The 224,039-nt window shown below is 71.7% G+C and carries 225 protein-coding genes, 4 tRNA genes and 1 pseudogene (2 of these 230 only partly in view); 129 read left to right on the forward strand and 101 right to left on the reverse strand.

Translation table 11 applies throughout. The annotated features are described in order from the left end of the window. The 3 genes from QUG98_RS05830 to QUG98_RS05840 form a co-directional block, all read left to right on the forward strand. On the forward strand, positions 1–48 hold the final stretch of the coding sequence (locus QUG98_RS05830; protein ID WP_289469671.1) for a hypothetical protein. The gene continues 318 nt to the left of window position 1, outside the view; only the last 48 of its 366 coding nucleotides appear in the window; its start codon lies beyond the left edge, outside the window; the stop codon is at positions 46–48. Between the two features lie 61 nt (positions 49–109). Beyond that, positions 110–769, forward strand: a complete 660-nt coding sequence (locus QUG98_RS05835) for a nucleoside/nucleotide kinase family protein (RefSeq protein ID WP_289469672.1) — start codon at positions 110–112, stop codon at positions 767–769. 52 nt (positions 770–821) lie between these two features. Then, positions 822–1,655 (forward strand): NmrA family NAD(P)-binding protein, encoded by an 834-nt coding sequence (locus tag QUG98_RS05840; RefSeq protein WP_289469674.1) that lies wholly within the window; start codon positions 822–824, stop codon positions 1,653–1,655. Between the two features lie 258 nt (positions 1,656–1,913). Here the strand turns inward: QUG98_RS05840 and QUG98_RS05845 are convergent, their stop codons facing one another. Both QUG98_RS05845 and QUG98_RS05850 read right to left on the reverse strand, forming a co-directional pair. Then, positions 1,914–2,879, reverse strand: a complete 966-nt coding sequence (locus QUG98_RS05845) for a helix-turn-helix transcriptional regulator (RefSeq protein ID WP_289469675.1) — start codon at positions 2,877–2,879, stop codon at positions 1,914–1,916. A gap of 14 nt (positions 2,880–2,893) precedes the next feature. Next, positions 2,894–3,847 (reverse strand): AraC family transcriptional regulator, encoded by a 954-nt coding sequence (locus QUG98_RS05850; RefSeq protein WP_289469676.1) that lies wholly within the window; start codon positions 3,845–3,847, stop codon positions 2,894–2,896. Positions 3,848–4,125: 278 nt separating this feature from the next. On the opposite strand from QUG98_RS05850, the gene QUG98_RS05855 reads away from it, so the two are divergent. The 3 genes from QUG98_RS05855 (at position 4,126) to QUG98_RS05865 (ending at position 5,172) form a co-directional block, all read left to right on the forward strand. After that, positions 4,126–4,341: a hypothetical protein gene (locus QUG98_RS05855; RefSeq protein WP_289469677.1), complete on the forward strand. Its 216-nt coding sequence runs from the start codon at positions 4,126–4,128 to the stop codon at positions 4,339–4,341. Further along, a complete protein-coding gene (locus tag QUG98_RS05860) occupies positions 4,338–4,511 on the forward strand; it encodes a hypothetical protein (protein ID WP_289469678.1) in 174 nt (57 codons plus the stop codon). Before QUG98_RS05855 ends, QUG98_RS05860 begins: the two co-directional genes overlap by 4 nt. A 64-nt stretch (positions 4,512–4,575) precedes the next feature. Further along, positions 4,576–5,172, forward strand: coding sequence for a TetR/AcrR family transcriptional regulator (locus QUG98_RS05865; RefSeq protein ID WP_289469679.1), 597 nt, complete (start codon positions 4,576–4,578; stop codon positions 5,170–5,172). Positions 5,173–5,247: 75 nt separating this feature from the next. On the opposite strand, the gene QUG98_RS05870 is transcribed toward QUG98_RS05865, so the two are convergent. The 4 genes from QUG98_RS05870 to QUG98_RS05885 all read right to left on the reverse strand — a co-directional run bounded on the left by QUG98_RS05870 (position 5,248) and on the right by QUG98_RS05885 (position 9,485). Continuing rightward, on the reverse strand, positions 5,248–6,495 hold the full coding sequence (locus tag QUG98_RS05870) for an MFS transporter (protein ID WP_289469681.1): 1,248 nt from the start codon (positions 6,493–6,495) through the stop codon (positions 5,248–5,250). A 10-nt stretch (positions 6,496–6,505) separates the two neighbouring features. Then, complete coding sequence (locus QUG98_RS05875; RefSeq protein ID WP_289469682.1) at positions 6,506–7,171, reverse strand: HAD hydrolase-like protein; 666 nt, start codon at positions 7,169–7,171, stop codon at positions 6,506–6,508. A 250-nt stretch (positions 7,172–7,421) separates the two neighbouring features. Next, complete coding sequence (gene nucS, locus QUG98_RS05880) at positions 7,422–8,117, reverse strand: endonuclease NucS (RefSeq protein ID WP_289469683.1); 696 nt, start codon at positions 8,115–8,117, stop codon at positions 7,422–7,424. A 9-nt stretch (positions 8,118–8,126) separates the two neighbouring features. Next, positions 8,127–9,485 carry an MFS transporter gene (locus QUG98_RS05885; protein ID WP_289469684.1) on the reverse strand — a complete coding sequence of 453 codons (1,359 nt, stop codon included), beginning with the start codon at positions 9,483–9,485 and terminating at the stop codon, positions 8,127–8,129. A 111-nt stretch (positions 9,486–9,596) separates the two neighbouring features. Between QUG98_RS05885 and QUG98_RS05890 the strand changes: the two genes are divergently transcribed. Both QUG98_RS05890 and QUG98_RS05895 read left to right on the forward strand, forming a co-directional pair. After that, complete coding sequence (locus tag QUG98_RS05890) at positions 9,597–10,751, forward strand: LacI family DNA-binding transcriptional regulator (protein ID WP_289469685.1); 1,155 nt, start codon at positions 9,597–9,599, stop codon at positions 10,749–10,751. A gap of 95 nt (positions 10,752–10,846) precedes the next feature. Continuing rightward, entirely contained in the window at positions 10,847–11,953 is a 1,107-nt protein-coding gene (locus tag QUG98_RS05895) for an alpha/beta hydrolase (RefSeq protein WP_289469686.1), read from the forward strand. Positions 11,954–12,006: 53 nt separating this feature from the next. Here QUG98_RS05895 and QUG98_RS05900 read toward each other — a convergent pair whose 3' ends face one another. From QUG98_RS05900 to QUG98_RS05910, 3 genes are read right to left on the reverse strand one after another with little or no spacing between them, the layout of a single operon-like run. Next, entirely contained in the window at positions 12,007–13,143 is a 1,137-nt protein-coding gene (locus QUG98_RS05900; RefSeq protein WP_289469687.1) for an ATP-binding protein, read from the reverse strand. Positions 13,144–13,186: 43 nt separating this feature from the next. Continuing rightward, a complete protein-coding gene (locus QUG98_RS05905; RefSeq protein ID WP_289469688.1) occupies positions 13,187–14,419 on the reverse strand; it encodes a lipopolysaccharide biosynthesis protein in 1,233 nt (410 codons plus the stop codon). Then, entirely contained in the window at positions 14,416–15,723 is a 1,308-nt protein-coding gene (locus tag QUG98_RS05910) for an MATE family efflux transporter (RefSeq protein ID WP_289469950.1), read from the reverse strand. Before QUG98_RS05910 ends, QUG98_RS05905 begins: the two co-directional genes overlap by 4 nt. Before the next feature lie 88 nt (positions 15,724–15,811). Between QUG98_RS05910 and QUG98_RS05915 the strand changes: the two genes are divergently transcribed. Beyond that, positions 15,812–16,474: a GAP family protein gene (locus QUG98_RS05915; protein WP_289469689.1), complete on the forward strand. Its 663-nt coding sequence runs from the start codon at positions 15,812–15,814 to the stop codon at positions 16,472–16,474. Positions 16,475–16,633: 159 nt separating this feature from the next. On the opposite strand, the gene QUG98_RS05920 is transcribed toward QUG98_RS05915, so the two are convergent. Continuing rightward, entirely contained in the window at positions 16,634–17,971 is a 1,338-nt protein-coding gene (locus QUG98_RS05920; RefSeq protein ID WP_289469691.1) for a uracil-xanthine permease family protein, read from the reverse strand. Positions 17,972–18,134: 163 nt separating this feature from the next. On the opposite strand from QUG98_RS05920, the gene QUG98_RS05925 reads away from it, so the two are divergent. Then, positions 18,135–19,529, forward strand: coding sequence for a glycosyltransferase family protein (locus QUG98_RS05925; protein ID WP_289469692.1), 1,395 nt, complete (start codon positions 18,135–18,137; stop codon positions 19,527–19,529). 58 nt (positions 19,530–19,587) lie between these two features. On the opposite strand, the gene QUG98_RS05930 is transcribed toward QUG98_RS05925, so the two are convergent. Genes QUG98_RS05930 through QUG98_RS05940 form a run of 3 tightly spaced genes read right to left on the reverse strand, consistent with a single transcriptional unit; the run spans position 19,588 to position 22,875 of the window. Further along, the gene (locus QUG98_RS05930) at positions 19,588–20,895 is read right to left on the reverse strand and encodes a glutathionylspermidine synthase family protein (RefSeq protein ID WP_289469693.1); all 1,308 of its coding nucleotides are present in this window, start codon (positions 20,893–20,895) and stop codon (positions 19,588–19,590) included. Further along, positions 20,895–21,266: a tRNA-dihydrouridine synthase gene (locus tag QUG98_RS05935; protein ID WP_289469694.1), complete on the reverse strand. Its 372-nt coding sequence runs from the start codon at positions 21,264–21,266 to the stop codon at positions 20,895–20,897. The genes QUG98_RS05930 and QUG98_RS05935 overlap by 1 nt, the downstream gene beginning before the upstream one ends. A gap of 16 nt (positions 21,267–21,282) precedes the next feature. Then, the gene (locus tag QUG98_RS05940; protein WP_289469695.1) at positions 21,283–22,875 is read right to left on the reverse strand and encodes an APC family permease; all 1,593 of its coding nucleotides are present in this window, start codon (positions 22,873–22,875) and stop codon (positions 21,283–21,285) included. Positions 22,876–22,979: 104 nt separating this feature from the next. Here QUG98_RS05940 and QUG98_RS05945 point away from each other — a divergent pair, with 104 nt between their 5' ends. After that, a complete protein-coding gene (locus tag QUG98_RS05945) occupies positions 22,980–24,944 on the forward strand; it encodes a M13 family metallopeptidase (RefSeq protein ID WP_289469696.1) in 1,965 nt (654 codons plus the stop codon). Then, positions 24,944–25,927, forward strand: a complete 984-nt coding sequence (locus tag QUG98_RS05950; protein WP_289469697.1) for a serine hydrolase — start codon at positions 24,944–24,946, stop codon at positions 25,925–25,927. Before QUG98_RS05945 ends, QUG98_RS05950 begins: the two co-directional genes overlap by 1 nt. Position 25,928: 1 nt before the next feature. Here the strand turns inward: QUG98_RS05950 and QUG98_RS05955 are convergent, their stop codons facing one another. Further along, the gene (locus tag QUG98_RS05955; RefSeq protein WP_289469698.1) at positions 25,929–26,618 is read right to left on the reverse strand and encodes a DUF4232 domain-containing protein; all 690 of its coding nucleotides are present in this window, start codon (positions 26,616–26,618) and stop codon (positions 25,929–25,931) included. 104 nt (positions 26,619–26,722) lie between these two features. Here QUG98_RS05955 and QUG98_RS05960 point away from each other — a divergent pair, with 104 nt between their 5' ends. The 5 genes from QUG98_RS05960 (at position 26,723) to QUG98_RS05980 (ending at position 34,630) form a co-directional block, all read left to right on the forward strand. After that, positions 26,723–27,001: a hypothetical protein gene (locus QUG98_RS05960; protein ID WP_289469699.1), complete on the forward strand. Its 279-nt coding sequence runs from the start codon at positions 26,723–26,725 to the stop codon at positions 26,999–27,001. A gap of 326 nt (positions 27,002–27,327) precedes the next feature. After that, the gene (locus QUG98_RS05965) at positions 27,328–30,807 is read left to right on the forward strand and encodes a PA14 domain-containing protein (protein WP_289469700.1); all 3,480 of its coding nucleotides are present in this window, start codon (positions 27,328–27,330) and stop codon (positions 30,805–30,807) included. Between the two features lie 868 nt (positions 30,808–31,675). After that, positions 31,676–32,581 carry an RHS repeat-associated core domain-containing protein gene (locus QUG98_RS05970; RefSeq protein ID WP_289469701.1) on the forward strand — a complete coding sequence of 302 codons (906 nt, stop codon included), beginning with the start codon at positions 31,676–31,678 and terminating at the stop codon, positions 32,579–32,581. Continuing rightward, positions 32,578–33,354, forward strand: coding sequence for a tetratricopeptide repeat protein (locus QUG98_RS05975; protein WP_289469702.1), 777 nt, complete (start codon positions 32,578–32,580; stop codon positions 33,352–33,354). The genes QUG98_RS05970 and QUG98_RS05975 overlap by 4 nt, the downstream gene beginning before the upstream one ends. 697 nt (positions 33,355–34,051) lie before the next feature. After that, positions 34,052–34,630 carry a hypothetical protein gene (locus QUG98_RS05980; protein ID WP_289469703.1) on the forward strand — a complete coding sequence of 193 codons (579 nt, stop codon included), beginning with the start codon at positions 34,052–34,054 and terminating at the stop codon, positions 34,628–34,630. A 296-nt stretch (positions 34,631–34,926) separates the two neighbouring features. Here the strand turns inward: QUG98_RS05980 and QUG98_RS05985 are convergent, their stop codons facing one another. Both QUG98_RS05985 and QUG98_RS05990 read right to left on the reverse strand, forming a co-directional pair. Continuing rightward, positions 34,927–35,400, reverse strand: coding sequence for an NUDIX hydrolase (locus QUG98_RS05985; RefSeq protein ID WP_289469704.1), 474 nt, complete (start codon positions 35,398–35,400; stop codon positions 34,927–34,929). Continuing rightward, complete coding sequence (locus QUG98_RS05990) at positions 35,355–36,677, reverse strand: glutamyl-tRNA reductase (protein ID WP_289469705.1); 1,323 nt, start codon at positions 36,675–36,677, stop codon at positions 35,355–35,357. The genes QUG98_RS05985 and QUG98_RS05990 overlap by 46 nt, the downstream gene beginning before the upstream one ends. A gap of 123 nt (positions 36,678–36,800) precedes the next feature. On the opposite strand from QUG98_RS05990, the gene hemE reads away from it, so the two are divergent. The 11 genes from hemE to hemL all read left to right on the forward strand — a co-directional run bounded on the left by hemE (position 36,801) and on the right by hemL (position 46,859). Further along, on the forward strand, positions 36,801–37,919 hold the full coding sequence (gene hemE, locus QUG98_RS05995; protein WP_289469706.1) for a uroporphyrinogen decarboxylase: 1,119 nt from the start codon (positions 36,801–36,803) through the stop codon (positions 37,917–37,919). Next, a complete protein-coding gene (locus QUG98_RS06000) occupies positions 37,916–39,280 on the forward strand; it encodes a protoporphyrinogen/coproporphyrinogen oxidase (protein WP_289469707.1) in 1,365 nt (454 codons plus the stop codon). Before hemE ends, QUG98_RS06000 begins: the two co-directional genes overlap by 4 nt. A 98-nt stretch (positions 39,281–39,378) precedes the next feature. Further along, positions 39,379–39,633 carry a hypothetical protein gene (locus QUG98_RS06005; protein ID WP_058729364.1) on the forward strand — a complete coding sequence of 85 codons (255 nt, stop codon included), beginning with the start codon at positions 39,379–39,381 and terminating at the stop codon, positions 39,631–39,633. Continuing rightward, positions 39,630–40,064 (forward strand): phage holin family protein, encoded by a 435-nt coding sequence (locus QUG98_RS06010; RefSeq protein ID WP_289469708.1) that lies wholly within the window; start codon positions 39,630–39,632, stop codon positions 40,062–40,064. Before QUG98_RS06005 ends, QUG98_RS06010 begins: the two co-directional genes overlap by 4 nt. 34 nt (positions 40,065–40,098) lie before the next feature. Continuing rightward, positions 40,099–40,329, forward strand: coding sequence for a DUF3618 domain-containing protein (locus QUG98_RS06015; RefSeq protein ID WP_058729362.1), 231 nt, complete (start codon positions 40,099–40,101; stop codon positions 40,327–40,329). Between the two features lie 72 nt (positions 40,330–40,401). Further along, complete coding sequence (hemQ, locus tag QUG98_RS06020; protein WP_289469709.1) at positions 40,402–41,184, forward strand: hydrogen peroxide-dependent heme synthase; 783 nt, start codon at positions 40,402–40,404, stop codon at positions 41,182–41,184. After that, the gene (locus QUG98_RS06025) at positions 41,181–42,413 is read left to right on the forward strand and encodes a ferrochelatase (RefSeq protein ID WP_289469710.1); all 1,233 of its coding nucleotides are present in this window, start codon (positions 41,181–41,183) and stop codon (positions 42,411–42,413) included. The genes hemQ and QUG98_RS06025 overlap by 4 nt, the downstream gene beginning before the upstream one ends. Continuing rightward, a complete protein-coding gene (gene hemC / locus QUG98_RS06030) occupies positions 42,410–43,489 on the forward strand; it encodes a hydroxymethylbilane synthase (RefSeq protein WP_137766129.1) in 1,080 nt (359 codons plus the stop codon). The genes QUG98_RS06025 and hemC overlap by 4 nt, the downstream gene beginning before the upstream one ends. Positions 43,490–43,630: 141 nt before the next feature. After that, on the forward strand, positions 43,631–44,449 hold the full coding sequence (locus tag QUG98_RS06040; protein WP_353067832.1) for a uroporphyrinogen-III synthase: 819 nt from the start codon (positions 43,631–43,633) through the stop codon (positions 44,447–44,449). Next, positions 44,446–45,501 (forward strand): porphobilinogen synthase, encoded by a 1,056-nt coding sequence (hemB, locus tag QUG98_RS06045; protein ID WP_224442104.1) that lies wholly within the window; start codon positions 44,446–44,448, stop codon positions 45,499–45,501. Before QUG98_RS06040 ends, hemB begins: the two co-directional genes overlap by 4 nt. Next, a complete protein-coding gene (gene hemL / locus QUG98_RS06050; RefSeq protein ID WP_289469712.1) occupies positions 45,498–46,859 on the forward strand; it encodes a glutamate-1-semialdehyde 2,1-aminomutase in 1,362 nt (453 codons plus the stop codon). Before hemB ends, hemL begins: the two co-directional genes overlap by 4 nt. Before the next feature lie 132 nt (positions 46,860–46,991). On the opposite strand, the gene QUG98_RS06055 is transcribed toward hemL, so the two are convergent. The 4 genes from QUG98_RS06055 to QUG98_RS06070 form a co-directional block, all read right to left on the reverse strand. Beyond that, entirely contained in the window at positions 46,992–47,777 is a 786-nt protein-coding gene (locus QUG98_RS06055; protein WP_289469713.1) for an ABC transporter ATP-binding protein, read from the reverse strand. Positions 47,778–47,817: 40 nt separating this feature from the next. Continuing rightward, positions 47,818–48,510 carry a GntR family transcriptional regulator gene (locus tag QUG98_RS06060; RefSeq protein WP_289469714.1) on the reverse strand — a complete coding sequence of 231 codons (693 nt, stop codon included), beginning with the start codon at positions 48,508–48,510 and terminating at the stop codon, positions 47,818–47,820. 90 nt (positions 48,511–48,600) lie between these two features. Further along, positions 48,601–49,578 (reverse strand): MDR family oxidoreductase, encoded by a 978-nt coding sequence (locus QUG98_RS06065; RefSeq protein ID WP_289469715.1) that lies wholly within the window; start codon positions 49,576–49,578, stop codon positions 48,601–48,603. A gap of 181 nt (positions 49,579–49,759) precedes the next feature. Beyond that, positions 49,760–50,788 (reverse strand): 6-phosphofructokinase, encoded by a 1,029-nt coding sequence (locus QUG98_RS06070; protein ID WP_289469717.1) that lies wholly within the window; start codon positions 50,786–50,788, stop codon positions 49,760–49,762. A gap of 164 nt (positions 50,789–50,952) precedes the next feature. Between QUG98_RS06070 and QUG98_RS06075 the strand changes: the two genes are divergently transcribed. The 5 genes from QUG98_RS06075 (at position 50,953) to QUG98_RS06095 (ending at position 54,007) form a co-directional block, all read left to right on the forward strand. After that, complete coding sequence (locus QUG98_RS06075; RefSeq protein ID WP_289469718.1) at positions 50,953–51,861, forward strand: DNA-3-methyladenine glycosylase family protein; 909 nt, start codon at positions 50,953–50,955, stop codon at positions 51,859–51,861. Positions 51,862–51,922: 61 nt separating this feature from the next. After that, on the forward strand, positions 51,923–52,537 hold the full coding sequence (locus tag QUG98_RS06080; protein WP_289469719.1) for a GNAT family N-acetyltransferase: 615 nt from the start codon (positions 51,923–51,925) through the stop codon (positions 52,535–52,537). Between the two features lie 208 nt (positions 52,538–52,745). Next, on the forward strand, positions 52,746–53,087 hold the full coding sequence (locus QUG98_RS06085) for an ASCH domain-containing protein (RefSeq protein WP_289469720.1): 342 nt from the start codon (positions 52,746–52,748) through the stop codon (positions 53,085–53,087). Positions 53,088–53,138: 51 nt separating this feature from the next. Further along, the gene (locus QUG98_RS06090; RefSeq protein WP_289469721.1) at positions 53,139–53,495 is read left to right on the forward strand and encodes an Imm8 family immunity protein; all 357 of its coding nucleotides are present in this window, start codon (positions 53,139–53,141) and stop codon (positions 53,493–53,495) included. Between the two features lie 125 nt (positions 53,496–53,620). Beyond that, positions 53,621–54,007 carry an immunity protein CdiI family protein gene (locus QUG98_RS06095; RefSeq protein ID WP_289469722.1) on the forward strand — a complete coding sequence of 129 codons (387 nt, stop codon included), beginning with the start codon at positions 53,621–53,623 and terminating at the stop codon, positions 54,005–54,007. Between the two features lie 316 nt (positions 54,008–54,323). Here the strand turns inward: QUG98_RS06095 and QUG98_RS06100 are convergent, their stop codons facing one another. Next, a complete protein-coding gene (locus QUG98_RS06100; protein WP_289469723.1) occupies positions 54,324–55,274 on the reverse strand; it encodes a quinone oxidoreductase family protein in 951 nt (316 codons plus the stop codon). A 71-nt stretch (positions 55,275–55,345) separates the two neighbouring features. On the opposite strand from QUG98_RS06100, the gene QUG98_RS06105 reads away from it, so the two are divergent. The 4 genes from QUG98_RS06105 (at position 55,346) to QUG98_RS06120 (ending at position 57,240) form a co-directional block, all read left to right on the forward strand. After that, entirely contained in the window at positions 55,346–55,762 is a 417-nt protein-coding gene (locus QUG98_RS06105; RefSeq protein WP_289469724.1) for a MarR family winged helix-turn-helix transcriptional regulator, read from the forward strand. A gap of 232 nt (positions 55,763–55,994) precedes the next feature. Continuing rightward, positions 55,995–56,507: a GNAT family N-acetyltransferase gene (locus tag QUG98_RS06110; protein ID WP_289469725.1), complete on the forward strand. Its 513-nt coding sequence runs from the start codon at positions 55,995–55,997 to the stop codon at positions 56,505–56,507. Then, positions 56,437–56,625, forward strand: a complete 189-nt coding sequence (locus tag QUG98_RS06115) for a hypothetical protein (RefSeq protein WP_058750533.1) — start codon at positions 56,437–56,439, stop codon at positions 56,623–56,625. The genes QUG98_RS06110 and QUG98_RS06115 overlap by 71 nt, the downstream gene beginning before the upstream one ends. A 102-nt stretch (positions 56,626–56,727) precedes the next feature. Next, the gene (locus QUG98_RS06120) at positions 56,728–57,240 is read left to right on the forward strand and encodes a GNAT family N-acetyltransferase (protein ID WP_289469726.1); all 513 of its coding nucleotides are present in this window, start codon (positions 56,728–56,730) and stop codon (positions 57,238–57,240) included. Positions 57,241–57,264: 24 nt separating this feature from the next. On the opposite strand, the gene QUG98_RS06125 is transcribed toward QUG98_RS06120, so the two are convergent. The 3 genes from QUG98_RS06125 to QUG98_RS06135 form a co-directional block, all read right to left on the reverse strand. Beyond that, positions 57,265–58,122 carry an NAD-dependent epimerase/dehydratase family protein gene (locus QUG98_RS06125; protein ID WP_289469727.1) on the reverse strand — a complete coding sequence of 286 codons (858 nt, stop codon included), beginning with the start codon at positions 58,120–58,122 and terminating at the stop codon, positions 57,265–57,267. Between the two features lie 61 nt (positions 58,123–58,183). Then, positions 58,184–58,369, reverse strand: coding sequence for a hypothetical protein (locus tag QUG98_RS06130; protein ID WP_289469728.1), 186 nt, complete (start codon positions 58,367–58,369; stop codon positions 58,184–58,186). 80 nt (positions 58,370–58,449) lie between these two features. Then, positions 58,450–58,779, reverse strand: coding sequence for a hypothetical protein (locus QUG98_RS06135; RefSeq protein ID WP_289469729.1), 330 nt, complete (start codon positions 58,777–58,779; stop codon positions 58,450–58,452). A gap of 237 nt (positions 58,780–59,016) precedes the next feature. On the opposite strand from QUG98_RS06135, the gene QUG98_RS06140 reads away from it, so the two are divergent. From QUG98_RS06140 to QUG98_RS06160, 5 genes are all read left to right on the forward strand, one after another. Next, positions 59,017–59,700 carry an ABC transporter substrate-binding protein gene (locus QUG98_RS06140; protein WP_289469730.1) on the forward strand — a complete coding sequence of 228 codons (684 nt, stop codon included), beginning with the start codon at positions 59,017–59,019 and terminating at the stop codon, positions 59,698–59,700. A 150-nt stretch (positions 59,701–59,850) separates the two neighbouring features. After that, positions 59,851–60,549: a YceI family protein gene (locus tag QUG98_RS06145; protein WP_289469731.1), complete on the forward strand. Its 699-nt coding sequence runs from the start codon at positions 59,851–59,853 to the stop codon at positions 60,547–60,549. Further along, positions 60,546–61,061 carry a sigma-70 family RNA polymerase sigma factor gene (locus QUG98_RS06150; protein ID WP_289469732.1) on the forward strand — a complete coding sequence of 172 codons (516 nt, stop codon included), beginning with the start codon at positions 60,546–60,548 and terminating at the stop codon, positions 61,059–61,061. Before QUG98_RS06145 ends, QUG98_RS06150 begins: the two co-directional genes overlap by 4 nt. Beyond that, entirely contained in the window at positions 61,058–61,813 is a 756-nt protein-coding gene (locus QUG98_RS06155; RefSeq protein ID WP_289469733.1) for an anti-sigma factor family protein, read from the forward strand. Before QUG98_RS06150 ends, QUG98_RS06155 begins: the two co-directional genes overlap by 4 nt. 7 nt (positions 61,814–61,820) lie before the next feature. Then, entirely contained in the window at positions 61,821–62,696 is an 876-nt protein-coding gene (locus QUG98_RS06160; RefSeq protein ID WP_289469734.1) for a serine hydrolase domain-containing protein, read from the forward strand. 11 nt (positions 62,697–62,707) lie between these two features. On the opposite strand, the gene QUG98_RS06165 is transcribed toward QUG98_RS06160, so the two are convergent. Then, positions 62,708–63,172 carry a MarR family winged helix-turn-helix transcriptional regulator gene (locus QUG98_RS06165; protein WP_289469735.1) on the reverse strand — a complete coding sequence of 155 codons (465 nt, stop codon included), beginning with the start codon at positions 63,170–63,172 and terminating at the stop codon, positions 62,708–62,710. Between the two features lie 118 nt (positions 63,173–63,290). Between QUG98_RS06165 and QUG98_RS06170 the strand changes: the two genes are divergently transcribed. Both QUG98_RS06170 and QUG98_RS06175 read left to right on the forward strand, forming a co-directional pair. After that, positions 63,291–66,857 carry a proline dehydrogenase family protein gene (locus tag QUG98_RS06170; protein WP_289469736.1) on the forward strand — a complete coding sequence of 1,189 codons (3,567 nt, stop codon included), beginning with the start codon at positions 63,291–63,293 and terminating at the stop codon, positions 66,855–66,857. Positions 66,858–66,949: 92 nt separating this feature from the next. Beyond that, complete coding sequence (locus QUG98_RS06175; protein WP_289469737.1) at positions 66,950–67,162, forward strand: hypothetical protein; 213 nt, start codon at positions 66,950–66,952, stop codon at positions 67,160–67,162. A gap of 15 nt (positions 67,163–67,177) precedes the next feature. Here the strand turns inward: QUG98_RS06175 and QUG98_RS06180 are convergent, their stop codons facing one another. The 7 genes from QUG98_RS06180 to QUG98_RS06210 all read right to left on the reverse strand — a co-directional run bounded on the left by QUG98_RS06180 (position 67,178) and on the right by QUG98_RS06210 (position 72,502). Further along, entirely contained in the window at positions 67,178–67,537 is a 360-nt protein-coding gene (locus QUG98_RS06180) for a hypothetical protein (protein WP_289469738.1), read from the reverse strand. Next, positions 67,534–68,529, reverse strand: a complete 996-nt coding sequence (locus tag QUG98_RS06185; RefSeq protein WP_209684630.1) for an SDR family oxidoreductase — start codon at positions 68,527–68,529, stop codon at positions 67,534–67,536. The genes QUG98_RS06180 and QUG98_RS06185 overlap by 4 nt, the downstream gene beginning before the upstream one ends. A gap of 71 nt (positions 68,530–68,600) precedes the next feature. Then, positions 68,601–69,872: a phosphatidylserine decarboxylase family protein gene (locus QUG98_RS06190; protein WP_289469739.1), complete on the reverse strand. Its 1,272-nt coding sequence runs from the start codon at positions 69,870–69,872 to the stop codon at positions 68,601–68,603. A gap of 159 nt (positions 69,873–70,031) precedes the next feature. After that, on the reverse strand, positions 70,032–70,814 hold the full coding sequence (locus tag QUG98_RS06195) for a YqjF family protein (RefSeq protein ID WP_289469740.1): 783 nt from the start codon (positions 70,812–70,814) through the stop codon (positions 70,032–70,034). Then, positions 70,811–71,641 carry a nitroreductase family protein gene (locus QUG98_RS06200; protein WP_289469741.1) on the reverse strand — a complete coding sequence of 277 codons (831 nt, stop codon included), beginning with the start codon at positions 71,639–71,641 and terminating at the stop codon, positions 70,811–70,813. The genes QUG98_RS06195 and QUG98_RS06200 overlap by 4 nt, the downstream gene beginning before the upstream one ends. 28 nt (positions 71,642–71,669) lie before the next feature. Next, positions 71,670–72,041, reverse strand: coding sequence for a hypothetical protein (locus tag QUG98_RS06205; protein ID WP_289469742.1), 372 nt, complete (start codon positions 72,039–72,041; stop codon positions 71,670–71,672). A 23-nt stretch (positions 72,042–72,064) separates the two neighbouring features. After that, complete coding sequence (locus QUG98_RS06210; protein WP_058729711.1) at positions 72,065–72,502, reverse strand: Lrp/AsnC family transcriptional regulator; 438 nt, start codon at positions 72,500–72,502, stop codon at positions 72,065–72,067. Positions 72,503–72,738: 236 nt separating this feature from the next. Here QUG98_RS06210 and ddaH point away from each other — a divergent pair, with 236 nt between their 5' ends. Beyond that, a complete protein-coding gene (ddaH, locus tag QUG98_RS06215) occupies positions 72,739–73,626 on the forward strand; it encodes a dimethylargininase (protein ID WP_289469743.1) in 888 nt (295 codons plus the stop codon). Between the two features lie 95 nt (positions 73,627–73,721). Beyond that, positions 73,722–74,906 carry an ornithine--oxo-acid transaminase gene (gene rocD, locus QUG98_RS06220; protein WP_289469951.1) on the forward strand — a complete coding sequence of 395 codons (1,185 nt, stop codon included), beginning with the start codon at positions 73,722–73,724 and terminating at the stop codon, positions 74,904–74,906. Positions 74,907–75,057: 151 nt separating this feature from the next. Here rocD and QUG98_RS06225 read toward each other — a convergent pair whose 3' ends face one another. The 3 genes from QUG98_RS06225 to QUG98_RS06235 all read right to left on the reverse strand — a co-directional run bounded on the left by QUG98_RS06225 (position 75,058) and on the right by QUG98_RS06235 (position 77,555). After that, positions 75,058–76,053, reverse strand: a complete 996-nt coding sequence (locus QUG98_RS06225) for an SDR family oxidoreductase (protein ID WP_289469744.1) — start codon at positions 76,051–76,053, stop codon at positions 75,058–75,060. A 91-nt stretch (positions 76,054–76,144) separates the two neighbouring features. After that, positions 76,145–76,819, reverse strand: a complete 675-nt coding sequence (gene aroQ, locus QUG98_RS06230; RefSeq protein WP_289469745.1) for a gamma subclass chorismate mutase AroQ — start codon at positions 76,817–76,819, stop codon at positions 76,145–76,147. 58 nt (positions 76,820–76,877) lie between these two features. Beyond that, complete coding sequence (locus tag QUG98_RS06235) at positions 76,878–77,555, reverse strand: hypothetical protein (protein WP_289469746.1); 678 nt, start codon at positions 77,553–77,555, stop codon at positions 76,878–76,880. A 196-nt stretch (positions 77,556–77,751) separates the two neighbouring features. On the opposite strand from QUG98_RS06235, the gene QUG98_RS06240 reads away from it, so the two are divergent. Further along, the gene (locus tag QUG98_RS06240) at positions 77,752–78,762 is read left to right on the forward strand and encodes an aldo/keto reductase family protein (protein ID WP_289469747.1); all 1,011 of its coding nucleotides are present in this window, start codon (positions 77,752–77,754) and stop codon (positions 78,760–78,762) included. 152 nt (positions 78,763–78,914) lie between these two features. On the opposite strand, the gene QUG98_RS06245 is transcribed toward QUG98_RS06240, so the two are convergent. The 3 genes from QUG98_RS06245 to QUG98_RS06255 form a co-directional block, all read right to left on the reverse strand. Continuing rightward, positions 78,915–78,987: transfer RNA gene (locus tag QUG98_RS06245), tRNA-Phe, on the reverse strand. A 1-nt stretch (position 78,988) separates the two neighbouring features. Continuing rightward, positions 78,989–79,065: transfer RNA gene (locus QUG98_RS06250), tRNA-Asp, on the reverse strand. A 50-nt stretch (positions 79,066–79,115) separates the two neighbouring features. Further along, positions 79,116–79,188: transfer RNA gene (locus tag QUG98_RS06255), tRNA-Glu, on the reverse strand. Positions 79,189–79,443: 255 nt separating this feature from the next. Between QUG98_RS06255 and QUG98_RS06260 the strand changes: the two genes are divergently transcribed. Continuing rightward, positions 79,444–80,721: a M23 family metallopeptidase gene (locus tag QUG98_RS06260; RefSeq protein WP_289469748.1), complete on the forward strand. Its 1,278-nt coding sequence runs from the start codon at positions 79,444–79,446 to the stop codon at positions 80,719–80,721. A 924-nt stretch (positions 80,722–81,645) separates the two neighbouring features. On the opposite strand, the pseudogene QUG98_RS16580 reads toward QUG98_RS06260, so the two are convergent. Beyond that, positions 81,646–81,963 (reverse strand): annotated as a pseudogene (locus QUG98_RS16580) (hypothetical protein); the annotation flags it as partial. Between QUG98_RS16580 and QUG98_RS16585 the strand changes: the two are divergent. Then, complete coding sequence (locus tag QUG98_RS16585) at positions 81,859–82,233, forward strand: C40 family peptidase (protein ID WP_353067833.1); 375 nt, start codon at positions 81,859–81,861, stop codon at positions 82,231–82,233. The pseudogene QUG98_RS16580 and the gene QUG98_RS16585 sit on opposite strands and share 105 nt — an antisense overlap. 74 nt (positions 82,234–82,307) lie before the next feature. Here QUG98_RS16585 and QUG98_RS06270 read toward each other — a convergent pair whose 3' ends face one another. Further along, positions 82,308–82,799 (reverse strand): inorganic diphosphatase, encoded by a 492-nt coding sequence (locus QUG98_RS06270; RefSeq protein WP_058730187.1) that lies wholly within the window; start codon positions 82,797–82,799, stop codon positions 82,308–82,310. A 51-nt stretch (positions 82,800–82,850) separates the two neighbouring features. On the opposite strand from QUG98_RS06270, the gene tilS reads away from it, so the two are divergent. From tilS to QUG98_RS06345, 15 genes are all read left to right on the forward strand, one after another. Further along, positions 82,851–83,873: a tRNA lysidine(34) synthetase TilS gene (gene tilS, locus QUG98_RS06275; protein ID WP_289469750.1), complete on the forward strand. Its 1,023-nt coding sequence runs from the start codon at positions 82,851–82,853 to the stop codon at positions 83,871–83,873. A 16-nt stretch (positions 83,874–83,889) separates the two neighbouring features. Then, positions 83,890–84,441 carry a hypoxanthine phosphoribosyltransferase gene (gene hpt, locus QUG98_RS06280; RefSeq protein ID WP_031272831.1) on the forward strand — a complete coding sequence of 184 codons (552 nt, stop codon included), beginning with the start codon at positions 83,890–83,892 and terminating at the stop codon, positions 84,439–84,441. Between the two features lie 165 nt (positions 84,442–84,606). Then, the gene (ftsH, locus tag QUG98_RS06285) at positions 84,607–86,595 is read left to right on the forward strand and encodes an ATP-dependent zinc metalloprotease FtsH (protein ID WP_289469751.1); all 1,989 of its coding nucleotides are present in this window, start codon (positions 84,607–84,609) and stop codon (positions 86,593–86,595) included. A gap of 6 nt (positions 86,596–86,601) precedes the next feature. Further along, positions 86,602–87,606: a dihydropteroate synthase gene (gene folP, locus QUG98_RS06290; protein ID WP_289469752.1), complete on the forward strand. Its 1,005-nt coding sequence runs from the start codon at positions 86,602–86,604 to the stop codon at positions 87,604–87,606. Beyond that, entirely contained in the window at positions 87,603–87,992 is a 390-nt protein-coding gene (folB, locus tag QUG98_RS06295; RefSeq protein WP_289469753.1) for a dihydroneopterin aldolase, read from the forward strand. The genes folP and folB overlap by 4 nt, the downstream gene beginning before the upstream one ends. Continuing rightward, entirely contained in the window at positions 87,989–88,618 is a 630-nt protein-coding gene (gene folK, locus QUG98_RS06300) for a 2-amino-4-hydroxy-6-hydroxymethyldihydropteridine diphosphokinase (RefSeq protein ID WP_289469754.1), read from the forward strand. Before folB ends, folK begins: the two co-directional genes overlap by 4 nt. Continuing rightward, positions 88,615–89,103, forward strand: coding sequence for a DUF3180 domain-containing protein (locus tag QUG98_RS06305; protein ID WP_137766172.1), 489 nt, complete (start codon positions 88,615–88,617; stop codon positions 89,101–89,103). The genes folK and QUG98_RS06305 overlap by 4 nt, the downstream gene beginning before the upstream one ends. 22 nt (positions 89,104–89,125) lie before the next feature. Beyond that, positions 89,126–89,647, forward strand: a complete 522-nt coding sequence (locus tag QUG98_RS06310; protein WP_289469755.1) for a PH domain-containing protein — start codon at positions 89,126–89,128, stop codon at positions 89,645–89,647. An 8-nt stretch (positions 89,648–89,655) separates the two neighbouring features. Next, the gene (locus tag QUG98_RS06315; RefSeq protein WP_289469756.1) at positions 89,656–91,419 is read left to right on the forward strand and encodes a PH domain-containing protein; all 1,764 of its coding nucleotides are present in this window, start codon (positions 89,656–89,658) and stop codon (positions 91,417–91,419) included. After that, positions 91,383–92,108 carry a Rossmann-like and DUF2520 domain-containing protein gene (locus QUG98_RS06320; RefSeq protein WP_434533421.1) on the forward strand — a complete coding sequence of 242 codons (726 nt, stop codon included), beginning with the start codon at positions 91,383–91,385 and terminating at the stop codon, positions 92,106–92,108. The genes QUG98_RS06315 and QUG98_RS06320 overlap by 37 nt, the downstream gene beginning before the upstream one ends. 82 nt (positions 92,109–92,190) lie before the next feature. Further along, complete coding sequence (gene lysS, locus QUG98_RS06325; RefSeq protein WP_289469758.1) at positions 92,191–93,696, forward strand: lysine--tRNA ligase; 1,506 nt, start codon at positions 92,191–92,193, stop codon at positions 93,694–93,696. A 116-nt stretch (positions 93,697–93,812) separates the two neighbouring features. After that, positions 93,813–94,016, forward strand: coding sequence for a hypothetical protein (locus tag QUG98_RS06330; protein ID WP_289469759.1), 204 nt, complete (start codon positions 93,813–93,815; stop codon positions 94,014–94,016). A gap of 67 nt (positions 94,017–94,083) precedes the next feature. Further along, positions 94,084–94,245, forward strand: a complete 162-nt coding sequence (locus tag QUG98_RS06335; RefSeq protein WP_289469760.1) for a hypothetical protein — start codon at positions 94,084–94,086, stop codon at positions 94,243–94,245. 63 nt (positions 94,246–94,308) lie between these two features. After that, on the forward strand, positions 94,309–94,440 hold the full coding sequence (locus tag QUG98_RS06340) for a hypothetical protein (RefSeq protein WP_269084448.1): 132 nt from the start codon (positions 94,309–94,311) through the stop codon (positions 94,438–94,440). Positions 94,441–94,811: 371 nt separating this feature from the next. Further along, on the forward strand, positions 94,812–95,882 hold the full coding sequence (locus QUG98_RS06345; protein WP_289469761.1) for a sigma-70 family RNA polymerase sigma factor: 1,071 nt from the start codon (positions 94,812–94,814) through the stop codon (positions 95,880–95,882). A 134-nt stretch (positions 95,883–96,016) separates the two neighbouring features. Here the strand turns inward: QUG98_RS06345 and QUG98_RS06350 are convergent, their stop codons facing one another. Continuing rightward, on the reverse strand, positions 96,017–96,949 hold the full coding sequence (locus QUG98_RS06350; RefSeq protein ID WP_224442145.1) for an NAD(+)/NADH kinase: 933 nt from the start codon (positions 96,947–96,949) through the stop codon (positions 96,017–96,019). A gap of 202 nt (positions 96,950–97,151) precedes the next feature. Here QUG98_RS06350 and QUG98_RS06355 point away from each other — a divergent pair, with 202 nt between their 5' ends. Beyond that, on the forward strand, positions 97,152–99,668 hold the full coding sequence (locus tag QUG98_RS06355; protein WP_058749393.1) for an ATP-dependent Clp protease ATP-binding subunit: 2,517 nt from the start codon (positions 97,152–97,154) through the stop codon (positions 99,666–99,668). 87 nt (positions 99,669–99,755) lie between these two features. Here QUG98_RS06355 and QUG98_RS06360 read toward each other — a convergent pair whose 3' ends face one another. Next, entirely contained in the window at positions 99,756–101,834 is a 2,079-nt protein-coding gene (locus tag QUG98_RS06360) for an ATP-binding protein (protein ID WP_289469762.1), read from the reverse strand. 121 nt (positions 101,835–101,955) lie between these two features. Here QUG98_RS06360 and QUG98_RS06365 point away from each other — a divergent pair, with 121 nt between their 5' ends. Continuing rightward, the gene (locus tag QUG98_RS06365) at positions 101,956–103,104 is read left to right on the forward strand and encodes a DNA cytosine methyltransferase (RefSeq protein WP_289469763.1); all 1,149 of its coding nucleotides are present in this window, start codon (positions 101,956–101,958) and stop codon (positions 103,102–103,104) included. Positions 103,105–103,432: 328 nt separating this feature from the next. On the opposite strand, the gene QUG98_RS06370 is transcribed toward QUG98_RS06365, so the two are convergent. Beyond that, the gene (locus QUG98_RS06370; RefSeq protein WP_289469764.1) at positions 103,433–104,242 is read right to left on the reverse strand and encodes a hypothetical protein; all 810 of its coding nucleotides are present in this window, start codon (positions 104,240–104,242) and stop codon (positions 103,433–103,435) included. Positions 104,243–104,407: 165 nt separating this feature from the next. After that, positions 104,408–104,860: an SRPBCC family protein gene (locus tag QUG98_RS06375; protein WP_289469765.1), complete on the reverse strand. Its 453-nt coding sequence runs from the start codon at positions 104,858–104,860 to the stop codon at positions 104,408–104,410. Positions 104,861–105,040: 180 nt separating this feature from the next. Between QUG98_RS06375 and QUG98_RS06380 the strand changes: the two genes are divergently transcribed. From QUG98_RS06380 to QUG98_RS06390, 3 genes are all read left to right on the forward strand, one after another. After that, positions 105,041–105,583: an amino-acid N-acetyltransferase gene (locus tag QUG98_RS06380; RefSeq protein WP_111240573.1), complete on the forward strand. Its 543-nt coding sequence runs from the start codon at positions 105,041–105,043 to the stop codon at positions 105,581–105,583. Positions 105,584–105,673: 90 nt separating this feature from the next. Continuing rightward, positions 105,674–106,369: a hypothetical protein gene (locus tag QUG98_RS06385; RefSeq protein ID WP_289469767.1), complete on the forward strand. Its 696-nt coding sequence runs from the start codon at positions 105,674–105,676 to the stop codon at positions 106,367–106,369. A gap of 86 nt (positions 106,370–106,455) precedes the next feature. After that, complete coding sequence (locus QUG98_RS06390; RefSeq protein WP_224442163.1) at positions 106,456–106,617, forward strand: hypothetical protein; 162 nt, start codon at positions 106,456–106,458, stop codon at positions 106,615–106,617. Positions 106,618–106,925: 308 nt separating this feature from the next. Here the strand turns inward: QUG98_RS06390 and cspE are convergent, their stop codons facing one another. After that, positions 106,926–107,132, reverse strand: a complete 207-nt coding sequence (cspE, locus tag QUG98_RS06395; protein WP_022904520.1) for a transcription antiterminator/RNA stability regulator CspE — start codon at positions 107,130–107,132, stop codon at positions 106,926–106,928. 343 nt (positions 107,133–107,475) lie between these two features. Between cspE and QUG98_RS06400 the strand changes: the two genes are divergently transcribed. Further along, positions 107,476–107,859 (forward strand): SseB family protein, encoded by a 384-nt coding sequence (locus QUG98_RS06400; RefSeq protein ID WP_058729307.1) that lies wholly within the window; start codon positions 107,476–107,478, stop codon positions 107,857–107,859. Between the two features lie 131 nt (positions 107,860–107,990). Here the strand turns inward: QUG98_RS06400 and radA are convergent, their stop codons facing one another. Beyond that, entirely contained in the window at positions 107,991–109,352 is a 1,362-nt protein-coding gene (radA, locus tag QUG98_RS06405) for a DNA repair protein RadA (RefSeq protein WP_289469768.1), read from the reverse strand. A gap of 9 nt (positions 109,353–109,361) precedes the next feature. Next, entirely contained in the window at positions 109,362–110,381 is a 1,020-nt protein-coding gene (locus tag QUG98_RS06410; RefSeq protein WP_289469769.1) for an SGNH/GDSL hydrolase family protein, read from the reverse strand. A 143-nt stretch (positions 110,382–110,524) separates the two neighbouring features. Here QUG98_RS06410 and QUG98_RS06415 point away from each other — a divergent pair. Together QUG98_RS06415 and QUG98_RS06420 are read left to right on the forward strand one after the other, a co-directional pair. Then, a tRNA-Ser gene (locus QUG98_RS06415) sits at positions 110,525–110,614 on the forward strand. A gap of 419 nt (positions 110,615–111,033) precedes the next feature. Then, positions 111,034–111,438, forward strand: a complete 405-nt coding sequence (locus QUG98_RS06420; protein WP_289469770.1) for a hypothetical protein — start codon at positions 111,034–111,036, stop codon at positions 111,436–111,438. Here the strand turns inward: QUG98_RS06420 and QUG98_RS06425 are convergent. Next, positions 111,362–111,874, reverse strand: a complete 513-nt coding sequence (locus QUG98_RS06425; protein WP_289469771.1) for a MarR family winged helix-turn-helix transcriptional regulator — start codon at positions 111,872–111,874, stop codon at positions 111,362–111,364. The genes QUG98_RS06420 and QUG98_RS06425 overlap by 77 nt on opposite strands. A gap of 105 nt (positions 111,875–111,979) precedes the next feature. On the opposite strand from QUG98_RS06425, the gene QUG98_RS06430 reads away from it, so the two are divergent. Then, positions 111,980–112,909, forward strand: a complete 930-nt coding sequence (locus tag QUG98_RS06430; RefSeq protein ID WP_289469952.1) for an NADP-dependent oxidoreductase — start codon at positions 111,980–111,982, stop codon at positions 112,907–112,909. Between the two features lie 42 nt (positions 112,910–112,951). On the opposite strand, the gene QUG98_RS06435 is transcribed toward QUG98_RS06430, so the two are convergent. From QUG98_RS06435 to QUG98_RS06450, 4 genes are read right to left on the reverse strand one after another with little or no spacing between them, the layout of a single operon-like run. Continuing rightward, on the reverse strand, positions 112,952–114,457 hold the full coding sequence (locus QUG98_RS06435; RefSeq protein WP_289469772.1) for a glycoside hydrolase family 36 protein: 1,506 nt from the start codon (positions 114,455–114,457) through the stop codon (positions 112,952–112,954). A gap of 59 nt (positions 114,458–114,516) precedes the next feature. Then, positions 114,517–115,506, reverse strand: a complete 990-nt coding sequence (locus QUG98_RS06440) for an N-acetylglucosamine kinase (RefSeq protein WP_289469773.1) — start codon at positions 115,504–115,506, stop codon at positions 114,517–114,519. After that, on the reverse strand, positions 115,503–116,636 hold the full coding sequence (locus tag QUG98_RS06445; RefSeq protein ID WP_289469774.1) for an SIS domain-containing protein: 1,134 nt from the start codon (positions 116,634–116,636) through the stop codon (positions 115,503–115,505). Before QUG98_RS06445 ends, QUG98_RS06440 begins: the two co-directional genes overlap by 4 nt. Next, the gene (locus QUG98_RS06450) at positions 116,633–117,964 is read right to left on the reverse strand and encodes a D-tagatose-bisphosphate aldolase, class II, non-catalytic subunit (protein ID WP_289469776.1); all 1,332 of its coding nucleotides are present in this window, start codon (positions 117,962–117,964) and stop codon (positions 116,633–116,635) included. The genes QUG98_RS06445 and QUG98_RS06450 overlap by 4 nt, the downstream gene beginning before the upstream one ends. A gap of 158 nt (positions 117,965–118,122) precedes the next feature. Between QUG98_RS06450 and QUG98_RS06455 the strand changes: the two genes are divergently transcribed. The 5 genes from QUG98_RS06455 (at position 118,123) to QUG98_RS06475 (ending at position 123,716) form a co-directional block, all read left to right on the forward strand. Continuing rightward, positions 118,123–118,911: a DeoR/GlpR family DNA-binding transcription regulator gene (locus QUG98_RS06455; protein ID WP_289469777.1), complete on the forward strand. Its 789-nt coding sequence runs from the start codon at positions 118,123–118,125 to the stop codon at positions 118,909–118,911. Between the two features lie 224 nt (positions 118,912–119,135). Then, positions 119,136–120,452, forward strand: coding sequence for an alpha-galactosidase (gene melA, locus QUG98_RS06460; protein ID WP_289469778.1), 1,317 nt, complete (start codon positions 119,136–119,138; stop codon positions 120,450–120,452). Between the two features lie 47 nt (positions 120,453–120,499). Further along, a complete protein-coding gene (locus QUG98_RS06465; RefSeq protein ID WP_289469779.1) occupies positions 120,500–121,858 on the forward strand; it encodes an ABC transporter substrate-binding protein in 1,359 nt (452 codons plus the stop codon). Positions 121,859–121,866: 8 nt separating this feature from the next. After that, entirely contained in the window at positions 121,867–122,817 is a 951-nt protein-coding gene (locus QUG98_RS06470; RefSeq protein WP_289469780.1) for a carbohydrate ABC transporter permease, read from the forward strand. Beyond that, positions 122,814–123,716, forward strand: a complete 903-nt coding sequence (locus QUG98_RS06475) for a carbohydrate ABC transporter permease (RefSeq protein ID WP_289469781.1) — start codon at positions 122,814–122,816, stop codon at positions 123,714–123,716. Before QUG98_RS06470 ends, QUG98_RS06475 begins: the two co-directional genes overlap by 4 nt. Positions 123,717–124,005: 289 nt before the next feature. Here QUG98_RS06475 and QUG98_RS06480 read toward each other — a convergent pair whose 3' ends face one another. The 5 genes from QUG98_RS06480 to QUG98_RS06500 all read right to left on the reverse strand — a co-directional run bounded on the left by QUG98_RS06480 (position 124,006) and on the right by QUG98_RS06500 (position 129,506). Then, on the reverse strand, positions 124,006–124,914 hold the full coding sequence (locus tag QUG98_RS06480; RefSeq protein WP_289469782.1) for a carbohydrate ABC transporter permease: 909 nt from the start codon (positions 124,912–124,914) through the stop codon (positions 124,006–124,008). After that, positions 124,911–125,864 carry a carbohydrate ABC transporter permease gene (locus QUG98_RS06485; protein ID WP_289469783.1) on the reverse strand — a complete coding sequence of 318 codons (954 nt, stop codon included), beginning with the start codon at positions 125,862–125,864 and terminating at the stop codon, positions 124,911–124,913. Before QUG98_RS06485 ends, QUG98_RS06480 begins: the two co-directional genes overlap by 4 nt. Before the next feature lie 107 nt (positions 125,865–125,971). Continuing rightward, positions 125,972–127,285 (reverse strand): ABC transporter substrate-binding protein, encoded by a 1,314-nt coding sequence (locus QUG98_RS06490; protein WP_289469784.1) that lies wholly within the window; start codon positions 127,283–127,285, stop codon positions 125,972–125,974. Then, positions 127,282–128,523 carry a Gfo/Idh/MocA family protein gene (locus QUG98_RS06495; protein ID WP_289469785.1) on the reverse strand — a complete coding sequence of 414 codons (1,242 nt, stop codon included), beginning with the start codon at positions 128,521–128,523 and terminating at the stop codon, positions 127,282–127,284. The genes QUG98_RS06490 and QUG98_RS06495 overlap by 4 nt, the downstream gene beginning before the upstream one ends. Positions 128,524–128,717: 194 nt before the next feature. Further along, positions 128,718–129,506, reverse strand: a complete 789-nt coding sequence (locus tag QUG98_RS06500) for a DeoR/GlpR family DNA-binding transcription regulator (RefSeq protein WP_289469786.1) — start codon at positions 129,504–129,506, stop codon at positions 128,718–128,720. Positions 129,507–129,637: 131 nt separating this feature from the next. Here QUG98_RS06500 and QUG98_RS06505 point away from each other — a divergent pair, with 131 nt between their 5' ends. Both QUG98_RS06505 and QUG98_RS06510 read left to right on the forward strand, forming a co-directional pair. Further along, complete coding sequence (locus QUG98_RS06505) at positions 129,638–130,624, forward strand: ROK family protein (RefSeq protein WP_289469787.1); 987 nt, start codon at positions 129,638–129,640, stop codon at positions 130,622–130,624. Beyond that, positions 130,621–131,736 carry an N-acetylglucosamine-6-phosphate deacetylase gene (locus QUG98_RS06510; protein ID WP_289469788.1) on the forward strand — a complete coding sequence of 372 codons (1,116 nt, stop codon included), beginning with the start codon at positions 130,621–130,623 and terminating at the stop codon, positions 131,734–131,736. The genes QUG98_RS06505 and QUG98_RS06510 overlap by 4 nt, the downstream gene beginning before the upstream one ends. A 119-nt stretch (positions 131,737–131,855) precedes the next feature. On the opposite strand, the gene QUG98_RS06515 is transcribed toward QUG98_RS06510, so the two are convergent. After that, positions 131,856–132,899 carry a hypothetical protein gene (locus QUG98_RS06515; RefSeq protein ID WP_289469789.1) on the reverse strand — a complete coding sequence of 348 codons (1,044 nt, stop codon included), beginning with the start codon at positions 132,897–132,899 and terminating at the stop codon, positions 131,856–131,858. 91 nt (positions 132,900–132,990) lie between these two features. Further along, entirely contained in the window at positions 132,991–134,040 is a 1,050-nt protein-coding gene (locus QUG98_RS06520) for a LacI family DNA-binding transcriptional regulator (protein ID WP_289469790.1), read from the reverse strand. Positions 134,041–134,222: 182 nt separating this feature from the next. Here QUG98_RS06520 and QUG98_RS06525 point away from each other — a divergent pair, with 182 nt between their 5' ends. From QUG98_RS06525 to QUG98_RS06555, 7 genes are all read left to right on the forward strand, one after another. Then, entirely contained in the window at positions 134,223–135,473 is a 1,251-nt protein-coding gene (locus QUG98_RS06525) for a sugar ABC transporter substrate-binding protein (RefSeq protein ID WP_289469791.1), read from the forward strand. A 62-nt stretch (positions 135,474–135,535) separates the two neighbouring features. Beyond that, entirely contained in the window at positions 135,536–136,507 is a 972-nt protein-coding gene (locus tag QUG98_RS06530; RefSeq protein WP_289469792.1) for a carbohydrate ABC transporter permease, read from the forward strand. A gap of 1 nt (position 136,508) precedes the next feature. Next, a complete protein-coding gene (locus tag QUG98_RS06535) occupies positions 136,509–137,402 on the forward strand; it encodes a carbohydrate ABC transporter permease (RefSeq protein WP_434533417.1) in 894 nt (297 codons plus the stop codon). A 31-nt stretch (positions 137,403–137,433) separates the two neighbouring features. Beyond that, positions 137,434–139,338, forward strand: coding sequence for a glycoside hydrolase family 127 protein (locus tag QUG98_RS06540; RefSeq protein ID WP_289469793.1), 1,905 nt, complete (start codon positions 137,434–137,436; stop codon positions 139,336–139,338). A 99-nt stretch (positions 139,339–139,437) separates the two neighbouring features. Next, positions 139,438–139,659: a LacI family DNA-binding transcriptional regulator gene (locus tag QUG98_RS06545; RefSeq protein ID WP_353067829.1), complete on the forward strand. Its 222-nt coding sequence runs from the start codon at positions 139,438–139,440 to the stop codon at positions 139,657–139,659. A gap of 47 nt (positions 139,660–139,706) precedes the next feature. Beyond that, a complete protein-coding gene (locus QUG98_RS06550; protein ID WP_289469794.1) occupies positions 139,707–141,470 on the forward strand; it encodes a carbohydrate-binding protein in 1,764 nt (587 codons plus the stop codon). A gap of 149 nt (positions 141,471–141,619) precedes the next feature. Beyond that, positions 141,620–142,003 (forward strand): peptidase inhibitor family I36 protein, encoded by a 384-nt coding sequence (locus QUG98_RS06555; protein ID WP_289469795.1) that lies wholly within the window; start codon positions 141,620–141,622, stop codon positions 142,001–142,003. A gap of 61 nt (positions 142,004–142,064) precedes the next feature. Here QUG98_RS06555 and QUG98_RS06560 read toward each other — a convergent pair whose 3' ends face one another. Both QUG98_RS06560 and QUG98_RS06565 read right to left on the reverse strand, forming a co-directional pair. Continuing rightward, positions 142,065–142,733: a response regulator gene (locus tag QUG98_RS06560; protein WP_289469796.1), complete on the reverse strand. Its 669-nt coding sequence runs from the start codon at positions 142,731–142,733 to the stop codon at positions 142,065–142,067. Beyond that, complete coding sequence (locus tag QUG98_RS06565; protein WP_289469797.1) at positions 142,730–143,995, reverse strand: sensor histidine kinase; 1,266 nt, start codon at positions 143,993–143,995, stop codon at positions 142,730–142,732. Before QUG98_RS06565 ends, QUG98_RS06560 begins: the two co-directional genes overlap by 4 nt. 120 nt (positions 143,996–144,115) lie before the next feature. Here QUG98_RS06565 and QUG98_RS06570 point away from each other — a divergent pair, with 120 nt between their 5' ends. The 6 genes from QUG98_RS06570 to QUG98_RS06595 are packed head-to-tail and all read left to right on the forward strand — an operon-like array spanning position 144,116 to position 151,124. Continuing rightward, positions 144,116–145,057: a hypothetical protein gene (locus tag QUG98_RS06570; RefSeq protein WP_289469798.1), complete on the forward strand. Its 942-nt coding sequence runs from the start codon at positions 144,116–144,118 to the stop codon at positions 145,055–145,057. Continuing rightward, complete coding sequence (locus QUG98_RS06575) at positions 145,041–146,609, forward strand: peptidoglycan-binding domain-containing protein (RefSeq protein WP_289469800.1); 1,569 nt, start codon at positions 145,041–145,043, stop codon at positions 146,607–146,609. The genes QUG98_RS06570 and QUG98_RS06575 overlap by 17 nt, the downstream gene beginning before the upstream one ends. 2 nt (positions 146,610–146,611) lie before the next feature. Continuing rightward, a complete protein-coding gene (locus QUG98_RS06580) occupies positions 146,612–148,513 on the forward strand; it encodes an ABC transporter ATP-binding protein/permease (protein ID WP_289469801.1) in 1,902 nt (633 codons plus the stop codon). A 47-nt stretch (positions 148,514–148,560) separates the two neighbouring features. Then, entirely contained in the window at positions 148,561–149,388 is an 828-nt protein-coding gene (locus QUG98_RS06585; protein WP_289469802.1) for a UbiA family prenyltransferase, read from the forward strand. Positions 149,389–149,442: 54 nt separating this feature from the next. After that, entirely contained in the window at positions 149,443–150,507 is a 1,065-nt protein-coding gene (locus QUG98_RS06590; RefSeq protein WP_289469803.1) for a sensor histidine kinase, read from the forward strand. Then, positions 150,504–151,124: a response regulator gene (locus tag QUG98_RS06595; RefSeq protein WP_289469804.1), complete on the forward strand. Its 621-nt coding sequence runs from the start codon at positions 150,504–150,506 to the stop codon at positions 151,122–151,124. Before QUG98_RS06590 ends, QUG98_RS06595 begins: the two co-directional genes overlap by 4 nt. Before the next feature lie 20 nt (positions 151,125–151,144). On the opposite strand, the gene QUG98_RS06600 is transcribed toward QUG98_RS06595, so the two are convergent. Further along, positions 151,145–151,564: a BLUF domain-containing protein gene (locus tag QUG98_RS06600; protein ID WP_289469805.1), complete on the reverse strand. Its 420-nt coding sequence runs from the start codon at positions 151,562–151,564 to the stop codon at positions 151,145–151,147. A gap of 129 nt (positions 151,565–151,693) precedes the next feature. Between QUG98_RS06600 and QUG98_RS06605 the strand changes: the two genes are divergently transcribed. Beyond that, positions 151,694–152,599 (forward strand): carbohydrate kinase family protein, encoded by a 906-nt coding sequence (locus QUG98_RS06605; RefSeq protein WP_289469806.1) that lies wholly within the window; start codon positions 151,694–151,696, stop codon positions 152,597–152,599. 89 nt (positions 152,600–152,688) lie between these two features. On the opposite strand, the gene QUG98_RS06610 is transcribed toward QUG98_RS06605, so the two are convergent. The 6 genes from QUG98_RS06610 to msrA form a co-directional block, all read right to left on the reverse strand. Continuing rightward, a complete protein-coding gene (locus QUG98_RS06610) occupies positions 152,689–153,612 on the reverse strand; it encodes a PfkB family carbohydrate kinase (protein ID WP_289469807.1) in 924 nt (307 codons plus the stop codon). After that, positions 153,609–155,093: a purine-cytosine permease family protein gene (locus QUG98_RS06615; RefSeq protein WP_289469808.1), complete on the reverse strand. Its 1,485-nt coding sequence runs from the start codon at positions 155,091–155,093 to the stop codon at positions 153,609–153,611. The genes QUG98_RS06610 and QUG98_RS06615 overlap by 4 nt, the downstream gene beginning before the upstream one ends. Before the next feature lie 88 nt (positions 155,094–155,181). Next, complete coding sequence (locus QUG98_RS06620) at positions 155,182–156,198, reverse strand: ADP-ribosylglycohydrolase family protein (protein ID WP_289469809.1); 1,017 nt, start codon at positions 156,196–156,198, stop codon at positions 155,182–155,184. After that, on the reverse strand, positions 156,195–156,905 hold the full coding sequence (locus QUG98_RS06625; protein WP_289469810.1) for a GntR family transcriptional regulator: 711 nt from the start codon (positions 156,903–156,905) through the stop codon (positions 156,195–156,197). The genes QUG98_RS06620 and QUG98_RS06625 overlap by 4 nt, the downstream gene beginning before the upstream one ends. A gap of 111 nt (positions 156,906–157,016) precedes the next feature. After that, positions 157,017–159,035 (reverse strand): glycogen debranching protein GlgX, encoded by a 2,019-nt coding sequence (gene glgX, locus QUG98_RS06630; RefSeq protein ID WP_289469811.1) that lies wholly within the window; start codon positions 159,033–159,035, stop codon positions 157,017–157,019. Between the two features lie 156 nt (positions 159,036–159,191). Continuing rightward, positions 159,192–159,713, reverse strand: a complete 522-nt coding sequence (gene msrA, locus QUG98_RS06635) for a peptide-methionine (S)-S-oxide reductase MsrA (protein ID WP_289469812.1) — start codon at positions 159,711–159,713, stop codon at positions 159,192–159,194. A gap of 231 nt (positions 159,714–159,944) precedes the next feature. On the opposite strand from msrA, the gene QUG98_RS06640 reads away from it, so the two are divergent. Next, the gene (locus tag QUG98_RS06640) at positions 159,945–160,205 is read left to right on the forward strand and encodes a hypothetical protein (protein ID WP_058727471.1); all 261 of its coding nucleotides are present in this window, start codon (positions 159,945–159,947) and stop codon (positions 160,203–160,205) included. 34 nt (positions 160,206–160,239) lie between these two features. Here the strand turns inward: QUG98_RS06640 and QUG98_RS06645 are convergent, their stop codons facing one another. Further along, positions 160,240–160,863 carry a TetR/AcrR family transcriptional regulator gene (locus QUG98_RS06645; RefSeq protein ID WP_289469813.1) on the reverse strand — a complete coding sequence of 208 codons (624 nt, stop codon included), beginning with the start codon at positions 160,861–160,863 and terminating at the stop codon, positions 160,240–160,242. A 90-nt stretch (positions 160,864–160,953) separates the two neighbouring features. On the opposite strand from QUG98_RS06645, the gene QUG98_RS06650 reads away from it, so the two are divergent. Further along, entirely contained in the window at positions 160,954–161,568 is a 615-nt protein-coding gene (locus tag QUG98_RS06650; protein WP_289469814.1) for a GNAT family N-acetyltransferase, read from the forward strand. Between the two features lie 76 nt (positions 161,569–161,644). Here the strand turns inward: QUG98_RS06650 and QUG98_RS06655 are convergent, their stop codons facing one another. Genes QUG98_RS06655 through aztB form a run of 4 tightly spaced genes read right to left on the reverse strand, consistent with a single transcriptional unit; the run spans position 161,645 to position 165,880 of the window. Continuing rightward, on the reverse strand, positions 161,645–162,829 hold the full coding sequence (locus tag QUG98_RS06655; RefSeq protein ID WP_289469815.1) for a hypothetical protein: 1,185 nt from the start codon (positions 162,827–162,829) through the stop codon (positions 161,645–161,647). A gap of 26 nt (positions 162,830–162,855) precedes the next feature. Further along, on the reverse strand, positions 162,856–163,761 hold the full coding sequence (locus QUG98_RS06660; protein WP_289469816.1) for a metal ABC transporter substrate-binding protein: 906 nt from the start codon (positions 163,759–163,761) through the stop codon (positions 162,856–162,858). Beyond that, positions 163,758–164,948, reverse strand: a complete 1,191-nt coding sequence (locus tag QUG98_RS06665; RefSeq protein WP_289469817.1) for an ABC transporter — start codon at positions 164,946–164,948, stop codon at positions 163,758–163,760. The genes QUG98_RS06660 and QUG98_RS06665 overlap by 4 nt, the downstream gene beginning before the upstream one ends. After that, the gene (gene aztB, locus QUG98_RS06670) at positions 164,945–165,880 is read right to left on the reverse strand and encodes a zinc ABC transporter permease AztB (RefSeq protein WP_289469818.1); all 936 of its coding nucleotides are present in this window, start codon (positions 165,878–165,880) and stop codon (positions 164,945–164,947) included. The genes QUG98_RS06665 and aztB overlap by 4 nt, the downstream gene beginning before the upstream one ends. A gap of 50 nt (positions 165,881–165,930) precedes the next feature. On the opposite strand from aztB, the gene QUG98_RS06675 reads away from it, so the two are divergent. Further along, a complete protein-coding gene (locus QUG98_RS06675; RefSeq protein WP_289469819.1) occupies positions 165,931–166,557 on the forward strand; it encodes a metal ABC transporter ATP-binding protein in 627 nt (208 codons plus the stop codon). A 48-nt stretch (positions 166,558–166,605) separates the two neighbouring features. On the opposite strand, the gene QUG98_RS06680 is transcribed toward QUG98_RS06675, so the two are convergent. Both QUG98_RS06680 and QUG98_RS06685 read right to left on the reverse strand, forming a co-directional pair. Next, positions 166,606–167,361 (reverse strand): copper homeostasis protein CutC, encoded by a 756-nt coding sequence (locus QUG98_RS06680; RefSeq protein ID WP_353067830.1) that lies wholly within the window; start codon positions 167,359–167,361, stop codon positions 166,606–166,608. After that, positions 167,358–168,887 carry a M81 family metallopeptidase gene (locus QUG98_RS06685; RefSeq protein ID WP_289469820.1) on the reverse strand — a complete coding sequence of 510 codons (1,530 nt, stop codon included), beginning with the start codon at positions 168,885–168,887 and terminating at the stop codon, positions 167,358–167,360. The genes QUG98_RS06680 and QUG98_RS06685 overlap by 4 nt, the downstream gene beginning before the upstream one ends. A 134-nt stretch (positions 168,888–169,021) precedes the next feature. Here QUG98_RS06685 and QUG98_RS06690 point away from each other — a divergent pair, with 134 nt between their 5' ends. Next, on the forward strand, positions 169,022–169,753 hold the full coding sequence (locus QUG98_RS06690) for a S1 family peptidase (RefSeq protein ID WP_289469821.1): 732 nt from the start codon (positions 169,022–169,024) through the stop codon (positions 169,751–169,753). A 74-nt stretch (positions 169,754–169,827) separates the two neighbouring features. On the opposite strand, the gene QUG98_RS06695 is transcribed toward QUG98_RS06690, so the two are convergent. Beyond that, positions 169,828–170,646: an SDR family oxidoreductase gene (locus tag QUG98_RS06695; RefSeq protein WP_289469822.1), complete on the reverse strand. Its 819-nt coding sequence runs from the start codon at positions 170,644–170,646 to the stop codon at positions 169,828–169,830. Between the two features lie 127 nt (positions 170,647–170,773). Between QUG98_RS06695 and QUG98_RS06700 the strand changes: the two genes are divergently transcribed. Then, entirely contained in the window at positions 170,774–171,661 is an 888-nt protein-coding gene (locus tag QUG98_RS06700; protein ID WP_058727481.1) for an SDR family oxidoreductase, read from the forward strand. Positions 171,662–171,867: 206 nt separating this feature from the next. Here the strand turns inward: QUG98_RS06700 and QUG98_RS06705 are convergent, their stop codons facing one another. Next, positions 171,868–172,224: a VOC family protein gene (locus tag QUG98_RS06705; protein WP_058749105.1), complete on the reverse strand. Its 357-nt coding sequence runs from the start codon at positions 172,222–172,224 to the stop codon at positions 171,868–171,870. A 127-nt stretch (positions 172,225–172,351) separates the two neighbouring features. On the opposite strand from QUG98_RS06705, the gene QUG98_RS06710 reads away from it, so the two are divergent. Both QUG98_RS06710 and QUG98_RS06715 read left to right on the forward strand, forming a co-directional pair. Continuing rightward, complete coding sequence (locus QUG98_RS06710) at positions 172,352–172,660, forward strand: Dabb family protein (protein ID WP_289469823.1); 309 nt, start codon at positions 172,352–172,354, stop codon at positions 172,658–172,660. A 105-nt stretch (positions 172,661–172,765) separates the two neighbouring features. Next, the gene (locus QUG98_RS06715; RefSeq protein WP_289469824.1) at positions 172,766–173,491 is read left to right on the forward strand and encodes a phosphatase PAP2 family protein; all 726 of its coding nucleotides are present in this window, start codon (positions 172,766–172,768) and stop codon (positions 173,489–173,491) included. 26 nt (positions 173,492–173,517) lie between these two features. On the opposite strand, the gene QUG98_RS06720 is transcribed toward QUG98_RS06715, so the two are convergent. After that, entirely contained in the window at positions 173,518–174,753 is a 1,236-nt protein-coding gene (locus tag QUG98_RS06720) for a multidrug effflux MFS transporter (protein ID WP_289469825.1), read from the reverse strand. Between the two features lie 46 nt (positions 174,754–174,799). On the opposite strand from QUG98_RS06720, the gene QUG98_RS06725 reads away from it, so the two are divergent. From QUG98_RS06725 to QUG98_RS06735, 3 genes are all read left to right on the forward strand, one after another. Beyond that, complete coding sequence (locus QUG98_RS06725) at positions 174,800–175,240, forward strand: MarR family winged helix-turn-helix transcriptional regulator (protein ID WP_289469826.1); 441 nt, start codon at positions 174,800–174,802, stop codon at positions 175,238–175,240. 221 nt (positions 175,241–175,461) lie between these two features. Then, positions 175,462–176,700 carry an MFS transporter gene (locus QUG98_RS06730; RefSeq protein ID WP_289469827.1) on the forward strand — a complete coding sequence of 413 codons (1,239 nt, stop codon included), beginning with the start codon at positions 175,462–175,464 and terminating at the stop codon, positions 176,698–176,700. A 50-nt stretch (positions 176,701–176,750) separates the two neighbouring features. Further along, on the forward strand, positions 176,751–177,722 hold the full coding sequence (locus QUG98_RS06735; RefSeq protein ID WP_289469828.1) for an NAD-dependent epimerase/dehydratase family protein: 972 nt from the start codon (positions 176,751–176,753) through the stop codon (positions 177,720–177,722). A gap of 1 nt (position 177,723) precedes the next feature. Here the strand turns inward: QUG98_RS06735 and QUG98_RS06740 are convergent, their stop codons facing one another. The 7 genes from QUG98_RS06740 to QUG98_RS06770 all read right to left on the reverse strand — a co-directional run bounded on the left by QUG98_RS06740 (position 177,724) and on the right by QUG98_RS06770 (position 184,960). Beyond that, entirely contained in the window at positions 177,724–178,080 is a 357-nt protein-coding gene (locus QUG98_RS06740; protein WP_137766228.1) for a cation:proton antiporter, read from the reverse strand. Then, entirely contained in the window at positions 178,077–178,418 is a 342-nt protein-coding gene (locus QUG98_RS06745; protein ID WP_289469829.1) for an MrpF/PhaF family protein, read from the reverse strand. Before QUG98_RS06745 ends, QUG98_RS06740 begins: the two co-directional genes overlap by 4 nt. Further along, positions 178,415–178,996, reverse strand: a complete 582-nt coding sequence (locus QUG98_RS06750) for a Na+/H+ antiporter subunit E (RefSeq protein ID WP_289469830.1) — start codon at positions 178,994–178,996, stop codon at positions 178,415–178,417. The genes QUG98_RS06745 and QUG98_RS06750 overlap by 4 nt, the downstream gene beginning before the upstream one ends. Continuing rightward, a complete protein-coding gene (locus QUG98_RS06755; protein ID WP_289469831.1) occupies positions 178,989–180,692 on the reverse strand; it encodes a Na+/H+ antiporter subunit D in 1,704 nt (567 codons plus the stop codon). The genes QUG98_RS06750 and QUG98_RS06755 overlap by 8 nt, the downstream gene beginning before the upstream one ends. Next, positions 180,689–181,114: a Na(+)/H(+) antiporter subunit C gene (locus tag QUG98_RS06760; protein WP_137766231.1), complete on the reverse strand. Its 426-nt coding sequence runs from the start codon at positions 181,112–181,114 to the stop codon at positions 180,689–180,691. Before QUG98_RS06760 ends, QUG98_RS06755 begins: the two co-directional genes overlap by 4 nt. Then, positions 181,111–184,038 (reverse strand): Na+/H+ antiporter subunit A, encoded by a 2,928-nt coding sequence (locus QUG98_RS06765; protein WP_289469832.1) that lies wholly within the window; start codon positions 184,036–184,038, stop codon positions 181,111–181,113. The genes QUG98_RS06760 and QUG98_RS06765 overlap by 4 nt, the downstream gene beginning before the upstream one ends. A 139-nt stretch (positions 184,039–184,177) precedes the next feature. Continuing rightward, positions 184,178–184,960, reverse strand: coding sequence for an SDR family NAD(P)-dependent oxidoreductase (locus QUG98_RS06770; RefSeq protein WP_289469833.1), 783 nt, complete (start codon positions 184,958–184,960; stop codon positions 184,178–184,180). Positions 184,961–185,032: 72 nt separating this feature from the next. Between QUG98_RS06770 and QUG98_RS06775 the strand changes: the two genes are divergently transcribed. The 5 genes from QUG98_RS06775 (at position 185,033) to QUG98_RS06795 (ending at position 189,582) form a co-directional block, all read left to right on the forward strand. Next, positions 185,033–185,752: an SDR family oxidoreductase gene (locus QUG98_RS06775; protein WP_289469834.1), complete on the forward strand. Its 720-nt coding sequence runs from the start codon at positions 185,033–185,035 to the stop codon at positions 185,750–185,752. Between the two features lie 98 nt (positions 185,753–185,850). Beyond that, a complete protein-coding gene (locus QUG98_RS06780) occupies positions 185,851–186,471 on the forward strand; it encodes a DedA family protein (protein ID WP_289469836.1) in 621 nt (206 codons plus the stop codon). Positions 186,472–186,511: 40 nt separating this feature from the next. After that, on the forward strand, positions 186,512–187,387 hold the full coding sequence (locus tag QUG98_RS06785; protein ID WP_289469837.1) for an SMP-30/gluconolactonase/LRE family protein: 876 nt from the start codon (positions 186,512–186,514) through the stop codon (positions 187,385–187,387). A gap of 7 nt (positions 187,388–187,394) precedes the next feature. After that, complete coding sequence (gene rlmC, locus QUG98_RS06790; protein WP_289469838.1) at positions 187,395–188,546, forward strand: 23S rRNA (uracil(747)-C(5))-methyltransferase RlmC; 1,152 nt, start codon at positions 187,395–187,397, stop codon at positions 188,544–188,546. A gap of 361 nt (positions 188,547–188,907) precedes the next feature. After that, positions 188,908–189,582, forward strand: a complete 675-nt coding sequence (locus QUG98_RS06795; protein ID WP_289469839.1) for a LysM peptidoglycan-binding domain-containing protein — start codon at positions 188,908–188,910, stop codon at positions 189,580–189,582. Positions 189,583–189,657: 75 nt separating this feature from the next. Here QUG98_RS06795 and QUG98_RS06800 read toward each other — a convergent pair whose 3' ends face one another. Next, positions 189,658–190,755: an LCP family protein gene (locus QUG98_RS06800; RefSeq protein ID WP_289469840.1), complete on the reverse strand. Its 1,098-nt coding sequence runs from the start codon at positions 190,753–190,755 to the stop codon at positions 189,658–189,660. A 68-nt stretch (positions 190,756–190,823) separates the two neighbouring features. After that, entirely contained in the window at positions 190,824–191,222 is a 399-nt protein-coding gene (locus tag QUG98_RS06805) for a MarR family winged helix-turn-helix transcriptional regulator (protein WP_289469841.1), read from the reverse strand. Positions 191,223–191,307: 85 nt separating this feature from the next. Here QUG98_RS06805 and QUG98_RS06810 point away from each other — a divergent pair, with 85 nt between their 5' ends. The 5 genes from QUG98_RS06810 to QUG98_RS06830 all read left to right on the forward strand — a co-directional run bounded on the left by QUG98_RS06810 (position 191,308) and on the right by QUG98_RS06830 (position 197,176). Continuing rightward, complete coding sequence (locus QUG98_RS06810) at positions 191,308–193,452, forward strand: MMPL family transporter (protein ID WP_289469842.1); 2,145 nt, start codon at positions 191,308–191,310, stop codon at positions 193,450–193,452. A 12-nt stretch (positions 193,453–193,464) separates the two neighbouring features. Continuing rightward, on the forward strand, positions 193,465–194,115 hold the full coding sequence (locus QUG98_RS06815; protein WP_289469843.1) for a GntR family transcriptional regulator: 651 nt from the start codon (positions 193,465–193,467) through the stop codon (positions 194,113–194,115). A gap of 105 nt (positions 194,116–194,220) precedes the next feature. After that, positions 194,221–195,717 carry an LCP family protein gene (locus QUG98_RS06820; protein WP_289469844.1) on the forward strand — a complete coding sequence of 499 codons (1,497 nt, stop codon included), beginning with the start codon at positions 194,221–194,223 and terminating at the stop codon, positions 195,715–195,717. Positions 195,718–195,787: 70 nt separating this feature from the next. Then, entirely contained in the window at positions 195,788–196,381 is a 594-nt protein-coding gene (locus QUG98_RS06825; RefSeq protein ID WP_289469845.1) for a sigma-70 family RNA polymerase sigma factor, read from the forward strand. 9 nt (positions 196,382–196,390) lie between these two features. Beyond that, entirely contained in the window at positions 196,391–197,176 is a 786-nt protein-coding gene (locus tag QUG98_RS06830) for an endonuclease/exonuclease/phosphatase family protein (protein ID WP_289469846.1), read from the forward strand. 43 nt (positions 197,177–197,219) lie between these two features. Here QUG98_RS06830 and QUG98_RS06835 read toward each other — a convergent pair whose 3' ends face one another. After that, a complete protein-coding gene (locus QUG98_RS06835; protein ID WP_289469847.1) occupies positions 197,220–198,050 on the reverse strand; it encodes a hypothetical protein in 831 nt (276 codons plus the stop codon). Positions 198,051–198,209: 159 nt separating this feature from the next. Here QUG98_RS06835 and QUG98_RS06840 point away from each other — a divergent pair, with 159 nt between their 5' ends. Further along, a complete protein-coding gene (locus tag QUG98_RS06840; protein ID WP_224442237.1) occupies positions 198,210–199,151 on the forward strand; it encodes an SDR family oxidoreductase in 942 nt (313 codons plus the stop codon). Positions 199,152–199,289: 138 nt separating this feature from the next. Here QUG98_RS06840 and QUG98_RS06845 read toward each other — a convergent pair whose 3' ends face one another. Then, positions 199,290–199,607 (reverse strand): hypothetical protein, encoded by a 318-nt coding sequence (locus QUG98_RS06845; RefSeq protein WP_289469848.1) that lies wholly within the window; start codon positions 199,605–199,607, stop codon positions 199,290–199,292. Positions 199,608–199,758: 151 nt separating this feature from the next. On the opposite strand from QUG98_RS06845, the gene QUG98_RS06850 reads away from it, so the two are divergent. Next, positions 199,759–200,436 carry a TetR/AcrR family transcriptional regulator gene (locus QUG98_RS06850; RefSeq protein ID WP_058727510.1) on the forward strand — a complete coding sequence of 226 codons (678 nt, stop codon included), beginning with the start codon at positions 199,759–199,761 and terminating at the stop codon, positions 200,434–200,436. Positions 200,437–200,518: 82 nt separating this feature from the next. Beyond that, complete coding sequence (locus QUG98_RS06855) at positions 200,519–200,713, forward strand: DUF2795 domain-containing protein (protein WP_058727511.1); 195 nt, start codon at positions 200,519–200,521, stop codon at positions 200,711–200,713. A gap of 95 nt (positions 200,714–200,808) precedes the next feature. Here QUG98_RS06855 and QUG98_RS06860 read toward each other — a convergent pair whose 3' ends face one another. Both QUG98_RS06860 and QUG98_RS06865 read right to left on the reverse strand, forming a co-directional pair. Further along, entirely contained in the window at positions 200,809–202,317 is a 1,509-nt protein-coding gene (locus QUG98_RS06860; protein WP_289469850.1) for a threonine/serine exporter family protein, read from the reverse strand. Between the two features lie 136 nt (positions 202,318–202,453). Next, entirely contained in the window at positions 202,454–202,894 is a 441-nt protein-coding gene (locus QUG98_RS06865) for an OsmC family peroxiredoxin (protein WP_058727514.1), read from the reverse strand. A gap of 196 nt (positions 202,895–203,090) precedes the next feature. On the opposite strand from QUG98_RS06865, the gene QUG98_RS06870 reads away from it, so the two are divergent. Beyond that, on the forward strand, positions 203,091–204,134 hold the full coding sequence (locus QUG98_RS06870; RefSeq protein ID WP_289469851.1) for an NAD(P)-dependent alcohol dehydrogenase: 1,044 nt from the start codon (positions 203,091–203,093) through the stop codon (positions 204,132–204,134). Positions 204,135–204,211: 77 nt separating this feature from the next. On the opposite strand, the gene QUG98_RS06875 is transcribed toward QUG98_RS06870, so the two are convergent. Genes QUG98_RS06875 through QUG98_RS06900 form a run of 6 tightly spaced genes read right to left on the reverse strand, consistent with a single transcriptional unit; the run spans position 204,212 to position 212,025 of the window. Beyond that, entirely contained in the window at positions 204,212–204,913 is a 702-nt protein-coding gene (locus tag QUG98_RS06875; RefSeq protein ID WP_289469852.1) for a GntR family transcriptional regulator, read from the reverse strand. A gap of 46 nt (positions 204,914–204,959) precedes the next feature. Beyond that, positions 204,960–206,624 carry a dipeptide ABC transporter ATP-binding protein gene (locus tag QUG98_RS06880; protein ID WP_434533418.1) on the reverse strand — a complete coding sequence of 555 codons (1,665 nt, stop codon included), beginning with the start codon at positions 206,622–206,624 and terminating at the stop codon, positions 204,960–204,962. Then, positions 206,608–208,542, reverse strand: a complete 1,935-nt coding sequence (locus QUG98_RS06885) for a gamma-glutamyltransferase family protein (RefSeq protein WP_289469854.1) — start codon at positions 208,540–208,542, stop codon at positions 206,608–206,610. The genes QUG98_RS06880 and QUG98_RS06885 overlap by 17 nt, the downstream gene beginning before the upstream one ends. Before the next feature lie 2 nt (positions 208,543–208,544). Further along, positions 208,545–209,420 (reverse strand): ABC transporter permease, encoded by an 876-nt coding sequence (locus QUG98_RS06890; protein WP_058727517.1) that lies wholly within the window; start codon positions 209,418–209,420, stop codon positions 208,545–208,547. Beyond that, entirely contained in the window at positions 209,417–210,370 is a 954-nt protein-coding gene (locus QUG98_RS06895) for an ABC transporter permease (protein WP_289469855.1), read from the reverse strand. The genes QUG98_RS06890 and QUG98_RS06895 overlap by 4 nt, the downstream gene beginning before the upstream one ends. Further along, a complete protein-coding gene (locus QUG98_RS06900; protein ID WP_289469856.1) occupies positions 210,367–212,025 on the reverse strand; it encodes an ABC transporter substrate-binding protein in 1,659 nt (552 codons plus the stop codon). Before QUG98_RS06900 ends, QUG98_RS06895 begins: the two co-directional genes overlap by 4 nt. A gap of 157 nt (positions 212,026–212,182) precedes the next feature. Between QUG98_RS06900 and QUG98_RS06905 the strand changes: the two genes are divergently transcribed. Continuing rightward, positions 212,183–212,806 carry a DNA alkylation repair protein gene (locus tag QUG98_RS06905; RefSeq protein ID WP_289469857.1) on the forward strand — a complete coding sequence of 208 codons (624 nt, stop codon included), beginning with the start codon at positions 212,183–212,185 and terminating at the stop codon, positions 212,804–212,806. Positions 212,807–212,911: 105 nt separating this feature from the next. Here the strand turns inward: QUG98_RS06905 and QUG98_RS06910 are convergent, their stop codons facing one another. Further along, positions 212,912–213,511, reverse strand: a complete 600-nt coding sequence (locus QUG98_RS06910) for a polysaccharide deacetylase family protein (protein ID WP_289469858.1) — start codon at positions 213,509–213,511, stop codon at positions 212,912–212,914. Positions 213,512–214,148: 637 nt separating this feature from the next. On the opposite strand from QUG98_RS06910, the gene QUG98_RS06915 reads away from it, so the two are divergent. Genes QUG98_RS06915 through QUG98_RS06930 form a run of 4 tightly spaced genes read left to right on the forward strand, consistent with a single transcriptional unit; the run spans position 214,149 to position 217,576 of the window. Next, positions 214,149–215,339, forward strand: coding sequence for a zinc-dependent alcohol dehydrogenase (locus tag QUG98_RS06915; protein WP_289469859.1), 1,191 nt, complete (start codon positions 214,149–214,151; stop codon positions 215,337–215,339). A gap of 49 nt (positions 215,340–215,388) precedes the next feature. Then, positions 215,389–216,447 carry an NAD-dependent epimerase/dehydratase family protein gene (locus tag QUG98_RS06920; RefSeq protein WP_289469860.1) on the forward strand — a complete coding sequence of 353 codons (1,059 nt, stop codon included), beginning with the start codon at positions 215,389–215,391 and terminating at the stop codon, positions 216,445–216,447. A 42-nt stretch (positions 216,448–216,489) separates the two neighbouring features. Beyond that, entirely contained in the window at positions 216,490–216,903 is a 414-nt protein-coding gene (locus QUG98_RS06925) for a DUF6314 family protein (RefSeq protein ID WP_289469861.1), read from the forward strand. A gap of 4 nt (positions 216,904–216,907) precedes the next feature. Continuing rightward, on the forward strand, positions 216,908–217,576 hold the full coding sequence (locus QUG98_RS06930; protein WP_289469862.1) for a pentapeptide repeat-containing protein: 669 nt from the start codon (positions 216,908–216,910) through the stop codon (positions 217,574–217,576). Here the strand turns inward: QUG98_RS06930 and QUG98_RS06935 are convergent. Next, positions 217,561–218,550, reverse strand: a complete 990-nt coding sequence (locus QUG98_RS06935; RefSeq protein WP_289469863.1) for an NAD(P)/FAD-dependent oxidoreductase — start codon at positions 218,548–218,550, stop codon at positions 217,561–217,563. The genes QUG98_RS06930 and QUG98_RS06935 overlap by 16 nt on opposite strands. A 66-nt stretch (positions 218,551–218,616) precedes the next feature. Between QUG98_RS06935 and QUG98_RS06940 the strand changes: the two genes are divergently transcribed. Next, positions 218,617–219,234: a helix-turn-helix domain-containing protein gene (locus QUG98_RS06940; RefSeq protein WP_289469864.1), complete on the forward strand. Its 618-nt coding sequence runs from the start codon at positions 218,617–218,619 to the stop codon at positions 219,232–219,234. 10 nt (positions 219,235–219,244) lie between these two features. Here the strand turns inward: QUG98_RS06940 and QUG98_RS06945 are convergent, their stop codons facing one another. Together QUG98_RS06945 and QUG98_RS06950 are read right to left on the reverse strand one after the other, a co-directional pair. Continuing rightward, positions 219,245–219,910, reverse strand: coding sequence for a hypothetical protein (locus QUG98_RS06945; RefSeq protein WP_289469865.1), 666 nt, complete (start codon positions 219,908–219,910; stop codon positions 219,245–219,247). A gap of 145 nt (positions 219,911–220,055) precedes the next feature. Next, positions 220,056–220,805: a glycosyltransferase family 2 protein gene (locus QUG98_RS06950; RefSeq protein WP_289469866.1), complete on the reverse strand. Its 750-nt coding sequence runs from the start codon at positions 220,803–220,805 to the stop codon at positions 220,056–220,058. Positions 220,806–221,073: 268 nt separating this feature from the next. Between QUG98_RS06950 and QUG98_RS06955 the strand changes: the two genes are divergently transcribed. The 5 genes from QUG98_RS06955 to QUG98_RS06975 all read left to right on the forward strand — a co-directional run. Next, complete coding sequence (locus tag QUG98_RS06955; RefSeq protein ID WP_289469867.1) at positions 221,074–221,241, forward strand: hypothetical protein; 168 nt, start codon at positions 221,074–221,076, stop codon at positions 221,239–221,241. A gap of 136 nt (positions 221,242–221,377) precedes the next feature. After that, a complete protein-coding gene (locus QUG98_RS06960; RefSeq protein WP_289469868.1) occupies positions 221,378–222,019 on the forward strand; it encodes an MBL fold metallo-hydrolase in 642 nt (213 codons plus the stop codon). A gap of 66 nt (positions 222,020–222,085) precedes the next feature. Next, on the forward strand, positions 222,086–222,766 hold the full coding sequence (locus tag QUG98_RS06965) for an HAD family hydrolase (protein ID WP_289469869.1): 681 nt from the start codon (positions 222,086–222,088) through the stop codon (positions 222,764–222,766). Positions 222,767–222,905: 139 nt separating this feature from the next. Beyond that, on the forward strand, positions 222,906–223,388 hold the full coding sequence (locus tag QUG98_RS06970; RefSeq protein WP_289469870.1) for a GNAT family N-acetyltransferase: 483 nt from the start codon (positions 222,906–222,908) through the stop codon (positions 223,386–223,388). A 47-nt stretch (positions 223,389–223,435) separates the two neighbouring features. Next, a protein-coding gene (locus QUG98_RS06975) for a TetR/AcrR family transcriptional regulator (RefSeq protein ID WP_289469871.1) crosses the window boundary here: on the forward strand, positions 223,436–224,039 show its 5' portion. Its footprint extends 20 nt past the window's final position; 604 of the gene's 624 nt are visible here — the first part of the coding sequence; its start codon is at positions 223,436–223,438; its stop codon lies off the right edge, out of view.

Here is a 224,039-nt window from a genome sequence, read left to right on the forward strand (position 1 = left end):
GGGCCGCTGCGCGACGCGTGGGACCGGATCAGTCCTCGAGCACGCTGAGCACGCCGTCGTCGCATCGACCATGCGGCCAGCGGACCACCGCTCCTGTCAGGATGGGACCGTGACCACGACCGAGCTGTCCGTCGACGACGCCGTCGAGCGGGCCGTGGCGCTCGCCGCCCGTCCCGGTCGCACGGTGCTGGGCATCGCGGGTGCGCCCGGAGCGGGCAAGTCGACGCTGGCCCGACGCATCGTCGCAGCGGTCGACGCGGCGCACGGGGTCGGCACCGCGGTGCAGGTCCCGATGGACGGCTTCCACCTGGCGAACGCCGCGCTCGACGCCCTCGGCCGGCACGACCGCAAGGGTGCGATCGACACCTTCGACGCAGCCGGCTACGTCGCCCTGGTCCGTCGTCTGGCCGCAGCTGACGACGAGGCCGTCGGGGACGACGACATGGTGTGGGCGCCGGACTTCGACCGCCGTGTCGACGAACCGATCGCGGGCAGCATCGCCGTCCCCAGGAGCACCCGGCTCGTCGTCTCCGAGGGCAACTACCTGCTCGACACCGACGCGCCCTGGTCCGCCCTGGTCGACCTGTTCACCGAGACCTGGGCGTGCGTCGTGGACGACCGGGTCCGCGTCGATCGTCTGGTGGGCCGGCACATGCGGCACGGACGCGACCACGAGGCGGCCCGCACCTGGGCGCTGGAGGTCGACGGCGTGAACGCGGCGAGGGTCGCTGCCACGGTGGGGCGGGCCTCCAGGACGATCCGGACCTGACCAGCCCACGCCCGAGCGACCAGCCCAGCAGCACCGACCGACAGGAGCGACCATGACCATCGCCATCACCGGAGCCACCGGCAACATCGGCGGAGCTGTGTCCCGCGCGCTCGCCGCGGCAGGCACGCCGTTCCGCATGGTCGTGCGCGACGCAGCGCGCGCCCCCGAGCTGCCCGGGACGGACGTGGCGGTCGCCACGTACGCCGACCCGGATGCGTCCCGCGCCGCGCTCGAGGGCGTGGACCTGCTGCTCATGGTGTCCGGCGCCGAGGCGCAGGACCGCCTCGACCAGCACCGCGCGTTCGTGGCCGCGGCAGCGGAGGCGGGCGTCGGCCACGTCGTCTACACGTCGTTCGTGGGGGCCGCACCGGACGCGACCTTCACGCTCGGCCGCGACCACTGGGCGACCGAGCGCGCGATCCAGGACACCCCGATGGCGCACACGTTCCTCCGGGACTCGTTCTACCTGGACTTCGTCGAGGACCTGGTGGGCGAGGACGGCGTGATCCGCGGACCGGCGGGCGTCGGGGCGATGGCCGCGGTGGCGCGGGCGGACGTCGCACGGGTCGCGACCGAGGTGCTGCTGCACCCGTCGGACCACGTCGACCGGACGTACGAGCTGACCGGGCCGGAGGCGATCACCCTGGCCCAGGCGGCCGCGACCGTCTCGGAGGTGCACGGCCGCGCGGTCACCTACCAGCCGGAGACGGTGGCGGAGGCGTACGCGTCACGGGCGCGGTGGAACCCGGAGCCGTGGCAGGCGGACGCGTGGGTGAGCACCTACACAGCGATCGCCGAGGGTGCGCTGGCGCACGTCTCGACGGACGTCGAGCGGGTGACCGGCCGTCGTCCGCTGTCGCTGCGCGAGGTGCTGCAGGCGGGCTGACCGGCCGGGAGGCGCGCCCCGCGTCCGTCACGCCCGTCCGGATCGCGCTCCTCCTGTGAGCACCGCGGCGGACCCGCGTACGGTCGGTCGGGCCACCCCGCGGGACCCTGACCGCGGGAGCCCGGATCCCTGTTCCCGGGCTGGTCTCGTCTGACCCAGCGTCGACCCGACGGCGCCGTGGCGCGGGGGCGGCCGTCCCGGACCCGAACCGACGGCGGACGCCCTCGCATCCCCGGGCGTGATCCCGGCCGGTTCCCGCTAGCGGCGGGCCGCGCGCAGTGTCTCGGCGGGCAGCTCGCCGAACTCCTCCCGGTACGCCCCGGAGAACCGGCCCATGTGGGTGATGCCCACCGACCGCGCGACGTCGGCCACGGACCTCGGCTCGCCGGTCTCGAGCTGCTGACGCGCCATCAGGAGCCGGACGTTCCGCAGGTAGCTCATCGGGGTGGTGCCGTGGATCCGCTGGAACGCGCTCTGCAGTCCCCTGGTGCTCATCCGGGCGGCCGCCGCGACGTCGTCGACCGTGACGTGCTCGGCGACGTGCTCCAGCAGGTAGGTCTCGGCGTCGGCGAGCCCGGCGTGCGCGGTCCGCTCCGCGGGCTGCTCGACGGGCCAGTGCGGGATCGCGGTGAGCAGGCCCGCGGCGGCCATCCCGGCGAGCTCCTGCTCGCGGTCGAGGGAGACCTCCCCCGTGGCACCGAGGATCTCGGCGGCCACGGCGCGGACCATCAGCCACCACGCGGCCAGCGGCGCGCCCTCCGGCACGTGGTTCGGCTGGAACTCGAGCGGGCCGGGCTCCCACCCGCCGCGGGCAGCCGCCACCTGCTCGACGATCTCGCGGTCGATCCGCATGACGTCCTTCTGGAACCGGTCCCACTGCACATGTTGGCGACCGGGCGTGTAGAGGACCGGCCGGCCGATCGGGAGCTGCTGGCCGCCGACGACCGCGGTGCCGGACTTCAGCCACGTGACGACGATCGCGGACGACGCGTCCACCTCGCCCGGGACGGTGCCGGTGCAGCTGGTCGACTCGAGCGTGAGCAGCGAAGTGCCGGTCAGGGTCTCCTCGAACAGGAAGTCGCTGCTGCCCGTGACCTCGAGTCCTCGGACCGTGGAGGTGTGCTGGATCGCACTCCTCGCGGTCGCGGGTTCGCGGGTCCTCGTCACGAGGCGGGTCCGGGTGAGCGTCGCGGAGAGGGCCGTGGCGGTGTCGTTCTCGATCATGCGTGGTCGTTCGTTCAGTGGCGGCGGAGGGTCTCGCGGGGGTACTCCCCGTGCTGTTCGGCGTAGGCGGCGGCGAAGCGTCCGGCGTGGGCGAAGCCCCAGTGTCGGGCGACCTCGGCGATGTTCGTCGTCGCCGGGTCGCCCTGCAACAGGGCGTCACGGACCCGGTCCAGGCGGACGCGGCGGAGGTAGGCGTTCGGGCTCGTCCCGAGGATGCGCTGGAACGCGTGCTGCAGCGCCCGCAGGCTGAGGTTCGCCACCTGGGCCAGGTCGCTCGTCGTGATCGGCAGGTGCGCGTGCTCGTGCACGTACTCGACGGCCAGGCGCACGTGCCCGTTCTTCGGCAGCAGCAGCTCGGGCGCCAGGGACGCGGACACCACCGGGTAGAGCTCGAGCAGTGCGAGCGCCCCGAGCCGCCCCATCTCGGCCTGGAGCAGCGGCGAGGCGTGACCGTCCATGACGGTGTGCGAGATGAGCTGCACGCTGCTCCGCCACACCTGCAGCGCACGGTCGTCCGGTCGGACGGTGTGGTCGAGCCGCAGGCTCCCCGGCGCGATCCCGCGCTCCCCGGCGACGGTCTCCAGGGCGCTCCGGTTGACCTGCACGATCCGCTGGTCGTAGTCGTCGTACGAGAAGGCGGCGCCCTGCTGCGGCCAGAGCTGCGGTCGGCCCGTCTCCATGACGATCCGGTCCTCCCCGGAGCCGATCGTGGCCGTCCCCCGGTTGGTCCACTGCACGACGAAGTCCTCCGACGGCGTCATCACGCCCTCGAGGTGCCCGTCGAACCGGATCGTCCTGAGGGTCATCGCCTGGTCACCGACCGCCGTGTAGCGGAACGAGAAGGGCTGCCGGGTCTGGTCGGCAGTCCACTGCTGTCCCGCGTACGCCGAGGCCAGGAAGTCGCGAGCCTCGTCGAGGTCGGTGCTCTGCGTCGCTTCCTGGATGCGGGACGGTTGCTGGTCGCTCATGTGATCGACAGCAGTGTGCAGGAGGAGTTGCACGTGGACCAGCGATGTCCAGAACACGTCAGGACCTGACCGAGTTCGCGCATCCCGTGCGGCCCGTGCCGACCCGCGACGGGGGCAACCGGTGCCGGTCCGACGGTCGTCCAGCGACAGGTCGCGGCCCCGGACGTCCGGTAATCGACGGAGGTGCGGCGACCGCTGGCGGCACCGACCGGCCTGCTCGTACCGTCGGACCACCGCCCGGTACCACCGATCGGTACCGAGCAGACGAGGACGACATCATGACCACCATCACCGCCGGCGACCTCAGCGTCGCCCCGAGCACCGCCCACGACGTCGTGGCGCTCCGTCGTCGCCGTCCCTCCCAGCGCAGCCCCTTCAGCGAGGTCGTCGAGGCCCGACGGCAGCACACGCTGCAGGTCGCCGCCGTCAGCACGGGCATACTGTCGGTCACCGTCGCCGCCTCCGCCGCGGTCGTCCTGTCGCTCTCGGCATGAGCGCTGCACTCCTCGACCAGCTCCGCGGCGACCCGACCGAGTGGCACCGCCGTGGCATGAGCGCCCCCACGGACATCGACCGGATCGTGGCCGACCGACTCGGTGCCCGGTACACGACCACCGCCAGGGCGACCGAACCCTCGTACGCCGACTTCTTCGTCGCTGCCTGACCCGCGCAGCGACACTGCAGAGCCGGTCACGACCCCGACCGGTGGCCCCGACACCGGAACCGGAATGACGATCCTCACCCTCACCCCCAGCACCCGCGAGACCACGACGCAGCGCGCTGCGACCGGCGCTGCCGACGCGCTCTTCACCGAGCACGGCGTCATCCCGGTCACCCTGCAGCAGGTCGCGGACCGTGCGGACCTGCGCCTCGAGGAGCTGACGGCGGCGTACCCGACCAAGCACGCACTGGTCGTCGCGGTGTTGCAGCGGTGGCACGGTTCCTGGCGTCGTGCACTGGACCGGATCAGCGCAGCCTCCGACGACCCCCGTGACGAGGTGCTCGGCGTCTTCGGGTACCTCGAGGAGTGCTTCGAGGACGAGGGCTGGCGCGGCTGCGCGTTCATCAACGGGCACGCTGAGCTCGGGCGACAGGACCCCGACGTCGCGGCCCTCGCGCGCGAGCACTTCCAGGACGTCGAGCGGCACCTCACGCTCGTCTGCGAACGCGGTGGGATGCCCGCGCACGTCGCACAGGGACTCGCCCTGCTGGTCGAGGGGGCACGCGTCGAGTCGGCCGTCCAGCGGTCGTCGCAGCCGGCTCGCGCCGCCCGCCTGACGGCGGCGATGCTCATGTCCGTCTACGAGGCGCGTCCGGCGTTCTGACCGACGGTGACGCGGCCGGGAGGCACGGCTCGTCCCCGCCCCGCCGGTCCGCCCGGCGTCGGGTGCTGCGCTGCGTCAGCCCACGCGGCGCGCCGCGAGCGTCCCCGCCACACCGAGCGTGAGCACCGCGACGAGCACGACGAGGAGCGGTGCCGTCCAGTCACCCGTCGCGCCGTGCAGGGACCCGGCGACGAGGGGCCCGGCGGAGCCGATCAGGTACCCGCCGCCCTGCACGAACGCGGACATCCGGCGGGCGTCGTCGTCGCTCGTGACGATCCGCACGACGATGATGAAGATCACCGTGATGCCGCCGCCCTGTGCCGCCCCGCCGAGCACCGACCAGAGCAGCCAGAGCTGCGGCGCGAACAGCAGCCCGAGCGGCATCGCGAGCCAGAGGAACGCGACCAGGGCGATGATCGCGCGTGGTCGCCAGCGGGTCGCGAGCGCCGGGACACCGAGCGCACCGACGACCGCCAGGATCTGGAACACCGACGAGCTCGCACCCGACGACTCCGCCGAGAAGCCGATCTCGTCGTGCAGCAGCGTCGGGATCCAGGCGGTCAGGGCGTAGTACGAGAACGCCTGGCCACCGAACGCCAGCATGAGCCCCCAGGTGATGAGCCGACGCGCGGGTCGGACGGGCTCCGCCGTCGCCGGGACCGTTCGGAGCGACCCGGTCTCGGTGAGGAGCTCGACCGGCCCGGTCGCCACCACGGGCTCGGACCGCACCGGCCGGAGCCACGCTGCCCGGGCCCCGACGGCGTACGTCCAGGCGAGTCCGGCGACGACCGCGAACACCGCCCACACGGCGATCGCGACGGGCCACCCCCACACGGCGGCGATCGGCGCGGTGCCGAGCGAGGTGATCATCGACCCGACGTTGAGCGCCGACGTGTAGACGCCGGTCACCAGGCCGACGCGCTCGGGCGAGGTGTCCCGCCGGATGACCACCGGGATCACCACGTTGCCGATCGTGATGCCGATGCCGATCACCGCGGTGCCGACGAGCAGCCCCGCGGTCGAGGGGATCGAGCGGACGACGGTGCCCGCGAGCACGATCACGAGCGCCAGGGACACCGCACGCTCCGGGTCGGCCTTCGCGATCACCCAGCTCGCGAACGGCGTCGCGAGCGAGAAGCAGAGCACCGGGATCGTCGTCAGGAGCCCGGCGATCGTCGCGGTCAGCCCGAGGTCGACGCGCAGGTCACCGATCACCGGCGCGGGTGCCACGATCGGCCCGCGCAGGTTGAGCGCGATGAGGACGATCGCCGCCGGCAGCAGCCAGACCGCCCGGCGGAGCCCGCGTCGGGCGACGGCGGTCACCGCTCCTCGCTCACGCGGCGTCCGGCAGCAGGATCGGCAGCAGGTCGAGCGGGGTGGCGGCGCTGGCGACGGTGCTCTCGGCCTCGGCGGGGGAGCCGTAGCCCCACTCGGCGAAGACGACCGGCACGCCGTGGACGTGGGCGCCCTCGACGTCGTGCAGCCGGTCGCCGACGAGCACCGGGCGGCTCACGTCGTGGCCGGCGGCCCCGAGGCGGCGCAGGGCCTCGGCGACGACGTCGGCCTTGGCGCTGCGGACCTCGTCGTCGCTCGCGCCGGTGACGAAGTCGAAGTACCCGGTCAGGCCGTAGTAGTCGAGGATCACCGTGGCCGGGGTCTCGGGCTTGCTCGTCGCGGTGGACATCGGCATTCCGGCCTCGTGCAGGGTGCGCAGCACGACGTCGATGCCGGGGAACATCGCCGAGTCGAGGGCCCCGTGCGACAGGTAGTGCTCGCGGTAGACGGCGAGGGTGCGCTCGGCGCCGGCGTCGTCCATCCCCATGGCGGTCTTGAACGTGTCCATGATCGGCGGGCCGACGAACGACATCAGCGTTGCGTGGTCCGGCACGGGCACGCCGACCGTGCGGAAGGTGTGCGTCATGCTCTCGAGGATCCCCGGAGCGGAGTCGCTGATGGTCCCGTCGAGGTCGAACAGGATGGCGGTGTAGGGGCGCGTCATGTCCTGATCAGCCTAGTCGGGGCGGTGGGACCGGCCACGGGGCGGGCCGGAGGGCGCACGGCGGGGGCGGGCGAGCCTCCAGGCCGGTCGGCGTCGCGACGCCGGGAACCTGGTTCCGGACACAGCACCGCGTCGTTGCCCGGTGTAGTGTCCGGAACCTGGTGCCGAGCCGCCGAGCCGCCGAGCCGCCGAGCCGCCGAGCCGCCGAGCCGCCGAGCCGCCGAGCCGCCGAGCCGCGCGCCGCGACCGCTCAGAACAGGCGGGTGTGCCCGCCCTCGATGCCGCGCATCGCGTCGTAGTCGAGCACGAGGACACGGATGCCGCGGTCCTCTGCCAGCGTCCGGGCCTGCGGAGCGACCGTCTGTGCGGCGAGCACGCCCTGCACCGGCCGCAGGTGCGGGTCGCGGTTCATCAGTTCGAGGTACCGGGTGAGCTGCTCGACCGCGTCGATGTTCGCGTTGCGCTTCATCTCGACGGCGACGCTGGCGCCGGCGTCGTCCCGCGCCAGGATGTCCACCGGACCGATCGCCGTCATGTACTCGCGGCGGACGAGGGTGTGCCCGTCGCCCAGGAGCTCGATCTGCTCGGCCAGGAGCTGCTGCAGGTGCGCCTCGACGCCGTCCTTCACCAGGCCCGGGTCGACGCCGAGGTCGTGGACCTCGTCCGCGATCACCTCGTACAGGCTGACGATGAGCTTGTCCTGCGTCTTCTTCTGCGTCACCGTCCACACCTGGGTGATGCCGGCGCTCGCCTGTTCCTCGTCGGGCTCGGTCATCTCGATCGAGCACGGCGGGCTCATCCAGTTCAGCGGCTTGTAGGAGCCGCCGTCCGAGTGGACGAGCAACGAGCCGTCCGCCTTGAGCATGAGCAGGCGGGTCGCGAGCGGCAGGTGGGCCGACAGGCGTCCGGCGTAGTCGACGGAGCAGCGGGCGATGACGAGACGCACCCGGCGATCCTAACGGTCGGTGCGCGTCCCACCGGACGCGGCCGGGTCCGCCATCGTGTCGTCCGTCGGCTCGGCCGGGAGGCGCGGCTCGCCCCCGTCGGCTGCGTCGCGTCCCGGAGCGTGGCCGGTCCTCTCCGCGCGCCGCCTCCGCAGCGTCTCCGCGGCTGCGCCGGTCTCCCGCGCTGCGCCCGACGCCAGGCCCGCGGCGATGATGAACACGAACACCACGAGCAGGGCACCGAGCAGGCCGATGTGCTCACCGAGGAACCCGATCAGCGGCGGGCCGGCGAGGAACGCCACGTAGCCGATCGTCGCCACTGCGCTGACCTTGAGCGCTGCCGAGCGGGGGTCGTCGGCTGCGGCGGACATGCCCATCGGGAAGCCGAGGCTCGCGCCGAGCCCCCAGAGCACCACGCCGACGATCGCGATCGGGATCACGTCCACGAAGATGAGCAGCCCGAGGCCGACCACGGCGACCGCGGCGCTCACACGGAGCACGGGCACGCGGCCGAACCGGTCGATGAGCGGGCTGCCGGCGATCCGACCGGCGGTCATCGCGGCGAGGAACACCGTGAGCACGGCGGAGCCGGCGGCGTTGTCGAGCCCGTGACCGTCGATCATCGCGAGGGGCAGCCAGTCGTTCGCCGAGCCCTCGGCCAGCGCCATGCCGAGCACGATCACGCCGATGAGGAGTGTCGACGGCTGCGCCCACACCTGCCAGCGCGTGAGCCGCACCGGCGTCGGGCTGGTCGCGGTGGACTCGTGCTCCTCGTACCGGTGCTCGTCACCGAAGCGCGATGCCGCGGCGAGCATGACGAGGCACACGACGACGCCGAGCACCGCGAAGTGCAGGACGACCGGGACCTCGAGCGCCTCGGTCAGGGCACCGAGACCCGCGCCGGCGAGCGTCCCCACGCTGAACGCGGCGTGGAACAGGGGCATGATCGTGCGGCCGCCGGCCTTCTCGGCGGCGGCGCCGGAGACGTTCATCGACACGTCGACCAGGCCGTTGCCGAACCCGAACGCGATGAGACCGACCCAGATCGCCGCGAAGCCCCAGCCGTAGGTGACGGCGAACCCGGCGAAGACGAGACCGACCGCCAGGCAGACCGAGGCCACCTGGACACCACGCCGTGCACCGACCTTCGCGACGATGTGTCCGGCGAAGGTCAGGCCGCCGATCGAGCCGACGGCCATGCCGAGCACGAGCAGGCCCATCTCGAACGTGGTGGCGCCGAGGGAGTCACGCACGCTCGGGATGCGTCCGAGCCAGGTGGCGATGGCGAGGCCGGACAGCGTGAAGGCCACGAAGACCGCGGTGATCCAGGCGCGGGTCGTCGGGGCGGATCGGGTGGACGTCGTCGTCATGCGGAGCTTTCCGGTCTCGTGCTGGTCGTGGCGGTCGCCGGTCGGGCGTCCCTGCTTCGGGCTGTCCGGTCGAATCGATTCGACCGGATCGTGTGACTACGCTAACGGGCGATGGACCACCCGGCAACAGCACCCGGCGCGTCCGGGGCGACGAACCCCCGCGACCACGCCGACGGTCCGGCGCGCCGTGGGCCGAGGCCGAACCTCGCAGCGGTCGCACGGGCGGCGGGCGTCGCGCCCTCCACGGCATCCCTCGCCTTCAGCGGTGCCGGCCCGGTGTCCGACGACGCGAAGGCCCGCGTGCTGGCCGCCGCCGCCGAGCTCGGCTACGGGGGTCCGGACCCGCGGGCGCGTTCGCTCCGCCGCGGCCGCTCCGGGGTCATCGGCGTGGTGATGGACGAGCGCCTGAGCGACGCCTTCCGCGACCCGGTGAACGTCCTGACGCTCGACGGCATCGCCGAGGTCGCCGGCGAGGCGGGTGCCTCCCTGCTCCTCGTGCGCAGCCCCCTCGACGACGAGCACGGTGCCGGACCGATCGTCGACGCCCCGATGGACGCCGTGGTCCTGGTCGGGTGCAACGTCCGGATCGACCCCGCGGTCGCCGTGCTCCGTCGTCGGCAGATCCCCGTCGTGGCCATCGAGGCGGACGACATCGAGGGTGCGGTCCCCGTGCAGCTCGACAACCGCGAGGCCTCGCACCGGGCTGCGTCGTACCTCGCCGACCTCGGCCACACCGCCGTGACGATCGTGACCCTGCCGCTCGACGCCGAGCGGCGCTGCGGTCCGGTCGACGCTGACCGCGAGGCGTCGGGCGTCGCCCACACGACGCTCGAGCGGCTCCGCGGTGTCCGTGAGGTCTACCCGGACGCGCCCGCGATCGAGGCCGCGGGGAGTTCGGTCGAGGACGGCCGGGTCGCCGGGCGGACGCTGTTCGCCGAGGGGGCGCCCACGCCCACAGCGGTCGTGGCGCAGAGCGACCTGCTCGCCGTCGGGGTCGTCTCGGCAGCGCTCGACGCCGGACTCCGGGTGCCCGAGGACGTCAGCGTCATCGGGTTCGACGGCATCACGGTCGACGACAGCCTGCTCCACCGGTCGCCGATCCGCCAGCTCACGACCCTGGTGCAGCCCTTCGAGCAGAAGGGCCGGGCCGCCGCACGTGCCGCGCTCGCGATGCTCGAGGGGGCCGAGCCGCAGCCGGCGGCCTTCCGGTCGGAGCTGCGGATCGGCGACACCACGGGCCCGGTGCGTCGGGCGCTCGGCGGTTGACCGCGACGCCCGGCTGAGGACGGGCTGGTGGTTCCCTCAGTGCCGAGGGCCCGCACCACCGTCTGCTCCCGGAGACGCTCCCTACGCTCCGACACGTGCAGCAGGTCCGTCGTTCCGGTGTCGTGACGTGGGTCGTCGTCGTCCTGGTGGTCGCGGCCGTCTCGGTGGCGCTCACCCTGGTCGCCGTGCGGTCGTCGCGACCGGACGGGTCCGCCGTGGCTGCTCCGGCGCCGAGCGCGTCCCGGACCGCCCCGCGGAGCACGCCGACCGCCTCGCGGAGCACCCCGACCGCGGGGACCAGCCCGCTCGGCATCCCCGCGGCGGAGCGACCCGAAGCGGACGAGCCGTCGAGCGTCGACCTCGCGACGACCTGGGAGCCACCCGCTGACCTGCCGCAGCAGGGGCGCCTGCTCCGCGTCGCCGTCCCCGGCACCACCTCGCACTTCGTCGCGCGGGACGCACTCCTCTGGCTCCCGCCGGCGGCACTGGTCGCCGACCCGCCACCGCTGCCCGTGGCGGTGCTGATGGCGGGCCAGTCCCGAGGGGCAGGGCCGGACGACCTCGAGACCGCCGGGCACATCGCGCAGACGATGGACGCGATCGCATCTCTGAACCGCGGACTCGCACCGATCGTCGTCGTCCCGGACCAGCTCGGGCCGCAGTCCGGCAACCCGATGTGCATCGACGGTCCGCTCGGCAACAGCAGCACGTACCTCGAGCACGACGTCCCCGCCTGGATCACGAGCCACCTGCGCGTGCAGACGGGAGCCGCTGCGTGGACGATCGGCGGGTTCTCGCAGGGCGGCACCTGCGCGATCCAGCTCGGCGCCGGCGACCCCGCGCGATACGGCAACATCGTCGACGTATCGGGCGAACTCGGTCCCACCCTCGGGAACGCGGCGCGGACGATCGCCCTCGGGTTCTCGGGGGACGCGGCGGCGTACCGGGCGGCCCAACCGCTGGCGATGATGGCGCGCCACGGGCGCTACCCCTCGACGTGGGCGTTCTTCACCGCGGCGGCGCTCGACCACAAGTACGGTCCGGCGATGCCCGTCGTGGCCGCGCGGGCGGCTGCGGTCGGGATGCACGTCACGACGTGGGTGCTGCCGGGGGCGCGGCACGACTGGGCCATGGCGAGCGCCGCGCTCGCCGCGGGCATGGCGTGGCTGGAGCCGCACGTGGGACTCGCGGCATCCGGCTGACGAGCCCCGCGCCGATGATCAGCGCCGCTCGGGGAGTCCCTGCCGTGAAGTGGTCAGGACTGCTCTGCCCGGATGAAGGCAGCGAACCCAGGGATGGTGAACTCGAGCATCCCCCGGTCGGCGGGTTGGACCAGGCCCTTGTCGATGAGCCTCGCCCGCGGTGTCGAGAGCTGGTTCGTCCCGGTCTCCAGTGCAGCCGCGATCGACGATCGGGACTGCGGACCGTCGCCGAGCTCCGCCATGGCGGTCAGCATGCGTCGTTCCGAGTTCGAGCAGGCGGACCACCGGGCGCGGAAGAGAGCATCGAGGTCCGCCTGCATCGAGTGCTGGCCCAGTTCCACGGACCGGACGTCAATGATCGTTCCCGGGTCCGGTCGTCCGGCAGCCGTCCACGTCGCGTCGGCGATCAGCTGCACGGAGTACGGGTAGCCCTGCGCGATCGTCAAGGCTCGATCGACGGCTTCCGGACTCCACTGCACGCCGAGGAGACGAGCTGGTCCGACCAGGGCGATCTCTTCCGCGTCGCGATGCAGAGGACCGAGCGGCCGGTAGGCGAGGCGCTCGCTGAAGGTGACGACCTCTGCGATGGTCTCCGGTGCGTTGAGGAGTCCGGCTGCGAACACGGCGGCCGGGACGTCCGCGCCTTCGGCTTGGAGATGTTGCCAGGCGTACACCAAGGTGCGAAGGCCGGCTGCGTCAGCCGACTGGATCTCGTCGACGAGGATCACGAGCGGACGCTCGGCGGTGGCAGCGCGGATGACGTCCTCGAACGCGCGGGCGCCCGTGACGGCGCTCTCGTCGTCCTGAGCAGCAGCTCGGAAGGTCCCCGTCGCGGTCGCGATCCCCGGGACTCCCAAGGAGAGTCGGACCGAGTCGACCCTGTCGCGCAGCGCCGTACCAGCGGTGTCATCGTTCCGCTGCAACTCATCGACGATCTGACGGATGAGCCCCGGGGTCTCACCTGCGGTCACCCACACGGTGTTCGCTCCCCGGAGGACGGCACGGCGTTGGTACTCGCGGAGCAAGGAGGTCTTGCCGAAGCCACGGGCGGCATGATCGACCCTGATCCGACCCACCAGGCGGCGGAGGTCGACCAGGACGGACAGGCGCTCGTCCAACTCCGCGAGTTGGTGCGCGCGACCAGGAACAGCGCGGGCGATCTCACCCGGCGTGTAGGGGCTCGGCTGCACGATCCTCCGATGATCTGTTATGAAAGAAGTGTTTCATAACAAACTATCGCGCCCGACGCAGCCCCAGCACCACCACCGTGACGAGGTTCACCGCACTCCCCACCAGGAACCCCGTGCTGCCCCCGGCCACTCCCCACGTCGGCGCGAGCACCGCCATGAGCACGACCCCGACGACGAACCCCGCGACCGACGCCAGTGCCACCTGTCGTGACCGCCCCGACGCGAGCAGCAGTGCCGCGGGGACGAGCCCGACCGTGAACACCCACACGCCGACCATCAGGTACCGCAGGTCTGCGACGGCCTCGGCACCCTCTGCCGGGTAGACGAGCGGCAGGAACCACCCGGCGAGCCACGCCACGAGCCCGAACACCACGGCCGTCGCCGCGGTGAAGCCCCCGACGAGCACGAGCACCCCGCGCGAGCGCAGCGACCCGCCGTCCGACCGGTGCGCGAACGCCGGCACGAGCACCTGACCCAGTGCCTGCCCCACCATCGAGGCCGGTGTCGCGAGGGTGAACGCGGCCGCGTAGACCCCGGCCTCGTGAGCGGACACGGAGACCTGTGCCGCGATCATCGTGAGCTGCAGCAGCCCGTTCGACGTCGTGACGGCCAGGACGTTCCACGCCGCGAACGCGAGCAGTCCGGCGGTCGGCTCGGCGGGCGTCCCGGGTTCGTCGATCCGGTTCCCCCGCGGCCAGCAGGCGATCGCGAACACGGTGTACCCGATCGCCAGCGGCAGCAGCACGAGCGGCTCGAGCCGTGCGACGCACGCCGCGACGAGCAACCCGAGGGCGAGCAGGCTCGTGACCGTGTCCCAGAGTGCGACGCGGGGAGCCCGGTCGTACCCGAGCTGGGCGCCGCGGGCGTAGCAGTACAGGCCGTACCCGACGACGACCCCGACGCCGCCGACGACCATCCCCGGGCTGGCACCCCAGGCCAGGGCGACGGGTACGGTCACGGCGGCGAGCACGACGCTCGACACCGCCATCGAGGCCCCGAGCAGCCGGTTGACCGCCGTGTCCGACCGACGGCCGCGCAGCGCGATCGCGAGCACGCGCGACGCGGTGTTGCCCGCCGCGTTCGGCCAGAGCAGCGCGGTGAAGACCGACAGCGACAGCAGCGCGGTGGTCTGCCCGAGGGTCTCGGTGCCGAACACCCGTCCGACGACGACGGTGACGAGCAGCTTCGCGAGTCCCTGCACCCCGATGCCGACGGTGGCGAGCAGGGCCGACGACGCGACGCGCCCGTGCCCGTGCCCGCGCGTGCGCCCGCTCACCGCGCCAGCGCCTGTTCGACCCAGCCCCGCCGGTGCGCCCGCACCCCGAGGGTCACCGCCCGGACTCCGATGTAGCCGAGGGCGAAGGCAGCCCAGAGCCCCGCGAGCGTCCCGCCGACCCAGAGCAGCAGCGGCAGGTAGACGACCAGGTTCACGAGCCCCGCCAGGGCCAGGTACCGCGCGTCCCCGGCGCCGATGAGCACGCCGTCGAGCACGAAGACGTACCCGGCGACCGGCATCCCGACGGCGATGAGCACGAGCACGAGCGGCAGGGCCGAGCGCACCGCGGCCGAGTCGGAGAAGACCGGACCGAGCACCCCGCTGACGAGCACCACGAGCACGCCGAGGACCACACCGCCGCCGATGCCGAGCACCACGAGCCGCCGGGTCACCAGCCGTACCCGGTCGGGATCGCGCGCGCCGAGGCCGTGGCCGACCAGCGCCTGGCCCGCGATCGCCAGGGCGTCGAGGGCGAAGGCCAACGTCGAGAACACCGTGAGGCCGACCTGCGTCGTCGCCAGGCCGGTCGTGCCGAGCCCCGAGGCGGCCGCGACGGTCGCGAGCATCGCCACGCGCAACGACGCCGTGCGGAGGAAGAGCCAGGCGCCGGACCGGAGCGCCCGGACCACGCCCGACGCCCCGGGCCGCAGCGGTGCACCCGACGCCCGGGCGGCCCGGACGGCGATGACGACGTACACGACGGCCATCGCCCACTGCACGATCACGGTGCCGGCCGCAGACCCCTCGACGCCCCAGCCCGCGCCGTAGATCAGCGCGGCGTTGAGCAGCCCGTTCGCCACGAAGCCGATCGTCGCGACGACCAGCGGCGTCCTGGTGTCCTGCAGCCCGCGCAGCAGCCCGGTCGAGGCGGTCACGACGAGGATCCCGGGGAGTCCGACCAACGACACGGTCAGGTACGCGGTCGCGGCGGCCGAGACCTCCGCCGAGGCGCCGAACAGGTCGACGAGCGGTCCGGCGAGCGGCCATCCGACCAGCGCGAGCACCACTCCGAGCCCGAGCGCGAGCCACATCCCGTCGATGCCGGCGTGCACCGCACCACGACGGTCTCCACCGCCGAGGGCGCGCGCCACCGCGGGCGTCGTCGAGTAGGCCAGGAACACGAGCAGGCCCGTGACCGTCTGCAGCACGACGCTCGCCAGGCCCACGGCTGCCAGCGCCGTCGCGCCGAGGTGCCCGACGAGCGCGGTGTCGGTGAGCAGGAACAGCGGCTCGACGACGAGCGCGCCGAGGGCCGGCAGCGCCAGCCGGACGATGTCCCGGTCGACCGATCGACGCTCGGTCATCGCTGCGGGCGAGGTCGGTCGGGGCACCGGACCATCCTGCCGGAGTCCGAGCAGCACCGGCTCGTCCCGCCGTCGGTACGCTGCGGCCGTGGACCTCCTCGCCCTCGCGCCCGGCGCCGTCGGGATCGCGCTGAGTCCGCTCCCGGTCGCGTCCGTGGTCTTCCTGCTCGGGCACCGCCGTGGGTTCGCGCCGGCGATCGCCTGCACCGCGGGGTGGGTCGTCGCCGTCGCCGCGGCCCTCGTCCTGGCGGTCGTGGTGGGGGAGCGGCTCCCCGTGCAGACGGCTGGCGGTTCGTCGGTCCAGGCGATCGTCGCCCTGGTCGCCGGCGTGGTGCTCGCCGCGCTCGCGGTCTGGCAGTGGCGGACCCGCCGCCTGCCGGACGGCTCCCCGTCGAGCACCCGCTGGGCGGACGCGGTCGAGCGGGTCGGTCCGGTGCACGGCTTCGGGCTCGGGGTGCTGCTGTTCTGCAACCCGAAGGCTCTCGTCCTCGCCCTGACCGCGGGGCTCGCGTTCGGTGACGCCGAACCGGGCCCCGGCGAGGCACTGGCGGCCGGTGCGGCCTTCGTCGTGGTCGCCGCATCGACGACGGTGCTGCCCGTGGTCCTGGTGCTCGCTGCCGGTCCACGAGCCCACCGGCCCCTCGCCGCGATGCGTGCGGGGATCGCCCGGTGGGGCTCCGTCGGTCTGGTCGCGGTGCTCGCCGTCCTGGCGGTGGTCCAGCTCACGGTGGGCCTCGTCGGCCTCCGCTGACGCTTGCCGGCAGGCCGGGGTGGGCCAGCGGAGCGACCGGGACGCGACGGCCCGTGGCGGGTTCGCAGGCCGGGGCGGGCCAGCGTGGCGACCGGGACGCCACGGACGGGAGGCCCGTGGCGATGTCGCCACGAGCCTCCCGTCCGGTGGTCCCGCGTCTCAGTCCGCGCGCGGCTCTGCCGGGATCGCCCCGGTGGCAGCGCGTGCCTCGTCCGACGCCGGCGGTGTCGCCGGATCGGTCCCGCGCGCCCGACCGACCAGATCCATCAGGTGGTACACGACGATCGCGGCGACCGTCCCCACGATGATCCCGCCGAAGGTCGCGCCCCCGAACGAGAACGTGAAGTCGGCGATGCCCATGATGAGCGCGATGCCGGCGGTCAGCTGGTTCTTCGGCTTGGCGAAGTCGACGCGGTTCTCGACCCAGATGCGGATGCCGATGACACCGATCAGGCCGTAGAGCGCGGTGGTCGCACCGCCGAGCACTCCGGCCGGCACCGAGGAGATGACCATCCCGACCTTCGGCGACAGGCCCAGCAGGATCGCGACGATCGCGGCGACCCAGTACGCGGCCGTCGAGAACACGCGGGTGGCGGCCATCACGCCGATGTTCTCGCCGTAGGTGGTCGTCGCGGAGCCACCGCCGGCGCCGGCGAGCACGGTCGAGACGCCGTCGGCGAAGAGCGCGCGACCCGTGAGCGGCGTGAGGTCGCGGCCGGTGAGCTGCCCGACGCCCTTGACGTGTCCGACGTTCTCGGCGACCAGGGCGAGCACGACCGGCACGAAGCCGAGGTAGATCGCGAGCTGGCCCGGGTCGAACGCCGGGGCGGTGAACGTCGGCAGCCCGATCCACGGGGCGGACGCGACCTTCGTCAGGTCGACCTGACCCGCGATCAGCGCGGCGAGGTAGCCGACGAGCACGCCGATGACGATGGACAGGCGACCGAGCAGCCCCTTGAACAGGACGGTGACCAGGATGATCGCGGCCAGCGTGATCAGCGCGACGACCGGGGCCTTCGTGAAGTTGTCCCGCGCGGCCGGCGCCAGGTTGAAGCCGATCAGGGCGACGATCGCTCCCGACACCACCGGGGGCATCAGGCGGTCGATCCACCCGGCGCCCGCCAGGTGCACGATCGCACCGACCAGGGCCAGCAGGAAGCCGACCACGATGATCCCGGACAGCGCGAGCGGGATCCCGCCGATCTTCGTCGCGGCGCCGATCGGGGCGAGGAACGCGAACGACGAGCCGAGGTAGCTCGGCAGGCGGTTGCCGGTGATCAGCAGGAAGAGGATCGTGCCGATGCCGCTGAACAACAGGGTGGTCGACGGCGGGAACCCCGTGATGAGCGGAACGAGGAAGGTGGCGCCGAACATCGCCACGACGTGCTGGACGCCGAGCCCGATGGTGCGACCCCAGGAGAGGCGCTCGTCCGGCGCCACGATCGTCGAGGAGGAGACGGTCGCGCCGTCACCGTGCAGCTTCCAGCCGAGTCCCATGGCAGCACCGTAGCGGCTGCCGTCCGGTCCAGCCGTCCGTGGGACGCTGGCTGTGGGGAACACGCCACCTCCGGAGAGGAACGCACCACTGCACACGACACGCTCCCGACGCGCCAGCACACGGCTCGCGGCCCGGTCGGCGACGCGACCCTGGATCGACCTGGTGGTCGTCGCCGCCGTCGTCTTCGTGGTGGCCGCGTCCGTCGCACGGGCCTTCACCTACCCGCCGTTGGACGGCGGCGACGAGCCCGCACACCTCGACTACGTCCTGTCGGTGTGGCACGCGCACCTGCCGGTCTTCGAGGAGGGCATCACGTACCACGCCCCGTTCGGCGGCACGACACCGGTGCAGTGGGTGGCGCAGCACCCGCCGCTGTACTACCTCGTCCTGGCCCCGGTCGTGGGGCCCCTGTTCGACAGCGGGGACGCGCTGGCCGCTGTGCTGGCCGGACGGATGATGAGCGCTGCGATAGCCGGCGGTGTGGTCCTCGCGTCGGCGTGGGCCGCCTGGCGGTGCTTCCCCACCGCCCGCCTGCTGCCGGGCGCGGTCGCCGTCGTCACGGCCTTCGCCGGCATGCTCGTCCAACAGGGTGGGTCGATCTACAACGACGTCCTCTTCGTACTGTTCTCGGTGCTCGCCTGCGGGATCGCCGGCGCGGCGCTGCGGACCGGTGTGACGACCAGGCTCCTGGTCGGCGCCGCGATCGTCGGCGCCGGGGGCATGACCACCCGCCTGTCCTTCGCACTCTGGCTCGTCGCCCTGGTCGTTGCGCTGGCGGTCGCCCGCACGGTGCGGATCGGCAGGCTCACCGGTGTGCCGGCACGGCTGCTCGCAGCCGCCACCCCCGTCGTCACCGCCGCGCTCGCGTCGGGGTGGTTCTGGGTCCGCAACCAGCAGCTGACCGGGTCGTTCAGCGGCCGGCAGGCGGACTGGGGGATCGAGAACATGGGGCGCGTCGTGCGCCCCAGGGCGGAGGTCGCGACGGACCCGGACTTCTGGACCGGACTGTTCGGGATCTACCGGGGCGTCCTGGACCCGGCCGAGCCGGTCCAGCTCGTGCAGTGGGTGCTCATGGTCCTCCCGATGGCCCTGGCGGGTGTCGTCGGGACCTGTGCGGTCGGACGTCGGGCCGTCGGACGGTCCCGCACCGTGCCAGCGACCGCCGGACGGCGACGTGACCGGACGTCGACGACGCTGATCGTGCTGATGTTCCTCGCGGTCGCAGCGATCCTGACCGTCGTCGAGATCGACTACGTCCACGGCGGTGGTGCACCCAACACCCGCTACTCGCTGACCATCCTGCCGATCATCACCATCGTGATGGGCGCCGGACTCACCGCCCTGCCACGACTGTTCCCGGTGCTGCTCACCGCGTGGGTCCTGCTGGCCTGGGTGCCCTACCTGTCCCTCGTCGACCTGCAGGTGTCGACGATCGTGCCGGACGCGGCAGGGGTCGTCCAGGTGTCCGTCGGAGCGTCGGCGGTCGCCGCCGCGGCGATCGTCGTCAGCGCCTGCACGACCTCTCGGCGCACGGGGATGCGGGTCTCCGGACCGTGATGCCGGCGGAATCGGTCCGACGCCGAGCGTTCCGTCACCGGGCAGGTGGACGGGCTGGTCAGCTCTGCCTGATGAGGTTCGGGGCGAAGCGGCACCAGTAGTCGGTGATCGGGCCGTCCGACTCGCGGATCCCGACGCCGAACGACTCGCCGTCCACCACCCACGACCCGAGCACCGGGTGGTTGTGCCCGTTCGACCCGGGGAAGTCCGGCAGCTCGTGGTACTGCTGCCAGACCCGCTCACCCGACGTGCCGGCGCGACGGTACTCGGAGCCGTTCGACGTCGCCGACCCGTCCGCTCGGTGGACCGTGATGCCGTCACCCTCGCGCCCGAACACCGGCTTCACCACGAAGTCCGTCATGCCGTTCGGGCCGTCGGCGTACGACGGCAGCAGGTTCTCGTGCCCGGGGAACAGCCGCCAGAGCGCCACGAGCAGGAGCTTGTTCGACAGGAACATCTTCCAGGCCGGTTCGTACCAGTGCCCGAGCCGGCCCCGGTCACTGACGAGGAACGCGCCGAACTCCTGGTCACCGGTCGCCCGGTCGTCCCCGGAGACGAGGTCCTCCCACGGGTAGAGCTTGAAGAGGTTCCGGATCACCGGCCACTGGGTCCCCGGCTCGTCGCCGGGCAGCGTGAAGACGCTGCGCGCCGAGCCCGCGGGCTCCTGGTTCCCGACGAACTGTCGCGCGATGCCGTGCCAGCCGATGTCCTTCATCTCGATGCCGGTGTGCTCCCACCCGGCCTCCGCCGCCAGGTCGCGCATGTAGGCCACGGTGTCCCAGTCCTCCCCGGCGGTGTCGAGGTCGGAGTGCGCGACGAACAGCCGACCGCCGTCCTCGGACCGCAGCGACTCGTGCAGCAGCGTGCGCCAGCGGGCGACGAGCGCCTCGTGGATACCGTTCCACTGGTCGGTGTCGGCGGGCAGCTCGCCGGACTCGACGCGCTCGCGCATCCAGTGCCACTGCGTCACCGACGCCTCGATCAGGCCGGTCGGGGTGTCGCCGTTGTACTCGAGGAGCTTCGCCGGCGAGCCGTCCCCGGCGTACGCCAGGTCGAAGCGGGCGTAGACGTCGGGCTCCGCCTGCTCGAGCGACCACGCGGCGAGCTCGAAGCCGTCGCGTGTGAGTCCGAGGGTTCCGAGCTCGCCCGACGCCATGTAGCGCGCAGCTTCGAGGCACATGCCGTGCAGCTCCTCGGTCTGCCGCTCGAGCGCCTCGACCTCGGGGAGCGTGAAGACGTACGCGGCGCCCTCGTTCCAGTACTCGACATCGGTGCCGTCCTCGCGCACCGAGTGCGAGTAGACGAGTCCGGTCTGCTGGATCCTCCGGCGCCAGTCGGCCCGCGGGGTGAACTCGACCCGCTCCATCAGCCGCCGAACCCGCCGTGCTCGCCCGAGCCGCCGAACCCGCCCTTCGACACCGAGCTGCCGCGCGACGAGATCCCGGACTCCGCGGTCTTGCCCGACGGCAGCGAGCTCGTGCCGCCCGAGACCTTGTCGCCCACTGCCGGGACCGTCGTGCTGCGGTTGCTGCTCACGGGCAGGTAGTACCAGCCGGCGGTGCCGCCGTGGTTGTTGCAGTCGTCGTCCGGCAGACGCTTCTGCGTCGCGTTGTCGCGGCAGATCTTCGCGTAGTCGGCGTCGACACCGGACCCCTCACCACACCCGGTCAACGATGCGGCCAGGGCCGCGACCACCCCGATGGACACCACGCGCGATGCGCGACGACGAACACTCACGAGACGACTGTAGCCATCAGCGTGCTCCGTGCTCGGCTGCGTCGTCGAGACCGACGGCAGCGTCGTGCGACGCCGGTCCGTCCTGCGCCGTCCGTCCGGCGAAGAAGGACGGGGACCGGACGCGCCAGAGCACCATCAGGACGATGCCCACGGCGAGGGAACCCACACCCACCACGGCGACCGCGCCGATCCCGAACACGGTGACGTCGTGGCCGCTGTCGTCCTGCAGCCAGTCGGGGCGGGCGAACTGCGCGAGCCCGTAGGCGAACGTCAGGGCAAGCGATGCTCCGCCGACGAACGGGAGGACCCCGCGCACGACCAGGTCGTGCGCACTGTCGAGCAGGGTCCTCCGGAAGACCCAGACGCACGCGAACCCGGTGAGCGCGTAGTAGAAGGCGATCAGGAGCCCGACCGAGCCGATGAGCGCCGTGAGCAGGTCGCCGGACACGATCGTGCAGAGCACGTAGCAGCCGGCCGAGGCGATCCCCATCCCCCACGTGGACCAGGTCGGGGTGCGGAACCGCTCGTGCACTCGGGCGAAGCGCGAGGGGAGCGCCCCGTGCGAGGCCATCGAGAGCGCCGTCCGGGCGGTCGGCAGGATCGTCGTCTGCGTGCACGCCGCTGCCGACGTGAGGATCGCGAAGGCGAGCAGCGCCGTGGCCGCGTGCCCGAGGACCGACGAGCCGAACAGCGTGGGGGCGATCGCCGCGAAGACGTCGTCGGCGTTGCCCGGTGCCCCGAGCCCGATGCCGTCCGTCCCCACCCCGGCGAAGGCGATCGTGGCGGTCGCGACGAGGACGTAGCCGACCAGCAGGAGGACGGTGCTCGTGACCGCTGCCCGGCCCGGTGTCCGGCGCGGATCGGTCGTCTCCTCGTTGAGCGAGAGCGCAGTGTCCCAACCCCAGTAGATGAACAGTGCGGTGAGCATCGCCGGGGCCACGACCGACCCGAGGTCCATGCCGCTCGGCCAGAGCCAGGCGAGCGAGGGGGTGGTCGACGTCGGCGTCCCGGTGCCCGTGAGCACCCGCGTCGCAGCGACGCCGGTGAGGACGAGCAGCGCCAGGACCTCGACGGCGAGGAGCGCGACCTGCAGCCGGGTCGAGACCTCGACGCCGAGGTGGCACACGACGGTCATGACCGCGATCCACGCAACGCCGGCGACGGTGGACCAGAGCACGTCGTCACCGAGTGCTGCGATCGCTGGGTCGTCGATGACCGCCCCGACGAACGTGTACCCGTACGAACCGGCGACCTGCGCCAGGTTCGCCATGACGATGACGTCCGCGGCGATGATGCCCCAACCGCCCATCCACCCGGCGACCGGCCCGAACGCTCGGGTCACCCACGTGAAGGTGGTCCCGCAGTCCGGGTCGAGACGGTTCAGCTCCCTGCAGGCGACCGCGATCATCCACATCGGGACGAACGCGAGCAGCAGGACGGCCGGCGCCTTGACCCCGGCCAGCAGCACGCCCCCGCTCGCCACGACCAGGCCGAGGCTCGCGGCCAGGCTGTACGCCGGCGCGGTCGACGACAGCCCGACGACGATGCTGCCGACCAGGCCGACGGCGCCCGGCCGCAGCCCCTTCGCCGTCGCGGTGCGGTCACTCATGCCTGCACTCTGCACGATCTCGGCGCGGGTCACGAACCCCGGTGCCGCAGCCAGGGTGTCCCGGCCTCCGCGCCGGCCGGGCACCGGTGGCTATCGTGGAGCGCATGACCGACGTCGCACGCACCTCAGGGATCCACACCGACGAGCTCGACCCGGACGTCCGCCCGCAGGACGACCTCTACCGGCACGTCAACGGGACGTGGATCGCCGAGACGCCGATCCCCGACGACAAGGCCCGGTACGGCTCGTTCACGGTGCTCGCCGAGGACGCCGAGGTCGCCGTGCGCGAGATCGTCGAGCGCTCGCAGCAGGCCGAGCCCGGCACCGAGGAGCGCAAGGTCGGCGACCTCTACACGTCCTTCACCGACGAGGAACGGCTCGAGTCCCTCGGCACCGGTCCGATCGACCCGCTGCTCGGTGAGATCGACGCCGTCGAGACGACCGACGACGTCATCGCGATGGTCGGGCGCTTCGAGCGCCTGGGCCTGCCCGGGTTCATCCAGCTCTTCGTCGACAACGACCCGGGTGACCCGGAGTCGTACGTCGTGTTCCTCGAGCAGTCCGGCCTGGGCCTGCCCGACGAGTCGTACTACCGCGAGGAGCGCTTCGCCGACATCCGCGCGAAGTACCGCGAGTTCGTCGCGTCGATGTTCCCGCTGGCGGGCTTCGCCGACGCGGGGCAGAGCACCGAGGCCGTCATCGCGCTGGAGACGGCGCTCGCCGCGGTGCACTGGGACAACGTCACCACCCGCGACAGCCAGAAGACCTACAACAAGATGACCTGGGACGAGGTGACGGCGCTGGCGAACGGCGCCGACCTGCACCTGTGGTGGCAGGCGATCGGTGCGCCGGCCGGCGCGTTCGAGACCGTCGTCGTGCGCGAGCCGTCGTTCATCACCGGGCTCGCGGAGCTCCTCCGCTCGCAGCCGCTCGACGCGTGGAAGGACTGGCTGCGCTGGCAGGTCATCCGCGGTTCGGCGGCGTACCTGACGAGCGCGATGTCCGCGACGAACTTCTCGTTCTACGGCACGGCGCTCACCGGCGCCCCGAAGCAGCGCGAGCGCTGGAAGCGCGGCGTCTCGCTGGTCGAGGGCGCGATGGGCGAGGCCGTCGGCCGCATCTACGTGCAGGAGCACTTCGACGAGACGTCGAAGGCCGAGATGGACGACCTCGTCGCCAACCTGGTCGAGGCGTACCGGCAGAGCATCACCGGCCTCGACTGGATGACCGACGAGACCCGCGCCCGGGCCCTCGACAAGCTCGACAAGTTCACGCCGAAGATCGGTTACCCGGTGAAGTGGCGCGACTACTCGGCCCTGTCGGTCAGCCCTGACGACCTGGTCGGCAACGTCCGAGCCGTCGCGAGCTTCCAGGTCGACCGGGAGCTCGGCAAGATCGGCAAGCCGATCGACCGCGACGAGTGGTTCATGACCCCGCAGACGATCAACGCGTACTACAACCCTGGTTTCAACGAGATCGTGTTCCCCGCGGCGATCCTGCAGTTCCCGTTCTTCGAGGCCTCGCGTGACGCGGCCGCGAACTACGGTGCGATCGGCGCGGTCATCGGGCACGAGATCGGCCACGGCTTCGACGACCAGGGGTCGCAGTACGACGGCGACGGCCGCCTGCAGAACTGGTGGACCGAGGCCGACCGTCAGGCGTTCGAGGAGCGCACGAAGGCCCTCATCGCCCAGTACGACGCGCTCGTGCCGACGGAGGTGCCGGACGGACACGTCAACGGCGCGCTGACCATCGGCGAGAACATCGGTGACCTCGGCGGTCTGTCGATCGCGTGGAAGGCGTACCTGCTGTCGCTCGACGGCCAGGAGCCGCCGGTCGTCGACGGCCTGTCCGGTGCCGAGCGCTTCTTCCTCAGCTGGGCGCAGGCCTGGCGGATGGCGATCCGCCCAGAGGAGGCAGCGCGTCTGCTGAGCATCGACCCACACTCGCCGAACGAGTTCCGCTGCAACCAGATCGTGCGGAACATCGACGGCTACTACGAGGCCTTCGGCGTCACCGAGTCGGACGCGATGTACCTCGACCCGGCCGAGCGCGTCGCGATCTGGTGATGACCGAGCCGGACGCGGCTCCGTCGTCCGAGCCGAGCGCGGAGCAGGGGGCCGACACCGGCCCGTCCCGCCGTCCGCGGCGCCGACACCATGTCGACGCCGCGGACGGCGCCCGCGTGCGTGGCCGCCACCGCGGGGGTGCGGACGAGCGGTTCAGTGCCGGCCTGGAGGCACTGGGTGCGCTGGCTCGGGACGGCGCGTCCGTCAGTGCCTCGGTCATCGACACCTCGACCGGCAAGGCCCTGCTCGCCGTGGACGACACGCTCGTGCAGCCGGTGGCGAGCCTCGGCCGGGTGCTGCTCCTGATCGAGACGGCCGCCCAGCTGGAGGACGGCCGCCTGCACGGCGACCGGCTGCAGCGGATGGCCCGGGACACCGCCACCGGTGCCGGCCTGTGGCAGTTCCTGCAGGAGTCGACCATGCAGGTCCCGGACCTCGCGACGCTCGTCGGGGCCTCGGCGGACGCCTGGGCCACGAACGCGCTGCTCTCCGCCGTCGGCATCGACGCCGTGCGCGAGCGTGCCGAGGCGCTCGGCATCGAGCGGACCGCGCTGATCGACCGGGTCCGGGACCGCCGGGGCCCCGACGACGCTCCCGATGCCTCGGTCGCGCCGGCGGGAGAGCTCGCGTGGCTCATGCGCGGTCTCGCGCTCGGCGAGGTCGTCGACGAACCGGTGTCGAATCGGGTGCTCGGGTGGCTCTCGCTGGCGAGCGACCTCAGCCTGGTCGCCGGCGCCTTCGGCCTGGACCCGCTCGCGCACCGGGCGCTCGACCACGGCCTGCAGGCGGTCGTCGTCACGGGGTCGTCGACGGGGGTGCGGGCCGAGGCGGGCATCCTGCGCGGACCGGGCTCGTCGGTGAGCTACGCGGTGACGGTGACGTTCGACGACGCGACGCTGCAGCGGCGACTCGCGGTGGTCGAGGCCCTGCGGACCCTGGGCACCGAGGTGCTCGAGGTCGTGCACGCCCCCTCGTACCGCTGACTCAGTCCGCGGCCTGGCCCTCGGGCACGAGCCCCTGCACGTTCAGCAGACCCGCATCGGTCGACCGGCACGCGGTGACCCCGGAGTCCCGCACGAACAGCGATTCGGTCGACCCGGGCGGGTACACGCGGAAGCCGTCGGCGGCCACCGGGTCGCACTTCGCTGTCGGGTAGTTCTCCGCCTGGGTGATCTTCAGCGGCGCGACGGCGACTGCGCCGGGTGCGAGCGTCACGGTCGGGTGCGCCGATGCCTCGTCGCGGGTGGCCGCCGCCCCGATCTGCTCACCCGAGCCGCCGCCGACGAACGAGACCCCGGGCCACCCCTGCAGCGTGCAGGTCGTGGAGCCGGTGTTGCGGAGCGCGAGGTGAACGTACGTGCTGCCGGCAGCGCCACCGCTGCCGGACTCGATGCTGCCCGTGAGCGACCCGGTGGCACACCGACCGCCGTCGCTGCCGGTCCCGCCGCCCGCAGATCCGCCGCTCGCCGAGCCACCGGTCCCGGAGGCTGCGGTCGAGGAGGACGGCGTCGAGGACGCGATGGACGAGGGCGACCCAGCAGACGGGGTCGCCGTCACAGTCTCGGTGGCGGTCGGCGCCGTGTCCGAGCCGCTCGACGAACAGCCGGTGAGCGCGAGGGCGAGCACGACCCCGGTGCTCGCGAGGACGATGGGTGTGCGGGTGCTGCGGTGCATGCCTCGACGCAACACCCGGCCCCACTCTCTGGACTCGGGCGGCGTCCAGTCGTCACGGGCACACTCGCGTCACAGCCAGGAACACGAGCGACGGAGGTCGGAACATGGCAGGCAAGCACGAGCAGGCTCGCGGCGACGAGGGACGAGCGGACGGCGTCGACACCCGCGCCGGAGCCTTCACGGACAGCGAGATCCCCGGCGAGCACCGAGTCGAGTCGCACGAGCCCGCCGGTGAGTTCGTCTCCAGCGACATCCCCGGTGAGGCGCGGCCCCAGGGTGCTGGCGGCGCGGACGAGGGCGAGTACGTCGAGTCAGACATCCCCGGCGAGGCCGAGCCGACCCCGACCGGCGAGACCGGCCACTACGTCGACAAGGACGAGTGAGGCACGGGGTGACTCCGGTTCGAACTGACCGGCGTCGCCCACTCCCCACTGAGGGGCGGCTTCCTGTGTGAAGCCTCACCTGTACGCCGTACCCCGGAAGCGGTTCCACGCCGGAAGTGGTTCTCGCTCGTCGGCGTGTCCACGCAGCGCGGCCGATCGTGCCCGTACCCCGGTCGTCTCATCGTCCCCGAACGGGGGGCAGAACCGATGGTCCGGCTGGGTGTCGCTGTTCCTACGCTCAGTCTTCGTGCTCCCAGGGGAGCGGAGCAGGGCCGGTGTCGAACCGGTCGGAGCAGTAGGGGAGTCCCATGCGGAGGCGGGGACCGGTGACGACCGACATCCGCTACGACGGAACGGACCGAGCCGTCTCGGTCACGCTCCCCGCCCCCGACGGGGTGAGCAGTGCCTCCCGTCCGCAGAAGACGTACGGCTACGGCGCCGCGGATGCGAGCGGGAACCGCACCAGCTCGGTCGACGTCGCGGGGATCACGGTGCCCAACGGGCACGCGTCGACGGTGACGACGGATGCGGCGCTGCGGCAGACGTCGGCGACGTCCGCGTCGGGACTGACGAGCACCACGGTGTGGAACAGCCGCGACAACCAGCTCGCGTCGATCGACCCGCAGGGTCGTGAGTCGAGCACGGTGTACGACCAGCAGGACCGCGCAGTGGCCTCCTACGGGCCCGCACCGACGTCCTGCTTCGGACCGGTGCAGCCCGCGACCGCGATCCAGAACACCAACGGGCCGCTGCCCACGGGTGGCGTCTGCGCCGGGACCGGCACCCCGGTGGCGCAGACCACGACGACCATCGACGGCAACCTCCGTGGGCTCGCCGCGTCCTGGTACAACAACCAGACGCTCTCCGGTGCTCCGGCGGCGATGACGCTCGGGATCCCGGCGGCACCCGGCGGGACCGGTGGACAGACCGACGGCGCCGTCAACTACGACTGGTCGACGGGGAGCAACGCGGTCAGCCCGCTGACGTCACCCACCGGCACTGTCGTCGGCGGGTCGAGCGGTGCGAAGTGGACGGCGTCCTTCACGGGCCTGATCACCTTCCCGACCGCCGGCACGTACCGCTTCTACACGTGGGCCGACGACGGCACGAAACTGTGGGTCAACGACCAGCTCGTCATCAACGACTGGAACGGCGGCGCCCCGCACATCGCTGCCGCGACGAAGCCGTTCACGGTCGTCGCGGGGCAGAGCCTGCGGATCAGGCTCAACTACCTGCAGCAGGTCGGCACCGCCCGGCTCGCGTCGGCGATGACGACCGGTGCCGTCCCGGCCGGGTACACGGCCGCCGACGTGGTGCCCGCGTCGATGCTGTCGCCGGCGTACAACCTCGGCACGTCGTCGACGACGGCGGACTCGGTGCCCTCGGGGGCGCAGGCGAACCAGATCAGCCCGATCACCACGGCCACGACGTACTCACGGCCCTGGTACGGCACGGTCGACGGCACCACCGTCGACCCGGCCGGGCTGGCCCTGAAGACCTCGACCACCACCGAGGCTCCCGGCGCCGGCTACCTCCGCTCCCTGACCCGCACCCTGCCCGCGCAGGCGGCGGCCGCGTCGACGAACGCGTACTTCGGTGCGTCGCAGACGATCAAGGACGCCTACGGCACCACCGACGGGCAGATCTGCGGCGTGGACGTGTCCACCCCGCAGAACGGGATGCTCAAGTCGACCACCGGACCCACGCCCGCGACGGGCAGCGCCGTCGTGACGTCGTACCTGTACGACGTGTGGGGTCGCACCGCCGGGACCAAGACCTCCGGCGACGCGGACTGGTCGTGCGTGACCTTCGACACCCGCGGCCGCGCGGTGAAGACGGTCACGGCGGCGTTCAACGGGCAGCCCAGCAGCACCGCGACGACCGCGTACTCCGCGGACGGGCTCACCACCGCGGTGGCTGACGGTGCGGTGCCGGGGTCCCCGAACGGATCGACGACGACCACCACGACCGACCTGCTCGGCCGGACCGTCAAGTACGTCGACGTGTGGGGCACCACGACCACCACGTCCTACGACCAGGCGGGCCGGGTCACCTCGTCGCTGGCGGTGACCGCGGACGGTGTGCAGCACACGACGGGTCAGTCGTACGACGTGGACTCGAAGGTGACGCAGTTCACCGTCGACGGCAAGGTCGTCGCGGTCCCGACGTACCAGCAGGGTGAGGTCACGTCGGTGGCGTACCCGGCAGGTGCCGGGAACGCTGGCAACGGCACCTCGGTGGCGGTGACGAAGGACGGTGCTGGTGCGCTGACGGGGTTGGCGTGGTCGTTCCCGAACGGGCAGCCGCAGGTCACCGACCAGGTGGTCCGGTCGCAGTCCGGTGACGTCCTGCAGGACACCACCGCGCTCGGGGCGACGTCGAACGTGTCGTCGTACTCCTACGACACGGCCGGGAGGCTCGTGGCTGCGTCGATCCCGCGGCACCGGTTGACGTACGGGTTCGGCACCGCAAGCTGTGCACAGTCGGGTGCGATTGCTGCGGCCGGGCGGAACGGGAACCGGACGTCCTCGTCGGACCAGCTCCTGGACGCTGCCGGGAACGCGCTCGGGTCGGCGACGCAGGTCGCGTCCTGCTTCGACGCTGCGGACCGGCTGATCGGCACCACGGTGACGAACCCAGTTGCCGGCGCAACGCCGGTGAACCAGTCCCTGATCGGGTCGCAGCTGGTGTACGACGCGCACGGGAACACGACCACCCTCGCGGACGAGAGCCTCGTGTACGACGGGCAGGACCGGCACGTGCAGACGGCCCTGGCGGACGGGTCGACGGTGTCGTACGTGCGGGACGCGTCGAACCGGATCGTGCAACGCACCGAGCAGACCCCGGACGGGTCGAAGACGGTGACCCGGTACGGGTTCACCGGTGACGGGGACACCCCGGACTTCGTCTACGACGGGGCCAGCAAGCTCACCGAGTGGGACCTGCCGCTGCCGGGCGGGGTGACGGCGGAGCTGCGTGGCTCGAGCGCGGTGTGGTCGTACCCGAACATCCACGGCGACATCATCGCCACCGCCGATGCCACGGGACAGCTCGCGTCCCAGGTGTTGCCGGTGTACGACCCGTTCGGTCAGGTCATGGACCAGACCACGGGCCTGTTCGGCACGGCAGCGGCGAACCAGGCCGGGCCGGACACGCAGCAGGGCAACGCGGACTACGGGTGGCTCGGGCAGCACCAGAAGCTCAGCGAGCACCTCGGCTCGATCGCCACGATCGAGATGGGCGCCCGCCAGTACGTCGCAGCCCTCGGACGGTTCCTGCAAGTCGACCCCGTCGAAGGTGGCACCGACAACGCGTACGCCTACGTCAACGACCCGGTCAACGCGTTTGATCTCACGGGCACTCGATGCATCTCGAAGCAGTGCGGATCGAAGCATCGGGTAGCGTCGAAGCGGGCGCGCCCAGCACCGATCTCCGCGAAGACGAAGCGGACTTTAACTCTGCTGTCCAATATTGCGAATACCCTTTCAGCTGTGATTGGTTTCGCGTCCTTCTTCTTCCCTGGACCGCTTGGCGCGGTTCTCACTGCAGGATCCTTCATAACTGGAGTCGCGGGGACGCTGCTAGGATGCATTATCACTGGAGTGAATGCCAGTTGTGTCGCGTCAGCCATCATGACCGGAGTCAGCGCCGCTGGCCCGATCGGAAAAGGTCTTTCCAGGCTCCAAATAGTGAAAGAATCAGCGGCGGTTCTGGCGGACAGAATCATCAGTATCGGAGTTTTCCACTACGGTGCGGTCGGTAGCATCACGTCTTGGGGTGGTTATGCGCGAGCTAGAAGGCGGTAGTGCTTGGCGGACCGGCCGACGAGTCCTCTGGAGCCTTGGGTTGCTACTGGTCTCGACAGGTTTGTTCGCGTTGGTTGGTACGTGGTCGTATCGACTGCCGGACGCATCGGCTTGGAAAGCGACAGCCGAAGCAGTCGCCTGGATATCGTTGACGCTAGAGGTGGTCACGGGTCTGGTGACTTGCTACCTGTATTGGCGACTGCACGTCCTCGTGCGGCGCGAACACCAGGCCGGATACACAACCGTCCTGTGGTCAACCGACCCCGTCGAGGTCATCGACCCGAGGACTGGGATGACTCTCCGTAGGGCGGGAGACCCCCCGTTGGAAACATCCGCGGATCTGAAGCGCGCGCGGACGGCCGCCGAGCGACGATGCAAGAACGGACAATGAACGCCCAACCGCAGCTTTTTCTCTTTCCTGGCGTGGTCAGTGGGAACGGCGGTCGGTGGTTTCGCACTACTTGCGAGCGCCCTCGCTGGATCATCGACCGACCCAGGGGCTCACGTGATTCGCTCACATTGCTGCCCGCAGCTCCTACATGCCTCGCACTATTCGGCTACCTGAGCGCCGAACCGCGCAGGCGTTCAACGGGCAGCCCAGCAGCACCGCGATGATGGCGTACTCCGCGGACGGGCTCACCACCGCGGTGTCCGAGAGCAGTGTGGCAGGCTCCCCGAACGGGCCGACGATCACCACCACAACCGACCTGCTCGGGCGGTAGTTGAAGAATTGTGGTGCGAAGCCTGAGGTCGTTGTCGACACAGAGCGCTCCCGCGCTGATACAGCGCCCGCAGTTGCAACTATCGCGCTGGAGGTGTTCGGTGAATCGTACAGCGCACCGAGCAGACCCCGGACGGGTCCAAGACGGTGACCCGTTACAGGTTCACCGGTGATGGGGACTCTCCGGTCTTCGTCTACGACGGCGCGAGCAAGCTCACCGAGTGGGACCTGCCGCTGCCGGGCGGTGTGACGGCGGAACTCCGAGGTTCGTCGGCGCTGTGGTCGTACCCGAACATCCACGGCGACATCGTCGCCACGGCTGACGCCACGGGGCAGCTCGCGTCCCAAGTGTTGCCGGTGTACGACCCGTTCGGTCAGGTCATGGACCAGGCCACCGGCCTGTTCGGCACGGCGACGGCGAACCAGTCCGGCCCCGAAACGCAGCAAGGGAACGCGGACTACGGATGGCTCGGGCAGCACCAGAAGCTCAGCGAACACCTCGGCACGATCGCCACGATCGAGATGGGTGCCCGACAGTACGTCGCAGCCCTCGGACGGTTCCTGCAGGTCGACCCCGTCGAAGGCGGCACCGACAACGCGTATGCCTACGTCAACGACCCCGTCAACGCATATGATCTATCAGGTGAATTTGCTGTGGCGCTGCTTGGTCTCGCAGCATTCGCAGGAGCAGACTTCTGGAACCCTTTCGGATGGATCGCTGCGGCCCTTCTTGTTGGCATTCTGGTTGGCATGGCGGCTGGGTACGCCTACAAGATGTATAACAAGGCGAAGAAGCGTAACGACGACGCTGATGCGGCGCCAAAGGTCAGACCAACGCGAAAAGAGAAAAAAGGCGACACTTCGCAGTTGAATCAGAAGAATCGGAAGGGTCACCGTGGCGGCAATGACAGTCAAACGCACGACCATGGTAATCACGGCGGCGTTCGGAAAGTTCCCGACAATCCGAACACGAAGAATCCCCGTCAGAAACGGCAGCAGCAGTTAGAGCAGGAACAGGCTAGAAGCAAGAGAGGCCGGGGAGGCGCTCGATGAGAACAAATAAGCTATTCAACCTGGGGAACGCCCTCTTCGATTCCGGGAACGTTGCGGATGCAGAAACAGTATTTCGCGCGGCCGCGGAGTTGAGAGACTCCGATGCGGCATTCAATCTGGGAAACCTGTTCAAAGTCTCTGGCAAAACGAAGAAGGCTCTTATCTGGTGGGCGCGTGCCGGCAAGGCTGGTGTGACCGAGGCCTTCTACAACTTAGGGTCGGCACTGGAGGATCGTGGTGATCTTGTTGCTGCCAAAGATGCATACACGGAGGGAATTGCAGGCGGCGATCCGAAGTGCGCTTATGCTTTGGCTTGGATGGAGAAACTAGACAAGAATGACGATGAGGCGATGCGTTTGATGAATATCGTCGTCGATTCGGACGACCCCACCATGCAGGTGGAGGCGGCCGGAGTTATCGGGGTCTGGAGATTCGACCAGGGTTACCGCGACGAGTTTACGGAGAGCTTGCTGGTGCGCGGATTTGCTCTCTACCCAAGCGCTGCCCCTACGCTTTGCAGGCTTTGGGCTGATCAAGGCCGATTCCTGCTCGCTCGATTGACACTTGAAAGCCTGCTGGACACCAATGTCGAGGCGGCCGTCCCTCTCGGCAATCTGCTACTCAAGCAGTTCGATGATATTGAGGGTGCTCGCGCGGCGTTCAAGAGTGGGCAGGCAAGGGGGGACACCTACGCTGCCGAGAATCTGGAGCATCTTGAACTAGGTCGCAGCATTGCGCACAACGGGCCGACGGGGTTCTTAGAACGCGAGTAGGAATGACGCAGAGTTTCGATGAGCGACTGTCGACACGGCGCCAATGCCGGCTGTATGACAAGTGCCGTAGGTTTAGCTTTCGGTGGGATCGGCAAAGTTGCAAGAGGAATGATTCGGGTGGGAAAGATGTCCCTGCGAACGGTTCACAACATAGATACGGTTTCGAACATCGCCGCATCTCATTACGGAGCGGTGAAGAACGTCCGCGGACGAGGGAGCTATGCGAGACGCCGTTAGGCCATCTGCGGTTCGGGCATCAGAATGCCTTGCCATAGCCGGAGGGGCAATGCTGTTCTTCGCTCTGCTGGCTGCATTGCTTTGGCAGTTCTCTCGAAATGAAGACCTGTCGACAGAAGTTCGGGATTCGCTCTGGAATGCCGCAACTATAAGTGTCTATGTAAGCATCATACCTTGCGGCTTGGCTACGACTTGGTTCTACTTGCGCTGCTTCAGCCTAGCGAAACGCGAAGAGGCAAATGGATATGCCACGGGATTATACAATCCGCGTAAGGTCCGAATAGTTGATGTCAAAACCGGATTGACTCTTCGTGAGGCTGATGATCCTCCATTCGAGAATCGCGTCGAGATTGCCGCTGCCCGACAACGGGCGATTGTTCGGGCGGCGTCGTCGACGCGCGGGCCGGGCTGATCCTTCAGCGAAATCTGCTGCTCCCGGAGGCGAAGGGAAAGAAGAGACATGGGTGACGATAACGAGCGACCCGGTAATCTAGCACCATACGGGGCAGGGCTTATTGCTTTGCCATTCGGGTACGCAATACTGATCTTGAGCTCGCTCCCGAATGCCGCTTTGGGACAGGGTGATACTACTACCAATATCGCAACCGCTGTCGGGGGCCCGCTTGCGCTAATAGTCTTCGGTCTTCTGTCTGCTATTCCTCGCCGTCAGCGCGACGCCCGGCTGCGAGCCTCTCATCCCCGCGCCACTGTGCTCAATGTCATCATCACGCCAGCAGTAAAGCGGGAACTGGGGCTCGAAGAACCGTTGAAGCGTTCCTACACTGCGACGTTCCTCTTCGAGTCAGGCGCGGTCACACTCTGGAAAGGGGGAGTGAGGCCTAAAGCCGTGGCTACCTTCGATGGAAGAACGCTGAAGACGCGCACCACTTCCATGCGTCATGCTGGTAATCGTGTTGCAGCGATTGCGCTCTCATTCGCGAGCTTGCATGTTGTCCTGCCGGTCGTGAAGAGCGGTGGGGTCTTCAATATGGCGACGGGTTACGACAATGTTGAAAACATTCGGCAATCGATCGAGTAGGGCCAAGCCAGTCCGGTGACGTCCTGCAGGACACCACCGCGCTCGGGATGACGTCGAACGTGTCGTCGTACTCGTACGACACGGCCGGGAGGCTCGTGGCTGCGTCGATCCCGCGGCACCGGCTGACGTACGGCTTCGGGACCAGCTCCTGCACCCAGTCGGGTTCATGCGTCCTCATGTCGAGGGTCGCAGTGACTGGTCATCGCCGAGGCCACCGCGCGCGTGATCTGGGACCGCGCGTGCCGACGGGGCACGGTTCGGATTGTCGACGGTGGGACGGGGCACGCTGACGCCCGTCAGTCGACGAGGCCTGCGGCGACCAGCCGCCGCAACGTCTCGACGCCCGCCGGCGGGCACCGGCCCGCGTCCGCGGAGGTGACCCACTCCACCTCGTCCACCTCTGCGGAGGCGACCGGCGAGGCGGCGTCCGCCGTGCCTCCCGGCCGGACCAGGAACAGCGCCATCGAGACCATCGTCCCCGGCGCCTGCCCGTGCGCCGGCTCCGTGACGGTCCCGAAGAAGTCGACGTCGGCAGCGGTGAGCCGCACCGCGATCTCCTCGTCGGCCTCACGCAGCGACGCCTGCACGTCGCTCTCGTGCGGCTCCGCCTTCCCGCCGGGCAGGTAGAGCACGTCGCGCCCGCGGGCGCGCACCATCAGGACCCGCCGGTCGCGCACCAGCAGCAGCGCGCTGACACGCAGGGTCGGGGCGTCGGCCTGGAGGCTCAGCTCGCGTCCGCCTCGCCGGTGCGGTCCGACGACACGGGGCACTCGGGCGCGGTGCGCTCCGCGAGCGGCACGACCGGCGACGGCAGCTCCGCCTCGGGCTCCGGGTGCACGCCGAACAGGGCGTCGAGGGCGCCGACGAACTCCTCGCCGCGGCCCGCGCGACCGAGCTCACGCGCGCGCACCGAGGGGCGGTGCAGCAGGACGCCGACCAGGTGCCGGAGCGCCCGCTCGGTCTGCTCGACGGACTCGGGGTCCGCGTCGCGACGCTTCGCCCGGTCGATCTCGTCGTCGAGGATGTCGAAGACGTGCTTGCGGAAGGCGACGAGTGCCGGCGTGGTCGACTGCTCGAGCGCCTGCGCACGGAAGCGGGACACCGCGTCGTCGACCATCTGCCGGGCCTCGGACTCGGCGTTCAGCTCGGCGATCGGCGCATGGATGCTGATCGTCTCGAGGTCGAGGAGCTCGACACCGTCGACGTCGGCCGCGTCCGGGTCCACGTTGCGGGGGAGTCCGAGGTCGATGACGATGCGGCGCTGGCCGTCGTCGAGGTCGGCCGGTTCGACGACCGGGACCTCGCTCGAGGTGCAGGTGATGACGACGTCGCTCGCGCCGATGGCCTGGCGCAGGTCGGTCGCGGCGACCAGGTCGTGCTTCGCGGCGAACCACGGTGCGCGACCGGAGGGCGAGAAGACCTGGATGGTCGTGGCACCGCGGTCACGCAGGGCGGCGATGGTCGTGGCGGCGTAGCTGCCGGTGCCGACGAGCAGCACGCGGGTCCGTGCCCAGTCGGTGATGCGCGACGAGGCGAGCTCGAGGCCGAGTCGGACGAGCGACCGACCGGCTGCGCCGATGCGGGTGCGGGTCTTGACGCCGCGGGAGGTGTGCGCGGCCTCCTGGAAGAGCCGCTCGAGGTCCGAGGTGGTCGTCCCGTTGGCGCGGGCGTCCTCGAGCGCACGGCGGACCTGGCCGGAGATCTCGGTCTCGCCGACGACCACGGACTCGAGGCCGCTCGACACGGCGAACAGGTGCTGCACGACGTCCCCGCCGCCGAGCACGCTGACGGAGTCGAGGACCTCGGACGGCACGAGGTCGCTGGCGGTGGCGACGGCGTCGACGGTGGCCGACACGGCGGAGTCGCGGTCGTCGCCCGCGATGTCGAGGTAGGCCTCGAAGCGGTTGCAGGTGGCGAGGACGACGGCTCCGTCGAGCACGTCGGAGTCCGTCACCAGACGGCTCGCGGCGGTCGGTGCGCCGATGCTCAGTCGCTCCAGGAGGTCGAAGCTGGCGTTGCGGTGCGACGCCGTGAGACAGATGAGCACGTCTTCCATCGTAACTCGCGCTCGGAGCGACGGCTGTTCGCCCTCCGCGTGCACAGCAGACTGTGGGGTGGGGACCGGGCCCGGGGGCGGTCGGTGCCCGGCGGCGGATGGGAGAATCGGCGGGTGACCTCCGCCGTGCCCTCCGCCCTGCCCGACAGCCACCCGCTCGTGACCGGCAGGACGTCGGGGTCGCCGCTCGTCCGGGCGCTCCGCGGTGACCGGCCGGAGACGCTGCCGGTGTGGTTCATGCGCCAGGCCGGTCGGTCGCTGCCGGAGTACCGGGAGCTGCGGGTCGGCACCGCGATGCTCGACGCGTGCCTCGACCCGGCGATGGCGTCGGAGATCACCCTGCAGCCGGTCCGCCGTCACGGGGTCGACGCGGGCATCTTCTTCAGCGACATCGTCGTGCCGATCAAGCTCGCGGGCGTGGACGTCGAGATCGTCCCCGGTCGCGGCCCGGTGCTCGGCTCCCCGATCCGCACCGCGGCGGACGTGGACGCGCTCGCTCCGCTCGACCCGGACGCCCTGGCGCCGATCACCGAAGCCGTGCACCGCACCGTCGCGGAGCTCGGCGACACCCCGCTCATCGGGTTCGCCGGAGCGCCGTTCACCCTCGCCGCGTACCTGGTCGAGGGTGGTCCGTCCAAGGACCACATCCGCGCCCGCACCCTCATGCACAGCGACCCGGAGACCTGGGCGCGCCTGCTCGACTGGGCCGCCGGCGTCTCGGGGGCGTTCCTCCGGGCGCAGGTGACCGCCGGCGCCTCGGCCGCACAGCTCTTCGACTCGTGGGTCGGCTCGCTGTCCCGCACGGACTACGTGGCCTCGGTCGCGCCGCACTCCGCGACGGCGCTGTCGCACGTGGCCGACCTCGGCGTCCCGCGCATCCACTTCGGTGTCGGCAGCGGCGAGGTCCTGCACGAGATGACGACGCTGGGCGACCCGGCCGACACGATCGCCGTCGACGCGGTCGGGGTCGACTGGCGCGTCCCCCTCGACGATGCCGTCCGCCGCGTCGGCACCGGGGTCACCGTGCAGGGCAACATCGACCCCGCGATGCTCGCCGCCCCGTGGCAGGTCCTCGAGGACCACGTGCGCGACGTCGTCCGTCGCGGTGGCGCGGCCCGGGCGCACGTCGTCAACCTCGGGCACGGTGTCCCGCCGGAGACCGACCCGACCGTGCTCACCCGCGTGGTCGAGCTGATCCACGGGCTGGGCGACGGGACGGGAGCCGCAGCGTGACCGACGTCGTCGTGGTCGGGGGTGGCGTCGCCGGCCTGGTCGCCGCCCGTGACCTGGCGAAGGGCGGCGCGCACGTCGTGCTCGTCGAGGCAGGGGACCGCCTGGGCGGCATGATCCGCCGGCACACCGTCGCCGGGCTCGACCTCGACCTGGGAGCGGAGTCCTTCGCGACCCGGACCGACGCCGTCGAGCGGCTCGCGATCGAGCTCGGCCTGGGGAACGACATCGTGTCGCCGGACCCGCGCGGTGCGTGGCTGATGACCCGCGACGGCCGGACCGCCCCGATCCCGCAGACCGGGTTCCTCGGCATCCCGGGCAGCCCGATGGCCGCCGACGTCCTCGCGGTGATCGGCCAGGGCGGTGGGCTCCGCGCGCAGATGGACTCGCTGCTGCCCTCGCCCGTCGGTGCCCGGGCGCAGTCGCTCGGCGCGCTCGTGCGGAAGCGCATGGGCGAGCGCGTGCTCGACGACCTGGTCGTCCCGGTCGCCGGCGGCGTGTACTCGACGCACCCCGACCAGCTCGACCCCGACCGCGTGGCCCCCGGCCTCCGCGCGGCCCTGCAGCGTGAGGGGTCGCTCGCCCGCGCCGTGCTCGCGCTGCGCTCCCGAGCCACCGCGGGGTCGGCAGTGCAGGGCATCCGCGGCGGCATCGCCCGACTCGTCGACGAGCTCGTCGCGGACATGACGACCTACGGGGTCGACGTCCGGCTCCGCACCAGGGCGACCGCCGTCGAGCGCTTCGCCGTCGAGACCGCCGCTGCTGACGGCACCCGGGAGCGACTGCCGGCCCAGCACGTCCTCGCCTCGACCGCCGACCCGGCCCGCACCGCAGCGCCGGACCGCACGGGCATCGAGCTCGTGACGCTCGTGGTCGACCAGCCGGAGCTCGACGCCGGCCCCCGCGGTACCGGGATGCTCGTGCACCCCGACGCCGAGGGGGTCCGGGCGAAGGCGCTCACGCACGCAACCGTGAAGTGGCCGTGGCTCGCCGAGGCCGCACAAGGTCGGCACGTGCTGCGGCTGAGCTACGCGACGCGACCTGACGGCGACGACGCGAGCCGAGGCGCGACGCGACCGGACGGCGACGGGACGGAACCGACGGAGACGGGGACGAGCCTCCCGGTCGACCCGGACGACGCTGTCGGGACCCGCGCCATCCGCGACGCCACCGCGCTGCTCGGCGTCCCGGTGACCGCCGACCGCGTCCTGGGCGCCGCCCGGGTGCGCTGGTACGGGCCCGACCTGACCGCTGCGGGCCTGGCCGAGGGTGTCGTCGGGATCGGGGAGACGTCGTCCGGCCGTGGCCTGGCCGGCATCGTCGCCGCTGCCCGGACGTCCGCTGCACGCATCCTGGGATCCTGAGCGGACCGGGGAGCACCCGAGGGCTACTGTGGACGAACGCCGGACGTATTCCGTTCGGCGCATGACCACCGCACACCCTCAACAACGGAGGATCGCACATGCGAGGCAAGCTCCTGTTCGTCGCCGGCGCCGCACTCGGGTACGTCCTGGGATCGCGAGCCGGACGGGCGCGGTACGAGCAGATCAAGACCGTCAGCGGCAAGATCTGGAACAACGGCAACGTCCAGAAGGGCGTGCACCAGGCCGAGGAGTTCATCCAGGACAAGGGCCCGGACGTGGCCGAGTTCGTCGGTGAGCAGACCAAGAAGGTCGTCCGCAAGGTCAGCCAGAAGAAGGACGCCGCCTCCTCATGACCGACACCCGCGACCGCAAGTCGCGATCGTTGTTCGGTCTGGTCGGGGACATCCCGAAGCTGGTCAAGAACCTCGTCAAGGGCGAGATCGACCTGCTGAAGGCCGAGATGATCGCCAAGGCGAAAATCTTCGGACTCGCCGCCGGGCTCCTCATCGGCGCGCTCGTCATCGTGCTCTACGCGATCGGCGTGCTGCTGACCGCCGCCGTGATGGGCCTCGCGACCGTGATGCCGGCGTGGCTCGCCGCGCTGCTGCTCGCCGTCGTCATGCTGATCGTCGCCGGCATCCTCGGGTTCGTCGGCTGGAAGCGCTTCAAGAAGGGCCTGCCCCTCACGCCGAAGCGCACGATCGACAGCGTCAAGGACGACATCAACGCCGTGAAGGGCCTGGGCAACAAGCCCGGCCAGCACGACCGGATCACCCGCTCCTGAGCGGGACGACCGACACCCCCACCGGAGGACCCCTGTGACCGATCAGCACGACGACCTGGCGAACCGCGTCGCGGCGACCCGCACGCAGCTGTTCGAGACGCTCGACGCCATCGAGGACAAGCTCAACGTGCCGAAGCAGCTCGGCATCGCGGCGTCGAAGGTCAAGCAGGGGATCGACGAGAAGCCGGTGCCTTACCTGGCCGGCCTCGCAGCCGGTGTGGCGGTGGTCGGGAGTATCGTCGTAGCGGTGCTCCGACGGCGGTAGACCGCCTCTGATCGGTGGTCCTCCGGGCGCGGCGCGCAGCCACGACCCAGGCAACCGACAAGACGAGGAACCATGAGCTCCGACGTGCACGCAGCCCCGCACGAGAACGTCCCCGACCACGCCGTCGGCGCCCCCGCGCACGGCGGCAGCCCGGCGCACGAGACCGACCCGGCGAGCGGGATCGACCCGAACCTCCTCACCGCGTACGCGCTGTGGGCCGTGTTCCGGCGTCCGCTCGGACCGATCCACCGCGTCGGTGACGACGCCGTCGCCGAGCTCGACGCCGCCGTCGCCCGCGCGGCCGACGCCGGTGTCACGATCCGCGGCTTCTACGACGTCTCCGGCTTCCGCGCCGACGCCGACGTCATGATCTGGCTGCACGGCGACGACGCACAGGCGATCCAGGCCGCGCTGCGCGACCTCCGTCGCACCGCGCTGTTCCAGGACGCCGAACCGGTGTGGCACGCGATGGCGATGCACCGCGAGGCCGAGTTCAACAAGCGCCACACGCCGGCGTTCCTGCGCGGCAAGGACCCCGAGGCCTGGATCACGGTGTACCCGTTCGTCCGGTCGTTCGAGTGGTACCTCCTGCCGGAGGAGGAGCGCTCGAAGATGCTCCGCGACCACGGCATCGCCGGCGCGAAGTACCGCCGCGTGCTGACGAACACCATCGCGACCTTCGCCCTGAGCGACTACGAGTGGATCCTGCCCCTCGAGAGCCCCGAGCTCGTCGACCTCGTCGACCTCATGCGCGACCTGCGCTACACCGAGGCGCGCCTGCACGTGCGCGAGGAGGTCCCCTTCTTCACCGGTCGTCGGGTGACGACCGCCGAACTGCCGGAGGTGCTGTCGTGACCGACACCAGCCAGATCACCAACGGGAAGGTCCTCGCCGCGACGCCCGCGGCCGTCGACGGCCCCGAGCACGTCGAGGTCCCGACCGCGTACGACGCGATCCTGCTCGCCGGCTTCGGCGGTCCCGAGGGCCAGGACGACGTCATCCCCTTCCTCCGCAACGTCACCCGCGGCCGCGGCATCCCGGACGAGCGCCTGGAAGAGGTGGCGCACCACTACCGCCACTTCGGCGGCGTGAGCCCGATCAACGCCCAGAACCGCGCGCTCAAGGCGGCGCTCGAGGGCGAACTCGCGAAGCGCGGCATCGACATGCCGGTGCTCTGGGGCAACCGGAACTGGGCGCCCTACCTCGAAGAGGCCTTCACCGAGGCCGCCGACAAGGGCTACACCAAGCTCATCGCCATCGCGACGAGCGCCTACTCGTCGTTCTCGAGCTGCCGGCAGTACCGCGAGGACTACGCCCGCGTGCTCACTGAGACCGGCCTGATCGACACGATCCAGGTCGACAAGGTCCGCCAGTTCTTCGACCACCCGGGCTTCGTGCGCCCGTTCGTCGACGGTGTCCGTGACGGCATGGCCCGCGCGATCCGCGAGAACGAGGGCCTCGACGTCGCGACCGAGCTCCACATCCTGTTCTCGACGCACTCGATCCCGTCCACCGACGCGGCGAAGTCGGGCCCGGACTACCGCGGCTTCGACGAGCACGGCGCGTACGAGGCCCAGCACCTGGCCGTCGGCGAGGTCGTCCTCGAGCAGGCGTGGACCGAGCTGCTCGAGCAGCCGGAGTTCGCGCACCTGCAGGGCACGTCGAAGCCCGCGTGGAAGCTCGTCTACCAGTCGCGCTCGGGCCCCCCGACGCAGCCGTGGCTCGAGCCGGACATCAACGACTACATGAACGAGGAGCTGAAGGGCGGCCCGACCCGCGCGGTGCTCATCGTGCCGCTCGGCTTCGTGAGCGACCACATGGAGGTCATGTGGGACCTCGACGAAGAGGCCACCGAGACCGCGGGTGAGCTCGGCTTCTGGTCGCTCCGCACGCAGACCCCCGGCGTCGACCCGGCGTACGTCGCAGGGCTCGTCGACCTGGTGCTCGAGCGCGTCAACGGCCTGTCGAAGAGCGAGCGTCCGCACCTGACCGACATCGGTCCCTGGTACGACGTGTGCCGACCGGGCTGCTGCGAGAACGTGCGTGCCGGGTTCAAGCCGGCCGCGGCCGGGGTCGCTCCGTGACGGACGGCCACAGCGCGACGGCCTCCGACGGTCGGGCCCCGATCCGGCTCGGCACCCGTGCCAGCCGGCTCGCGGTCGCGCAGTCGCAGGACGTCGCCGACCGCCTGGCGAAGGCCGCGGGTCGCCCCGTCGAGCTCGTCACCGTGACGAGCGAGGGTGACACGAACCGTGCGTCGCTCGCGAGCCTCGGTGGAACGGGTGTCTTCGCCAGTGCCCTGCGCGAGGCCCTGGTCGCGGGTGAGGTCGACGTGCTCGTGCACTCGCTGAAGGACCTGCCGACCGCTCCGTACGAGGGACTCACGATCGCGTCGGTGCCGAAGCGTGCCGACGCCCGTGACGTCCTCGTCGCGCGGAACGGCGCGACGGTGGACACCCTGCCCGAGGGCGCGAAGGTCGGCACGGGCTCGCCCCGCCGGGTCGCGCAGCTCAAGGCGAAGCGTCCCGACCTCGACGTGATCGACATCCGCGGCAACATCGACACCCGCCTCGGGCGCGTGGACGACGACCTCGATGCGGTGGTGCTGGCCGCCGCCGGCCTCGGTCGCATCGACCGGCTGAACGCGGCGACCGAGCTCCTCGACCTCGGTTTCTGGCCGAGTGCTCCCGGCCAGGGCGCGCTCGCGGTCGAGATCCGAGCGGACGAGACGGACCGGAACCTGCTCGCCGCGCTCCGCAAGCTCGACCACGCGCCGACGCGCCTGACGGTGACCGCCGAGCGCGAGGTCCTCGCGAAGCTCGAGGCGGGTTGCTCCGCACCGATCGGTGCCACCGCGGTCGTCGACGCCGAGCTCCTGCTCGTGTCCGCGACGGTCTACCGCCCGGACGGCTCCGAGTACCGCACGGCGTCGCACGCGGCGCACCTCGACGGCTCCGCACAGGACCGGCTCGACGAGGCACTCGAGGTCGCCGGTCGCGTCGCCGCCGAGCTCCTCGAGAACGGTGCCGCCGAGCTGGCGGACCTGGCCTCGTCGGTGTCCGCGGCCCCGGCCGAGGGCGACCACTCCGCCGGACCCGGTCTCGCCACCCCCGCGGCCGAGCAGCCGGCGGACGACGGCTCCACGACCACCACGGCGTAGGCGGTCACCACGGACGACACCGCTCGCGTCGCGGACGAGGCACGGCCCCCGGTCGTCCTCGTCCCGCGCGGCGGTGCGTGGGGCGATGCCGTCGCCGCGGCGGCCCGGGAGCGCGGGCTCGAGCCCGTCGTCGTCCCGCTCATCACGGACGCCCCACCCGCCGACCCGGCGGCGCTCGACGCGGCACTCGCGCGGTTCGCCGACGCGGCGGGCTCGTCCGCCGACGGCGTAGCAAGCCCGTCCGCCGACGGCGCAGCAGGCTCGTCCGCCGACGGCGCAGCAGGCTCGTCCGCCGACGACGCGACGGGCCCGTCCGTCGACGACGCACCGGTCGGGAGGCGCGACGCGACCCCCGAGGACGGCGCGCGTCCCGACGGGGCCGGCTCCGGAGCCCCCTGGCTCGTGGTGACCAGTGCGACGGCCGTGCGCGTGGTCGCCGGACGCGTTCCGCGCCTCCCGGCCGGGGTCCGTGTCGCCTGCGTCGGCGACGCGACCGCCCGTGCCGCGCGCGAGGCGGGCTGGCCCGTCGACCTCGTGCCCGACGACCAGTCCGCAGCCGGACTGGCCGACGCCCTGCCGTCGGAGGTGGGGACCGTCCTGTTCCCACGCTCCGAGATCGCCGCGACCACCCTCGTCGACCGGTTGCGCGCCCGCGGCATCGCCGTGTCGGAGGTCGTGGCGTACCGTACCGTGGGGACGGGTGACGACCCGATCGTCCTCGACCCCCCTCCGGACGCCGTGCTCGTGACGAGCGGGAGCGTCGCCCGACAGGTCGCAGCGCGGATGGCCCCGCTCGACCCGCGCACGCACGTCGCGTGCATCGGACCGTCCACCGCTGACGCCGCCCGTGCCGCGGGACTCCCCGTGCACGTCGTGGCCGCCGGCCGGTCCGCCGAAGCCCTGCTCGACGCCGTCGTCGAGACCCTCCACCCGAACCCCAGAACAGGAAGGTCATCGTGACCGGACGCTTCCCCCAGGTCCGCCCCCGTCGGCTGCGCGCCACCCCGGCGATGCGACGCCTCGTCGCCGAGACGCGGATCCACCCCGCCGAGCTCGTGCTGCCGATGTTCATCCGCGAGGGCGCCACCGACGCGATCGACATCTCGAGCATGCCGGGCGTGCAGCAGCACTCGCTCGACTCGTTCCGCCGCGCCCTGAACGAGGCGGCGGAGCAGGGCGTCGGCGGTGTGAACCTGTTCGGCGTCCCGACGTCGAAGGACGCCGAGGGGTCCGGCGCGACCGACCCGGACGGCATCCTCAACGTCGCGATCCGCGTGGCGAAGGAAGAGGTCGGCGACGCGCTCGTCGTGCAGTCCGACCTGTGCCTCGACGAGTTCACCGACCACGGCCACTGCGGCGTGCTCGCTGCCGACGGCTCGGTGGACAACGACGCCACGCTCCTGCGCTACCGCGACATGGCGGTCGCCCAGGCCGAGGCCGGCGCAGAGCTGGTCTGCATGAGCGGCATGATGGACGGCCAGATCGCCGCCGCCCGCGACGCCCTCGACACCGCCGGACACAGCGGTACCGCACTGCTGGCGTACTCGGCGAAGTACGCGTCGGCGTTCTACGGCCCCTTCCGCGAGGCCGTCGCCTCGACGCTCCAGGGTGACCGTCGGACGTACCAGATCGACGCCGCGGACGGCCGTCAGGGGCTGCGCGAGGTGCTGCTGGACATCGAGGAGGGCGCCGACATCGTCATGGTGAAGCCGGCGATGAGCTACCTCGACGTGCTCGCCCGTACCGCCGACGTCTCCGAGGTCCCCGTCTGGGCGTACCAGATCTCCGGGGAGTACGCGATGATCACGGCCGCCGCCCAGAACGGCTGGATCGACCGTGACGCCGCCGCGATGGAGGCCCTGGTCGGCATCAAGCGTGCCGGTGCGGACGCGATCCTGACCTACTTCGCGGTCGACATCGCGAGGAAGCTCAACCAGGAGGCCGGCCTGCGCACGTCCGGCAGCACCGCGGCGGTGTCCGGCGTCGCCACGACCGGGAAGGCCCCCGAATGACCACGACCGCCCCCACCGGCACCGCTCCGTTGTCGAACGACGAGCTGTTCGGCCGAGCGAAGGACAGCATCCCCGGCGGCGTGAACTCGCCCGTCCGCGCGTACGGCTCCGTCGGCGGCACCCCGCGCTTCCTGACGTCCGCCTCCGGGCCGTACGTGACCGACGCCGAGGGCCGGCAGTACGTCGACCTCGTCGCGTCGTGGGGTCCCGCGATCCTCGGGCACGCACATCCGGGCACCGTCGAGGCCGTGCAGCAGGCGGCGTCGCGCGGCCTCTCGTTCGGGGCGTCCACCCCGGGCGAAACGGAGCTCGCCGAGCTCGTGAAGGAGCGCGTGCAGGTCGACGGCGACGGGCCGATCGAGAAGCTCCGCATGGTGTCCACCGGCACCGAGGCCACGATGACCGCCATCCGCCTGGCCCGCGGGTACACCGGTCGCGACCTCCTCGTGAAGTTCGCCGGGCACTACCACGGTCACTCCGACTCGCTGCTCGCCGAGGCCGGCTCGGGCGTCGCGACGCTCGCGCTGCCGGGCAGCGCGGGCATCACCGCCGAGACCGCCGCGCAGACCCTGGTGCTGCCGTACAACGACCTCGACGCCGTCCGCGCCGCGTTCGACGAGCACTCCGAGCGCATCGCCGCCGTGATCGTCGAGTCCGCCGCGGCGAACATGGGGGTGCTCGCTCCGGAGCCCGGGTTCAACCGTGCGCTCGCCGAGATCACCCGGGCGCAGGGCGCGCTGCTCATCGTCGACGAGGTCCTTACCGGCTTCCGCGTCGGCCCGGCCGGGTGGTGGGGCCTCGAAGCAGCCGGAACCGTCCCCGAGGGCACCGGCTGGAAGCCCGACCTCGTCACGTTCGGCAAGGTCATCGGCGGCGGCATGCCCCTCGCCGCGCTCGGCGGTCGGCGCGAGGTCATGGACTTCCTCGCCCCGCTCGGGCCGGTCTACCAGGCGGGCACGCTGTCCGGGAACCCGCTCGCGGTCGCCGCCGGCACCGCGACGCTCCGTGCGGCGACACCGGACGTGTACGCGCACCTGGACCGCACGGCGGCGACGATCGCGGACGCCACGAGCGCCGCGCTGTCGGCCGAGGGCGTGGCGCACACCGTGCAGCACGCCGGGAACCTGTTCTCGTTCGCGTTCGTGGAGCAGGCACCGCGGAACTACGACGACGTCCGCGCGCAGGAGGCCTTCCGCTACGCGCCGTTCTTCCACAGCATGCTCGACCAGGGCGTGACCCTGCCGCCGAGCGTGTTCGAGGCGTGGTTCGTCACGGCGGCGCACGACGACGAGGCCGTCGGACGCGTGCTCGACGCGCTGCCCGCGGCAGCGCGGGCGGCGGCGGCCGCCACGGCGTAGCGCGCCGGCTCCCTCCCGTTCCGCAAGACGCAACGTCGGCGGTTCCTCGCAGCGGTACAGCGCTGCGCGGGGCCGCCGACGTTGCGTTCTGCGAATGGGTCGGGGACCGGTCGGCCGGGAGGCTCGTGGCGGCTACCGCGCTCGGCGTGCGTGCCAGCGGCCCCCGGTCCGCTCGATCGCCAGCGGGAACGCGAAGGCGTGCGACACCGCCTCGGACATGACGACCTGGTCGGCCGGGCCCTGAGCGACCACGGCGCCGTCGCGCAGCAGCATCGCGTGCGACGTCGACGCCGGCAGGTCCTCGAGGTGGTGCGTCACCATCACGCTGCCGAGGTCCGGGTGGCGCTGCCGCAGGGCGTCGACGGTCTCGAGCAGGTGCTCGCGTGCGGCGACGTCGAGGCCGGTCGCCGGCTCGTCGAGGAGCAGCAGGCGCGGCTCGCTCATGAGCGCGCGGGCGATGAGGGCCCGTCCCCGCTCTCCCTGGGACAGCACCGGCCAGCGGGAGTCGACCCGCGCCTCCAGCCCGACGTCGGCGACGAGCCGACGCGCGGTGTCGAGCTGCTCCGGCGTCGGCTCCCACCGCATCATGAGGTCGGTCGTGCCGGTCAGCCCGGTGAGCACGGTCTCGAGCACCGTCAGCGGCGACAGCATGCGGTGTCGCGGGTCGACGTGCCCGATGTGCTCGCGGAGCTCCCGGACATCCACCCGCCCGAGTCGTCGGCCGAGCAGCTCGACCGTGCCCGCGGTGGGGTGCCCGTTCGCGCCGAGGACGGCGAGCAGCGTCGACTTGCCGGCGCCGTTCGGCCCGAGCAGTGCCCAGTGCTCCCCGCTGCGCACCGTCAGCGAGACGTCGCGCAGCAGGTCCCGTCCGGAGCGGGTCACACGGAGGGCTTCGGCGCGGAGCAGGACGTCGGTCACCCGACCAGTCTGCCCGGTCGGGTGCCCCGTCCCGTCGGTGTCAGGCGGAGGCGGGCGCGTCGGCGTTCGCGTGCGCGGCGCGCATCTCCGTCAGGTGCTCGGCCATCGCGCGGGACATGCTGCGGATCACGGCACCGGCGGCCTCGCCGTCGCGCCCCTTCGCGGCTGCGCGGAACGAGTCGAGCCCGTGCTTGACGTCCCAGAACACGAACTCCGGCTGCCCGATGCGGACGAACTTCGCGCGGTTGACGATGCCCTCGGCCGTCTTGACGAGCAGCTCGTTGCCCGAGTGCGCGACGAGGAACGCGATGAGCGCGTCGACGTCGTCGTTCAGGGCGCGGTCCTCGGCGTCCGCGTGCTTGCGGGCCTGGTCGAGGAGCTTGCCGAGCTGCTTGAGCGCGGCGTCGTCGAGGTTCGGCACGGCCCAGCGGGCGGCGAGCTCGGCGAAGCCGAAGAGCAGCTGGAACGCGTCGTCGTACTGCTCACGCGTGGGGGAGGCGACGCGGGTGTACCGGTTCGCCTCCATCTCGACGAGGCCGTAGTCGACGAGCTTCGCGATGGCCTCGCGGATCGGCGTGCGACTGACCCCGAGCCACGCGACGAGCTCGTCGTCGTTGAGGCGTTCGCCGGCCTGCAGCGTGCCGTCCTGGATCGCGGCGAGCATCTTCTCGAGCACGACGTCGCGCAGGAGCTTCCGGGGGGACGACTCGACCGACGACTTGGGTACCGGCATGGCTGCTCCTCACAGGTTCGGGTGTTCCGTGTGCCAAACCTAGCGTGTCAGTTGGCAAGCGTTCGGGAAATCACCTGAAAGGGAAACGCCTCAGCGTCGCAGGTCGACCACCGTCCGGCCGTGCACGCGACCGGCCACCACCTCGGCACCGACCGCGATCGCGTGCTCGAGGTCGACCGTGCGCGTGACGTCGGCGAGCAGCGCCGGGTCGAGGTCGGTGGCGAGTCGCTCCCACGCCCGCTGGCGCAGCGGCAGGGGCGCCTCGACCGAGTTGATGCCGAGCAGCGACACCGCGCGGAGGATGAACGGCATCACCGACGTCGGCAGCGCGGAGTCCTGCGCGAGCCCGCACGCCGTGACCGCCCCACCCCACTTCGTCGCGGCGAGCACGTTCGCCAGGGTCGCGCCGCCGACGCTGTCGACCGCTCCGGCCCAGGTCGCGCGCTGCAGCGGCTTGCCGAGCTCGGCGAGCGTCGCACGGTCGACCACGTCGGATGCGCCGAGGGTCCGGAGCGAGGCCTCGTTCGACCGTCGCCCGGTCGAGGCGGTCACGCGGTACCCGCGGGCGGCGAGCAGGGCGATCGCCACCGTGCCGACACCGCCGGACGCCCCGGTCACGAGCACCGGACCGTCGTCGGGGGACACCGTGCGCTCGAGGGCGAGCACGGACAGCATCGCGGTGAACCCGGCCGTGCCGATCGCCGCCGCGAAGGAGTCCTCGACCCTGTCGGGCAGCACGACGAGGGACCCGCTCGGCACCACCGCGTGCTCCGCCCACCCGCCGTGCCGCGTCTCGCCGAGGCCGGCGCCGTTGCAGACCACCCGGTCGCCGATCGCGACGTCGTGCACCCCCGGACCCAGCGCCGACACCGTGCCGACGGCGTCGATGCCCGGGACGAGCGGGTCGATCCGGGCGACGCCGGGGTTGCCCGCCAGGGCGAGCCCGTCCTTGTAGTTGACGCTCGAGTACGTGACGTCGACGAGGGCCTCGCCCTCGGCGGGGTCGGGGAGGTCGACCTGCGTGATCGCGGGCGGGGCGGAACGGGAGACGAGGACTGCGCGCGTCATGCGTCGGACGCTACCCCGTGCCTCCCGGCCGTCGTTCCGACCCATCGCACGAAGGATGGAATGACGATCCGCGCATGGTGAGCAGGAAGGAACGGCTTCCTACGCGCGGAACTGCTTCCTACGCGCGGAACTGCTTCCTACGCGCGGAACGGCCTCCTACGCGCGGGACGGCGCCGCCGCGTCAGCCGAACATGATGGCGGCCTCGTCGTAGCGCGCCTGCGGCACCGTCTTCAGCTCGCCCAGGGCGTCCTCGAACGACACGTGCACGATCTCCGTGCCCTGGAGCGCGACCATCCGGCCCCACCGCCCCTCGACCACGGAGTCGATCGCCGCGAGCCCGAGCCGCGTCGACAGCACCCGGTCGTACGCGGTCGGTGTCCCGCCGCGCTGGATGTGCCCGAGGGTCGTGGCGCGCGTCTCGATGCCCGTCATCTCCTCGATCATCGGCGCCAGGCGCTCCCCGATCCCGCCCAGCCGCGGACGACCGAAGGCGTCGAGGCCGCGCTCGGTGTGCGCGTTGTCCTCGTGGTCCGGGACGAAGCCCTCGGCGACGACCACGAGCGGTGCCCGGCCGCGGTCGTAGGCGGCACGCACCCACGCTGCGATCTGCTCCATGCTCGTCTTCTGCTCGGGGATGAGGATGGCGTGCGCGCCCGCGGCCATGCCGGAGTGCAGCGCGATCCAGCCCACGTGCCGGCCCATGACCTCGGCGACCATGCAGCGCGAGTGGGACTCGCCGGTGGTGCGGAGTCGGTCCATGGCCTCGGTCGCGATGGCCACCGCGGTGTCGAAGCCGAACGTGTAGTCGGTGGCGCCGAGGTCGTTGTCGACGGTCTTCGGCACGCCGACGATCTTCAGGCCGGCGTCGGTCAGGCGCTTCGCGGCGGCCAGGGTGCCCTCGCCGCCGATCGCGACGATGGCGTCGATGCCGTGCCGTTCGAGGGTCTTCGTGATGTTCTCGACGCCACCGTTCGGCCCCTCGAAGGGGTTGGTGCGGCTCGTCCCGAGGATCGTGCCGCCCTGCTTGGCGATGCCCTGGATGTCCTTGCGGCCGAGGGGCACGATGTCCCCGTCGACGACGCCCCGCCAGCCGTCGCGGAACCCGACGAACTCGTGTCCGTGGATCGCGATGCCCTTGAGCACGATGCCGCGGATGACCGCGTTGAGGCCGGGGCAGTCGCCTCCGGAGGTGAGGATGCCGATGCGCACGGAGACTCCAACGTCGTCGGGTTGCGGGGACCTCCCCATCATGTCTGACGGTGGTGTGGCATTACCATCCCCGTGTGTCCCTGCCGTCCTCCTCCGCCACCGCTCGACCCGGTGCGTCCGGTCGGCGGTCGGGGGCGTCCGGCGCGTCCGCTGGGGTCGGCCGCGTGGACACCGTGTACCGGCCGGGAGGCGCGGTGGACGTCCGCGCGACCCTCCGGCCCCTGCAGCGCGGCTCCGGCGACCCCGCCTTCCAGGTGGTCGGGTCCGACACGTGGCTCGCGCTGCGAACGCCGGCCGGAGCGGCCTCGGTGCTGGTCCGCCGGGCGGGTACCGACGCGATCGCGGTCTCCGCGTGGGGTGACGGCGCCGCGTGGGCGGTGACCCACGCGCCGGACCTGCTCGGGCGCGGCGACGACTGGTCCGGCCTCGACGTCAGCGCCCATGCCTTCCTGGCCGAGGCGCGACACCGCCAGCCGGGGTTGCGCCTGCTCCGGACGAACACCGTCGTGGCGATGCTCGTGCCGGCGATCATGGAGCAGAAGGTGACCTCGCGGCAGGCCTGGCGCGCGTGGCGGTACCTGCTCCGGCGCTTCGGTGAGCCGGCGCCCGGTCCGGTGCCCGTGGAGATGTTCGTCCCGCCGGCCCCGGAGCAGTGGGCGCGGATCCCGAGCTGGGAGTGGCACCGGGCCGGCATCGAGCCCGGGCGTTCGGCGACGGTGATGCGGGCGGTCAAGGTCGCGCCGGCGCTCGAGCGGACGCTGACGCTCGGTCGCGGTGGCACGGTCGTGTCGCAGCGGCTGCAGTCCGTCCCGGGCATCGGGCAGTGGACCGCCGCCGAGACGGCGCAGCGGGCGCACGGGGACCCGGACGCGCCGAGCGTCGGGGACTACCACGTGCCGGCACTCGTGGGGTGGGCACTGACCGGCGGCCCGGTGGACGACGACGGGATGCTCGAACTGCTCGAGCCCTGGCGCGGGCACCGCGAGCGGGTCGTCCGGCTGATCGGCGGCTCGGGCTTCCGGAAGCCGGCGTTCGGTCCGCGGATGACGATCCAGGACCACCGCTGGCACTGAGCCCGACACATCGTGGGCGCCGCCGCTGTGGTCCGGCCGGGGTGCATGTCATGATCGGGCCGTGGGGAACGTCGTCGTCGTGCAGGCCGGGGATCCGCGGCGGGAACGCCTCGAGCGCGAGGGGTGGTCGGTCAGCGCTCGGTCGTTCGGTGCGCAACTCGATGCCGAGCGTCTTGACGTCGGCCGGCTGACCGCGCTCGTGTCCGCGATCGATCCGGCACTCGTGTTCCGCCCGCTCGGAGCCCACGACGTCGACGCGGTGCTCGCCCTCGACCGACTGACGGCGGACGACTACCCGGGCAGCGTCGCGACCCGGCACGAACAGATGGGCCGCGACGCGGCCACCCCCACCGCGGGCCGCCGCGCCTCCGGAGCGTTCGCTGCCGACGGGTCGCTCGTCGCGATGACCCACGTCGAGGTCGACAGAGCCGACGCCGAGACGGACTTCACCGTGGTCCACCCGATGCACCGCGGTCGGGGGATCGGCACGGCGCTCAAGGCCTGGTCGGTCCTGGCGTTTCAGCGCAAGGGTGTGCGGCGCTTCCGCACGGGAGGATCCGCCGAAAACGTCGCGATCCAGCGAGCGAACGCCGTGCTCGGGTACGTGCAGGACGAGGAGTGGGTCACGCTGGCGCCCCCGGACAGCGCCGAGGCGGCGACGTCGGCTCCGAGGTGAGAATCGATCACACGAGGAGGGACCATGTCGGACCCGAACACCACCCGCAGATCGGCGCCGCGCTCCGCGCCTTCTTCACAACCTGAACCGGACGCAACAGCGTCTCGATGACCGGTCTGTCAGCGGACGGTGTCAGCCTCGGTAGTCGGACCGCCAGCGGAATCGGCACCACGATCGTTGCCCTGTCCCGCTGCGGCAGAGTGGATGCATGGTCAGTGCCACACCCAACACGATCCACTTCCACCGCAAGCACCATGAGGCGATCATGTCCGGCGAGAAGGTCACCACCGTTCGGTGGAACGAGGACGTACCGGTAGGAGCAGCCGTGTTCGTCTTCGACGAGCACCCGACGGCAAGGCCGGTCCCCGGCACCGTGATCGCCGTGCGCCGGTACCGGCTCGACACCCTCACCGCTGAACAAGCCCACCAGCCGCCCGAGACCGACATGGAGCTCTTCGCCCAACAGCTCCGCGAGAACTACTACCCCGACATGCCGTCCGACGCAGTTGTCGAGGTTGCTCGACTTGCGATTAGGACGTCCCACCACTAGCCGACTGGCTACAGGGACACGTGTCGGCGGTGCGTGCGTGAGAGTGACGCCGTGAAGGCTCAGGTGAGGTTCGTCTCGACGAATGACGGTGAAGACCTCGAGGGCGTTGTGCTCGAGGATCCAGACGACGTCGACATCTGGATCACCGTCATGGCCGGCCCGGTGGACGGGCCGGGACAAGAGTCTTTCCAACTGCGGGTTCGCAGCCCCCTCTCATTGACGAGGGAGCTGAACCAGTGGGGCCCGCTCCACGAGCGCCACATGATCGTCGTGGCCAAGTGGGACCCGCAGCAGATCCGATCCTTCATCAACCGGCTCTTCACTGAGGCGGAGGGACGGGACTGGAACGAGGTCGGAGAGAAGCTCAGCCGGTTGGGGCACTGGGAGTTCGAGGACTACAAGCCCTGATCAGTCGGTGCAGGAAGCGACAGCATCAGGAGCACCCGCTCCCGTCCGTAGCCGATTGGGCCTCGCGTGCATCACTGAACAACAGTGGGCGTTGCTTGCAGAATGTCACGGTGAGGAGGAAGTCGATGCGTGAGAGCGACGAGTGGGTCGTCCGCGTCTTCGTCGATCACGGCGCATCCCCGGTGTGGTACGGCGGTCCCCGCGACTACGACGAGATGCATGTGTCGCCGGATCTCGAGCGCGACCTACAGGTGTTCGACGATTGGTACTACGACGCGGAAGACCCGCTCGAGCAGTACGCGGTCCGTTCGAACGTCCGGCATGACTTCGAGCGCGAGGGAGAACGTCTCGCGCAGGCTCTCGCGAAGGAACTCGGTGCGCCGTTCTCGGTCACCGTGATCCATCCGGGGGATCGCTCGGGATCCCGCACCTACCGGTCCCCGGTAGCTGCGACAAATCCCCGAGCCCACGCTGCCTTCATCGCCATCCACGATGAGGACCTGAGAACTTGACCGGTGGAGGATCCTCTGCCGGACGTCGTGACGGTCGCCACGGAATGTTCGTCAAACGAGACGAGCGCTCAAATCCCATCAGCGATGGCACTCAGGGTCCTCCCGAGGGGACGGAAGATCCACCGCCAGATCCAAAGTGCGCTCCGCGGCCACCAGTCCGGAGCTTCGTCATTCGCTCTGCTCTTCATGACTCTTGAGCGCTCTGATCGTGACCAGGGTCTCGCGACGTGCTTGGAGGACGCTCGTCGCAAGGCGCCGCGGGATCTCATGGCTCTGAAGCTAGCTGACCGCGATCGGGCGTCCGATAGCCCATCCTCTACCGGTCGGCCGCCGTGAACACGACACGACCCGAGGTCGGAGCGCGGCCGGCCCAGAGAGCTTCGACGTCATCGAGCGGTGCAGGCTGCACGTCGATGCTCACCGTCTTGTCCGCGATGGCTGCGACGATGCCTGGCAGTTCTTCGATGAACGCGGCACGTCCGACGGAGCCCTGCCCGCTGCCGACGATCCGCAGCCCTGACGCCCGAAGGGCCGCGGACGGGACCGGGGCTTCCTGGCCGGCGGTCGAGCCGATCGCGATCCAATCAAGTCGACGACCTCGATCCTGCCGGGCCGTGACGAGGGAACGCATCACGTCAGCTGCTGGCCGCCCCCAGACGTAGTCGACGACAGCATCGACATCCGCCGCCGCCTCTCCCACCGCGTCCGGGTCGGTGAGGGAGATCACGGTGTCCGCTCCGAGTCCGCGCAACTGCTCGAGGCGCGTGGCATTGCGACCGCTGGCGATGACGGACGAAGCGCCGAGGTGCCGCGCCACCTGGACGGCAGCATTCCCCGACGCACCCGTCGCACCGAGGACCAGCACTCGGCTCCCGGGTGCGAAGTCGATCCGGCGACGAAGCGCAACCCAGGACGACATCACCGGATTCGCTCCCGCTGCCACGGCGACCGGGTCCGCGCCGTCCGGGAGGACAATGCTGGCTCGAGGATCCGCGGCGACGCGTTCTGCCATCGTGCCCCGGGTGTCGCTCGACGCGACGAAGTAGCGCAGCGACCCGTCCGGGAACCGGCCGATCGCGTCGACGCCCGGGATCAGTGGGAGGGCGCCTTCGCTCATGTAGTGCGAGCCGGCTGCCTGCGACCGGACTCGCGGGTGCAGGCCCGCGGCCACGACATCGACGATGACCTCGCCGGGAGCCGGCTCGGGCTCGGGGAACTGCTGCCAGACCGGTGCTTGACCGAACTGCTCGACGACCGCTGCGTACATGAATCCTCCAATTGCTTCGTGTTACGAACAAAGTAGTTCGTAACGCGAACTGCGTCAAGTAGGATCACGACGTGGATCAAGACGACGAGGTGAGTCGGCTCGTGGATGCAATCGGGGAGCTGTCGTTCCGCACGATGGGAGTGTTGACCGAGATCGCTGCCGACGAGGGCGTGTCGTTGACCCAGCTCCGGGTGCTGGCGATCCTGCGGGACCGCCGCGTTCGGATCGGGGAGTTGGCGCAGTACCTCGGGCTCGAACGCTCGACCATGACCGGCCTGGTCGCTCGAGCGTCCGCGAAGGGGCTCCTGAGTCGGCAGGCGAACCCGGACGATGCTCGGGCGGTCGATGTCCTGATCACCGACGATGGCGCACGGGTCGCACGCCGCCTCGAAACATCGATGCGCGAGGCGCTCGAACCCCTGACGACCGCACTCGACCCGGATCAGCAGTCACAGCTTCGAGTTCTTCTCGACGCAATCCTGCACTGATCGACCGTATCGATAGCCGGTCCACCAGCGGGTACCGGGGTACTTGCGAGGGCTTCGGATTCTGACGGCTGGGCTCTGGAGCGAGCCCCGTCTCACATGGGTGGTCCGCGAACCATCTCAGTTCACGTAGCCATTCGGGCGCCTCCTGACGCAGGAGAGGTGAGCTGGGCGCCAGTCGGCAAGGCTGCTCCGCGATGCCGAACAACGTGTCCACAGCCGTCTTCCAGGCGCGTTGGGTGGCAAAGGGACAAGTCGGCTGGCGGACGACTACCCGGGCGGCGTCGCGCCCCGGCACGAACAACTGGACAACGACGCGGCGACCCCCACCGCGGGCCGCCGCGCCTCCGGAGCGTTCGCTGCCGACGGGTCGCTCGTCGCGATGACCTCCGTCGAGGTCGACGGAGCCGACGCCGAGACAGACTTCACCGTGGTCCACCCGTCGCACCGCGGTCGGGGGATCGGCACGGCGCTCAAGGTCTGGTCAGTCCTGGCGTTGCAGCGCGAGGGTGTGCGGCGCTTCCGCACGGGAGGATCCGCCGAAAACGTCGCGATCCAGCGAGCGAACGCCGTGCTCGGGTACGTGCAGGACGAGGAGTGGGTCACGCTGGCGCCCCGGACAGCATCGACGCGGAGACGTAGGCTCCAGGTGAGAACCGATCTCACGAGGAGGAACCATGTCGGACCCGAACACCACCCCTGCCGCCGAGGCCGAGGAGCACCGCGTCGCCGAGCACGACGTCGCTGACCACGACCACGAGCAGGACGGCGGCGAGCACGAGACCGTCGAGCACGGCGACCACGTCGACTTCGTGCACGACGGTCACCGCCACGCGCGTCACGAGGACCACTACGACGAGCACTGAGCGTCGCTGACGCGACCGATGGCGGCCGGGAGGGACGTGGTGGAGCAGCCACGGGCCTCCCGACCGTCGTCAGCGCGGTCTCGCACCTCCTACGCTGGCCGCATGGCGACGATCATCCGCACCGCGCGGTCGAGCGACGCGGACGCCGTCCAGCGGATCGAGGACGATGCCGACCAGCTGCTGATCGACCGCCTCCACCCCGAGGTCTGGTCTCCGGCTCCACACGGCAGTGCACGACTCTCGGAGCCCGGCTTCCTGCTCGTGGCCGACGTCGACGGCGAGGTCGCCGGTTTCGTGCACGTCCTCGAGGTGGAGGGTGTCTGCCACCTGGAGCAGCTCTCGGTCCGACCGTCGCGGGCGCGGCGGGGCCTCGGGCGAGCGCTCGTGGAATCGGCGAAGGACCGCGCGCGTGTTCGCGGCCACGATCGCATCTCCCTCCGCACCTACGCGGACGTGCCCTGGAACGCACCGTTCTACGCGACGGCCGGATTCGTCGAGGAGGAGCCGGCGACGCGCTTCCACCGGTCACTGCTCGAGGTCGAGGCGCGGCACGGCCTCGACCGGTACGGGCGCAGGGTGCAGATGGGCGCAGCGCTCGGCGCATCCCGTCCGTAGGGGCGTCCGCGGAGCCGAGCCGGTCTACGGGTGCCGGGTGCCCTCGCCGGCCAGCACCGCGCGGTAGCCCTCGCGGAACGTGGGGTAGTGCGGCTCCCAGCCGGTCGAACGGAGCAGGGCGTTCGAGAGCCGCTTGTCGCCGCCGGCCTGCCGACCCTCGGGCTCCGCGGCCGGCGGTCGCTCGACGCCGAGCTCGTCGGCCAGGAACGTCAGGACGTCGTCCAGCCGGACCGGTTCGTCGTCGGTGCCGAGGTACGTCGGTGCGGGATCGTCGATGCCCGCCAGGTGCACGAGTGCTGCCGCGGCATCGTCCCGGTGGATGCGGTTCGTGTGCGGCGAGGTGCCGGACGACAGCCTGGCCTGCCCGGATCGGAGCTGGTCGATCAGTCGCTCGCGCCCCGGCCCGTAGATGCCGGAGAGCCGGACGAGCACGGCGCCGGGTGCCCGGTCGCGCAGTAGTGCCTCGGCCTCGAGCAGGACACCCGCGGTCGGGGTGCCCGCGCGCGCCGGGGTCTCCTCCGTGACCTCGCTGCCGTCCTCGACGTCGTACACCGCGGTCGAGGACACGACGATCACGCGCGGCGATGCGCCGGACGCGTCGATGCCGTCGAGCACGTTCCGCAGGCCGTCGACGTAGGTCGCGCGGTACTCGTCGACGTCGCGGGAGCCGGCGGCGAACGCCACCACGACGACGACCGTGTCCGCGTCGATCGACGGCACCTCGCGCCGGAGGTCGACGCTCCGACCCGTGATCGGGGACGGGACCAGTTCGGCGCGACGACGGAGCCCGGTGACCGGGTGACCGAGCGCCGCGAAGCGGAGGCCGGCCTCGGTGCCGAGGTCGCCGCAGCCGGCGATGACGACGGGGGAGCGGTGCTGCATGCTCCGAGCTTGTCAGGTGCTGGTCGGAGCGGCCCGAGCGCGAGGGCTCGGGCCGGACGACTCAGACCTGCTCGTTGTCCGGCGACTCGGGCTCGCCGCCGGAGTCGACGTCGCTGTCCTGGTCCGGGTCCTCGGTGGCGTTGCCGGTGGACGAACCGTCGGGCAGGTCCTCGGTGCGCTGGAATTCGCGCTCGGGGGCGTCCGTCGAGCCGTCGGTCGGGGTGTTCTCGTGCTGCTGGTCGCTCATGCGGCGCACGGTACGCGGGGGCCCCTCCACTGCCACCCGGGCGGAGCAGGCGAGCGGCAGCGGTCAGCGAGGCTGCGCGGTCAACGAGGCGGCAGCGGGCGGAGCTCACCCCAAGCGAATCCGCTCTCGGCGATGAAGTCCTGCAGGTCGCTCTGCACGTCGGCGACGAGCTGTTCCGCGCCGCCCTCGATCCACAGCGAGCTCGAGCCGCCGTCCTCGCCCAGGATCTCCCACCGCGCCATCGCGCTGGTGTCGATCACGACGTCGTCGTCCTGCAGCGGCGTCCAGCTGCTGTCCCCCGCCTCGATGAGGAACAGCTGCAGTGTGACAGCTTCGTGCGGGTGCAGCATCGCGAGCACGGCCGGTCGGATCACCGCGAGCACGTCGCGGACCTCCATGATCTCGGGCACGGTCGGAGCGTACCGCTGCGGGGCGGCGGAGCAGCTCGTCCCCCGAGTTTGTAACGGAGAGATAACGACTCCGAACTCGTCCAAACCCTTTCGCGGAGGGTCCCGAATCCCTTGCATCAACCGGGAAACACCCGGAGCGCTCACCAGCCGCAGGTAGCTGGTTCTCCACCCCGATGCGGGGTGTGTTCGGCGCGCACTCAGGGAATCGCGCCGAGCGCGACAACGGAAGGAACCATCATGCGCAAGTCCATGAAGACCTCGATCACCCTCGCCACCACCGGCGCCCTCGTCCTCGGTGGTGCCGCGTTCGGCATCAGCACCGCGAACGCTGCGACCCCGAACGTGCAGACGGTGTCGTCCTCGTCCGACTCGAAGATCCCGGCGCCGGTCGCGTCGGTGCCGGAGGTCAAGGGTGGCAACACCGCGGTCGCGCTCGACTCGGGCTTCACCGACGCGCTGACCTCGCTGGGGCTGACCCCGGGCGTGTCCGGCAACGCAAAGCTCGAGAACGGGTCGGTGTCGTTCCCGATCACCGCCGGTTCGGTCACGTACTGGTCGCCGGACGGTAACTACCGTCCCTACGTGCAGGGTCTGCTGAACCACGACGACTCGGGCCTGACCCTCAAGGCCGGCGACACCACGGTGACGCTGGAGAACTTCGTCGTGAACCCGGGCTCGTCCAAGCTCTACGGTGACGTCCTGGTCAACGGTCAGGTCGCCGCGTCGAACGCGTACCTGTTCTCGCTGCACGGTGGCACGCTGAAGCCGCTGCAGCTCGAGGGTGACAACGCGATCCTGACCGGCACCACCGTGCACGTGTCCTCGGACGCTGCGGGCCTGCTGAACCAGACCTTCAAGACCGACGCCGTCAAGGCCGGCCTGCTCGTCGGTACCGCGACCATCACCGCCCAGATCAAGTAAGCACTGGTCGAGTAAGCACTGGTCAAGTAAGGCCCCCGCGGGCACGACCCGCACCAGCACCACCACGAGAAGGCGCCGCCCCCGACCACGGGGACGGCGCCTTCCGCGCGTCCGGGTGAACGATCCGGCCCGCTGTCTCGTCGTCAGGGCATGGGACTCCGCACACGCACGAAGGTCATCATCGGCATCGCCACCGGCGTCGTCGTCATCGGCGCCGCAGCAGTCATCGCCGGCCCGGTCATCTACGCGAACACGGTCAACGGCCAGGCCGCCGCAGCCCCCTCGCTGAGCGCCGGGCCGTCGGGCTCCGGCGGCACGCTCGACGCAGCCCAGGCCGACGGCACCTGGACGAGCACGAGCAGCTCGTACGCCGGGTACCGCGTGCACGAGGTCCTGCAGGGCAATGATGTGAACGTGGTCGGACGGACGAAGGACGTGCAGGGCACCGCGACGGTCGACGGCGGGACCCTCACGAAGGCGACGGTGACGGTGCAGGTCGCGTCGATCAGCACGCCCGAGTCCCGCCGCGACGAGTACTTCCGGACCCAGGCCCTGCAGACCGACCGGTACCCGACGGCCACGTTCGCGCTCACCGAGCCCGTCGACGTCTCCGGGGCCCTCGACGGCAGCACGCAGGACGTCACGCTCACGGGCACGATGGACCTGCACGGCGTCGAGGAGCCCGTCACGGCCGACGCGCAGGTCGCCGTGACGAAGGACGGTGGGGTCCAGGTCGTCGGCTCCGTCCCGATCACCTTCGCCGACTACGGGGTCGAGGCCCCGTCGCTCGGCTTCGTCACCGTGGACGGGAAGGGCTCCGTCGAGTTCTCCCTCGACCTGGCGAAGTGACCGTGACGAGCCGTTCCGCCGACGAGCTGCTGGCGACGCTGTACCGCGAGCACGGTGACGCGCTCACGCGCTACGTCCGGCACCTGACGCGGGACGGCTCGACCGTCGAGGACGTCGTGCAGGAGACCATGGTGCGCGCGTGGCAGCGTCCGTCCGTGCTCGAGCGAGCACCCGACAGCGCCCGCGCCTGGCTCTTCACCGTCGCCCGCAACCTGGTGGTCGACGACGCCCGGTCGGCACGCAACCGACGGGAGCAGGGTTCCGAGCACCCGGTCGACCGCGCCGAGGCCGACCGCACGGACGCGGTCCTCGACCGCATCGTCGTCGCGGACGCGCTCGCCTCGCTCAGCCCGGACCACCGCCGCGTGGTGGTGGACGCCTACTGGCTCGGCCACACCGTGCCCGAGATCGCACGACGACACGACATCCCCGAGGGCACCGCGAAGTCGCGGTTGCACTACGGGCTGCGAGCCCTCCGGCTCGCACTGCAGGAACGAGGAGTGACCCGATGAGCGTGGACCCGACCGCGCACGACCGCTACGACGAGTGGGACGCCGCGTACGTCCTCGGCTCGCTGCCGCCCGACGAGCGGCTCGAGTACGAGCGGCACCTCGAGACGTGCGACCGCTGCACCGCGGCCGTCGCGGAGCTGGTCGGACTGCCCGGCCTGTTGGCGAAGCTCCCGGCCGACCAGGCGGTCGAGATCGCGGAACCGGACGGGAGGCGCGACACCCGTCCCGAGGGCACCCTCGCCGCCGTCGCGCACCGCGTCCGCCACCGTCGCCGCCGTCGCCGGGTCTGGGTCGCCGCGACCGCGGGGCTCGCGGTCGCCGTCGCCGTGCTCGGCGGGCTCGCCGTCGGCACCGCCGCCGACCGCGGCGGAACGGTGGAGGCGGGCGGTGCCCCGACGACCAGCGCTCCGGAGTCCCCGGCCGCGGGTGACCGCTACACGTTGACGGGATCGCAGGGGCTCGACGTCGACCTGGCGGTGAGCGGCGAGCAGTGGGGCACGCGCTTCGACTGGGGCTGCTCGTACGGCGGGAAGGACTGGTCGTCGGACGGCTCGGTGATGTACGACCTGGTGGTGGTCCGGAAGGACGGCTCCGAACAGACCGTGGCGTCGTGGTCGGCCTCCGGCGCGGAGGCCCGCGGGCTGTCCGCGTCGACCGACGTCCGGCGCGACGACATCGCCGCGGTGCAGGTCCGGCTGCGCGGAGCGGGTGGTCCGCTCGCGAGCACCGACCTGTCCGGACGCACGGGATGATGGCGGGGTGAACCGCGCCGCACCCGTCCTCGACGCCGTCGTCCGCCAGGTGGAGCGGACGGGCTTCCGTGCCCACGGCCTGCACGTCCTGGTCGGGGGTGACACCGCCGAGCACCACTGGTCCGCCGACGTCCGCCGTGACGTGCACTCGGTCGCCAAGGGCGTGGTCGTCCTGGCCGTCGGGATCGCCGAGGACGACGGGTTGCTCACCCTCGACGAGCCCGTCGGTGCGCTGCTGCCCGACGTCGTGCTCGGCCCGGGTGGGCAGGACGTCACGCTCCGGCACCTGCTGACGATGACGAGCGGGATCGACATGCCGTGGTCGCCGACCGAGACGACCGACTGGCCGGACCTCGCGCGGGAGTTCCTCGGACGGCCGACCGCCGGGCGGTCCTTCCAGTACGCGAACGCGAGTACCTACACGGCGGCTCGGGCCCTGGCCGCCCGGGTCGGTGACGTCGGTGCCTTCGTGCAGGAACGCCTCCTCACCCCGCTCGGCATCGACGACGTCCGGTGGGACCGCTGCCCGCTCGGCCACGTCGTCGCCGGCGCCGGGCTGTGGCTCCGGACCGTGGAGGTCGCACGGATCGGGCGGCTGCTGCGGGACCGCGGCGTGGCGGACGGCCGACAGCTCGTGCCCGCGGCGATCGTCGACGCGATGCACACCGACTGGGTCGTGGCCGGGTCGTCGCCGTCGTACGACCGGTACGCCCTGGCCGGGTGGGGCGGCCCCGGACGGACGTGGCGACTGCACGGGGCGTACGGGCAGCTCGTGCTCCTGGACCCGGTCGCCGACGCCGTCGTGACGCTCACCGCGGACGACCACGAGCGCGCCGACGTGACGGCCGCAGCGGTCGCGGAGGTGCTCGCAGCCGTCCGCTGAGCCGACCCTGCTCAGTCCTGTGGGTCGACCGGGCCGAGCGCGTCGAGGACGCGGTGCGAGACGGACCGCAGGGTGTCCGCATCGGTCGCCACGGGCCTCCAGAACAGCTCCTCGAGGGCCGCGGTGTGCGCGCGGATGCCGGCGAGTACCGCGCGACGACCCTCGCTCGTCATCGTCACCCAGCTGCCGCGGCCGTCGGTCGGGCAGTCCGCCCGCGCGACCAGCCCGCGGGCGACCATCCTGGTGACCTGGTGGCTCACCCGCGACTTCTCCCACCCGATGCCGGCTGCGACGTCACGGACCCGCAGCCGGTGGTCGGGGTCCCGCTGCAGACCGATCAGGATCTCGAACTCGGGGATCGAGATGCCCGCGCCCTCCTGCACGGCGTGGTCGAGCGCTCGGTCGAGCCGACGCCAGACGTCGTGGAACGCGTCCCAGGTCGCCCAGTCGTGCCCCTCGCCGCCCTGCTCCGCCATGACGGCCAGCGTATCCAGCGGCGGTGTCACGGGCACGAGGATCATCCGTTCGGCTGACTCCTGGGCGGCACTCGGCGCGCTCAGAGGTCACGTCGGACGCCCGGCATACGATCACTCCATGCCGACCCCGCACCTCCGAGACTGCACCGACGACGTGGTCACGCTGGCACAGGGGTGGATCGAGGCAGCGCGCGGGGTGAAGCCGGAGCCCGCGGCCGCGCGCCTGGCGGAGCTGCTGGCGGACGAGCGCGGTGCCGAGTTCGCCCGCACGTTCGTGGACGTCGTCGTCCGGCCGGAGGACCCGAAGGTCGTCGCCCGGAACCTCGAGCGCGCTAGCCGGGCGGTCCCGGACGACCTCGCCTGGTACCTCCGCGGCGCGGTGACGGTCGGCGGCGGCTTCGCGACCATGGCGCCGTGGGCGGTCGTCCCCTCGGCGCGGAAGGTGCTCCGGCGGCTCGCGGGACACCTCGTCGTCGACGCCACGCCAGCCCGGACCCCGGCGGCGCTCGCGAAGGTCGGGGGTCCGGACACCCGGGTCGACGTCGCCCTGCTCGGCCCCGCCGTCCTCGGACCCGCCGGCCGTGACCGGCGTCTGGCGGCGATCGACGAGCTCCTGCACCAGGACGTCGCCGCCGTCACGATCGACCTCGACACCGTGCTGCCACCGGTGTCCCCGTGGGACCTCGACGCCGCCGTCACCGACGCGGTCGAGCACCTCGCACCGCTCCTGCACACCGCGGCGAGCCGACCGACCCCGCCCGTGGTCACCCTGCAGTCCGGCCGGGCGCAGGACGTCGAGCGCACCGTCGCGGTGCTGCTGGCGCTGCTCGGTCAGGACGGCACGGCGGGCCTCACCCTCGGGGTGACCCTGCCCGCCGAGCTGCCCGAGTCGTTCGACCTGCTCGACCGGGTGACGACGGCGGCCCGCGAGCGACGAGCGACCGGCGGAGCGCCCGTGCGGGTCCGGTTCACCAAGGGCACGCTGCTCGCCGCCGAGCGGGTCGACGCCGTGCTCGGGAGCCGACCGCTCGCCGTGACCGCGGACACCCGCACGACGGACACCGCGTTCCTGCGCCTGCTCGACACGGCGATCGATCCCGAGCGCACGGACGCCGTGCACGTCGGCGTCGCCACCCACGACCCGTTCGCCCTCGCGACCGCGCACGTGCTCGCCGAGCGGCGTGGCGTGCTCGACGCCGTCGAACCCGAGGTGCTCCTCGGCACCACCCGGTACGCCGACGTCCTGCGCACCGCGTTCGGTCGCGTCGTCCTCGGCGTCCCGCTCGTGCGACCCGACGCGTTCGACGCCGCCGTCCCGTACCTCGCCCGCCGCCTGCGCGAGGTCGCGGACAACCGGTCCGTGGCGACCGGCCCGGCCGCGGTGGGCACGACCGGCCCGGCGGGTGACACCGCCGCCGTCGAGCGGGCCACCGCCGAGCACGTCGACGCCGTGGCCGCCCTCGTCCGACCCGCGCCGCCCACCCGACGCACCCAGGACCGCCGCCGGCCGCCGGGTGACCCGGTGCTGCGGTCGGCCGCCGAGAACACCCCCGACACCGATCCCTCGACACCGGGCAACCGCGCCTGGGCCGCCGAGCTGCTCGCTCGGGTCCCGGAGTCGCAGCGTGGCGTCCGGACGATCCGCGCCGCCCGCATCACCGACCGAGGGCGACTCGAGCGGCTGGTCGCCCGCACCGCCCAGGCGGGCGTCAACTGGGGGCGGCAGGACCCGGAGGACCGCGCCGAGCTGTTCGACCTGATCGGCCACGCGCTCGAGACGCACCGGGGTGCCCTGGTCGAGACGATGATCGCCGAGGTCGGCCTCACCCTGACCGAGGCCGACGGCGAGGTCAGCCGGGCCGTCGACGCGGCGATGCACGCGGCCGACCGGACGCGGCACCTGGAGGACATCAACGGCGCCGTGCCGGTGCCGCCGCGGCTGACGGTCGTCGTGCCGTCGTGGAACGCGCCGCTCCTCGACGCCGCCGACGGCGTGCTCACGGCGCTCGCCGCGGGCAGCGGGGTCGTGCTCCAGCCGGCCACCGCCGCCCGACGGACCGGTGCCGTGTTCGCCGACGTGCTCTGGGACGCCGGGGTGCCGCACTCCCTGCTCCAGCTCGTCGACCTCGACGGCAGCGACCTGTCCCGCGACCTCGTCGCGCACCCGGCCGTCGACCGCGTGGTGCTCACCGGCACGCCCGAGACCGCCCGCTCCTACCGGTGGTGGCGCGCGGACCTGCCCCTCGTGGCCGAGACCTCCGGGGTGGTCACGGCGGTCGTGACGCCCTCGGCCGACCTCGACCAGGCGGTGCGCGACGTCGTCGCATCGGCGTTCGACCGCGCCGGACAGGCGTCGTCGGCGGTGTCGCTGCTCGTGCTCGTCGGCTCCGTGGGAGAGAGCCAGCGCTTCCGTGCGCAGCTCGCCGATGCCGTCCGCGGACTCCGCACCGCGTGGCCGACGGACGCCGCCGCGCAGGTCGGGCCGCTCGTCGCCGAGCCGGCCGGTGCCGTGCGCACCGCGCTCACCGAGCTGCGTCCGGGGGAGTCCTGGCTCGTCGAACCGGTCGCGCTCGACGACACCGGGCGGCTCTGGTCACCCGGTGTCCGCGAGGGCGTCCGCGCCTCAGCCGACCTGTCGCGGTCCGCGGTGCCGGCACCCGTGCTCGACGTCGTCCGCGTGGAGACCCTCGACGAGGCGATCGCGCTGCAGCACTCCGTCGACGGCGGCTCCGTCGCGGCGCTCCACACGCTCGACCCCGACGAGGTCGCGACCTGGTCCGACCGGACCCGCGCGGGCGTGCTCGTGGTCGACCGGCCGACGACCGGCGCACGACCGGGACGCCAGCCCGTCGGCGGGTGGCGGGGGACCGCGGTCGGACCGACGGTGCACCGCGGCGGCCCGCTGTCCGTGATCGGCGCGGACCGGTGGGACCCGACCCGGCGTCAGCCGCACCGGAGCATCCAGCTGCAGGGGCTCGGCAACCGGGTCACCGCCGTCATCGAGGCGGCGCGTGCCGGGCTGTCCTTCGAGGAGTTCGACCGCGTGCGCGCCGGAGCCGAGAGCGACGCCGCGGCCCGGGCGTCGCTGTACGGCCGGTCGCGGGACACCGCCGACCTGGTCCTCGAGCGGAACGTCATCCGCTTCCGCCCGCAGTCGGTCGTGGTCCGGCAGTCCTCCGGGGTCGGCGCCGGCGAGCTCGTCCGCGTGCTCGTCGCCGCGACCGCCGCCCGCGCGCACGTGCTCCTCAGCACCGCCCGCCCCCTGCCCGCCGAACTCCTGCCGTTGTTCTCGCGGGCACGGTCGCCCCTCGACGTCGTCGACCAGGTCGTGGAGGACGACGCCACGTTCCTGGGCCGTGCCGCCGCGGGCACCCTGCTGCAGGACGGGTGGTCGGACGGGACGGAGCCCGACCTCGACCCGATCGACCTGGTCCTCGCGCAGGGGGCCGAGCCGCGCCGCAACGTGGCCTTCGGCGGACCGGGGTCACGCGTGCGGCTGCTCGGCGGTGACGCCCGTGCCCTCGAGGAGGCCCTGGGTGCCGGCACCGAGACGACCATCCACGACGACCCCGCCGTGGAGTCCGGCATCGTCGAGATGCTGCACTTCCTGCGGGAGCAGACGGTCTCGGTCACGGCGCACCGACACGGGGACGTCTCGCGGGCGTTCAGCCGGCTGCGGCTCTGACGGACCGGGCCGGTCACGCTCGAGCGGCTCGCCTGCACGCTGGCTGACCGTCCTCGGCTCCGTGGACCACGCTCCGGCGTAGCGTCCGGTGCATGAACGCACGATCGAACGACGACGAGGTCCAGACCGCCCCCGTGATGGACGGCGCCACCGAGGCCACCAACGAGGAGAAGCTGCACGGCCTGGTCGAGCAGGTCGAGCACGACCACGGGCACGAGGGTGCCGGCGCCATGGCCGACCACCTGCGCGACCGGATGGACGAGACGGGTGTCGAGGAGGAGCACCCGAGCGACGAGGTCGAGTAGCCGGCTCCGGACGGGTCAGCGTCGGCGCGGGCGTCTGCGTCCCGTGCCGACGAGCCCGACCTCGAGTGCGGTGAGGACCACCGCGACCACGAGCTGCCGGGCGGCGAACCCGCGCGTCTGCCGGTCGAGGGCGATGAGCGGCACCATCGAGACACCGTGCGTGGCGTCGACCGCAGCACCGAGCACGTGCGCCTCCGGTGACGCCGCACGGGCGAGCAGCGCGGCCTGCACGAGCTGACGTGCGCCGAGCACCCGGCCGAACACCGCCACCCGACCGGTCGACCCGCGCGAGGCGACCAGGTGGGCGATGCCGATGCCCGCCCGCAGGCCCTCCACCCAGCGGGCCCGCTGCCGACGATCGCCGCGGCGGCTCACCGGCGCTTCCCTGCGGCCAGGGCGATCGCGCCCGCGACACCGACGGCGGCGCCGATGATCCCGTTGCCGAGCCGGCGGTGCTCCACCCACCACGTCTGCGGCGACCAGGCGTGCGCCGAGTCGTCGAAGACACCGTGCGCCCCGTGGTCGCCGGGGACGGGCTCGTGCAGGTTCGTCGGCAGGGACTGCCCGTCCTTCTGCTCGGCCTGCTGCCCGCTCACCAGGGTCTTCGCCGCGTACCAGTCGGCGAACCGGCCGCTGATCCGGTTGCCCAGGATCGTGTAGACCGTCGACTCGCCCACCCACGTGCGACGGCGGGGCCGTTCGGCGGTGACGGCGATGGCGCGGGCACCGACCTCGGGCTGGTAGATCGGGGCGACGGGCTGCGGGTGGTGCGGCAGGAGCGACTTCACCCAGTTGAACTGCACGGTGTTGAGCGCCGGCATGTCGACGCGGCTCACGGCCACCCTGCTGCCCTGCTCGGTGAGCTCGGACACCACCGACTCGGTGAAGCCGACGATGGCGTGCTTGGCGCTGCAGTAGGCCGCCTGCAGCGGGATGCCGCGGAAGCCCAGCGCCGAACCGACCTGGATGACGTGGCCGCGGTCACGGGGCACCATGCGGGCGAGCGCCGCACGGGTGCCGTTGACGAAGCCGAGGAAGTTGACGTCGACGGCGCGCTCGAAGTCGTCGGGGCCGGTGTCCGTGAAGCGTCCGAAGACGCCGACCATCACGCAGTTCACCCAGAGGTCGATCGGTCCGAGCTCCTGCTCGGTGCGCTCGGCGGCGGCCTCGACGGCCTGGCGGTCGGCGACGTCGGCGATCAGCGCGAGCCCGCGACGTCCGGCTGCCTCGACCTCGGCGACCGCGGCGTCGACCCCGTCACGACCTCGGGCGAGGACGGCGACGTCCCAGCCCCGTGCCGCGAGCTCACGGACGGTCGCCCGTCCGAGTCCTGCCGAACCACCGGTCACCACTGCCACGCGCGTCATGCTGTCCGTTGTACGCAGGTCCGCGTCCACGCCGGTCCAGCCGGTGTCCCCCGGACGCAGTCGGGGCCGGCTCAGTCCACCGACCGCCGCCGCGCCGTCGCCAGGAGTGACCGCACGGGCAGCACCGCCGGCTCCTCCTCCGGCGCCTGCGGCAGGGCCCCGAGGGAGAACGACTCGACGACGTCCGGCCCGAAGAGCACGCACACCGACGACCCGCCGAACTGGAAGTACCCGAGCTCGTCGCCCTTGCCGACCCGGGCGCCGGCTTCGATGCCCTCGCCGATGACGCACGAGGACACGTCGGACATCCCGATGAACACGACCGCGACGGTGCCGATCGTCGGGTCGTCCGCGTCGACGAGCACGATCGCCCGGGTGGCGACGTGCGCCAGGTACCCCTGCGACAGCTGCGGTTCGGCGGCGTCGGCGCCCTGCGACGTGGCCTCGGAGAAGTAGGTGCCCGGCTCGACCCAGGCGCGCAGGACGGTGCCGGCCACGGGGCTGTGCCAACGGTGGTACTCGAGCGCACTGAGGAAGGCCTGCCACACCGTGCCGTCCACGAACAGGTCGGCGGTCTCGTCCCCGGCGAGCAGCTCCTCGACCGAGTACGGCTCGGCCTTCGCCCAGAACTCGTCGAGCCGGTGCACGCGGCTGGCGATCCGGTAGGGGGTGGCCTCGCACGGGCTGACCACGACCGCGTCGTCGTCGGGTGCGGCGACGGGACGCTCGCCGTCCCGGAAGCGCCGGGTGAAGAAGTCGTTCCACGACGTGAAGCCCCAGTGCTCGGCGTCGGCGTCGTGCTCGAACCGGTCCATGCCGACCGCCCGACGCGCCGCGTCGCTGCACCAGCCGGAGGGGGCGTCGACGAGCACCTCGAGGGACTTGTCGCTCGACAGGAAGTCGCACCAGCCCTGCAGGATCGACCGCAGGGCCTCGTTCACGCGGGGGTCCCGGTAGAACGCGGAACCCGCGGGCGTGGCCTTCGTCCAGTCGAGCACCCCGTCGAGCGGCGTCATCACCATCTGCTCGTCGCTGTACTCGGGCGCGGTCGTGATCACCTCGTCGACGAGCTCGAGCAGCTCGCCGAACGAGTCGAGGTGCCGGTCCCGGTACCGCCGACCGACGGGTACCTGCTCGATCATCTGGTGCGCGTGCATCCGCAGCACGGGGTCGCCCTCGACGAGGTCGCGCAGGGCGGAGACCGCGGGGTGCAGTGCCCGGTCCGGGTCGCGCTCCTGGTGCCGCTCGCGGCGGCCGCGGAGCCAGGCCTCGAGCCCGCTCTGGTCCTGCGGGAGCCATCCCGCGCGGCGTCGGACGTCCTGCTGCTGCGCTCCACCGGTCACGCGGTGGACGCTACCCACCGCGCACCGCGACGGGTCCCAGCAGCCGGAGCCGTGCCTCCCGGCCGACGCGACACGCAGCGCAAGCGGCGCAGCCAGCGCAAGCAGCGCAAGCAGCGCACCCAGCGCACACTGCAGCCGGCGCCGACGCGACCGCCGCCGTCAGCGCCCCCGCCCGAAGCGCGTGGTCACCCCCGGCGAGTACAGCACCGAGTCCGGCTCCAGCCCGGACAGCCCGAAGGGCAGCCCCGCGGCCGCGACCAGGTCGTCCCGCAGCGACACGAGCGACGCCCGGTGCAGCGGCCACGACTCGTGCTCGTTCGGCCAGTACCGCGTCGCGCCCACCCGACGCACGTGCATGCCCCACCGGGCCGTCAGGAACGTCTCGAGCGGCGTCGGTTCCGCGACGACGTCGCCCACGCGCACGTCGAAGGCCGACCGCAGGTGCGTCCCGTGTCGACGCATCGCGTACCCGACGCGACCGTCCGACTTCCGGATCGCCGCGTGCGCCCACCAGTACGGCAGGCCCGTCGCCACCCGCGCGCCGAGGGTCGGCAGGAGCTTCCCGGCGTCGAGCGACAGGAAGGCCACGCCTCGTCGCCCCTGGTCGTCGCGCGTGTAGACCCGCACGTTCACCTCGACGAAGTCGCCGATGCGGCCGGCCCGGCCGAGGCGGCCCAGGGGCGGGAAGCGCGTCTCCGTGAACCGGAAGCCGATGAGACCCACCCAGGTGGTCGTCCCGTCGTCCGTCCCGTCGGGCGCCATCGTGTCCGGGGACGCCCCCGCGGGCAGCAGCGGCGCCACCGCCGACACGTCGACGCGCCAGTGCACGAACACCACGTCGAGCCAGTCCTGCGCGATCCAGGGCGTGCCGCGGAGTGGCGGTGCCTCCGGCGAGACGGCCGGGAGGCCCGCCCCACCTCCGCCACGCGTTCCGGCGGTCACGAGACGGTCCCGTCCGTGGCTCGGCCAGCGTCCGGCACGTCGTCCCACCCTTGCTGCGGGGTGTCGCAGGTCCCGCGGAACACGTACTGCGACGGGCGCTTCCGCTCGCTCGAGGTCCAGTCGATCGCGGGACGTCGACGCTCCGGCGGCAGGTACCCGATCCGGTACACGGCCATCAGCTCGAGCTCCGGCGGGACCCGGAGCAGCCCCTCGATCTCCTCCCACGCGCCGGGGGTCTCCATCGGGAAGGACACGAACTGGATCCCGAGACCGAGCTCCGTCGTTACGAGCCACACGTTCTCCATCGCGGCCCCCATGCTGAACACCGAGTAGAAGCCCGAGAGCTCCTCCTTCCGGTACTCGTGCCGGTCGAGCATCACGCCGAGCAGCAGCGGCGAACCGGCGACGAGCTTCCGGTTCTCCTCGCCGAGGGTCTGCGGCACGCGCAGCGCGTTCATCATGAGCTGCCCGCGCTTCGTGAACACCTGCTTCGTGAAGGGACGCAGGGGTCGGGGCAGCTTGTCGAACAGCATCCCGTCGCGCCGCTCGTCCATCTCGGCCTGCGAGAACCGGAAGTACGGCTTGTAGCGCTCGAAGAACGTGCCCGCCGCCATCGTCCGGGTCATCGAGCTGCCGCTGATCTCGGCGATGCGGTCGATCGTCGGACGTTCCTCGACCAGGACGAACCGCCAGGGCTGACTGTTCAGCTGCGAGGGCGCCCGTCCTGCGAGCTCCATCAGCAACCGCTGGTGCTCCTCGGACACCGGGTCGGGCAGGAACGCCCCGTTGGTCGTGCGTCGGCGTCGGATCGCCTCGAAGAGCTCCACTCACGTCCCTCGTGTCTCGTCGTCGTGGTCAGCGCCGCGCCAGCAGCGCCCCGAGGTAGGACGGTGCAGCGGCGACCGCGACTCTCCAGTGTGCTCGCGAGCGGGGGTTCGTGCGCGGGGCGAGGGCGAGCGGGACGAGTGCCGGCAGCAGGAAGAGCGCCGAGCGGTCGCGGGTCCACACCGGGGTGGTCGCGGCGACGCCGGTCAGGGTCGCGGTGACGACGAAGAGGCCGTGGTGCACGACGCGCAGCTTCTTCGTCCGGATGAGCCGGACCGCGACGGCGGTGCCCCAGAGGCAGTTGGCCAGGTACGCCACGGAGGCGGCGGCGACCAGGGTGCGGGCCGCCGGCGGTCGTCCGGGAGGCGCGCCGTGCCTCCTGGCTGTCCGCTCACGTCCCACGGACGCGACCCTACGCGCCGGGGCTAGGCGGACTCGCGGGAGACCAGCTTCGACAGGACGATCGCGCTGCGGGTGTGGTCGACCTGCGGAGCCAGGCGCACCCGGTCGAGGGCCAGCTCGAGGGCCGGCAGGTCCCGCGAGCGCATGTGCACCACGGCGTCGGCGCTGCCGGTGACCGTGCCGGCGTCGACGACCTCGGGCACGGTGTCGAGCAGCGTGCGGAGCTCGTCGGGGGAGACGGTGCCGCGGCAGTACAGCTCGACCCAGGCCTCGGTGCCACGGTCCTCGACAGCGGGGTCGACCTTGATCGTGAAGCCCTGGATCACACCGTCCGCGACGAGCCGGTCGACACGACGCTTCACTGCAGACGCCGAGAGTCCGACCACCGACCCGATGTCGCCGTAGCCGGCGCGGGCGTTCTCCCGGAGCTGGTCCAGGATGCGGTGGTCGAGCGTGTCCATGTTCGTCAATCGTACGCGGGGTTCTTGCGAGCCAGGTGGGTCCGACGCAGGAATCGTGCGTCACCCGAACGGGTGCCACGCGCTCGCGAACGGGGTACTGCACCGACCGGACCGTTCGTGTCAGACTGCTGCTGGCGTCGACCTGGTCCGCTGCGGTGAGTGAGCCTGCATCTCACCGGAGTGCTTCACCCGTGGTGGTTCCTGGCAGGCTCGGGCCAGAAGTCCCAGGAGGACTGATGTCGAACACCGCAACCGAACCGCAGGCCGCACCGGCACGTGTCGCCACGAAGCGCACGATCCTGATGTGCAAGCCGACGCACTACACGGTCAGCTACCGGATCAACCCGTGGATGCACCCCGAGGAGCCGACCGACACGTCGAAGGCCGTCGAGCAGTGGCAGTCCCTCGTCGACGTCTACGAGCAGCTCGGCTTCGACATCTCGTACATCGAGCCGATCGAGGGCCTGCCGGACATGGTCTACGCGGCCAACGGTGGCTTCGTGCTCGACGGCGTCGCGTACGGCGCGAAGTTCCAGTACCCCGAGCGCCAGCCCGAGGGCCCCGCGTACATGGACTGGTTCCGCAGCGCGGGCCTGACCGTGGCCGAGCCGCGCGAGACGAACGAGGGCGAGGGCGACTTCCTGCTCGTCGGGAACACGATCTTCGCGGGCACGGGCTTCCGTTCCGACAGCACCTCGCACGAGGAGCTCGCCGAGCTCTACGGCCGCGAGGTCGTCACCCTCAAGCTGATCAACCCGAGCTTCTACCACCTCGACACCGCCATCGCCGTGCTCGACCCGGAGCCCGCGGCCGACGGCACGAGCAACATCGCCTACCTCGAGAGCGCCTTCGACGAGCCCTCGCTGGCGATCCTGCGCGAGCGCTTCCCGGACGCGATCATCGCGACCGAGGAGGACGCCGCGATCCTCGGCCTCAACTCGTACTCCGACGGCTACAACGTCGTGATCGCCTCGCGGGCCACCACGTTCGCCACGCAGCTCAGGGAGAAGGGCTACAACCCGATCGGCGTCGACCTGTCCGAGCTGCTGCTCGGCGGCGGCGGCGTGAAGTGCTGCACGCTCGACCTGCACCCCGTCGGCACCGGCACCTCGGTCGCGCGGTAGCCGTGAGCACCGCGACCGGAGCCGGTACCCAGACGGGTACCGGCGCGTTCGGCGACGCCGCGTCCGCCGCACACGGCAGTGCCACCGCCGCTGCCCTGGCCGTCGAGGACCGTTCCCTCGCCCACAACTACAGCCCGCTGCCGGTCGTCATCGCGTCCGGCGACGGCGCGTGGGTGACCGACGTCGACGGCAAGCGCTACCTGGACGGACTCGCCGCGTACTCCGCGGTGAACTTCGGCCACGGCAACCCCCGGCTGCTCGACGCCGCCCGGGCGCAGCTCGACCGCGTGACCCTGACGAGCCGCGCGTTCGTGAACGACCGCCTCGGCCCGTTCGCGTCGGCGCTCGCCGAACTCACCGGCACCGAGCTCGTGCTCCCGATGAACACCGGGGCCGAAGCCGTCGAGTCCGCGATCAAGGTGGCCCGTGCATGGGGCTACCGCGTCAAGGGCGTCCCGGCCGGGCAGGCCACCATCGTCGTGGCGTCCGGGAACTTCCACGGCCGCACCACGACGATCGTGTCGTTCTCCGACGACCCCTCGGCCCGTCAGGACTTCGGGCCGTACACGCCCGGCTTCCGCACGGTGCCGTACGGCGACGCTCGTGCGCTCAGGGAAGCGATGGACGAGACCGTCGTCGCCGTGCTGCTCGAGCCGATCCAGGGCGAGGGCGGCGTGGTCATCCCGCCCGCCGACTACCTGCCGCAGGTCCGCGCCGTCTGCGACGAGTTCGGCGCGCTGTTCGTCGCCGACGAGATCCAGTCCGGGCTCGGGCGCACCGGGCACACCCTCGCGGTGCAGCGGGTCGGCGTCCGCCCTGACCTGGTCACGCTCGGCAAGGCCCTGGGCGGCGGCATCGTCCCGGTGTCGGCCGTCGTCGGCTCGCGCGAGGTGCTCGGTGTCCTGCGTCCGGGCGAGCACGGCTCCACGTTCGGCGGGAACCCGCTCGCGGCCGCCGTCGGGTCCGAGGTCGTCGCGATGCTCGGCGAGGGCACCTTCCAGCAGCGGGCGCTCGACGGCGAACCACTCCTGCGCGGGCTGCTCGACGAGCTCGTCGGGCACGGGGTCGTGTCGCACCGCGTCGCCGGGCTCTGGGCAGGGATCGACATCGACCCCGCGCTCGGCACCGGCAAGGAGATCGCGCACGACCTGGCCGACCGGGGTGTGCTCGTGAAGGACACGCACGGGTCGACGATCCGCTTCGCGCCGCCGCTCGTCGTCACCGACGACGAGGTGCGCCTGGCGATCGGGACGCTCGGCGAGGTGCTGGCCGCGCGCTAGACGCGACCACCTGTCGGACGGGGGCGCGGTGCCGGCTGGTGCCGCGCCTCCCGTCCGTCGCATCGCCAGCGCGGAACAAGGTTCCGGACACAGCACTGCGGCACCGCGCGGTGTCATGTCCGGAACCTGGTTCCGGCGGGGACGCTGCGCGTCAGCGCACCTGCCAGCGCTCCACGAGCTGGTCCATCAGGCCGTCGAGCCGCTCGTCCGTCACCTGGCGCGACGGGTCGGCGTCGAACCACGCGACGATCTCCCGCGCCCCCTGCCGGATGGACGTCGTCTGCGCGAACTCCGGCACGAGCGTCTGCACCTTCGTGTTGTCGAAGACCGAGGTGTTCGCCTTGTCCCCGAGCAGGCTCGCGCCCCAGTCGGCGTCGAGCGCGTCGATCGCGTCCGACGGCACGTGCACGATCTGCAGGTCCTCGACCCCCGCGGCCGCAGCGAGCTCGTGCGCGATCCGGTCCCACGTCGGTGCCTCGTCGCCGGTGATGTGGAAGGCCTCGCCGATCGCCTCGGCACGGTCGAGCAGCCCCACGAAGCCGACCGCGAAGTCCCGCGCGTGCGTGATCGTCCACAGCGAGCTGCCGTCCCCGCACACCACGATCGGCTTGCCCGCGCGCATGCGGCCGAGCACCGTCCACCCGCCCGAGAACGGCACGAGCGTCTCGTCGTAGGTGTGCGACGGCCGGATGATCGTCATCGGGAAGTCGTCCTCGCGGTACGCCTTCGTCAGCAGGTCCTCGCACGCGATCTTGTCCCGCGAGTACTGCCAGAACGGGTTCTTCAGCGGGGTCGACTCGGTGATCGGCAGATGGGTCGCGGGCGTCTGGTACGCCGAGGCCGACGAGATGAACACGTACTGCCGGGTCCGCCCGGTGAACACATCGACGTCACGCTGCACCTGGTCGGGCGTGAAGGCCACGAAGTCGATGACGACGTCCCACCGCTGGTCGCCGATCGCGGCTTCCAGCGCGGTGCGGTCCGACACGTCGGCCTGGAGGCGCGTCACGCTCCCCGGGATCGGCCGCTTGTCCGTCTCGCCTCGGTTGAGCACGGTCACGTCGAACCCCTGCTCGACGGCTTCGCGGACACAGGCGGCGCTGATGATGCCGCTGCCGCCGATGAACAGCACGCTCGATCCCGACATGGATGCTCCTTCGCTCCCGGCGGTGCCGCTGTGCACCGCGCCCCTGCGATCCTGCCCCTCCGGCGCTGGGTCGCGCGACGGTCTATCCGCGTCAGTGCCCTGGACCCACTGTGCAGAGGTGCTCGATCGCGGTCGGGAGTGCCTGCTGCACCGGCGCGTCGGAGACGTGGACCGCCCGGGCCGCCCGGCGGAGGTCGCGGGTGCAGGACGGATCGTCCCGAACGTCCTGCAGCCGCGCGAGGCCGGACACCAGCTCGGACGTGATGCGGTCCAGCGTCGGACGGACCGTGGTCGTCAGGTCGGGCGCCTCGGCGGGAGCGCGGTCGGGGTACCGGGACCACTCGTCGAGCAGGGCCGTCTGCGCCTGCTTGCTCGCCTCGATCTGGTCGGCGAACACCGCCTCGACCCAGTCCGGGTCGACGTGGTCCCGCTCGGCGGCGGTGCGGGCGGTGTCGAGGACCGTGCGCTCCCGTGCTGCGTCCTCGACCGGCTGCCCGGAGTGGTACTTCGCGGCGGCGACCTCGGGTGCGGTGTCGAGTCGTTCCGCGACGAGGGCGACCACGGCCCGCGCTGCCGCGGCTGTGGCCGGCTCCGGGCTCGCGCTCGAGGAGGTCGTCGACCTGGCCGACGAGGGACCGGCGGAGATCGTGCTCTCCGCCGCGCACCCGGCGAGCGAGGACAGGACGGCGGCACTGAGCCCGAGGGCGCCGAGTCCCACGGTGCCGATGGAGCGGCGGGGCGTGCGGGTGACGGGCGACGTGGTCATCGGTCGAGGCATGGAACAGTGGTACACCACACGCCAGTGCCAGCGCGCCGGTGGTACATCACTCTGTGGATCGTCGTGGTCGTTGCTCGAGAACGCCGCGAAGTGAGCTGGTCCGCTCTGCCCAGGTGGCTGCAACGGGATCGACCCAGCCGAGCAGGTCGATCGCGTCGGTGCGGTCGCGCTCGAGGTCTCGACGGTGGATCGGTTCGTGGTGAGCGGCGCGGTTCCGGGCGACGTGGAGCCCGCGCATCCGTTGCTCCACTTCCCGACGGCGGGCGCGCAGGTCGGCTGGACCCGAGGGGAACGCGCGGTGGAGCGACGGCACCCAGAGTGAGGCGTGGTAGCGGGAACTGACCAGGTAACGCCAGAACCCGAACGGGAGCTCCGCGATGACCCGACCACGGGACGGCAGTGCCGAAGCCCGACCCGCGCGATCGGAGGCGGCGCGGAGATCCTGACGACCGCGTGGGTCCAGGGGTGCATGATCCGGCCAGTCGGGAACGCCGCGGCCTGCAGCCCATCTCGTCAGCTGGCGATCGAGAGCGTTCCGGATGACGATCTCCACCATCCCAGTGAGCTCGAGGACGCTTGCTGCGGCTCGCATGTTCCACTCGTAGAGCTCGAGCGCGCCCGAGAGCGACGGTGTCACCTCGAGGTACGACGACAGGCGCGCCCGTGTGAGGAGATCGGAGAGGGCACTCTCGAGATCGACGTTCGAGCTGTCCGGACTGCTCACACCGCCCCCTGCTGTACCATCGTTCGCGAAGACCCCGGAACGATCCCTGGCCCTGCCACATCGCCGGGGTTTCGTCTTGCCCACCGGAGCACTGGTACATCAGTGTACCGGTCGACTGCGCCGGTCCTCCTGGTCGGGCGCGTAGCGTCGCGGGTCGGGGCGCACCGAAGCGCTCCACGACAGGAGTGACACGCACATGGAGTACCGCTACCTCGGCGACTCGGGCCTCAAGGTGTCCGAGATCACGTACGGCAACTGGCTGACCCACGCCTCCCAGGTCGAGAACGACGCGGCGATCGCCTGCGTCCGAGCCGCACTCGACGTCGGTATCTCGACGTTCGACACCGCGGACGTCTACGCGAACACCGGCGCCGAGACCGTCCTCGGCGAAGCCCTCAAGGGGGAGCGTCGCCAGTCGCTCGAGATCGCCACGAAGGTCTTCGGCCCCACCGGTCCGAAGGGGCACAACGACACCGGGCTGAGCCGGAAGCACATCCTCGAGTCGATCGACGGCTCGCTCGAGCGGCTGCAGACCGACTACGTCGACCTGTACCAGGCGCACCGCTACGACCACGAGACGCCGCTCGAGGAGACGATGCAGGCGTTCGCCGACGTCGTGCGGCAGGGCAAGGTCCTCTACGTGGGCGTCTCGGAGTGGACCGCTGACCAGCTCCGTGCCGGCGCAGCGCTCGCGAAGGACCTCGGGTTCCAGCTCATCTCGAACCAGCCGCAGTACTCGGCGCTCTGGCGGGTCATCGAGGGCGAGGTCGTCCCCGCGTCGAAGGAGCTCGGCATCTCGCAGATCGTCTGGTCGCCGATCGCTCAGGGCGTGCTGACGGGCAAGTACCAGCCCGGTCAGCCGCTGCCCGAGGGCTCGCGCGCCACCGACGACAAGGGCGGCGCGAAGATGATCGAGCGCTTCATGAACGACGAGGTGCTGTCCGCGGTGCAGGAGCTCAAGCCGATCGCCGACGAGCTGAGCCTGTCGATGGCGCAGCTCGCGGTCGCGTGGGTGCTGCAGAACGAGAACGTCGCGTCGGCGATCATCGGCGCCTCGCGGCCGGAGCAGGTGCGCGACAACGCCGGCGCTGCCGGGGTGCGGATCCCCGCGGAGCTGATGTCCCGCGTCGACGACGCCCTCGGGTCCGTCGTCGAGCGCGACCCGGCGAAGACGAACGACAGCAGCCCGAAGACCCGCGAGGTCTGACCGGGGCGGAGCGAGGTCGAACCACGATCCCGACGTCGAACCAGCCGCACGCGCTGGTTCGATGTCGGAGTCCTGGTTCGATGCCGACCGACCCGGGTGCACCCACCGGGAACGCAAAAGAGCCCCTCACTCTCGTGAGGGGCTCTTCACCGTGGCTGGACACGGCATCGATCCGTGGACCTTTCGATTTTCAGTCGAACGCTCTACCAACTGAGCTATCCAGCCGTGGCGACCCTGACGGGACTTGAACCCGCGACCTCCGCCGTGACAGGGCGGCACGCTAACCAACTGCGCTACAGGGCCATGTGTTGTGTTGTGTGGTGTTGCTCGGTTGCTTGCTCACTCACGTGGAGTGACCCCAACGGGATTCGAACCCGTGCTGCCGCCGTGAAAGGGCGGTGTCCTAGGCCACTAAACGATAGGGCCGCAAGCTGCGCCGTGCGCTACCGGGAGTCAAGCATACGGACGGTCTGCGTGATGCACAAATCGAGGGCCCTCGAGCGTGCATCCCCGGCGTGTCGCACCCCGCCGATGCTGTCCGGCTCCGCGTCCGGTGCGACCATCGTGGACGGTCCGGACCCTCGCTCGGGGGTGTCCCTGCCGTGACCCGTGTTGTTACTGTTGCGTCTGTTGACAGTGTGGCGTGTCCGAGCCTCGCCGCACCGTTACGAGATCGAGATCATGTCGCCTGCTTCCCTCCGTGTCCCCAGTCACCGCCGCCGCGTCCTCGCCGCCGCGGTGGCCGTCGTGCTCTCCGCCGGGGCGCTCGCTGCGGTCGGCCCGGTGTCCGCGGCCTCGGCTGCGCAGTACCCGAGCTGGTCGGACGTCGAGCAGGCCAAGGCATCGAAGGACGCCCAGCAGGCCAAGGTCACCGAGATCCAGGCGCTCCTGCAGGACCTGACCGAGCAGGCATCGGCCGCGCAGCGGGAGTCCGAGGCGGCGGGCACGGCCTACCAGACGGCGCAGACGAACTACGACGCCGCGACCCTCGAACAGCAGACGCTGCAGCAGCAGGCGGACGAGGCGGGCCGCACCGCGAAGCGCTCCGAGGCGCAGGCCGGCCAGCTCGCCGCGCAGCTCGGTCGCGCGAGCGCGAACGACGTGACCACGGACATCCTCACGCACCCGTCCGACTCGGGTGACCTGCTGTACGAGCTCGGCGCGATGTCCAAGCTGACGGAGCAGGCCGACGGCATCTACTCGCAGGCCTCGCAGGACCGCGGTGTCGCCCAGGGCCTCGCCGACCGTGCCGAGCAGGCGGAGAAGGCCCTCGGGGCCCTCGCCGATGCCGCCCAGGCGAAGATGCAGGCCGCCCAGGACGCCGCCGACCGCGCGCAGTCCGCGGTCGACGCCCAGGCGGACAACAAGGAGCGGCTCGAGGCGCAGCTCGCCCTGCTGACCACGAACGAGCAGGACGTCGAGGCGAAGTACAACGAGGGCGTCGCGGCCGAGAAGGCACGGCAGGCCGCCCTCGCTGCTGCGGCGGCCGAAGCCGCTCGGAACGCCGCTGCGACGAGCCAGGGCGGCACGGGCGGCGGCGCGCCGAACTCCTCCGGCTGGGTCCGTCCCGCCGGCGGGTACCAGACGAGCCCCTACGGCTACCGCGTCGACCCGTACACGCACTACCGGGCGCTGCACGCCGGCGTGGACCTGGCGCCCGCCTGCTACGCGCCGATCTACGCCGCCCATGCAGGCACGGTGACGTTCGCGGCGAACGGCGGCGGCTACGGCAACGAGGTCGTGCTGGACAACGGCGGTGGCATCTCCACCGCCTACGGGCACATCGTCGACGGCGGCATCCTCGTCTCCGTCGGGCAGCACGTCGAGGCCGGGCAGCAGATCGCGAAGATCGGCTCCACCGGTTGGTCGACGGGGTGCCACCTCCACTTCGAGACCCGGGTGAACGGTTCCGCCGTCGACCCGGTCCCCTTCATGGCAGCGCGGGGGATCTCGGTATGAGCAACAGCGCCGTCGAGAGGCCCTGAGCGAGACATGAAGCCCTCCTCCCGCACCCTGTCCGGCTGCACCGCGGTCGTCGCCGTCCTCGGCATCGGTCTGTCGGTCGTCGTCGCCGGTCCCGCACAGGCAGCCCCGTCGGCCCCGAGCTGGGACGACGTGCGGCAGGCGAAGGCCGACACCGCCCAGGCCCAGGCCACGGTGGACGAGCTGGGCAACCGGCTGCAGACGCTGCAGGACGCCGCGGACAGCGCGGAGGTCTCCGAGCTCCAGGCGGCGCAGGACTACGCGATGGCGGTGTCGCAGCAGCAGGAGGCGCAGGCGTCCCTCGACGACCTGACGGCGCAGGCGAAGCGTGCCGAGCAGCGGGCGGACGAGTCGGCGGGGCAGGTCGCGGGACTCGTCGTGGAGCTCTCCCGCACGGGCGGTGGGGACCTGTCGACCTCGATGCTCGTCGACGCCTCGGACGCGAAGGACCTGCTCTACCGCGTGGGCACGGTGTCGCACCTGTCCGAGCGCTCGGCGCGGGTGCTCGCCCAGGCGCAGACCGACCAGAACACCGTCGAGTCGATCGCCGCGCAGCAGTCGGCGGCGACGAAGGCCCTCGCCGCGGCGACCGCGAAGTCCGAGCGCGCGCTCGACGAGGCCAACGACGCATCGGCCTCGGCGCAGGCGCGGGTGCAGGAGCAGCAGGACCAGCAGTCCGAGGTGCTCGAGCAGCTGGCGTTCCTCAAGGGCACGAGCACGGCGACCGAGACGGCGTACTGGAACGCACAGCAGGCGGAGCGGGCGCAGCAGCAGCTCGCAGCGCGTGACGCGGCGACCTCGGGCGGCTCCGGCAGCAGTGCGGACCCCTCGTCGTCCGCGGTGCCCTCGCGCCCGAGCGGCACGCAGTCGAGCGGTTCGCAGCCGAGCACGAGCCAGCCGAGCACGAGCCAGCCGAGCACCAGCCAGCCGAGCACGAGCCAGCCGAGCACCAGCCGGCCCAGCACGAGCCAGCCGAGCACCAGTCAGCCGAGCACGAGCCAGCCGAGCACGAGCCAGCCGAGCACGAGCCCGTCGCGCCCGGCACCGGCCCCTGCCCCCGCTCCGGCCCCTGCGCCCGCACCGGTCTCGAGCCCGTCGAAGGCCGCCGGTGCGATCGCCTACGCGCGCAACCAGCTCGGCAAGGCGTACGTCCTGGGCGGCGCGGGCCCGAACACCTGGGACTGCTCCGGACTGGTGATGATGGCGTACAACTCGCAGGGCATCGCGACCGGTGGCCACAACGTCGTCTGGCAGTACAACTACTTCAAGTCGATCGGGCGCCTCGTCCCGCTGTCGCAGCGGCAGCCCGGCGACATCCTGTTCTACTCGTCGAACGGCAGCGTCTCCGGCGCCTACCACGACAGCATCGTGACGAGCTACGGCACGATGGTCGAGGCAGCACGCCCCGGCGTCGGCGTCGTCGAGCGCGGCATCTGGCTGCCGAACCAGCTCCTGCCCTACGTCGCCCGCCCGAGCGGCTCGCTGTAGCGGCGAGCGACCCGCACGAACGACGGCGCCCGCACTCCCCGAGGGGAGCGCGGGCGCCGTCGTGTGTGCGAGCGTCAGTGACCGGCGGGCACGTACGCAGCCTGGCCGGCCTGCACGATCGCCTCGGCCTCGGCGGCGTCGCCCCAGCCCTCGGCCTTGACCCACTTGTTCGGCTCGAGGTCCTTGTAGCGCTCGAAGAAGTGCGCGATCTCGGCCTTGGTCTGCTCGTCGACGTCCGAGATGTCCTGGATGTGCTGCCAGCGCGGGTCCTTGGCGGGGACCACGAGGACCTTCGCGTCGTTGCCGGCCTCGTCGCTCATCTTGAAGACGCCGACCGGACGGACCTTGACGCCGACGCCCGGGAAGACCGGGTACTCGAGCAGCAGCAGCGCGTCCACGGGGTCACCGTCGTCGGCGAGCGTGTTCTCGAAGTAGCCGTAGTCGGTCGGGTAGACGAACGAGGTGAACAGCACGCGGTCGAGGTACACGCGACCGGTCTCGTGGTCGACCTCGTACTTGTTGCGGCTGCCCTTGGGGATCTCGACGACGACGTCGTACGCGGTCATGGTGCGCTCCTGGTCTCATGTGCGGGAAGAAAGCGCGGCTAACGTTACCGGGTGAACACTCCGCGTCCCCGGTTGGACCCGGCCGTCGCCGCGACCCGGCTGGCGGTCCGCACGCTGCTGTCGCAGGCACGCGACGAGGGGCTGCTGCACCCAGGCGACCTGGTCACGGTCGCGCTGAGCGGCGGAGCGGACTCGCTCGCGCTCGCCGCGGCCACCGCGTTCGAGGCGCCGAAGCAGGACCTGCGCGCCGGCGCGGTCGTGGTCGACCACGCGCTCCAGGCGGGCAGCGAGGCGGTGGCGAGCCGCGCCTCCAGGACGGCCGCATCGCTCGGTCTCGACCCGGTGACGGTCCGTCGGGTCGACGTCGGCTCCGACGGGGGGCCGGAGGGCGCCGCCCGGGAGGCACGGCACACCGCGATCGCGCAGGTCGCCGCCGACACGGGGTCGCCCCTGGTGCTGTTCGGGCACACCCTCGACGACCAGGCCGAGACGGTGCTGCTCGGCCTGCTGCGCGGCAGCGGGCCGGACGCGCTGTCCGGCATGCCGGCGCTCGCGCGGCGCGCGACCGGACCGGCCTACGGGCGGCCGCTCCTGGGGGTCCGTCGGCACGCGACGCGGCAGGCCACGGTCGCCGCCGGACTCGTGCCGTGGGACGACCCGCAGAACGACGACCCCGCGTACGCACGCGTGCGGGTGCGGAACACGCTGATGCCGGCGCTGGAGCGCGAGCTCGGCACCGGGGTGCCCGAGGCGCTCGCCCGCACCGCCGAGCAGCTCCGCGAGGACGCCGCGGCCCTCGACCACTTCGCCGAGGAGATGGCGGAGGACCTCGCCGAGCACTCCGAGGCGGGCATCTCGCTCTCGGTGCCGGGCCTGCAGGCGAACCCGCCGGCCCTCCGCCAGCGACTCGTCCGGCTGGCCGTCGAGGGGGAGTTCGGCGTGACGCTGTCCCGGACGCAGACGCTCGAGGTCTGCCGACTCGTGACCGACTGGCGGGGCCAGGGGCCGATCGACCTGCCGGGTGTGCGGGCCGTCCGCGAGGGCGACCGGCTGGCGTTCCGCGCCCCGTCCTGACGGTTACCCTGGACCGGTGGAACTCTCCGACGTCCAGGCAGACCTGTCCGAAGTGCTCTTCACCCCCGAGCAGATCGACGAGAAGCTCGCCGAACTCGCCGCGGTGGTCGACCGCGACTACGCGGGCAAGGACCCGCTGCTCGTCGGCGTGCTGAAGGGTGCCGTCATGGTCATGGCGGACTTCTCGCGGCACCTCAAGATGCAGGCCCGCATGGACTGGATGGCGGTCTCGTCGTACGGCTCCGGCACGAAGTCGTCCGGCGTGGTCCGGATCCTCAAGGACCTCGACACCGACCTGCACGGCCGCGACGTCATCATCGTCGAGGACATCATCGACTCCGGCCTGACGCTGTCCTGGCTCAAGCAGAACCTCGAGTCGCGCGGGGCCGCGAGCGTCGAGATCGTCGCGCTGCTCCGCAAGCCCGAGGCCGCCAAGGTCGAGGTCGACGTCAAGTACGCCGGCTTCGAGATCCCCGACGCCTTCGTGGTCGGCTACGGCCTGGACTTCGACGAGCGCTACCGCAACCTGCGCGGCATCGGCGTGCTCGCGCCGCACGTCTACTCCTGACGCCCACCGGGCCGTCCGAGCACCGGGCGGCCCGTACGGCTCCCTCCGGGCACGGGTGGAGTTCGCCCGCAGAGGACACCCATTCTCGCCACAGAGTCACCGCCGTATGCTGACCTCCACGCAACTCCGGCAGAGAAAGGTGTCGGGCCCTCGCGCCCGGATCACATGAACTTCAAGCGCATCTTCCGCGGCCCGTACCTCTACGTGCTCATCGCGCTGGTCGGCATCTTCATCGGCTGGAGCGTCATCGCACAGTCCGGCACGCAGCAGATCGACACCCAGAAGGGTCTCGAGCAGCTCGCCGACGGCAAGGTCTCGTCCGTGGTCGTCAACTCGACCGAGCAGCGCGTCGACCTGACCCTGAAGGACGGCAACGCGAAGGAGCAGTTCTACTACTCCACGCCGCGCGGCGAAGAGGTCATCAAGGCCGTCAACGACGCGAACCTGCCCGACGGCTACAACGACACCGTGCAGCAGGGCAACTGGTTCCTGTCGCTCCTCGGCATCATCCTGCCGTTCCTCATCATCGGCGCCCTGTTCTGGTTCCTGCTCTCGAGCGCCCAGGGCGGCGGCTCGAAGGTCATGCAGTTCGGCAAGTCCCGCGCGAAGATGAACAACAAGGAGAACCCGCAGGTCTCCTTCGCCGACGTCGCCGGTTCGGACGAGGCGATCGAGGAGCTCCAGGAGATCAAGGAGTTCCTGCAGGAGCCCGCGAAGTTCCAGGCGGTCGGCGCGAAGATCCCGAAGGGCGTGCTGCTGTACGGCCCTCCCGGCACCGGCAAGACCCTGCTCGCACGCGCCGTCGCGGGCGAGGCCGGCGTGCCGTTCTACTCGATCTCCGGGTCGGACTTCGTCGAGATGTTCGTCGGTGTCGGTGCGAGCCGCGTGCGTGACCTGTTCGAGCAGGCCAAGCAGAACGCCCCCGCGATCGTCTTCATCGACGAGATCGACGCCGTGGGTCGTCACCGTGGTGCCGGCATCGGCGGCGGCAACGACGAGCGCGAGCAGACGCTGAACCAGCTCCTCGTCGAGATGGACGGCTTCGACGGCAAGACGAACGTCATCCTCATCGCCGCGACGAACCGTCCCGACGTCCTCGACCCCGCACTCCTGCGTCCGGGCCGCTTCGACCGCCAGATCGGCGTCGACGCCCCCTCGCTCGGTGGCCGCAAGCAGATCCTCGAGGTGCACGCGAAGGGCAAGCCGCTCGCCGCGAGCGTCGACCTCGAGCTCCTCGCCCGCAAGACGCCCGGCTTCACGGGTGCCGACCTGGCGAACGTCCTCAACGAGGCCGCGCTGCTCACCGCCCGCTCGAACGCGCAGCTCATCGACAACCGCGCGCTGGACGAGGCCGTCGACCGCGTCATGGCCGGTCCGCAGCGTCGCACGCGCATCATGTCCGACCAGGAGAAGCTGATCACGGCCTACCACGAGGGTGGTCACGCCCTGGCCGCCGCCGCGATGCGCCACACCGACCCGGTGACGAAGATCACGATCCTGCCGCGCGGCCGTGCCCTCGGCTACACGATGGTGCTCCCGCTCGAGGACAAGTACTCGGTGACCCGCAACGAGCTCCTCGACCAGCTCACCTACGCCATGGGTGGCCGCGTCGCCGAGGAGATCGTGTTCCACGACCCGACCACGGGTGCGTCGAACGACATCGAGAAGGCGACCTCGACCGCACGCAAGATGGTGACCGAGTACGGCATGAGCCGTGCGGTCGGCTCCGTCAAGCTCGGCTCGGGTTCGAGCGAGCCGTTCGTCGGCCGTGAGATGGGCGGCGGCAGCGGTCGCGACTACTCGGAGAACATCGCCGAGACGGTCGACGCCGAGACCCGTGCCCTGCTCGAGGCCGCGCACGACGAGGCCTACCAGGTGCTCAACGACAACCGCGACATCCTCGACCGCCTGGCCGGTGAGCTCCTCGACAAGGAGACGCTGGACGCACCGGAGCTCGTCGAGATCTTCAAGGACGTCCGCAAGCTCCCGGAGCGCCCGCAGTGGCTGTCGAGCGACCGTCGGCCGGTGTCGAACCTGCCCGCGATCGAGTTCCCGGGCAAGGCCGCGTCGACCGCGGCGGAGCAGGGCGACACCGAGTCGTCGTCGAAGCCCCGTCGTCGCCCGTTCGGCAACCCCGGTATCGCCCCCGCGTAGGCCGGCATGACCGACCTGCCGACGAGACGCTCCCGTCGCCTCGCCGAGGCGGACCGTGCCCGTGCCGCAGAGCACGAGGCGCGGGCCGCCGCCGCGGAGCCGCCGACGGTCGCGATCGACCTCCGCGCACCGGCTCCGGTGCCGGAGATCGTGACCGGCCGTCGGCGTGACCGCGCTCCCGGCGGTGCCGCCGGCGGGTCGGGTGACCGCACGCGCGTGATGGGCATCCTCAACGTCACGCCGGACTCGTTCAGCGACGGCGGCCTGCACCTGGCGGTCGACGCAGCGGTCACGCACGCCCGGGAGCTCGTCGCCGCCGGAGCGGACCTGGTCGACGTCGGCGGGGAGTCCACCCGTCCCGGCGCGGACCGGGTGCCCGTCGAGGTCGAGCAGCAGCGCGTCCTGCCGGTCGTCCGGCAGCTCGTCTCCGAGGGCATCGCGGTGAGCGTCGACACCATGAACGCCTCGACCGCGGAGCGCGCCGTCGAGGCGGGCGCCGCGATCGTCAACGACGTGTCGGGCGGCCTCGCCGACGACGACATGGCCCGGGTCGTCCGCGACACCGGTGCCGGGTTCGTCGTGATGCACTGGCGCGGGCACAGCGACCGGATGTACCGGAACGCCGAGTACGCCCACGCGGTGGAGGAAGTGCGCCGCGAGGTCGAGCTCCGCGTCGCCGAGCTGATCGTCCTGGGCGTGCGCGAGGAGCAGGTGGTCATCGACCCCGGCCTCGGCTTCGCCAAGCAGGGCGCCCAGAACTGGGAGATCCTGGCCGGCTACGAGCGCTTCGCCTCGATCGGGCTGCCGGTGCTCGTCGCTGCCTCACGCAAGCGGTTCCTGGACGGGATCGGCAGCGCTGCCGGCGCACCGCCCCGCGACCGCGACCTCGCCACCGCCGCCATCAGCCTGCTCGCCGCCGAACGTGGCGCGTGGGGGGTGCGCGTGCACGACCCCGCACCGACGCGTGCGGTGCTCGACGTCTGGGATGCCTGGAGGGCAGCACGATCGTGAGGGACACCATCCGACTGACCGGGGTCCGTGCCCGGGGGAACCACGGCGTGTTCGACCACGAGCGCGCCGACGGCCAGGACTTCGTCGTCGACGTCGCGGTCGAGGTCGACGCACGGGTGTCGTCCGGGTCCGACGACCTGGCGGACACCGTGCACTACGGGGTCGTCGCCGAGCAGGTCGTCGCCGAGATCGAGGGCGGGCCGGTCGACCTGATCGAGACCCTGGCCGAGCGGATCGCCGCCGCGGTGCTCACCCACCGTGCGGCACTCGCGGTCGAGGTCACCGTGCACAAGCCCCAGGCGCCGATCACGGTGCCGTTCACCGACGTCTCGATCACCATCCGCCGCACCCGCGGTGGGTTGGTGTCCCTCGAGGAAGAAGAGTGAGCCGGGCGGTCATCGCCCTCGGTGCGAACCTCGGCGACCGCGGGAGCACCCTCCGCGCCGCTGCGCAGGCGATCGCCGAGGCGCCGGGCATCCGACCGGTGGCATCGAGCCACGAGGTCGAGTCCGTCGCCCTGACGCTCGACGGGCTCGACGACACGAAGCCCCGGTACCGCAACGGCGTGGTCGTGGTCGACACCGACCTCGCGCCGCAGGAGCTCCTCGACGCCCTGCACCGGATCGAGGACGACCACGGGCGCACCCGCGAGGTCCGCTGGGGCGACCGCACGCTCGACCTCGACGTGATCGCCGTCGACGACCTCCGGATCGACACGGCGACGCTGACCGTGCCGCACCCGCGCGCGGGGGAGCGGGCGTTCGTGCTCGCCCCGTGGCTCGACGCCGACCCGGACGCCGTGCTGCCGGGGGTCGGACGCGTCGCGGACCTGCTCGACACCCTCGGCGACGACACCGAGCGCGTCGACGAGCCCCGGCTGTTCGACGCCGCGCCCGCAGCGAGGCCCGCACCCGCGCCCGCAGCGAGGCCCGCATCCGCGCCCCCAGCGGGGCCCGCACCCGCAGCCACGCCCACGCCCTCGCCCGCCGCCGGGCCGGAGACGCTCGCGTGAAGCCGACCCGCGCCTCCACCCTGATCAGCGTCGCGGTCGTCGCCGCCGTCGCCGGGTTCGCCCTCGACGCCGTCCTGGCCTCGCGCCAGTCACCGACCCTGCTGCTCTCGACCCCCCTCGGCGTCACCCTCGCGCTGATCGGCGTCGCGGTCGTCGCGATGGCCCGTCCCGTCCGCCGGCACGCGCGCGACGGCGCCGGCCGGCAGCACCCCGTCGACCCGCTGTACGCCACCCGCGTGGTCGTGCTGGCGAAGGCGTCGAGCCTGGCCGGCGCGTTGTTCGGCGCGTTCGCCGCCGGACTGCTGCTGTACCTCCTGACCCGCTCCGCCCTGCCGCCGCTAGGCTCGGTCCTGCCGAACGCCGTCGCGGTCGGGGGCGGTCTCGTGCTCGTGGTGTGTGCGCTCGTCGCCGAGCGGATGTGCATGGCGCCGCCACCACAGGACGACGACGACGACCTACCGCGGGGTGGGACGACGGCGAACTGACCGACGACCGCAGGAGGCCGTGATGCCGCTCGAACGACTCGACGAGCCGGGCCTCGGCCTGACCGGGACCACGTGGACGCGGGTGTCGCCGAAGCTGGTCTGGACCGAACTCGTCAGCACCATCGTGGTCGGGGTCGTCGTGACCGCCGGGTGCGTGCTGTTCGCGGTGCTCTTCGGCGGGTTCGGGGGCGCGGCCGGCACGGTGTGGAGCTGCATCGCGATCGTGGTCGCCCTCGTCGCGCTGGTCACCGCCGTCCTGACGCCCCGCCGGGTCCGGGCGATCGGCTACGCCCTGCGCGACGACGACCTCGTGCTGCGCCGCGGGCTGATGTGGCAGCGCTTCACCGCCGTGCCGTACGGGCGCATGCAGCTGGTCGACGTGAACCGCGGACCGCTCGACCGGGTCCTCGGGCTCAGCGAGCTGAAGTTCGTCACCGCCGCCGCCGCGACGAACGTCCGGATCCCGGGCATCCCCGCCGCCGACGCCGACGAGCTGCGCGACCGGCTCGTCGAGCTCGCCGAGTCCCGCCGCGCCGGGCTCTAGAGGGCGTCGTGACGTTCCGACCCGGACCGCCCCCGCCCGCGCCGCCGCGGCAGGGCAACGCCGCCGCGGCCGCCCCGCTGACGGACGGCGAGTGGCACCGCCTGCACCCGCTGACGCCGCTGCTCAAGGGCGGCATCTTCCTGATCGTGGTGCTCGGCTACACACTGAGCAACCTGCGCGACCAGCTGCTGGAGTTCTTCGTCCCCGGCCCGGCCCCGCGGGAGGACGGCGACCCGGTCCGCTACGTGTACGAGCACGGCGCGGTCGGCTGGGTGCTGCTCGGGGTGGTCGTGGTGCTGGTCGTGCTGATCGGACTCTTCTACGTCTCCTGGCGGATGCACGAGTTCCGCGTCACCGGTGACGTGGTCGAGGTCCGCTCCGGCGTGCTGTTCCGCAGTCACCGCAAGGCGCGCCTCGACCGCATCCAGGGCATCAACATCTCGCGGCCCGTGGTCCCGCGGATCTTCGGGACGGCGAAGCTCGAGATCGCCCAGGCCGGCAACGACGCCAACGTGCAGCTGGCGTACCTCGGGGCCCGGGCGGCCGACGACCTGCGGCAGCGCATCCTCGTGCTCGCCTCCGGGGCGCAGGACGACGAGCGGACCGACGCACGAGCGTCGAACGGCGTGCTGCAGGACCGCGTCGACGAGCTGTTCTCGCCCGAGCTCGACCCGGCCGCCGTGCACGCGACCCGGATCGTGAAGGTGCACCCCGGTCGTCTGATCGCGTCGATGCTGCTCTCCGGCACCACGGTCTTCTTCGTCGTGGTGATCGTCGCGATGATCATCAGCATCGCGATCACCGGCGAGTACGGCATCCTGATCGGCCTGTTCCCCGTGGTGATCGGCGCCGGCGGCTACACGGTCCGGAAGTTCTCGCGCTCGCTGCAGTACACGATCGCCGAGACCCGCGACGGCATCCGCATCGGCTTCGGACTCGTCTCGACCTCGAACGAGACGCTGCCGCCTGGCCGCATCCACGCCGTGAGCGTCGCGCAGCCGCTGCTCTGGCGTCCGTTCGGCTGGTGGGACGTCCGCATCAACCGGGCGACGAACGCCGGCAACGGCGCATCGACCAACCAGCAGGTCTCGTCGATCGTGCTGCCGGTCGGCCGCGCCGAGGACGTCCGCCAGGTCCTGGACATCATCCTGCCGGGGCTCGTCGGCACCGCCGTGGCCGGGCCGACGGCGTCCCGAGAGGAACTCCGCGAGGGCTCGTCCGAGGCCGTCAACGTCGTCGACGACAGCCTCACCACGACCGGGGACCGCGGCGGGTTCGTGCGCTCCCCGCGCCGCGGCGCCTGGCTGCGTCCGCTGTCGTTCCGTCGCAACGGCTACCGCTTCGTGCAGGGCGCGGTGCTGCTCCGGCTGGGGGCCGTCTGGCGGTCGCTCGTGATCGTGCCGCTGCCGCGCGTGCAGAGCGTGAAGGTCGAGCAGGGCCCGCTCGAGCGGCTGCTCCGGCTCGCGACCGCGCACGTCCACACCGTGGCCGGTCCGGTGTCAGCACGCATCGGCGCGCTGGACGCGCTCGACGCCCAACGCCTGTGGTCGGACACCGCGCACCGCGCCGTCGAGGCGGCCGCGGCCGACACCACGCACCGCTGGCGCGCCCGGGAGGCCCACCGCACCCCCGCCACGCACGCCCCGGACGGACGGACGGTGCCGACCACCGCCGCTCCGGCTCCCACGGGCACGTGGCGGGCCGACGGTGGGTCGCAGGGCGGGCCTCCAGGCCGCTGGTCCGACGTCCCGCCGCCCGGAGCGGTGCGGTGAGGGCCGGACGACTCGGCGTCGGCATCGTCGGCGCGGGGAGGGTCGGTCCGGTCCTCGGAGCGGCCCTCGCGAACGCCGAGCACGCCGTGGTCGGTGTGACGGCCGTGTCCGACGTCGGCCGCGACCGGGCCGAGGCGATGCTGCCCGGCGCACCCGTCCTGGCGACCCCCGACCTGGTGGAGCGGAGCGAGCTCGTGTTGCTCGCGGTGCCGGACGACCAGCTCGCCGGGCTCGTGCAGGGCCTGGCCGACGCGGGCATCTGGCAGCCCGGGCAGCTCGTCGTGCACACCAGTCCCGACCACGGCGTCGAGGTGCTGCGGCCGGCCCTGACCGCCGGTGCCATCCCGCTCGCGATCCACCCCGCGATGGCCTTCACCGGCACGAGCGTCGACCTCGCCCGGCTGCGGGACGCCTACTGCGCCGTGACCGCCCCGGCGCCCGTGCTGCCGATCGCGCAGGCGCTCGTCGTCGAGATGGGCGCGGAGCCGTTCGTCGTCACCGAGCAGGACCGCCCCGCGTACGCCGACGCCGTGCGCGCCGCGGTCTCGTTCTCGACCGCGATCGTCGACCAGTCCGCCGGCACCCTCTCCGGCATCGGCGTGGAGCACCCCGGCCGCGTGCTCGGCGCCCTCGTGCGCTCCGCCGTCGACAACGCGCTCACCGCAGCGGACGGTCAGGCCGCGCTGTAGCCGTCCTGGCGGTGCCGGGCCGGCGCGGTGTGCCCGGTACCATCGGTGCATCCCCCACGACCCCAACGGAGCCGCAGCAGCAATGAGCGAAGAGACCCCCGCCGCAGACGCCCTGTCCGCCGAAGAGACCAGCGAACAGCGACAGGTGCGGCTCGACAAGCGGGCGAAGCTCCTGGACGCCGGCATCGAGGCCTACCCCGCCGAACTGCCGATCACCACGACGATCCCCGCCGTGCGCGAGCAGTACGCGCACCTCGAGACGGGTGAGGAGACGCAGGACGTCGTCGGCGTCGCCGGGCGCATCGTGTTCTCGCGCAACACCGGCAAGCTCTGCTTCGCGACGCTGCAGTCCGGCGACGGCGCGCGGGTCCAGGCGATGGTCTCCCTGGCCGAGGTCGGCGACGAGTCCCTGGCGCGCTGGAAGGAGTTCGTCGACCTCGGTGACCACGTGTTCGTGCACGGGCGCGTGATCTCCTCGCGTCGCGGCGAGCTGAGCATCATGGTCGACGAGTGGGCGATGGCGGCGAAGGCCGTCCTGCCGTTGCCGAACCTGCACAACGAACTCAACGAGGAGACCCGGGTCCGCCAGCGCTACCTGGACCTGATCGTCCGCGACCAGGCCCGCGAGACCGTCCGCGCGCGCGCCGCCGTCATGGCGTCGCTGCGGCAGACGTTCACCGGGCACGACTACCTCGAGGTCGAGACCCCGATGCTGCAGACCCAGCACGGCGGCGCCTCGGCCCGACCCTTCATCACGCACTCGAACGCGTTCGACACCGAGCTGTACCTGCGCATCGCGCCGGAGCTGTTCCTCAAGCGCGCCGTCGTCGGCGGCATCGACCGGGTCTTCGAGATCAACCGGAACTTCCGGAACGAGGGCGCCGACTCGTCGCACTCGCCCGAGTTCGCGATGGTCGAGGCGTACCAGGCGTACGGCAACTACGAGCAGATGGCCGACCTGACGCAGGAGCTCGTGCAGAACGCGGCGAAGGCGGTGACCGGCGGCTCCCTCGTCGTCACGCTCGCCGACGGCACCGAGTACGACCTCGGTGGCGAGTGGGCACGCATGGACATGTACGGGTCGCTGTCCGAGGCCGCGGGCCGGGAGATCACGCCGGAGACCCCGCTGTCCGAGCTGGTCGCGCTCGCCGAGGCCGAGGGGGTCGAGGTCGCGCACGCCACCCACGGCAAGTACGTCGAGGAGCTCTGGGAGCACTTCCACGGGGACGACCTGCACGCGCCGACCTTCGTGATGAACTTCCCGGTCGACACCTCCCCGCTGACCCGCGAGCACCGCACCCGTCCGGGCGTCGTCGAGAAGTGGGACCTGTACGTCCGCGGCTTCGAGCTCGCGACCGCGTACTCCGAGCTCGTCGACCCCGTCGTGCAGCGCGAGCGCTTCGTCGAGCAGGCGAAGCTCGCCGCGGGCGGCGACCCGGAGGCGATGCGCGTCGACGAGGACTTCCTGCGCGCCCTCGAGCACGCGATGCCGCCGTCGGGCGGCATGGGCATGGGCGTCGATCGCCTGCTCATGGCGATCACCGGCCTGGGCATCCGCGAGACGATCCTGTTCCCGCTGGTCAAGTAGGGACGCGACCGGCGACGCAACGGGAGGCGCGGTGCCGGCTGGCACCGCGCCTCCCGTCCGTCGACCGGTGCCGTTCCGGGCAGGTGGCGGTCACCGGGGCGAGGTACGATGCTCCGGTGCCAGAGGGAGTCGTGACCGGGATCATCTTCGCCGTGACGCCGACCGTCGTCGTCGGCCTGATCTTCTGGTTCGTGATGCGCGCGATCATGCGCGCGGACCGCACCGAGCGGTCCGCCTACGCCAAGGTCGAGGCCGAGGAGCGCGCGCGCTACGAGCGCGAGCACGGTCGCCCCGCTCCCGCACCGGGCTCCGCGGAGTAGTCCCGCGCAGGGACCCGCGCGCTCGCGCGTCACCCGTCGTTCACCGACGGGTGCTGCACTCGTGCGCGTGGACGCACGACCGACCGACCCGGCACCGCGGGACACGACTGCCGGCGCGGTCGAACCGGCCGACCTCGATCCCGAGGACGCCTTCGGTCACTCGGTCCTGCCCGATGCGGCGCGGGATGCCGTGTGGGGCGACGAGGACGACGACGACATCGACGTCTGAGCGTCCGTCGTCGGTCACCGGACGTTCACCGCGGCGTCGCCGGGCGGGGTGAGCATCGTCCGCATGTCCACCACGCACGCCTTCACCGGCCGCAGCCTCGTCGGCGACATCGAGAGCGAGTACGACGAGTTCGACCGAGACGCCGATCTCGAGACCTCCAAGCGACGGGACGGGTGGCTCGAACCCTCCTGGTGACACCGCGCTCCTGCCGCTCGGTGACACCGAGCTCCTGACGCTCTTCGGGGTACGGCACCCGGATCACGACGATCCGGAACGCCGTACCCCTTTTTCGTGTCCGCTCCGCGCTGCACTCCGGGGTACACACTTGTGATCGGTGATGAAACATCCCTGCAACACCGGAAACACGGCGACATCCCCTTGCGTACGGGCATCGGCCGGGTCCATGCTGACGTCGAGCATGTACCCCGCGGGGGACAGCTCGACGGGTGAAGCACGACGTTCCCTGGGAATCGATCCGATCGGTTTGTGGGGTACACCTCGGGACCGCTTTACTCATCAGCACCCCCCAACGAGGCCATCACCGTCGAACCGCAGGGAGAGTCACCATGACGATCGCGACCGCAGCACCGAAGACGACGACCACTGGCACCACCGCGCGCCGCAGCAAGAAGACCGCAGCCGCGAAGACCGCGGACGCCGCGGTGGAGACCACCACGCTTGACACCGAGGTCGAGGCCGACGAGCAGCTCGCGGGTGTCCGCGGCGCCTCGGTCGACCAGGTCGGCGACTACCTGCGCCACATCGGCCGCCTCTCGCTCCTGACCGCTGAGGAGGAGGCGGACATCGCCCGCCGCATCGAGGTCGGCCTGTTCGCCGAGGAGAAGCTCGCGACCGAGACCGGCATCGACAAGACCCTGCAGCGCGAGCTGCGCTGGCTCGTCCGCGACGGTGAACGCGCCAAGGAGCGCATGATCACCTCGAACCTCCGCCTCGTCGTGAGTATCGCGAAGCGCTACTCGCAGCGCGGCCTGCCGTTCATGGACGTCATCCAGGAGGGCAACCTCGGCCTGGTCCGTGCGGTCGAGAAGTTCGACTTCACCCAGGGCTACAAGTTCTCGACCTACGCCACCTGGTGGATCCGCCAGGCGATCTCGCGTGGTCTCGCCGACAAGGCGCGCACCATCCGCATCCCGGTGCACACCGTCGAGCTCATCAACAAGATCTCGCGCACCGAGCGCGACCTGACCGTCGACCTCGGCCGCGCGCCGATGCCCGACGAGGTCGCCGCCGAGCTCAGCATGAGCACCGAGGAGCTCCTCGACCTGAAGGGCCGCTCGCACGAGCCGGTGTCGATCCACACCGTCGTCGGCGACTCCGACGACAGCGAGCTCGGCGACTTCATCGAGGACGAGGACGCCGCGAGCCCGAACGAGCTCACCGAGACGACGCTCCTGCACCGCGACATCCGTTCCATCGTCGCCGAGCTGCCGAGCGACGAGGCCAACGTCATCCGCATGCGCTACGGCCTGGACGACGACAAGCCGATGACGCTCGACGAGATCTCGAAGATCGTGCACACCACTCGCCAGGCGGTCAGCCGTGTCGAGTCGCGTGCGAAGCTGCGCCTGTTCGCGAAGGCCGTGAGCCAGGACATGCAGCTGTACCTGACCGACTGAGGTCAGCGGGCTTCGGCCGGGGTCTCGACCTCGGCACGGGGAACCGGGCCGTCCTGTGGGAAGGCGGTCCGGTGGGGTGATGGGACGGCCCGTCCAGGCACTGCCTGGGCGGGCCACTTCGCTGTCCGGGCGCGCTAGTCCTCGAGCTCGCGGCCGAGCTTCTGGCGCAGATCCTGCGGGATGAGCTCGATGAGCTGGTCCGGGCGGACCGGCAGGTCGAGCAGGCTGAGCTTCACCCGGCCGGTGCGTCCGTGGCGCTCGGCGTCCAGGCGCACGACGCTGCCGGCGTCCTTCCGGAGCCGGATGTCGATCTGTGCCCCGGTCGCGACCTCGCCCACGACGAGCCCGTCCACCTCGAGGGCGGCGCTCCGGGTGCCCTCGGCGATGTCGAAGCGGTAGCGCTCCCGCGCCGCCAGGACCACCGCGCGGTCGATGCCCGCCATCGGGGCGACCGGGGTCACGACGGAGCCCGACAGCGCCGGGGAGAGCACGGGTCCGCCGGCGGCGTAGTTGTAGGCGGTGGAGCCGGCCGGGGTCGCGGCGACGATCGCGTCGGCGCGGTAGTAGCCGTAGCCGAGTCCGTTCACGCTGAGGTCGGCGGAGACCTGCCCGGCTCCCGGTCGTCGCACGATCGTCAGGTCGTTGAACGCCAGGTAGTCGGTGCGGGCGCCGCTCCACGACAGCCGGGCCTCGAGCGCGTGGTGCGGCTCGAGCTGGTACTCGCCGGCGGACAGTCGGTCGAGCGCGGCCTCGAGCTCCGGCGGCTCGATCTCGACCAGGAACCCGACGTTGCCGTAGTTCACGCCGAGCACGGGGACCGGGCGCTTCGCGACGAGTCGCATCGCGCCGAGCATCGTGCCGTCGCCGCCGAGCGCGACGACGAGGTCGACCTGGTCGGTGAAGTCGTCGTCGCCGATCACCTCGACGTCACCGCCGATGCGCTGGGCGTCCGCCCGCCGGGCCACGAGCCGTCCGGCGCCCGACGCATTCCACCGCTGCAGGGTCGTGATGGACTCACGCACGTTCTTGGTGGGGTGGACGACGAGGCCGACGACGGGCTGCTCCATGCCCAGATCGTACCCGGCGACGCCGAGCCGACTCCTGGCGGGGACCCGTGACGAGCGGTCCGCTGCGGGTGCCGTCGCCGGGCGGTGTGCCCGGTGCGCAACGAGGTCACGCCCACGGCGAACAGGGGCAGCCCTCCGGGGGTCCGCTGGTTAGTCTCGATGTACGTCACCGAGCTCCCACGAGCCCGGCAAGGGAGAGCACATGTTCGAGAGATTCACCGACCGAGCCCGTCGTGTTGTCGTCCTCGCTCAAGAAGAAGCGAAGATGCTCAACCACAACTACATCGGCACCGAGCACATCCTCCTCGGCCTCATCCACGAGGGCGAGGGCGTCGCCGCCAAGGCACTGGAGTCGCTCGGCATCTCGCTCGATGCCGTCCGCGAGCAGGTCCAGGACATCATCGGGCAGGGCCAGCAGCAGCCGACCGGGCACATCCCGTTCACGCCGCGCGCCAAGAAGGTGCTCGAGCTGTCCCTGCGCGAGGCGCTGCAGCTCGGCCACAACTACATCGGCACCGAGCACATCCTGCTCGGCCTGATCCGCGAGGGCGAGGGCGTCGCCGCCCAGGTCCTCGTCAAGCTCGGTGCGGACCTCAACCGCGTCCGCCAGCAGGTCATCCAGCTCCTGTCCGGTTACCAGGGCAAGGAAGCGGTCGCCGTCGGCGGCGAGCAGCAGCAGAACGCCCAGCAGGGTTCGCAGGTCCTCGACCAGTTCGGTCGGAACCTCACCCAGGCCGCGCGTGACGCCAAGCTCGACCCGGTCATCGGGCGCGAGAAGGAGATGGAGCGGGTCATGCAGATCCTCTCCCGCCGCTCCAAGAACAACCCTGTCCTGATCGGTGAGCCGGGCGTCGGCAAGACCGCGGTCGTCGAGGGCCTCGCCCAGGCCATCGTCAAGGGCGACGTCCCGGAGACGCTGAAGGACAAGCAGCTCTACTCGCTCGACCTCGGCTCGCTCATCGCCGGGTCCCGCTACCGCGGTGACTTCGAGGAGCGCCTCAAGAAGGTCACGAAGGAGATCCGCACCCGCGGCGACATCATCGTCTTCATCGACGAGATCCACACGCTCGTCGGTGCCGGCGCTGCTGAAGGTGCGATCGATGCCGCGTCGATCCTCAAGCCGCTCCTCGCCCGCGGTGAGCTGCAGACGGTCGGTGCGACCACGCTCGACGAGTACCGCAAGCACTTCGAGAAGGACGCCGCACTCGAGCGTCGCTTCCAGCCGGTGCAGGTCAACGAGCCGTCGCTGCCCCACGCGATCAACATCCTCAAGGGCCTCCGCGACAAGTACGAGGCGTTCCACAAGGTGTCCATCACCGACGGCGCGATCGTCGCCGCGGCGAACCTGGCGGACCGCTACGTGCAGGACCGCTTCCTGCCGGACAAGGCCATCGACCTGATCGACGAGGCCGGCGCCCGTCTGCGTCTGTCGATCCTGTCGGCGCCGCCGGAGCTCCGCGAGTTCGACGAGAAGATCTCGACGGTCCGCGGGCAGAAGGAAGCCGCCATCGAGGAGCAGGACTTCGAGAAGGCCGCGAGCCTGCGCGACGAGGAGAAGAAGCTCCTCGGCGAGCGGCTCCGCCTCGAGAAGCAGTGGCGTGCGGGTGACGTCGCCGCGTCCGGCACCGTCGACGAGGGCATCATCGCCGAGGTCCTGGCGCAGGCCACGGGCATCCCGGTGTTCAAGCTCACGGAGGAGGAGACCTCGCGTCTCGTCTTCATGGAGAAGGCCCTGCACGAGCGCGTCATCGGACAGGAGGAGGCCATCTCGGCCCTCTCGAAGACCATCCGCCGCACCCGTGCCGGCCTCAAGGACCCGAACCGCCCCTCGGGCTCGTTCATCTTCGCCGGGCCCACGGGCGTCGGGAAGACCGAGCTCGCCAAGGCGCTCGCTGAGTTCCTGTTCGACGACGAGGGCGCGCTGATCTCCCTCGACATGTCGGAGTTCGGCGAGAAGCACACGGTGTCGCGACTCTTCGGTGCTCCTCCCGGGTTCGTCGGGTTCGAGGAGGGCGGCCAGCTCACCGAGAAGGTGCGCCGCAAGCCGTTCTCCGTGGTCCTGTTCGACGAGATCGAGAAGGCCCACCCGGACATCTTCAACTCGCTGCTGCAGGTCCTCGAAGAGGGTCGCCTGACCGATGGTCAGGGCCGCGTGGTCGACTTCAAGAACACCGTCATCATCATGACCACGAACCTCGGTTCGCAGGGCATCGCCGGTGGCCCGGTGGGCTTCCAGGTCGAGGGTGACTCGGCCGTCGGCTACGACCGCATGCGCTCGAAGGTGAACGAGGAGCTCAAGAAGCACTTCAAGCCCGAGTTCCTGAACCGTGTCGACGACACGATCGTGTTCCCGCAGCTCTCGCAGTCCGAGCTGCTGCAGATCGTGGACCTGTTCGTGAAGCGCCTGTCGGACCGCCTGCTGGACCGCGACATGACGGTGGAGCTCACGCTCGCCGCCAAGGAGCAGCTCATCAAGGTCGGCTTCGACCCGGCACTCGGCGCTCGTCCGCTGCGTCGCGCGATGCAGCACGAGGTCGAGGACCAGCTGTCCGAGCACATCCTGCAGGGTGAGCTCAACGCCGGTGACCACGTGAAGGTCGACTTCGCCGAGGGGAAGTTCCAGTTCGAGACCGGGCGTCAGCCGGGTCGCGAGGAGGTCCTCGCCGGGGCTGCCGCGGTCGAGGCCGCGGAGACCCCGCAGGGCGAGATCGAGTCCTAGGACTCCTCCACACGACGGACGGGAGGCGGGGGGGCCGCGGGCCCCCCGCCCCCCCCGCCTCCCGTCCTTTTTGCTATAGGCCTGACACTATTTCTTGGGTTCAGATCCTAAGTAATCTTCCAGATATTCACCCAGAAAGTCCTGCACGTAACCATTCCAGTGGGAGACGATGACAGGGTCGTAGAAATCAGCCTCAGTTTTCCCCTGCTGCTTGAGTTCGAGAGGAGGCGGATAAGTAACGGCATCGAATAAGGGAAGTTCCTCAGTACCGACTATTGACCGGCCAACATTCAGGTGGCGCAGTAGGGGGTTCAAAATTGACTCAACGAGATAGCTGTAGACGTCCGGGCGAAGAGATATCGTTCCATTCCTGTCGAGGAGAGCGAATTCTACCTTTCCGTTCGTCAAGAATGCAGGAATTGCTGAGTATTCGATGTTGAGCTTGAGGTACTGGGCAACTGACCGCGTGGCCCAACCTGCGCCGCCCTCGAACAAGCAGTATTCGCTGCCGCGGAAGTTTTTACTAGTCAGATAGCAGATCAGGGTATTAGCGTCGGAGATGCTTCTCTTGACTACCTCGCTTAGCGCATCATAATCATTGTACTGACGAACGTCGTTCGGTTTCGAAGTGTAAAAAATCTCGTCGTCCGAAGCGCCTTGGTGGACGAGGAGGAAGTAGATCAGGTTAGCGAACGCCGCGTCAGAACTGGAGTGAGATAGGAAGACCGAGTATTTTGTTTTGGGCCGTGCGTCTCCCTCGAGCTTGTTGGTCACCACCGCGTGTAGCTCGTGCTTCGTCGCTTCAGGAATTGAATCGAAGTGCTCGAGGTCTTGAGTGAGCTGAGCTGCAAATGCCTGCTTTCCTCGGGCGTTAACCTCGCTCTCGTGTGCCTTTTCAGCTTCAGTTATTCTCGCTGCAAGCGCTTGACGCCGGTTCATCAGGCGCCGCACAACGGGTCGAACGAGAGCACGAAGAATTGTGACTCGTGGGTCAGTCTCGTCGAAGTCTTGCCGGTTTGAGGTCGCTATATCTTTCAGGCGATCGTCGTCGAGAATTTCAAATCGAATCTCTCCTTCGATATAATTCAAATAGGTGCCCGTGATTCCTAGTTGTGCGAGGAGGCGGTCGCTAGCCAGCTTCCCGTGCACATAAAGCCTAAGCTGCGCGGGATTATAATACCTATTCCTGGCGAAGCGCGAATCGTTCCGTTGTGCGGGCTCGCGGTCAATAGTTGCGTGGATGCCAATCCACCCCTCAAGCGAGTAGGGGACCCCTCGGTAGGTGCCGTTTTCCTCATCGAGCTCTGGGATATCCGCGGTGTTAAACTTGGTGTCGAGTGACTTTGTGGGCATCGTTGCTTGTTCGCGAGTATGCACATACGTGCCCGAAGGTAGCTTTGCCGGAATCTCGAGGCTGCCCACGTGGTGAAGCTCTGCCGGAATCGGCATGATAGTCGCCGGTGATGCCTCCGCAAACGCGAGGTTGCGGAACGCGATCACCTTGCCGGCCGGGCGGTACTCGCCAGGAGCGTCGCCGCGCCTGACGCGCACAAGAATACTGCGATTGTCGTGCGCGTCGGCGAATGAGAACTGGTTCGCAAGGCGCATTGAGAAGGCCTCGATAGCTTTGTCACCGTTGCCGCTCAAATCGACGTCAAGAAGTCGGAGGAAGGTACCGCTTCGAAGCTTCTCCCAGTAGTCCAGGTTCTCGGAGCGTGGCAGGTCGCCGACCGGGGTGAGATGGGGGTGTTCCTCAGGATCAGTTCCCGCGCCAGCCTCGAGAATCCAGGACGTGTCGCTGTCGTTATTCCGAGTGCGGAGATAGAATCGCTCGGAGAGATACAAAGCGGCTAATTTACCGATGCCCTTCCGCCCCATCAAGCGATTCATCTCGTCGCCCGAATCGGCTGCGTCGCGCTTGTTGTGACCTACTTTGACATATGTATCAATCCCGGCTCGGTCCATGCCGGTGCCGTCGTCGAAGATGTCGATGACCGAGTGGGTTTTGTCTCTAGCATCAACGTCAACCCAAACTGTGGTGGCGGAGGCGTCAAAGCCGTTCGCGACCAGTTCGGACAGCGCACTCCAAGGATTCGAGTAGAGCCCCGATCCTAGCAACCGTAAGGCTGCCCAACTGAAGGTAAATGGGACGACGTCGACGTTCATGCTCTCCCCTTGTGTCACGTTCCGAGCTTAGTGGTTGACCCGGACTGGCGCGACTGTCGCAAGCATCGTCTATCATGGACGTGCTCGTGGGTGATGCCAACGGTGCAGGAAGGTGGTCACCGTGACGTCGAAGCAGATTCATGTCGCAGAGTACTTCGCGGGCATCGGCTTGGCGCGGGTGGGGCTCGAGGCTGCGGGTTTTGCTGTCAGCTGGTCGAACGATCTGTCTGAGAAGAAGCGTCGACTTTTTGAGGCGCGTTTCGAAGTTGGCGCTCCGCACCACACCTATCATCTGGGGGACCTCAGAGATGTAACGGCCGCGGATATACCAGCCGATGTGAGAGTAGCTTGGGCATCATTCCCTTGTACTGATCTCTCGGTTGCCGGGTCCGGCGGCGGTATTCATGTTGGCGGCAGCGCGGCTTTCTGGGCGTTTGCGCGAAATCTAGCTCATCTCGGCCGCCGTCGGCCAGACGTAGTTGCAATCGAAAACGTGTCTGGACTGGTCACCAATCGGCAGGGTAAGGACCTCCGGACGGTAATTCGTGTGCTGAATGGTCTTGGCTACTCCGTCGACCTCCTGTCGATAGACGCACGGCATTTCGTTCCCCAGTCTCGGCCGCGTGTGTTCATCATAGGAGAAGCCGGCTTCGGGCAACGCGATGAGTTTGGTCCGCAACCTTGGGAGCAGAGCAGTCTGCGAATGCCAGCTTTCGCCCCGTTCTTTGCCGACCCCAGCTTGAAGATGCACCATCGCAAGTTGCCTGCGTTGCCGCCCGCGCTTGACGATGGACTGGCCAGTGCCGTCGATGATCTTCCTAGCTCCTCGGACAAGTGGTGGCGTGCGGATCGCGTCGCAAGCTTCATCCAGTCGCTGTCGCCTTTGCAGGCTTCTCGATTGCACTCGCTTCAACAGTCGGAAAGGGTGCATTTTCGAGCCGCATATAGGCGAATGCGTGCTGGAGTCGCAAGGTGGGAAGTGCGCGCTGATGGTCTAGCTGGGTGTCTCCGGACGGCGCGCGGAGGCTCGTCGCGCCAGGCCCTAGTTCGTATTGAGGGAACTGAGGTGCGGGTCCGCTGGATGACGGGCCGCGAGTACGGCAGGTTGATGGGCGCTCCGGAAGTTGACCTGGTTGGTTTTTCTGAGTCGGAGTTGATGTGGGGATTTGGGGACGCCGTTTGCGTGCCCGCTGTAGAGTGGTTGGGGCGCAACTACCTGTTGCCTGCGGCTGAGGACGCGGCACAACTTCGGCTCGCTCTGACAGCCTGAACGGTAGACCGACCGTTCCCCCCCCCCCCCCCGGACTGCTACGGCGATGCTGGGCTGCTCTTGCAACTTGTTCTCGGCCTGAGATGAGATTGGGCTTGTCCATGCTGTGTGCGGGTTCCGGCGTGCGCGGCGGGCGCGACCCCCGGCCGGGGGGTACCGTTGTTGCTGCGAGAGTTCCCCCAACACCTCGCGGACGGCGTCCGGCTGGTTCCCCCAACAGGTCGGACGTCCGTGGCCCCGGTCTCCCCCCGACCGGGGCCACGTTTCGTTCCGGGCCACGCTTTGTTCCGGGCCCCGCTTCGTTCCGGGGGTGCCTCGCCCGCTGTGGTCAGCCGAGCGTCGCGGCGAAGTCGCGGACGGCACGCTCCCAGCGCTCCGGGTCCTCGTTCCACTCGAGCGTGTGCCGGGCGAGCGTGAATGTCTCGACCCGGGCACCGAGTGCGCGCCGTGCAGCGACGTCGGTCGCGGCCACGAGCGGGTCTGCCGCCGAGTGCAGCAGCAGCGTCGGCGTGCGCTCGTCCTGCCAGCGCGTCACGGACAGCGGGTAGGGCACACCGGCCAGTCGGCTGAGGCCCGGCGTGGTCGCGATGCGCCCGGCGACGACGCCGACGGCCGCGGGGAAGCGGGCCGTCCGCACGGCGCCGCGCAGGGCTGAGCGGACGTCGAGCAGGGGCGCGACCCCGACGATCCCGTCGACCGGTGTGCGTGCCGCGGCGGCGGAGGCGGCGAGGGCGCCGGCGGACCAGCCCTGGAGCACCACGCGCTCGGCTCCGCGTGCCCGGGCAGCGTGCGCGGCGGCGGCGACCCGGTCGACGGCGGCTGGGTCGAGGGACCGCAGCGGCAGCGCGCTGGTGTCGATCACCTGGTTCGAGGCGCCGAGCTCCCGCCAGACCCGGAGGCCGCGGAGGACCTGCTGCGGACCGAGCGACTGCCCGTGCACGTGCACGACGTGGGTACGTCCGACGACGCCGTCCGGTTCGTCGCCGGGGACGTCGTGCGCGTCGATCCAGACCAGCTCGGACTCCGGCGGCACGAAGGGTGCGGGGCGGAGGAGCCGGCGTGCGGCGGCGGCCCCGAGGGCGACGCTCCCGGCGGTGGCGATCACGGTGCCGGTGACGGCGGTGCGGACGAGCTGCATGGTGCCCACCCTGCCAGCGGGACGTGTGCGTGCGTCGGGTGCGTGCAGACGGGACGCGCGGTGCCAGCTGGCACCGTCCTCCTTCGCAGGCTCAGTCGGCGCGCCCCGCGCAACGCTTCGCGTTGCTGCTCAGCGGGGCGCGCCCGTCAGAGCGTGCTCTGTGTCCTAGGCCTGGACGTCGCCGCGCCAGCCCGGCTCGGTCGGGGCGTTCTCGACGCGCTCCTTGTAGTTCTGCAGGTCCTTCTTGACGGCGTGGCCGCCGACGCCGACGGCGGAGCCGAGCTTCTCGAGCAGGCCCGCGGGCTCCCAGTCGATCTGCGCGGTCACGCGCGTCTCGTTGTCGGACAGCTTGTGGAAGGTCACCACGCCGGCGTGGTCGACGTCGCCGTCCTTCACGGTCCACGCGACGCGCTCGTCGGGGTGCTGCTCGGTGATGACGGCGCGGAACTCGCGCTCCTGACCGGCGACCTTGACCGTCCAGTCGGTGGTCTTGTCGTCGACCTGGACGATCTTCTCGACCTCGTCGAGGAAGTGCGGGAACTCCTCGAACCGGGTCCACTGGTCGTAGGCCTGGCGGACGGGGACGTTGACGTCGACGGTCTCGATGATCTGGGGCATGTTCGCTCCTTCGTTTCGTCGTGCTCTTCGGGTTCGGCATCGACGCTAGGCCGCGGTGGCTGGAGGCCCTCCAGGGCGGTGTCCCCCTGCTGCGCCGCTTGCTCGACGGGCGGCGGCGTTCCTGCTGCGCCGTGCAGCCCTCTGGGCGGTGCCCCGCTGCTGCGCCGTATGCTCGACGGGATGACTGGTCACGGCAAGCACGCGTTCGACGAGCGGGACGAGCACGGCATCCGGGTGCGTCCGGCCCTGGCGTCGGACGTGCCGCACATCCAGCGGCTCATCGCACCGTACGTCGACCGGCGCATCCTGCTCGGCAAGGAGAACGTCGCGCTGTACGGCTCGATCCAGCAGTTCCGGATCGCCGAGGGACCTGATGGTGTGCCGATCGGCTGCGGCGCCCTCGCCGTGTTCTGGGACGACATCGCCGAGGTCCGCACGCTCGCCCTCGACGCCGACTGGATCCACAAGCGCGTCGGCCACCGGATGCTCGAAGCGCTCGAGCACGACGCCCGGGAGCTCGGTGTCGCGCGCATCTTCTGCCTGACGTTCGAGGTCGAGTTCTTCGCGAAGCACGGCTACCTGGAGATCGGCGAGCAGGTCGTGTCGCCGGACGTCTACGCCGAACTCGTGCGCTCGTCGGACGAGGGGGTCGCGGAGTTCCTCGACCTCGCCCGGGTGAAGCCGAACACGCTCGGCAACACCCGCATGCTCAAGATCCTCTGATCGCCGGTCACCTGGGGATCGTCTGACGCTTTCGCGGGTGCCGCGGCGTCGCTTCGCCGCCAGGCGGCGGGTTCGCCCTACCCTGTGCGCATGTCGTCGTTCCGTCACCCCGTCGGACCCGAGTCGTCCAGCGTCTACTGGCGTCGTCGTGCGCTCGTCGCCGGCGTGCTGCTGCTCGTCGTCGTGGTGGTCGTGCTGATCGTGGTGGGCCGGGGGAGCGGGGCGTCGTCGGCGTCCGCGCCGGGGGTGTCGTCGTCGGCTTCTGCGTCCGCCGATGACGCAGGGTCGGCTGCGGGCTCCTCATCCGGAGCGGACGACCCGACGTCGCCGTCCGCCACTCCGTCCGCGGGCTCGTCGGCTGCTGCGTCGTCCTCTGGTGATGCGGAGACGTGCTCGAAGGACCAGATCGAGCTGACGCCGGTCCTCGACAAGAGCACCTACGGGCCGACCGAGGACCCGCAGATCGCCATGTCGATCAAGAACACCGGCTCCGACGCGTGCCACATGGACCTCGGATCGGCGCAGCAGGTCCTGACGATCAGCTCCGGTCAGGAGCAGTACTGGTCGTCGAAGGACTGCCAGACCGGTGGGACCAACCAGGACGTCACCATCAAGGCGGGGCAGGAGCTCACCACGCCGGCGATCGCCTGGGACCGCACGCGCTCGTCGACGACCACGTGCGACAGTGCGCGGCCGTCGGTGCCCGGGGGTGGGGCGAGCTACCACCTGCAGGTGGCCGTGGGGGACCTGGAGTCGAAGGAGTCGGCGCAGTTCGTGCTGAACTGAGAGCTGTTGCCGTGCGCCACGCCCGTCGGTCGTCCGATCACCGCACTTCGCCGTCGGAGCGGTCCACTGTGCGTCATGCTGACAGAGTGTCGGATCAGGGAATCGTGCAGGAGTCGGCGTACGAGCGTGACCGCGGCGTCGAGCCGGTGAAGATCGCGACGCTCAAGGGGCTGCGGAAGCGTGCGAAGCGCGGGTTGTTCGAGCCGGCCAGTGACACCATCTGGTCGGATGGCGTCCGCAGCGAGTAGCAGCGCGGGCGCCGAGGGCTAGGCCTGTTCCTCGACCGACCCCGGTTCGAGTCCGGTCATGAAGTCGTCGAGGAACGTCTGCATGTCGAACGGCTGCGCGCTGTCTTCCGGTCCGTGGTGCGTGGAAGTCATAGGACAACGGTACGTCACATCGCTAGGTTGTCTAGCGACCTGTCCAGAAGTGGCGTGATCTCCGCCGCGCGCATGCGATCGCTCGCCATGAACGGCCGCGTCAGCACCTGAACGAGCCCGGACGTGCGAACGGGCCCGCCGTCCGAAGACGACGAGCCCGTTCCGAGCAGCTGAGGTCAGCCGATGACCGAGATGTTCTCGGCCTGCGGGCCCTTGCGGCCCTCGGTGATCTCGAACTCCACCTTCTGGTTCTCCTCGAGCGACTTGTAGCCGTTGCCAGCGATCGCGGAGAAGTGCGCGAAGACGTCGGCGCTGCCGTCGTCCGGAGCGATGAAGCCGAAGCCCTTTTCGTTGTTGAACCACTTGACGGTGCCAGTTGCCATGATGGCGTTTCCTTAACTTTCTTGCCAGGCCACGTTCGTTGCCTGTCTTGCGAGACGGCTCTTGCTGCCGCCGATCCACCGACGGTTGTCGTCAGATCAGTGCGTCCCGCGGGCATGGGCCGGTGGGACGGGTTCGGGGCCAGGCGACCTGGGAAGATCAGTGACCGATGGCGCTCGAAGGTGCAGAGCACCGGAAGAACGATGGACTCCCGCCGGAGCGGTTGAGACCAACCTACCGTGCTGTGGCTGCAATGGAAGAGGCAGCGCCCACATCTGTGCATCATCTCCGCCCCGCAGCCGTTCCTGTTCGCCCACCGCGTCGAAGTCTGGTGGACTAGGGGCGATGGCAGACAAGGAACAGCGCTTCCGGAGCGAGCAGCTCGAGGAGGCCCTCGCGAAGCAGGACGTCGCCGCGGTCGCGTTCGCCCTGCGGAACGACATCGTGATCGTCCCCCGGCTCGTCACCGGCAAGAAGGACATGCAGGTCCGGGTGTTCGGGCGCGAGGGCTCGGACAAGCGCATCCTGCTGCTCTTCTCGTCCGCCGACGCCTACACGGCGATGGTGCCGGACGAGAAGATCCGCCAGGTCATGGTCTACGACGGGCCGCGGCTCGAGGAGTTCCTGGCCGCGCACCTCGACTCGCTCGAGGGCGTGTTCTTCGACATCGCCGGGCCGCACACGATGCAGGCCACACCGTCGGACCTGCTGGCAGCGCTCCGCGCGTAATCGCGCTTCGCCGCGATCGTCCGCCCCGCTGCTCCGGCGTCGCGGTCGGCCGCCGCTGCTCCGGCCTGGAGGTGCTGGTCGCCTCCGCCGCGTTGCGCACCGTTCCCGGCGGCCGGCTCCGTGACCGCGGGTCAGAACGCGCGGTCGAGCTCGCGTTCGCGCACGGACTGCGTCAGCGAGAACGCGACGCGCAGCGCTTCGCGCAGGTGTTCGGCGTCCGCACCGAGCACGGTCGTGAACCCGAGTCGCGAGGCCTCGTTCGCCCGCTGCTTCGCACCCGTCGCCGGACGGATCTCGCCCGCCAGGCTGATCTCACCGACCGCCGCGAGCGTGTGCGGGTACGGACGGTCGCGAGCCGCACTCGCCAGGGCCAGCGCGATCGCCAGATCGGCGCCCGGCTCCGTGAGCTTCATCCCGCCCACCGTCGAGACGTAGACGTCCGCGTCGGAGAGCTTCAGGCCGGCACGTCGTTCGAGCACCGCGAGCAACATCGCCACGCGTGACGAGTCGACGCCGTTCACGACACGGCGCGGTTGCGGCGCCGAGCTCGGCACGACGAGCGCCTGCACCTCGACCGGGAGCGCACGGCGTCCCTCGAGCGCGACGGTCACGCACGTGCCGGACACCGGCGTGCTGTTGCGGGACATGAAGAGGCCGCTCGGGTCAGGGACCTCGTGGATGCCGTCGCCGGCCATGTCGAAGCAGCCGACCTCGTCGGTCGGGCCGAAGCGGTTCTTGAGGGCGCGGACGAACCGGAGCGCCGTCTGCCGGTCGCCCTCGAAGTGGCAGACGACGTCGACCAGGTGCTCGAGCAGCCGCGGACCGGCGATCGTGCCGTCCTTCGTGACGTGGCCGACGATCAGGACCGGGAGCGACCGCTCCTTCGCCACCCGGATCAGGGTGGAGGCGACCTCGCGCACCTGGGACGTCCCACCGGCGATGCCGTCCACCGTGCTCGACGAGATCGTCTGCACGGAGTCGGCGATCACCAGGTCGGGCTGCACCTGGTCGATCTGCCCGAGGATGACGCCGAGGTCGACCTCGCTCGCCAGGTAGAGCTGGTCGTGCATGGCGTTCGTGCGCTCGGCGCGGAGTCGCACCTGGTCCACGGACTCCTCGGCACTGACGTACAGGACGCGCTTGCCGGTCGCGGCCGCACGCGAGGCGACCTCGAGCAGCAGCGTCGACTTGCCCACGCCCGGCTCTCCCGACAGCAGAACGGCGGCCCCGGGGACGATGCCGCCGCCGAGGACCCGGTCGAACTCGCCGATGCCGGTGTTCCAGCGCTGCGCGGCGGTGCCTCGGGCCTCGGTGATCGGTCGGGCGACCCGCGTACCGGCGACGGACACCGCGGCGGTCCCACGCGAGCTCGCAGCGGCTGCGGTGGTGTCCTCGACAGTGCCCCACGCCTGGCACTCACCGCAGCGGCCGACCCACTTGATGCTGGTCCACCCGCACTCGGTGCAGCGGTAGAGGGACTGGGTGCGCGCCATGGCTCGAGGCTAGAGCGCCCCGCCGACACCGCGGTGCCGCGGCGCGTGTCCGTCCCGTGCGTCGTCCTGGTCGTGTTGGGGTGTCTGGTCCTGGCTGTGAGCCTGCTCCGGCAGCGGGATTCCGCCGGTCATCCGCTGGCGCAGGCGCTCCACGCGACCCGGGCGTTCGCCGTGGTCGAGCTCCACCGCGTGCTCGACGTCCTGCTCGGCACGCGCGCTCGCGACCGCGCCTGCTTCGCGTCCCAGGTCCTCTGCCTCGCGTGCGGACAGGTAGTGCCGGATGGCTGCGACCATGTCGACTCGCGCATCCACCGCTGGCTCGAAGGCGCTCGCCCAGATCTCGTAGCCGCGGTCGTTCGGGTGGAACAGGTCGCCGTAGCTGTTGAAGAAGGTCCGGCGGAGCCCGACCCGCTTCGTGATGACGTGGAGCGGCGCCACCGTCAGTCCGAGCTCGGCTGCGACACGGTGCACGATCTCGTTCGCCACCGCGACCTTGCGCTCCCGGTCCGGCACGAACATGCAGGGCAGCTCGGCGACGATCGCGTGCGACGGCACGGCGCTGTAGATCGCCCGGATGTTCCGCTCGAACTTGTCCGGGTGGAAGTCGGCGATGTCGTTCGCGCCGATCGACACCGTGCAGATGTCCGGCGAGTACTGACGAAGCTTCGGGAGCTGGTCCTGCTTCGCGCCCCACGTCGTCGCACCCGAGACACTGAGGTTCACCACCCGCACCGACATGCGCGAACGGTGGCGGATGCGCCGCGCGAGGAGTCCGACGTACCCACGGCCCGGGGCGGTCGCGCCGACGCCCTGTGCCGCTGAGTCGCCGATCGCGAGGTACGTCAGCTGGCCCTCGTGCTGCAGGCGCTCGCGCCACCAGTCAGCGTGCACGGGCAGCATGTCCACCACGCGCTGGGACGCCGCACGCTGGCCCCGGATCCCTGCGCGAGCTCCGAACGCGCCGCCACCCACGACGGCGAGACCACCGATGACGGAGGTGAGCAGGGCGACGAGCGTGCGGGTCTTCATGCCGGAGACCGTACGCGGCCCCGCTCATCCCGGGCTCTACCGGAGCTCGCCGGTGGATGGGTGCTGTGGAGGTGCGGGCTGTGCAGGGGGAGGAGGCCCGCCGGTGGTCGTGAGCACCGCCGGAGTCGTGTAAACTCTTTCCCGGTACCGTGTCCGAGCGGCCGAAGGATCATGTCTCGAAAACATGTGTGGGGGCAACTCCACCGTGGGTTCAAATCCCACCGGTACCGCCACCCAGAACCCCCGGCTCCGGCCGGGGGTTCTGCTGTTCCTCGGGAGCGGTTCGGCGCTCGGTCCCGGCGTTCGCCGAAGGGTCTTCGGCTCTTTGCGCGCTCGGTGCGCCGGGGCCAACTCGTTCTCGGGTGCGCGGCGGCCCGGCCGGACCGGGGACCGGGCGATGGCTTGCATCGGCGGACGGGAGGCACGGTGCCAGGCCGCCCTGCGCCTCCCGTCCGGAGATGGTCCCGCGGCGCCGGTGACCGGATGCCGACGGAACGTCTCCTACGCTCGGGGCATGGGGATGGACAGGGACCGACGTCTGGCCGTGATCATCGGGAGCCTCGTGGCGGTGCTCGGCGGCGTCGTGCTGATCGCTGTGGGCGCGCTCCACGTGATCGGCACATAGCCCGAGCGGAGGATGAACGAGCGGAGGATGAACATGCCGAGGAACGAGGTGACCACCTCTCCAGCGCAGGACGTGGCCTTCGCGCTGTTGAACGTCGCGGCGCTCGTCACTGCGGCCGTCGTCTGGTTCCTCTACCAGTTCTCGTTGATGGTTTACACGCCCTGCGGGGGAGCGGGGACGTGTTCGCAGGGCGCGCAGCAGGCGATCTCCGTCGGCTTCCTCCTCGCGGGGGGTGCGAGCATCGTGCTGCCGCTGTGGGGCGGGCTCGCCCGTCGCCGGAAGGGGCTGCGCTTCTGGTGGGTGCCACTCGTCGCGATCGTCTCGGTCGTCACGGTGCTGGCGCTGTCCTGGCCGCTCAACCAGTGGGCGGCGTCGCCTTCCGCCGCCCTCGACCAGCGGATCGTGGCGGGTGCTGCCGCAGGTGCCCGCTGACCCGCCCGAGGACGTCCGCCAGCGCCGAAGCGTCGTCATCGCTGATCTGCGCGAACAGCAGCCCGTGCACGGTCGCGATGTGGCCGGGGAAGACGGCCGCGAGGGTGTCACGGCCGGCATCCGTCAGGGAGACGATGGTGCTCCGCTCGTCGTCCGGTGACGGCCCCCGCGTGACGAGCCCGCGCTGCTCGAGCACCTGCGCCTGGTACGTCAGCCCACTGCGGCTGTAGACGACCCCGTCCGCCAGGTCCGTCATCCGCAGCCGCCCGTCCGGCGCATCGCCCAGCCGCGCCAGCAGCTGGAACTGGACGTAGCTGAGTTCGCCGGCCTCCCGGAGCTGCTGCTCGACCGCGGGGCGGAGCAGCGCCGCGACCTCGGTGAACGACAGGTACGCGTCGAGCTGGGTCCGGGTGAGTGCCGACGGGGGAGTGATCATGGATCGATCCTACCCGTTGCTTCGAACTCGAAGTAGGTGTACGGTCGCCTCATCGCTTCGAATTCGAAGCACGTCACGAAGGGGAAGACCATGAACGAGAACACGATGCAGGCGGTCCGGTTCCACGAGGTCGGCGGACCGGAGGTCCTGCGGATCGAGGACGTCGAGCGCCCCGAGCCCGGTGCGGGTGAGGTCCTGGTGCAGGTCGCGGCCTCGGCCTACAACGCCGCCGACAACGGCATGCGCGGCGGGTTCCTGCCGATCCCGGTCCAGCTGCCGCACGTGCCCGGCTACGACGTCTCCGGCACGGTCGCCGCGCTGGGCGCGGGCGTCGAGGGCCTCGCCGTCGGCGACGCGGTCGTCGGGTTCCTGCCGATGGAGCGCGACGGCGGTGCCGCCGAGTACGTCGTCTCGCCCGCGGAGGCACTGGTCACCGCCCCGACGAGCGTCCCGCTGGCGGACGCCGCGGCACTGCCGTCCGTGGCGCTGACCGCATGGCAGGCCCTGTTCGACGAGGGTCACCTCGAGGCGGGCCAGCGCGTGCTGGTCAACGGCGCCGGCGGTGTGGTCGGGAAGTACGCGGTCCAGCTCGCGGTCCGCGCCGGTGTGCACGTGGTCGCCACCGCGAGCCCGCGGAGCGCCGACGCGGTCCGCGCCGCAGGCGCCCAGCAGGTCGTCGACCACACCACGACGGACGTCCTCGCGGCGCTCGACGAACCGGTCGACGTGCTGCTCAACCTCGCGCCGATCGAGCCGGAGCGCTTCGAGGCACTCGTCGCGGCGGTCCGCGACGGCGGGACCGTGGTCAGCACCACGGCGTTCATGGCGACACCGGACGACGCGACCCGGGGCGTCCGGGCCGCGACGGTGTTCGTCCTGCCGAACCGCGAGCGACTTGCCGAGCTCGTCGGGCTCGTCGACGCAGGACAGCTGACCGTCGAGGTAACCCGCCGCATCCCGCTGGCGGAGCTCCCGGCGCTGCACGCCGAGGGTGCGGCCGGTCGGATCGCCGGCAAGGTGGTCGTCACCGTCTGAGACGACGGCCGCCAGGAGCCGTTCCGGCCGCACGCCGGTCGGTCAGCCGATGAACGACGCTGCGTCGACCGCCCGCTCGCCGGTGACGTACGGGGTGAGGTCGACCACCCGGTCGTCGACACGGAAGACGTACCGGCCGAGCTGCTCGACCACCGCGGTCCCGCCGAGCCAGTCCGCGGCCTCGGCACGCTCCTCCGGCCGCAGCCAGTCGACGGGGTCGGACGTCGACCGGAACCCGAGGACCGCCGCGGTGTCCTGCAGCGCCCCACGCTCGTCCGGCCCGAGCAGGTTCCGTCCGCTCCGGAAGTAGACCGAGTCGGGATCCACCTCGTACAGCCGCCGCATCCACACCCGGTTGACCGAGGAGACCAGCGCGTTGCGGGCGCCCTCGCCGGACGGGTCGCCCACCCGTTCGGCGTTGTCCCAGAACGGCGCGACGTCCGGGCCGACGCGGGCGCCGTCGAACACCCCGACCGAGGGGATCATCGGGACCCCGCACCCGAGCAGGTACACGTCGTCGCCGACGGTGGTCCGGACGTGCTCGATCGCCCGACGGTAGACCTGCTCGCGGGGCAGGTCGACGTGTCGGTGTCCGCCGACGGCGCCGGCGTACATGAAGTCGAGCTTCAGGTAGCTGTAGCCGTCCGCGGTGATCCGGTCGAAGACCCCGCGGAGGTGGTCGAGCACCTCCGGGTGCGTCGTGTCGAGCGAGTGGTAGTGCGATCCCCAGTTGTGTCCGGTGACGAGCGGGCGGCCGTCGTCGCCGGCCACGAGCAGGTCGGGGCGCTCGGTGGCGATCGTCGAACCGGGCAGCGCGATCAGCGGCGCGAGCCAGATGCCCGGGCGGAAGCCGTGGCGCGCGACGGTCCGGGCGGTCGCCGCCATCCCGCTCGGGAAGTCCGGCCCGGCCGTCCAGTCGCCGACGACCGGCTCCCACCCGTCGTCCATCTGGAAGACGTCGACCGGGTACCCCTCGAGGTCCGCGGCCGCACGCGCGATCCGGTCCTCGGTGATGTCCTCGTAGTACGAGTACCAGCTGCTCCACACGGTGCCGGCGCGGGCGCTCCGACGGCCGAGCCGCTCGGTGACCCGGTCGGCGTAGGCGGCGAAGACGTCCTGCTCGGCGCCGTACGCGACGAACCACTCCGCGTCGTCGTGCTCGCTCCGAGCCCACAGGACGTTGCCGTCGGCGCCGACCCGCGGGGTGCCGAGGCCGAGCGCCCCGACGAGCAGCGTGCCGCCGTCCGGACCGGTCACCGCGCCCACGGCGCTGCCGGAGTGCGCGTGCGGTGTCTCGTTCGCTGCGTCGTCGGCGGTGAGCAGCCGTTCGGGGCTGTCCTTGATGCCGATGGTGTCGCCGTCGACACGCGTCCACCCGCTCGGGCTCCACGAGTTCCAGCCGTGCCGGTAGAACTCGGCTGCGGCACCGAACGGGTGGAGCAGCGCGACGGGACCCGCCGGGACGATCCACCCGTCCGCCGTTCGACGGGGTGCTCCGGAGACGTTCGCGGGGACCCGGAGGCCGTCGAACTCGAACGTGAACTGCAACTGCGGGGCTCCTCGTGGTGTCGGTGCGTGGTGTCGGTGCGTGGTGTCGGTGCGCGGTGTCAGCGTGCGGCGGCGCTGGAGCTGGTCGCCGCGAGCACGTCCGCCGCGAACCGCTCGGGGATCGGTGCTCCGGCCCGGCGCATCGCGACCAGGACGCTGCCGACGGTCGGGTCGTGGCGGGGCTCGACGAGCTCGAGGGTCGCGTCCTGCGCGTGCAAGGCGGCGGCGAACTCCTCGCGGACCAGCGGCGCCCGGAAGAGCCCGCCCGAGTACGACACGGGTACGGGCTCGTCCGCGGGGAAGTCGAGCGCGCGGACGGTCGTGACGACGAGGGTCGTGAGTTCGGCCGCGGCACGGCGCAGGACGTCGGCGGCGGCCGCGTCGCCGGCGTCGGCGGCCGCGACGACCACCTTCGCCAGGTCGGCGACGGTGCCGCGGTCCGCCCCCCACTCCTCCATGACGACGCCGATCAGGTCGAGGTCCTCGGTCACCCCGACCCGCTCACGCACGAGTGCGTGCAGCGGGCCCCGGGGGAGCCGGCCGTCCGCCATCCGCGAGAACGCGTTGAGCCCCTGCACGGCGACCCAGTACGCGGAGCCCTCGTCGCCGAACACCTCGCTCCAGCCACCGACGCGGTGGGCGCTGCCGTCGCGCTCGCCGTAGGCCATCGAGCCGGTGCCGGCGATGACGTTCACGCCGTCACGACCGGCCAGGGAGCCGGCCCAGCCGCCGAGCATGTCGTTGCCGCAGGAGTACCGGTCGTGTCCGAGCACCGACGCGGGGAGGGCGTCGAGCACGGGGGTGTCCCGACTCGACTCCCCGTGTCCGGGGATGCCGAAGTACGCGGAGGTGATGTCCGCCGGGGTGATGCCGGCCGCCGCGGTCACCGCGTCGACTCCCGCACGGACGACGTCGCCGACGAGCCCGGTCCCCGCGTCGAACCAGGAACAGGTCGGCTGCCGCGACTCGGCGAGCGTGGTGCCCTCGCCGTCGGTGAGCAGGAACGCGGTCTTGGTGCCGCCGCCGTCCATGCCGAGGAAGACGGTCATGGCCGTACCGCTCCCTCGCGGTGGTCGTGGATGGTCACGCCCTGCACGACGCGGTTGACCGTGCCGCCCGGGAACGGGTTGTCCGGCGTGCAGCCGTGTGCGACCGACGTCGCGAGGGCGAGGAGCTGGGCGAAGCCGACCAGGGCGACACTGCGGAGTGCGTCGTCGAGGCCCGCCAGGTCGTCGAGCGGGAAGGAACGCTCGTCGTCCGCGTCGCCGCCGACCGAGACGACCCGGACGGCCCCGTCCCCGCGGAGCTCGCGGAGGATGTCCGCGTCGTACCGCGCCGTGTACGGGTCGGCCGAGCCGTAGACGATCACCAGGGTGTGCGTACCCGCGACGGCCTTCGGACCGTGCCGGAAGCCGAGCGGAGTGTCGAAGAACGACACGACCCCGCCGGCGGTGAGCTCGAGCAGCTTCAGTGCCGACTCGCGGGCCAGGCCCTGCAGCGCACCGCTGCCCAGGTAGACGACGCGTTCGGTGCCCTCCGCGAGCGAGGCGATCCGCGCCTCCAGGCCGGCGATCGTCCGTGCCGCCGCGACCAGCGCGCCGGTGCCGGACGCGAGCTCCGGCCGGAAGGCCAGGAGCACGGCCAGCAGCATCGTGGAGAAGCTCGACGTCATCGCGAAGCCGGTGTCGTTCGTCTCCGGCGGCATCTCGAGGACGAAGGACCGGTCCTGCCCACGGTGCTCGCGGGCGAGGGATCCCGAGGGGTCGCACGTGACGACCAGGTGGTGCGTGTCCGGCGCGACGTCGTCGACGACCCGGGTCGCCGCGACGCTCTCCGGGCTGTTCCCCGAGCGGGCGAAGGAGACCAGGAGCACACGGCCCGGAGCACCGAGCGACCCGTGCGGGTCGGCGACGACGTCGGTCGTGGCGATCGACTCGACGCGACGGCCGAGGTGCCGGCGCAGGTCGACGCTCGCGATGTCCCCGACGAAGGCCGAGGTGCCGGCCCCGGTGAGCACGATGCGCAGCTCCGGGTCGGCGAGCAGCGGCTGCAGGAAGGCGTCGAGCTCGGCACGGCGGTCGTCGAGCGACGCGACGAGGCGCTGCCAGCTGTCGGGCTGCTGCAGGATCTCGCGGTGGGTCGCGGTCTCATCGGCGCGGACGGGGGCGGTCGTGGTCACAGGGACTCCTTGCTGGTGGTGGTGGCGACCGCGTCGGCGAGACGCTCGCGCGGGGCGACGGCTGCGGAGTACGGGCGCAGGACGTCGCGGACCCGGTCGAGCACGATGTCCTCGGCGCGGTTCGGCAGCAGGCCCTCGCGGACCCGCTCGTACTGCAGGGGCAGGTGCTGGCTCAGCAGGGGCAGCGGGATGCCGACCTCGTCGAGGCTCCGCAGGAGCGCCTCGGTCGCGGCGGTGATCTCCGGGTCCGGCCAGTAGTAGCGCATGCGGTCGCTGTAGCTGTAGGTGCGGGCGATGCGCTGCTCGTGCTCGTCGCCCTCGTAGTAGCGCTCCCACCGACCCGGCTCCGCGAGCATGCGGCGCTCGACCACGCCACGCAGGTCGGTGGCGGAGCCCTCCGGCACGAGCTCCGACTCGAGGGCGTCGAGGGCGAACAGGCCCTCGCGGAGTCCGAAGGTCAGACCGGGACCGACCTTGAGCACCGCCCAGTGGTCGTCGACCAGGGCACGGAGCGCCTCGGGCGTCTGGTAGTCGGTCGAGTGCGCCTCGTACACGAGCCCGGGCGTCGCCTCGATGACCTCCTGCAGGGCGGCCGTGGCCTCCGGGACGTAGTCGATGACCTGCAGGTGGTCGAACTCCACCGCGGGCTGCACGACGAGGGCGACGACGCGCGGCCAGACGTCGGCGAGCCCGGCGCGCGCGAACGCGGCGCGGTGCACGTCGAGCGTGCCGACCGCAGCCGTAGCCGGGGTCGGCACGAGGTCGTGGAGCGTCTCCTTCGCCCCGCCGGGGGTCGGGACCTCGGTGCCGATGACGTAGACGATGCCGTCGCGGTCGATCCCGGCGTCGGTGGCGGCGGCCTCCGCGGCGGCGAGCAGCACCGCGGCCCGCTCGGCGACGACCGCGTCGGTCAGCGGAGCGGTCTCGCCCTGCAGCGGCATGCTGCAGTCGAGGTGGATCTTCGTGTAGCCGGCGGCGACGTACGCGCGGACGAGGTCGACGGCGAGCGGCATGGCCTCGGCAGCCGGGCGGTCCTGCCACGTGTTCGGGCCGAGGTGGTCCCCGCCGAGGATCAACCGGTCGGCCGGGAAGCCCTCGGTCTCGGCGAGGTCGAGCACCGCCGCGCGGAAGTCCTCCGGGGTCATGCCGGTGTAGCCGCCGAACTGGTCGACCTGGTTCGAGGTCGCCTCGACGAGCAGGGGCGCGTCGTCCTCGAGCGCCTGGCGCATCGAGGCCCGCAGCACGTAGGGGTTCGCCGAGCAGACCGAGTACATGCCCTCACCGGATCCGGCACGGTGGCGAGCGACGAGCGCAGTGATGGGGTTCACGTGGTTCTCCTGGTGCGTGCGCCGCGGTCGGCGGCGCTGCCGACGCGGCACCGTGCGGCGCCGCGTCCGGTCTCAGTGTCGGCAACGACCGATCAGTTCCGCTGCCGTAACGATCACTCCGGTCATTCGCAGTGATCGTTCTGGCGCATGATGGGTCCATGGACAACGACTCTCCGGACGTCGGCCGCAAGCGGCGGGACCGCATGCGGGACATCCTCGAGCGGGTGCGCGAGCAGGGCTCGACGACGACGGACGAGCTCATCCGCGCCTGCGGTGTCTCCGCGGCCACGGTCCGGCGCGACCTCAGCGAGCTCGAGGCGCGTGGACTCGTCCGTCGCAGCTACGGCCGGGTCGAGGCCGTCGGCGTGCTCCCCGAGTTGCCGGTCGTGATGCGGGCGTCCGAGGCCGACGCCGCCAAGCGCGCGGTCGGTCGGCTCGCCGCACGACTCCTGCCGTCCGGACGCCAGGCCGTCGCGGTCAGCGGCGGGACCACGACGATGGAGGTCGTCCGGGCACTCGGCGACCGGAACGGCCTCACCGTGATCACGAACGCCGTCACGATCGCGCTGGAGGTCTCGCGCAGCCCCCGGGTGAAGACGATCCTGACCGGTGGGACGCTCCGCGCGACCTCGCTCGAGGCGGTCGGACCCCTGGCCGAGGCGGCGTTCTCCGCGTTCAAGGTGACGACGGCGTTCCTCGGCACGGACGGCATCAGCGCCGCCGGCGGCGTCACGACGCACGACGACACCGAGGCGCGGACGAACGGCGTGATGGTGACGCACGCCGACCGGGTGGTCGTCGTGTGCGACGGGTCGAAGGTCGGACGGCAGACGATGGCGCGGATGGCCGACATCGGTGACGTGTCCGTCCTGGTGACCGACGAGCACGCCCCGCGGGAGGCGCTCGAGCAGATCGCCGCGGCGGGGGTCGAGGTCCTCATCGCCTGAGCGGCCGACGTCCGAACGCGCATCCGTCCTGCGCGGTTCACCAGGTCGCGTGGTGGTCGTGGCCAGCGCCCCCTACCGTGGGGCCCGGCCGGCGAACCCCGTCGAGGCCGCGCACCGCAGGGAACCGTGTCGGGAAGCGCGCCCTCCCACCCCTCCGTGCCTTCTGCCACCGCAGGTGGTTCCGTCCGCCGACCCTCGGCGGTACCCCGAACGAAGGGCTTCCCGTGACCCGCATCGTGTTCGTCGGCGCCGGCAGCGTCGTCTTCACCCGACAGCTGCTCGCCGACCTCCTCCGCTACGACGACCTCCCCGAGCTGGACCTCCGGCTGTTCGACGTCGACGAGCGCCGCCTCGCCGTCGCCGAGGCCACCGCCCACCAGGTGAGCGAGCGCCTCGGGCGTCCGGTCACCGTCACGGCGACGACCGACCGCCGTCGCGCCCTCGCCGACGCCGACTTCGTCGTCGACATGGTGCAGATCGGCGGGATCGCGGCGACCCGGACCGACCTCGAGATCCCGGAGCGGTACGGCCTGCACCAGACGATCGGCGACACCACCGGTGTCGGCGGCGTGTTCCGGGCACTCCGGACCTTCCCGTTCCTCACCGAGCTGACCGCGGACATGCGCGAGGTCGCCCCGGACGCGGTCCTGCTCAACTACACGAACCCGATGGCGATGAACATCTGGTGGGCGAACACCGTCGCGCCGGACATCACCGCGCTCGGGCTCTGCCACAGCGTCTACTGGACCGCGCACGACCTCGCCGAGCTCGTCGGCCTCGACGTCGGACAGACCCGGTTCCGTGCGGCGGGCGTCAACCACCAGTCGTGGCTGCTCGAGTGGACGCACGAGGGCGAGGACCTGTACCCCCGGCTCCGCGAGCGCATCCGGCAGGACCCCGAGCTCGAACGCCGGGTCCGGGTGGAGATCTTCAAGCGGATCGGCTTCTACCCGACGGAGACGAGCGAGCACTCGTCCGAGTACCTGTCGTGGTTCCTCCGCTCGCCGGAGCAGGTGGACCGCTTCCGCCTGCGTCCGCTCGAGTACGTCGGCATCTCCGAGGACAACGTCGCGGAGTTCGAGGCGGCCGAGCGCGACCTGGCGGCCGGTCGACCGGTGCAGCTCGAGGAGGGCGCGTCGGAGTACGCCCCGCAGGTCATCCACTCACTGGTGACCGGTACCGAGCGCGAGATCCACGCGAACGTGCCGAACGCGGGCCTGATCGACAACCTGCCGGACGGGTGCGTCGTCGAGGTCCCGGCCACGGTCGGAGCCGACGGCATCGCCCCGATCCCGATGGGGGCACTCCCGGTCCAGGCTGCGGCGCTGAACCGCTCGTACGTCTCCGTGAACGAGCTCACGGTGCACGCCGCGCGGACCGGTGACCCCATCGCGGTCCGGCAGGCGGTGCTCATGGACCCGAACGCGTCCTCGACGCTCACGCCCGAGCAGATCTGGGAGCTGTGCAACGACCTCGTGGTCGCGCACGGTGACCTGCTTCCGGAACCGCTGCGCGCGACGATCCCCGCTCGCGGGATCTGACCCGGCCGACCGCCGACGACGCACCACTGACGACGAAGGAGTCCACAGTGACACGGACCCGCACCCGCACCGGCAGCAGTACCCGCTCCGCCCGCCGCCCGACCGCACGACGGTCCGCACGTACGGCGCTCGCCGTCGCGATCGCGGTCGCCGCCACGGTCCTCACCGGCTGCGCACCGCAGGGTGCCACCGTCCTCGACACCGCGGCGCCCGTCCGCCTCACCATGTGGTCGGGCCAGAGCGACGAGGCGGCGAAGCTCCTGCAGGGGCTCGTCGACGAGTACGAGGACGCACACCCGAACGTGACGATCGACATGTCCTCCGGGGCGTCGTCGACCGACGAGCTGCTCCAGAAGCTCGCGGCCTCGTTCGCCGGGAACGACTCACCCGACATCTCGTACACCTTCGGGTCGTGGGCGAGCCAGCTCGAACGGTCCGGACGGACGCTCGACCTGCGCGCCGAGGCCGAGGACCCGGACACCCACTGGGACGAGTTCTCTCCGGCGGCCCGCGGGACCGCGCAGCCGACCGGGCGGAAGGTGATCGGCTTCCCCGCGGTCGTCGACAACATCTCGCTCTTCTACAACAAGACGGTCTTCGACGCCGCCGGCGAGCCGTACCCGACGGCGGACTGGGACTGGTCGGACTTCCGTCGCGCCGCGAAGGCCTTGACGGACCGGGACAGCCAGACCTTCGGCTACGGCTACTCGGTGTCCGGCAGCGAGGAGACCACCTGGCAGATGTGGCCGCACCTCTGGCAGAACGGCGGCTCGATCCTGTCCGAGGACGGCGAGCACGCAGCGTTCGACTCGGAGGCCGGCGTCGACGCCCTGTCGTTCATGCGGTCGATGGCCGTCACGGACCGGAGCGTCTACCTCGACCAGACGGACACGAAGTTCGCGCAGCTGTTCGAGAGCGACCGCGTCGGCATGATCACCTCCGGCCCGTGGGAGCTCTCCGCCCTGAAGACCGCAGGCACCTCGTACGGCGTCGTGCGGCTCCCGGGGACGGACGGCGACCACCAGACGGTGTCCGGGCCCGATCTCTGGACCCTCTTCGACAACCACGACGTGAACCGCGCGTACTGGGCGAAGGACTTCACGAAGTGGCTGACCGCGCCCGCGCAGGACGAACGGTTCAACGTCGCGGTCGGCAACCTGCCGCTGCGGTCGAGCGAGGCCGACAGCCCGGCCTTCCGGAAGCAGGTCGCAGCCCTGCCCGGACTCGACGTCATCCAGGCGAACTCCGCGAACGCGAAGCAGGTCCGTCCGACCCTGCCCGGCTACAACGGCCTGTCCGAGGCCTTCGGCGACGCGGTGTCCCGCGTGCTGCAGGGCGAGGGCGAACCGGCCGAGGCGCTCCGGCAGGCGACCGTCGTCGCCGACAAGGCACTCCGTCAGGGCTAGGAGGCCCCGTGACCACTCCCGCACTCCGCACCCGTCCGACCACCGACACCGAGGCGCCTCGACCCGGGCGCCGACGCCGGTCCGCAGCTGCCCGCGAGGGCCTCGCCGGCTGGGGCTTCGTCGCCCCGGCCCTGGCGGTCGTGCTCGGCCTCACGATCTTCCCCGGCGTCTGGGCGCTCGTGCTCTCGTTCCAGCGCTGGGACGGCTTCAGCCCGCCGTCGTTCGCCGGCATCGAGAACTACCAGGACCTGGCGACCGACGCGAGTGCGCTAGCGGCTGCCGTGCACACCCTGCTGTACACGGTGCTGTTCGTCCCCGCGTCCCTGCTGCTCGGGCTCGCCCTGGCCGTCGCCCTGAACCGGCGCATCCGGTTCATCGGGCTGTACCGAACGGCGATCTTCGTGCCGTTCGTGGCGTCCGCCGCCGCGACCGGCATCCTGACCACCTACCTGTTCAGCCCGCAGTTCGGCGTCGTCAACAACGTCCTCCGCGTGCTGCACGTCCCGCCGCAGGGCTGGCTCGAGGACCGCTCCGAGGCGATGGTGGTGATCGTCATCATGTCCCTGTGGGGGCAGGCGGCCTTCACGACCGTCATCTACCTCGCAGCGCTGCAGGACGTCCCGGGCGACGTGCTCGAGGCAGCGCGCATCGACGGTGCGAACAACTGGCAGACGTTCTGGCGCGTGGTGTGGCCACAGCTGGCACCGGTCACGGCGTTCGTCGGGATCTACCAGACCCTGCAGGCCGTGCAGCTCTTCGACCTCGTCTACGCGACCACCCGAGGCGGACCGCTCGACGCCACGCAGACGATCGTCTACTACCTGTGGAAGACGGCCTTCCAGAACCTGCAGTTCGGCTACGGGTCGGCCATCGCCTACGGCATGTTCTTCGTCACCCTCACCGCGACCGTGATCGTCACGGTCGTGCAGCGCCGAGCCGGAAGGAAGGCGTCACGATGACCGTCGAGACCCGCGTACTCGAGACCCCGAACCGGTCGGCCGCCGTCGCGGCTCCCGCCGCGCGCACCGCGCCCCGCCGTCGACGTCGCCTGCCGTTCAGCCCGTGGCACCTCCTGCTCGCACCGGTGGCACTCCTGTTCCTGCTGCCGTTCGTCGAGATGTTCCTCACCTCGCTCGAACCGGCGTCGGAGATCAACAGGTTCCCGCCGTCGTTCCTGCCGACGCAGTTCACGTTCTCGGGCTACTCGCGCCTGTTCGCGGAGTCGGACATCCTGCACTGGCTCCTCAACACGGTCATCGTGTCGGCGTCGGCGATCGTCTCGCACCTCGTCCTCTGCTCGCTGGCCGGCTACGGCTTCGCGCGGCTGCGGTTCCCTGGCCGGACGTTCGGGTTCCTGGCGATCCTCGCAACGATCATGATCCCCTCGCAGCTCCTGATGATCCCGACCTACGTGATGTTCGCTCGGCTGCACCTCGTGGACAGCCTCGGTGCGGCGATCGTGCCCTGGCTCGCGTCCGCGTTCGGCATCTTCCTGATGCGGCAGTTCTTCCTGTCCCTGCCCGCCGAGCTCGAGGAGGCCGGTCAGATCGACGGCTGCACCCGCCTGCAGGTCTTCTTCCGGATCGTCCTGCCGCTCGCGCGTCCGGCGCTCGCGACGCTCGCGATCTTCACCCTGCTCGGGTCGTGGAACGACCTGGTCTGGCCGCTCGTCGCGATCAACGACGCGGACTCGTTCACCCTGCAGCTCGGTCTGACCAACTTCCAGGGGGCGCGGCGGACCGACTGGTCGCTGCTGATGGCCGGCAACGTGGTCGCGACCCTGCCGCTCATCCTGCTGTTCCTGGTGGCGCAGAAGCAGTTCGTCGCGACGATGGCGTCGGCCGGCCTGAAGGGCTGAAGCGGGACGCAGCTCACAGGAGGCACGGTGCCCACGGCACCGTGCCTCCCGTCGTGCGTACCGCCGGTGTGGAAACGCGGGGCGGTCCGGCACCGTGCCTCCCGTCGTGCGTACCGCCGGCCTGGAGGCACAGGGCGGTCCGGCACCGTGCCTCCCGTCGTGCGTACCGCCGGTCCGGAGGCGCGGGGCGGTCCGGCACCGTGCCTCCCGTCCGGACGCTCGTCGTAAACGGCGAAGCGCCCCTCGGATCCCGAGGGGCGCTTCGTCCGGTGGCCGTCGCGGCCGCCGTTCACTTCAGGCCGGAGGACGCGAGTCCGTCGATCACCCGCCGCTGCAGCACGATGAACAGGACCAGGACGGGTGCCATCGCCATCAGGCTCGCCGCCATGAGCAGCGGGTAGTCGATGGTGCGGTCGCTGGAGAGCGTCGCGAGCCCGGCGGCGAGCGGCATGTCCTCGGCACGGGTGGACACCACCAGCGGCCAGAGCAGCTCGTTCCACGACCAGAGCACCGTCGTGATCGCGAGCACGCTGATCGACGGGCGCGCGAGCGGCAGCATGATCCGCCAGAAGGTCTGGAACGGGTTCGCGCCGTCCATGCGTGCGGCCTCCTCGAGTTCGGCGGGCATGTTCAGGAACGCCGTCCGCATCAGGAACGTGCCGAAGGCACTGAACAGCCCGGGCGCGACGATGCCGGCCAGGGTGTCCAGCCACCCGAGGCCCTGCACGATCTGGTACTGCGAGATGAGGTAGACCTGCGACGGCACCAGCAGGATCGACAGCACGATGCCGAGGATGATCGCGCGTCCGCGGAACCGCATCCGGGCGAACGCGTAGCCCGCCAGGGTGCACAGCACGATCTGCGCCAGGGTGCGGATCAGGGTCACCCAGATCGAGGTCGCCAGCTGGTCGAGGAAGGGGAGCCGCTCGAAGACCCGGGCGAAGTTCCCCCACTGCAGCTCGCCCGGCCAGAAGGTCGGCGTCGGCGAGGTGACCTGCGCGTTCGTGGACAGCGCCATCACGATCTGCCAGAGGAACGGGAACGCCATGACGAACCCGCCGATGCCGAGCACCACGTGGATCCACCAGCGGCTGCCGCCGCGGCGACCGGGACGTGCGGCGGTCGTCGCGCGGGTGCGGCCCGCCGCCCTCGTGGCTGCCGCGACCCTGCTGCCGCGTGCGTCGACGGTGCCGGTCATGACTGGACCCACTTCCGCTGGACCCGGAACTGCACGACGGTGATGATGCCGATGAGCACGAAGATCACCATCGCGATCGCAGCCGCGAAGCCCTTGTCGTTGTCGATGAACCCGGCGTTGTAGAAGTAGAAGACGAGCGACATCGTCTTCGGGATGACCGGGTTGGTGGAACCGAGGATGGCGTAGAGCAGGTCGAACAGCTGGAAGCTCGAGATCGTGGTGACCACGAGCACGAAGAAGATGCTCGGCGTCAGCAGCGGCACGGTGAGCGAGCGGAACTGGCGCCAGCGGCTCGCGCCGTCGAGCTCGGCGGCCTCGTACAGCTCGGGCGGGATGTCCTTGAGCCCCGCGCCGAGGATGATCATCGAGAAGCCGAGCGAGGACCACAGGCCGACGAGCGACACCGCGACGAGCGCGAAGCCCGGGGTCGAGATCCAGTACGGGCCGTCGATGCCGAAGCGTCCGAGGAACCAGTTCACGATGCCGAAGTCGCCGTTGAACATGATGCGCCACACCAGGGCGATCGCCGCGGGCATCGCCACGTAGGGCAGGAAGAAGAGCACGCGGTAGAACTGGGCGAACCGCAGGCCCGGGGTGTTGAGGAGGCTCGCGAGCCAGACCGCGATCGGGATGCCGAGCAGGACGATCACCGTGTAGACGATCGTGTTGACGAGCGACTGGTACAGCTGCGGGTCGGACAGCAGGCGGGTGTAGTTCGCGAGCCCGGTGAAGGTGGCGCCGCCGAACACACCCCAGCTCGTGAACGAGTACCAGAAGGTCTGCAGGATCGGCCAGATGAAGAACGTGCCGACGCCGATCAGCAGCGGGAGCACGAACAGCCACGGCCAGATGCCGTCGGTGCGGGAGGCACGGGTCGGCCTGGGCCGCTCGTCGTGGTGAGGTCGGGACGGCGGGCGGGTCGCCCTCGTCTGCCGGGTGGTGGTGGTCATCGGGTCGCTCCTACGCCGGGCGGGCGGATCGAGGGGTGCGGGTGCGGGTGTCCGGTGGGACGGACGGCGCCGATCGGCCGGGCGGACCCGACCGATCGGCGTGACGGTCACTCCTTGGCGAGCGCGGCGTCCATCTCCTCCGCCAGCTGCGCCGTCACCTGGTCGACGGGTCGCGACCCGTCGAAGGCGCTCGGCAGGAGGTTCGTCTCGAGGGTGTTCCACGCGGCGGTGTTCTTCGACACCGGGAGCGGCTTCGCGTAGTCGACCGCGTCGAGGAAGACCTGCAGGTCCGCGTCGGGCATCGTCTTCGTGAAGGCGTCCTGCGTGCCCTCGTAGGCCGGGATGACCGCGCCCATGTCACCCTGCTGCTGCTGGGCCGGCTTGCTCGCCAGGTACGCCTGCAGTGCCTGGGCGGCCGCCTTGTTCTTCGACCCCTCGGCGACGACGTTCGAGACACCGTGGATCACGGTCGCCTGCTCCTTGCCCTTCGGCAGCGGGTAGACGACGACGTCCTGCTCCAGGTCGGTGCCGATGAGCGCCGACCGGAACCAGCTCCCGCCCTGGTACATCGCGAGCTTGCCGGAGGTGAACCACTGGTCCGCCGTGGTGTCGGTCAGCTGCTTGATCGACGGCGAGGCGCCGGAGCCGATCAGGTCGGTCCAGAACCGGATGCCCTCCTGCGCGGCCTTCGTGTCGTACTCCGACTTCCCGTCGTCGACCACGGACCCGCCGGCCTGGAAGATCGTGTCGTAGTAGGTGGTCTGGCCGTCCATGCCGCCGGCGGCGCCGTACGCGCCGTCGCTCTTCAGCTTCTGCGACAGTTCGGCGGCGGTGTCCTGGAAGTCCTGCCAGGTCCAGTCCTTCGACGGCAGCGGCATGCCGGCCTTCTCGAACAGCGCCTTGTTCACCCAGACGCCGATGGTGTCGAAGTCCTTCGGCACGCCGTACTGCGTCCCGTCGTAGGTGTACAGGTCGTCGAGCGCCTTCGAGTACTTCGACGGATCGATCGCGCCCGACTCCACCGCGCCGGTGATCGGCGCGAGCTTGCCGTTGGCCGCGTAGAGCTGGAAGTTCGGGCCGTTCATCCAGAACAGGTCGGGCAGCGTGTCGCTGGAACCCTGCGTCTGCAGCTTCGTGAAGTAGTTGGCGAAGGGTGTCACGTCCACGTTGACCGTGATGTCCGGGTACTCCTCGTTGAAGCCCTTGATGTTCGCCTTGATCGCGTCGACCTGGTTCTGGTCCCAGACGGCGTAGGTCAGGTCGGCCTTCGTGTCCTTCGCGACCGTGCCCGTCCCGGAGTCGGAACCGGCGGACGACGCGCTGCTGCACCCCGTCAGGAGGGCGACGGCGCTGACCGCAGCAGCGAGACCGAGCAGGGCACGGCGGCGACCGCGGCCGTGACGGGGGGAGGGGAGGGTCATCGGGTGTTCCTTCCGGAGGGGTCGTCGTGGCCGGTTGCGGCCGTGAAGTGACGGATGGTGGCTTCGGGGAGGGGCGGCACGTCGAGCGGGACGGAGCCGTTCCGCAGGGAACGCGTCGCGAGCGCTCCCGCGGCGACCGCGGCGCGAGCCGCGATCGGGGACAGGGTCGTCGGCTCGCCGAGGGCGACGGAGCGGAGGAACTCGGTCATGGTGAGGAGGTCGGCGTCGGCGTGGCCGTCCTCGACGCCGTCGATCGGGTACTCGACGTCACCGGCGACGTCCCAGTTGCGGCGGTGGTTCCACACCTTGACGACCCCGCCGCCGGTGTCCCCGATGTTCTCGAGGCGGCCGTGGGTTCCGATCACGGTGTAGTTCCGCCAGTAGTCGGGCGTGAAGTGGCACTGCTCGTAGCTCGCCTGCACGCCGTTCTCGAGCGTCATCATCACCATCGAGACGTCCTCGACGTCGACGACGGGGTTGAGGCCGGTCTGCTCGGCGGGCGGCCAGTTGTCGAACGAGAACCAGTCGGTCATGAGTTCGTCGCTGCGGTCGCGCCGGTCGGTGACGTCGCCGTACACGGAGAGCGACCCCATCCCGACGACCCGGCTGGTGTACGCGCCGGCGAGGGCGTGCACGACGTCGAGGTCGTGGCTCGCCTTCTGCAGCAGGAGCGAGTTCACGCGGCTGCGGTCGGCGTGCCAGTCCTTGAAGTAGTAGTCGCCGCCGTTGCCGACGAAGTGACGGACCCAGACGGCCTTCACCTCGCCGATCTCCCCGCGGGCGATGACGTCGCGCATGAGGCGGACGACGGCTGCGTGCCGGAAGTTGTGGCCGACGTACAGGGGCGTACCGGTCTCGGCAGCCGCGTCCAGGACGGCGTCGGCGTCCTCGACGGTGATGGCGAGGGGCTTCTCGAGGTAGACGGCGATGCCGGCGCGGAGCAGGTCGATCGCGATCTCGGCGTGGGTCCAGTCCGGGGTGGTGACGATCGCCGCGTCCACGAGGTTCGGTGCGCCGTCCGTGCCGATCAGGGCCCGGTGGCCGGGCACCACCTCGGCCTCCGGCCAGTGTGCGGCGGCCCGTTCGCGTCCCTCGGCGGTGGTGTCGGCTGCGGCCGTGATCCGCGCGTCCACCCCGTCGGCGTCCAGGCCTGCGGCAGCCACGTGGTCGGCGATGGCCGATCGCTGGCCGATGCCGACGACGGCGACCCGGAGCAGTCGTGTGCTCGTGGTGATCATCTCGCTCCCTTGCGTGATTGTGACGGCAATGATGCCAAATCGATCATGAGTGCACAATAAGCACGCACGGCTCGATCACGGAAGCGTGCATCCGAGGTTGTTACACGCCGGCAACGTCGGGACGCCGACGCTCGCGGCAGGGCGACGGACGACCGCAGCCGTGACCGCGGGATCGCCGGGGGCGGCCCCGCGGGTCAGCTCGCGACGACGAGCTCCACGCCGGCGGACGCCAGCTCCGCGGCGAACGGGGTCGGCACCGCCTGGTCCGTGACGAGCACGTCGATGCGCTCGAGCGGGCAGATGCGCGCGAAGGTGGCGCGCTCGATCTTCGTCGAGTCGGCGACCACCACGACGCGGCGGCCGACCGACGCGAAGTGCCGACTGACCTCGGCCTCGCCCTCGTGCATCGTCGTCGCACCGTACTGACCGGTCAGCCCGTCGACGCCGAGCACGACGACGTCGAGCGCGAAGCCGTCGAGCGTGTCCCGCACGGTCGGACCGATGAGCTCGTACGACTGCCGCCGGGCCACGCCGCCGGTCACGACGATCTTGACGTTGGCGCGGACCGACAGCTCGTACCCGATGTTCAGCGCGTTCGTGACGATCGTGATCCCGCACTCGCCGTCGGCCCGGATGAAGCGTTCGCTCTTGCCGAGCTCGCGCGCCACCTCGGTCGTCGTCGTCCCACCGTTCAGGCCGACCGTGTCCCCCGGCGAGACGAGCGCAGCGGTCGCGCGGGCGATGGCGGTCTTCGCCTCGGCCTGTCGGGCGATCTTGTACTGCAGGGGCAGCTCGTACCCGGCCCCGAGCGCCGCGGCACCGCCGTGCGTGCGGGTGACGAGTCGCTGGTCGGCCAGCGTCGCGAGGTCGCGCCGTGCGGTCGCAGCGGAGATGCCCAGCGCCTCGCCGATCTCGGCGATGGAGACGTTCCCGCGGTCGCTCACCAGCTCGAGGAGCGCGTTGAGCCTCTGCTGCGGGGTCATGGCGTCATCCTACGGGCGGTGTCATACGGCGATGTGAGCGGAATTGCTGCGCGTTGTTTGCACTGATCATGATCGATCGGCAGGCTGACGGCGTCCGATCAGTGTTGGTCGGCACGATCGGAGGGCTCGGGATGACCGCTCACGGCGCAGTGCTCGGCATCGACGTCGGCGGCACGAGCGTGAAGGTGCGCCTGGTCGCCGACGACGGGCGGGTGCTCGAGGAGCAGCGCGTCCCCACCCCGCGGGACGACGCCGAGGCCACCGCGCTGGCCGAGGTCGTCGCGGCGCTGGGGCAGCGGGCACGGACAGCGGCGCGGCAGCACGGGACCGACCTCGGGGCGATCGGGCTGGTCGTCCCCGGGGTCGTCGACGAGGACGCGGGTCGTTCGGTGCTCTCCGTGAACCTGGGCTGGCGGGACGTGCCGGTCCGTGCCCGCGTCACCGAGGCCCTGCGCGCCGCGGGGGTCGGCGCCGTCCCGCTCGCCTTCGGCCACGACGTCCGGGCCGGAGCGCTCGCCGAGGTCCACGCGGCTGCACCCGCCGCTGACCCCGCCGCCGCGCTCGGCAGTGGCACGGTCGCCTTCGTCCCCGTCGGTACCGGTCTGGCGAGCGCCCTGGTGGTCGACGGCCGGGTGGTCCCTGGCGGTGGCTGGGCGGGGGAGATCGGCCAGGTCCGGATCCGGGACGGTGCACATGCGGGTCTCCGGGTCGAGGAGGTCGCCTCGGCCGGGGCCGTCGCGCGACGCAGTGGTGCTCCGAGTGCCCACGACGCGATGCTCCGCGTCGTGGCGGACGACCCGGTGGCTCGGCGGGCGTGGGACGACTGCGTCGAGGTGCTCGCCGACTCCCTGGCGTGGTTGACCGCCGTGGCCGGCTGCCACACCCTGATCGTCGGCGGCGGCCTCGCGCAGTCCGGACCGCTGCTCTTCGATCCGTTGCGTTCCGCGCTGGTGGACCGACTCACCGGGGTCAGGGTCCCCGATCTCGTGGGTGCGCGGCACGGTGACGCGGCCGGTGCCATCGGCGCGGTGCTGCTCGCGCGCCAGCAGCTGATCGACCCGGTGCGGGTCGGATCGGTGCGCACCGGTTCGCTCCCGAACGTCACGGTGACCGCGTGACCGTCCTCGTCCGTGCCCCACGGATCGTCACCGCCGAGGTCGACCTGGCGGACGCGTGGCTCGCCGTCGACGGTGGTCGGGTCGCCGCGGTCGGTACCGGTCCGGCCCCCGCACACGAGCGCGTCGTCGAGGCGTCGGGCACCGTCCTGCCGGCCTTCGTCGACCTGCACGCGCACGGCGCTCTCGGGCACGACTTCGCCTCGTGCTCGGTCGCCGACGCCCGAACGGCCGCCGCCCACCACGCCGCTCGGGGGACCGGACGCCTGGTGGCGTCGATCGCGACGGGCACGGTGCCGGACACGGTCGCCGCCCTGCACCGCCTCCGGCCGCTCGTCGACGACGGCACGTTCGCCGGACTGCACCTCGAGGGGCCCTGGCTCGCTGCGGCCCGACGGGGTGCGCACGCTGCCGGGCTGCTCCACCCGCCGACCCCGGACGAGGTCGACCTGTTCGTGGACGCCGGCGGCGCAGCGCTCCGGATCGTCACCCTTGCGCCCGAGCTCCCGGGCGCGCTCGACGCCGTCCGCCGACTGGTCGCGTCGGGCATCGTCGTCGCGGTCGGCCACACCGACGCCGACGCCGACCAGGTGCGCGCCGCGGTGGACGCCGGCGCGACCCTCGTCACGCACCTGTTCAACGGGATGCCCCCGCTGCACCACCGTGCGCCGGGCCCGGTCGGCGTCGCGTTGACGGACGAGCGGCTCACGGTGGAGTGCATCGTGGACGGCCACCACCTCGATCCGGTGACCGTCGACCTGGTGCACGGCGCCGTCGGTGACCGGCTCGTGCTCGTGTCGGACGCCATGGCGGCGACCGGCTGCGCCGACGGCCGCTACCGGATCGCCGGCTCGGAGGTCGTGGTCTCGGACGGAGTCGCCCGGCTCGCGGACGGCTCCTCGTTGGCCGGGAGCACGATCACGGTCGCCGACGCCGTGGCCCGGTTCGTCGACGGTCGTCCGGACCGACTGCCACCCGCCGTCCGCGCGTCCTCCGCGCGTGCGGCGTCGGTGCTCGGGCTGCGCCCGCCGCTCAGCGTGGGGGCGGCCGCCGACCTCGTGGTCCGGGTCCAGGGCGGCCGGGTCGAGCCGCTGCGGCTCGGTCCGACCGACTGACCGACCGACCCGACGACCGGCCGACCGAGGCGGCCTGCTCGGGGCCGTTCGAGGTGCCGGGACCGGTCACCGTCGGACGGGAGGCGCGCTGACGACCCGCGCCGTGCCTCCCGTCCGCCTCAGCGGTGCGCCGGCGGGCCGCACGCCACCCCGACGACCGGGCACCGGTTGCCGTCGAGCTCGTCGGTGTACTCGTCGCCGTCGCCGAGCAGCACGTGCCGGTACGCCTGGTCGTCGATCGGCTCCGCGGAGCGCACGGCCGCTTCGAGCACGCTGTCGTCGACCTCGGGGAGTGCGCTGACGGCGACGAGCACGTCGCCCACCACCGCGGAGACCTCGTGACCGTGCGCGCTGGTGCGGCGGGTGAGGTCGCCGTCGTCGTCGCAGGCGGTCTCCGGCTCGGACCCGCCACCGGGTGCGACGCCCTCGACCGGCCGACCGCACGGCGGGGCGTCGGCGGCGAGCGTGACGACCGTCAGGTCGGACCCGGACGTCTGCCCGGGGGCGTGCGCCCGCTCGGCCGGCGACGAGAACACCTGCAGGAAGCCCGGCAGCCGCTTCTCGATGTTCGCCTCGTACACGGAGCCGTACCCGTCGGGCGAGATCGTGACGGGCCGGAAGTCCGCGCCGATGGCGTGCTGTGCCCGCGCGATGGCCTGCTGGTCACGCTGCACGACACCCGCGTGCGCGCGGACGCCGGCCACGACGAGAAGGGCGACGACGACGGCCGCGCTCGTGGCTCCGGCAGCCAGGCCCACCGTCCGCACGACTCCGCGGTGGACGAGCATCGCCGGGACGGCCGCGACGACCGTGCCCACCAGGTACGGCAGGGGCGTGGGGGAGGGGAGCAGGATCGTCGACCCGGAGCCGCTGACGACCGTGGGCACCAGGTCGGCGACGACGACCGCGGGGACGAGGAGGAGGGCCGCCGCACCGAGCCACGCCGCGCGTCGGCGGCGGGTCGCGACGACTGCGAGACCGCCGAGCACCACGCTGACCAGGACCGTCTGGACCAGGAGCGCGGCGAGCCCGGGCACGCCGGTGAACAGCACGAGCGCGGTCGCTGCGTGCGCGGCCTGTGCGGCGCCGAGACCGATCACCATCGCGGTCCCCACGTGCACCCACGCCCGCCGGCCGGTCCGCTCGTCCGTCGTGTCGCCCACCGGTCACCCCCAGCTCCGGACCCCCTGTCCGACGAGCCGATCCTCGCACGCGGTGGACGGTTGCGGCGTGTGGGCCGGCGCTGAGTACGGCTCAGCCTCCGTCGGCCCCCGCGACGGTCGACCCGCGCACCACCAGGGACACCGGGTTCCGCACCCGCCCTCGCTGCACCTTGCCCTCGATCGTGTCGACCAGCGCCCCGGCGGCCAACCTCCCGAGCTGCTGCAGGTCCATGTCGACGCTGGTGAGCTGCGGCCGAGCACCCTCGACCAGGATGTCCCAGTTGTCGAACCCGACGACCGCGACGTCCTCGGGGATCCGCCGCCCGGACTCCCGCACCGCGTCCATGACCCCTCGAGCGATGTGGTCGCTGCCGGCGACGATCGCGTCGAGGTCCGGATGGCGCTCAAGCAGCCGCTCGGCCGCCTGCCGGCCCCACTTCTCGTCCCACTGGCCGAACACGAGCCCGGGACTCCCGACGAGCTCGAGCCGGTGTTCGTCGAGCGCCGCTGCGGCACCACGGAGACGGTCCCGCGCGGCGGCGTAGGTGTCCTCGCCGTTGACGATCGCGATGCGACGTCGGCCGGTCTCCACCAGGTGGTCGACGGCGATCCGTCCGGCGAGTTCGTTGTCCGGCTCGAAGGACAGGTCCTGCTCGTCGGTCGAGGGTGCGTAGACGTAGACGACGGGAACGTCGGGCTTCGCCTGGAGCGGCGGCCGCGGGTTCGTGGTCCGCCCCACGATGAGCACGCCGTCGACCCGCCGGGTGAGCAGGGACTGCAGCTGCAGCTGCTCGCGCATCGCGCTGTCGCGGGCGTCGGCGAGCAGGACGCTGAGCGAACCAGCGCCGAAGGCGTCCTCGGCCCCGAGCAGGATCGGCAGCACGAAGCGGTTGTCGAGGTCGCTCGTGAGCATGCCGATGGTGTTCGTCGAGGCACGGTTCAGGGCGCGGGCGAACGGGTTCGGGGTGAAGGAGAGGGCGGCGGCGGCGGCGAGCACGGCCTCCCGCGAGCGGGCGCTCACGTGGGCGCGACCGTTGAGCGCCTTCGACGCCGTGGCCACCGAGACGCCGGCGGCGCGGGCGACGTCGGCCAGCGTCACGGTCTCCACCGTCGTCGCGGTGCGGTGATCCTCGTCGTCCATCGGCCCCTCCGAAACCAGTTTACGAAAGTTCTTGACACCGCGGCAAGCGTGCTCGTACATTGCTCCCGAAACCGGTTTCGGTTCCGCTCGACGACGAGGTCCTCCCGCAGGTGCGCTCGGTGGAGTGGACGTGGCCGGACCCGAACGGCGATCACGTCGCATTCAGAGAGGAACCCGTGATCATGCGCACCAAGACTGTTGTCCGCATCGGCGCGCTGGTGGCAGCAGCCAGCGTCGTCGCCGGTCTCACCGGATGTTCTGCCCAGTCCTCCGGCTCCGGTTCGTCCGACGCCGCGAAGGGCACCTACACGTTCTGGGACCCGTACCCCCAGTACGACGCTTCGTCCGCGTGGGGCAAGCTCGTCACCCAGTGCGGTCAGGACGCCGGCGTCACCGTGAAGCGCACCGGGTACGACACCTCGGACCTGACGAACAAGGCGCTGCTCGCCGGGCAGCAGGGCAAGTCGCCCGACGTCCTGCTCGTCGACAACCCGGTCGTCTCGACGCTGGCGCAGGCCGGCATCATCACCGACACCGGGACGAACGGCCTGAAGACCGGCGACATCGCCGAGAACATCCTCGGCGCCGGGGTCATCGACGGCAAGACGTACGGCGTCCCGATCGGCGCGAACACCCTGGCGCTCTACTACAACCCGAAGGTGCTCGAGGCAGCCGGCGTCGACCCCGCGTCCGTGAAGGACTGGGACTCGCTGACGGCGGCGCTCGCGAAGGTGAAGGCGGCCGGCAAGAAGGGCATCACCTTCTCGGGCATCAACACCGAGGAGGGCTCGTTCCAGTTCCTGCCGTGGTTCTGGGGCGCCGACGCCGACCTGACCAAGCTCGACTCCGCCAAGGCGGAAGAAGCGCTGAACCTCTGGAAGGGCTGGATCGACGAGGGCTACGCGCCGAACTCGGTCATCCAGAACACCCAGACGACCAGCTGGCAGGAGTTCCAGTCGGGCGACTTCGCCTTCGGCGAGAACGGCACCTGGCAGAAGGACGCCGCCAAGGAGATGGGCGCGGGCGTGATCACCATCCCGGCGAAGGACGGCGGTGCCGCCCCGGTGCCGACCGGCGGTGAGTTCTTCACGATCCCCGTGCAGAAGGACGACGCCCGCTACGCCACGACCAAGAAGATCGTCGAGTGCCTGTCGTCGGGTGACAACGTCGTGAAGACCGACAACACGCTCAACTACATCGCCGCATCGAAGGACCTCCAGCAGCAGCAGCTGTCCGGCAACGCCGACCTCAAGACCTGGGTCGAAGCCGTCGGCGCCGCCCGCGCTCGTACCGGGGACAACCTCGGCGTGCAGTACCCGGTCATCTCCGAGCAGCTCTGGACGGCCGTGCAGAAGGCCGAGTCCGGGTCGGCGTCGACGTCAGACGCGCTGCAGGCGGCGCAGCAGGCCGTCGACGCGAAGCTCCAGAAGTAGCCCGCAGCGGCAGCACCCAGCACCGTCACCACCCGCACCACCGAACGGAAGCCGACACGACCATGACGACCGACACGACGTCACTGCGACCGTCGGCTGCGCGTACCCGGGCCGAGGAGACCACCTCCTCGGCCCGGGGCCGCCGCGCCCACGCGCAGCGGAGAGCGCAGCTCACGGCCTGGGCCTTCCTCGCCCCCGTCGCCCTGTACCTCGTGCTCTTCTACGCGTACCCGCTGTGGAAGAACATCGAGCTGAGCCTCAAGCACTACACGGTGGCGTCCTTCGTCTCCGGCAACGCCCCCTTCGTCGGCCTGCAGAACTTCGTCGACGTGTTCTCGAACGCGACCTTCGGACCGGCGATCTGGCACACCACGGTCTTCGTGCTCGTGTCGATCGTCGTGCAGTTCGCCCTCGGGCTGGCCCTGGCGGTGTTCTTCCACGATCACTTCCCGCTGTCGGGGCTGCTGCGCGCCCTGTTCCTCGTGCCGTGGCTCCTGCCGCTGCTGGTGTCCGCGAGCACGTGGTCGTGGATGATGAACAGCGACTCGGGCATCGTGAACGCGTTCCTCGAGGCGGTCGGCCTCGGGCAGATCAACTGGCTGACCTCGCCGGACTGGTCGCTCTTCGCGGTCCTGGTCGCGAACATCTGGATCGGTATCCCGTTCAACCTCGTGATCATGTACTCCGGCCTGCAGGGCATCCCGGGCGAGCTGTACGAAGCGGCGTCCCTGGACGGGGCGAACGGCTGGCAGCGTTTCTGGCGGATCACCTTCCCGCTGCTCCGTCCGGTCACGGCGATCACCCTGCTGCTCGGCTTCGTCTACACGCTCAAGGTGTTCGACATCATCTGGATCATGACGAAGGGTGGCCCCTCCGGCTCGTCCACCACGCTCGCCATCTGGTCCTACCAACTGGGCTTCGGATCGCTCCTGCCCGACTTCAGCTCCGCCGCCACCGTGGGCAACGTGCTCATCGTCATCGCCCTGGTCGTCGGCCTCGTCTACGCGCGCGTGCAGCGCCGCCTGGAGGTGTGAGATGGCCACCACGACCGTCACCCGAGCCGTCACGACCCGCCCTGCCCGCGGCGCACGGCCCCGCGGAACCGGGACACCGCCTGCGACGAAGCGCTGGTGGCGGACCGCGCTCGGGATCGTCCTCACGGCGGTGATGCTGTTCCCCGTCTACTGGATGGTGAACGTCTCGCTCACCCGCGACCAGGACATGCGGAAGAGCCCGCCGAACCTCATCCCGATCGACGGGACCCTGCACGGCTACACCACCGTGCTCGGGCAGCAGCTGCCGTTCCTCGGGACGAGCCTGGTCGTCGGCCTCGGCACCGTGGTGCTCACGCTCGCGCTGTCCGCCCCGGCCGCGTACTCGCTCGCCAAGCTGAACCCGCGCGGCGGCGGTGCGATGAGCTTCGTGCTCCTCATCGCGCAGATGATCCCCGCGATCATCATGGCGATGGGCTTCTACACGATCTACGTGCAGCTCGGGATCCTCGACACCGTCTGGGGGCTCGTCCTCGCCGACTCCACGATCGCGGTGCCGTTCGGGGTCCTCATCTTCACCGCGTTCATGCGTGGCATCCCCGACGAGCTGCTCAACGCCGCCCGCATCGACGGCGCGAGCACGTGGCGCACCTTCACCTCGGTCGTCATGCCCGTCAGTCGCAACTCGGTCGTGACGGTGTCGCTCTTCAGCTTCCTGTGGGCGTGGTCGGACTTCCTGTTCGCCAACACCCTGGACGGCGGCGGTGACGCGAAGCCCATCACCCTCGGCATCTACGCCTACATCGGCAACAACAACCAGGAGTGGAACTCGATCATGGCCACCGCCGTGGTCGCGTCGATCCCCGCAGCGGTGCTCCTCGTCCTCGCTCAGCGCTACGTCGCCGCCGGCGTCACCGCCGGTGCCGTGAAGGACTGACGCACCCGTACCCACGTCCCAGGAGGACATCGTGACCATCACCCACACCACCGTCGCGGCCGGCCCGGTCGTGCCGTCCACGGGCGCGCTCCGCCCCCTGCCGCTCGGCGACCTCCGCCTGACCGGCGGCTACTGGGCGGACTGGCAGCAGCGGAACGCCGACACCGTGATCCGGCACTGCGAGACCTGGATGGAGCGGATCGGCTGGACCGGCAACTTCGACGCCGCCGCCACCGGGGATCCGTTCGACCACGCCGGCATCGAGTTCGTCGACTCGGAGGTCTACAAGCTGCTCGAGGCGATGGCGTGGCAGCTCGGCGTGCAGCCCGACGACGACCTCGCCGACCGCTACGACCGGCTCGTCGACCGCGTCGCCGCGGCGCAGGACGCCGACGGCTACCTGCACACCGCCTTCGGCCGGCCGTGGCAGCGACCCCGGTGGTCGGACATGGAGTGGGGCCACGAGCTCTACTCGATGGGTCACCTGCTGCAGGCCGCGGTGGCGCGGCTGCGCACCGCGGGCGGCGGACGGCTCGTCGACGTGGCGGTCCGGGTCGCCGACCACCTGGTCGAGGTGTTCGGCTCGGACGGACGGGAGGCGGTGTGCGGCCACCCGGAGATCGAGCCGGCTCTCGTGGAACTCGGCAGGGCGACCGGTGACCGCCGGTACGTCGACCTCGCGCGGACCTTCGTGGAACGACGGGGACACGGTCTGCTGGCGCCGATCGAGTACGGCCAGGAGTACTTCCAGGACGACGTGCCCGTCCGCGACGCGGACGTCCTGCGCGGGCACGCCGTGCGAGCGCTCTACCTGGCGGCCGGCGCGGTCGACGTCGCGGTCGAGACGGGCGACGCCGAGCTGCTCCGGGCCGTCGAGACCCAGTGGGCGAACACCGTCGCCAAGCGCACCTACCTGACGGGGGCGATGGGCGCCCACCACCAGGACGAGGCGTTCGGTGCCGACTTCGAGCTGCCGCCGGACCGCGAGTACGGCGAGACCTGCGCGGCGATCGCGTCGAACATGCTCTCGTGGCGCCTGCTGCTCGAGACGGGTGAGTCGAAGTACGCGGACCTCATCGAGCGCACGCTCCACAACGCGGTCATGGTCGCACCGCGCGAGGACGGCCGCGCGTTCTTCTACGCGAACACGATGCACCAGCGGGTCGAGGGCACCGTCCCGCCGGAGGACGAGGTGAGTCGTCGCGCGCTGTCGAGCCTGCGCGCCCCCTGGTTCGAGGTGTCCTGCTGCCCGACGAACCTGTCCCGCACGATCGCGAGCGTGCAGAGCGTGTTCGCGACGGTGAGCGACGACGGGCTCCAGCTGCACCAGTACGGCGACTACGAGGTCGACACCGTGCTCGGTGACGGGACCCGCGCGGCGTTCTCGGTCCGGTCGGACTGGCCGCGCTCCGGACGGGTCGAGGTCGTCGCCACCACTGACGGTGACGAACCGGTCGCGCTCCGGCTGCGGGTACCGTCGTGGTCTTCGGGCGCCACGCTCGACGTGGCGGGCCAGGCGGTACCCGTGGAGGGCGACACCGTCACCGTGCGACGGGTGTTCGCCACCGGGGACCGCATCGTGCTCGAGGTCCCGGTGCACGCCCGGATCACGGTCCCCGACCCCCGCATCGACGCCGTCCGCGGCACGGTCGCCGTCGAGCGCGGCCCGCTGGTCTACGCCCTCGAGTCCCTCGAGGCCGGCGTCGACGTCCGCGACGTCGTGGTGCCCGCCGGCGCCGAGCCGGTCGACCACGGGGCGGACGACGTCCGGCTGCCCGTCCGGACGCGCGCGGTGCCGGACCCGGTCGGCCTGCCCTACGGTGCCGGCACGGACCCGCTGTCGGTCGACGGCCCCCGCGAGGTGCGTCTCGTGCCGTACGCGACATGGGGCAACCGGGGTCCGTCGACGATGCGGGTGTTCCTGCCCGTCGAGTAGGCGAGCCGCGGACGGGAGCCGCACCGTGCCTCCCGTCCGTCCCCCGTGGCGCGACCGACGCGACGCGGCCGGGCCCGGCCGGCCACGAGAGGAGGAGCAATGGTGCTCGACGGCTCCGAGAAGCCGACCATCTACGACGTGGCGCTCGTCGCCGGGGTGTCCCACCAGACCGTGTCCCGCGTCCTGAACTGCCCGGAGACGGTGCGTCCGGTGAACCGACAGCGGGTGCTCGCGGTCATCGCGTACCTGGGCTACGAGCGGAACACCGAGGCCGAACGGCTCGGTCGGCTCCACAAGCACACCGCGGGCGACGCGGGGTGACCACACCAGCGTTCCGGGACCACCCGGAGCACCACGAGGAGGAAGCAATGACGCATCTTCGACCATCCGTCCGAGCCGCGCGCCGCCGGGGTCGACCGGGTCGGACCGCAGCGGTCCTCTCGGCGATCGCCGTCACGGGGACCGCGGTCCTCGGCCTCGGCACCCCCGCCTTCGCCGCCGGCAACACCCTGACGGTGAACGTCGGGACGACCGTCCGCCCGGTCACCCACGTCGCGGCCGGCGGCCTGTACGGCGTCGACACCGGCGACACCCCGCCGCTGAGTCAGCTCTACCCGCTGCACGTCAACACCTTCACGCAGCCGCCGCCCGGCACCCAGCAGCTCGGCAACGGTGCCACGCACCCCTGCTGCGACGGTCTGCAGGTCGCCGACAAGATCACCGCCGCCGGCGGTCAGCAGTACCTCCGGCTCCCCGACATCTTCAGCACCTTCCCCTACAACTGGGTCAGCTGGTCCGACTGGGAGTCGAAGATCAGGACGATGATCACGGCCCGGGTGAACGCGACGAACACCACGAACATCGCCGGGTACGAGATCTGGAACGAGCCGGACGCCAACTGGGGCGAGAGCACGAAGAACGACCCGAACGCCGGCACCTACCTGAACGCCTGGACGCGGACCTACCGCGACATCCGCGCGATCGACACCGAGACGCCGATCATCGGACCCGGTGCCAGCGCGTACAACCACGACTTCATGGTCGGCTTCATGACGAACGCGAAGAACACGAACACGCTGCCGTCGGTCGCGGTCTGGCACGAGCTCGGGGACTTCAGCTACCAGGACGTGCAGGCACACGTCACGGACTTCCGGTCCATCGAGGACTCCCTCGGGCTGCCGCACATCCCGATCTCGATCAACGAGTACGCATCACCCGGACAGGTCGACCAGCCGAGCATCGGCGTGCACTACATGGCCGCGTTCGAGCGGGCGGGCATCCACGACGCCGAGCGGGCGTACTGGTACGAAGCCGGCACGATGGACGGGCTGCTGTACGACAACCTGCCGACGGCGTCCTACTGGGCCTACGAGTGGTACGGCGACCAGTCCGGCAACGTCGTGCAGACCGTCCCGCAGTCGTACCTCGACGGGGTTGCGTCCTACGACGCCAGCCGCAAGCAGGTGAACGTCGTCTTCGGTGGCGACAGCGGATCGAACACGGTCAAGGTCAACGGCCTGGCAGGCCTCGGCAACCAGGTGTCGGTGCAGCTCTCGTCGACGAACACCACGGGCCGGACGACCAACCAGGCAGCCCCGAACCTGGTGTCGACCACGACCTACAGCGTCGTCAACGGTTCGATCAGCGTCCCGGTGTCGAACATGGACGCGGTCGCCGCCTACCAGCTGCTCATCACGCCGACGACCGGTGTGCCCACTCACCAGCAGACGTACGAGGCGGAGAACGCGACCGTCGTGAACGCCGCCCGGCTCTCCTCGACCACCGCGTCGAACGGCGGGTACGTCGGCCGCATCGACGGTTCCGGTGATGCGCGGACCGACAGCTTCGTGGACTTCCTGGTGAACGTGCCGACCGCGCGGTCGTACACGATGACCGTCAAGTACGCGAACGCGACCGGGGCGAACGCCACCCAGGGGCTCGCCTACAACGGCGGCGGGTTCTCCACGGTGAGCTACCCGCCGACCACCTCCGGGTGGGGCAACCCCACGGGCAGCGTCGACGTGACGGTGCAGCTGAAGGCCGGGTACAACGTGATCCGACTCGCGAAGGGCTCACCGAACTTCGGCGGCGGGACCGGGTACGCCGAACTCGACAGCATCCGCCTGCAGTAGGAGGCAGGACGAAAGGTGGGTCCACTGCTCTCGGGTGGTGGGCCCGCCCTCCGCATGTGTCGATGTGTGTATGGACGCGTCGGCCGGGGTGCGGATGAATTGGCCTCGAGAGTGACCGTGAGGGAACGGTCGCCAACGAGGGGAACAGCATGAAGTTCACACGCACCATCTCCGCCGCCGCGATCGTCGTCGGCATCGCCGGGGCAGGGGTCATGATGGCGGCACCCGCCAACGCGGCGGCATCGGACTGCCCGTCCGGTGCTGCCTGCGCCTGGATCACGTCCAACTTCGCGGGAACGGAGCTGGGCTTCCAGCAGTCCATCAAGGACTACACGCCCTACGGTTACAACGACAACATCTCGTCGGTGTACAACAACGGCAACGCGTCGACCGTGCGCTTCTACAAGGACGCCAACTACAAGGGACAGTCCTTCGCACTGGCCATCAAGACCGGCGACGGCAACCTGAACAACGACGACGGTCTCGCGCCGACCGGGTTCAACGACAAGATCTCCTCGGGTCGGTTCGTCTGATCCGGAGGACACGCTCGTCGACGAGGGCGACCCCGGGACTCCCGGGGTCGCCCTCGTCGTGTCAGGCGGGCCAGTCGAGGTGTCGGTGGACCTGGTTCTCGTAGGCGAACACGACCAGCTGGACACGCGTCGTCGTGCCGAGCTTCGCCAGGACCGACCGCACGTGGGACTTCACGGTCGCCTCCGACAGATGGAGCGCCGCGGCGATCTCGCCGTTGCCGAGGCCGCGCGTGACGAGCTGGAACACGTCCCGTTCGCGCGCGGTGAGCGCGTGGAGCCGCCGACGGACCCCGTCATCGCCGCGGTCGTCCGCGAACTCGGTCACGAGGCGCATCGACGCTTCCCGTTCGGGCAGCTCGCGGTCTTCGACGGTGTCCCGGATCGTCGCGAGGAGGCGGGCCGGAGTGGCGTCCTTGGTGAGGAAGGCCGAGGCGCCGGCGCGGAAGGCCTGGTAGACGGCCTCGTCCTTCTGGATGGTCGTCAGGACGATCACCCGCGGCGCCGGTGCGTTCGGCTCCGCCAGGACGGCGCGGGTCGCGTCGATCCCCGACATGACCGGCATCCGGAGGTCCATCAGGACGACGTCCGGACGTCGGGCTCGCACCGACGCGATCGCCTCGGTGCCGTTGCTCGCGACGCCGACGCTCCGCATCTCCGGCTGAGCCTCGATGAGCATCTGGATGCCGGAGGCGAAGAGCGGGGAGTCGTCCACCACGAGCACCGTGATCACGCGACGCCTCCGGTCGAGCGGGCATCGGCCGTCTCGTGCTGGTCGTCCGCGCTCGGGAAGGCGGCGTCGACCACGAAGCGTCCGTCCACCGATCGTCCCGCGGTGGCCCACCCGCCGGCGATGCGCGCCCGCTCACGCATACCCTCGAGGCCCACTCCCCTCCCGGAACTCCCCGGCGTGATCAGGGGCCGGTCCCCGACGGAGGCCACCTCGAGGGTCAGCCCGTCGGCGGTCCAGTGCAGGCCGACCGTCGCCGTGCTCGAGGTCCCGCCGTGCTTGAGCGCGTTCGTCAGGGCTTCCTGCACGATGTGGTACACCGCGACGTCCTGCGATGGGGTGAGCCGACCGGGGATCCCCGACCGCTCGACCGCGATCGTCATCCCGACGAGGCGCATCTGGTCGACCAGGGCGTCCACGTCGTCGGTCGAGGACCGCGGTGCGACGACGTCGTCGTCCTCACGGATCTGCTCGACCAGTCGCCGCACGTCCGTGAGCGCTGACCGAGCGACGGAGGCGATGTTCCGGAGCGATGCATCCGTCGTCTCGGGTCGGAGCTGCTGGAGCGCGGACGCGCCCTCCGCCTGGGAGACGACGACGGCGAGCGAGTGCGCGAGCGCGTCGTGGACGTCGCGGGCGATCCGGGCGCGGTCCTCGGAGAGGCGCAGCGCGAGCTCGCGGTCCTCGAGCCGCTCCTCTGCTGCCTGCAGCCGGTGGAGGAGGCGCAACGAGGACAGCACGACGCCGACCGCCCACGCGCCCGCGTAGAGGCCGAACCCACCGAGGAAGATGGTGCCGAACTCCCACCAGAGGGGGTGCGACTGGAACGGCTGCCCGTTCGGCAGGGTCCACCGACCCCATCCGCCGTCCCGGACGATCACCACCGCATCCAGGAAGCAGACCACAGCCCCGACGAGCAGTCCGGCGTACCGACGGACCCCGACGAGACTGCTGCCGGCGAACGGGGCGACGAGCAGCACTGCCCCGTACAGCGTCCACTCGACGATGTCCGGCGCCTGCCGCGACTGCAGCAGCTGCGCGGCCGGCACGACGACGAGCAGGGCCAGGGACACCCACGGCCGGAGTGCGGCGAGGGCGATCGCCGCGCTGAACACGAGCAGGACCACGACGTTCTCGAGCTGGTCCAGTTCCGACCACCTGACGACGGCGCCCACCACGAGGAAGGACCCGGCGGCGACGAGCGCCGACACGGCGCCCCAGCTCGCCCGACGCCCCGGCGCGAGTTGCTCCACGGATGACCCCATGGCGTCAGCGTAGGCGAGTCGTCGGGCGGAGCAGGGGTCCGGGCGCGGACCTCATACCCAGGGCTGAAGTCTGCTCAGCCGGCCCGGGTCGTGCGGTGCGCCGACCCTACGGTGACCGACATGGAGAAGCCTCAGTCATCGCGGTCCGCAGTGCCGGTCGTGCGTCGTTCCGCCGTCCTCGGAGTCGTCGTCGGTCTGGTGGCCGTCGTCCTCGCCGGGTGCAGTGCTGACCCGTCGGGCGGAGGGGGTTCCGGTGGCACGAGCGACGCACAGGCACTCCCCGCGCAGAACATGGACCAGTGGGTGCTGCCGCTGGACTCCTACGTGGTCGGCAACACGAAGAACGCCGACTACGCGCAGAACCTGCTCGTCGCGCCCTGCATGGAGGAGGCCGGGTACTCGTGGGACGTGCCGTACCGCGACACGACCGCGACCGACGGCCCGTCCTGGAACGCCGTGGAACGCCGACTGTTCACCCCCGCGATCGCCGAGCAGTGGGGCTTCCACCTCGCGCCGTCGTCCGACACGACACTCGGAGCGCTCAAGGACTTCATCGCGAGGGCGAACGCCGTCCCTGCCGCCGAGTCGGCTCAGGTGACGAAGTGCGTGGTCGCGAGCCGGAAGGAACTGCCGCCCCTCACCGGCTCGGCTCAGCTCGGAGCCTCGTACGCATCGCAGGCGTACTCGGCGGCCCTCGAGGAGCCCGCCGTCCGTGCGGCGGCCGAGCGGTGGCAGACCTGCATGGTCCCCGCTGGCGTGTCCGACCTCCCCACGAGCCCGGAGGAGTTCCCCTCCCCGTCGGTGGTGTCGAAGTTCGACATCGAGCTGGACGTGTCCGCGACCCCTCCGACGGTGAGCCCTGCTGAGATCCAGCTCGCGACGTTCGAGGCGACGTGCGAGGTCGACTCCGGGTGGCTGACATCGCTGTACCACGCCGAGTGGGACGGGCAGGCTGCGCTCCTCCGGAAGAACGCGGATGCGCTCCAGCGGTCGAAGGCGCAGCTCGACCGCTACGAAGCGCGCCTGCAGGAGGTGATCTCGACCCATGCGCCGAAGCACTGAGGGGGGAACGTCCTCCGTCCTCGAGGTCGTCGCGCCCGACGACGAGCGGATCGATGACGAGCGGATCGACGACGAGGACACCGTCCTCACGCGCCGCGTGCTGCGGACGGGCCGACGGCGGACTGCGCTCGCGGTGGTCGCGGTGGTCGCAGTGGTGGCGCTGTTCGTCGCCGGGTGGTCCGCGGCCCGGGCGTTCGAATCGCCCGCGCAGCGAGCCGCCCGCGCGACGCCGCCGCCCGCCGGCGTGGTCACGGCGGCCGTCTCCGACGGCAGCCTGGAGCGGACGCTCAGTGCAACCGCCACCATCGGGCGGGTCGCGCCGGAGACAGTCACGGTCGCCGCTTCACTCGCGTCGGCGGTCGTGACGAAGCAGACGGTCGCTGTCGGCGGTCAGCTCGGAGCGGGCTCCGTCGCGCTGGAGGTGAACGGTCGTCCCCTGCTCGCGCTCCCCGGAGCGTTCCCGTACTACCGGACGCTGACGCTCGGTGACCAGGGGCCGGACGTGCGGCAGCTGCAGGCCGGACTCGTCGCTGCCGGCATGCAGGTCACCGAGGACGGTCGCTTCGGTGGGACGACGGCCCGCGCCGTGACGGCCCTGTACACGCGCGCAGGCTACTCGGTGCCCACGACCGAGGTGCCCTCGGCACCTGCCGCGGACGGCACGGCCGCGGCCGACGGCACGGTCACCTCCTCCGCGACGACGTCCGACGCTCGGTCCACCGGCTCGAGCGCGAGTCCAGCAGCTGGGTCGTCCACAGGGACGTCCGGCACAGGGACGTCCGGCACAGGGACGTCCGGCACCGGGACGTCCGGCGCTGGGCCGACCGCTGCGCAGGTGTCGGTGCCGGCAGCCGAGCTCGTGGTGTTCTCGACCCTGCCGGCCGACGTCCTCACGGTCCCGTCGGTGGGGACGATCCTCACCGCGACCAGCGGGATCGGCGTGGAGTCCGGGGCCGTGGTCGCCAGCGCCCCGGTGGCTGCCAGCGCAGCGGGGACGCTCCGGGTCGGTATGACGGGCACACTGACCGGTCCTGACGGGACCCAGGCCGATGTCGCGATCACGTCGATCGACGCCGCCGGGGAGACGACGGGTGCCGCCGCGGGGGAGGCCGCGAGCGGCGTCTCCGGCAGCGGGACGCCGTCGGCCGGGAGCGGTCCCGCGTCCGCGTCCTCCGGATCCTCCGGGTCGCAGTCCGCGTCGTCGGGTGGCATCACGATCGGCGGCGCCGAGGTGAGCACCGACCCGCCCGCGTCCGAGGACTCGACGGTGCGCCTCTCCGCCGCTGGTGGTGACGGCTTCCCCGCGGCGTGGTTGCACGGCTCGGGTGTCGCGGTCATCACCGTCTCCGTCGCAGCGCAGCACTCGCTGATCGTCCCCTCGATCGCCGTCGTCTCGGGGGCGAAGGGCGCCGCGCACGTGCTCAAGCGCGGACCGGACGGATCCTACGTGTCCGTCCCGGTGACGGAGATCGGGACACTCGAGGGCAAGAGCGCCGTTCGACCGACGACCGCCGGAGCACTCCGCGCCGGCGATGCCGTGAAGGTGGGGTGACCGTGCCGGACCTCACGTTGCGGGGCATCCGCAAGCAGTTCCCCGGTCCGACACCGGTCGACGCGCTCAGGGGAGTCGACCTGACGATCCAGCAGGGGGAGTTCGTCGCCGTCGAGGGACAGTCCGGCGGGGGGAAGTCCACGCTCCTGAACGTCATCGGTCTGCTCGACGAACCGACCGGGGGCCGGTACTGCATCGATGACGAGGACATGGCCGCGGCGAGTCCCGCCGCCGTTGCCCGACGCCGATCCGCGCAGTTCGCCTTCGTCTTCCAGAGCTTCCACCTGCTCGATCGTCGACGGGTGCTGGACAGCGTCGAGCTCGGTCTGCTCTACCGCGCGGTCCCGCCGGCCGATCGCCGTCGTGCTGCGCTCGTGGCCCTCGAGCGGGTCGGGCTCCGGCACAAGGCACTGCAGACCGCGAGCCGGCTGTCCGGCGGGGAGCGTCAGCGCGTCGCCATCGCCCGCGCACTGACGGCGGGCGCCCCGGTCGTCGTCGCCGACGAGCCCACGGGCAACCTCGACTCGGCGAACAGCTCCGCGGTGGTCGACAGCCTCCGGAGCCTCCACGCGGACGGCGCCACGGTGGTCCTCGTGACGCACTCGCCGGAGGTCGCCGCGCAGGCGGAACGACGGGTGCGGATCCGCGACGGCGTGGTCGTCGAGGACGAGGAGAGGCAGAGGCGGATCGCCTCGTCCGCTCGGTCGACGTCCGGGCCACCTGCGCTCGTCGGACGTCCGTCGCGTCTCCGCCGCCGTGACGTCCTCCGTGACGCCACCGCATCGTTGGGCTCACGCCTCGGTCGGACGAGCGGGCTGGTCGCGGCCGTCGCGGTGGGCGTCGCACTGGCCGTGGCGACCTTCGGCGTCTCGACGTCCGCGAGCGCGCAGGTCGCCGACACGTTCGACGCGCACACCAACCGCGACGTCTCGGTGGAGTGGCAGGGTGATGCTCTCGCCGCGGAGCCCGGGGGGACCCGGGACAGCATCGTCGACCGTCTGGAGGACCTGTCCGGGACGGACGCCGCCGGCATCATCAGCAACCACTCGCAGCACAGCGTCCAGCTCACCCCGGCTCGGCCGGTCCTGCAGTCGACCGTGTACGCGATCACGCCGCACGTGCCCACCGCCGGCCGCCTCGCGATCACCTGGGCTCCGGGACACCCGGCCCGCCTGGCGGCGGGCGAGGCGCTCATCGGTTCCGGCCTGGCGGCGCAGCTGGAGATCGGGCCACTCGTCGGCGGCCCGCAGCTCACGGTGGACGAACGGTCGCTCACGATCGTCGGGGTCGTCACGTCGTCCCCCCGTGTCGCCGACGTGATGGGGAGTGTCGTCGTCCCCGCGGACGACGCCGCTGCACTGGGACCGGTGGACCAGGTGCAGGCGCTGGTCCTGAGCCGCGCCGGGGCAGCCCAGCAGGTCGCTCGGCAGGCGCCGCTCGTCGTCGACCCCTTCGCACCGACCTCGCTCCACGTCGAGGCTCCCGTCGACCCGTCGACCGTCCGCGCACAGGTCGAGACGGCGGTGCAGTCGACCCTCCTGGCGCTCACGGGCATCGCGCTCCTGGCCTCGGTGGCCGGGCTGACGAACGCGATGGTCCTGTCCGTGATCGAGCGCAAGCAGGAGTTCGGGCTGCGGCGCGCGCTCGGGGCCCGCCCGGTGCACGTCGTCGGGCTCGTCCTCACCGAGTCGTCACTCGTCGGTGCCGTCGGCGGGATCGTCGGGCTGCTCGCCGGGCTCGCCGGGATCCTCGTCGTCACGGTCGTCCGGCACTGGAGTCCCGTCTTCGACCTGCGGCTGGCACCCGTCGCGCTCGTCGGCGGGGTCGTCGTGGGCGCGCTCGGTGGCGCGATCGCATCCGTCCGGGCGTCCCGGATCCAGCCGAACGAAGCGCTGCGGCTGTGAGTGGGAGCGTCCGGGTCGGAACTCCCGCCGCCCCCTCACCCAGCGGCGTGCGGCGCGTCCTGGTCGCCGTCGGTGGGACGTTCGTCGAAGCACGCCCGCAGGTCCAGGGGATCGTCGCGCTCCGGCTCGCCGTGGGCAACGTGCTCGGTCACGGCGGTGCGCTCCCGGACACGGGCGCCGTGCTCCTCGCCGACGTCGCCTGGTGGTCGGCCTCCGCCGCGATCTACGTCGGGAACGGGCTCTCCGACCTCGTCGGTGACCGGCGGAACGGGTCGCTCCGTCCGCTCGCCGCCGGTCGGCTCCGCGTCGCCGACGCCGAGAGCGCGGTGGTCGTGCTGGTAGGTGTCGCGCTCCTGTCGGGAGCCGCGACCGGCCTCGGTGCGGTGCTCGCAGTGGCGGCGTTCCTGGTGCTCGGCGGCGCGTACTCGTCCGGTCCGCGTCCGCTCAAGGAGCGTGCGGCGGGTGCCTCGGTGACGGCCGGGGCCGCGGGGGCCGCGACGCCGCTGTTCGGTGCGCTCTCTGTGCACGGTCAGCTCACGGGGCAGGTGGTGGTCGTCGCGTCCGTCCTGGGCCTCTGGATGCTCGTGGCCGGGAACGCGAAGGACTTCGGGGACGAACCGGGCGACCGACTGGCAGGGCGTCGGACGTTGCCGCTGGTCCTCGGCCCAGCACGTGCTCGACGGGTCCTCTCCGTCGGTGTGCTCGTCGTCGGGGTCCTCGCGGTGATCCTGGCAGGGGCGTGGCCAGGCGTCCGGTCCCTGGCGCTCCTCGGGGGCGCTGCGGTGCTCATGGTCGCCGCGTGGCGGCTGCCGGCCGACCGCGGCGCGACCCGAGGACGGCCTACCGGGTGTTCATGTGGAGCCAGGTCCTGGTGAACCTGGCGTTGATCTGCGGTCGTCCGACCGCGTGAGGGGGGAACCGTGCAACCGATGACCGAGGCTCCGACGGGTCCGAGCACCACGGGCAGGAGGACGAGCATCGCCGACGAGGTCTTCGCGGCCCTGGTCCGCGACGGGCTGGAGGTGGCCCAGGACCCGGTCTCCGGCGAGCAGCTGCGTCGTCAGGTCGCCGGGATCGTGCGCGAGGTGCAGGACGCATGCGCCGGCCGTCAGCCGGACGTTGCCGACGGACCCTTCCGTGCGCTGTCGGTGTCGATCGGTCGCAGCCGTGCGCGGGACGCCGTGCATCCGTCCGTGAGCCTCGAGGCGGCCAGCAGGTTGTTCGAGGTGGCACTTCCGCTCCTCATCGCCGACGCGCGCGCTCGACAGGACGGCCCCGACACCTCGACCGCGATCAGCCGGGCGTTGCACCGTTCCGTCATGGCCCGGGTCGCCCCGGCCGCGGTCGGCTACGTCGAGACACTGATGGAGAAGCTCGCCATCGCGCAGCACGAGGAACGGCTCCGGCTGTCGCGGGAACTCCACGACCACGTCGCGCACAACGTCGCTGCCGCGATCCAGCGCATCGTGCTGACGAGGTCGACCGGCAGCTCGGGAGCCGCGGGTACCGAGCTCCTCGACGTCGCCGAGCGCCTCCTCCGCAGCGCCCTGGCAGACACGAGGAGCATCGGCGTCGAGCTCCGGCAGAGTGTCGGGGACCGGACGGTCGACCAGGCCGTGCGGGAGTACGTCGAGACCAGCCCCACCCTCCGACCGCTCGTCGGGGTGCAGGTCACCGGTCTCCCGGTCCGCCTGCCCGTCAGCTCCGGCGAGGAGCTGTACGTGATCGTCCGAGAGGCGCTGCGGAACGCCGTCGCGCACGCCCGAGCGAAGCACGTCTCGGTCCACTTCGCGTGGCGTGCAGGCGGACTCCGGATCGCGGTCGTCGACGACGGCGGAGGGTTCCGTCTGGACCAACGGCCCTCGACCTCGATGGGCTTGCTGGCGATGCGCGAACGGGCGGAGGCGATCGGCGCCGAGCTGATCGTCGCGAGCACGGTCGGCACCGGCACGACGGTCACCGTCGACCTGCGACACGAGGGGTTCAGCGCATGACGGGAGGGCTCGTCCGTGTCGCACTCGCGGACGACCACCACCTGTTCCGGGACGGGCTCGCATCCTTGCTCGCGCAGAGCCCGCGCGTGACGGTCGTCGGCCAGGCGTCGTCGAGCGTCGCAGCCGTCCGCATGGCCGAGGAACGTGCTCCTGACGTGCTCCTGCTGGACGTCGAGATGGACGACGTACCGGCTGCGGTGACGATCCGCCGACTCGGTCGGCTCGCACCCGCGACCCGGGTCGTGGTCCTGACGATGCACGGTGACGCGGTGCTCGAGCGCCAGTTGCGTTCCGAGGGAGCGGCGGACTACCTCACGAAGGACGTGTCCGCTCCGCACCTGGTCGACCGGATCGCATCCGTCGCACGGCTCGGCGGACGAGGCGCCGCGCCGCTGCCGAGCACCGACGCGGAGCCGACGTCGGCCGGGCTCCTGACCGACCGAGAACTGCAGGTGCTCAGGATGATCGGCCAGGCCCAGACGAACCGGGCGATCGCGTCCGCCCTGTCCATCGCCGAGGGCACGGTGAAACGGCACGTCGTCCACATCTTCGCGAAGCTCGGGGCCTCGTCACGGATCGACGCGATCCGCAAGGCGCACCTGCTCGGCGAGGTCTGAGCCCCGCCCCGCGGCCAGCGTCAGCCGGCGGCCGGGCGGAACCAGCGGATGAGCTCGCGGAGCGCCGGCAGGGAGCTGATCTGCGTGCCGTCAGCGGCGTCGAGGTCGTCGAAGGTCGTCCGGTACCCGGGTGCCTGCTCGACGTCGGTGTCCTCGGCCGGGTACCCCATCGTCCACTCCGGGAACTGCCGCTCCTCGATGAGCTCCTCCATCAGCACGGTGACCTTGGTGTGCCGGTCGTCGTGCTTGATCGTCGCCATCTTCGTGCGCACGGCCTGGTCCGGCCCCTCGAGCAGCTGCAGGAAGTAGCCGTTCCGGAAGAGCAGCACCCCGGTGATGTCGTTCTCGGCGTTGGCCCGGCGGCTCTGGGCGAGCAGGGCGGAAAGGTCGGCGTCGTCGAGGGGACGGGTGGCGACGCTCGAGTAGATGAGGGACAGCATCGGGGCTCCTTGGTGGGGGTCGTGCCGGGTCCGTCAGTCAACTCCGCCGCACCCGTGCGTCCGCAGGCCACCGGGGGACGACCGGACAGCGCGCCGTCGCACGGGCGCCGCGTCTGCCACGCTGGACCCGTGGACACCGTCATCGTCATCGGAGAAGCCCTGGTCGACGTGGTCGACCGCCCCGAGGGTCGCGTCGAGCACCCGGGCGGCAGCCCGATGAACGTCGCCGTCGGACTCGCCCGGCTCGGCCGATCGGCACGACTCGTCTGCGCGCTCGGCGACGACGACCGCGGCGCCTCGATCCGGGCGCACGTCGGCGCGAGCGACGTCGAGGTCGACGCGACGGCGATCGACCGGACCTCCACCGCTGTCGCGACCATCGGCGAGGACGGCGGTGCGTCGTACGAGTTCGACCTCGACTGGCGGCTCGACCCGGTGCACGTTCCCGCCGGGACGCCGCTCGTGCACGTCGGCTCGATCGGTGCCGTGCTCGAACCCGGGGCACGTGCCGTGCTCGAGGCGCTGCGGGTCCGCCCGGCCGACGCCCTCGTCTCGCTCGACCCGAACGTCCGACCGTCGATCACGCCCGACCGGGACGCCGTGCTCGCCACGCTCGAACCGCTGTTCGCCGAGGCCGACGTGGTCAAGCTCAGCGACGAGGACGCCGCGTGGCTCTGGCCGGACCGCAGCGTCGACCAGGTGCTCGACGGGCTGCTCGCCCACGGGACGGCGCTCGCCGCGGTGACCCTCGGCGGAGCGGGGTGCGCGGTGGCGTCCACCCGGGCGCGCATCACCGTCCCGGCACCGCGCGTCGACGTCGCGGACACGATCGGTGCGGGGGACTCGTTCATGGCGGGGCTGCTCGCTGGCGTGCTCGCCCGGGGATCGGCTCCGGCCGGACTCGACGCGGACGAGCTCGGCCGTCTGGCGTCGCTCGCGTTGGCCTGTGCCGCGGTGACCGTGTCCCGGCCGGGCGCAGACCCGCCCACCCGTGCCGAGCTCGACGCGGACGCCGCCGGGGTCCTCGGCGCCTGACCGCGCGTCGACAGGTGCCCGCGCGGGGCGCGCACACGGGGCGCACAGACGTCCCGCCGCTCGGTCGGTCGCCCGGCCGGCCCCGCGGATCAGACGTGCGCAGCGAGGAACGCGTCGGTCTCGGCGGCCGTCGGTGCCGTCGCCGGCCCCCGCTGCGTCACCGCGAGCGCCGCCGCGGCGTTGGCGCGCCGGACCGCGTCGACCAGCGAGTCCCCGCGCGCCAGGGCGGCGACGAGCACCCCGCCGTGGGCGTCACCCGCGCCGTTCGAGTCCACCGCGTCGACCGAGAACCCGGGCACCAGGACCGGGGCGCGCCCCGGCTCGGCGACCCAGCAGCCCGCTGCGCCGTCGCGGACCAGCGCGGTGCCGCGGGCGGACGCGGCGATCGCGGCGACCGCCTCGGGGAGTCCCGCGGCGGTCGGTGCCATGAGCCGCGCCTCCCGGCCGTTGGCGCTGACCACGTCCGCACGGGCGATGACGGGGCCGAGCACCGCCGGGGGCAGCGTGTCGACCAGGGGCGACGGGTCGAGCACGACGCGCACCGTGTCCGGCACCGTCGCCAACCAGTCGGCGATCGCCGGACCGTTGACGGCGTGGGCGAGGCCGTAGCCGGAGACGAAGACCGTGTCGTCGGACCGGAGCACGATCCGGTCGAGGTCCTCGCGACCGAGGCGGCCCTCGGCACCGACGCTCGTCACGAAGGTCCGTTCGGTCGTCGCGTCCACGAGTGCCACGCAGTACCCGCTGTCGACGTCGTCGAGTCCCGGCTGCAGGACCTCGACGCCCGAGGCGACGAGTGCGGCTCGGACGACGTCGCCGAACGGCCCGGTGCCGTACTGCCCGGCGAACACCACCGGGAGCCCGTCCCGGACCGCGGCCAGCATCGTGTTGAGCCCGCCGCCCGCGGTGATCTCGGATGCCGAGGCGATGACGTCGCCGCCGGGCTCCGGGATCGCGTCCACGCGCATGACGATGTCGACGACGACGTTCCCGACGGAGACGAGGCGGCTCATGCGCGCTCCTCGGGTGCGTGCAGCTGGCCGCGGGGACCGCCGGTGAGCAGGTAGACCAGGGCGGCGACGACGAACGTCACGACCCAGCCGAGGCCGTTCGCGCCGATCCAGCTGTCGGAGAGCGCTCCGACGAACACCGGGTCCGCGTCGCCGACCTGCACCGAGGTGAAGAGGAAGCCGACGACGATCGCGACGACCCAGGCGGCGAGGGCACCCCAGGCGACACCGCCGCGGTACCAGTAGCGACTGCCGGCACGCAGGTCGAGCAGGGCGGCTGGGTCGTACCAGCGTCGCTTCCCCATGTCGGCGATGAAGACCCCGAGCCAGGCCGTGATCGGCACCGCGAGCACGGAGATGAAGGTGATGAAGGGCGCGTAGAAGCCGTCGGCGACGAGCATGAAGTACATCGCGCCGAGGGTCGTGACGACCACGTCGACGGCGACCGCCCACACCCGGGGCACCTTGACGCCGAGGGTCAGCGTGGTGAGGCTCGCCGAGTACACCGACAGGTGGTTCGACAGCAGCAGGCCGCCGAACGCGGCGACCAGGTACGGGATCGCCATCCAGCTCGGCAGCAGGTCGCGGATGGCCGCCACCGGGTCGCCGGCCTGGGCGAGGGTCGGGTCGCCGGCGGAGACGAGGGCGCCGAGGCCGACCAGGACCACGAGCGGGATGCCGGCGCCGGCGGCGCTCGCGCTGATCAGTGCGCCCGCCTTCACCGAGGTGCGCGTGTACCGGGCGATGTCCGCGCCGGCGGTCGCCCAGCCGATGCCGGTGCCCGCGGCGATGGTGCCGATGCCGATCACCATCGCGGCGACCGGACCCGCCGGCTGCGACCCGACGACGTCCCAGTCGACGCGGAGCACCAGGAAGACGGCGACGAACACGTTGAGCGCGCCGAACACCCACGTCGCCCACTTCTGCACGGCGACGATGAACGCGTGACCGAGCCCGGAGATGAGCACGGTGGCGACGACGAACACCAGGATGGCGACGATCGTCAGCACCGGGTTCGCCTTCGCGTCGCCGTCGGTGCCGAAGAGGATCGTGAAGAGCGACAGCAGCACGAAGGCCGCGGTCGTGGTGTTCACGGTCTCCCAGCCGAGGCGGGAGAGCAGTGACACCGCGGTCGGCCCGATGTTGCCGCGGACGCCGAACACCGCGCGGCTCAGGGTCAGTCCGGGGGCGCCGCCGCGTCGTCCGGCGATCGAGATCACGCCGACGACCGCGAACGAGCCGGCGGCGCCGATGACCGCGACGACGAGCGCCTGCCAGATCGTCAGGCCCTGGAACGCCACGAGGGTCGCGCCGAGCGGGAGCCCGAGGATCGAGATGTTCGCGGCGAACCAGACCCAGAACAGTGCGCCGGGTGCGCCGTTCCGCTCGTCGTGGGGCACTGGCTCGATGCCGCGCTGTTCGACGCTCGTCAGCGTGCCGCTGGAGAGCGTGCCGCCGGAGCGTGTGGTGGTGTCCTGGGCCATGGGGGTCCTCTTACGTCATCGGAAGGGTGCTGCGGGGAGGGGTGACCGGACGGCGGCGGAGGGGGGACCGCCGCCGTCCGGGGTCGGGTCAGGCCCGGTGACGGAGCGCGAGCAGTCCGTCGACCAGCGGGCCGAGGTCGAGGTGGTTGACGGTCGTCACGGTGGCGACCGCGTCGGCGGGCCAGGCGTCCGGACCGTGCACGGCGCCGAGCACCGCACCGGCCATCGCGGCGATCGTGTCGGTGTCGCCGCCGATCGACGCGGCGGTGCAGAGCGTCTCCCAGGGGTCGAGGTCGAGCGCGACGAGCGCGAGCGCAGCGACGACGGACTCCTGGCTGGCCACGCTCGTGCCGATCACCTGCGCGACGGCGTCGATCCGGCCGTCGGTGGGGACGGTGGGCAGGAAGCCGCGCGCCCAGGTGGTCTTCGCCGCGATGTCGCCACCGGCGACCCAGTGGCCGCGCGCCGCACCGATCGTGGCGGCAGCGACCGCGGCGTCGAGCGCCTCGGTCCGGGTGGCGCCGTCGATGCCGGCGCTCACCGCGGCGGCGACCGCGCTCGCTCCGGCGATGCCGAGTCCCGTGTCGTGCGTCACGCGCGACGCGTCCTGCACGGCGTCGACCAGGCGGACGAGGTCACCGGAGGGCACGGCGATCCCGACCGGGGCGATCCGCATCGCGGCACCGTTCGTCGTGCCCGTCGAGCCGGCCTCGGACGCCGGCACCCCGTCGAGGATCCGCTGCACGGCGGTCTTCGTGCTCGGTCCGAGCAGGTCGAGCGACCCCTTGGCCTCCATCGCGCGTTCCCACGCGATGAGTGCCTCGGCGAAGCGGGAGGGATCGATGCGTCCGTCGCCCTCGACGAGCAGCTCGGCGACCATGACCGCCTGCTCGGTGTCGTCGGTGATCGTGCCCGCGGGCATGCCGGCGGCGATCCGCTGGTGCGGTCCGGCATCGACGAACCCGGTGATCGTGCCGTGGTCGGCGCGGATCTGCGCGAGGGACATCGACTGCGTGGGCATGCCGAGGGCGTCGCCGATCGCGAGTCCGGTCAGGGCGGCGAGGGCGTGGGTGCTGGCGTTCACGGTGTCCTGTCGGGTCGTCATCGTGCCGTTCCGAAGCGCATGTGCAGGCGGAAGCGGTCCGGGTCGAGGAGGCTGTCGACGCGCTCGACGAACGTGCCCTGCGCCGTGCGCGAGTCACGTCGGCTCCGAAGGAACGGGGTCCCCTCGGCACGCTCGAGCAGTCGTGCGTCCTCGGCGTCGAGGGGCACGACGTCGACCCACTGCTCGGCGCTCGTCGGCACGAGTCCCGCCTCGGCGATGGTCGCGGTGAGCGAGTCGTCGACCAGGCCGGCGGTCGGTGCGGTGGCCAGGCGGCCGACGGCGGGCAGGACGCTCCGCTCGAGGGACACCGGGCGTCCGCCCACGACGGTGCGCAGGCGGTCGACCACGACGAACGTCGCGTCCGCCGCGTCCACCTCGGCCTGGAGGTGCGGGTCGTCCACGCGGTCGAGCCGCAGGACGCGTGTGGTCACCTCGGTGCCCGAGGCGGCGATCGACCGCGCCCAGCCACCGCGCGGGTCCAGGGCGGCGCCGTCGAAGGTCACGACCGACCCGACGCCCCCGTGGGTCGCGATGTACTCGTCGTCGGCCAGGTCGGCGAGGGCGGCACGGACGGTGCCGCGGCTCACCGCGAAACGGGCGGCGAGGTCGTGCTCACCGGGCAGGCGATCGCCGGCGCGGTACCGGCCCGTCGCGATCGCGTCGCGGAGGGCGTCGGCGACGAGGCGTCGCTTCGATGAGACGGGCATGGACAGGAGTGTACATGTACAAGTCCTGTACAGTCCACGTCGTGGACCCGTGACGGACGGGAGGCGCGGTGCCAGCTGGCACCGCGCCTCCCGTCCTGCGGACCGCCGCCGCTAGACCAGCGCGGTGAAGGACGCGTCGCGCACGAGCAGCGTCGTTGCGTCGCCCTCGACGGCCTGGTCCGGGTCGCTCGACAGCCCGAGCGACCAGCTGCCGCCGCCCGGCTTCTCGGGCAGGCTGAACTCCACCGTGGTGTCGGACGCGTTCAGCAGCACCGCGACGGTGTCGTCCCCACGCTGCAGCACGAGGATCACCGCGCGGTTGCCGCCGTCGGCCCAGTCGCCGTCCTCGAAGCCCTGCGCGTCGGCGCGGAGCACCTGCACCGTGGACCCCGAGTCGCCGGGGGCCGTGCGGTACCACTCCGGGCGGAGCGCCTCGTGCTCCTTGCGGAACGCGATCGCCGCCGTGGTGAAGGCGAGCAGGTCACGGTCGGCGGCCTGCCAGTCGAACCACGAGATCTCGTCGTCCTGGCAGTACGCGTTGTTGTTGCCGCCCTGCGAGCGGGCGATCTCGTCGCCGCCCAGGATCATCGGGATGCCCGCCGAGAGCATGAGCGTGCCGAGGAAGTTCCGGCGCTGGCGGTCGCGGTAGTCGTTCACCGCGCCGTCGTCGGTCGGGCCCTCGATGCCGCCGTTGAACGAGGTGTTGTTGCTCTCGCCGTCGTTGTTGTCCTCGCCGTTGGCCTCGTTGTGCTTCTCGGCGTACATCGTCAGGTCGGCCAGGGTGAAGCCGTCGTGCGCGGTGACGAAGTTCACCGAGCAGAGCGGCGAGCGGCGGGAGCCCTCGTACACGTCCGGGGAGCCGAGGGTGCGCTGCACGGCGTCGCCGAGGGTGCCCTCGTCACCGCGCCAGAACGCACGGAGGTCGTCGCGGTACTTGCCGTTCCACTCCGACCAGTCGGCCGGGAAGCCGCCGACCTGGTAGCCCGCGGTGTCCCACGGCTCGGCGATCATCTTCACCTCGCGGAGCACCGGGTCCTGGTGGATGATGTCGAGGAACGCGGAGTGCTTCTCGGCCTCTCCGTCCTGGCGGGTCAGCGTCGTCGCCAGGTCGAAGCGGAAGCCGTCGACGTGCATCTCCTCGACCCAGTAGCGCAGCGAGTCGGTGATGAGCCCGAGCGCCGACGGGTGCGACACGTTGAGCGAGTTGCCCGTGCCCGTGGTGTCGAAGTAGTTGCCCTCGTCGCCCTCGACCAGGCGGTAGTACGAGGCGTTGTCGATGCCCTTGAAGGACAGCGTCGGGCCCATGTGGTTGCCCTCGGCGGTGTGGTTGTAGACGACGTCCATGATGACCTCGAGCCCCGCGGCGTGCAGGGCCTTGACCATCTCCTTGAACTCGGTGACCTGCTGGCCGGCGGTGCCCGAGGACGAGTACTCGTCGTGCGGGGCGAAGAAGCCGATGCTGTTGTAGCCCCAGTAGTTGCGGAGGCCCTTGTCGGCCAGGGTCGAGTCCTGCACGAACTGGTGCGTCGGCAGCAGCTCGACGGCGGTCACACCGAGGTCGGTCAGGTGCTTGATCGCCGCCGGGTGCGCCAGGCCCGCGTAGGTGCCGCGGATCTCCTCGGGCACGTCGGGGTGCTGCTTCGTGAAGCCCTTGACGTGCACCTCGTAGACGACGGTGTCGCGGTAGGGGGTGTGGAGCAGCGTGTCGCCGTCCCAGTCGAACTCGCGGTCGGCGACGACGGACTTCGGCATGGCGCTCGCCGAGTCGGTCTCGTCGATCTGCTCGGGGTTGTCCATGTCGTGCCCGAACAGCGCCTGGCCCCACTCGTACGAGCCGTCGACCGCGGTGGCGTAGGGGTCGAGGAGGAGCTTGGCCGGGTTGTGGCGGAGGCCGTTGGCCGGGTCCCACGCGCCGTGCACGCGGAAGCCGTACCGGGTGCCGACGGTCACGTCCGGAACGACGTCGTGGAACGTGTAGCCGGTGCGGTTGCGGAGCTCGGTGCGGTGCTCGGTGCCGTCCTCGTCGAAGCGGCAGAACTCCACGCGCTCGGCGGTGCTGGAGAAGAGAGCGACGTTGGCGCCGCCCTCGACGAGGGTGACACCGAGGGGCGTGCGGGAGGAAGAGGTCATGACGCCACTTGTAGTGGTCGGCGGCTGTGTCCTCGGGCCGGGTGCGTACCCCGGCGACACAACGACGGACGGGAGGCGCGGTGCCGGCTGGCACCGCGCCTCCCGTCCGTCGTCCGGTCACGTCGTCACGTGACCGTCGCGATCATCCGTGAGCGGTCAGACCGAGGCGGTCGCCTCGTCGCGGTGCGGGAGCTTCCAGCCCGGGCGCACGAAGTGGCAGGTGTACCCGGCGGGGTACTTCTCGAGGTAGTCCTGGTGCTCCTCCTCGGCCTCCCAGAAGTCGCCGGCGGGCTCGACCTCGGTGACGACCTTGCCGGGCCAGATGCCGGAGGCGTCGACGTCCGCGATGGTGTCGAGCGCGACCTGGCGCTGTTCGTCGGACGTGGAGAAGATCGCCGAGCGGTAGCTGCGGCCGACGTCGTTGCCCTGCCGGTCCTTCGTGGACGGGTCGTGGATCTGGAAGAAGAACTCGAGCAGGTCGCGGTACGAGATCTGCGAGGGGTCGAAGACGATCTCGACGGCCTCGGCGTGGTCGCCGTGGTTGCGGTACGTGGCGTTCGGGGTGTCGCCGCCGGAGTAGCCGACGCGCGTGCTGATGACACCCGGACGGCGACGGAGGAGCTGCTGCGCTCCCCAGAAGCAGCCGCCGGCGAGGATGGCGGTCTCGGTCGTGGTCATGGTGGCCTCCTGGGGGTCGTCGTACCGCTGGCTGCGGCATCACCGGGTGCAACCGGCGGAAGGACGCAGGTGTTCCCGGGTGTCCATCGTGCCGTGTCGACCCGCGTGGCGGCTGTCCGACGGACCGTGCGGAGTGCCCGCTGTCCACCGACCGCCGCCACGCCGGAGGCCCTCGCCGGTGTCGTCGCGGTGCTCTACCATTCGAACACACGTTCGAATCGGGAGGTCGAGATGATGTTGACGCACGAGGTCGCCACGGTGTGGTGGGAGCGCGGCGTGCCGGACCGGATGGTGTGGCGCGACCGACGTTGGCGGGTGAGCGACACCCCGACGCGGCTGACGGCCACGGCTGAGTTCCTGCCGTCGGCGATGACCCACGCACCCGAGCGCACGGTCGGATGGCGCTTCCAGGTCAGCGCCGAGGGCGACGCGGTCGTGGTCGACATCGTGCCCGAGGGGGACGGCTGGGTGGTCGCCCGCACCTGGCGCTGACCGCGGGACCGGTCGTGCGCCGACGCGTCCCGGGTCAGCGGGTGAGGGCGTGTGCGAGCCCGCGGACGAGCACCGCGCGGGCACGGTCGGTGGGGGAGCCGTCCGGGTCGCTCCACGCCGCGCGCCCGAGGCCGTCGGTCAGGGCGAGCACGGCGTCGGCCGCCACCGGGGCCGGCTCGGCGAGGTCGACCCCGTGGCGAGCGGTCCACCGGGTGATGCCGGCCGCCACCCCGTCCCGCCAGAGGGTCCGTTCGGCGGCGGCGAGCTCGTCGTCACCGTCGAGGGCGGTGCCGCTGACGGCCTCGAGCAGGCGGAAGCGCTCCGGCTCACGGCGCACCAGGTCCAGGTACGCGGCCACCCCGGCGTCGAGTGCGTCGACCAGCTCGTCGTGCTGGTCCGCGGCGGCGAGCACGCGGGGCAGGACGTCCCGCGCCTGTCGCTCGAGGAGCGCGACGACGAGGTTCCGCCGGGCGCCGAAGACGTAGTGCACGACCCCGTGTGCGACGCCGGCCCGCTCGGCGACCGCCCGCGTGGTGAGGCCCGGCAGGCCGTGGTCGCGCACGACGAGGGCGGCTGCGTCGAGCAGCTCGTCGCGCCGTTCCCCTCGGCTGCGGTACGCCCGCGTCCGCTGGTCCTGCGTCTGCTGGTCCTGCGTCATCACAGGAAGCGTACGGGTCGCCTGCAGCAAGCGGCGGGAAGCTGATCTGGCCAAGCGGCCGAATGTGCCACCGCCAGCAGAGGAGTCCCGATGTCGATCACCGTCCGTCCCGCATCCCGGTCCGAGGTCCCCGCCGTGGCCGCCGTGCTGGCCGAGGCCTTCGCCGCCGATCCCGTCCTCGCCGAGATCCGCCCGGCACGGCCGGGCGAGCAGCGGGAGGCCGTGCTCGGCACACTCTTCGCGGCGCTGGTCCGCGCGGTCCCCGAGCACGCCCGCGCGCTCGACGTCGCGGTCGACGGCGATCGTGTGCTCGGCGCGGCGTTCTGGCAGGCGCCACGACCGCACCGGGGCGGCACGGTCGCGTTCCTCCGGAAGGTCCCGGAGCTCCTCCGGGTCCTCGGGGTCGGAGGTGCGTTCCGGGCGCTGCGGCACCTGCGGCGGATGGACCGTGCACGACCGGACACGCCGCACTGGTACCTCGCCGAGATCGGGGTCGCTGCCGCAGCCCGGGGCCAGGGGGTCGGCGGGCTCCTGCTCGACCAGGCGCTGCGGCGGGTCGACGAACTCAGCGCACACGCGTACCTCGAGTCCTCGACGCCGCAGAACCGTCGGCTCTACCGTCGCCACGGCTTCGGCGACGGGGCACCGATCACCGGCTTCCGAGCGGCGGCGCCCGTCTCGATGTGGCGGCCGGCGGTCGCCTGAACCGTGCGACGACGGACGGGAGGTGCGGTACCAGCCGGTACCGTGCCTCCCGTCCGTCAGGTGGTGTCGCTGCCGGTCAGGCGACCGCGATCTCGTTCGGGACGCCCGGCAGCTCGTCGCTCGAGGCGACGACCTTCCCGGTGGTGAGGTCCACCGCGTGGATCCTCCGCTCCGCAGGATCGGTGACGTAGGCGATGTCGCCGGCGACCTTCAGGGCCGGGTGGGCGTCCTGCCACTCCGCCGGCCCCTCCCAGGCGTCGATGACGTCGACCGTGTCGATCGGCTCGCCGGTCGCGACGTCGAAGGTGTGCAGCGCGCCGTCGGAGCCGAGGATCACGGCCTCGTCAGCGGGGCCGCGCGCGATGTCACGGAAGGTGAAGCCGACGCCCTCGGGCATGTCGGTGACGCGGTACTCGCCCGACGCGGCGTCGATGAGCGCGACCTGGTCGAGCAGGTAGCCCTCGCTGTCCGGGTCGTCGTTGTAGTCGCCCACGGCCACCGACGAGTCCTCCGTCGTGAAGAGGTTGCCGGTGCGGCCGTACTCGGTCGGGGCGTCGATCTTCGTGAAGGCGCCGTCCTGGTAGAGGAGGGCTCCGTCGGTGCAGCCGAAGACCGCGACCTCGCCCTTCACGGCCCCCTCACCGTGCACGCTCGGGCACTCCTCGGAACGCGCGATCTCCTGGCCGTCCTCGTCGAGCGCGCGGACGCCGGAGTGGGACTCCTCGGTGCCGATCGTGGAGAGGAGCGTGCCGTCCTCGAGGACGATGGCGACGCCGTGGTGGGCGGCCTCGGACTCCGTCGTCTCGACGTCGGGGAGCGTGTCGCCGTCGAGGTCGTCGTGGTCGAACACCGTCACGTCGCCGCTGCCGTCGGCGAAGAGCGCGGTCTTCTCACCGTGCACGACTGCGTGCCCGCCGGTGTCGGCCGGGAAGACCGCGTCGGTCAGGGCCGGGTCTGCGGCGGTGTCGAGGACCTGGAAGCCCTCGGGGACGGTGACGAGCACGTGGCGACCGTCGCCGGCCGGGTTCACGCGGGTGAAGCCGTCGATCGCGTCGTCGGCCACGACCCGCAGGTCCTGGTCGAGGGTGAGCAGGCCGCCGTCGTAGGTGAGGACGATGCGGTCGCCGTCGGTCGAGGCGGCCGTCGCGGTGCGGCTGCCCTCGGCCTCCGCGTCGGCGGGCGTGGTCGAGCAGCCGGTGAGGACGAGGGCTGCGGCGCCGAGCAGGGCTGCGGGCGCGAGCGTGGTGCGCAGGGTTGTCATGTCGCTCACTGTACTGATTCTCATTCTCAACTAGAAGTCGACAGGCCGTCGACGATCGCCGCGGTGTTCGAGCGCATCATGCCGAGGTAGGTCGACGCTGCTCCGTCCTCGGTCAGCGACTCGGTGGCGAGCGAGCGGATCTCGACGTGCACGTCGACCTCGTCCGCCAGCACCTCGGCCAGGCGCGCGGGCTGCGACAGGTCGGCGAAGATCGTCGGGACGCCGGCCTCGTCGATCGCCGCGGCGAGGTCGCGCAGGTCCGCGGCGCTCGGCGAGGCCAGGGTGGTGCCGCTGGGGATCACGGCGCCGACCACGCGGAAGCCGTAGCGGTCGGCGAGGTACCCGAACACGTGGTGGTTCGTCACGAGGGCCCGCCGGTCCTCCGGGACGGCGTCGAACGCGTCCGACATCTCCGTGTCGAGCGCCGCGAGGTCGTCGAGGTACGCCTCGGTCCCGCTCGGCTCGACGCCGGCCTCGCGCAGGGCTCCGTCGAGCGCCTCGACGACGTCGACCATGCGCGCGGGGTCGCTCCACAGGTGCGGGTCCGGGCCGCTGTCGTCCTCGGTGGTCCACTCCAGTGCGTCGACGTGGTCGCCGGCGGTGAACACCGGGACGCCGTCGGACGCCGCCGCCTCGACGTGCCGCGCGACACCTTCCTCGAGCCCGAGTCCGTTCTCGACGACGAGGTCGGCGGTCCGGAGTCGAGCGGCCTCCTGCGCCGAGACCTCGAACGAGTGCGGGTCCGCGCCCGGGGGCATGAGGACCATCACGTCGGCGGCGTCGCCGACCACCTCGGAGACGACGTCGCCGAGGATGTTCGTCGTCACCGCGACGACCGGGCGGTCCGGTCCCGCGGACGAACACCCCGCCGTGGCCGTCACGAGCCCCGCGGCGAGGGCCAGTGCGGCCCCGGCCCGGAACCGGCGCGTCACAGTCCGACCTCGGCGAACGCGACGGGGGCTGCGGGCAGGTCGATCGACCGCGCGACGCGGGCACCGTCCGCGAAGTCGATCTCGTGAACCTGCTGCCCGGAGGCGTCGGCGACGTAGGCACGCTGGGCGTCGAGCTGCAGGAGCGGCTGCTCGTCGGGGTCGAGCAGCGGCTCGGTCGTGGCGACCGCGCCCGTCGACGCCGTGAGCACCACGACCCGGCCCTGGTCGTCCACGCCGACGACGTGCTCGTCCTCGTCGTCGACGGCGGTCACGGCGCGCAGGGGACGCTCGGTCTCGACCAGCCGCCACCTGCCCTCGCGGCTGTCGAGCAGCCAGGCGCCGCGGTCGCCGGCGAGCCCCGCGACCGTCGGCCGTCCCGCACGGGTGGAGAACGCCGTCGGACGGTCCGCACCGGCCGGCAGCGCGACGGTGGTGACCCCGCCGTCCTCGTCGACGACGACCGCGCCGTCCGCGCACCCGACCACGGCGCCGGCACGCGTGACGATGCCGCCCGCGGGGTCGGCGCACGCGGCCTCGGTACCGGTCGGCTGGCCGTCGGCGTCGAGCACGCGGACGCCGGCTCCCGTCCCGGCGACGAGCAGTTCGCCGAACGGCAGCAGCACGGTCGCGTCGACCCGAGCGGTCTCGTCGAGGTCACCCTGGCCGAGCGCGGCCCGGTCGAGGACGACGCCCTCGCCGCGCTCCGGCCACGCGATGGTCGTCATCGTCTCCGAGGAGTGCACCTCGACGGGGCCGCCACCGTCGATCGTGCCGACGACCCGGGGTCCGGCCGCGTAGTAGTGCGTGTGGTCGCCGTGGTCGACCGTCCAGGCGCCGCCGTCGATGATCGTCGTGCGGTCCTCGGTGCTGGTGACGAGGAACCGTCCGTCGGTCGTCGAGTGGGCTGGTGCCTCGACGTCGTCGAGCTCGGTGGTCTCGTCGGCGATCAGGTCGTGGACGGCGGTGGATCCGTCCGCGGAGACGGCCAGGAGGCGCACCTGCGGCTCCTGGGCCTCGCTCGCCCCCTCGACGTAGCCGTGCGGCTTCGCGGTGGCGGTCGTCCCGTCGGCCGACGGTCCGGCGGTGTCCTCGGTCGAGCAGGCGGTCAGGCCGAGCGCGAGCCCGGCGGTGACCGCCGCGGTGGTGATGCGTCGCAGCGGTGCGCGACGGTTCGTGGGCTGGTTCATGCTCCCTCTCGTGGTGCTGGTCGTGCTGACGTGCGTGGTGCTGCTGCTGGTGGTGCCGGTGCCGGTGCTGGCTCCGGTGCTGGAGCGGGCGTCCGGGCGGCGCTCGTGCGTCGTCGGGGGATCGACGTCAGGGCCGCGAGTCCGCGTGAGACGGCGACCCCGGCGACGGCGACGGCCGCGATGCTCGCGCCGGCGGCGGTCCCTGCGTGCCAGGAGACGAGCAGGCCGATGGTGACGGCCGCGCTGCCGATCACCGCCGCGAGGAGCATGGTCGAGCCGACCTGGCGGGTCCAGGCGCGGGCCGCGGCGGCCGGTGCGAGCAGGAGTCCGACGACCAGGAGCGTCCCGACGGCCCGGTAGGACGCGACGACCGCGAGGGTGACGAGCCCGACGAGCACGACCTCGGCCAGGCGTGGGCGGAGCCCGAGCGTCGCGGCCTTCCGGGCGTCGAACGCTGCGGCGGTGAAGGGTCGGTGGAAGACCGCTGCGAGCACGAGCGCGAGGGCGACGGCGACGGTGAGCCCGCCCAGGTCGGTGCGGGTCACGGCGAGGACGTCCCCGAACAGGATCGCGGTCACGTCGGTGGCGAAGGACCGGGACGACGACACGATGATGACCCCGAGGGCGAGCATGCCGACGAACAGCAGCCCGATCGAGGTGTCGTACGACAGTCGGGCGCGACGGCGGAGTGCGCCGACGCCGAGCACCATGACGGCCGCACTGACCGCGGCGCCGAGCACGGCGGGGATCCCGGTGAGCGTGGCGACCGCGACGCCCGGGAGCATGCCGTGCGCGAGCGCCTCGCCGAGGAACGCCATCCCGCGCACGAGCACCCAGGTGCCGACGACCGCGCAGAGCACCGCCGCCAGGGTGCCGCCGACGAGGGCGCGCAGCATGAAGTCGACGGAGAACGGGTCGGTCAGCCAGGTCACACTGGGAGACGCTACATGAAAACGACTATCGATACTGATAGCGTGCACAGGTGCTCACCGCCGTGGAACCCCGCGCCCTCCAGGCCCATGGTCTCGTCGTCCGACGGGGCGATCGCACCGTCCTCGACGGGCTCGACGCGGCCTTCCCCGCCGGGGTCGTGACGGCACTGACCGGCCCGAACGGGTCCGGCAAGTCCACGGTGCTCGACGCGCTCGCCGGGGTGGTGCCCGTGCAGGGCGGAGTGGTGACGGGCCTCCCGACCGGCGGTGTCGCGTACGTGACGCAGGCCGTGCCGCCGACCGCACTCCCGCTCACCGTCCGGTCGACGGTCGCGATGGGGCGCTGGCGGGGTCGGCCGTGGTGGCGTCCGCTCGGGCGCGCCGACCGGACCGTCGTGGACGAGCAGCTGGAGCGCATGCGCATCGCGGACCTGGCGGACCGGCCGCTCGACGAGCTGTCCGGTGGTCAGCGCCAGCGGGCGTTCGTGGCGCTCGGACTGGCGCAGCGCGCTCCCGTGCTGCTGGTCGACGAGCCGACGGCCGGGGTGGACGCGGCGTCCGCTGCTCTCGTGACGGCGGCGCTCGCTGACGAGGCTGCCGCGGGTGTCGTCGTCGTCCACGCGGCGCACGACCCGGTCGCGATCGCGGCCTCGGACCGCGTCGTGGCGCTGACTTGATCTCAGAAGATCTGCTGATGGTGTCCTGACGTCCGGGCGGGGTGGTCCTCAGGCCGAGCGGTCGATCGCGGCCCGCGCGGCGGTCACGACGGCCGGGTCGGTGACGGTGTGGCCGGAACCGTCGTCCCCGCTGCCCATCGGTACGCCACCGTGTCCGGCGCCGCCGACCGACCGCTTCGCGGAGAGGTGCAGCGCGGCGACGCCGGTGGCGACCAGTGCTGCGACGTCAGCGGGGGTGACCCCGGCGCCGGCCATCACCTGCACCGGCCCGGCGGCGTCGACCATGCGCGCGATCGTCGCCGCACCCGCTGGAGCACTCGCGGCGCCGCCGGAGGTCAGCACCCGCGTGACGCCGAGGTCGGGGAGCTCCGCCACCGTCGCGACCGGGTCGGCCGCGTGGTCGACCGCACGGTGCAGGGTGACCTCGGCGTGCGCGGAGACCGAGCGGGCGGCGTCCACGAAGCGGCGCAGGGCGTCCTCGTCGAGGGTCCCGTCCGGGTGCAGGGCGCCGACCACGACCCCCGCGGCCCCGGAGCGCAGAACCGTCCGGACCTCGCGTTCCATCAGCGCCAGCTCGTCGGCGTCGTACGTGAAGCCCCCGGGGCGGCAGCGCACCAGGGCGTGTGCGGGGATCCCGGTCTCGTGCGTCGCCTCGACGAGCGCCTGCGAGGGGGTGAGTCCGCCGAGTTCGAGACCGACGCACAGCTCGACGCGGTCGGCCCCGCTGTCGCGCGCCACGGTCGCCCCGGCGGGCGAGGTCACGGCGATCTCGAGCGCGACGGCCATCGCGGGTGCAGGGGTCACGGGGTGGCTCCGAGTGGCTCGTCCGACGGCGGCACGATGCGCGCGGACAGGTCCGGCGGCGTCGCGAACTCCCGATCGTAGGGGAACAGCGGTCGCTCGATCCGGTGGTGCCCGAGTCGGAGCAGGTCCTGGTCGACCCCTCCCGGGGTGAGCGCCAGCATCCAGTCGGCCGCCATGTCGAACAGCTCCGGCTCGAGGTAGCCGATCTTCACGACGACGACGTCGGCCCGACGCGGGTCGAGGTCGAGATCGGTGAAGTCGTGCTCGTGGTGGTACGGCTTGCGGAGCGTCGTCAGGATCGCGAAGACGCTGCCGACCTGCAGGACCACCTCGGTCCCGGCGTCCCGGTCGCCGTGCCGGACGGCGTGCACCCGGCCGGTCATCGTGATCGGGCCCGCGTGCACGTCGTCGACCTCGGCGCCCGCCGTCACCGTGACGGTGGCGCCGACCCCGGCGGCCACGGCCTCGGCGACCGCCGCAGGACCGGGGACGCTCGCGTAGATCAGCGTCGGGCCGTCCGGTGCGGCGAACGCCGGGTGTGCGAGCACCTGCGTCAGCCCCCACGTCATGTCGCCCGACCCGCCGGCGGTGGGGTTGTCACCCGAGTCGGAGACGAAGAACGGCTTCGCGGCCCCGGGAGCCAGCGCCGCGGTGATGCACTCGTCGAAGGTCCCCGTCGGTGCCACGAACGCGAAGTCCTCGCGGGCGCCCCAGAACGCGCGGGCGAGCCGTTCCGCCCCGGCGGCGACGGCGTCGGTGTCCCACCCGGTGACGACCGTGACCGCTCGGTCTCGAGGTTGGTCCGCCCACGCGTACCCCACCCAGAGCGCCGCGTCGAGGACCCCGTCGGTGGCCTCGACCTCGGTGACCTGCGCGTACAGCGACGCCGCCGGCTCGACCCGGGTGGAGGTCTGCTCGCCCGGCAGCAGCACAGGGATCGGCACCCAGGCCTTCACCGGTCGCCGGTGTCCGACGGGACGGGTGGTGAGCACGTCCACCAGGTTCCGCACCGCGCGCTCACGGGTCGCGTCGACGTCCTCGTGCGGAGCCGTGCGGTAGCAGGTGACCAGGTCGAGCTGGTGCGCGAGCTCCCGCGTGACGTTGCCGTGCAGGTCCATCGATGCCGAGACGATGGCGTCCGGGCCGACCACCATCCGGATGCGTCCGAGCAGGTCGGTCTCGGCGTCGTCGAGGCCCTCGACCACCATCGCGCCGTGGATGTCGAACCAGAGACCGTCGACCGGCCCGATCTCCCTCAGCCGGGCGACGATCTCGTCGGCGAGCTCCTCGTAGGCCGGTCGGGCGACCACCCCGCCGGGCAGCGCGTGCCCGGTGAGTGCTCCGCGGAACTCGGCAGCGTGCTCGTGGGCCGCCAGGAACGGGTGCCGCGAGACGACCTCGTCGCCGCGATCGGGGTGGAAGGCCGGAGCGAGCGTGCGGGTCGGTGTGAAGGTCGAGGTCTCGATCGCGAGTCCGGCGATCGCGATCACCGGGCGACGGACTCCGTCGGTTCCGTGGGCGGACACGTACTCACCCTACGACGCCGGCGCCCGGGCGTGGTGTCGGTGGAAGTGCGGACTGGTGCGGCCCCCGGACGGGGGTCAGGATGACTCCCAGTTGCACCCTGCAACGCAGCAGGGTCCCTGACCGAGGAGTCCACATGAAGCACACCCTCGCAGCGGCGTTCGCCGCCGTGGCCGTCGTCGCCGGTGGCGTGTTCGCCGCCGCCCCCGCCTCCGCCCTGCCCGCCGGCACCGAGGTCGTCGGCGGCGAGAAGGCGCCCTCCACCACGTGGGCCGTCCAGCTCGAGGCCTCAGGCGGCACCATCCCGTCCGGCTACGTCAGCAACTGCACCGGCGAGCAGATCAACGCCTCGTGGATCGTCACCGCCCGCCACTGCATCGACGGCATCGGCGCGATGAACGTCTACCACTCGAACTCCACCACGAACCGCGGTTCCGCCCTCGCCGTCGACCGGGTCAGCGCTGCGCCGGCCGGGGACATCGCGCTCGTGCACCTGCGCAGCACCTACGCGCTGTCGACCTACGCGCCCCTCGACCTGACCGCGGCGGCGAAGTCGAGCGGCACGGGCGTCATCCAGGGCTACGGCCTGCGTGCGAACGCGCAGCAGTCGGACGGGCTCTACCAGGCGACCGTCTCGCTGACGGGCGCGTCGCGTGACGCCTACAGCGGCAAGGCGCAGCACGTCACCGGCGTGACCGGTGCGTCGAACCACGGCGACTCGGGCGGCCCGCTCCTGGTCAACGGCAAGGTCGTCGCGGTGTGCTCCACCGGTGACAGCGCCGACCCGGGGGCGGACACGACGGCCGGGTCGAACTACGCGCTGCTGTCGCAGTCGTCCTCGTGGATCCGCTCGACGGCGGGCGTCTGACCAGCGTGACCGGGTGACGGACGGGAGGCACGGTGCCAGCCGGCACCGTGCCTCCCGTCCGTCACGTGGTGGCGTCAGGCGCCGTGCGCCTCCTCGGCGACCGGCTGCCACTCGCGCCACGTCGCGAGCCGCGACTCGTAGTCCCGCTCGGCGATGCCGAGCGGCGCCTTGCCGAAGAAGACGCGCAGCGGTGGCTGCTCCGCGTCGACGACCTTCAGGATGGCGGAGCGGGTCGCCTCGGGCTTGCCCGGGTCGGACGCGGACGGGCGCTTCGACGCCGCCTCGCGGACGTCCGCGTACGCGTCGAGCTCCTCGCTGTGCTTCGAGGACGGGCCCGACCAGTCGGTCGAGAAGCCGCCGGGCTCGACGAGCGTGACGTGGATGCCGAAGCCGGCGACCTCCTGCGACAGCGACTGCGAGAGCCCCTCGAGCGCCCACTTCGACGCGTGGTACGCGCCGACCGTCGGGAACGCGCTGATCCCGCCGATGCTCGACACCTGCACGACGTGCCCGGAGCCCTGCTCGCGCATGATCGGCAGCGCCGCCTGCGTGACCCACAGCGCGCCGAAGAAGTTCGTCTCGAGCTGCGCGCGGACCTCGTCCTCGGTGAGCTCCTCGACCATGCCGAAGTGGCCGAAACCCGCGTTGTTCACGACCACGTCGAGCCGGCCGAAGTGCTCCGCGGCCTGCTGCACGGCAGCGACGTCCGCAGCCTTGTCGGTGACGTCGAGCCGGATCGCCAGGAAGGTGTCGGGGTACTGGTCGACGAGCGCCTGCACGTCGTCGGTGTTCCGCGCGGTGCCCGCGACGGAGTCCCCGCGCTCCAGGGCGGCCTCCGCCCACTCGCGGCCGAAGCCCTTCGATGCTCCGGTGATGAACCAGGTCTTCGCCATGTCGTGCCTCCAGTTGCTGTTCGGGTGACCGCGAGCAGGCAACGCCCGTCGCCCGGACGCGACCTGGGTGCCCGGGTGACAGCACCCGCTGGACCGGCACGGAGCGGTCGACGAGCACCATGGCCCCATGAGCCAGTACGAGAAGCGCGACCCGAACTCCCTCTACCCGAAGCCGCCGTTCCCCGAGCAGGAGCAGTCGCTCCCCGGTGCCGCGTGGAAGATGGACCCGGAGCCCGACCACGGTGAGCAGAGCTACGTCGGCAAGGAGCGCCTGACCGGCTTCCGTGGCATCGTCACCGGCGCCGACTCCGGCATCGGACGCGCGGCCGCGATCGCGCTCTCCCGCGAGGGCGCCGACCTCGTCCTGTCCTACCTGCCCGACGAGCAGGAGGACGCCGAGCAGGTCCGTGACCTCCTGGAGTCCGAGGGGCGCAAGGCCGTCCTCGTCCCGGGCGACATCTCCGACGAGCAGTACTGCAAGGACCTCGTCCAGAAGGCCGTCGACGAGCTCGGAGGCCTCGACACGCTCGTCATGGTCGCCGGTCGCATGGACAGCAACGACGACATCCTGTCGCTCACCACCGAGCACTTCGACTCGACGTTCAAGACGAACATCTACTCGCTGTTCTGGCTGACGCAGGCGGCCGTGCCGCACCTCGAGCCCGGATCCACGATCGTCACGACCGGGTCGATCCAGGCAGCGACCCCGTCGCCCGACAAGATCGACTACGCGATCTCGAAGAGCGCGGTCAAGACCTTCACCGAGGCCGTCGCCCAGCAGCTCGCCCCGAAGGGCATCCGCGTGAACTCGGTCGCACCGGGTCCGGTGTGGACGCCGCTGCAGCCCGGCTCGGACGACGCGCAGACCGTGGCGCACTTCGGTGAGCAGTCGCCGTTCGGCCGCCCCGGCCAGCCCGCCGAGCTCGGTGCCGCCTACGTGCACCTGGTCAGCCCGGAGTCGAGCTACCAGTCCGGCTCGACCGTCACGATCGCGGGCGGGACCCCCGCGTTCTAGACAGCACCCGCGCCGACCCGGCCGTTCCGCGCGGAGGAGGCCGTTCCGCGCATCATGGGTCGTTCCTTCTGCCCTGGTACGCGCGGATCGGCATCCCAGGTCGCCCGCGATGGGAAGGAACGCGCGTCGACGACGGACGGGAGGCGCGGTGCCGACCGGCACCGCGCCTCCCGTCCGTCGCACGCCCGCGAGAGCGCCCGGGGTGCTCAGCCCTGCGGCGGTGCGTACAGCTGCAGGTCGTTGCCCTCGCTGTCCTGGAAGGGGACGATCTTCCCCCACGGGTGCTCGCTGACGTCACCCGCGAACTCGACACCCTTCGACCGCAGGTCGGCGACCTCGTCCTCGATGCTCCCGTCCGGCTGGAACGAGACGACTGCGCCGCCCCCGCTCGACGGGCTCGCCGACTCCCGGCCGTTCAGGCCGATGCGCAGCCCGTTCGCGTCGATCTCGCTCCAGTCGTCGTCCTCACTCGCGACCGTCAGGCCGAGCGTGTCCCGGTAGAACGCGACCGCGCGCTGCATGTCGCTGACCGGTACCCACACTGCTGCCACTCCGCTTGCCATGGTGTTCCTCTCCGTCGTGCCGTCTCGTACCCGGGCGACGGTAGGTCGCGCGGTTGCGTGCGGACACAGGCGGGGTGGTGTCCCAGCGACCCGGTGGCAGTGTCGGGGACGACGACGGGAGCAGGGCATGGCCGGTGTGACGCACGTGGTGCTGGTGCAGTGGGACGCAGGACGGGACGGGATCGGCGAGCACGCCGCACGGGCGGACGACCTGTGCCGCGAGCACCTGCCCCGGATCGACGGGGTGGAGTCCGTGCACTCGGGGCCGAGCATCAGCACCGAGGGCAAGGAGGGTGGCTTCGACTGGATGCTCACCGTGCGCTTCCGTGACCGCGAGGCGCTCGCCGGCTACCTGCCGCACCCCGAGCACCGGCCGGTCGCCGACCACATCGGAGCGGGCAGCAGCAGCGTCGTCGTGTTCGACGTCGAGGACTGAGCCGCGACGTCGTCCGCACGGCCGCGAGCAGCTGGCTGTGTGCTCTCTGATCTGGGCGGCCCGTGCGTGGCGGGCACGAGCGGTTCCTCCTGGGACGATGGGCTGATGAGCACCGAGCCCGAGCGCCGCCGCAGGAGGGCCGACGTCGTCGGCATCCTCGAGCCGAACCCCCATCCGCTGGCGACCGTCACGATCGGCATCGGGGCAGTGGTCGTGCTGACGGTGATCGGCTTCTTCCTCGGCTCGGTGGACATCGGCCTCGCGAAGGCGTTCAACACGCTGCACACGGGCGCGGTCGGCGCGTTCACGACGGCGGTCTACCACGTCATCAGCCCGGTGCCGGCGATCGCGATCACGTTCGTCGTCGCGGGCATCATCTGGTGGCGGGCCAGGGACATCCGGCCGGCGCTCGGGTTCGGGATGACGATCGCGATCACGTGGCTGCCCTCGGCGGTCGTCAAGGAGATCGTGCACCGCGCCCGGCCCGACGTGGCGCTGCTGCCGCACCCGTTCCCCGTCCAGCCCGACCCCGGGTACCCGAGTGGCCACACGGTCTACATCACCGCGTTCGTGATCGCGCTCGTCTGGGTCGTCCGCGAGACACGGTGGCACCAGGTCGCCCGTGTCGCCGGAGTCGTGGCGATCGTGGTGGTGTTCCTGTCGGTGTCGATCGACGCGGTGCACTACCCGACCGACGCCGCGGCCTCGATCCTGTGGGCACTGGCGGTGGCACCGGCGGCCCGGGTGGTGTGGGTGGACTGGGCGATGCCGCGCATCCCGTTCCTCCGCCCCCGGGAGGGCGCCGCGGTGCCGCTCGGTCGCCGCCACTGAGCGCGTGAGCCGGGCGGCGTCGGCGACTACGCCCGGCTGCGTCGCGCTGCCGCGAGCGCGACGACGGCGACCACCGCGGCCGCGAGCATCACGACCGCGAGCGGTGCTGCCGTGCCCTCGCCCCCGATGCTGACGAGCGGCGACACGAGCGCCGCGAGCCCGAACTGCAGCGCCCCGAGCACGGCCGACGCACTGCCGGCGACCCCGGGCACCGCCCCGAGCGCCAGCGCCGTGGCGTTCCCGAGCACGAGGCCGAGCGACCCCACCGCGGTGAACAGTGGTACCGCGAGCCAGAGGACCGGTGCCCCGGTCGCGACGAGCAGTGCGAACGCCACGGTCGACGCCACCACGAGGGTGATGCCGAGCGTCAGGACGCCCTCGACCGACCGGGTCGCGGTGAGCTTCGCCGACAGGATGCTCACGCCCATCAGCGCGAGCGCGTTCATGCCGAAGGCGAGCCCGTAGCCGACGGTGTCGAGGCCGAGCATGCCCTGGTACAGGAACGGCGACGCCGAGATGTACGCCATCATCACCGCGAACGCGAAGCCGAAGACCGCCGTGTAGCCGAGGAAGGTCCGCGACCGCAGGGCACGCAGCGGCGAACCGGACGCCACGCGCTCGTCCCGCAGGGCGTCGCGGCGCGACCGCAGGTGCGTCTCCCGCACGACGGCGAGCACCGCGACGAGCATCAGCACCGACAGGCCGAGCACGATCGACAGCAGTCCGCGCCACCCGATGGGTGCGGTGAGCAGCCCGCCGAGCAGCGGCGCCACCACGGGTGCGACCCCGCCGACGATCATCATGAGCGAGAACGCCCGCGCCGCCGGCTTGCCGGTCGCGAGGTCGGAGATCACGGCGCGGCCGATGACCATGCCGGCCGCGCCGCCGAGGCCCTGCAGCAGCCGGGCGACGATCAGCACCGCCACGTTCGGCGCGAGCACCGCTGCGGCGCTCGCGAGGACGCAGAGTGCGGCTCCGGCGACGAGCGGCGGCACGCGGCCGAAGCGGTCCGACAGGGGGCCGAAGACGAGCTGGCCCGCGGTCACGCCGACCAGGAACGCCGTCAGGGTGAGCTGGACGGTCGTCGCTGAGGCGGACAGCTCCGTGGTCATCCGGGGGAACGCCGGCAGGTAGAGGTCGGTCGCGAAGGGCGCGACCGCGCTGAGCAGGCCGAGCACCAGCAGCAGCGGCGTCGTGATGCCCGTGGGGCGGGTGGAGGGCGTCGCCGTGGAGGCGCGGATGGATCCGGTGTCCGTCGTCATGGTTATGAAACCATAACTCATTGCTGCCGGGCGGTACAGTGGCGGCATGGCACCAGCGGTCTCCGACGACGCCCTCGCCGAGTTCGCCGACGTCGTCCTGCGCATCGGTCGCGAGGTCGACCCGCACGGTCCGCACGCGCTCGACATCGTGCCGCTGACCGGAACCGAGGCACTCGTGATGCGCTGGGTGCACCGGAACCCAGGCGCCTCGCCGAGTGCCGTCGCCGAGTCCACCGCGTTGCAGCGCAGCAACTGCAGCGTCGCGCTCCGGTCCCTCGTCGCGAAGGGCATGGTCGAGCGCCGCACGGACCCGGAAGACGCCCGGACCGTGCAGTTGCACCCCACCCCGCTCGCCCACGACAGCATCGCCCGGCTGCACGCCCACTGGGCGGGTCGGCTCCGCGCCGCGCTCGGCGGCGACGAGGGCGGACTCGACGCGGCCGCCGCCCTGCTCGCGCGCATCGACGACGGCCTGCGCCGCAGCTGACGACGGTCTGGAGGCGCGTGGCGGGGCCGCCACGCGCCTCCAGACCGACCCGCGGTGCGTCCCGACGGATCCCGTGTGCCGTCCGGACGGGATTGGTACCCTGGCGGGTCACAACAGCAAGCAGTGTGTATCTACCGGCCGTCGACCCCACCGACGGACAGCGGCGGCACCCGATGGGCCCGCTGCCCGACCAGGCCGGGCCCCAGAAGGCACACCCCCTCATGCTCCAACCCCGACGCTCCGACGCGTCCCTCGTCTCCCTCGCCGGTCGGTGGTACTTCCCGATCGCGTTCGTCGCCCGGCTGCCCTTCGCGATGATGGTCGTCGGTGTCCTCACCCTCGTCGTCGCATCCCGTGACTCCGTCGCCCTCGGCGGCATCAACTCCGCGTTCGTCGGCATCGGATCGGCGGTCTTCGGGCCGCTCGTGGGCGCTGCCGCCGACCGCTTCGGCCAGCGTGCCGTCCTCGTCCCGGTCGGCCTCGCCAACGCCGTGCTGCTCGGGGTCCTGCCGCTCGTCGTCGCGAGCACCGCACCCGACCTCGCCGTCCTCGCCATGTCGTTCCTCATCGGTGCGACCGCGCCCCAGGTCGCGCCGATGTCCCGCACGCGGCTCGTCGCGATCATCCGGCAGCGCATGTCCGGGGCCCGGCGCGACAAGGTCTTCAGCGGCACGATGGCGTACGAGTCCGCCGCGGACGAGACCGTCTTCATCGTCGGACCGTTCCTGGTCGGTCTGCTCGCGAGCACGATCGCGCCGTGGGTGGCCGTCGCGGGAGCCTCGGCGCTGACGTTCGTGTTCGTCACCGCGTTCGCCCTGCACCCGACCGGCGCCCTGGTCGTCGGCGGACCGGCGCAGGAGACGCGCGCCCCGGCTCGGCAGCTGCTCCGCCCGCGGCTCCTCGTGGTCGTCATCGGGATCCTCGGCATCGGACTGTTCTTCGGCTCGACGCTGACCTCACTCACGGCCTTCACGGAACAGCAGGGTGAGGCGTCCCGGGCGGGCCTGCTCTACGGCGTGATGGGCATCGGGTCCGCGGCGCTCGCCCTCGGTTCGGCGGCGTTCCCGCAGCGTTTCGGCGTCGCCTGGCGCTGGCTCGTGTTCGGCGTCGTGCTGCTCGGCGGCGCGATCGCCTTCAGCCGGGCGGACTCCGTCGGCGCGGTCGTCCTCGTGCTCGGGATCATGGGCATCGGCATCGGTCCGACGCTCGTGGCGCAGTACAGCCTGGGGTCGGACCGGTCGCCCGTCGGCCGCTCGGCGACCACGATGACGATCCTGGGCTCGGCGGTCATCGTCGGCCAGTCGGTCGCGTCGGCCGTCGTCGGCGAGGTCGCGGAACGAGCCGGGACCGCTGCCGCGATGGCGTTCCCCGCGTACGCCGCCGCGCTGGTCGTCGTCGCCGCCGTGGCGGACCTGCTGCTCGCGCGGCGGGAGCGCACGCCGGTCGCTGCGACCGCCTGACCCCGGGCACTGCGGGACGCCCGGTCGCCGCCCGGTGCAGGCTGGACTGCATGCGCATCCTCGTCCTCGGCGGCACCGCCTGGCTCGGCCGGACCGTCGTGCAGCACGCCATCGACGCCGGCCACGACGTGACGTGCGTCGCTCGCGGCTCCGACGTCCCGACCGGCGCCCGACTCGTGCGGGCCGACCGGGACCGCGACGACGCCCTGACCGCGGTGTCCCGTGAGCACTGGGACGCCGTCATCGACGTCTCGCGCACCCCGGAGCACGTCCGCCGGGCCGTCCGGGACCTCGAGCCCGTCGCCGACCGGTACGTCTTCGTGTCGACCGTCAGCGTCTACGCGTCCCATGCCGAGCGCGGTGCCGACGAGCACGCCGCCGTGGTCGAGCCGTCCGACGACCCCGCCGAGTACGGCGCCGCCAAGGTGGCGTGCGAACGTGCGGTCCTCGACGTCTTCGGCCCCGAGCGCACGTCGATCGCCCGGGCCGGACTCATCGGCGGACCGGGGGACCACACCGGACGTTCCGGCTACTGGCCGTGGCGGTTCTCCCGTGCAGTCGGGAGTGGCCGTGCGGTGGTCGTCCCGGCGCGCACCGATCGGCCCACGTCGGTGATCGACGTCCGCGACCTCGCGGCCTGGCTCGTCGGGGCGGCCGAGGGCGGACGAGCGGGCGTCCACGACGTCACCGGCGAGGTCGTCACGCTGGGGCAGCACCTCGGAGCAGCACGGGCCGCAGCTGGTGCGGACGTCCCGGTCGAGCCGCTGTCGGACGAGGTGCTCCTCGCGCGCGGGGTGGCACCGTGGGTGGGGGAGCGGTCCCTGCCGTTGTGGATCCCCGACGACGACCACCAGGGCATGAACGACCGCCCGGCAGACCGAGCGCGTTCGGCCGGCCTGAGGCGGAGGCCCCTCGGCGACACGCTGGCTGACGTCCTCGCTTGGGAACAGCTCCAGCCGGTCCACCCGCACGGCGCAGGACTCTCCGACGACGACGAGGAGGCCGTCCGCGCCGCGGGGTGACTCAGTCCTCGGTGTCGTCGACCAGCAGGTCCTCGTGCCGGTAGTCGTTCGACCGCAGCCCGGCACGCGCGATCATGTGCGTCGACACCGGTACCAGGAAGAGCTGGAACACGAGCACCGGCAGCACCACCCAGAACGCCGTCCAGGTCCACACCGCCACGACGATCGCGGCCAGGGCGAGCGCCAGCCCGAGGACCTGCGGCTTCGCCATGGAGTGCAGTCGGACGAGCGGGTCCCGGAAGCGCACGATGCCGACGGCGGCGCCGAGGGACAGCGCCGCGGCGACCAGCATCAGGCCGAGGGCGATCCAGGCGCGCACACCGGCGCCGTCGACGAAGGACTCCAGGATCTCGATCACTTCGACTCCTCCTCCACGGCGTGCTCCGGTGTGGTCACGTCCATGCCCTCGTCGGACGGATCCGACGACGGCGTGACGATGCGCGCGACGGCGATGGTCGCGAAGACGCTCGTCGCCGCGATCACGACCAGCACGGGCACCGCGGTCAGGTCGCGCCGGATCACCATCGCGGCGGCGATCACCACGAGCGCGGTGGTGAGCACCATGTCGGATCCGATCATGCGGTCGAGGATCGTCGGTCCGCGCACGATCCTCCCGACGGCCAGCGCGAGCGTGGCACCGAGCAGCACGAGCACCAGGGCGATCCCGACGGCCATGACGACGACCGCGGCGCTCACCGGGTCACCTCCGGCAGCGGCTCGGCGAGTTCGGAGACGTCCTGCTTCGACCCGATGGCGCGGATGACGAGCTCCTCGATGCGGGCGACCGTCCGTCGCTCCTGGTCGACCTGCTCGCGGCGCTCGGTGTCGAGCACGTGGAGGAGCAGGCGTCGGCGGGGGAGGTCGACGTCGGCGACGTACGACCCGGGCACGAGGGAGATCGCCAGGGTGGCGAGGGTGAAGGTCATCTCCGACGTGGTGTGCAGCTGCACGAGCACGATCGAGCTCCGCCGGACGCCGCGCGGCCGGACGGCTGCCCAGGCCACCCGGAACGACGCGACGACCACGTGCCCGGCCCAGACCACCAGGAACCACACTGCGCGCGGCAGCGAGAACCGCTTCGACAGGGGGACCGGTGGCAGCGGCAGCAGCTGCGTGACGAGGAGCGCGACGACCAGGCCGCACAGCAGCGTCAGGACGCTCCACGACCCCCACAGCAGTGCCCAGAGCACGGTCAGTCCGGCCACGAGCGGCACGTCGTACCGCCAGGCGACGGCGATCCGTCGGGCGTTGGTGATGCGGCGGATGTCACTCATCGGGTACCCCGTCCGTGCTGCCGAGGACCGCCTGCACGTACCGGGCCGGTGACTCCAGCGACTCGGCCGCGCGGGTCGCGTAGCCGTAGAGCGGTCCGGCGACGACGGTCAGCGCGACCGACCCGAGGACCGCCACCGTCGTGACGGCGACGAGCATCCGCGGCAGCGGCGTGTGGACCGACGGCTCGACGGCTGCGGTCTGTCCCGTGGCCGGACTGGAGGCACTGCTCGCGTGCGCCGCGTCGGTGACGGTGGTCGAGCCTCCCGGGTGGTACGCCTCGCCCGTCTCCTCGGAGACGGTCAGCGGCGCGGGTTCCGGCGACCGCAGGTGCGCGTGCGGCTCGGCCGTGCTGGCGTGCGGGGCCGCCGCCTCGGCGGCGGGCTTCGGCCGCCAGAAGGCCGCGTCCCAGACGCGCATCAGCGCGTACAGGGTCAGGAGGCTCGTGACCACGCCGGCACCGACCGTCACCCAGGCCAGCGGGGAACCGTCCTCGGCCGCGGCGCGGAACAGTCCGAGCTTGCCGATGAAGCCGGAGAACGGTGGGATGCCGCCGAGGTTGAAGGCGGGGACCAGGTAGAGCGCCGCGAGGAACGGGGCGGCCTTGAGCAGTCCGCCGAGCGATCGGGTCGAGGTGGTGCCGCCCACGCGTTCCATCACGCCGGACACGAGGAAGAGCGTGGTCTGCACGACGATGTGGTGCACCGTGTAGAACACGGCCGCGGCGGTGCCGACGACGGAGCCGAGCCCGACGCCCATCACCATGAAGCCGATGTGGCTGATGAGCGTGAAGGACAGCAGGCGTTTCACGTCGGTCTGGGACACGGCCCCGAGCACGCCGACGATCATCGTGAGCACGGCGACGACGAGCAGCACGGTGTTGAGCTGCGGTCGCGGGAAGATGATCGTCTCGAGGCGGATGATGGCGTAGATGCCGACCTTGGTGAGCAGACCGGCGAACACCGCGGTGACCGGCGCCGGTGCGGTGGGGTAGGAGTCCGGCAGCCAGAACGCCAGGGGGAACACCGCCGCCTTGATGCCGAAGGCGATGAGCAGCATCGTGTGGAGCAGGAGCTGCACGTGCTCGGGGAGCCCGGCGACGCGCTCCGAGATCTGCGCGATGTTGACCGTGCCGGTCGCGCCGTAGACCAGGCCGATCGAGGCGAGGAACAGCGCCGAGGCGATCAGGCTCGTGATGATGTACGTCGTGCCGGCCCGGACGCGCTGCTCGCTGCCCCCGAGGGTGATGAGCACGTAGCTCGCCACCAGGAGCATCTCGAAGGCGACGTAGAGGTTGAAGAGGTCGCCCGCGAGGAACGCGTCGAGCACGCCGGCCGCGAGCACGAGGTACGTCGGGTAGTAGATGGTGACGGGCGCGTCCTCGTCGTCGGCCGCGAGCCCCTGGCCGATCGAGAAGAGCAGGACGAGCAGGAGCACGCTCGCGCTCACGGTGAGGAGCAGCGCGCTCAACCGGTCGACCACGAGCGAGATGCCGTAGGGCGCCTGCCACCCTCCGACCTGCACGACGATGGTGCCGTGCTGGTCGACGAGCACCATGAGCGTGGCGGCGACGACCACGGCGACGGCGAGCACCGCGACCGTGATGGCGCGCTGGAGCTCCTGGTGCCGCAGCAGCCCGAGTGCGACGGCGGCGCCGAGCAGCGGGACGAGGACGAGCAGGGGGACGAGCCAGGTCATCGCGTGGCCTCCTCGTTCTGGGCTGCTTCGGGGTCGGTGTCGATCTCGGGGTCGTCGTCGGCGGGGTCGTCCTCGCGGTCCCGGCCGATGGCGGCGTCGGCCTCGTCGACCTCGACCTCGTCGGCTCGGGACAGCTTCCAGGAGCGGTGGATGAGCGCGAGCAGGAACGCGCTCACCGCGAAGGTGATGACGATGGCGGTCAGGGCGAACGCCTGGGGGAGCGGGTCGGTGATGCCCTCGGACGATCCGCCGATCGGGGGGTTGCCCGCCGCGCCGGACATGATGAGCAGCAGCAGGTTGAGCGAGTTGCCGAGCAGCAGGAAGCCGAGCAGCATCCGGGTCAGCGACCGTTCGAGCAGCAGGTACACACCGCACGAGAACAGCACCGCCATCGCGATGACGAGGACCAGGGTGATGGTCATACGGCACTCCCCTCCGGGGTCGCGGCGGCGGCGTTGTCGTCGACGTCGCCCTCCGTGGTGTCGGTGATGCGGGCGCGGGAGTCCTCGAGACGCTGCCGGTCGACCTCGGCTCCCAGGCTGCGGAGCACGTCGAGCACGAGTCCGACGACCACCAGGTAGACGCCGATGTCGAAGAACGTCGCGGTGACGAACTCGACGTGGCCGAGCACGGGGACGTCGGCCTCGATGAACGAGGAGTACAGCGCTTCCTTCCCGAAGAACAGCGGGACGATGGCGGTCGTGGCCGCGGTCGCGACGCCGAGTCCGAGCAGGCGCCCGGCGCGGACGGGTGCGGCGGCACCGAGCTCCGCGGGTCCGCCGGCGAGGTAGCGGCCGGCAAGAGCGATGCCCGCGACGAGTCCGCCGGCGAACCCGCCGCCCGCGGCGTTGTGCCCGGCGAAGAGCAGGTAGAGCGACAGCACGACGAGGCCGTGGAAGAGCAGGCGGACGACCACGTCGAGCAGCGCCGAGCGGCCGGTCGGGATCGCGGCGCTCGTCGGCAGCCACGCACGGGGCTCGCCGTCCGGGCGGTGCTTGTCGCTGGTGACGCTCGCCGGCAGGTCCCGCAGGCGCGGCAGGGTGTCCTCGCGCGAGTCGAGGAAGATCAGGCTCGCGACGCCCGTGGCCGCGGCGACGACGACGGTCAGCTCGCCGAGCGTGTCCCAGCCGCGCAGGTCGACCAGGGCGACGTTCACGACGTTGAGGCCGTGCCCGAAGGACTTCGTGAGCGCCGGGATGTCCGGCCAGATCGGGGTGCTGTTCCGCGCCGAGGCGGCGACGACGACCACGATCGCCATCGTGATGCCGGCGAGTGCGGCGAACAGCGCCCGCACGATCCGGAAGCGGGACGGGTTCGCGGTCGCGATCCGCGGGGGGAGCCGGCGGAGCACCAGCACGAACGCGATGAGCGTGACGGTCTCGACGACGAGCTGGGTGAGCGCGAGGTCGACGGCCCCGTGCAGGACGAAGAGCACGGACATCCCGTACCCGGTGACCCCGACGAGCACCGCGGCGGCGAACCGGGTCTTCGCAGTGAGCACCGCGATCGCGGCGACGGCCATCACGGCGACCACCGGCACCTGTCCCCACGAGTCGGCGAAGCGCACGCGGAATGCCCACGGGCCGCCGAGCACCAGGTTCGCGAGCGCCCCGGCGACGAACACCGACAGGATGACGGTCAGGTAGTAGGGCAGCGAACCGCGCTGCACGCCGGCGGTGAGCCCGGTCGCCAGGCGGTCGAGCCCGCGCATGGTCTTCCGGTAGGTGTCCGCCGCGCTCGGCGACCCGGAGAGCCGGTGCTGCAGGGCCTCGACCCGACGTCGTGCGAGGAAGAGGGCGACACCGCCGACCAGGGTGATCGCGGAGAGGCCGAGTGCTGGTTCGAGTCCGTGCCAGAGCGCCAGGTGCGGGACCTCGCCCTCTGGCAGCGCCGCAGCGGTCGCCGCGGGCTCGATGCCGTGTGCGACGACAGGCGTGAGCACCCCGAGTGCCACGCCGGCGACGGCGAGGACGGACGGGACGACGCCGAGTCCGTGCAGGCCGTGCGCCTCGGTGTCGGTCACGCCGGGCTTCCGTGCGAAGGTGCCCCAGAGGAAGCGGAGCGAGTAGGCGACGGTGAGGAGCGAGCCGAGGGTCACCCCGACGAGCGCGATCCACGCCCAGGCGGCCTGCGGACCGTGGAGTTCCTCGACGAAGCCGGTCAGGACGGCCTCCTTCGCGACGAACCCGATCGTCGGCGGGATGCCCGCCATCGACGCGAGCGCGAGGACGGCCACGACGGCGAGCCAGGGCAGCTTCCGTCCGAGCCCGCTGAGCTTCCGCAGGTCCCGCGTGCCCGTCACGTGATCGACCGCGCCGACGACGAGGAACAGCGTCGACTTGAACGTGGCGTGGGCGACGAGCAGGGCGACGCCGCCCAGGGCGACCGCGGGTGCGCCCCACCCCGCCGCGAGCACGAGGAACCCGAGCTGCGCGACCGTGCCGTAGGCGAGCAGCAGCTTGACGTCGGTCTGCCGCAGTGCCCGGTACCCGCCGATCAGCATCCCGAGCACGCCGAGCACGGTGATCGTCTCCCGCCAGCCGGACAGCAGCGCGAAGGCCGGGGCCAGGCGTGCGACCAGGTAGATGCCGGCCTTGACCATCGCGGCCGCGTGCAGGTAGGCGCTGACCGGGGTCGGCGCGGCCATGGCTGCCGGGAGCCAGAAGTGGAACGGGACGATCGCCGACTTCGTCAGCGCGCCGAGGAGCACGAGCACGACCGCGACCGGCACGAGCGGTCCCGGTCGGTCGACGAGCTCCGGAGCCCGCGCGATGATGCCCGACAGGCTCGTGGTGCCCGCGGTGACCGACAGGGCGACGAGTCCGGCGAGCATCGCCAGCCCGCCGGCGGTCGTCACGACGAGGGCCTGCATCGCGGCGGCCCGGCTCGCACGCTTGTCGGCGTCCTGGCCGATGAGCAGGTACGAGAAGACCGTCGTGGCCTCCCACAGCACGAAGAGCACGATCACGTCGTCGGCCACCACCAGGCCGTACATCGACCCGGCGAAGGCCGTCAGGACGGACGCGAACCGTCCGAGCCCGGGCTCGTCCCGCCCGAAGTACGACGCACAGTAGACGAGGACGAGCGCCCCGACGACCGAGACGACCAGGGCGAGCACCCACGAAAGGGCGTCCATCCGCAGGGAGAGCGCCAGGTCGAGCTGGGGGATCCACTGCCACCGACTCGTGACCCCGCCGTGCAGGGCGGCGTCGGTCTGCGCGACGGTCAGCACGGCGGCGGCGGCGGGTGCGAGGGCGGCGAGGTAGAACACACGCCGCCCCATCAGCGGGGTCAGGGCGGGGACGATCAGGGCGACGATCGCGAACGCGACGAGGACGGAGACCATCGGGCACCTCCTCGGGGTCGGGCTGCAGTCCGGCTCACTGGGCACTCACAGCTTACGGAATGAGGGATGACAGGTTCCTGAACGCCCCGACAGGGACGCTCGTCCGAGCCGACCCCTCCACTCTGCTCCGCGCCCGACCTCAGCGTCCGTGCGCCCGTGCCGGGATCTGCGTCGCGAGCTTGCCGCCGGACACGTCGAGGAGCGTCCCCGTGACGTAGGCGGACGCGTCGCTCGCCAGGAAGACCAGCAGGTCGGCGACGTCGTCCGGCGTCTCCCACCGTCGGAGCGAGAGCGTGTCGAGCAGACGGTCCTGGTCGGCCTGCGGCATCTCGGCGAACCCGTTCATGGCGGTCGGCACCATCCCGGGCGCGTAGGCGTTCACGGTGATGCCCCACGGCCCGAGCTCCGACGCCAGCACCCGCGTGAAGGAGACCACCGCGGCCTTCGACGCTGCGTAGGCCGCGCTCCCGACACTCGGCACGATCGCCGCGAACGACGCCGCGTTGACGATCCTGCCGCGTCCGGCGGCCTGCATCACCGGCGCGACCGCCTGGCTGACCAGGAAGGTCCCGCCGAGGTTGACGTCCATGCACCGTCGCCACTCGTCCCACCCGAGCTCGGCGACGGTCCCGGTCACGTTGATGCCCGCGTTGTTGATGAGCACGTCGATCGTGCCGTGCCGGCGCACCACCTCGTCCACGGCGGTCTGGACGGAGCCGGGATCGGCCACGTCGCACACGATCCGGTCCACGGTCAGTGGGGCAGCGGCGGCGTCGGCGGCATCGACGGCGTCGTCGTCGAAGGCGAGGTCGAACGCGACGACCCGGCACCCCTCGTCGGCGAAGCGTGCGGCGAGGGCCCGGCCGATGCCACGGCCGGCTCCGGTGACGACCACCACGCGGTCGGTCAGGTCGAGGTGCATGAACGGCTCCTGTCGTCGGCACTGACGAGGACCGACGGGCGCCGGTGCCTCCGATGGTCATACTGTTCCAGCATGACGGCGAAGGTGCTCTGGATCACGGGTGGCGGCAGCGGGATGGGAGCGGCCAGCGCGCTCGCCGCGGGCCGCGACGGATGGACGGTCGTGCTCAGCGGGCGCAGGCCGGACCGGCTCGAGCAGGTCGCGGACCAGGTCCGGGCGGCCGGCGGGACGGCGGACGTCCTGCCGCTCGACGTGACGGATGCCGGAGCGGTGTCCGCCGCGCGCGACACCGTGCTCGAGCGGCACGGGCGGATCGACGGCCTGGTGCTCGCCGCGGGGCTGAACACGCCGGCGCGACGCTGGGCCGACCAGTCGCTCGCCGACGTCCGCGCCGTCCTCGACACGAACACGACGGCGGTGGTGACGGCCGTCGACGCAGTGCTGCCGGCGCTCCGGGAGGCGGGCGGCGTGGTCGTGGTGGTGTCGTCGTACGCGGGCTGGTCCTTCCAGCCGGGTGCCGGCGTCGCGTACTCGGCGAGCAAGACCGCGCTCGGCTCGATCGTCCGGACGCTCAACCAGCAGGAGGCCGAGCACGGCGTGCGTGCCACCCACCTGTGCCCGGGCGACGTCGCCACGGACTTCCTCGACCAGCGGCCGGAGGTCCCCGACGCGGCGGCCCGTGCGCGGATGCTGCAGCCCGAGGACGTCGCTCGGACCGTCGCCTTCGTGCTCGGGCAGCCGGCGCACGTGCGGATCGACGAGCTGGTCCTGTCGCCCGTCGCGCAGCGGTGACGAGCGCCTTCGACCGTCGGCGCCGCCGGACCGAGCACCGGCCGCGCCCGGACCTGGGATGATCGAGGTCGACGCGCCCGCGTCGACGGAGGTGACCGGTGGACGCAGCGCAGGAGATGGTGCTCCAGCTCGTCGGCACGCCCTGGGCCTTCCTCGTCGTCGGGCTCGTGCTCGCCGTCGGCAGCGTCGCGGTCTTCCTGCCGAGCCAGGCGCTCGTCGTGGCGATCGGCACCCTGCTCGTCGGGGGTGACGGCGGCCTCCTGCCGGTGCTCGTCCTCGTGGTGGCGGCGACGATCGGCATGGCGCTCGGCGACGTCGGGCTCTGGCACCTGGCGCGGACCGTCGACCTCGGATCGCGGTCGTGGTTCAGCCGTCCGAAGGTCCGGAAGGCGCGTGAGTCGATCGACGCCCGGTACCGGAAGGCCCCCGGGCGCATCGCCGTCCTCGGCCGCTTCATCCCGATGGGCCGGCTCACCACGAACCTGGTAGGTGCCGACAGCGGCCTCGACCTCCGGCGCTTCCTGGTCACCTGCCTCGTCGCCGACGTCGTCTGGGCCGCCTACTGCGTGGGCATCGCCGCCGCCACCGGGAGCTGGAGTCGCGATCAGCCCTTCCTCGTGACGACGCTCGCGGTCGTGGCCTCGATCCTGCTCGGCCTCGCGATCTCGGCGGTCGAGAAGGCCGTGCGGCGTCGCGCCGAGACTGCTGCGGTCCCCTGACGCCGTAGCGTGGAGGGCACCGTCCGAAGGAGGACCCCCCGTGCCGAGCCTCACCGACCTCGTCCCCGATCCCGACGCGATCGAGCGCATCGCGACGGGCAGCACCTGGGCCGAGGGGCCGTGCTGGATCCCGTCGAGTCGCACGCTGCGGTGGTCGGACATCCCGGGCGACCGGATCCTGCAGTGGCACCAGGAGTCCGGCAGGACGACGGTGTACGCGTCGGGCGTCGAGTACACGAACGGCCGGACCCTCGACCGTGACGGGTCCGTCGTGCAGTGCTCGCACGGCCGGCGCCGGGTCGAGCGCGACCGGGACGGCGTCGTCACCTCGCTCGTCGACGCCTGGGCGGACGTGCGGTTGAACTCGCCGAACGACGTCGTCGTCGCGCGGGACGGCTCGATCTGGTTCACCGACCCGGCCTACGGCATCACGCAGCCACGCGAGGGACACCCGGGGGAGCGGGAGTACGGCGACCACTGGGTGTTCCGGTGCGGCCCGGACGGTCGGGACCTCCGTCCCGTGGTGCTCGACGTCGAGGAGCCGAACGGTCTCGCCTTCTCGCCCGACGGACGGACGCTGTACGTGGCGAGCTCGTCGGCGCACGAACCGGTCGTCCGCGCGTACGACGTCGACGGGACGCGGGTGAAGAACGGCCGCGTGTTCGTCCGGCTCGACCAGGGCGAGGGCGTCCCGGACGGCATCCGCGTCGACGTCGACGGCAACCTGTGGTCCTCGACGCACCGGGGTGTGACGGTGTCCGCGCCCGACGGCACCCGCATCGGCGACGTCCCCGTGCCGGAGGTCGTCTCGAACCTCTGCTTCGGCGGCGACGACGGCACGACCCTGTTCGTCACCGCGACGACCTCGCTGTACCGCATCGCGACCACGACCCGGGACGCCGCTGCCGTATCCTGAGCCGGCCATGCAGTGCGACTACTTCGACCGGGGGGTGTGCCGGTCGTGCACGCTCATGGGCCAGCCCTACGGCGACCAGGTGCTCGACAAGGAGATCCGCACGCGCGAACTCCTGCACGACGCCGTCGAGGCAGCAGGGGGCCCGGACGCGGTCGCGTGGTCGCCCGCGATCACCAGCCCGGAGTCCGGCTACCGGAACAAGGCGAAGATGGTGGTCGGCGGCACCGTGCAGCGCCCCACGGTGGGGATCCTCGACCACCGGCAGCGCGGTGTCGACCTTCGGCACTGTGGCATCTGCACGCCGGGCATCCAGCGGGCGCTCCCGGTCCTGGCGGACTTCATCGCCGACACCGGACTGATCCCGTACGACGTCGCGGCCCGACGGGGCGAGCTGAAGTTCGTGCTCGTGACCGAGTCCCCGGACGGCGAGCTCATGGTGCGCTTCGTGTTGCGCTCGGAGGGGCAACTGCCGCGCCTGCGCGAGCACCTCGACGACCTGCGACGCGTGCTGCCCGAGGCGGTCGTGGTCACCGCGAACCTGCTGCCGGAGCACAAGGCGGTGACGGAGGGCGAGCGCGAGGTCGTGCTGACCGAGCAGGAGACACTGCCGATGCGCTTCGACCGCGTCACGATGCACCTCCGGCCGCAGAGCTTCTTCCAGACGAACACGAGCGTCGCGAGCCAGCTGTACGACCAGGCCGCGGCGTGGATCGACGAGGTCGCACCGGCCTCGATGTGGGACCTGTACTGCGGGGTCGGCGGCTTCGCACTGCACGCCGCGCGTCCTGGTCGTGCCGTGACGGGGATCGAGACCAGTCGCGAGGCCATCCGGTCCGCGAAGCAGTCCGCGCGGGAGGCCGGGCTGACCGACCTCCGCTTCGCCGCCGACGACGCGACCGAGCACGCCTTCCGTGCGCGGCCCGACGCGCTGCCCGCGCTGGTCGTCGTGAACCCGCCGCGCCGGGGCATCGGCGACGCGCTCGCGACCTGGCTCGAGGAGTCCGACGTCGAGCACGTCGTCTACTCGAGCTGCAACCCGGTCACCCTCGCGAAGGACCTCGCGCGCATGCCGTCGCTCCGCCTGCGGCGGGCGCGCGTCCTCGACATGTTCCCGCAGACCGGTCACCTGGAGGCCGTGACGCTGCTGTCCAGGTGCTGACCAGGACGTGACCAGGCGGCGGTCGGGAGGCTCGCGGCCAGGCCGCCACGGGCCTCCCGGCCGCAGCATTGCCAGGAAACTGCCAAGGTGACGTACCCGGGTACAGGCCGATCTGCACGCCCATCGTGATCGGGGCACTCAGGAAAGCCGGTGGGGGACATACCACTCACGGGTAGAACCCATTGTCTCGGTTTGATAACAGTCACGAATTTCCTATGGTTGCCGACCAGCGCCACCGGCACGAGACCACTGCCCCCGGCGGCGCACCCCACGACACGACCGCGATCGGTCGGGACGGGCAGTGGCGACCGGGTCCGCTCAGGCGGGCCCCGGGTCCGTGGTCCCGGTGGAGCGATCAACCATGAAGAAGCTTTCCCGTACCCGCACCATCGTCGGTGGCCTGGCGTTCGCCGGCATCGCCGCGACCGGTGTCGGCCTCGCGGCAGCGCCCGCGAACGCAGCGTCCGGCTCGACCTGGGACGCCCTCGCGCAGTGCGAGTCCGGCGGCAACTGGGCCATCAACACCGGCAACGGCTACTACGGTGGCCTGCAGTTCAACCTCGGCACCTGGCAGGCGCACGGCGGCACCGGCAACCCGGCCTCCGCGAGCCGCGAGGCCCAGATCGCCGTCGCCGAGCGCGTCCTCGCCTCGCAGGGCTGGGGCGCTTGGCCCGCCTGCTCCGCGAAGCTCGGTCTGAGCGGGACGACGGGTGCCGCACCGCAGGCCGCGGCTCCGGCGGCACCGCAGCAGCAGGCTGCGCCGAAGGCGACGACGCCGGCCGCCCCGAAGGCGACCACGCAGGCGGCTCCGAAGGCGACCACGCCGGTGGCGCCGAAGGCTGCCGTGTCGAGCAAGCCGGCCGCCGTGCCGACCAGCGGCAAGACGTACACGATCCAGGCGGGCGACACGCTCGACCAGATCGCGACGAAGCTGAACATCGACGGCGGCTACATGAAGCTCTGGGCCGCGAACACGTCGACCATCGACGACGCGAACCTGATCTACGCCGGCCAGGAGCTCCAGCTCCCCGCCTGATCGACCTCCCGATCCGACGAGACCCCCGTGGCACCCGTGCCACGGGGGTCTCGTGTCTCGTCCAGCCGGGTACGTCTAGCGCGGTCGGTCGTCGAGCCAGTGCTGCAGGTCGTCGGACCGCAGTGCTGCGGAGATCGCGGAGCGGTCGTGCTCGGCGAGCCGGACGAAGGACTGCCCGTCCGGGGCGGTGCCGCCGCCCGCGGTCGGCATCGTGAACGTGACGAGGTCGTCCGGCCGGATCCCGCGCAGCGACCACCCGAGGCGGGCGATCGTCGCGGCGTCGAGGCCGGGGTCGACCGCGAGGTGCTCGCTGGTCGCGGCGACGAACTCCTGCAGTCGGCCCGGGTCCGTCAGGGTGCCCCGGGAGACGACCTGGTCGAACACCCCGCGCAGGAACGCCTGCTGGTTCCGCACCCGGGTGTGGTCGGCGTCGGCGAAGGCGTGCCGCTCCCGCACGAACGCCAGGGCCTGCTCGCCGTCGAGCCGGTTCGCGCCGCGGACGAAGTGGTGTCCCCGCGCGTCGAAGTCCTGCGGGGACTGCACCGTCACCCCGCCCAGCGCGTCCGTCACGTCCTCGAACCCGGCGAGGTCGATCTCGGCGACGTGGTCGATCCGCACGTCGAGCAGCTGCTCCACCGTCTGCACCGTGAGGGGGATGCCGCCCCACGCGTACGCGGCGTTGACCTTCGCCTGGCCGTGGCCCGGGACGTCGACCCACGCGTCGCGCATGATCGACATGAGGTAGACGTGCCGGCGGTCGGCCGGGACGTGCGCGAGCATCAGCGTGTCGGACCGTCCGCCCGCGGTGTGGTCGCCGTCGGGGTCGAGGCCGGCGCGGGAGTCGGAGCCGATGAGCAGGACGTTCTCGGCCGCGCCGGCCGGCGTCGGTCGGTCGCCCGCGGGGAACGGGTCCGCGATCGTCTCGGTGCGGGTGTCGAAGCTCCGGGCCAGGCTGCCCACGAAGACCGCGGCGACGACCGCGAGCACCGTGGCGACACCGGCCAGGGCGCCGAGGGTCGAGAGCAGCGCGACGAGCACCGGGCGCTTCCGTCGTGCGGCAGCCCGGGTGCGCTTCGCCGCAGCTCGGGCTTCGACCGCTGCCGCTTCCGCCGCCGCTCGGGCTTCGACTGCTGCTGCTTCCGCCGCGGCTCGGGCGGCACGACGCTCGGACATCGGGACTCCTGCGGGTCAGGTCGGCCCTGCGCCGACCACGGGAGTCTACAGCATGTGGTATTTCAGTGTCACGACCTGTGGAGGACCGCGGCCAGGCGTCGGCGGAGCTCGACGTCCTCGGGTAGGACCTCCCGCTCGATGTGCTGCGCCGTTTCCCACGCCCGACGCCCCTCGTCGGTGACGGTCACCACGCGGCGCCGACGGTCCTCCGGGTGCGACGTCCGCTCGACCAGGCCGTCCCGCTCGGCGCGCTCGAGCGTCCGCGACATCGTCTGCGGCTGGACGCGTGCGGTCCTGGCGAGGGTGTCGGCACCCGTCGGGCCGGTCCGCAGCAGGATGTCGATCGCGACGAGGGCCGCGTGCGTCAGTCCGACGGCCCGGAGTCGTTCGTCCCACTCGCGTTCGACGGCACGTGCGGCAGCGGAGAGCAGGCGTCCGAGGGGCCACTGCTCCGCGGGTTCGTGCATGGTGGGAGTCTACGGGCGCGCCGTCGACGCGAGCTGCTCCCGAGCAGATAGTCAGCATGCTGACGATCGGTGTACGCTCGCCGACGTGCCCCGGTTCCTCCGCCTCGTCCTGCCCGCCCTCGTCATCCTCGTCTGGCTCGTCGTGGCCGGGATCGGCGGGCCCGTCTTCGGGAAGATCTCCGAGGTCGCCACGAACGACCAGACGTCCTTCCTGCCGGCATCGGCGGACGCGACGCGGGTGCAGGAACGCGCCGCGGAGTTCCGACAGGCGTCCGGGGCGCCGGCGATCGTCGTGCTCGAGCGCGACGGTGGGCTGACGCGCGACGACCTCGCGGCGGCCGACCGGATCGCCGAGGACCTCGGTGCACGTGACGACGTCCAGGGCACGAGTCCGGTGATCCCGAGCGAGGACGGGGATGCGGCCGAGATCGTCGCGACGCTGACCGAGGGTGCGGACACCGGGGACGCGGTCACGGCGATCCGGACCACGGTGGCCGACGCGCTGCCCGACGGGGTGGACGGGTACGTCACCGGCCCGGCGGGCTTCACGGCCGACCTGACCGAGGCCTTCGCGGGCATCGACGGCCTGCTGCTCGGGGTGGCGCTGGCCGCGGTGTTCGTCATCCTGGTCGTGGTCTACCGTTCGCCGCTGCTGCCGTTCCTGGTGCTCGGCACGGCGACCTTCGCCCTGTGCGCCTCGATCCTCGTCGTGTACGCGCTGGCGAAGGCCGGGGTGGTGACCGTCAACGGGCAGGTGCAGGGCATCCTGTCGATCCTGGTGATCGGGGCCGCGACCGACTACGCGCTCCTCTACACCGCGCGCTACCGCGAAGCGCTCCGAGCGCACCGCACCGGCTGGGAGGCCACGCGGGCTGCCCTCCGCGGGGCCTTCGAGCCGATCGTCGCCTCGGGTGGCACCGTCATCGTCGGTGTGCTCTGCCTGCTCCTGTCGGACCTGAACTCGAACAAGGCGCTCGGCCCGGTGGCGGCGATCGGGATCGCGTTCAGCCTGCTCGCCGCCCTCACCCTGCTCCCCGCCCTGCTGCTGGCGTTCCGACGGGCGGCGTTCTGGCCGCTGCGACCGGCGTTCGGCTCCGGTGGTGGCCCCACGACCGGTCCGGACGCGACCGGGCTGTGGGCGCGGGTCGGGCGTCTCGTCGCGCGACGGTCGCGGACGGTCTGGATCGTCTGCACGGTGGCGCTGCTGGCGATGGGCAGCGGACTGGTCGGGCTCCGGGCCGACGGCGTGCCGCAGAGCGACCTGGTGATCGGGGCGTCCCAGGCCCGGGACGGTCAGCGCGTCCTCGCCGACCACTTCCCCGGTGGATCCGGCAGCCCGGCGCAGGTGATCGGCGCGGAGCGGGACCTGGACGCGCTCGTCGACGCGGTCCGCTCGGTCCGCGGGGTCGACGGCGTGGTCGCGGCCGCGACCGGTTCGCCGTCGGGCACGGTCTCCGTCGGCGGGGACGCCGGCGCCGGGGACACCGTCGCCGGGGGTGCCACGGTCGCCGCGGCGCCGACGGTGTCGCACGGCGACGTCCTGCTCGAGGCGACCCTCGTCGACCCCGCCGACTCCGCCGCCGCCGAGCAGACCGTCCGCGACCTCCGCGTCGCCGTCGAGCGGGTCGACCCCGGCGCGGTCGTCGGTGGTGTCACCGCCACCGCCGTCGACACGAACGACACCGGGATCCGGGACCGGTCGGTCATCATCCCCGTGGTGCTGGCCGTGATCCTGCTGATCCTCGTGCTGCTGCTCCGCAGCGTGGTGGCTCCGCTCGTGCTCATCGGCAGCGTCGTCGTGTCCTTCGCGGCCGCGCTCGGTGTCGGTGCACTGGTGTTCGACCACGTCCTCCGGTTCCCCGGGGCCGACCCGTCCGTGCCGCTGTACGCGTTCGTGTTCCTCGTGGCGCTCGGGGTGGACTACAACATCTTCCTCATGACCCGGGTGCGCGAGGAGTCGCTGCGGCACGGTCCGCGGGAGGGCGTGCTCCGCGGGCTCGCGGCCACCGGTGGCGTGATCACCTCGGCGGGCATCGTCCTGGCGGCGACCTTCGCGGCGCTCGGCGTCATCCCGATCCTGTTCCTGGCGCAGATCGCCTTCGTGGTGGCGTTCGGCGTGCTGCTCGACACGGTCGTGGTCCGGTCCCTGCTCGTCCCCGCGCTCGTGATCGACCTGGGACGACGGACGTGGTGGCCGTCGCGCCTCTCGCGCGCAGCCCGTCACATGTGACACGCTGGTGGCATGCCAGTCCCCTCCACGCAGCCGGCCGCCGAGCGCAAGCTCCTCCGCGACACCGTGCAGGACAAGATCCGCGACGCGGTCATGGACGGCACGCTCGAGCCCGGCGAACGGCTGAACGACGACGACCTCATCGCGTGGCTCGGCGTCTCCCGGACCCCGATCCGCGAGGCACTGGCGGAACTCGCCCGAGCCGGACTGATCGAGATGGCGCCGAACCGCTACACGCGCGTCGCCGCCCCGACCAAGGACGAACTGCTCGACGCGTACCGAACGCTCGGCGTCATCTACGGCGGGGTCGTCCGGCTGGCCGTCCCGCGGTTCTCGGACGCCGAGCGCGAGCGGGTCCTCGGGGTGCTCGACGACGTCCTGGCGCGTCTCGACGCCGATCAGCAGGCCGAGGTCGCACGCGAGGGCGCGGACATCTACTCGATGTGGGCCGACGCCTGCGGGAACGCCTCGCTCGCCCAGCTGTGCCGCTCGACCACCGACGGCCTCGCGTTCCGACTGCGGGTCCCGGAGCTCGCCGAGCTCGTCCCCACCGACGTGGTGCGGCCGGAGCTCGTGAAGCTCCGCGACGCGGTCGCCGCGGGCGAGCCCATCGCCGCCGAGCTCGCGATGGAGGCGATCCACCTCCTGCCGACGCGCGACTGAGCAGGTCCCCCCCCCCCGCGCCGGACGGGGCCCGCACGTACAGCGTCGACAGGAACCCCCAGGGATCTCCCTGTCCGATCCACGCTGTGCCGTTATGGTTTCCGGGTGAGCATCGAACCCGAGCAGACGACGCGCCGTGCCCGCCGCGGCCACGTGCCGCCGCGCCACGGGCGCCAGAAGCGCGGGGGCGGGGTGGTCCTGCCGGCGATCGCGGGCGTGCTCGCCATGGGGCTCGCGCTGACCGGCGGCTACGTCGCGTTCGCGTACACGAGCCTGAACAACGGCGTGACGAAGATCGATGCGATCAGCCCGCGGTCGGACGACGACGGTGACGACGTGGACGGCCAGGCACAGAACATCCTGCTCGTCGGTGACGACCACCGCCCGGACAACGCGACGCCCGAGGAGATGGCGGAGCTGAGCACCGAGTCCGACGGCGGCGCGACCAACACCGACACGATGATCGTCCTGCACATCAACGCCGACGGGACCGAGGCGACGATGATCTCGTTCCCGCGCGACTCGTACGTCTCGATCCCCGGCGTCGGCAAGGGCAAGCTCAACAGTGCGTTCTACTACGGCACCCTCAACGGGGGCGGCGACACCGGCGGCGCGAAGCTGCTCATCCAGACGATCCAGGACCTCAGCGGCCTGACGATCGACCACTACGTCCGGGTCTCGCTGCTCGGCTTCTACCAGGTGGTCAAGGAGCTCGGGCCGGTCGAGGTCTGCCTGAACAACCCGGTGAAGGACGCGTACTCCGGCGTCGACCTGCCGGCGGGCACCTCGGAGCTCGACGCCAAGCAGGCACTCTCCTTCGTCCGCCAGCGGCACGGGCTGCCGAACGGCGACCTCGACCGCAACGTGCGTCAGCAGTACTTCCTGTCGCAGGAAGCCCGCAAGGTGCTCTCCGCCGGCACCCTGCTCAACCCGATCAAGATGAACAACATCCTCAGCGCCGTCGGTGGCTCGATCCAGACGGACACCGACCTGGTCTCGCTCGCGACGCAGATGCGGAACCTGCGGCCCGGCAACATCCAGTCGGCGACGATCCCGACGCTCGGCACCCCGACCATCTCGACGAGGTCGGGCCCGCTCTCCATCGTCGAGGTCGACACCGTCGGCCTCCCCGCGTTCGTGCAGGGCCTGGTGGGTGAGCCGGAGGAGTACACGAAGGCAACGGCGGCCGAGCCCGCAGCGACGACCGTGACCGTGCTCAACGGCAGCGGGGTCTCGGGCGCCGCCGCGACCGCCACCGCGAACCTGACCGCGCGCGGGTTCCAGGTCGGGACGCCCGGTTCGTCGGACACGACGCAGAAGACGCAGGTGCAGTACCCCGCCGGACAGGAGGCGCAGGCCAAGGCCGTCGCGGCGGAGGTGCCCGGAGCGGTCGCCGTGCGGTCCACCTCGGTCACCGGCGTCACGCTCGTCCTCGGGTCCGACGGCATCACCGTCACCGCTCCGGCCACGCCCGGCGACACCGCCCCGGCCCCGACCGAGGAGTCGCCCACGGACGAGGCGTCGCAGCCGACGGAGCCGGAGCCGGCGCCGAGCTCGACGGACGTGAAGAACTACGGCCAGGAAGGCGTCTGCATCAACTGACAGACGGCCGACAACGGGCTGCCGATCCCTCGACAGCCGGGCGTCGGAGTTGCCGATCCTCGCAGCCGGCATGTGGAATGTCACGGTGCACGACGACCTGCTCCTCCGCCGCGACGAGGAACGACAGCTGCTGCTCGACGTCGCCGCGGGGGACCGCGTGGCGTTCAGGAGACTCCACGACCGGTTCCGCCCGCTGGTCGAGCACTGGGTCCGGCACCACGTCGTGGACCGATGGCAGTCGGAGGAGGTCGTGCAGGACGTCCTCCTCGAGCTCTGGCGCATCGCCGACCGCTACGACCCCCGTCACCCACCGGTGTCCTGGATCCGGACGATCGCGCAGCGGCGGGCGATCGACCGTGTCCGGAAGGCCGAGGCGGACCGGCAGCGGGACGTCCGCGTCGGAGCCCGGTACGCCGACGCCGTCGACCACGCGTCCGTCGAGCGGGCCGAGGGCGTGCTCGAACGCGAGTCCCTGCGGCGGGCGGTCGCGGCCCTGCCCGCGCGGCAACGCGAGGCGGTCGTGCTCCGGCACCTCGCCGAGCTGAGCGGCCCCGAGCTCGCCGAGCGCCTCGGGGTCCCCGTCGGCACGGCGAAGACCCGGGCGCGGGACGGCGTCCAGGCGCTGCGCCGGAGCCTGGGGCGGTCGGGGGTCGTCGATCGGTAGGTTCGACCGGTGAGCCACGTCGCACGTCCGATCACCCTGATGACCTACAACGTGAAGAACCCGGACCCGCGGCACGACTGGCCGGCACGACTGCCGCTGGTGCTCGAGGTCGTCCGTCGGCACGACCCGGACGTGCTGTGCGTGCAGGAGGCGTTCGACCACCAGATGGACGCACTGCGCGAGGGGCTGCCGGACCACGACGCGGTGGGCCAGGGGCGCGAGGGCGGCTCCGCAGGGGAGCACGCTGCGGTGTTCTTCCGCCGCGATCGGCTCCGCCCTGTCGACGTCGGGACCTTCTGGTTCTCGGACACCCCGGACGAGCCGGTGTCGAACACCTGGGGGAGCCTGTACCCCCGGGTCGCGAACCACGCCCGGTTCCTCGACGCCGAGGGCGCGGCCTTCACGCTCCTGACCGCGCACTTCGACCACGAGGAGAACGAGCACGGGGACGAGGTCCGTCGTCGCAGTGCGGCCCTGGTCGTCGAGCGACTCGCGCCGGTCGAGGGGCCGGTCGTCTTCGCGGGCGACTGCAACGAGCCCTGGGGAGCAGGCCGCGCGTCCCGGGTCTTCGCCGACGCCGGGTACCGGGACGCCTGGACCGATGCCGGGGACCCCGACGACCGCACGGCGTCGTTCAACGGCTGGCAGGCGCCGGTGGACTCGGGCGAGCGGATCGACTGGGTGCTGACCCGCGGTGACGTCACGGCCGAGCGCGTGGTGATGGACCACGACGGGCCCGAGACCTGGGCCGCGAGCGATCACTTCCCCGTGGTGGCGACCCTGCACGTGGGCTGATCGTCCGGGGCGGGTCCCCGACGGCGGCCTCGAGCGGGTCGCGTCAGCAGGAGCGTCGTGCGTGGACCGGCATCGGGGAGCCGATGACGGTGACCTCGGTGTCGTTCGTCAGGGCGGAGACGCCGTTCGCGCCCTGCTCGTCGGTCGTGCCCTGCTCGGCCGCGTCTCCGTCCGCCGCACCGCTCTCGTCCGTCTGTGAGGGGTCGGCACCGTGCTCGGCTCGCGGGTCGTCCGTCGTCGTGCCGTCCTCGTCCGGTGCCCAGCCGGGTTCGAGCAGGAGCTGCCACGCCTGGGTGTCGCCGGACCCGAACGAGACCTTGTCGGAGCGGGGCGCCGCGTCGAGTTCGTCCGACACGTCGTCGCCGACCTGGACGCCGTCGGGTCCGGTGAGCTCGATCCGGTCGCCGGCCCGGCTGCGGACCGAGTCCCGCAGGACGCGGATCTCGACCGCGTTGCCGACCGAGGACGGGGTGTCGAGCGCCGCGACGCGGATCGCGCCACCCCAGGTGTAGGTGGTCCCCGCCGGGAAGCACGCACCGCCGTCGCCGATCGCGGTCTGCGTGCGCGACGGGGTGCCGAGCAGGCGGTTGAGCAGCGAGACGGTCGACCTGGCGTCGCGCATCGGGAGGTCCGCGACGGTGGCGTCACCGCGGCGGAGGACCAGGGTCTCGGCGTCGAGCTCGACGGTGTCGACGCGGCGGAGCTCGCGGTCGGTGACCCGCACCAGCGGTTGCACCGTGCTGGTGACGTCGCTGCGGTCCTCGGCAGCCGCGGCCGGTGCCGCACCCCCGGGGGCCGTGACGTCCGTCCCGACCGTGCCGGCCGCGAAGGCGACCGCGGCAGCGCCGAGCGCGAGCAGGGTACGGGGAGTCACCAGTCGACCGTACGACGTGCGACCGGACAGGACGACAGGTGTTACCGAATCGCAGCCCGCTCGTCACGTGTTCGTGATCTTGGGGATGTGTCACGGAACGCGCTGCGGGGGACACCCGGCTGGACGGGCGAGGGTGTCCCGGTGCGTAGCGTCCAGCCCATGACGGAGCAGCAGAACGATCAGACGGGGCCCGGACAGTCGGGGCTGGACCAGTACTCGATGCAGGACCCCACCGCGATGTACGCGGACAAGAAGCCGGACGAGCAGTACCTGCAGGGTGCGGGCACCGACGAGGAGATGGCGAAGAACGTCCCCGCCGACCACGGCGAGGACACCTACCGCGGCTCGGGTCGCCTGCAGGGCCGCAAGGCGCTCGTCACCGGCGGTGACTCGGGCATCGGCGCGGCGGTCGCGATCGCCTACGCCCGCGAGGGTGCCGACGTCGCCATCGTGTACCTGCCCGAGGAGCAGGAGGACGCCGACCGCATCGTCGGGCTCATCGAGGCTGCCGGCCGCAAGGCCGTCGCCATCCCCGGGGACATCAAGGACCTGGCCTTCTGCGAGGAGCTCGTCCAGAAGGCCGTCGACGGCCTCGGCGGACTCGACATCCTGGTCAACAACGCCGGCAAGCAGCAGAACGTCGACGACATCACGAAGATCTCGGACGAGGAGTTCGACGAGACCTTCAAGACGAACGCCTACGCGACGTTCCGCATCACCAAGGCGGCCGTCCCGCACCTGCAGCCGGGCTCGACGATCATCAACACCACGTCGATCCAGGCCTACGCGCCGTCGCCGCACCTCGTGCACTACGCCGCCACGAAGGCGACCGTGAACAACATGGCGAAGGGCCTCGCGGCGCAGCTCGCGCCGAAGGGCATCCGCGTCAACGCCGTCGCGCCGGGGCCGATCTGGACCCCGCTGCAGCCGGCCGGTGGCCAGCCGCCGGAGGCGCTGCCGTCCGCGGGTGAGCAGACCTACCTGGGCCGCTGGGGCCAGCCCGCCGAGCTCGCGCCGGCGTTCGTGTTCCTCGCGAGCGGCGAGTCGTCCTACGTGGTCGGCGAGACGCTGCACGTCGACGGCGGGATGCCGACGCCGTAGTCGCGACCGTCGACGGACGGGCGCGCCCCGCTCAGCGGCAACGCGGAGCGTTGTGCGGGGCGCGCCGACCGAGCCTGCGAGGGAGGACGGTGCCGGCTGGCACCGCGCCTCCCGTGCGTCTGCAGTCGCCGGCGCCTGTCAGCAGGCGACGGACCGTGCCATCCGCTCCAGCAGCTCCCGCGCCGACATCGCCGCCGTGAGCTCGACCTCGACCGGGTTGATCCCGACCGCGCGCTCGAACGCCCGCCGGCGGGCCTGGTCGGCGATCGGGACCTCGGGCCGCTGCGGCAGGCCCGCGATCGCCCGGGCCGCCGCGTCGAAGGCGCCGAAGGGGGAACCGAGCTGCTCCCACATCGTCCGGACGTCGTGCGCGACCTGTTCGTCGTCGCCGCCGAACTCGAAGCCGGCCGACGCCATGGTGGCGAGTCCCTGTGCGACGGGGTCCTGCGGGTCCATCCCGGCATCGTCGCACGGAAGACCCCGAGCACGCTGGAGTCGTCATGTGTCCCCCGACATGCCGACACCCGGACCGGGGATGTCGTGTCCCCCGACACTGCGGTTGGATCAGGGGTGCGGACAGGACGTCCGCCGCACGACGGAGGGCACGATGCTCGAACACACCAGCGCGGACACGCAGGCGGCAGCCGCCGCGGCCGCCACCCTGCACCTGCGGATCACCATCGTGGGCGCCACGGTCGACGTCCTCCGCGACGTGCCCTTCCACGAGGCCCACGTCGGCATGGTCGCCGATCGGATGGGCATCACGACCGCGGAGCTCCGTCAGCACTTCCCCTCCTGGGACGGCCTCGTGCTCGCCGCCGTCGACCGGTGGAACGGCGCGCGTCTGGAGGAGGTCGCGCACGAGGTCGGGGACGGCCCCACGGTCGACCTGCTGCGCGCGATCGTCGCCTCGAACGCCGAGGACCCCGCGCTCATGCGGCTGCTCGTCGCGCTCCTCTCCGTCGCGGGCAACCCCGAGCACCCGATGTCCACCTACCTGCGGTCGCGCTACCAGCTCTTCTTCTCGCAGATCCGGCGCGGGCTCGAGCACGACATCGCCGTCGGGCGGGCACCGCACACGATGGAGCCGCGACGGGGTGCCGAGCAGCTCATCGCGCTGTACGAGGGGCTCCAGCTGCAGGCGATGCTGCGTCCGGACCTCGACCTCGTGCCGGCGTTCGACCGGGCCGTCGCGCGGCTCGAACGCGGGTGGATGGAGCGCTACGAGCCGCAGGCGGCGCAGCGGTTCTCCCAGTGGAGCGACGGCGGGAGCTGGGAGATCTGACGCCTGGCCGCGAGGCGCGTCAGCCGGGTCGGCCCGGAGGTGCCCAGGCGTAGTCCTGGAAGCTCCGACGGAAGGAACCGACATGGCAGCACCGAACCCGATCCAGGTCCAGAAGTACCTCAGCGGCATCGACTACCCGGCCTCGAAGGACGACATCGTGGCGACCGCCGAGAAGGAGGACGCCCCCGGTGACGTCCTCGAGGCACTCAAGGGCATCCCGGACGGCGACTACGACGCTCCCACCGCGGTGACGAAGGCCGTCTCCGACAAGGGCTGAGCGCACTCGCACAGCCGAGACTCGGGCTGCGCGACGTTCCTCGTGCTCAACGGCGCGAGAACGGTCGCTCAGCCCGAGTCTCGCGTCCGGGGGACCTAGCGCGGACGGTGGCCCCGCGGCACCGAGCCGTTGCCCGGGTCGTACCCGGTGTCCCGCAGCACGGGGATCGCCGTCGTGTCGTTGTGGACCGAGTGCACCGTCACCCGGCGTGCACGCCGCAGGGCCCGCCGCGCGCCCGGGGTCGCCACGAGTCCGCCGAGCACGAGTCCCGCCCCGATGCCGAGCGCCACCGAGACCGCCGCCACGAAGTCGAGCGCGGCGCCGGAGGACCCGGACATGAAGTTGAGCAGCGCGTTCGACACCGCGACACCGGGCAGCAGCGCGCCGCAGAACGCCGGGACCGCGATCGCAGCGACCGCCGTGCGCATCCGGGCGGCCGCGATGGTCGACAGCACGCCGAGCAGCACCGACGCGATGAACGTCGCGCCGAGCAGCGGCATCCCGAGGTGCCGGAGCTCCCAGAGGAACGCCCCGGCGGCGACCGAGAACACGACCGCGACCGGGATGACCCGTGCGCTGGCCTGCTGCACGAAGCAGTTCGCCGCCGCGGACACGACCGTCAACGACAGGGACGCCCAGAGCGGCAGCGGTCGCAGCACGATCCCGGACGGGTCGACCTCGATGCTCAGCCAGTGCAGCACCGCGATGCCGGCCGGGACCCCGACGACGATCGCGGCGATGACGAGCACGATGTAGAACGCCCGGGCCACCGCCATCGCCCGGAAGCCGGAGATCGCGTCCTGCGCCCAGGTCACGAGCGACACGTGCGGCAGCAGCAGGACCACGAGCGCGGCGACCATCGTGGCCGCCCCGGTCGCGGTCAGGACGTCGGCCCAGATCGCGAGTGTGCCGATCGCGGAGGCGACCGCAGCCTGGGCTCCCGAGACGAAGAACTGCGGGAAGCCCCGACCGGTCAGCCACCGCCCGGACAGGATGATCCCGAACATGAGCACGAACGCGCCCACGCCGGCGCGCCACCCGCCACCGGCCTGCATCGCGATCGAGGTGCCGAGCACCGAGAGCCCGACGTCGGCGAGCCACGACGGCCAGCGGCTCGGCAGGCGCAGCACCGCCACGAGGGCGCTCACGGCACTCGTCATGTCGCGTTCGCCGTGCACCAGGTCGTCGACGATCTGGTTCGCGCGCGCGAGCCGGTCGAGGTCGGAGCCGTCCGACTGCACGGTCCGCACCTTGACGAGCGGCGGGTGGTCGGAGGGGGCGTACTGGATCGTCACCGAGCTGCCGGAGAAGTCGAGGTCGAGCGGCGCCAGGTTCCACTTGGTGGAGACCGCGACGACGGCCGTCTCGACGCTGCGGGTGTCCGCGCCCGAGGCGAGCATGACCTCCGCCAGGTCGAGGCAGAAGTCGACGATCTGCACGGGCGAGTACTGCTCGCGCGGGCGGGTGTCGGGGGTGACGTCCTCGTAGATCGTGCCGCGCAGGCGGGCACGGGCGTCGCGGATGTCGTGCTGTGCGAGGTTGCGGACGCGCGGCCGGGGTGGATGCCCGGGCCGCGGGACGCCGGGGAGGAACTGCTCGGCCATCCGTCAATGGTGCCAGCCGTGTGGGCCCGAGTCCGGACGTCGGCTGGACGTGACCGACGGACGGACGGGAGGCGCGGTGCCAGCTGCCACCGCGCCTCCCGTCCGTCACGTGGTGACGTCCCGTGGGACGTGACGACTACTGCTCGAAGGTCGCCTTGAGCTCGATGTCGACGCCGGTGAGCGCCTTGGAGACCGGGCAGGTCGCCTTGGCCTCGTCGGCGGCCTTCAGGAAGGCGGCCTCGTCGATGCCGGAGACCTCGCCGTTGACGGTCAGGGTGATGCCGGTGAGCTTGAAACCGCCGGCGCTGTCCGGGCCGAGCGAGACGTCGGCCTTGACGTCGAGGGCCTCGACGGTGCCGCCGGCCTCGCCGAGGATCGCCGAGAACTGCATCGCGTAGCAGGCCGAGTGGGCCGCAGCGATGAGCTCCTCGGGGCTGGTGGTGCCACCGGCCTCGTCCGCGGCGCGCTTCGGGAAGGAGACGTCGTAGGTGCCGACCTTCGAGCTCGACAGCTCTACCTGGCCGGAACCGTCGTTGAGGCCGCCGTGCCAGGCGGTGCGTGCGGTGCGCGTGGGCATACCCGCTCCTTTCGTTGGGGGAGGCCCCGTTCAGGGCCGTCGCCAGTCAATCGGAGAACGGTCGTTCTCGCAACCGGCTCTCGGGGAGTACGCAGGTGGCCGGCGTGCGTTCGTGCGCCCTCGGGGGTCCGGAGATCGATCGACACCTGTCGCGCTGGTCGACAGGCGTAGTCTGAACGGGTCGAAGGAGGACCCCATGCACGCCGTCGTGTTCGAGCAGTACCAGACGTTCCCCGTCCTGACCGAGGTCGAGAAGCCCGTCCCGGGCCCGGGGGAGGTGCTGCTCAAGGTTGCCGGCGCCGGGGCGTGCCACTCCGACGTCGCCGTCTACCGCGAGTTCCGGGAGGGGCAGCCCGGGGCGCAGGCTCCCGGCTTCGTCCTCGGCCACGAGAACTCCGGCTGGGTCGAGTCGGTCGGCGACGGTGTCACCGGCTTCACCGAGGGCGACGCCTACCTCGTGTACGGCCCGGTGGGCTGCGGGCACTGCTCGTACTGCTCCAAGGGCCAGGACACCTACTGTGAGCACGCGGCGACGAACCCCTACGCCGCCATCGGCCTCGGCCGGGACGGCGGCATGGCCGAGTACGTCACCGTGCCGGCCCGCAACCTCGTGCCCCTCGGGGACGCCGACCCGATCGCCGCGGCACCGCTCAGCGACGCCGGGCTCACGCCGTACCACGCGATCAAGGCCGCGCTGCCGAACCTGGCGGGTGGCGGGCGGTACGCGCTCGTGGTCGGACTCGGTGGCCTGGGCCAGATCGCCGTGCAGATCCTCACGGCCCTGACCGGTGCGACCGTGATCGCGACCGACACGAAGCAGGACGCGATGGACCGCGCTGCGGCCCGCGGAGCGGTGACCGTTCCGGCCGGGCCGGACCAGGCGGCGGCGATCCGCGAGCTCACCGGCGGTCGGGGCGTCGACGCGGCGTTCGACTTCGTCGGTGCCACGCCGACGATCGCGACCGCGAAGGCCTCGATGGCGATCGGCGGTCGGCTCACCGTCGTCGGGATCGCCGGGGGCACGGTCGAGTGGAACTTCTTCTCGACGCCGTACGAGTCGACGATCACGAACACGTACTGGGGCACGATCGAGGACCTGCACGAGGTCGTCGCGATGTACCGCGCCGGGCAGATCGAGCCCGACGTCGAGCGGTTCGCCCTGTCCGACGCGCTCGAGGCCTACCGGAAGCTCGAGGCCGGGGAGCTGTCCGGTCGTGCGGTGGTCGTGCCGACGCTCTGAGTGTCAGCGCGCTCGGGCCTCTGCGCGTTCGGGGCCCGGGCGCCGACAGACGACCGGGCGGGCGCGGGGGCGCGTGCTCAGACGGTGGGGCCGACCTCGCGCAGGGCGTCGGCCTGCTCCGGGGACGTGCGTGCCGCGTAGCCGATCCGGCTCTCGCGCACGTGCCACGCCATCCGCTCGGCCGCAGCCTCGACGTCCCCCGCGTCGATCGCCGCGAGGATGCGCCGGTGGTCGGGCCACAGCCGCTTGCCGCGCGACGAGGTGTCGAGCGCGTAGAGCCACTCGATCTTCCGCGACAGCTGGCGGAGCAGGGTCGCGAGCGTCGAGCTGCCGGAGAGCTCGGCGACGAGCAGGTGGAAGCGCTCGTTGAGGTCGACGAGCAGGTCGAGCTCGTCCCGCTCGACGGCTTCGTCTCCTTCGTCGAGGACCGCGCCGAGCTCGCGGCGCACGCGCCACCAGTCCTCCGGCGGGACGTCGGCCGCGAAGAGCGTCCGGGCACGGGTCGCTGCGCGGCGTGCGGTGGCCGTCTCGAGCGACTCGCGGACCGCGAACAGGTCGTCGGCCTCGTCGAAGGGGATGTCGGCGATCCGCGAGCCGACGTTCGGGCGCGAGACGACGAAGCCCTCGCCCTCGAGCCCGCGGAGCGCCTCGCGGACCGGCACCCGGGAGACCCCGTGGCGCTCCGCGAGGAACGCCTCGGTCACCCGGGTGCCCGGTTGCAGGGCGCCGGTGACGATGTCGTGGCGGATGGCGTCGATGACGCTCGTCCCGTTCAGCACGGTGCCGATCGTGCCACACCACGTCGGACGGCGGCCCGGGAACGCGTCACGCAGCCGCCTCGGCGAGGCTGCGGCCCGGGATGGCGTCGAGCAGGTCCTTCGTGTACTGCTCCTGCGGGTCGTCGAACACCGCTGCGACGCTGCCCCGCTCGACGACCTCGCCCCGACGCATGACCACGACGTCGTCGGCGATCCGCCGGACCACCCCGAGGTCGTGGGTGATGAACAGGTAGCTCAGCCCCAGTCGGTCCTGCAGCTCCTCGAGCAGCGCCAGGATCTGCTCCTGCACGAGCACGTCGAGTGCGGAGACCGCCTCGTCGAGGATGATCAGCTCCGGCTCGAGCGCCAGCGCCCGTGCGATCGCCACGCGCTGCCGTTGCCCGCCGGACAGCTCGTTCGGCCGGAGCTGCGCGACCTCGCGGGGGAGTGCGACCTGGTCGAGCAGCGTCGCCACCCGCTCGGTGCGCGACGCCCGGTCACCGATGCCGAACACGCGCAGGGGCTCGTCGATGATCCGCTCGATGGTCGAGGTCGGGTCGAGCGACCCGTACGGGTCCTGGAAGACCGGCTGCACGCGTCGGCGGATCTCCCGTCGCTGGGCACCACGTGCGGTGCCGATCGACTTGCCGTCCACCAGCGCGGTGCCGGACGTCGGTGTCTCGAGCCCGAGCACGATCCGCGCCACGGTCGTCTTGCCCGAGCCGGACTCGCCGACGACCGCGGTGGTCGTGCCGCGCCGGACGGCGAAGGACACCCCGTCGGCGGCCTTCAGCGTCCCCGCGCCTCGGCCGCGCAGCTTGTACTCCTTCACCAGGTCGGACACGACGAGGATCGGCTCGCCGGCGCTGACCGGCTCCGGTGCCACCCCGGACAGGGCGGGGGCCGCCGCGATGAGCCGCTTCGTGTACTCGTGCTGCGGGTCGCGGAGGATCGCCTCCGGGGCACCCTGCTCGACGATGTCGCCGTCGAGCATCACGACGACGCGGTCGGTCCGGTCCGCCGCGACGCCGAGGTCGTGCGTCACGAAGAGCAGCGTCGTGCCGTGCTGGTCCACCAGGGTCTGCAGGTGGTCGAGGATCTGGCGCTGCACCGTCACGTCGAGCGCGCTGGTCGGCTCGTCGGCGATGAGCAGCTCGGGCTGCCGGGCGAGCGCCACGGCGATGAGGATGCGCTGCCGCATGCCGCCGGAGAACTCGTGCGGGAACTGGTCCGCGCGCCGGCCGGCCTCGGGGATGCCCGCCTCGGTCATGAGCTCCACGACCCGCTGCCGGATCGCCGGCCGTCCCCGGAGCCCGCCGGCCCGCAGCGCGTCGGCGATCTGCGCACCGACCCGCATCGACGGGTTGAGGTTCGTCGACGGGTCCTGCGGCACGAGACCGATCCGACCACCACGCACGCGGCGCATGAGCGTCTCGTCGGCGTGCGCGATGTCGTCGGACCCGAGCCGGATGTCCCCACCGGTGATGTGCCCGGCGCCGGGCAGGAGCCGGAGCAGCGCGGCGATCAGCGTCGACTTCCCCGAGCCGGACTGCCCGACGATCGCGACGCGCTCGCCGCGGCGGACGTCGAGGTCGACGCCGTGCAGGACCTCGCGGTCGCCGAACGCGATCCGCAGGTCGCGCACCGAGAGCAGGGGGTCGGCTCCGGTGTCGGCGGGGAGGCGCGGTGCGGCCCCGGTGGTCGTCGTCACGTTCTCAGCGTCCTGCGGCATAGCCCTGTGCTCCTCGCGGGTTGGCGGCGGCGCCCAGGACGCCGGTGTCGGGGTCGCGCGTCACGCACGACAGGCGGCCGAGCGACCAGTCGCCGGCCCGGGTGACGACGTGGCCGAGCTCCTCGAGCCCGGTGATGACGTCGTCCCCGAGACGGTCCTCGACGACCAGGCCGCCGGGGGTCCAGGTGCGGGGCCAGAACGACCCCGGGAACGACGTCGTGTGCAGTGCGGGGGCGTCGATCGCCTGCTGCGGGGTCCACCCGCCGACGATCGTGCGGAGCAGGAAGAGCAGCTGCCACTGGTCCTGCTGGTCACCGCCCGGGCTGCCCATCGCCACGACGGGCTCGCCGTCCCGGAGCACGAGCGTCGGCGTGAGCGTCGTGCGGGGGCGGGCGCCTGGGGTCAGCGTGGACGCCGTGCCCTCCTCGAGCCAGGTCATCTGCATGCGGGTGCCGAGGCAGAACCCGAGCTCGGGGATGGTCGGCGAGGACTGCAGCCAGCCGCCGGACGGCGTCGCGCTGACGATGTTGCCCCAGCGGTCGACGACGTCGATGTGGCACGTGTCGCCGCGCGTCTCGCCGGTCGCCATCACGATCGGCTCGCCACGGTCCTCGTGCACGGCGTCGTCCTCGGCGGGGACGGCCACGGCGTCGGGCGTCGGTGCGTCCCCGCGGGCACCCGGCACGGTCGGCTCGCCGACGCCGGCGATCGGCTCGCCGCCCGGCGTGTAGGTCACGCGGAGCGGCGGCAGCGCGCCGGCCGGCACCGAGACCGTGCCCGGGCGGAGCTCGTGCGACGCGCGGTCGCCGATCAGTGCCCGTCGCTCGTCGGAGTACGCGTCCGAGAGCAGCTCGACCATCGGGACGTCACCGTCGCCGTAGTACGCCTCGCGGTCCGCCAGCGCGAGCTTCTGCGCCTCGGCGATCGTGTGGGCGCCGAGCACGGTGGACGGGTCGAGCCGCTCGTCGTCCATCGGGTCGAGCAGGCGGAGGGTCTGCAGGAGCGCCGGTCCCTGGCCCCACGGCCCGGTCTTCGCGATCGTGTGCCCGCGGAACTCGGCGGTCGTCGCGGGCTCGGTCGACGCCCGGAACGCCGCCAGGTCCGACGCGCGGACCACCCCGGCGTGGTCGGTCCCCGACGCGTGCCGGTGCGGGGTCCGGACGAAGGCGTCGATCGCCTGCGCGACGGAGCCCTCGGCCCACTCGGTCCGGGCCGCCTCGATGCGCGCGACGCGCGCGCCGGCCGTGTCGTCGCCCGCGGTGTCGTCGCCCGTCGGGACACCGGACCCGGCCTGCACGAGCCGTTCCAGGACCGCGGCGTAGGCCTCGTTGCGCACCATCGACCCGGGGGCCGGCACCGAGCCTCCCGGCAGCCACCGCTCGGCGGAGGACGGCCAGTGGTCGCGGAACAGGTCCTGCACGGTCGCGATCGTCGCGACCACCCGCGGGGCGACCGGGTGGCCGTCGCGGGCGTACCCGATCGCGGGGGCGAGCACGTCGGCGAGCTCCCACGTGCCGTGCTCGGCGAGGAGCAGCAGCCAGGCGTCGACGGCGCCGGGCACGGCGGCCGCGAGGGCACCCGCTCCCGGGACGAGGTCGAGGCCCTCGGAGCGGAAGTGCTCCGGCGTCGCGCCGGCCGGGGCCGGCCCCTGGCCCATCAGGACCGTCGGGGTCTTGTCGGTCGCCGTCGCGAAGACGGCGGTCACGTCGCCGCCGGGCCCGTTCAGGTGCGGTTCGACGACGTGCAGGACGAAGGCGCCGGCGACGGCGGCGTCGAAGGCGTTGCCGCCGCGTTCCAGGACCGACTGCGCCGTCGCGGTCGCGATCCAGTGCGTCGACGCGGTCATGCCGAAGGTGCCCTGCAGGTCCGGGCGGGTGGTCTCCGCCGGAGGGGTGGTGAAGGCGGGGTTGGTGCTCATGATCACTTCCGGTCGGAGGCGGTGGGGTCGAGGGCGTCGCGCAGGGCATCCCCGAACAGGTTGAAGCCGAGGCAGATCACGGCGATCGCGACACCGGGCACGACCGCGGCCCACGGCGCCTGGCCGAGGTACTGTTGCGCGTCCGAGAGCATGATGCCGAGGCTCGGGGTGGGCGGTTGGATGCCGAGGCCGAGGAAGGACAGCAGTGCCTCGCCGATGACCGCGACCGGCATGATCACCGTGGCCTGCACGATGATCGCCGAGACGCAGTTCGGCAGGACGTGCTGCGCGATGATGCGTGCGCCGCCGGCGTCCAGCGTCTTCGCGCTCGTCACGAAGTCGGCGCTCGTGATCCGCAGGGTCTCACCACGCACGATGCGGATCATCGCCGGCACGTGCGAGATGCCGATCGCGATCACGGCGTTCGTCAGGCTCGGGCCGCTGATCGCCGCGAGGCCCACCGCGATGATGAGGAACGGGAACGCCAGGGCGACGTCGGTGAGCCGGCTGATGATCGCGTCGAGCCAGCGCCAGTAGCCGGCGAGGAGCCCGAGCGGCGTGCCGACGACGACCGCGAGCAGCACCGACAGCACGCCCACGACGAGCGAGACCTGGATGCCGTAGAGCGTCCGGGACAGGATGTCGCGGCCGAGGTCGTCGGTGCCGAACCCGAAGCCGACGGTGAACGGCACCTGGAACGGCAGGTCGAAGTGCGTCGCGGTCGGGTCGTGCGGCGCGACGAGTGGTGCGGCGACCCCGGCGAGCACGACGACGGCGAGCATGATGCCGCCCGTCATGCCGAGCCGGTTCGTCCGGACCTGCTTCCAGATGCGACCGCGGCTCGAACCCAGGTCGAAGGGAGCGGTGATCGTGGTCATGCGGCGCCTCCGACGCGGATCTTCGGGTTGATGACCGAGTACAGGACGTCCACGGCGAAGTTGATGAGCACGTAGCCCAGGGTGATGACGAGCACGACGGCCTGGATGACCGGGTAGTCGCGGGTGAACACGGCGTCGAGCGTGAGCTTGCCGAAACCGGGCAGGGCGAAGATGCGCTCCGTGACGACCGCGCCCGAGATGAGCCCGCCGAGCTGCAGGCCGACGATGGTGACGACGACGATCATCGAGTTGCGCAGGCCGTAGCGGAAGAGCACCCGCGGGCGGCTCAGGCCCTTCGCGCGGGCGGTCCGCACGAAGTCGGTCTTCATCGTCTCGATCATCGACGCGCGGGTCTGCCGCATGATGACGGCGGCGAGCGACGTACCGAGGATGAGCGCCGGCAGGGTCAGGTGGTGGAGCGCGCCGATCGGGTCGCTCGTCACCGGGACGTAGCCCGAGGCCGGGAACCAGCCGAGGCCCGCCGCGAGCCAGACGATCGCCAGGATGCCGAGCCAGAAGTTCGGCACGCTCAGCCCGACCAGGGCGGCGGCGTTCGCCATCCACTCGGGCCACTGCCCGCGGTAGCGCTCGGCGAGGGTGCCGAGCGCGACGCCGACGACGACCGCGACGACGATGGCGTACAGCGCGAGCCAGAGCGTGACGGGGAGCGTCGCGCCGAGCAGCTCGGTGACCGGGGTGCCGGTGCGCGTGGACTGCCCGAGGTCGCCCTGCAGCGCGTTGACGAGGAACCGCCAGTACTGCACGAGCAGGGAGTCGTCGAGCCCGAGGTCGGCGCGGACGGCGGCGAGCCGTTCGGGGCTGGCCTCCTCGCCCGCCAGGGCCAGGGCCGGGTCGCCCGGCAGCTGCCGGACGCCGAAGAACACCACGATCGAGGCGAGGACGAGCGTGAGCGCCGCCTGCCAGAGTCGGGTCAGGACGTACCGGGTCACTTGCTGCCGCCTTCCACGAACGCCGCCTGGCTGAGTCGGACCACGCCGTCGGCGTAGGTGGAGACCCCGGCGACGTCCGTGCTGACGCCGGTGATGCTGCGGGTCCGGTAGAGGTAGATGATCGGGTCGTCCTGCTGGACCTTCGTGACGAGCTGCCCGTACAGGTCGGCGCGTTCCTGCTGGTCGGTGGCCTGCGCCGCGCGGCTGATCAGGTCGTCGACCTCGGAGTCGCTGTACCCGGGGTAGTTGTTGCCGCCGCCGGTGCCCAGGAAGGAGCCGATGTTGCCGTGCGGGTCGACCCGGCCGGACCAGCCGAGCTGCAGCGCCTGGAAGTCGCCACGGGTCTGGTCGTCGAGCAGGGTCGTGTACTCGACCGGGGTGATCGTGATCGCGAAGCCGCCCGCGCGGGCCTGGGCCTGCAGCGCCTGGGCGAACCGGACGGTGTCGGGGGTGTTCGTCACCTCCATGTCGATCGGGAACGGCTGCTCGACGCCGGCCTGCTCCAGGAGTTCCTTCGCCCGTTCGGGGTCGTACTCGGGGCAGGCCTTGCTCGCGTCGGTCGCGAAGGCGCTGGTGTCCGGGATCGGGGAGCACGCGACGTCCGCCCAGCCGCGGAACACGCTCTGCACGAGTTCGGCGCGGTTGATCGACATCGACAGGGCCTGCCGGACCTTCCGCTGCGTGGCGAGCGGGGTGTCGAGCGGCTCCGGATCGGTGCCGACGCCGTCCTGGTTGGCGAGGTTGATCGTGATGCCCTGGTACCCGAGCGACCCGGTGCGCAGGATGCTGAGGTCCTTGCGCTGCATCAGCTCGTCGACGTCCTGGGTGGAGATCGTGTCGGCGACCTGGACGTCCCCGGACTTCAGGTTCTGCGCGCGGATGCTCGCGTCGGTGATGATCCGGTAGGTGATCCGGTCGAAGTGCGCGCTCGCCGGGTCGTGGTACATCGGGTCGCGCTCCACGGTGATCGAGGTCTGCGGCACGCGCTCGACGAACTTGTACGGGCCGATGCAGACCGGGTGGTCGCCGAACCCGTCGCCCTCCTGCGCCAGCGCGGTCGGCGACATGACCATGCCCGCACGGTCGGCCAGCGCCGCGGTGATCGGCGCGAAGGGGGTGGCGTAGCGGATCCGGACGGTGTGGTCGTCGACGGCGTCGATGGCCGACACCGGGCCCATCTCGCTCTTCCGGCTCGAGTCGTCCTTCGTCAGGTTCCGCTCGAGCGTCGTCACGACGGCGTCCGCGTCGAACGGGGTCCCGTCGGCGAACCGGTACCCGGTGTGCACCGGGAACGTGACCGTCTTCCCGCCGTCGGACACCGTCGGCAGCTCGGTCGCGAGCATCGGGACGACCGTGCCCTCCGCGTCGATGTCGTAGAGCTTCTGGCACATCGTCTCCATGACGTACCGGGTGTAGAGCGACGACGACGTGGTGGGGTCGAGGCGGTCCGGTTCGGCGGAGAGGGCCATCACGAGGTCGCCGCCCTCGCGGATCTGCTGGTCGCCGATCGCGACGGTGGTGACGGTGCCGGCGGTCGCGCCGCCGGCCTTCGAGCGTTGGACCGGCACGCAGGCGGTGAGCGCGAGCGAGGCGGCCAGGGCGACGGCGGGCACGGCGAGGAGTGTCCGGCGGCGTCGAGCGGGGGTCTGGGACATCGTGTTCCTGGAGCTGCTGGTGTGCGTGGCGACTCTTGTGGAGTCACGCTCAGGAGTGCGGTGATTGCATACAATCACAGGTGCTGGCGCTGCTTTGTACACATCGTGTTTCGATCATGTGAAACCTGCCGGAGCACCGCCCGCCTAGGCTGGCGGGATGCAGAGCCAGGGTGCGGAGGCGGTGCTGACAGCGTTCGCCCGCACGCCGGGTGACGTCGCCGGGGCCCGACGCGTCGCCCGACGGTTCGCAGACCTCGACGAGGGAGAGCGATCAGCGCTGCTCTGGAGCGATGACGCCGGGGCTCGGTTGGTCGCCGTCGTCCTCCTGGTGCAGGCGATGCGCGCCGAGCCCGATCCGGAGCTGACCGACGAGTACCTCGCCGCGGCGAAGGCCGAGCGGTTCGAGGACCCCGTGCTGGTCGACGTCGCGGCCGAGGAGCTCGTCGGTGCCCCGCTCGTCGGCGGCTCGACGGGGCCGCTGTTCGCGCTCGCGAAGTCCGACGTCGCGATGGTCCGCCGGATCGCCGTCGTCGCGACGCTCGCGTTCGCGAAGCACGGCGACGCCGAGGTGCCGCTCGCGATCGCCGGGCGGCTCGTCCGGGAGCGCAGCGAGACCGTGCAGTCCGCGCTCGGCTGGGTGCTGCGCGAGACGGGGAAGCGGGCGTCCGAGCCGGCGCTCGTGGCGTTCCTCGAGCGGAACGGCCGCTTCCTGACCCCGGCCGCCCGGGCGACGGCGACCGAGCACCTGCCGCCGGCCGAGCGGGACCGCCTGCGCGCCTGACACGGGCCGCCCCCGCAGAACGCCACGATGGCGGCTGCTCGCAGCGGTACAGCGCTGCGAGCGACCACCGACGTTGCGTCCCGCGGCAGGGGGCGCGCCGGGGCGTCAGCGCGAGAAGACGTCGTCGAGCGTCCAGGTCGGCAGATCGCGCTGCTCGAGCAGGGCGTGGAGCCGGGGCAGCGCCCCGATCGTCCCCGGGAAGTTCGCGTGCCCGATGACGATGTGCGCCGGCAGGAACCACTGCTCCGCGAAGCCGACGACCTGGTCCGAGGAGATGTCGCCCGAGTCCGCCAGTGAGCCGTACCAGAGCGTCGGCGTGGTGTACCCGACGGCCGCGGCTGCCCGGTCGACCCGGGCGTCGTGGTACCCGTACGGCGGTCGGAAGTACGGGCGGGCGTCGACGCCGAACGTCCGCTCGAGGAACTCGTGGTTCCGCACCAGTTCGTCCTGGATCGCCTGGTCGCCGAGCTTCGTCAGCGCGGGGTGGTCCCAGGTGTGGTTGCCGAGCTGCACCTGCCCGGACTCGACGAGCGGGCGCAGCAGGTCGGCGTGCTCGGTCCACGACGGCCGGACCCCGTTCACGAAGAACGTCAGGCGGGTGCCGGTCGCGGCGGCGAAGCGGGCGTAGGCCTCGACGACCTCGGGCGAGGCCCCGTCGTCCACGGTCCAGGCGATGCCCGGTGTCCCCGCCGGCAGTCCGGTCACGGTCGCGTGCGGTACCGGCACCCTCGTCAGCGTGGGTCGCGGCGGTGTCGGTGTCGGTGTCAGTGCCGGCGTCGGGGTCGCGGCCGCCGTCGGGCCGCGGGTCGGAGTCGGCGTCGCGGTCGGGGTCGCGGAGTCCCGTGGTGCGGCTGCGCCCGGTGTGCAGGCTGCGAGGAGTCCGGCCGCCAGGGATCCGGTCGCGCCGGCGAGGAGCGCCCTTCGCGTGGTGCTGTGGTCCATCGCCCTCGAGCCTGGCGGCTGCGCCGGCCCCGGCGCATCGGCGGTCGGACGGACCTCCGGCTGGCCGACCGGCCATCCTTCCTGCCCATCGCGCGTGCAGTGGGAAACCGTTCCGCGCGTCGGGAGCAAGAAGGAACGGCATCCTTCGCGCGGAACGGCATCCTTCGCGCGGATCGGCATCCTTCGCGCGGATCGGCATCCTTCGCGCGGAACGGCATCCTTTGCGCGGATCGGCATCCTTCGCGCGGATCGGTGCCGGACGGGAGGCGCGCCCCACCGCCGCCCCGCAGCGCGCGCAGGGGACGGGCTGGGAAGGCCCCACGGGGCGGGCGCGTAGCGAGGAGGTCACGTGAGCCGCGCCTCCAGGCCGGCCCAGAATCGACCACGAGAGGAACGCGACGTGCGCGCACTGACCTGGCAGGGCACCGAGAAGGTGTCCGTCGAGACCGTCCCCGACCCGACCATCCAGGAGCCGACCGACGCGATCGTGCGGATCACCTCCACGGCGATCTGCGGCTCCGACCTGCACCTGTACCGGGTGCTCGGCCCCTACATCGACAAGGGCGACGTCCTCGGCCACGAGCCGATGGGCATCGTCGAGGAGGTCGGCTCCGCCGTCACGAACCTGAAGGTCGGCGACCGGGTCGTCGTCCCGTTCAACATCTCCTGCGGGCACTGCTGGATGTGCCAGCACGGCTTCCAGTCGCAGTGCGAGACGACGCAGGTGCAGGAGTACGGCACCGGGGCCTCGCTCTTCGGGTACACGAAGATGTACGGCCAGGTCCCCGGCGGCCAGGCCGAGTACCTCCGCGTGCCGCACGCCGACTACGGCCCCATCAAGGTGCCCGACACCGGCGCGGACGACCAGTGGCTGTTCATGAGCGACATCATCCCGACCGCTTGGCAGGCCGTGCAGTACGCCGAGGTCCCCGAGGGCGGCACGCTCGCGGTGCTCGGCCTCGGCCCGGTCGGACAGTTCGCCGCGCGGATCGGCAAGCACCTCGGCTACCGCGTGCTCGCCGTCGACCCGGAGCAGGTCCGCCGCGACCTCGGCGCGAAGCACGGCATCGAGGTGTTCGACCTGTCCGACGACATCGTGCCGCAGCTGGTCGACCTGACCGACGGTCGCGGCCCCGACGGCGTCGTCGACGCGGTCGGCATGGAGGCGCACGGCAACCCCGTCGCCGGGTTCGCCCAGCGCGCCGCCGGCCTGCTGCCCGACAAGCTCGCGCAGAAGGCGATCGAGACCGCGGGCGTCGACCGCCTGGCGGCGGTGCACACGGCGATCGACCTCGTCCGCCGCGGTGGCACGGTGTCGCTGTCCGGCGTCTACGGCGGCATGGCCGACCCGATGCCGATGATGACCCTGTTCGACAAGCAGATCACGATCCGTGAGGGACAGTGCAACGTCCGCCGCTGGGTCGACGACCTGATGCCGCTCGTGTCCGACCCCTCGGACCCGCTCGGGACGCTCGACCTGACCACGCACCGGGTGTCGCTCGAGGACGCCCCGCACATGTACTCGGTCTTCCAGAAGAAGGAGGACGGCTGCATCAAGGTCGTGCTCGACCCGTCGATGGCCGCAGCCTGATGGCCGCGCCGTCGCCGTCCGCGGGTGGCCGCCAGGGACGGACGCGCTGATGCGGGTCGTCGTGGTCGGGGCCACCGGCAACGTCGGCACCGCGGTGCTGCGGCGGCTCGCGGCCGCACGGCTGACCGGCGACGGGCGCGCGGGTGACGAGGACGGCCTGCAGGTCGTCGGCGTCGCCCGCCGCGTGCCGGACGCTCGCGTGGCGCCGTACGACGTGGCCGCCTGGCACGCGGTCGACGTCGGTGGTCCCCGCGCGGTCGACGAGCTGGCGGCGGTCTTCACCGGCGCGGACGCGGTGGTGCACCTGGCGTGGGCGCTCCAGCCGACGCACGACATCCCCGCGCAGCACCGGACGAACGTCACCGGGACGGCGAACGTGCTCGCGGCGGTCGCCCGTGCCGGCGTCGGGCAGGTCGTCGTGTCCTCGTCGGTCGGGGCCTACCGCGGCGTCGGCGTCGAGGGCAAGCGGACCCCGGTCGACGAGTCCTTCCCCACGACCGGCATCCCGACGGCGACGTACTCGATCCACAAGGCCGAGAACGAGCGGGCGATGGACGCCTTCGAACGGGACCACCCCGAGGTCGTCGTGACCCGGCTCCGGCCCGGACTGGTGTTCCAGCGCGGGGTCGCGGCGGAGCTCCGGGGGCTGTTCCTCGGGCACCTCGTGCCGATGTCGATCGTCCGGGCGGCCCGGTTCGCGGTCCTGCCGCTGCCGCTGCCGTTCGTGTTCCAGGCCGTGCACGCGGACGACCTCGCCGACGCGTTCTGGCGGGCGGTCGACCGACGGGCTCCCGGGGCGTTCAACATCGCCGCGACACCGGTGCTCACGCCGCCGCGGATGGCCCGCGCGGCCGGGATGCTCGGGGCGGTGCGGGTACCGATGCGGCTGCTGCGCGGGATCGTCACGCTGACCTGGCGGCTCCGACTGCAACCGACCGACGCGGGGTGGCTCGACATCGCCGCCGGCGTGCCGATCATGCGCACCGACCGGGCCCGACGCGAGCTCGGGTGGGAGCCGCGGCACACGGCCGAGGACGCGCTGCGCGAGCTCGTGGGCGGGTTCGCGGACCGGGCGAACGTCGAGGCGTCGGCTCCGCTGCGCGGCTGAGCGGCTCGGGCGACAGGGAGCGGGCGCGCGTAGCCTGGGACGGTGCTGCCGACGGACCTGCTGGGCGACTGGGTGCTGCGCCGGACGGTCGACGACCGGCTCGCGGGCGTGACCGGCTCCGTCACGGGCACGACGACCCTGACGCTGACGGCCCCGGACGAGGTGCGCTGGGACGAGTCCGGCACGATGCACCTCGGGGACCTCGTCACCCCGGTGTCCCGCACGCTGTCCGTCCGGCGGCTGGACGACCGGTGGACCGTGCACTTCGCCGACGGCCGGGTCTTCCACGACTGGGTCTGGGGCACCGCGGTCGAGCACGCCTGCACACCCGACGACTACACGGGCGTGCTCGCCGGGCACACCGAGTGCTGGACCGTCCGGTGGGAGGCCCACGGCCCCGCGAAGGACTACCGGCTCGACAGCGTCCTCGAGCGTCGGAGCGGCAGGGCAGACTGAGCGCATGGCACGCTCCTCGACCGGTACCGCCGCCCCACGCATCTCCGCGATCGCCCCGGGCGACCTCGAGGACTGGGCACCCGCCCCGGGCGACGTCCTGACCGGCGACCGGGTCGAGGGCAAGCGCATCGACGTGCTCGACGTGGCGGGCGAGCGGCTCCCCGACCTGGAGCTCGAGGAGTGCGTGGTCGACACGCTCCGCGCCGACGGCACCGACCTGCGCGGGCTCCGCGTCCGCGACTCGGTGGTCGAGAGGCTCGACGCCCCGGTGTTCCGCGCGTCGAGCAGCGCCTTGCGGGAGGTCCGGATCGCGGGTGGCCGAGTGGGCTCCGCAGAGCTGTACGACGCGACGCTGAACGGTGTCGAGTTCGTCGGGATGAAGCTCGGGTTCGTGAACCTCCGCGGCTCGACGCTCACCGACGTCGTGTTCCGCGACTGCGTCGTCGACGAGCTCGACGTCGCCGACGCCCGGCTGCTCCGCGTGTCGTTCCCCGGCACGCGGATCCGCTCCGTCGAGGGCACGAACAGCCGCGTCGAGCACGTCGACCTGCGCGAGGCCGACCTCGACCGGGTGGAGCGGCTCGAGGGACTCCGCGGCGCGACGATCGGGTCGGACCAGCTCTTCGCCCTCGCGCCGCTCCTCGCGGCCCAGGCCGGCTACCGCGTGGACTGAGCGACGGGTGCGGACGCGGCGTCCAGCGCCGCCGCGATGTCCGCCTGGACCAGGTCGCCGTGCACCGCTGCTCCGGCCTGGGTCCCCGCCGCCGCCGAGGCGATGACCGTGGCCATCGGCGACGTCACGTTCCCGGCGGCGTAGACCCCGCGGACGCCCGTCTGTCCGACGGCATCGACGACGAGTCCGCCGCCGAAGCGGAAGCCGTTCACGACGACGTCCTCCGCCCGCAGCCCGAGGCCCTCGAGGAACGCCACGCGCGGCTCCGCCGTGCTCGACGCCGCGAGCGCCTCGAGCGCGACGACGTCTCCGGAGTCGAGCTCGACCCCGGTCAGGGCGCCGTCCGAGGACAGCACACGGGACACGGAGCCCTCGACCACCCCGATGCCGCGTGCTCGGAGACCGGCCAGACCGGTTTCGTCGACCAGCGACGGGTCGGTGACGAACGCCGTCACCCGGTCGCTCAACGCGCGGAACATCTGCGCGTGGTGCTCGCCGTTCGGGGTCGTGACGAGGACGCCGATGCGCTGGTCGCGGACCTCCCACCCGTGGCAGAACGGGCAGTGCACGACCCCGCGCCCCCACTGCTCGGCCAGCCCCGGCACGTCGGGCAGGACGTCGACGGCGCCGGAGGCGACGACCAGCCTGCGGGACGTGACGACACGGCCCGAGTCCAGCGTGACCGAGAAGCCGACCGGGTCGGTCCCGTCACCGTCGGTGGCGGACGCGGCCACGACCCTCCCGGCCGTCACCTCGACGCCGTACGCGGCCACCTCGTCGCGACCGATGCGGGTGAGCTCGGCGGGCGCGACGCCCTCGCGCCCGAGGTAGTTGTGCGCCCCCGTGGCGACGCCGTTGCGGGGCTCGCCCGCGTCGACGACCAGGACGGAGCGCCGCGAACGGCCGAGGATGAGCGCGGCGGACAGGCCGGCGGCAGAGCCGCCGATGACGATGACGTCGGAGTGATCGGACATGGGGGCATCCTGCGGTGCCGCGTACGACCACAGCAACGATCGTTGCTGGTCTGGCAAGATCACGGCATGGACGCTCCGGAGGCACGACCCACCCCGCCGACGACGGCCCAGGTGGTCGACGCGGTCGGCCCCCGCCTGCGGTGGCTGCGCGAACGACGAGCCGTCACCCTGGCGGCGCTCGCCGTCGAGACCGGCATCTCGGTCTCGACCCTGTCGCGGTTGGAGTCCGGGCAGCGGCGACCGACCCTCGAGCTGCTGCTGCCCCTCGCGCGGGCGTACCAGGTGCCGCTCGACGACCTCGTCGGGGCGCCGCAGACCGGCGACCCGCGCGTGCACCTCAAGCCGGAGCAGCACGGCGGGCGCGTGGTGGTCCCGCTGACGAAGCGCACCGGTGGCGTCCGGTCGTTCAAGCAGCTCATCCCGCCGGAGCCCCGGGGGACCGATCGCACGCTGCGGACCCACGAGGGGTACGAGTGGCTCTACGTGCTGTCGGGGCAGCTCCGCCTGCTGCTCGGCGAACGGGACTTCGACCTCGGGCCGGGCGAGGTGGTGGAGTTCGACACGCACACGCCGCACTGGATCGGCAACACCTCGGACGAGGTCACCGAGGTGCTGTGCCTGTACGGGCCACAGGGGGAGCGGGCGCACGTGCGGTCGCGGCCGGCGTCACGCGAGCCGCACTGACCGCCGGGCCTCAGCCGAAGACGTGGGCGCGGACGTCGTCGAGGAGCCCCTGGGTGGGGATGTTCGACTGGGTGATCCGGATGGCGACGTCGCCCCGGGTGAACAGGGTCCGGCCGTCGGTCACCGGGTACTGCGGGTTCTGCGTGACCCGCTGACAGCGGTAGCCGTCGGCCTCGTCGGCGCAATCGAAGCCCGACAGGGACCGCATGGCGGCAGCGGCCTTCGACGGGTCGACGGTGGCGACGTCGATCACGAGGTTCGTGACGTCCGCGCGCGGATCGCGCCAGACGCAGTACAGCCGCGCGCCGCCCTGCTGCAGGGCAGGCGTGAACTCGGTCGTCGGCAGGTCCGGGGGATCGCCGACGACACCCGGGTCGTTCAGCGGCATCGATTCGAACTGCGGCCACCTGCCCGCAGTGACGAGGTCGGAGCAGGTCGACGGGATCGAACCGACGGTGGCGGCCGGAACCGACGTCGACGAGGGGGTCGGCCCGCTCTCCGGCTCGACGGCGGGTGTCGCCGTGGTGGCGCCGGTGGGGGTGGCGTCGTCCGTCGGCGTGCGGGTCGCCGACGGGGAACGGTCCGGGGCGGCGTCGCCGCCCGTGCAGCCGCTCAGCGCGACCACGGCGCCGACCCCGATCGTGACCAGGAGTGTCGTCGTGCTCGTCCGTCGCATGGAGGTCCCCTCGTGCAGCGGCCCGGAGGGGTTCCGGACTGCTCAGGACCGACGGTAGGGCCGGAACCTCGTCCCCGCCCACGGCGAGACCGAACCGAGGCCGGACCGGTACCGATCCGTGACGGAGTGTGCTCGCGGACGCCGGTCAGCGCGTCGCAGCCCACGCACGGAGCGCCTGGCGGGAGCGTCGGGCCCACCGTCGCGCGGGATTGGCCCGGCGGCCGTTGATCCGGAACGTGTGGAACGCCCGCCGGGTCCGGACGAGGGCCGATGCCGCGCTCGACAGCGGTCGCGCCGACACCTCGACGGTGAGCGACCGGGAGGCCAGCACGTGCCACGCGGGGTCGAGCTGCATCGACAGGTCGACGTCGTCGTGCACCTCCGGGTCGTCACGGTGCGCCCGGCTCCTGATCGCCGCCCACGTGTCACGGTGCAGGGCCATCGCCGACCCGAACAGCGGCGGGCGCCCGAGCGCCGACCACATCAGCGCGAAGAACGGGCCCATGTAGAGCCCGTTCCAGACCCGGCGGACGACCGCGCCGCCGTCACGAGGGCGCCCGGGGCCCGTCACCGCGACGACACCGGGGGTCGCGAGCAGGCGCACCGCTTCGGCGATCCACCCGGACGGCGGGACCGAGTCGGCGTCGAGGCGTGCGATGACGTCGCCCGTGGCGTGGTCGTAGCCCCGTGCCGAGGCCCGGGCGATCCCGCGCACCGGTTCGTGCAGCACCGTGGCACCGGCGGCGAGGGCGACCTCGACGCTGCCGTCGGTGCTGCCGTTGTCGACGACGACGACCTCGTGCACGGGGTGCGTCTGCGCAGCCAGGGCGTCGAGGCAGCGTGCGAGGTGCTCGGCGTCGTCGAGCACGGGGACGACGACGGAGACCTGCGGCACGTCCCCGATCCTGCCGGAGCAGCGCTGGGCGGCCGGTCGGGCGAACGACCGACCTGCCGACCGTCGACCCCGTCCCGCGTTCCGTGGACGGCCCGACCGCGCCGAGCGGCGTTCCTGGGTCCTCCGTGGCCCACCGGCAGACCGAGAAGGTGAAGAGCCGGTTGCCTTCGGTGCCGGGTGGCTGGCGTCGTCGCTCATCCCGACCTCGGACGAGGAGGAGCAGCTCGCCGGTGAGCTCAAGGACAAGGCGGCGCCCATCGTCGAGGACGTGGAGTCCCAGGCGAAGGACGTCGGCTCGCAGCTCGGCGACGTCGCGCAGGACCTCAAGGGGACCGCGCAGGACGCCGCGCAGACCGTCAAGGACGAGGCGCAGGGCGCCGCGTCCGACGTCCAGGACCACGCGAAGAGCGCGGCCGACGACGTGCGCAACGGCTGACGTCCCCACGAGGCGGACGGGAGGCGCGGTGCCAGCGGGTACCGCTCCTCCCGTCCGTCGTCCGGCACCTCGGGACTGAGCGTGCCCTCAGACCGTGCGGGCATGCGGTCCGCCGCCGAGGGCGTTGACTGGTGGCATGCAGCTGACGAAGTACAACCACGCCACGGTCGTCCTCGAGCAGGACGGCACCACCCTCGTGCTCGACCCCGGGGCGTTCACGCCGGAGGCAGCGGACCTCGTCCGCTCCGCCACCGCCGTGCTCGTCACGCACGAGCACCCCGACCACCTCGACGTCGATGCGGTGCGCGCCGGACTGGACGCGAACCCGGAGCTCGTCGTCCGCGGACCTCGTCCGGTCGTCGACCAGCTCGGCGAGCACGACGGCCGGGTCGTCGCCGTCGAGGCCGGCGACACCTTCTCGATCGGTGCGTTCGACGTCCGGGTGTTCGGCGAGCAGCACGCCGTGATCCACCCCGACGTCCCGACCATCCCGAACGTCGGGTACCTGGTCGACGACACCGTGTTCCACCCGGGCGACGCCTACCTCGTCCCCGGAGTGCCGGTGCCGACCCTGCTCATGCCGACGAGCGGTCCGTGGACGCACACGGTCGAGGCGGTCGACTACGTGCGCGAGGTGCAGCCGGAGCGCGTCGTGCAGATCCACGAGGCGATGCTCAGCGAGCTCGGGCAGCAGTCGACCGCGCGGTTCCTCGGGCCGGACATGCTCGGGACGGTGCCGGTCACGATCCTGGCGTCGGGCGAGTCCATCACGGTCTGAGCCCCGCGCGGGCAGGTCCGTTCCGGGCTGAGCCGTCGCCCGCGGTCGGGGGAGCACGCTGGACGGATGCCTGACGCTCCCTCGACCGCGGTCCTCTTCGACATCGACGGCACCCTCGCCGACTCCAACTACGCGCACGTCGACGCCTGGTGGCGCGCCTTCCGGGCCGCCGGGGAGTCGGTCGACGCGTGGCGCATCCACCGGGCGATCGGCATGGACTCCGGGCGGTTGCTCGAGGAGCTGCTGCCCGACGCGTCCGACGAGGTCCGGGACCAGGCGAAGCAGTTCCACACCGCGTTCTACTCGGAGCACATGCCGCAGCTCCGGCTCCTGCCCGGGGCGCGGGAGCTGCTCGAGGCCGTCGCCGACGCCGGGCACGCGGTCGTGCTCGCCACGAGCGCGCCCGAGTCGGAACTGTCCGTGCTGCGCGACCTGCTCGACGCCTCCGCCTGGGTGACCGCGGAGACGAGCTCGGAGGACGTCGAACAGGCGAAGCCCGCGCCGGGGATCATCCAGGTGGCGCTCGACAAGGTCGGGGTCGCGGCGGACCGTGCGGTGATGGTGGGTGACGCGATGTGGGACGTCGAGTCGTCCGGCAAGGTCGGGCTGCCCTGCGTCGGTGTGATGACCGGCGGGATCGGCGGGGACGAGCTCCGGGGCGCCGGCGCTGCAGCCGTGTACGACGACGCGGCCGCCGTGCTCGCCGCGTTCCGGGCGGGCGAGGGGCCCATCGCCGCGCTGGCCTGAGCGCGCCCGCGCCCACGCGGGCCCCGCGGCGCGCCCCGAGTCTCGGTCCGAGCGACGTTCCTCGCACCGGATCGCGCGAGCAGTGTCGCGGGGCACGAGTCTCGGGCAGGTCACGCCGCGCGTGCGAGGATGGGCGATCGTGATCACGATCGAGCGCGTTGCCTGGGACGACCCCCGCGGAGTGGCCCTCCGCGCCACCATGGACGACGAGATGCACGAGCGCTACGGCGACGGGCACGCGGACGAGGACCCGGCCGTCACGGCCGAGCGGAACCGCGTGCTGGCGGTCGACCCGGCCACCGTCATCACCTCGCTCCTCGCGATCGACGAGGACGGCGCCGCCCTCGGGCACATCGCCGTCCGGCACCTCGGCGACGAGGTCGAGCTGAAGCGCCTCATCGTCCTCGCCGCCGCCCGCGGCAAGGGTGCCGCCACCGCGCTGCTGGCCGAGGGCGAGCAGGTCGCGCGCGAGCAGGGCGCGTCGCGGGTCATCCTGCAGACCGGCGACAAGCAGCCCGAGGCCGTCGCGCTCTACCGCAAGACCGGGTGGGAGCAGATCGACGTCTACGAGCCGTACGCCGCGACCATGCCGTGGTCGTTCTGCTTCGCGAAGGCCGTGTAACCCGTCCTCCCGTTGCACTCTCAGCGGCAGAGTGCAATTCTTGCTCGGTGAGCACCACCGAACGCACCCGCGCGCTGCGCCGACGCATGATCGTCGAGGCGCGCCGGGCGACGATCGAGAACGGCCTGCACGGCTTCACGATCGAGCAGCTCTGCGACACGGTCGGCGTCTCCCGGCGGACGTTCTTCAACCACTTCGCGTCGAAGGACGACGCCGTGCTCGGCATCGAGCAGGGCCGTACCGAGGAGGTCCTGCGCGCCTACGCGGCGGGCGCCCTCGTGCCGGACGACCTCGACCCGCTCGGCTCCGTCGTCGCCCTGGCGATCGAGCAGATGCACGTCGCCGGGCTCGACCGCGCCGACGAGGCCCTCGTGCGCCGGGTGTTCGAGCGCGAGCCCGTGATGGTGGCGAAGTTCCTCGCCGCCGCCGACGTCCAGCTGGCCGCGGTCGGTCGTGCCGTCCGCGAGCGCTTCGACTGGACCGACCCCGACGACCGGCGCGCGCAGCTCGTCACCGAGGCCGCCGCCGGTCTGCTCAAGGTCACGGCCGGCGAGTACTTCGACGACGCCTTCGACGAGGCGACCGGTCCGTCGTTCGACGCGCTGCTCACCGACAACCTCCGCCAGCTCAGGGCGGCCATCGCCACCACCG

It is taken from the genome of Curtobacterium subtropicum (genome assembly GCF_030362975.1).
GTDB lineage: Bacteria > Actinomycetota > Actinomycetes > Actinomycetales > Microbacteriaceae > Curtobacterium > Curtobacterium subtropicum.

Coding starts and splice junctions, on each gene's coding strand:
- QUG98_RS06690 (WP_289469821.1), top strand. CDS start 169,022: ATGAAGCACACCCTCGCAGCGGCGTTCGCCGCCGTGGCCGTCGTCGCC.
- QUG98_RS06645 (WP_289469813.1), bottom strand. CDS start 160,863: ATGACGCAGGACCAGCAGACGCAGGACCAGCGGACGCGGGCGTACCGC.
- QUG98_RS06490 (WP_289469784.1), bottom strand. CDS start 127,285: ATGACCCTCCCCTCCCCCCGTCACGGCCGCGGTCGCCGCCGTGCCCTG.
- QUG98_RS06440 (WP_289469773.1), bottom strand. CDS start 115,506: ATGACCGTCTTCCTCGGCATGGACGGCGGCGGCACCAAGACCGCGTTC.
- QUG98_RS05975 (WP_289469702.1), top strand. CDS start 32,578: ATGAGAACAAATAAGCTATTCAACCTGGGGAACGCCCTCTTCGATTCC.
- QUG98_RS06455 (WP_289469777.1), top strand. CDS start 118,123: ATGGACAACGACTCTCCGGACGTCGGCCGCAAGCGGCGGGACCGCATG.
- QUG98_RS06845 (WP_289469848.1), bottom strand. CDS start 199,607: ATGGACCCGCAGGACCCCGTCGCACAGGGACTCGCCACCATGGCGTCG.
- QUG98_RS06125 (WP_289469727.1), bottom strand. CDS start 58,122: ATGCAGCACCGCTCCCCCGTCGTCATCGCCGGCTGCGGCGACCTCGGC.
- QUG98_RS05845 (WP_289469675.1), bottom strand. CDS start 2,879: ATGATCGAGAACGACACCGCCACGGCCCTCTCCGCGACGCTCACCCGG.
- ddaH (WP_289469743.1), top strand. CDS start 72,739: ATGTCGAACACCGCAACCGAACCGCAGGCCGCACCGGCACGTGTCGCC.
- folP (WP_289469752.1), top strand. CDS start 86,602: ATGACCGACCTGCCGACGAGACGCTCCCGTCGCCTCGCCGAGGCGGAC.
- aroQ (WP_289469745.1), bottom strand. CDS start 76,819: ATGACCACGTCGCCCGTCACCCGCACGCCCCGCCGCTCCATCGGCACC.
- QUG98_RS06855 (WP_058727511.1), top strand. CDS start 200,519: ATGGCAGCACCGAACCCGATCCAGGTCCAGAAGTACCTCAGCGGCATC.
- QUG98_RS06965 (WP_289469869.1), top strand. CDS start 222,086: ATGCCTGACGCTCCCTCGACCGCGGTCCTCTTCGACATCGACGGCACC.
- QUG98_RS05865 (WP_289469679.1), top strand. CDS start 4,576: ATGACGATCCTCACCCTCACCCCCAGCACCCGCGAGACCACGACGCAG.
- QUG98_RS06720 (WP_289469825.1), bottom strand. CDS start 174,753: ATGACGACGGACACCGGATCCATCCGCGCCTCCACGGCGACGCCCTCC.
- radA (WP_289469768.1), bottom strand. CDS start 109,352: ATGGCGCGCACCCAGTCCCTCTACCGCTGCACCGAGTGCGGGTGGACC.
- QUG98_RS06710 (WP_289469823.1), top strand. CDS start 172,352: ATGGCCGGTGTGACGCACGTGGTGCTGGTGCAGTGGGACGCAGGACGG.
- QUG98_RS06400 (WP_058729307.1), top strand. CDS start 107,476: ATGGCAGACAAGGAACAGCGCTTCCGGAGCGAGCAGCTCGAGGAGGCC.
- QUG98_RS06805 (WP_289469841.1), bottom strand. CDS start 191,222: ATGCACGAACCCGCGGAGCAGTGGCCCCTCGGACGCCTGCTCTCCGCT.
- QUG98_RS06175 (WP_289469737.1), top strand. CDS start 66,950: ATGAACGCACGATCGAACGACGACGAGGTCCAGACCGCCCCCGTGATG.
- QUG98_RS06940 (WP_289469864.1), top strand. CDS start 218,617: ATGGACGCTCCGGAGGCACGACCCACCCCGCCGACGACGGCCCAGGTG.
- hemQ (WP_289469709.1), top strand. CDS start 40,402: ATGAGCTCCGACGTGCACGCAGCCCCGCACGAGAACGTCCCCGACCAC.
- QUG98_RS06840 (WP_224442237.1), top strand. CDS start 198,210: ATGACGGAGCAGCAGAACGATCAGACGGGGCCCGGACAGTCGGGGCTG.
- QUG98_RS05840 (WP_289469674.1), top strand. CDS start 822: ATGACCATCGCCATCACCGGAGCCACCGGCAACATCGGCGGAGCTGTG.
- QUG98_RS06930 (WP_289469862.1), top strand. CDS start 216,908: ATGGCACGCTCCTCGACCGGTACCGCCGCCCCACGCATCTCCGCGATC.
- QUG98_RS06420 (WP_289469770.1), top strand. CDS start 111,034: ATGAACATGCCGAGGAACGAGGTGACCACCTCTCCAGCGCAGGACGTG.
- QUG98_RS06360 (WP_289469762.1), bottom strand. CDS start 101,834: ATGAACGTCGACGTCGTCCCATTTACCTTCAGTTGGGCAGCCTTACGG.
- QUG98_RS06165 (WP_289469735.1), bottom strand. CDS start 63,172: ATGGCGGAGCAGGGCGGCGAGGGGCACGACTGGGCGACCTGGGACGCG.
- QUG98_RS06870 (WP_289469851.1), top strand. CDS start 203,091: ATGCACGCCGTCGTGTTCGAGCAGTACCAGACGTTCCCCGTCCTGACC.
- QUG98_RS06610 (WP_289469807.1), bottom strand. CDS start 153,612: ATGAGCCGCCTCGTCTCCGTCGGGAACGTCGTCGTCGACATCGTCATG.
- QUG98_RS06260 (WP_289469748.1), top strand. CDS start 79,444: ATGTCGCCTGCTTCCCTCCGTGTCCCCAGTCACCGCCGCCGCGTCCTC.
- QUG98_RS06385 (WP_289469767.1), top strand. CDS start 105,674: ATGTCGTCGTTCCGTCACCCCGTCGGACCCGAGTCGTCCAGCGTCTAC.
- QUG98_RS06620 (WP_289469809.1), bottom strand. CDS start 156,198: ATGACGACCCGACAGGACACCGTGAACGCCAGCACCCACGCCCTCGCC.
- QUG98_RS06735 (WP_289469828.1), top strand. CDS start 176,751: ATGCGCATCCTCGTCCTCGGCGGCACCGCCTGGCTCGGCCGGACCGTC.
- hemL (WP_289469712.1), top strand. CDS start 45,498: ATGACCACGACCGCCCCCACCGGCACCGCTCCGTTGTCGAACGACGAG.
- QUG98_RS06775 (WP_289469834.1), top strand. CDS start 185,033: ATGACGGCGAAGGTGCTCTGGATCACGGGTGGCGGCAGCGGGATGGGA.
- QUG98_RS05850 (WP_289469676.1), bottom strand. CDS start 3,847: ATGAGCGACCAGCAACCGTCCCGCATCCAGGAAGCGACGCAGAGCACC.
- QUG98_RS06225 (WP_289469744.1), bottom strand. CDS start 76,053: ATGTCGGGATCGAGCGTGCTGTTCATCGGCGGCAGCGGCATCATCAGC.
- QUG98_RS06590 (WP_289469803.1), top strand. CDS start 149,443: ATGACCGAGGCTCCGACGGGTCCGAGCACCACGGGCAGGAGGACGAGC.
- QUG98_RS06625 (WP_289469810.1), bottom strand. CDS start 156,905: ATGCCCGTCTCATCGAAGCGACGCCTCGTCGCCGACGCCCTCCGCGAC.
- QUG98_RS06535 (WP_434533417.1), top strand. CDS start 136,509: ATGGCCACCACGACCGTCACCCGAGCCGTCACGACCCGCCCTGCCCGC.
- QUG98_RS06550 (WP_289469794.1), top strand. CDS start 139,707: ATGACGCATCTTCGACCATCCGTCCGAGCCGCGCGCCGCCGGGGTCGA.
- QUG98_RS06155 (WP_289469733.1), top strand. CDS start 61,058: ATGAGCGTGGACCCGACCGCGCACGACCGCTACGACGAGTGGGACGCC.
- QUG98_RS06310 (WP_289469755.1), top strand. CDS start 89,126: ATGCCGCTCGAACGACTCGACGAGCCGGGCCTCGGCCTGACCGGGACC.
- QUG98_RS06885 (WP_289469854.1), bottom strand. CDS start 208,542: ATGAGCACCAACCCCGCCTTCACCACCCCTCCGGCGGAGACCACCCGC.
- QUG98_RS06475 (WP_289469781.1), top strand. CDS start 122,814: ATGACCGTCGAGACCCGCGTACTCGAGACCCCGAACCGGTCGGCCGCC.
- QUG98_RS06060 (WP_289469714.1), bottom strand. CDS start 48,510: ATGCCGGTACCCAAGTCGTCGGTCGAGTCGTCCCCCCGGAAGCTCCTG.
- QUG98_RS06795 (WP_289469839.1), top strand. CDS start 188,908: ATGAAGAAGCTTTCCCGTACCCGCACCATCGTCGGTGGCCTGGCGTTC.
- QUG98_RS06095 (WP_289469722.1), top strand. CDS start 53,621: ATGCGTGAGAGCGACGAGTGGGTCGTCCGCGTCTTCGTCGATCACGGC.
- QUG98_RS06505 (WP_289469787.1), top strand. CDS start 129,638: ATGACCGCTCACGGCGCAGTGCTCGGCATCGACGTCGGCGGCACGAGC.
- QUG98_RS06010 (WP_289469708.1), top strand. CDS start 39,630: ATGACCGACACCCGCGACCGCAAGTCGCGATCGTTGTTCGGTCTGGTC.
- QUG98_RS05945 (WP_289469696.1), top strand. CDS start 22,980: ATGACCGACGTCGCACGCACCTCAGGGATCCACACCGACGAGCTCGAC.
- QUG98_RS06370 (WP_289469764.1), bottom strand. CDS start 104,242: ATGCAGCTCGTCCGCACCGCCGTCACCGGCACCGTGATCGCCACCGCC.
- rlmC (WP_289469838.1), top strand. CDS start 187,395: ATGCAGTGCGACTACTTCGACCGGGGGGTGTGCCGGTCGTGCACGCTC.
- QUG98_RS05910 (WP_289469950.1), bottom strand. CDS start 15,723: ATGACCGAGCGTCGATCGGTCGACCGGGACATCGTCCGGCTGGCGCTG.
- QUG98_RS06530 (WP_289469792.1), top strand. CDS start 135,536: ATGACGACCGACACGACGTCACTGCGACCGTCGGCTGCGCGTACCCGG.
- QUG98_RS06770 (WP_289469833.1), bottom strand. CDS start 184,960: ATGCACCTCGACCTGACCGACCGCGTGGTGGTCGTCACCGGAGCCGGC.
- QUG98_RS06240 (WP_289469747.1), top strand. CDS start 77,752: ATGGAGTACCGCTACCTCGGCGACTCGGGCCTCAAGGTGTCCGAGATC.
- QUG98_RS06350 (WP_224442145.1), bottom strand. CDS start 96,949: ATGGAGCAGCCCGTCGTCGGCCTCGTCGTCCACCCCACCAAGAACGTG.
- QUG98_RS06890 (WP_058727517.1), bottom strand. CDS start 209,420: ATGACCACGATCACCGCTCCCTTCGACCTGGGTTCGAGCCGCGGTCGC.
- QUG98_RS06765 (WP_289469832.1), bottom strand. CDS start 184,038: ATGGTCTCCGTCCTCGTCGCGTTCGCGATCGTCGCCCTGATCGTCCCC.
- QUG98_RS06210 (WP_058729711.1), bottom strand. CDS start 72,502: ATGGACACGCTCGACCACCGCATCCTGGACCAGCTCCGGGAGAACGCC.
- QUG98_RS06430 (WP_289469952.1), top strand. CDS start 111,980: ATGCAGGCGGTCCGGTTCCACGAGGTCGGCGGACCGGAGGTCCTGCGG.
- QUG98_RS06375 (WP_289469765.1), bottom strand. CDS start 104,860: ATGCCCCAGATCATCGAGACCGTCGACGTCAACGTCCCCGTCCGCCAG.
- QUG98_RS06575 (WP_289469800.1), top strand. CDS start 145,041: ATGCGCCGAAGCACTGAGGGGGGAACGTCCTCCGTCCTCGAGGTCGTC.
- QUG98_RS06850 (WP_058727510.1), top strand. CDS start 199,759: ATGCTCGAACACACCAGCGCGGACACGCAGGCGGCAGCCGCCGCGGCC.
- QUG98_RS06920 (WP_289469860.1), top strand. CDS start 215,389: ATGCGGGTCGTCGTGGTCGGGGCCACCGGCAACGTCGGCACCGCGGTG.
- QUG98_RS06640 (WP_058727471.1), top strand. CDS start 159,945: ATGATGTTGACGCACGAGGTCGCCACGGTGTGGTGGGAGCGCGGCGTG.
- QUG98_RS06815 (WP_289469843.1), top strand. CDS start 193,465: ATGCCAGTCCCCTCCACGCAGCCGGCCGCCGAGCGCAAGCTCCTCCGC.
- QUG98_RS06140 (WP_289469730.1), top strand. CDS start 59,017: ATGCGCAAGTCCATGAAGACCTCGATCACCCTCGCCACCACCGGCGCC.
- QUG98_RS06410 (WP_289469769.1), bottom strand. CDS start 110,381: ATGAAGACCCGCACGCTCGTCGCCCTGCTCACCTCCGTCATCGGTGGT.
- QUG98_RS06345 (WP_289469761.1), top strand. CDS start 94,812: ATGACGATCGCGACCGCAGCACCGAAGACGACGACCACTGGCACCACC.
- QUG98_RS06170 (WP_289469736.1), top strand. CDS start 63,291: ATGCCGACCCCGCACCTCCGAGACTGCACCGACGACGTGGTCACGCTG.
- QUG98_RS06270 (WP_058730187.1), bottom strand. CDS start 82,799: ATGACCGCGTACGACGTCGTCGTCGAGATCCCCAAGGGCAGCCGCAAC.
- QUG98_RS06145 (WP_289469731.1), top strand. CDS start 59,851: ATGGGACTCCGCACACGCACGAAGGTCATCATCGGCATCGCCACCGGC.
- QUG98_RS06825 (WP_289469845.1), top strand. CDS start 195,788: ATGTGGAATGTCACGGTGCACGACGACCTGCTCCTCCGCCGCGACGAG.
- QUG98_RS05955 (WP_289469698.1), bottom strand. CDS start 26,618: ATGCACCGCAGCACCCGCACACCCATCGTCCTCGCGAGCACCGGGGTC.
- QUG98_RS06355 (WP_058749393.1), top strand. CDS start 97,152: ATGTTCGAGAGATTCACCGACCGAGCCCGTCGTGTTGTCGTCCTCGCT.
- QUG98_RS06555 (WP_289469795.1), top strand. CDS start 141,620: ATGAAGTTCACACGCACCATCTCCGCCGCCGCGATCGTCGTCGGCATC.
- QUG98_RS06860 (WP_289469850.1), bottom strand. CDS start 202,317: ATGGCCGAGCAGTTCCTCCCCGGCGTCCCGCGGCCCGGGCATCCACCC.
- QUG98_RS06725 (WP_289469826.1), top strand. CDS start 174,800: ATGGCACCAGCGGTCTCCGACGACGCCCTCGCCGAGTTCGCCGACGTC.
- QUG98_RS06730 (WP_289469827.1), top strand. CDS start 175,462: ATGCTCCAACCCCGACGCTCCGACGCGTCCCTCGTCTCCCTCGCCGGT.
- QUG98_RS06570 (WP_289469798.1), top strand. CDS start 144,116: ATGGAGAAGCCTCAGTCATCGCGGTCCGCAGTGCCGGTCGTGCGTCGT.
- QUG98_RS06695 (WP_289469822.1), bottom strand. CDS start 170,646: ATGGCGAAGACCTGGTTCATCACCGGAGCATCGAAGGGCTTCGGCCGC.
- QUG98_RS05875 (WP_289469682.1), bottom strand. CDS start 7,171: ATGACGCGCCCCTACACCGCCATCCTGTTCGACCTCGACGGGACCATC.
- QUG98_RS06100 (WP_289469723.1), bottom strand. CDS start 55,274: ATGTACGCAGCGGTCGTCGAGCAGTTCGGTCAAGCACCGGTCTGGCAG.
- QUG98_RS06480 (WP_289469782.1), bottom strand. CDS start 124,914: ATGACCGGCACCGTCGACGCACGCGGCAGCAGGGTCGCGGCAGCCACG.
- QUG98_RS06760 (WP_137766231.1), bottom strand. CDS start 181,114: ATGACCATCACCCTGGTCCTCGTCATCGCGATGGCGGTGCTGTTCTCG.
- QUG98_RS06005 (WP_058729364.1), top strand. CDS start 39,379: ATGCGAGGCAAGCTCCTGTTCGTCGCCGGCGCCGCACTCGGGTACGTC.
- QUG98_RS06800 (WP_289469840.1), bottom strand. CDS start 190,755: ATGTCCGAGCGTCGTGCCGCCCGAGCCGCGGCGGAAGCAGCAGCAGTC.
- QUG98_RS05940 (WP_289469695.1), bottom strand. CDS start 22,875: ATGAGTGACCGCACCGCGACGGCGAAGGGGCTGCGGCCGGGCGCCGTC.
- QUG98_RS06545 (WP_353067829.1), top strand. CDS start 139,438: ATGGTGCTCGACGGCTCCGAGAAGCCGACCATCTACGACGTGGCGCTC.
- QUG98_RS06650 (WP_289469814.1), top strand. CDS start 160,954: ATGTCGATCACCGTCCGTCCCGCATCCCGGTCCGAGGTCCCCGCCGTG.
- ftsH (WP_289469751.1), top strand. CDS start 84,607: ATGAACTTCAAGCGCATCTTCCGCGGCCCGTACCTCTACGTGCTCATC.
- QUG98_RS05960 (WP_289469699.1), top strand. CDS start 26,723: ATGGCAGGCAAGCACGAGCAGGCTCGCGGCGACGAGGGACGAGCGGAC.
- glgX (WP_289469811.1), bottom strand. CDS start 159,035: ATGACCTCTTCCTCCCGCACGCCCCTCGGTGTCACCCTCGTCGAGGGC.
- QUG98_RS05855 (WP_289469677.1), top strand. CDS start 4,126: ATGACCACCATCACCGCCGGCGACCTCAGCGTCGCCCCGAGCACCGCC.
- QUG98_RS06705 (WP_058749105.1), bottom strand. CDS start 172,224: ATGGCAAGCGGAGTGGCAGCAGTGTGGGTACCGGTCAGCGACATGCAG.
- QUG98_RS06945 (WP_289469865.1), bottom strand. CDS start 219,910: ATGCGACGGACGAGCACGACGACACTCCTGGTCACGATCGGGGTCGGC.
- QUG98_RS06935 (WP_289469863.1), bottom strand. CDS start 218,550: ATGTCCGATCACTCCGACGTCATCGTCATCGGCGGCTCTGCCGCCGGC.
- QUG98_RS05885 (WP_289469684.1), bottom strand. CDS start 9,485: ATGACGACGACGTCCACCCGATCCGCCCCGACGACCCGCGCCTGGATC.
- QUG98_RS06715 (WP_289469824.1), top strand. CDS start 172,766: ATGAGCACCGAGCCCGAGCGCCGCCGCAGGAGGGCCGACGTCGTCGGC.
- QUG98_RS06425 (WP_289469771.1), bottom strand. CDS start 111,874: ATGATCACTCCCCCGTCGGCACTCACCCGGACCCAGCTCGACGCGTAC.
- QUG98_RS06565 (WP_289469797.1), bottom strand. CDS start 143,995: ATGGGGTCATCCGTGGAGCAACTCGCGCCGGGGCGTCGGGCGAGCTGG.
- QUG98_RS06655 (WP_289469815.1), bottom strand. CDS start 162,829: ATGACAACCCTGCGCACCACGCTCGCGCCCGCAGCCCTGCTCGGCGCC.
- QUG98_RS06500 (WP_289469786.1), bottom strand. CDS start 129,506: ATGACCCCGCAGCAGAGGCTCAACGCGCTCCTCGAGCTGGTGAGCGAC.
- QUG98_RS06485 (WP_289469783.1), bottom strand. CDS start 125,864: ATGACCACCACCACCCGGCAGACGAGGGCGACCCGCCCGCCGTCCCGA.
- QUG98_RS06595 (WP_289469804.1), top strand. CDS start 150,504: ATGACGGGAGGGCTCGTCCGTGTCGCACTCGCGGACGACCACCACCTG.
- lysS (WP_289469758.1), top strand. CDS start 92,191: ATGAGCGAAGAGACCCCCGCCGCAGACGCCCTGTCCGCCGAAGAGACC.
- QUG98_RS06755 (WP_289469831.1), bottom strand. CDS start 180,692: ATGACCTGGCTCGTCCCCCTGCTCGTCCTCGTCCCGCTGCTCGGCGCC.
- QUG98_RS06700 (WP_058727481.1), top strand. CDS start 170,774: ATGAGCCAGTACGAGAAGCGCGACCCGAACTCCCTCTACCCGAAGCCG.
- QUG98_RS06520 (WP_289469790.1), bottom strand. CDS start 134,040: ATGGACGACGAGGATCACCGCACCGCGACGACGGTGGAGACCGTGACG.
- QUG98_RS06085 (WP_289469720.1), top strand. CDS start 52,746: ATGGTCAGTGCCACACCCAACACGATCCACTTCCACCGCAAGCACCAT.
- QUG98_RS06905 (WP_289469857.1), top strand. CDS start 212,183: ATGCAGAGCCAGGGTGCGGAGGCGGTGCTGACAGCGTTCGCCCGCACG.
- QUG98_RS06065 (WP_289469715.1), bottom strand. CDS start 49,578: ATGACGCGCGCAGTCCTCGTCTCCCGTTCCGCCCCGCCCGCGATCACG.
- QUG98_RS05860 (WP_289469678.1), top strand. CDS start 4,338: ATGAGCGCTGCACTCCTCGACCAGCTCCGCGGCGACCCGACCGAGTGG.
- QUG98_RS06380 (WP_111240573.1), top strand. CDS start 105,041: ATGACTGGTCACGGCAAGCACGCGTTCGACGAGCGGGACGAGCACGGC.
- QUG98_RS06665 (WP_289469817.1), bottom strand. CDS start 164,948: ATGAACCAGCCCACGAACCGTCGCGCACCGCTGCGACGCATCACCACC.
- msrA (WP_289469812.1), bottom strand. CDS start 159,713: ATGACCACGACCGAGACCGCCATCCTCGCCGGCGGCTGCTTCTGGGGA.
- QUG98_RS05930 (WP_289469693.1), bottom strand. CDS start 20,895: ATGGAGCGGGTCGAGTTCACCCCGCGGGCCGACTGGCGCCGGAGGATC.
- QUG98_RS06495 (WP_289469785.1), bottom strand. CDS start 128,523: ATGATCACCACGAGCACACGACTGCTCCGGGTCGCCGTCGTCGGCATC.
- QUG98_RS06120 (WP_289469726.1), top strand. CDS start 56,728: ATGGCGACGATCATCCGCACCGCGCGGTCGAGCGACGCGGACGCCGTC.
- QUG98_RS06115 (WP_058750533.1), top strand. CDS start 56,437: ATGTCGGACCCGAACACCACCCCTGCCGCCGAGGCCGAGGAGCACCGC.
- QUG98_RS06900 (WP_289469856.1), bottom strand. CDS start 212,025: ATGTCCCAGACCCCCGCTCGACGCCGCCGGACACTCCTCGCCGTGCCC.
- QUG98_RS06525 (WP_289469791.1), top strand. CDS start 134,223: ATGCGCACCAAGACTGTTGTCCGCATCGGCGCGCTGGTGGCAGCAGCC.
- QUG98_RS06340 (WP_269084448.1), top strand. CDS start 94,309: ATGTCCACCACGCACGCCTTCACCGGCCGCAGCCTCGTCGGCGACATC.
- QUG98_RS06185 (WP_209684630.1), bottom strand. CDS start 68,529: ATGACGCGCGTGGCAGTGGTGACCGGTGGTTCGGCAGGACTCGGACGG.
- QUG98_RS05920 (WP_289469691.1), bottom strand. CDS start 17,971: ATGGGACTCGGCTGGAAGCTGCACGGTGACGGCGCGACCGTCTCCTCC.
- QUG98_RS06600 (WP_289469805.1), bottom strand. CDS start 151,564: ATGCTGTCCCTCATCTACTCGAGCGTCGCCACCCGTCCCCTCGACGAC.
- QUG98_RS05890 (WP_289469685.1), top strand. CDS start 9,597: ATGGACCACCCGGCAACAGCACCCGGCGCGTCCGGGGCGACGAACCCC.
- cspE (WP_022904520.1), bottom strand. CDS start 107,132: ATGGCAACTGGCACCGTCAAGTGGTTCAACAACGAAAAGGGCTTCGGC.
- QUG98_RS05950 (WP_289469697.1), top strand. CDS start 24,944: ATGACCGAGCCGGACGCGGCTCCGTCGTCCGAGCCGAGCGCGGAGCAG.
- QUG98_RS06615 (WP_289469808.1), bottom strand. CDS start 155,093: ATGGCCCAGGACACCACCACACGCTCCGGCGGCACGCTCTCCAGCGGC.
- QUG98_RS06960 (WP_289469868.1), top strand. CDS start 221,378: ATGCAGCTGACGAAGTACAACCACGCCACGGTCGTCCTCGAGCAGGAC.
- QUG98_RS06750 (WP_289469830.1), bottom strand. CDS start 178,996: ATGAGTGACATCCGCCGCATCACCAACGCCCGACGGATCGCCGTCGCC.
- QUG98_RS06880 (WP_434533418.1), bottom strand. CDS start 206,624: ATGCCGCAGGACGCTGAGAACGTGACGACGACCACCGGGGCCGCACCG.
- QUG98_RS05980 (WP_289469703.1), top strand. CDS start 34,052: ATGGGTGACGATAACGAGCGACCCGGTAATCTAGCACCATACGGGGCA.
- QUG98_RS06865 (WP_058727514.1), bottom strand. CDS start 202,894: ATGCCCACGCGCACCGCACGCACCGCCTGGCACGGCGGCCTCAACGAC.
- QUG98_RS06130 (WP_289469728.1), bottom strand. CDS start 58,369: ATGAGCGACCAGCAGCACGAGAACACCCCGACCGACGGCTCGACGGAC.